The 228,263-nt window shown below is 58.2% G+C and carries 219 protein-coding genes, 3 tRNA genes, 3 pseudogenes and 2 riboswitches (2 of these 227 cut by a window edge); of the genes and pseudogenes, 94 read left to right on the top strand and 131 right to left on the bottom strand.

Annotated elements, in window-relative coordinates; genetic code table 11:
- Positions 1–944, bottom strand: the 5' portion of a protein-coding gene (locus tag J2Y86_RS05380; protein WP_253440131.1) for an FUSC family protein. Its footprint begins 100 nt before the window's first position; the window shows 944 of its 1,044 coding nt (coding positions 1–944); its start codon is at positions 942–944; its stop codon lies beyond the left edge, outside the window.
- A gap of 44 nt (positions 945–988) precedes the next feature.
- On the bottom strand, positions 989–2,614 hold the full coding sequence (locus J2Y86_RS05375; RefSeq protein ID WP_253428699.1) for an NADP-dependent glyceraldehyde-3-phosphate dehydrogenase: 1,626 nt from the start codon (positions 2,612–2,614) through the stop codon (positions 989–991).
- A gap of 186 nt (positions 2,615–2,800) precedes the next feature.
- Between J2Y86_RS05375 and J2Y86_RS05370 the strand changes: the two genes are divergently transcribed.
- From J2Y86_RS05370 to J2Y86_RS05325, 10 genes are all read left to right on the top strand, one after another.
- Positions 2,801–3,688 (top strand): Dyp-type peroxidase, encoded by an 888-nt coding sequence (locus J2Y86_RS05370; protein WP_253428698.1) that lies wholly within the window; start codon positions 2,801–2,803, stop codon positions 3,686–3,688.
- Positions 3,689–3,704: 16 nt separating this feature from the next.
- Positions 3,705–4,673, top strand: a complete 969-nt coding sequence (locus J2Y86_RS05365; RefSeq protein ID WP_253428697.1) for a Gfo/Idh/MocA family protein — start codon at positions 3,705–3,707, stop codon at positions 4,671–4,673.
- A gap of 176 nt (positions 4,674–4,849) precedes the next feature.
- Positions 4,850–5,602 (top strand): GntR family transcriptional regulator, encoded by a 753-nt coding sequence (locus J2Y86_RS05360; RefSeq protein WP_253428696.1) that lies wholly within the window; start codon positions 4,850–4,852, stop codon positions 5,600–5,602.
- Positions 5,599–7,329, top strand: coding sequence for a fumarate reductase/succinate dehydrogenase flavoprotein subunit (locus J2Y86_RS05355; protein ID WP_253428695.1), 1,731 nt, complete (start codon positions 5,599–5,601; stop codon positions 7,327–7,329). The genes J2Y86_RS05360 and J2Y86_RS05355 overlap by 4 nt, the downstream gene beginning before the upstream one ends.
- Before the next feature lie 25 nt (positions 7,330–7,354).
- Positions 7,355–7,600, top strand: coding sequence for a 4Fe-4S dicluster domain-containing protein (locus J2Y86_RS05350; RefSeq protein WP_007946457.1), 246 nt, complete (start codon positions 7,355–7,357; stop codon positions 7,598–7,600).
- Positions 7,601–7,835: 235 nt separating this feature from the next.
- Complete coding sequence (locus J2Y86_RS05345) at positions 7,836–9,242, top strand: ABC transporter substrate-binding protein (RefSeq protein WP_253428694.1); 1,407 nt, start codon at positions 7,836–7,838, stop codon at positions 9,240–9,242.
- A gap of 137 nt (positions 9,243–9,379) precedes the next feature.
- A complete protein-coding gene (locus J2Y86_RS05340) occupies positions 9,380–10,162 on the top strand; it encodes an ABC transporter permease (RefSeq protein WP_253428693.1) in 783 nt (260 codons plus the stop codon).
- Positions 10,162–11,010 (top strand): ABC transporter ATP-binding protein, encoded by an 849-nt coding sequence (locus J2Y86_RS05335; RefSeq protein WP_253428692.1) that lies wholly within the window; start codon positions 10,162–10,164, stop codon positions 11,008–11,010. The genes J2Y86_RS05340 and J2Y86_RS05335 overlap by 1 nt, the downstream gene beginning before the upstream one ends.
- A complete protein-coding gene (locus J2Y86_RS05330; protein WP_253428691.1) occupies positions 11,007–11,969 on the top strand; it encodes a HEAT repeat domain-containing protein in 963 nt (320 codons plus the stop codon). The genes J2Y86_RS05335 and J2Y86_RS05330 overlap by 4 nt, the downstream gene beginning before the upstream one ends.
- Entirely contained in the window at positions 11,966–12,256 is a 291-nt protein-coding gene (locus J2Y86_RS05325; protein WP_253428690.1) for a DUF971 domain-containing protein, read from the top strand. The genes J2Y86_RS05330 and J2Y86_RS05325 overlap by 4 nt, the downstream gene beginning before the upstream one ends.
- Positions 12,257–12,364: 108 nt before the next feature.
- Here the strand turns inward: J2Y86_RS05325 and J2Y86_RS05320 are convergent, their stop codons facing one another.
- Both J2Y86_RS05320 and J2Y86_RS05315 read right to left on the bottom strand, forming a co-directional pair.
- Positions 12,365–13,102 carry a TorF family putative porin gene (locus tag J2Y86_RS05320; RefSeq protein ID WP_253428689.1) on the bottom strand — a complete coding sequence of 246 codons (738 nt, stop codon included), beginning with the start codon at positions 13,100–13,102 and terminating at the stop codon, positions 12,365–12,367.
- A gap of 108 nt (positions 13,103–13,210) precedes the next feature.
- Positions 13,211–14,953 carry an amidohydrolase gene (locus J2Y86_RS05315; RefSeq protein ID WP_253428688.1) on the bottom strand — a complete coding sequence of 581 codons (1,743 nt, stop codon included), beginning with the start codon at positions 14,951–14,953 and terminating at the stop codon, positions 13,211–13,213.
- Between the two features lie 103 nt (positions 14,954–15,056).
- On the opposite strand from J2Y86_RS05315, the pseudogene J2Y86_RS05310 reads away from it, so the two are divergent.
- The 5 genes and pseudogenes from J2Y86_RS05310 to J2Y86_RS05290 all read left to right on the top strand — a co-directional run bounded on the left by J2Y86_RS05310 (position 15,057) and on the right by J2Y86_RS05290 (position 21,745).
- Positions 15,057–15,975: pseudogene (locus J2Y86_RS05310) on the top strand (LysR substrate-binding domain-containing protein).
- Positions 15,976–16,013: 38 nt separating this feature from the next.
- On the top strand, positions 16,014–16,631 hold the full coding sequence (gene lexA, locus J2Y86_RS05305; RefSeq protein ID WP_253428687.1) for a transcriptional repressor LexA: 618 nt from the start codon (positions 16,014–16,016) through the stop codon (positions 16,629–16,631).
- Complete coding sequence (gene imuA, locus J2Y86_RS05300) at positions 16,631–17,248, top strand: translesion DNA synthesis-associated protein ImuA (RefSeq protein ID WP_253428686.1); 618 nt, start codon at positions 16,631–16,633, stop codon at positions 17,246–17,248. Before lexA ends, imuA begins: the two co-directional genes overlap by 1 nt.
- A gap of 7 nt (positions 17,249–17,255) precedes the next feature.
- On the top strand, positions 17,256–18,671 hold the full coding sequence (locus J2Y86_RS05295) for a Y-family DNA polymerase (protein WP_253428685.1): 1,416 nt from the start codon (positions 17,256–17,258) through the stop codon (positions 18,669–18,671).
- Positions 18,647–21,745 carry an error-prone DNA polymerase gene (locus J2Y86_RS05290; RefSeq protein ID WP_253428684.1) on the top strand — a complete coding sequence of 1,033 codons (3,099 nt, stop codon included), beginning with the start codon at positions 18,647–18,649 and terminating at the stop codon, positions 21,743–21,745. Before J2Y86_RS05295 ends, J2Y86_RS05290 begins: the two co-directional genes overlap by 25 nt.
- Before the next feature lie 206 nt (positions 21,746–21,951).
- Here J2Y86_RS05290 and J2Y86_RS05285 read toward each other — a convergent pair whose 3' ends face one another.
- The 7 genes from J2Y86_RS05285 to J2Y86_RS05255 all read right to left on the bottom strand — a co-directional run bounded on the left by J2Y86_RS05285 (position 21,952) and on the right by J2Y86_RS05255 (position 29,289).
- Positions 21,952–22,614 (bottom strand): flavin reductase family protein, encoded by a 663-nt coding sequence (locus J2Y86_RS05285; RefSeq protein ID WP_214382871.1) that lies wholly within the window; start codon positions 22,612–22,614, stop codon positions 21,952–21,954.
- 12 nt (positions 22,615–22,626) lie between these two features.
- Positions 22,627–24,114: an amidohydrolase family protein gene (locus J2Y86_RS05280; protein WP_253428683.1), complete on the bottom strand. Its 1,488-nt coding sequence runs from the start codon at positions 24,112–24,114 to the stop codon at positions 22,627–22,629.
- The gene (locus tag J2Y86_RS05275; protein WP_253428682.1) at positions 24,111–25,307 is read right to left on the bottom strand and encodes an amidohydrolase family protein; all 1,197 of its coding nucleotides are present in this window, start codon (positions 25,305–25,307) and stop codon (positions 24,111–24,113) included. The genes J2Y86_RS05280 and J2Y86_RS05275 overlap by 4 nt, the downstream gene beginning before the upstream one ends.
- Positions 25,308–25,429: 122 nt before the next feature.
- Complete coding sequence (locus J2Y86_RS05270) at positions 25,430–26,482, bottom strand: extracellular solute-binding protein (protein ID WP_253428681.1); 1,053 nt, start codon at positions 26,480–26,482, stop codon at positions 25,430–25,432.
- 17 nt (positions 26,483–26,499) lie between these two features.
- Complete coding sequence (locus tag J2Y86_RS05265; RefSeq protein ID WP_253428680.1) at positions 26,500–27,288, bottom strand: ABC transporter permease; 789 nt, start codon at positions 27,286–27,288, stop codon at positions 26,500–26,502.
- A complete protein-coding gene (locus J2Y86_RS05260) occupies positions 27,285–28,202 on the bottom strand; it encodes an ABC transporter permease (protein WP_253428679.1) in 918 nt (305 codons plus the stop codon). Before J2Y86_RS05260 ends, J2Y86_RS05265 begins: the two co-directional genes overlap by 4 nt.
- 1 nt (position 28,203) lies before the next feature.
- The gene (locus J2Y86_RS05255) at positions 28,204–29,289 is read right to left on the bottom strand and encodes an ABC transporter ATP-binding protein (protein WP_253428678.1); all 1,086 of its coding nucleotides are present in this window, start codon (positions 29,287–29,289) and stop codon (positions 28,204–28,206) included.
- Positions 29,290–29,430: 141 nt separating this feature from the next.
- On the opposite strand from J2Y86_RS05255, the gene J2Y86_RS05250 reads away from it, so the two are divergent.
- The 3 genes from J2Y86_RS05250 to J2Y86_RS05240 all read left to right on the top strand — a co-directional run bounded on the left by J2Y86_RS05250 (position 29,431) and on the right by J2Y86_RS05240 (position 35,160).
- Complete coding sequence (locus J2Y86_RS05250; RefSeq protein WP_253428677.1) at positions 29,431–30,120, top strand: GntR family transcriptional regulator; 690 nt, start codon at positions 29,431–29,433, stop codon at positions 30,118–30,120.
- 232 nt (positions 30,121–30,352) lie between these two features.
- Positions 30,353–32,464, top strand: coding sequence for a hybrid sensor histidine kinase/response regulator (locus tag J2Y86_RS05245; protein ID WP_253428676.1), 2,112 nt, complete (start codon positions 30,353–30,355; stop codon positions 32,462–32,464).
- Between the two features lie 59 nt (positions 32,465–32,523).
- The gene (locus J2Y86_RS05240; protein WP_253428675.1) at positions 32,524–35,160 is read left to right on the top strand and encodes an excinuclease ABC subunit UvrA; all 2,637 of its coding nucleotides are present in this window, start codon (positions 32,524–32,526) and stop codon (positions 35,158–35,160) included.
- A gap of 172 nt (positions 35,161–35,332) precedes the next feature.
- On the opposite strand, the gene J2Y86_RS05235 is transcribed toward J2Y86_RS05240, so the two are convergent.
- From J2Y86_RS05235 to J2Y86_RS05210, 6 genes are read right to left on the bottom strand one after another with little or no spacing between them, the layout of a single operon-like run.
- Positions 35,333–37,276, bottom strand: coding sequence for a response regulator (locus J2Y86_RS05235; protein WP_253428674.1), 1,944 nt, complete (start codon positions 37,274–37,276; stop codon positions 35,333–35,335).
- On the bottom strand, positions 37,266–38,141 hold the full coding sequence (locus tag J2Y86_RS05230; protein ID WP_253428673.1) for a sensor histidine kinase: 876 nt from the start codon (positions 38,139–38,141) through the stop codon (positions 37,266–37,268). The genes J2Y86_RS05235 and J2Y86_RS05230 overlap by 11 nt, the downstream gene beginning before the upstream one ends.
- The gene (locus tag J2Y86_RS05225) at positions 38,134–39,144 is read right to left on the bottom strand and encodes an ATP-binding protein (RefSeq protein WP_253440128.1); all 1,011 of its coding nucleotides are present in this window, start codon (positions 39,142–39,144) and stop codon (positions 38,134–38,136) included. The genes J2Y86_RS05230 and J2Y86_RS05225 overlap by 8 nt, the downstream gene beginning before the upstream one ends.
- Positions 39,141–39,545 (bottom strand): anti-sigma regulatory factor, encoded by a 405-nt coding sequence (locus J2Y86_RS05220; RefSeq protein ID WP_253428672.1) that lies wholly within the window; start codon positions 39,543–39,545, stop codon positions 39,141–39,143. Before J2Y86_RS05220 ends, J2Y86_RS05225 begins: the two co-directional genes overlap by 4 nt.
- Positions 39,542–39,904, bottom strand: a complete 363-nt coding sequence (locus J2Y86_RS05215; RefSeq protein ID WP_253428671.1) for an STAS domain-containing protein — start codon at positions 39,902–39,904, stop codon at positions 39,542–39,544. Before J2Y86_RS05215 ends, J2Y86_RS05220 begins: the two co-directional genes overlap by 4 nt.
- 4 nt (positions 39,905–39,908) lie before the next feature.
- Positions 39,909–40,760, bottom strand: coding sequence for an STAS domain-containing protein (locus J2Y86_RS05210; RefSeq protein WP_253428670.1), 852 nt, complete (start codon positions 40,758–40,760; stop codon positions 39,909–39,911).
- Positions 40,761–40,962: 202 nt separating this feature from the next.
- Here J2Y86_RS05210 and J2Y86_RS05205 point away from each other — a divergent pair, with 202 nt between their 5' ends.
- Positions 40,963–41,148, top strand: coding sequence for a hypothetical protein (locus J2Y86_RS05205; RefSeq protein WP_253428669.1), 186 nt, complete (start codon positions 40,963–40,965; stop codon positions 41,146–41,148).
- 58 nt (positions 41,149–41,206) lie between these two features.
- Here the strand turns inward: J2Y86_RS05205 and J2Y86_RS05200 are convergent, their stop codons facing one another.
- Positions 41,207–41,728, bottom strand: a complete 522-nt coding sequence (locus J2Y86_RS05200; RefSeq protein ID WP_253428668.1) for a DUF4142 domain-containing protein — start codon at positions 41,726–41,728, stop codon at positions 41,207–41,209.
- Between the two features lie 216 nt (positions 41,729–41,944).
- Between J2Y86_RS05200 and J2Y86_RS05195 the strand changes: the two genes are divergently transcribed.
- Both J2Y86_RS05195 and J2Y86_RS05190 read left to right on the top strand, forming a co-directional pair.
- The gene (locus J2Y86_RS05195) at positions 41,945–42,184 is read left to right on the top strand and encodes a YdcH family protein (protein WP_253428667.1); all 240 of its coding nucleotides are present in this window, start codon (positions 41,945–41,947) and stop codon (positions 42,182–42,184) included.
- Between the two features lie 109 nt (positions 42,185–42,293).
- Positions 42,294–42,536: a hypothetical protein gene (locus J2Y86_RS05190; RefSeq protein WP_253428666.1), complete on the top strand. Its 243-nt coding sequence runs from the start codon at positions 42,294–42,296 to the stop codon at positions 42,534–42,536.
- A gap of 114 nt (positions 42,537–42,650) precedes the next feature.
- Here the strand turns inward: J2Y86_RS05190 and J2Y86_RS05185 are convergent.
- The 3 genes and pseudogenes from J2Y86_RS05185 to J2Y86_RS05175 all read right to left on the bottom strand — a co-directional run bounded on the left by J2Y86_RS05185 (position 42,651) and on the right by J2Y86_RS05175 (position 45,850).
- Positions 42,651–43,666, bottom strand: a pseudogene (locus J2Y86_RS05185) (SMP-30/gluconolactonase/LRE family protein).
- Between the two features lie 68 nt (positions 43,667–43,734).
- The gene (locus tag J2Y86_RS05180; RefSeq protein WP_253428665.1) at positions 43,735–44,880 is read right to left on the bottom strand and encodes an SRPBCC family protein; all 1,146 of its coding nucleotides are present in this window, start codon (positions 44,878–44,880) and stop codon (positions 43,735–43,737) included.
- 106 nt (positions 44,881–44,986) lie between these two features.
- The gene (locus J2Y86_RS05175) at positions 44,987–45,850 is read right to left on the bottom strand and encodes a LysR family transcriptional regulator (protein ID WP_253428664.1); all 864 of its coding nucleotides are present in this window, start codon (positions 45,848–45,850) and stop codon (positions 44,987–44,989) included.
- Between the two features lie 405 nt (positions 45,851–46,255).
- Between J2Y86_RS05175 and J2Y86_RS05170 the strand changes: the two genes are divergently transcribed.
- Entirely contained in the window at positions 46,256–46,432 is a 177-nt protein-coding gene (locus J2Y86_RS05170) for a hypothetical protein (protein ID WP_253428663.1), read from the top strand.
- Between the two features lie 219 nt (positions 46,433–46,651).
- Here the strand turns inward: J2Y86_RS05170 and J2Y86_RS05165 are convergent, their stop codons facing one another.
- The 3 genes from J2Y86_RS05165 to J2Y86_RS05155 all read right to left on the bottom strand — a co-directional run bounded on the left by J2Y86_RS05165 (position 46,652) and on the right by J2Y86_RS05155 (position 49,896).
- On the bottom strand, positions 46,652–48,499 hold the full coding sequence (locus J2Y86_RS05165; protein ID WP_253440125.1) for an amidohydrolase: 1,848 nt from the start codon (positions 48,497–48,499) through the stop codon (positions 46,652–46,654).
- 307 nt (positions 48,500–48,806) lie between these two features.
- Complete coding sequence (locus J2Y86_RS05160) at positions 48,807–49,121, bottom strand: SCP2 sterol-binding domain-containing protein (protein ID WP_019690779.1); 315 nt, start codon at positions 49,119–49,121, stop codon at positions 48,807–48,809.
- Positions 49,122–49,185: 64 nt separating this feature from the next.
- Positions 49,186–49,896 carry a histidine phosphatase family protein gene (locus J2Y86_RS05155; RefSeq protein ID WP_253428662.1) on the bottom strand — a complete coding sequence of 237 codons (711 nt, stop codon included), beginning with the start codon at positions 49,894–49,896 and terminating at the stop codon, positions 49,186–49,188.
- A 201-nt stretch (positions 49,897–50,097) separates the two neighbouring features.
- On the opposite strand from J2Y86_RS05155, the gene sohB reads away from it, so the two are divergent.
- Positions 50,098–51,120, top strand: coding sequence for a protease SohB (sohB, locus tag J2Y86_RS05150; protein ID WP_253428661.1), 1,023 nt, complete (start codon positions 50,098–50,100; stop codon positions 51,118–51,120).
- Positions 51,121–51,325: 205 nt separating this feature from the next.
- Positions 51,326–55,192: a leucine-rich repeat domain-containing protein gene (locus J2Y86_RS05145; RefSeq protein WP_253428660.1), complete on the top strand. Its 3,867-nt coding sequence runs from the start codon at positions 51,326–51,328 to the stop codon at positions 55,190–55,192.
- A gap of 43 nt (positions 55,193–55,235) precedes the next feature.
- Here the strand turns inward: J2Y86_RS05145 and J2Y86_RS05140 are convergent, their stop codons facing one another.
- Together J2Y86_RS05140 and J2Y86_RS05135 are read right to left on the bottom strand one after the other, a co-directional pair.
- A complete protein-coding gene (locus J2Y86_RS05140; RefSeq protein ID WP_253428659.1) occupies positions 55,236–55,730 on the bottom strand; it encodes a DUF934 domain-containing protein in 495 nt (164 codons plus the stop codon).
- Complete coding sequence (locus J2Y86_RS05135) at positions 55,714–57,372, bottom strand: nitrite/sulfite reductase (RefSeq protein WP_253428658.1); 1,659 nt, start codon at positions 57,370–57,372, stop codon at positions 55,714–55,716. Before J2Y86_RS05135 ends, J2Y86_RS05140 begins: the two co-directional genes overlap by 17 nt.
- Before the next feature lie 524 nt (positions 57,373–57,896).
- Here J2Y86_RS05135 and J2Y86_RS05130 point away from each other — a divergent pair.
- Positions 57,897–58,970, top strand: a complete 1,074-nt coding sequence (locus J2Y86_RS05130; protein ID WP_253428657.1) for an ABC transporter substrate-binding protein — start codon at positions 57,897–57,899, stop codon at positions 58,968–58,970.
- On the opposite strand, the gene J2Y86_RS05125 is transcribed toward J2Y86_RS05130, so the two are convergent.
- Positions 58,967–59,185 carry a DUF2970 domain-containing protein gene (locus J2Y86_RS05125; RefSeq protein ID WP_253428656.1) on the bottom strand — a complete coding sequence of 73 codons (219 nt, stop codon included), beginning with the start codon at positions 59,183–59,185 and terminating at the stop codon, positions 58,967–58,969. The genes J2Y86_RS05130 and J2Y86_RS05125 overlap by 4 nt on opposite strands.
- A 195-nt stretch (positions 59,186–59,380) precedes the next feature.
- On the bottom strand, positions 59,381–63,091 hold the full coding sequence (gene metH, locus J2Y86_RS05120; RefSeq protein ID WP_253428655.1) for a methionine synthase: 3,711 nt from the start codon (positions 63,089–63,091) through the stop codon (positions 59,381–59,383).
- A gap of 156 nt (positions 63,092–63,247) precedes the next feature.
- Here metH and J2Y86_RS05115 point away from each other — a divergent pair, with 156 nt between their 5' ends.
- From J2Y86_RS05115 to nfuA, 3 genes are all read left to right on the top strand, one after another.
- Positions 63,248–65,545, top strand: a complete 2,298-nt coding sequence (locus J2Y86_RS05115) for a fatty acid cis/trans isomerase (protein WP_253428654.1) — start codon at positions 63,248–63,250, stop codon at positions 65,543–65,545.
- Positions 65,546–65,731: 186 nt separating this feature from the next.
- Positions 65,732–66,766, top strand: a complete 1,035-nt coding sequence (locus J2Y86_RS05110) for an acyltransferase family protein (protein ID WP_253428653.1) — start codon at positions 65,732–65,734, stop codon at positions 66,764–66,766.
- Between the two features lie 57 nt (positions 66,767–66,823).
- Positions 66,824–67,408, top strand: coding sequence for a Fe-S biogenesis protein NfuA (gene nfuA / locus J2Y86_RS05105; RefSeq protein WP_007898222.1), 585 nt, complete (start codon positions 66,824–66,826; stop codon positions 67,406–67,408).
- Positions 67,409–67,480: 72 nt separating this feature from the next.
- Here the strand turns inward: nfuA and cobM are convergent, their stop codons facing one another.
- From cobM to J2Y86_RS05085, 4 genes are all read right to left on the bottom strand, one after another.
- On the bottom strand, positions 67,481–68,227 hold the full coding sequence (gene cobM / locus J2Y86_RS05100; RefSeq protein WP_253428652.1) for a precorrin-4 C(11)-methyltransferase: 747 nt from the start codon (positions 68,225–68,227) through the stop codon (positions 67,481–67,483).
- 83 nt (positions 68,228–68,310) lie between these two features.
- Positions 68,311–68,724, bottom strand: coding sequence for a cobalamin biosynthesis protein (locus J2Y86_RS05095; protein ID WP_253428651.1), 414 nt, complete (start codon positions 68,722–68,724; stop codon positions 68,311–68,313).
- The gene (locus J2Y86_RS05090; protein WP_253428650.1) at positions 68,721–69,425 is read right to left on the bottom strand and encodes a CbtA family protein; all 705 of its coding nucleotides are present in this window, start codon (positions 69,423–69,425) and stop codon (positions 68,721–68,723) included. Before J2Y86_RS05090 ends, J2Y86_RS05095 begins: the two co-directional genes overlap by 4 nt.
- Before the next feature lie 11 nt (positions 69,426–69,436).
- Positions 69,437–69,631 carry a CbtB domain-containing protein gene (locus tag J2Y86_RS05085; protein WP_253428649.1) on the bottom strand — a complete coding sequence of 65 codons (195 nt, stop codon included), beginning with the start codon at positions 69,629–69,631 and terminating at the stop codon, positions 69,437–69,439.
- Between the two features lie 120 nt (positions 69,632–69,751).
- A riboswitch (cobalamin riboswitch) is annotated at positions 69,752–69,979 on the bottom strand.
- Positions 69,980–70,244: 265 nt separating this feature from the next.
- Positions 70,245–70,457, top strand: a riboswitch (cobalamin riboswitch).
- A 102-nt stretch (positions 70,458–70,559) separates the two neighbouring features.
- Here J2Y86_RS05085 and cobW point away from each other — a divergent pair.
- The 5 genes from cobW (at position 70,560) to J2Y86_RS05060 (ending at position 79,188) form a co-directional block, all read left to right on the top strand.
- Positions 70,560–71,621: a cobalamin biosynthesis protein CobW gene (gene cobW, locus J2Y86_RS05080; protein WP_301308647.1), complete on the top strand. Its 1,062-nt coding sequence runs from the start codon at positions 70,560–70,562 to the stop codon at positions 71,619–71,621.
- Between the two features lie 3 nt (positions 71,622–71,624).
- Positions 71,625–75,515 carry a cobaltochelatase subunit CobN gene (cobN, locus tag J2Y86_RS05075; RefSeq protein WP_253428648.1) on the top strand — a complete coding sequence of 1,297 codons (3,891 nt, stop codon included), beginning with the start codon at positions 71,625–71,627 and terminating at the stop codon, positions 75,513–75,515.
- Between the two features lie 163 nt (positions 75,516–75,678).
- Complete coding sequence (locus tag J2Y86_RS05070; protein ID WP_253428647.1) at positions 75,679–76,677, top strand: ATP-binding protein; 999 nt, start codon at positions 75,679–75,681, stop codon at positions 76,675–76,677.
- A 119-nt stretch (positions 76,678–76,796) separates the two neighbouring features.
- Positions 76,797–77,336, top strand: coding sequence for a vWA domain-containing protein (locus tag J2Y86_RS05065; protein ID WP_367399710.1), 540 nt, complete (start codon positions 76,797–76,799; stop codon positions 77,334–77,336).
- 205 nt (positions 77,337–77,541) lie between these two features.
- Positions 77,542–79,188, top strand: a complete 1,647-nt coding sequence (locus J2Y86_RS05060) for a phospholipase D-like domain-containing protein (protein ID WP_253428646.1) — start codon at positions 77,542–77,544, stop codon at positions 79,186–79,188.
- Positions 79,189–79,321: 133 nt separating this feature from the next.
- On the opposite strand, the gene J2Y86_RS05055 is transcribed toward J2Y86_RS05060, so the two are convergent.
- Complete coding sequence (locus tag J2Y86_RS05055; protein ID WP_253428645.1) at positions 79,322–80,545, bottom strand: NADH:flavin oxidoreductase/NADH oxidase family protein; 1,224 nt, start codon at positions 80,543–80,545, stop codon at positions 79,322–79,324.
- Between the two features lie 78 nt (positions 80,546–80,623).
- Between J2Y86_RS05055 and J2Y86_RS05050 the strand changes: the two genes are divergently transcribed.
- Positions 80,624–81,034, top strand: coding sequence for a MerR family transcriptional regulator (locus tag J2Y86_RS05050; protein WP_253428644.1), 411 nt, complete (start codon positions 80,624–80,626; stop codon positions 81,032–81,034).
- Here the strand turns inward: J2Y86_RS05050 and J2Y86_RS05045 are convergent.
- Entirely contained in the window at positions 81,018–82,559 is a 1,542-nt protein-coding gene (locus J2Y86_RS05045; RefSeq protein ID WP_253428643.1) for an MFS transporter, read from the bottom strand. The genes J2Y86_RS05050 and J2Y86_RS05045 overlap by 17 nt on opposite strands.
- A gap of 165 nt (positions 82,560–82,724) precedes the next feature.
- Here J2Y86_RS05045 and J2Y86_RS05040 point away from each other — a divergent pair, with 165 nt between their 5' ends.
- Positions 82,725–83,633 carry a LysR family transcriptional regulator gene (locus J2Y86_RS05040; protein WP_253428642.1) on the top strand — a complete coding sequence of 303 codons (909 nt, stop codon included), beginning with the start codon at positions 82,725–82,727 and terminating at the stop codon, positions 83,631–83,633.
- A 55-nt stretch (positions 83,634–83,688) separates the two neighbouring features.
- Here the strand turns inward: J2Y86_RS05040 and J2Y86_RS05035 are convergent, their stop codons facing one another.
- The 4 genes from J2Y86_RS05035 to wecB are packed head-to-tail and all read right to left on the bottom strand — an operon-like array spanning position 83,689 to position 91,053.
- Positions 83,689–84,564 carry a DUF4434 family protein gene (locus tag J2Y86_RS05035; RefSeq protein ID WP_253428641.1) on the bottom strand — a complete coding sequence of 292 codons (876 nt, stop codon included), beginning with the start codon at positions 84,562–84,564 and terminating at the stop codon, positions 83,689–83,691.
- The gene (locus J2Y86_RS05030) at positions 84,564–87,731 is read right to left on the bottom strand and encodes an NfrA family protein (protein ID WP_253428640.1); all 3,168 of its coding nucleotides are present in this window, start codon (positions 87,729–87,731) and stop codon (positions 84,564–84,566) included. The genes J2Y86_RS05035 and J2Y86_RS05030 overlap by 1 nt, the downstream gene beginning before the upstream one ends.
- Complete coding sequence (nfrB, locus tag J2Y86_RS05025; protein WP_253428639.1) at positions 87,728–89,902, bottom strand: cyclic di-3',5'-guanylate-activated glycosyltransferase NfrB; 2,175 nt, start codon at positions 89,900–89,902, stop codon at positions 87,728–87,730. The genes J2Y86_RS05030 and nfrB overlap by 4 nt, the downstream gene beginning before the upstream one ends.
- Complete coding sequence (wecB, locus tag J2Y86_RS05020; RefSeq protein WP_253428638.1) at positions 89,899–91,053, bottom strand: non-hydrolyzing UDP-N-acetylglucosamine 2-epimerase; 1,155 nt, start codon at positions 91,051–91,053, stop codon at positions 89,899–89,901. The genes nfrB and wecB overlap by 4 nt, the downstream gene beginning before the upstream one ends.
- A 673-nt stretch (positions 91,054–91,726) precedes the next feature.
- Between wecB and J2Y86_RS05015 the strand changes: the two genes are divergently transcribed.
- The 9 genes from J2Y86_RS05015 (at position 91,727) to J2Y86_RS04975 (ending at position 100,487) form a co-directional block, all read left to right on the top strand.
- Complete coding sequence (locus tag J2Y86_RS05015) at positions 91,727–93,286, top strand: TerC family protein (protein ID WP_253428637.1); 1,560 nt, start codon at positions 91,727–91,729, stop codon at positions 93,284–93,286.
- Positions 93,287–93,655: 369 nt separating this feature from the next.
- A complete protein-coding gene (locus J2Y86_RS05010) occupies positions 93,656–94,504 on the top strand; it encodes a transporter substrate-binding domain-containing protein (RefSeq protein WP_253428636.1) in 849 nt (282 codons plus the stop codon).
- A gap of 181 nt (positions 94,505–94,685) precedes the next feature.
- Positions 94,686–95,348: an amino acid ABC transporter permease gene (locus J2Y86_RS05005; RefSeq protein WP_017339153.1), complete on the top strand. Its 663-nt coding sequence runs from the start codon at positions 94,686–94,688 to the stop codon at positions 95,346–95,348.
- An 8-nt stretch (positions 95,349–95,356) separates the two neighbouring features.
- The gene (locus J2Y86_RS05000; protein WP_253428635.1) at positions 95,357–96,019 is read left to right on the top strand and encodes an amino acid ABC transporter permease; all 663 of its coding nucleotides are present in this window, start codon (positions 95,357–95,359) and stop codon (positions 96,017–96,019) included.
- Entirely contained in the window at positions 96,016–96,813 is a 798-nt protein-coding gene (locus J2Y86_RS04995; protein WP_253428634.1) for an amino acid ABC transporter ATP-binding protein, read from the top strand. The genes J2Y86_RS05000 and J2Y86_RS04995 overlap by 4 nt, the downstream gene beginning before the upstream one ends.
- 30 nt (positions 96,814–96,843) lie before the next feature.
- Positions 96,844–97,233, top strand: coding sequence for a RidA family protein (locus J2Y86_RS04990; protein WP_108217295.1), 390 nt, complete (start codon positions 96,844–96,846; stop codon positions 97,231–97,233).
- Between the two features lie 168 nt (positions 97,234–97,401).
- Positions 97,402–98,166 carry an IclR family transcriptional regulator gene (locus tag J2Y86_RS04985; RefSeq protein ID WP_214382970.1) on the top strand — a complete coding sequence of 255 codons (765 nt, stop codon included), beginning with the start codon at positions 97,402–97,404 and terminating at the stop codon, positions 98,164–98,166.
- Positions 98,167–98,205: 39 nt separating this feature from the next.
- A complete protein-coding gene (locus J2Y86_RS04980) occupies positions 98,206–99,423 on the top strand; it encodes an amino acid deaminase (RefSeq protein WP_253428633.1) in 1,218 nt (405 codons plus the stop codon).
- A gap of 128 nt (positions 99,424–99,551) precedes the next feature.
- Complete coding sequence (locus J2Y86_RS04975) at positions 99,552–100,487, top strand: sugar kinase (RefSeq protein WP_253428632.1); 936 nt, start codon at positions 99,552–99,554, stop codon at positions 100,485–100,487.
- Between the two features lie 140 nt (positions 100,488–100,627).
- On the opposite strand, the gene J2Y86_RS04970 is transcribed toward J2Y86_RS04975, so the two are convergent.
- Entirely contained in the window at positions 100,628–100,903 is a 276-nt protein-coding gene (locus J2Y86_RS04970; RefSeq protein ID WP_007898282.1) for a peptidylprolyl isomerase, read from the bottom strand.
- 69 nt (positions 100,904–100,972) lie between these two features.
- On the bottom strand, positions 100,973–103,510 hold the full coding sequence (locus J2Y86_RS04965; RefSeq protein WP_253428631.1) for a PAS domain-containing hybrid sensor histidine kinase/response regulator: 2,538 nt from the start codon (positions 103,508–103,510) through the stop codon (positions 100,973–100,975).
- A gap of 120 nt (positions 103,511–103,630) precedes the next feature.
- Here J2Y86_RS04965 and J2Y86_RS04960 point away from each other — a divergent pair, with 120 nt between their 5' ends.
- Positions 103,631–104,740, top strand: coding sequence for a PilT/PilU family type 4a pilus ATPase (locus tag J2Y86_RS04960; protein ID WP_253428630.1), 1,110 nt, complete (start codon positions 103,631–103,633; stop codon positions 104,738–104,740).
- Between the two features lie 126 nt (positions 104,741–104,866).
- Here the strand turns inward: J2Y86_RS04960 and J2Y86_RS04955 are convergent, their stop codons facing one another.
- The 10 genes from J2Y86_RS04955 to J2Y86_RS04910 all read right to left on the bottom strand — a co-directional run bounded on the left by J2Y86_RS04955 (position 104,867) and on the right by J2Y86_RS04910 (position 117,935).
- Positions 104,867–106,822, bottom strand: coding sequence for an acetoacetate--CoA ligase (locus J2Y86_RS04955; RefSeq protein WP_253428629.1), 1,956 nt, complete (start codon positions 106,820–106,822; stop codon positions 104,867–104,869).
- A gap of 153 nt (positions 106,823–106,975) precedes the next feature.
- Positions 106,976–107,749, bottom strand: coding sequence for a 3-hydroxybutyrate dehydrogenase (gene hbdH / locus J2Y86_RS04950; RefSeq protein WP_253428628.1), 774 nt, complete (start codon positions 107,747–107,749; stop codon positions 106,976–106,978).
- 7 nt (positions 107,750–107,756) lie between these two features.
- Positions 107,757–109,148, bottom strand: coding sequence for a GntP family permease (locus J2Y86_RS04945; protein WP_253428627.1), 1,392 nt, complete (start codon positions 109,146–109,148; stop codon positions 107,757–107,759).
- A 295-nt stretch (positions 109,149–109,443) separates the two neighbouring features.
- Positions 109,444–110,859, bottom strand: coding sequence for a sigma-54 interaction domain-containing protein (locus tag J2Y86_RS04940; protein WP_253428626.1), 1,416 nt, complete (start codon positions 110,857–110,859; stop codon positions 109,444–109,446).
- Between the two features lie 141 nt (positions 110,860–111,000).
- On the bottom strand, positions 111,001–112,572 hold the full coding sequence (locus J2Y86_RS04935; protein WP_253428625.1) for an ABC transporter ATP-binding protein: 1,572 nt from the start codon (positions 112,570–112,572) through the stop codon (positions 111,001–111,003).
- 26 nt (positions 112,573–112,598) lie between these two features.
- Positions 112,599–113,621, bottom strand: coding sequence for an ABC transporter permease (locus J2Y86_RS04930; protein WP_253428624.1), 1,023 nt, complete (start codon positions 113,619–113,621; stop codon positions 112,599–112,601).
- Positions 113,621–114,682: a microcin C ABC transporter permease YejB gene (locus J2Y86_RS04925; RefSeq protein WP_253428623.1), complete on the bottom strand. Its 1,062-nt coding sequence runs from the start codon at positions 114,680–114,682 to the stop codon at positions 113,621–113,623. Before J2Y86_RS04925 ends, J2Y86_RS04930 begins: the two co-directional genes overlap by 1 nt.
- Entirely contained in the window at positions 114,682–116,550 is a 1,869-nt protein-coding gene (locus J2Y86_RS04920) for an extracellular solute-binding protein (protein WP_253428622.1), read from the bottom strand. Before J2Y86_RS04920 ends, J2Y86_RS04925 begins: the two co-directional genes overlap by 1 nt.
- 136 nt (positions 116,551–116,686) lie before the next feature.
- Positions 116,687–116,968, bottom strand: coding sequence for a peptidylprolyl isomerase (locus J2Y86_RS04915; protein ID WP_253428621.1), 282 nt, complete (start codon positions 116,966–116,968; stop codon positions 116,687–116,689).
- Positions 116,969–117,053: 85 nt separating this feature from the next.
- The gene (locus J2Y86_RS04910) at positions 117,054–117,935 is read right to left on the bottom strand and encodes an esterase/lipase family protein (protein WP_253428620.1); all 882 of its coding nucleotides are present in this window, start codon (positions 117,933–117,935) and stop codon (positions 117,054–117,056) included.
- 345 nt (positions 117,936–118,280) lie between these two features.
- Between J2Y86_RS04910 and J2Y86_RS04905 the strand changes: the two genes are divergently transcribed.
- Positions 118,281–119,972, top strand: coding sequence for a colicin-like pore-forming protein (locus J2Y86_RS04905; RefSeq protein ID WP_253428619.1), 1,692 nt, complete (start codon positions 118,281–118,283; stop codon positions 119,970–119,972).
- A gap of 2 nt (positions 119,973–119,974) precedes the next feature.
- Here J2Y86_RS04905 and J2Y86_RS30265 read toward each other — a convergent pair whose 3' ends face one another.
- On the bottom strand, positions 119,975–120,199 hold the full coding sequence (locus tag J2Y86_RS30265) for a colicin E1 family microcin immunity protein (RefSeq protein ID WP_367399724.1): 225 nt from the start codon (positions 120,197–120,199) through the stop codon (positions 119,975–119,977).
- Positions 120,200–120,545: 346 nt separating this feature from the next.
- Entirely contained in the window at positions 120,546–121,631 is a 1,086-nt protein-coding gene (locus tag J2Y86_RS04900; protein WP_253428618.1) for a 3-deoxy-7-phosphoheptulonate synthase, read from the bottom strand.
- A gap of 624 nt (positions 121,632–122,255) precedes the next feature.
- On the opposite strand from J2Y86_RS04900, the gene J2Y86_RS04895 reads away from it, so the two are divergent.
- The 8 genes from J2Y86_RS04895 to J2Y86_RS04860 all read left to right on the top strand — a co-directional run bounded on the left by J2Y86_RS04895 (position 122,256) and on the right by J2Y86_RS04860 (position 128,108).
- Positions 122,256–123,014 (top strand): carbon-nitrogen hydrolase family protein, encoded by a 759-nt coding sequence (locus J2Y86_RS04895; RefSeq protein ID WP_253428617.1) that lies wholly within the window; start codon positions 122,256–122,258, stop codon positions 123,012–123,014.
- Positions 123,014–123,457: a GNAT family N-acetyltransferase gene (locus J2Y86_RS04890; protein ID WP_253428616.1), complete on the top strand. Its 444-nt coding sequence runs from the start codon at positions 123,014–123,016 to the stop codon at positions 123,455–123,457. The genes J2Y86_RS04895 and J2Y86_RS04890 overlap by 1 nt, the downstream gene beginning before the upstream one ends.
- A 126-nt stretch (positions 123,458–123,583) precedes the next feature.
- Positions 123,584–124,225 (top strand): response regulator transcription factor GacA, encoded by a 642-nt coding sequence (gene gacA, locus J2Y86_RS04885; protein WP_008015884.1) that lies wholly within the window; start codon positions 123,584–123,586, stop codon positions 124,223–124,225.
- Between the two features lie 2 nt (positions 124,226–124,227).
- Entirely contained in the window at positions 124,228–126,051 is a 1,824-nt protein-coding gene (gene uvrC / locus J2Y86_RS04880) for an excinuclease ABC subunit UvrC (protein ID WP_253428615.1), read from the top strand.
- Positions 126,052–126,083: 32 nt separating this feature from the next.
- Positions 126,084–126,644, top strand: a complete 561-nt coding sequence (gene pgsA, locus J2Y86_RS04875; protein WP_017339130.1) for a CDP-diacylglycerol--glycerol-3-phosphate 3-phosphatidyltransferase — start codon at positions 126,084–126,086, stop codon at positions 126,642–126,644.
- A gap of 62 nt (positions 126,645–126,706) precedes the next feature.
- A tRNA-Gly gene (locus tag J2Y86_RS04870) sits at positions 126,707–126,782 on the top strand.
- Between the two features lie 221 nt (positions 126,783–127,003).
- Positions 127,004–127,561, top strand: coding sequence for a chalcone isomerase family protein (locus J2Y86_RS04865; RefSeq protein ID WP_253428614.1), 558 nt, complete (start codon positions 127,004–127,006; stop codon positions 127,559–127,561).
- Positions 127,562–127,571: 10 nt separating this feature from the next.
- Positions 127,572–128,108: a DUF3833 domain-containing protein gene (locus J2Y86_RS04860; RefSeq protein ID WP_253428613.1), complete on the top strand. Its 537-nt coding sequence runs from the start codon at positions 127,572–127,574 to the stop codon at positions 128,106–128,108.
- A 56-nt stretch (positions 128,109–128,164) separates the two neighbouring features.
- On the opposite strand, the gene J2Y86_RS04855 is transcribed toward J2Y86_RS04860, so the two are convergent.
- The 7 genes from J2Y86_RS04855 to J2Y86_RS04825 form a co-directional block, all read right to left on the bottom strand.
- The gene (locus J2Y86_RS04855) at positions 128,165–128,653 is read right to left on the bottom strand and encodes a DUF2878 domain-containing protein (protein WP_253428612.1); all 489 of its coding nucleotides are present in this window, start codon (positions 128,651–128,653) and stop codon (positions 128,165–128,167) included.
- Position 128,654: 1 nt separating this feature from the next.
- Positions 128,655–129,914, bottom strand: coding sequence for an SAM-dependent methyltransferase (locus J2Y86_RS04850; protein WP_253428611.1), 1,260 nt, complete (start codon positions 129,912–129,914; stop codon positions 128,655–128,657).
- Positions 129,889–130,701 carry a DUF1365 domain-containing protein gene (locus J2Y86_RS04845; RefSeq protein WP_253428610.1) on the bottom strand — a complete coding sequence of 271 codons (813 nt, stop codon included), beginning with the start codon at positions 130,699–130,701 and terminating at the stop codon, positions 129,889–129,891. Before J2Y86_RS04845 ends, J2Y86_RS04850 begins: the two co-directional genes overlap by 26 nt.
- Entirely contained in the window at positions 130,698–131,945 is a 1,248-nt protein-coding gene (locus J2Y86_RS04840) for an NAD(P)/FAD-dependent oxidoreductase (RefSeq protein WP_253428609.1), read from the bottom strand. Before J2Y86_RS04840 ends, J2Y86_RS04845 begins: the two co-directional genes overlap by 4 nt.
- A 6-nt stretch (positions 131,946–131,951) precedes the next feature.
- Positions 131,952–132,701 carry an SDR family NAD(P)-dependent oxidoreductase gene (locus tag J2Y86_RS04835; RefSeq protein ID WP_253428608.1) on the bottom strand — a complete coding sequence of 250 codons (750 nt, stop codon included), beginning with the start codon at positions 132,699–132,701 and terminating at the stop codon, positions 131,952–131,954.
- Positions 132,698–133,120: a nuclear transport factor 2 family protein gene (locus tag J2Y86_RS04830; RefSeq protein ID WP_253428607.1), complete on the bottom strand. Its 423-nt coding sequence runs from the start codon at positions 133,118–133,120 to the stop codon at positions 132,698–132,700. The genes J2Y86_RS04835 and J2Y86_RS04830 overlap by 4 nt, the downstream gene beginning before the upstream one ends.
- A gap of 124 nt (positions 133,121–133,244) precedes the next feature.
- Positions 133,245–133,691 carry a PAS domain-containing protein gene (locus J2Y86_RS04825; protein ID WP_253428606.1) on the bottom strand — a complete coding sequence of 149 codons (447 nt, stop codon included), beginning with the start codon at positions 133,689–133,691 and terminating at the stop codon, positions 133,245–133,247.
- Positions 133,692–133,867: 176 nt separating this feature from the next.
- Between J2Y86_RS04825 and J2Y86_RS04820 the strand changes: the two genes are divergently transcribed.
- The 6 genes and pseudogenes from J2Y86_RS04820 to J2Y86_RS30260 all read left to right on the top strand — a co-directional run.
- Positions 133,868–134,773, top strand: coding sequence for a MerR family transcriptional regulator (locus tag J2Y86_RS04820; RefSeq protein WP_437180679.1), 906 nt, complete (start codon positions 133,868–133,870; stop codon positions 134,771–134,773).
- 246 nt (positions 134,774–135,019) lie between these two features.
- Positions 135,020–135,772 carry an SDR family oxidoreductase gene (locus J2Y86_RS04815; RefSeq protein ID WP_253428604.1) on the top strand — a complete coding sequence of 251 codons (753 nt, stop codon included), beginning with the start codon at positions 135,020–135,022 and terminating at the stop codon, positions 135,770–135,772.
- Positions 135,773–135,816: 44 nt separating this feature from the next.
- The gene (locus J2Y86_RS04810; protein ID WP_253428603.1) at positions 135,817–136,230 is read left to right on the top strand and encodes a cupin domain-containing protein; all 414 of its coding nucleotides are present in this window, start codon (positions 135,817–135,819) and stop codon (positions 136,228–136,230) included.
- Positions 136,231–136,325: 95 nt separating this feature from the next.
- Positions 136,326–137,423, top strand: coding sequence for an HlyD family secretion protein (locus J2Y86_RS04805; protein ID WP_253428602.1), 1,098 nt, complete (start codon positions 136,326–136,328; stop codon positions 137,421–137,423).
- A gap of 56 nt (positions 137,424–137,479) precedes the next feature.
- Complete coding sequence (locus tag J2Y86_RS04800; RefSeq protein ID WP_253440119.1) at positions 137,480–139,012, top strand: DHA2 family efflux MFS transporter permease subunit; 1,533 nt, start codon at positions 137,480–137,482, stop codon at positions 139,010–139,012.
- Positions 139,005–139,138 (top strand): annotated as a pseudogene (locus J2Y86_RS30260) (IS110 family transposase); the annotation flags it as partial. The gene J2Y86_RS04800 and the pseudogene J2Y86_RS30260, both read left to right, overlap by 8 nt.
- 149 nt (positions 139,139–139,287) lie before the next feature.
- Here the strand turns inward: J2Y86_RS30260 and J2Y86_RS04795 are convergent.
- Complete coding sequence (locus tag J2Y86_RS04795; protein ID WP_253428601.1) at positions 139,288–140,199, bottom strand: LysR family transcriptional regulator; 912 nt, start codon at positions 140,197–140,199, stop codon at positions 139,288–139,290.
- 107 nt (positions 140,200–140,306) lie between these two features.
- Here J2Y86_RS04795 and J2Y86_RS04790 point away from each other — a divergent pair, with 107 nt between their 5' ends.
- The gene (locus tag J2Y86_RS04790; protein ID WP_253428600.1) at positions 140,307–141,200 is read left to right on the top strand and encodes a pirin family protein; all 894 of its coding nucleotides are present in this window, start codon (positions 140,307–140,309) and stop codon (positions 141,198–141,200) included.
- Positions 141,201–141,369: 169 nt separating this feature from the next.
- Here J2Y86_RS04790 and J2Y86_RS04785 read toward each other — a convergent pair whose 3' ends face one another.
- Together J2Y86_RS04785 and J2Y86_RS04780 are read right to left on the bottom strand one after the other, a co-directional pair.
- On the bottom strand, positions 141,370–141,528 hold the full coding sequence (locus tag J2Y86_RS04785; protein ID WP_253440115.1) for a DUF2986 domain-containing protein: 159 nt from the start codon (positions 141,526–141,528) through the stop codon (positions 141,370–141,372).
- A 177-nt stretch (positions 141,529–141,705) separates the two neighbouring features.
- The gene (locus J2Y86_RS04780) at positions 141,706–142,644 is read right to left on the bottom strand and encodes a LysR family transcriptional regulator (RefSeq protein ID WP_253428599.1); all 939 of its coding nucleotides are present in this window, start codon (positions 142,642–142,644) and stop codon (positions 141,706–141,708) included.
- Positions 142,645–142,780: 136 nt separating this feature from the next.
- Between J2Y86_RS04780 and J2Y86_RS04775 the strand changes: the two genes are divergently transcribed.
- From J2Y86_RS04775 to J2Y86_RS04765, 3 genes are all read left to right on the top strand, one after another.
- Positions 142,781–144,094 carry an MFS transporter gene (locus J2Y86_RS04775; protein ID WP_253428598.1) on the top strand — a complete coding sequence of 438 codons (1,314 nt, stop codon included), beginning with the start codon at positions 142,781–142,783 and terminating at the stop codon, positions 144,092–144,094.
- Positions 144,095–144,156: 62 nt separating this feature from the next.
- Positions 144,157–144,906: a creatininase family protein gene (locus J2Y86_RS04770; RefSeq protein WP_253428597.1), complete on the top strand. Its 750-nt coding sequence runs from the start codon at positions 144,157–144,159 to the stop codon at positions 144,904–144,906.
- 78 nt (positions 144,907–144,984) lie between these two features.
- On the top strand, positions 144,985–145,449 hold the full coding sequence (locus J2Y86_RS04765; RefSeq protein ID WP_253428596.1) for a RidA family protein: 465 nt from the start codon (positions 144,985–144,987) through the stop codon (positions 145,447–145,449).
- 69 nt (positions 145,450–145,518) lie between these two features.
- On the opposite strand, the gene J2Y86_RS04760 is transcribed toward J2Y86_RS04765, so the two are convergent.
- The 3 genes from J2Y86_RS04760 to J2Y86_RS04750 all read right to left on the bottom strand — a co-directional run bounded on the left by J2Y86_RS04760 (position 145,519) and on the right by J2Y86_RS04750 (position 150,648).
- A complete protein-coding gene (locus J2Y86_RS04760) occupies positions 145,519–146,775 on the bottom strand; it encodes an OprD family porin (RefSeq protein WP_253428595.1) in 1,257 nt (418 codons plus the stop codon).
- Positions 146,776–146,995: 220 nt separating this feature from the next.
- On the bottom strand, positions 146,996–148,648 hold the full coding sequence (locus tag J2Y86_RS04755) for an ABC-F family ATP-binding cassette domain-containing protein (RefSeq protein WP_253428594.1): 1,653 nt from the start codon (positions 148,646–148,648) through the stop codon (positions 146,996–146,998).
- Between the two features lie 260 nt (positions 148,649–148,908).
- The gene (locus J2Y86_RS04750) at positions 148,909–150,648 is read right to left on the bottom strand and encodes a dipeptidase (protein WP_253428593.1); all 1,740 of its coding nucleotides are present in this window, start codon (positions 150,646–150,648) and stop codon (positions 148,909–148,911) included.
- A gap of 293 nt (positions 150,649–150,941) precedes the next feature.
- On the opposite strand from J2Y86_RS04750, the gene J2Y86_RS04745 reads away from it, so the two are divergent.
- From J2Y86_RS04745 to J2Y86_RS04710, 8 genes are all read left to right on the top strand, one after another.
- Complete coding sequence (locus J2Y86_RS04745) at positions 150,942–152,111, top strand: DUF1624 domain-containing protein (RefSeq protein WP_253428592.1); 1,170 nt, start codon at positions 150,942–150,944, stop codon at positions 152,109–152,111.
- 351 nt (positions 152,112–152,462) lie between these two features.
- Positions 152,463–155,024 (top strand): nitrite reductase large subunit NirB, encoded by a 2,562-nt coding sequence (nirB, locus tag J2Y86_RS04740; RefSeq protein WP_253428591.1) that lies wholly within the window; start codon positions 152,463–152,465, stop codon positions 155,022–155,024.
- Complete coding sequence (nirD, locus tag J2Y86_RS04735; protein ID WP_253428590.1) at positions 155,024–155,401, top strand: nitrite reductase small subunit NirD; 378 nt, start codon at positions 155,024–155,026, stop codon at positions 155,399–155,401. Before nirB ends, nirD begins: the two co-directional genes overlap by 1 nt.
- A gap of 40 nt (positions 155,402–155,441) precedes the next feature.
- Positions 155,442–155,882: a CBS domain-containing protein gene (locus J2Y86_RS04730; RefSeq protein WP_253428589.1), complete on the top strand. Its 441-nt coding sequence runs from the start codon at positions 155,442–155,444 to the stop codon at positions 155,880–155,882.
- A 243-nt stretch (positions 155,883–156,125) separates the two neighbouring features.
- Positions 156,126–156,199: transfer RNA gene (locus J2Y86_RS04725), tRNA-Cys, on the top strand.
- A 432-nt stretch (positions 156,200–156,631) separates the two neighbouring features.
- Positions 156,632–157,120 carry a hypothetical protein gene (locus J2Y86_RS04720; RefSeq protein WP_253428588.1) on the top strand — a complete coding sequence of 163 codons (489 nt, stop codon included), beginning with the start codon at positions 156,632–156,634 and terminating at the stop codon, positions 157,118–157,120.
- Positions 157,117–157,974, top strand: a complete 858-nt coding sequence (locus tag J2Y86_RS04715; RefSeq protein ID WP_253428587.1) for a DUF5677 domain-containing protein — start codon at positions 157,117–157,119, stop codon at positions 157,972–157,974. Before J2Y86_RS04720 ends, J2Y86_RS04715 begins: the two co-directional genes overlap by 4 nt.
- On the top strand, positions 157,974–158,567 hold the full coding sequence (locus J2Y86_RS04710; protein ID WP_253428586.1) for a hypothetical protein: 594 nt from the start codon (positions 157,974–157,976) through the stop codon (positions 158,565–158,567). The genes J2Y86_RS04715 and J2Y86_RS04710 overlap by 1 nt, the downstream gene beginning before the upstream one ends.
- Before the next feature lie 54 nt (positions 158,568–158,621).
- Here J2Y86_RS04710 and J2Y86_RS04705 read toward each other — a convergent pair whose 3' ends face one another.
- Entirely contained in the window at positions 158,622–158,984 is a 363-nt protein-coding gene (locus tag J2Y86_RS04705) for a histone-like nucleoid-structuring protein, MvaT/MvaU family (protein ID WP_253428585.1), read from the bottom strand.
- A gap of 56 nt (positions 158,985–159,040) precedes the next feature.
- Positions 159,041–160,081: a hypothetical protein gene (locus J2Y86_RS04700; protein WP_253428584.1), complete on the bottom strand. Its 1,041-nt coding sequence runs from the start codon at positions 160,079–160,081 to the stop codon at positions 159,041–159,043.
- 437 nt (positions 160,082–160,518) lie between these two features.
- On the opposite strand from J2Y86_RS04700, the gene J2Y86_RS04695 reads away from it, so the two are divergent.
- The 4 genes from J2Y86_RS04695 (at position 160,519) to J2Y86_RS04680 (ending at position 164,091) form a co-directional block, all read left to right on the top strand.
- A complete protein-coding gene (locus J2Y86_RS04695; protein ID WP_253428583.1) occupies positions 160,519–160,887 on the top strand; it encodes a hypothetical protein in 369 nt (122 codons plus the stop codon).
- A 22-nt stretch (positions 160,888–160,909) separates the two neighbouring features.
- A complete protein-coding gene (locus J2Y86_RS04690; RefSeq protein WP_253428582.1) occupies positions 160,910–162,358 on the top strand; it encodes a relaxase/mobilization nuclease domain-containing protein in 1,449 nt (482 codons plus the stop codon).
- 338 nt (positions 162,359–162,696) lie between these two features.
- Positions 162,697–163,287 carry a hypothetical protein gene (locus J2Y86_RS04685; protein WP_253428581.1) on the top strand — a complete coding sequence of 197 codons (591 nt, stop codon included), beginning with the start codon at positions 162,697–162,699 and terminating at the stop codon, positions 163,285–163,287.
- A 102-nt stretch (positions 163,288–163,389) separates the two neighbouring features.
- Positions 163,390–164,091, top strand: coding sequence for a hypothetical protein (locus tag J2Y86_RS04680; protein ID WP_253428579.1), 702 nt, complete (start codon positions 163,390–163,392; stop codon positions 164,089–164,091).
- A gap of 166 nt (positions 164,092–164,257) precedes the next feature.
- Here J2Y86_RS04680 and J2Y86_RS04675 read toward each other — a convergent pair whose 3' ends face one another.
- The 18 genes from J2Y86_RS04675 to J2Y86_RS04595 all read right to left on the bottom strand — a co-directional run bounded on the left by J2Y86_RS04675 (position 164,258) and on the right by J2Y86_RS04595 (position 177,351).
- Positions 164,258–164,614, bottom strand: a complete 357-nt coding sequence (locus tag J2Y86_RS04675; RefSeq protein ID WP_253428577.1) for a hypothetical protein — start codon at positions 164,612–164,614, stop codon at positions 164,258–164,260.
- Positions 164,615–164,831: 217 nt separating this feature from the next.
- Positions 164,832–165,416, bottom strand: coding sequence for a hypothetical protein (locus J2Y86_RS04670; RefSeq protein ID WP_253428575.1), 585 nt, complete (start codon positions 165,414–165,416; stop codon positions 164,832–164,834).
- Positions 165,413–166,684 carry a translesion error-prone DNA polymerase V subunit UmuC gene (umuC, locus tag J2Y86_RS04665; protein ID WP_253428573.1) on the bottom strand — a complete coding sequence of 424 codons (1,272 nt, stop codon included), beginning with the start codon at positions 166,682–166,684 and terminating at the stop codon, positions 165,413–165,415. The genes J2Y86_RS04670 and umuC overlap by 4 nt, the downstream gene beginning before the upstream one ends.
- Complete coding sequence (locus J2Y86_RS04660; protein WP_253428565.1) at positions 166,681–166,872, bottom strand: hypothetical protein; 192 nt, start codon at positions 166,870–166,872, stop codon at positions 166,681–166,683. The genes umuC and J2Y86_RS04660 overlap by 4 nt, the downstream gene beginning before the upstream one ends.
- Positions 166,869–167,309, bottom strand: a complete 441-nt coding sequence (locus tag J2Y86_RS04655) for a LexA family protein (RefSeq protein ID WP_253428563.1) — start codon at positions 167,307–167,309, stop codon at positions 166,869–166,871. Before J2Y86_RS04655 ends, J2Y86_RS04660 begins: the two co-directional genes overlap by 4 nt.
- A 96-nt stretch (positions 167,310–167,405) precedes the next feature.
- Positions 167,406–167,630: an AbrB/MazE/SpoVT family DNA-binding domain-containing protein gene (locus J2Y86_RS04650; RefSeq protein WP_253428561.1), complete on the bottom strand. Its 225-nt coding sequence runs from the start codon at positions 167,628–167,630 to the stop codon at positions 167,406–167,408.
- 94 nt (positions 167,631–167,724) lie between these two features.
- Complete coding sequence (gene lysC / locus J2Y86_RS30330; RefSeq protein WP_437180678.1) at positions 167,725–167,976, bottom strand: Rz1-like lysis system protein LysC; 252 nt, start codon at positions 167,974–167,976, stop codon at positions 167,725–167,727.
- Positions 167,912–168,250 carry a hypothetical protein gene (locus tag J2Y86_RS04645; protein ID WP_253428559.1) on the bottom strand — a complete coding sequence of 113 codons (339 nt, stop codon included), beginning with the start codon at positions 168,248–168,250 and terminating at the stop codon, positions 167,912–167,914. The genes lysC and J2Y86_RS04645 overlap by 65 nt, the downstream gene beginning before the upstream one ends.
- The gene (locus J2Y86_RS04640) at positions 168,247–168,492 is read right to left on the bottom strand and encodes a hypothetical protein (RefSeq protein ID WP_253428557.1); all 246 of its coding nucleotides are present in this window, start codon (positions 168,490–168,492) and stop codon (positions 168,247–168,249) included. The genes J2Y86_RS04645 and J2Y86_RS04640 overlap by 4 nt, the downstream gene beginning before the upstream one ends.
- Before the next feature lie 4 nt (positions 168,493–168,496).
- Entirely contained in the window at positions 168,497–169,585 is a 1,089-nt protein-coding gene (locus tag J2Y86_RS04635) for a hypothetical protein (RefSeq protein WP_253428555.1), read from the bottom strand.
- 118 nt (positions 169,586–169,703) lie between these two features.
- On the bottom strand, positions 169,704–170,339 hold the full coding sequence (locus tag J2Y86_RS04630) for a hypothetical protein (RefSeq protein ID WP_253428553.1): 636 nt from the start codon (positions 170,337–170,339) through the stop codon (positions 169,704–169,706).
- Positions 170,336–171,043: a hypothetical protein gene (locus J2Y86_RS04625; RefSeq protein ID WP_253428551.1), complete on the bottom strand. Its 708-nt coding sequence runs from the start codon at positions 171,041–171,043 to the stop codon at positions 170,336–170,338. The genes J2Y86_RS04630 and J2Y86_RS04625 overlap by 4 nt, the downstream gene beginning before the upstream one ends.
- On the bottom strand, positions 171,036–171,383 hold the full coding sequence (locus J2Y86_RS04620; protein WP_253428550.1) for a hypothetical protein: 348 nt from the start codon (positions 171,381–171,383) through the stop codon (positions 171,036–171,038). The genes J2Y86_RS04625 and J2Y86_RS04620 overlap by 8 nt, the downstream gene beginning before the upstream one ends.
- A 38-nt stretch (positions 171,384–171,421) precedes the next feature.
- Positions 171,422–174,613, bottom strand: a complete 3,192-nt coding sequence (locus J2Y86_RS04615; RefSeq protein WP_253428548.1) for a phage tail tape measure protein — start codon at positions 174,611–174,613, stop codon at positions 171,422–171,424.
- Between the two features lie 155 nt (positions 174,614–174,768).
- Complete coding sequence (locus tag J2Y86_RS04610) at positions 174,769–175,224, bottom strand: hypothetical protein (protein ID WP_253428546.1); 456 nt, start codon at positions 175,222–175,224, stop codon at positions 174,769–174,771.
- Between the two features lie 2 nt (positions 175,225–175,226).
- Positions 175,227–176,189, bottom strand: a complete 963-nt coding sequence (locus J2Y86_RS04605) for a hypothetical protein (protein WP_253428544.1) — start codon at positions 176,187–176,189, stop codon at positions 175,227–175,229.
- Between the two features lie 92 nt (positions 176,190–176,281).
- Positions 176,282–176,767 carry a hypothetical protein gene (locus J2Y86_RS04600; RefSeq protein ID WP_253428542.1) on the bottom strand — a complete coding sequence of 162 codons (486 nt, stop codon included), beginning with the start codon at positions 176,765–176,767 and terminating at the stop codon, positions 176,282–176,284.
- Positions 176,764–177,351, bottom strand: coding sequence for a hypothetical protein (locus J2Y86_RS04595; protein WP_253428539.1), 588 nt, complete (start codon positions 177,349–177,351; stop codon positions 176,764–176,766). Before J2Y86_RS04595 ends, J2Y86_RS04600 begins: the two co-directional genes overlap by 4 nt.
- A 128-nt stretch (positions 177,352–177,479) precedes the next feature.
- Here J2Y86_RS04595 and J2Y86_RS04590 point away from each other — a divergent pair, with 128 nt between their 5' ends.
- Positions 177,480–177,839: a hypothetical protein gene (locus J2Y86_RS04590; RefSeq protein WP_253428538.1), complete on the top strand. Its 360-nt coding sequence runs from the start codon at positions 177,480–177,482 to the stop codon at positions 177,837–177,839.
- Positions 177,840–177,945: 106 nt separating this feature from the next.
- Here the strand turns inward: J2Y86_RS04590 and J2Y86_RS04585 are convergent, their stop codons facing one another.
- From J2Y86_RS04585 to J2Y86_RS04465, 25 genes are all read right to left on the bottom strand, one after another.
- Complete coding sequence (locus J2Y86_RS04585) at positions 177,946–178,149, bottom strand: hypothetical protein (RefSeq protein WP_253428535.1); 204 nt, start codon at positions 178,147–178,149, stop codon at positions 177,946–177,948.
- Positions 178,150–178,193: 44 nt separating this feature from the next.
- On the bottom strand, positions 178,194–179,144 hold the full coding sequence (locus tag J2Y86_RS04580; RefSeq protein ID WP_253428533.1) for a GCN5 family acetyltransferase: 951 nt from the start codon (positions 179,142–179,144) through the stop codon (positions 178,194–178,196).
- Between the two features lie 20 nt (positions 179,145–179,164).
- Positions 179,165–179,650, bottom strand: a complete 486-nt coding sequence (locus J2Y86_RS04575) for a hypothetical protein (protein ID WP_253428531.1) — start codon at positions 179,648–179,650, stop codon at positions 179,165–179,167.
- A gap of 111 nt (positions 179,651–179,761) precedes the next feature.
- A complete protein-coding gene (locus tag J2Y86_RS04570; protein ID WP_253428529.1) occupies positions 179,762–180,157 on the bottom strand; it encodes a M15 family metallopeptidase in 396 nt (131 codons plus the stop codon).
- 1 nt (position 180,158) lies between these two features.
- A complete protein-coding gene (locus J2Y86_RS04565) occupies positions 180,159–180,509 on the bottom strand; it encodes a hypothetical protein (RefSeq protein ID WP_253428526.1) in 351 nt (116 codons plus the stop codon).
- Positions 180,509–181,030: a hypothetical protein gene (locus tag J2Y86_RS04560; protein ID WP_253428524.1), complete on the bottom strand. Its 522-nt coding sequence runs from the start codon at positions 181,028–181,030 to the stop codon at positions 180,509–180,511. Before J2Y86_RS04560 ends, J2Y86_RS04565 begins: the two co-directional genes overlap by 1 nt.
- Positions 181,031–181,078: 48 nt before the next feature.
- The gene (locus J2Y86_RS04555) at positions 181,079–182,191 is read right to left on the bottom strand and encodes a phage major capsid protein (RefSeq protein WP_253428522.1); all 1,113 of its coding nucleotides are present in this window, start codon (positions 182,189–182,191) and stop codon (positions 181,079–181,081) included.
- Positions 182,192–182,211: 20 nt separating this feature from the next.
- Positions 182,212–183,222: an HK97 family phage prohead protease gene (locus J2Y86_RS04550; RefSeq protein ID WP_253428520.1), complete on the bottom strand. Its 1,011-nt coding sequence runs from the start codon at positions 183,220–183,222 to the stop codon at positions 182,212–182,214.
- Between the two features lie 77 nt (positions 183,223–183,299).
- Positions 183,300–185,285, bottom strand: a complete 1,986-nt coding sequence (locus J2Y86_RS04545) for a phage portal protein (RefSeq protein WP_253428518.1) — start codon at positions 185,283–185,285, stop codon at positions 183,300–183,302.
- Between the two features lie 120 nt (positions 185,286–185,405).
- Positions 185,406–185,813, bottom strand: a complete 408-nt coding sequence (locus tag J2Y86_RS04540; protein ID WP_253428516.1) for a phage tail assembly chaperone — start codon at positions 185,811–185,813, stop codon at positions 185,406–185,408.
- A gap of 14 nt (positions 185,814–185,827) precedes the next feature.
- Positions 185,828–187,537, bottom strand: a complete 1,710-nt coding sequence (locus tag J2Y86_RS04535) for a hypothetical protein (protein ID WP_253428514.1) — start codon at positions 187,535–187,537, stop codon at positions 185,828–185,830.
- A 74-nt stretch (positions 187,538–187,611) separates the two neighbouring features.
- A complete protein-coding gene (locus J2Y86_RS04530) occupies positions 187,612–188,001 on the bottom strand; it encodes a hypothetical protein (RefSeq protein ID WP_253428512.1) in 390 nt (129 codons plus the stop codon).
- 57 nt (positions 188,002–188,058) lie between these two features.
- Complete coding sequence (terL, locus tag J2Y86_RS30255) at positions 188,059–189,606, bottom strand: phage terminase large subunit (RefSeq protein ID WP_253428509.1); 1,548 nt, start codon at positions 189,604–189,606, stop codon at positions 188,059–188,061.
- Positions 189,607–189,981: a hypothetical protein gene (locus J2Y86_RS04520; protein WP_253428508.1), complete on the bottom strand. Its 375-nt coding sequence runs from the start codon at positions 189,979–189,981 to the stop codon at positions 189,607–189,609.
- Between the two features lie 39 nt (positions 189,982–190,020).
- Positions 190,021–190,530: a hypothetical protein gene (locus J2Y86_RS04515; protein WP_253428506.1), complete on the bottom strand. Its 510-nt coding sequence runs from the start codon at positions 190,528–190,530 to the stop codon at positions 190,021–190,023.
- A 186-nt stretch (positions 190,531–190,716) separates the two neighbouring features.
- Complete coding sequence (locus J2Y86_RS04510; RefSeq protein WP_253428504.1) at positions 190,717–190,911, bottom strand: hypothetical protein; 195 nt, start codon at positions 190,909–190,911, stop codon at positions 190,717–190,719.
- Positions 190,908–191,243, bottom strand: coding sequence for a hypothetical protein (locus J2Y86_RS04505; protein WP_253428502.1), 336 nt, complete (start codon positions 191,241–191,243; stop codon positions 190,908–190,910). The genes J2Y86_RS04510 and J2Y86_RS04505 overlap by 4 nt, the downstream gene beginning before the upstream one ends.
- Before the next feature lie 86 nt (positions 191,244–191,329).
- Positions 191,330–191,656, bottom strand: coding sequence for a hypothetical protein (locus tag J2Y86_RS04500; RefSeq protein WP_253428500.1), 327 nt, complete (start codon positions 191,654–191,656; stop codon positions 191,330–191,332).
- A gap of 44 nt (positions 191,657–191,700) precedes the next feature.
- A complete protein-coding gene (locus J2Y86_RS04495) occupies positions 191,701–192,132 on the bottom strand; it encodes a hypothetical protein (protein WP_253428497.1) in 432 nt (143 codons plus the stop codon).
- Positions 192,129–192,485 carry a hypothetical protein gene (locus J2Y86_RS04490; protein ID WP_253428495.1) on the bottom strand — a complete coding sequence of 119 codons (357 nt, stop codon included), beginning with the start codon at positions 192,483–192,485 and terminating at the stop codon, positions 192,129–192,131. The genes J2Y86_RS04495 and J2Y86_RS04490 overlap by 4 nt, the downstream gene beginning before the upstream one ends.
- 323 nt (positions 192,486–192,808) lie before the next feature.
- The gene (locus J2Y86_RS04485) at positions 192,809–193,357 is read right to left on the bottom strand and encodes a hypothetical protein (RefSeq protein ID WP_253428493.1); all 549 of its coding nucleotides are present in this window, start codon (positions 193,355–193,357) and stop codon (positions 192,809–192,811) included.
- Positions 193,358–193,467: 110 nt separating this feature from the next.
- Entirely contained in the window at positions 193,468–193,860 is a 393-nt protein-coding gene (locus J2Y86_RS04480) for a hypothetical protein (RefSeq protein ID WP_253428491.1), read from the bottom strand.
- A gap of 70 nt (positions 193,861–193,930) precedes the next feature.
- On the bottom strand, positions 193,931–195,109 hold the full coding sequence (locus tag J2Y86_RS04475) for an RNA ligase (RefSeq protein WP_253428489.1): 1,179 nt from the start codon (positions 195,107–195,109) through the stop codon (positions 193,931–193,933).
- A gap of 145 nt (positions 195,110–195,254) precedes the next feature.
- A complete protein-coding gene (locus tag J2Y86_RS04470; RefSeq protein WP_253428487.1) occupies positions 195,255–195,803 on the bottom strand; it encodes a superinfection exclusion B family protein in 549 nt (182 codons plus the stop codon).
- Positions 195,804–196,742: 939 nt separating this feature from the next.
- Positions 196,743–196,828 (bottom strand) — tRNA-Leu (locus J2Y86_RS04465).
- 256 nt (positions 196,829–197,084) lie between these two features.
- Between J2Y86_RS04465 and J2Y86_RS04460 the strand changes: the two genes are divergently transcribed.
- Positions 197,085–199,475 carry a hypothetical protein gene (locus J2Y86_RS04460; protein WP_253428485.1) on the top strand — a complete coding sequence of 797 codons (2,391 nt, stop codon included), beginning with the start codon at positions 197,085–197,087 and terminating at the stop codon, positions 199,473–199,475.
- Entirely contained in the window at positions 199,426–199,896 is a 471-nt protein-coding gene (locus tag J2Y86_RS04455; protein WP_253428482.1) for an antitoxin Xre/MbcA/ParS toxin-binding domain-containing protein, read from the top strand. Before J2Y86_RS04460 ends, J2Y86_RS04455 begins: the two co-directional genes overlap by 50 nt.
- A gap of 128 nt (positions 199,897–200,024) precedes the next feature.
- On the opposite strand, the gene J2Y86_RS04450 is transcribed toward J2Y86_RS04455, so the two are convergent.
- Positions 200,025–201,437: a hypothetical protein gene (locus tag J2Y86_RS04450; protein ID WP_253428480.1), complete on the bottom strand. Its 1,413-nt coding sequence runs from the start codon at positions 201,435–201,437 to the stop codon at positions 200,025–200,027.
- Between the two features lie 427 nt (positions 201,438–201,864).
- Positions 201,865–202,416, bottom strand: a complete 552-nt coding sequence (locus J2Y86_RS04445) for a cytochrome b (protein WP_253428478.1) — start codon at positions 202,414–202,416, stop codon at positions 201,865–201,867.
- A 207-nt stretch (positions 202,417–202,623) separates the two neighbouring features.
- On the opposite strand from J2Y86_RS04445, the gene J2Y86_RS04440 reads away from it, so the two are divergent.
- Genes J2Y86_RS04440 through J2Y86_RS04410 form a run of 7 tightly spaced genes read left to right on the top strand, consistent with a single transcriptional unit; the run spans position 202,624 to position 208,918 of the window.
- Positions 202,624–203,301 carry a thermostable hemolysin gene (locus J2Y86_RS04440; RefSeq protein ID WP_253428476.1) on the top strand — a complete coding sequence of 226 codons (678 nt, stop codon included), beginning with the start codon at positions 202,624–202,626 and terminating at the stop codon, positions 203,299–203,301.
- The gene (locus J2Y86_RS04435; protein WP_253428475.1) at positions 203,291–204,772 is read left to right on the top strand and encodes an AMP-binding protein; all 1,482 of its coding nucleotides are present in this window, start codon (positions 203,291–203,293) and stop codon (positions 204,770–204,772) included. Before J2Y86_RS04440 ends, J2Y86_RS04435 begins: the two co-directional genes overlap by 11 nt.
- Entirely contained in the window at positions 204,769–205,443 is a 675-nt protein-coding gene (locus J2Y86_RS04430) for a TenA family transcriptional regulator (RefSeq protein WP_253428472.1), read from the top strand. The genes J2Y86_RS04435 and J2Y86_RS04430 overlap by 4 nt, the downstream gene beginning before the upstream one ends.
- On the top strand, positions 205,430–206,239 hold the full coding sequence (locus tag J2Y86_RS04425; RefSeq protein ID WP_253428470.1) for an SDR family oxidoreductase: 810 nt from the start codon (positions 205,430–205,432) through the stop codon (positions 206,237–206,239). The genes J2Y86_RS04430 and J2Y86_RS04425 overlap by 14 nt, the downstream gene beginning before the upstream one ends.
- The gene (locus tag J2Y86_RS04420; protein WP_253428468.1) at positions 206,236–206,880 is read left to right on the top strand and encodes a tetratricopeptide repeat protein; all 645 of its coding nucleotides are present in this window, start codon (positions 206,236–206,238) and stop codon (positions 206,878–206,880) included. The genes J2Y86_RS04425 and J2Y86_RS04420 overlap by 4 nt, the downstream gene beginning before the upstream one ends.
- An 11-nt stretch (positions 206,881–206,891) precedes the next feature.
- Positions 206,892–207,554, top strand: coding sequence for a response regulator (locus J2Y86_RS04415; RefSeq protein WP_253428466.1), 663 nt, complete (start codon positions 206,892–206,894; stop codon positions 207,552–207,554).
- Positions 207,551–208,918 (top strand): sensor histidine kinase, encoded by a 1,368-nt coding sequence (locus tag J2Y86_RS04410; RefSeq protein ID WP_253428464.1) that lies wholly within the window; start codon positions 207,551–207,553, stop codon positions 208,916–208,918. The genes J2Y86_RS04415 and J2Y86_RS04410 overlap by 4 nt, the downstream gene beginning before the upstream one ends.
- 82 nt (positions 208,919–209,000) lie before the next feature.
- Here J2Y86_RS04410 and J2Y86_RS04405 read toward each other — a convergent pair whose 3' ends face one another.
- Entirely contained in the window at positions 209,001–209,204 is a 204-nt protein-coding gene (locus J2Y86_RS04405; RefSeq protein WP_253428462.1) for a hypothetical protein, read from the bottom strand.
- 205 nt (positions 209,205–209,409) lie between these two features.
- On the opposite strand from J2Y86_RS04405, the gene J2Y86_RS04400 reads away from it, so the two are divergent.
- Positions 209,410–209,799 carry a hypothetical protein gene (locus J2Y86_RS04400; protein ID WP_253428460.1) on the top strand — a complete coding sequence of 130 codons (390 nt, stop codon included), beginning with the start codon at positions 209,410–209,412 and terminating at the stop codon, positions 209,797–209,799.
- 46 nt (positions 209,800–209,845) lie between these two features.
- On the opposite strand, the gene J2Y86_RS04395 is transcribed toward J2Y86_RS04400, so the two are convergent.
- The gene (locus J2Y86_RS04395; protein ID WP_253428458.1) at positions 209,846–210,682 is read right to left on the bottom strand and encodes an NAD(P)H-binding protein; all 837 of its coding nucleotides are present in this window, start codon (positions 210,680–210,682) and stop codon (positions 209,846–209,848) included.
- 154 nt (positions 210,683–210,836) lie between these two features.
- Here J2Y86_RS04395 and J2Y86_RS04390 point away from each other — a divergent pair, with 154 nt between their 5' ends.
- Positions 210,837–211,493, top strand: coding sequence for a TetR/AcrR family transcriptional regulator (locus J2Y86_RS04390; RefSeq protein ID WP_253428456.1), 657 nt, complete (start codon positions 210,837–210,839; stop codon positions 211,491–211,493).
- A gap of 24 nt (positions 211,494–211,517) precedes the next feature.
- Here J2Y86_RS04390 and J2Y86_RS04385 read toward each other — a convergent pair whose 3' ends face one another.
- The 8 genes from J2Y86_RS04385 to J2Y86_RS04350 form a co-directional block, all read right to left on the bottom strand.
- Complete coding sequence (locus J2Y86_RS04385; protein ID WP_214383023.1) at positions 211,518–211,802, bottom strand: hypothetical protein; 285 nt, start codon at positions 211,800–211,802, stop codon at positions 211,518–211,520.
- 303 nt (positions 211,803–212,105) lie between these two features.
- On the bottom strand, positions 212,106–212,336 hold the full coding sequence (locus J2Y86_RS04380) for a hypothetical protein (protein WP_253428454.1): 231 nt from the start codon (positions 212,334–212,336) through the stop codon (positions 212,106–212,108).
- 115 nt (positions 212,337–212,451) lie between these two features.
- Positions 212,452–212,673, bottom strand: coding sequence for a hypothetical protein (locus J2Y86_RS04375; protein WP_253428452.1), 222 nt, complete (start codon positions 212,671–212,673; stop codon positions 212,452–212,454).
- A 71-nt stretch (positions 212,674–212,744) separates the two neighbouring features.
- On the bottom strand, positions 212,745–213,785 hold the full coding sequence (locus tag J2Y86_RS04370; protein WP_253428450.1) for a DNA topoisomerase IB: 1,041 nt from the start codon (positions 213,783–213,785) through the stop codon (positions 212,745–212,747).
- A 75-nt stretch (positions 213,786–213,860) separates the two neighbouring features.
- A complete protein-coding gene (modC, locus tag J2Y86_RS04365) occupies positions 213,861–214,940 on the bottom strand; it encodes a molybdenum ABC transporter ATP-binding protein (RefSeq protein WP_253428448.1) in 1,080 nt (359 codons plus the stop codon).
- 3 nt (positions 214,941–214,943) lie between these two features.
- Positions 214,944–215,624 (bottom strand): molybdate ABC transporter permease subunit, encoded by a 681-nt coding sequence (gene modB / locus J2Y86_RS04360; protein WP_253428446.1) that lies wholly within the window; start codon positions 215,622–215,624, stop codon positions 214,944–214,946.
- The gene (gene modA, locus J2Y86_RS04355; protein WP_253428437.1) at positions 215,625–216,392 is read right to left on the bottom strand and encodes a molybdate ABC transporter substrate-binding protein; all 768 of its coding nucleotides are present in this window, start codon (positions 216,390–216,392) and stop codon (positions 215,625–215,627) included.
- A 263-nt stretch (positions 216,393–216,655) separates the two neighbouring features.
- Positions 216,656–217,720, bottom strand: coding sequence for an NAD(P)H-dependent flavin oxidoreductase (locus tag J2Y86_RS04350; RefSeq protein ID WP_253428435.1), 1,065 nt, complete (start codon positions 217,718–217,720; stop codon positions 216,656–216,658).
- Between the two features lie 197 nt (positions 217,721–217,917).
- Here J2Y86_RS04350 and acuI point away from each other — a divergent pair, with 197 nt between their 5' ends.
- Positions 217,918–218,901, top strand: a complete 984-nt coding sequence (gene acuI / locus J2Y86_RS04345; protein ID WP_253428433.1) for an acrylyl-CoA reductase (NADPH) — start codon at positions 217,918–217,920, stop codon at positions 218,899–218,901.
- Here acuI and ada read toward each other — a convergent pair whose 3' ends face one another.
- The 6 genes from ada to J2Y86_RS04315 all read right to left on the bottom strand — a co-directional run bounded on the left by ada (position 218,902) and on the right by J2Y86_RS04315 (position 222,546).
- Positions 218,902–219,948, bottom strand: a complete 1,047-nt coding sequence (gene ada / locus J2Y86_RS04340) for a bifunctional DNA-binding transcriptional regulator/O6-methylguanine-DNA methyltransferase Ada (RefSeq protein WP_253428431.1) — start codon at positions 219,946–219,948, stop codon at positions 218,902–218,904. It lies immediately after the preceding gene.
- An 86-nt stretch (positions 219,949–220,034) separates the two neighbouring features.
- Entirely contained in the window at positions 220,035–220,700 is a 666-nt protein-coding gene (gene alkB, locus J2Y86_RS04335; protein WP_253428429.1) for a DNA oxidative demethylase AlkB, read from the bottom strand.
- A gap of 4 nt (positions 220,701–220,704) precedes the next feature.
- On the bottom strand, positions 220,705–221,409 hold the full coding sequence (locus tag J2Y86_RS04330) for a 2OG-Fe(II) oxygenase (RefSeq protein WP_253428427.1): 705 nt from the start codon (positions 221,407–221,409) through the stop codon (positions 220,705–220,707).
- Positions 221,406–221,912 (bottom strand): methylated-DNA--[protein]-cysteine S-methyltransferase, encoded by a 507-nt coding sequence (locus tag J2Y86_RS04325; RefSeq protein ID WP_253428425.1) that lies wholly within the window; start codon positions 221,910–221,912, stop codon positions 221,406–221,408. The genes J2Y86_RS04330 and J2Y86_RS04325 overlap by 4 nt, the downstream gene beginning before the upstream one ends.
- A gap of 125 nt (positions 221,913–222,037) precedes the next feature.
- Positions 222,038–222,214 (bottom strand): hypothetical protein, encoded by a 177-nt coding sequence (locus tag J2Y86_RS04320; RefSeq protein ID WP_253428424.1) that lies wholly within the window; start codon positions 222,212–222,214, stop codon positions 222,038–222,040.
- Positions 222,215–222,243: 29 nt separating this feature from the next.
- Positions 222,244–222,546, bottom strand: coding sequence for a DUF1883 domain-containing protein (locus J2Y86_RS04315; RefSeq protein WP_017338604.1), 303 nt, complete (start codon positions 222,544–222,546; stop codon positions 222,244–222,246).
- A gap of 212 nt (positions 222,547–222,758) precedes the next feature.
- Here J2Y86_RS04315 and J2Y86_RS04310 point away from each other — a divergent pair, with 212 nt between their 5' ends.
- Positions 222,759–223,118 carry a hypothetical protein gene (locus J2Y86_RS04310; RefSeq protein WP_253428422.1) on the top strand — a complete coding sequence of 120 codons (360 nt, stop codon included), beginning with the start codon at positions 222,759–222,761 and terminating at the stop codon, positions 223,116–223,118.
- Positions 223,119–223,190: 72 nt separating this feature from the next.
- The gene (locus J2Y86_RS04305) at positions 223,191–223,421 is read left to right on the top strand and encodes a hypothetical protein (protein ID WP_008031064.1); all 231 of its coding nucleotides are present in this window, start codon (positions 223,191–223,193) and stop codon (positions 223,419–223,421) included.
- Positions 223,422–223,433: 12 nt separating this feature from the next.
- Here the strand turns inward: J2Y86_RS04305 and J2Y86_RS04300 are convergent, their stop codons facing one another.
- Both J2Y86_RS04300 and J2Y86_RS04295 read right to left on the bottom strand, forming a co-directional pair.
- Complete coding sequence (locus J2Y86_RS04300; RefSeq protein ID WP_253428419.1) at positions 223,434–223,715, bottom strand: hypothetical protein; 282 nt, start codon at positions 223,713–223,715, stop codon at positions 223,434–223,436.
- Between the two features lie 139 nt (positions 223,716–223,854).
- Complete coding sequence (locus J2Y86_RS04295) at positions 223,855–224,043, bottom strand: hypothetical protein (protein WP_192416220.1); 189 nt, start codon at positions 224,041–224,043, stop codon at positions 223,855–223,857.
- 280 nt (positions 224,044–224,323) lie between these two features.
- Here J2Y86_RS04295 and galU point away from each other — a divergent pair, with 280 nt between their 5' ends.
- On the top strand, positions 224,324–225,163 hold the full coding sequence (galU, locus tag J2Y86_RS04290; RefSeq protein ID WP_056739849.1) for a UTP--glucose-1-phosphate uridylyltransferase GalU: 840 nt from the start codon (positions 224,324–224,326) through the stop codon (positions 225,161–225,163).
- A 131-nt stretch (positions 225,164–225,294) separates the two neighbouring features.
- Entirely contained in the window at positions 225,295–226,653 is a 1,359-nt protein-coding gene (gene gorA, locus J2Y86_RS04285; RefSeq protein ID WP_253428417.1) for a glutathione-disulfide reductase, read from the top strand.
- Here the strand turns inward: gorA and J2Y86_RS04280 are convergent.
- A complete protein-coding gene (locus J2Y86_RS04280; RefSeq protein WP_253428415.1) occupies positions 226,650–227,660 on the bottom strand; it encodes a DNA-binding protein in 1,011 nt (336 codons plus the stop codon). The genes gorA and J2Y86_RS04280 overlap by 4 nt on opposite strands.
- 178 nt (positions 227,661–227,838) lie before the next feature.
- On the opposite strand from J2Y86_RS04280, the gene J2Y86_RS04275 reads away from it, so the two are divergent.
- Positions 227,839–228,263, top strand: partial view of a site-specific integrase gene (locus tag J2Y86_RS04275; RefSeq protein WP_253428413.1) — the beginning only. Its footprint extends 514 nt past the window's final position; only the first 425 of its 939 coding nucleotides appear in the window; its start codon is at positions 227,839–227,841; the stop codon falls past the right edge of the window.

Below are 228,263 nucleotides of genomic sequence, written 5' to 3'. Positions count from 1 at the left end.
TTATAGACCGGTGCATCCAGGCTTGAATCCGGCAGCGGTTCGGCGGGTCGACTGAGCCGTTGCGACGCGCCGGACTTCAACGCCCGCGCCATCCCCACCAGTTGCACCCGAATCTGCCGGTGCTCCGCTTTCAGCGCCGATTGCAGATGCGCCATCGCGGCCGGGTCATTGGTATCCGGTCGGGTGTTGCTGAGGATTTCCAGGGTACTGACGCACATCCGCAAATGACGCTGAATCGCATCGAGTTCCGTCATGGAAATCTTCACTTCCTTGGACACCGACGGCATCAGCGAGCGCAGTTGCACCATCACCGCGTTCAGGCGATTCATCAACTTCACGTGCTCGTCATCGGTGACGGGCTGGCCATTGATGATCCGCCCGTAAATCGTTGCGCAATCGCGCAGGGCATCGGCCAGGTTGTAGCGCCAGGAATAAACCGCGTACAACGGCAGCGCGAAGGAAAACGCCAGGGCCAGGGCAATGCCGATCAGGATATCCACCCCGCGCCACAGCCCGTCGGTCACCGGATTATCACCATGCCCGGCGACGATAAACACGGTGATCGCCGACAGCAGCGCCGTGTAACCCCCCTTGCCGATGGCGTGGTAGGAGAAAAATCCGCAGACCACCGACATCGCAAAATAGGTCAGCCACGGCATTCCGAGCCAGGCCTGTTGCGCCACCAACAGAAGGCCGACGCCGGCGCCGATCAAGGTGCCGATGGCGCGCTCGGCGGCTTTTTTGCCGATGTTGCCGTGGTGCTGCAAACCGCCAATCACCACCAGCATCGTCACCGACGCCCACTCGCCGTGAGGCAGGTGGATGCCAGTGGTCAGCAGGATCGTCGCCAGCAACCCCAGCGATACGCGCACCGCGTGGATCAGTTTCGCATGGCGATAGCGCCGGTATGGGTCCAGTAACGGACGCAATACCCGGCGCAGCAGGGGTGGCAGTCTTTGGGCTCTGAAGGTGCTCAGGCTCGTTGTCCTCAGAAGATGTAATCGGTGGTCAGGAAACTCGAACTGCGGCCGCTGATGATCTCGCTGATCAGGTCTTTGTTGCTCTCCTGGAACTTGGTCGCGACCAGCGTACGAATCGAAAACACCCGCAGCGCATCATGCACCGACAACGTCCCTTCGGCAGAGTTCTTGCGGCCGTTGAACGGGTAGGTGTCCGGACCGCGCTGGCACTGGGCATTGAGGTTGATCCGCCCGACCTGGTTGGCGAAGGTGTCCACCAGCCGGCCGACCGCCACCGGGTTGGTGCCGAAGATACTCAGCTGCTGGCCGAAGTCCGATTCCAGGACGTAATCGATCACCGTGTCCAGATGCCGGTAGGGCACGATCGGCACCACCGGGCCGAACTGTTCTTCCTGATAGACGCGCATCTGCGGCGTCACTGGGTACAACACCGCCGGATAGAAGAAAGAGGCGCGGGCTTCACCGCCATTGGGGTTGACCACGCGCGCGCCTTTGCTCACGGCATCCGCGACAAGCCCGTGCAGGTAATCGACCTTGCTCGACTCCGGCAGCGGCGTCAGGGCCACGCCGCTTTCCCACGGCATGCCGGGTTTGAGGCTGGCGAGTTTGGCGTTGAATTTGTCGATGAACGCCTCGACCACATCTTCGTGGACGAAGAGGATTTTCAGCGCGGTGCAGCGCTGGCCATTGAAGGACAAGGACCCGGTAACCGCTTCGTTCACCGCGTTGTCCAGATCCACCTCAGGCAAAACGATGCCCGGGTTTTTCGCATCCAGGCCCAGCGCAGCACGCAAGCGATGCGGTTTCGGGTGGAGTTTTTTCAAGTCGCTGGCCGCCTTGTTGGTGCCGATAAACGCAAAGATATCGATCTTGCCGCTGGCCATCAGCGCGCTGACCGTCTCGCGGCCGCTGCCGTAGATCACGTTGATCACCCCGGCCGGGAAGCTGTCGCGGAACGCCTCCAGCAGCGGGCGAATCAGCAGCACGCCGAGCTTGGCCGGCTTGAACACCACGGTGTTGCCCATGATCAGCGCCGGAATCAGCGTGGTGAAGGTTTCGTTCAGCGGGTAGTTGTAAGGTCCCATGCACAGTGCCACGCCCAGTGGAACGCGGCGGATCTGGCCCAGGGTGTCCTGTTCCAGCTCGAAACGGCTGGAGCGGCGGTCGAGTTCCTTGAGGGCGTTGATGGTGTCGACGATGTAGTCGCAGGTGCGGTCGAACTCTTTTTCCGAGTCCTTGAGGTTCTTGCCGATCTCCCACATCAGCAACTTGACCACCGCGTCGCGCTGCTCGCGCATACGACCGAGGAAGGTTTCGACGTGCTGGATGCGCTCGGCCACGCGCATGGTCGGCCACAGGCCCTGGCCCCGGTCATAGGCGCGGACGGCGGCGTCGAGGGCGGTCAGTGCGGTGTCGGCATCGAGCAGCGGCGTGCTGCCGAGGATGACCTGTTCGTCGCCGTTTTCACCGGTCAGGTACACCGGGCTGCGGACTTGGGCGAGGGGACCTGACCAGGTTTTCAGTTCGCCGTCGACCAGGTATTCACGTTGCTCGGTCTGGCCGTCGAGGCGGTATTTTTCCGGGATGTCGCTGGAGTCGGGAAACAGGTTGCCGAGGATGTGTGCTGTGGTCATGTCGCTACTCCATGTGATGTAAGCCATGCGCTGGCGGCTTGCAGTTCAGAATTCACTTCAAAGGTTATACGCCTTATTGACCCGACTTTTTAAGTCCGGATTTCATGATCCCGCGATCTTTTGACCTGAGAACACACAACGGCCAACGCGGCGGGTAAACTTCGCGCTCTTTCTTAAGGAGTTCATATGAGTTACTACCAGCCGGGCATTCTCGCCACCCCCGTACCGCCTCAAGCCCGTCATATGTTCTTCGCGCTGGAATCCGTCGATGCACTGCCGGCCGCGCTCGACAAGTTGGCGCAACTGGTGGACGGGAAATCGGCAGTGGTCGGTTTCGGTGAATCCCTGGTCAAGGCGCTGCACGGGCAGATCGAAGGGCTGCGGCCGTTTCCGGCGCTGACCGGCGTCGGCGTCGACAACCCGTCGACCCAGCACGCGCTATGGTGCTGGTTGCATGGCGTCGACCGTGGTGAATTGCTCAATCGCAGCAACGCCATCGAAGCTGCGCTGGCACCGGCCCTGCGTCTGGTGCAGATGAACGAAACTTTCCGCCACCTGACCGGCCACGACCTGACCGGTTACGAAGACGGCACCGAAAACCCGCACGACGAAGCCGCCGTGGCGGCCGCGCTGGTCGGTGAGGGTGCTGACGGTCTGGTCGGGGGCAGTTTCGCCGCGATCCAGCAGTGGCAGCATGACCTGAAAGGCTTCCACGCCATGCCGTCCGATGAGAAGGACAACATCATGGGCCGTCGCTTGAGCGACAACGAAGAAATCGATGACGCGCCGATCTCCGCCCACGTCAAGCGCACCGCCCAGGAAAGCTTCGCCCCGGAAGCGTTCGTGGTTCGCCGCTCGATGCCGTGGATCGAAGGGGATCGTGCCGGTCTGATGTTCCTCGCGTTCGGTTTTTCCCTCGATGCCTTTGAAGCGCAACTGCGGCGCATGAGCGGTCTGGAAGACGGCATCACCGACGGTTTGTATCGCATCAGCCGGCCGATCACCGGCGGCTACTACTGGTGCCCGCCGCTCAAGGACGGTCATCTGGACCTGCGCGCACTGCGCGTCGGCTAACGATCAAGGAGTGAATATGAACGTGGTGCGCTGGGGCATGATCGGTTGTGGCAGCGTCGCTGAACGCAAGAGCGGGCCGGCCTTCTACAAGGCGCCCGGCTCGGCGTTGGTGGCGGTGATGGGGCGGCGGCTGGACGCGGTGAGCGATTATGCCGAGCGCCACGGCATCGCCCGGGTCTACACCGACGCCGAATCGTTGATCAACGATCCCGGGGTGGACGCGGTGTACATTGCCACGCCACCCGACAGTCACCACGCCTACGCCCTCAGGGTGGCCGCTGCCGGCAAACATTGCTGCGTCGAAAAACCGATGTCGCTGAATGCCGGGCAAAGCCGTGACATGCAGACAGTGTTTGCCGAGGCCGGGCTGCATCTTTTCGTGTCTTACTACCGACGTTCGCTGCCGCGCTTCCAGCAAGTACGGCAATGGCTGGAGGAGGGACGGATCGGTGAGGTCCGGCACCTGACCTGGACGCTCACCAAGGCGCCATCCCCCGCTGATCTCGACGGCGCGGACAACTGGCGCACCGATCCGGCGATTGCCGGCGGCGGCTACTTCGCCGACCTCGCCAGCCATGGCTTCGATCTGTTCCAGTACCTGCTCGGCGACATCGTCGAAGTCGCCGGGTTTACCGCGCGGCAGGCCGGGCTGTATGCCGCTGAAGATGCCGTCAGCGCCAGTTGGCGGTTTGCGTCGGGGGCGATGGGCATGGGTTGCTGGAACTTCGTGGCGGACCGTCGTGAAGATCGGGTCGAGGTGATTGGCAGCAAAGGGCGGATCAGTTTTTCGGTCTTTGATGAGCACCCGGTGCTACTCGAAGCCGAGGAATCCCTCAGTCTGGACATCGACAATCATCAGCACATCCAGTGGCATCATGTGCTGGGCATGAATGCGCATATTCGTGGTGAAGCGCAGCATCCCGCGATGGCCGAAGAGGCGTTGAAAACCGATTGGGTGATGGACCAGATCCTCAAGCGCGGCTAACGCTCATCAACTACCACTCCTTCAGCTGACCTGTGGCGAGGGGATAAATCCCCTCGCCACAATGGTTTGTACCCCGTCTGACAGACCGCTCTAACCTTATACCCAAACAATATTTCTCAACCCCTCCATTAGAACCTTAAGATCACGTCATAACTCGTTATAACAAGTGATCTGCCATGACCGATAACGTTCTATCTTTAAGCAGCGTTCCCTTGCACACGCAACTGCGCGACGTGCTGCGCGCTCGCATCCTCGACGGTGAATACCCGCAAGACAGCCAGATGCCCTCCGAAAGCGAACTCGGTGCGCTGTTCAAAGTCAGCCGCATTACCGTGCGCCAGGCTCTCGGCGATCTGCAAAAGGAAGGGCTGATCTTCAAGATCCACGGCAAGGGCACCTTCGTCGCCAAGCCGAAAACCTTCCAGAACGTCAGCACCCTGCAAGGCCTCGCCGAGTCCATGACCGGTCGCGGCTACGAGGTGATCAACCGCCTGCGCAGCTTCAAATTCATTGCCGCCGACAAACTCGTCGCCGAGCGTTTGCAAGTGGCCGAAGGCGACACCGTGGCGCAGATCAAACGGGTTCGCTTGATCAACCGCGAGCCGATTTCGCTGGAAATCACCTACCTGCCCAAAGCCATCGGCGAGCGGCTGGAGAAGGCTGATCTGGTCACCCGCGACATCTTCCTGATCCTCGAAAACGACTGCGGCCTGGCCCTCGGTCATGCCGATCTGGCCATTGACGCGGTACTGGCCGACAGCGATCTGACCCAGGCGCTGAACGTTGAAGCCGGTTCGCCGATCATGCACATCGAGCGGCTGACCCACGATGCCGGCGGCCAACCCGTGGACTTCGAACACCTTTACTACCGCGGCGATGCGTTCCAGTACCGCTTGCGGATCGACCGGCACAAAGGGGCGCAGGCATGACCCGAACGACACGCGAACAGGAATACGACATCGTCGTCATCGGCGGCGGCACAGCCGGGCCGATGGCCGCGATCAAAGCCAAGGAGCGCAACCGCGACCTGCGGGTGTTGCTGATCGACAAGGCCAACGTCAAGCGCAGCGGCGCGATCAGCATGGGCATGGACGGCCTGAACAACGCGATCATTCCCGGCCACTCGACGCCGGAGCAGTACACCAAGGAAATCACCATCGCCAACGACGGCATCGTCAATCAGGCGGCGGTCTACGCCTATGCGACCCACAGCTTCGAAACCATCGAGCAACTGGACCGTTGGGGCGTGAAGTTCGAGAAAGACGAAACCGGCGACTACGCGGTGAAAAAGGTCCACCACATGGGCGCCTACGTGCTGCCGATGCCGGAAGGGCACGACATCAAGAAAGTCCTGTACCGCCAGTTGAAACGCGCGCGGGTCAGCATCACCAATCGCGTCGTTTGCACGCGGTTGCTGACGGACGAAGAGGGCACGGTCAACGGCGTGATGGGCTTCGATTGCCGCACCGCCGACTTCCACGTGATCAAGGCCAAAGCCGTGATCCTCGCCTGCGGGGCTGCCGGGCGCCTTGGATTGCCGTCCTCGGGTTACCTGATGGGCACTTACGAAAACCCGACCAATGCCGGCGACGGTTACGCCATGGCTTATCACGCCGGGGCCGAGCTTTCGAACCTTGAATGCTTCCAGATCAACCCGCTGATCAAGGATTACAACGGCCCGGCCTGCGCCTACGTCACCGGCCCGTTGGGCGGCTACACCGCCAACAACAAGGGCGAACGCTTCATCGAGTGCGATTACTGGAGCGGCCAGATGATGTGGGAGTTCCACCAGGAACTCGAAAGCGGCAACGGCCCGGTGTTCCTCAAACTCGATCACCTGGCCGAGGAAACCATCCAGAACATCGAGGAGATCCTGCACAGCAACGAGCGCCCGAGTCGCGGCCAGTTCCACGCCAATCGCGGCACCGATTACCGCACGCAGATGGTCGAGATGCACATCTCCGAAATCGGTTTTTGCAGCGGACATTCTGCGTCCGGCGTGTGGGTCAACGAGAAGGCGGAAACCTCGGTCAAGGGTTTGTACTCGGCGGGTGACATGGCCGCCGTGCCGCACAACTACATGCTAGGTGCGTTCACCTATGGCTGGTTTGCCGGCACAAACGCGGCGGACTTCGTGGCCGAACGCGAGTTTTCAGCGGTCGATGCCAAACAGATCGAAGTGGAAAAACAGCGGGTTTACGCGCCACTGGATCGCGAACACGGTCTGCCGCCTGCCCAAGTCGAATACAAGTTGCGGCGCTTTGTGAACGATTACCTGCAGCCGCCGAAGGTCACCAAGAAGATGCAAATCGGCCTGCAGCGCTTCAGCGATATCCAGCGCGACCTCGACCAGATCAAGGCCCACAACGCCCACGAACTGATGCGCGCCATGGAAGTCAGCATGATCCGCGACTGCGCCGAAATGGCGGCCCGGGCTTCGCTGTTCCGCGCCGAAAGTCGCTGGGGGCTTTACCACTATCGGGTCGATCACCCGCAACGCAACGACAGCGACTGGTTCTGCCATTGCCATTTGAAGAAGGATGAAAACGGCCAGATGAGCAGTTTCAAGAAAGCCGTCGAGCCTTACATCATCCCGCTGGATGCCGAAGAAATGCAGGCCTACGACCGGCTGCGTGTCGGTGCCTTTGCGGCCTGAGCACCACAAACAGAGAGACCGCGAAATGGCCTATCAACCCCAGGAAATCTTCTTCCGCTCCAACGCGCCGGTTACGGTCGATGAAGACCTTTGCATCGCCCACAAAGGCTGCACCGTGTGCGTCGACGTTTGCCCGATGGACTTGCTGGCGATCAACCCGGCCACGCAAAAGGCCTACATGGCGTTCGACGAATGCTGGTACTGCATGCCGTGTGAAAAGGACTGCCCGACCGGGGCTGTGAAAGTCGAGATTCCTTATTTACTGCGGTGACTGAAAGGACGCCTTCGCTGGCAAGCCAGCTCCCACAAGGCTCTCTGTTGCCAGCGAAACCCGTGCCCCACTGCAAATCCCTGTGGGAGCTGGCTTGCCAGCGATGAGGCCAGTCCAGGCAACAAAAAAGCTACCCGGCAACCCCGGACGCTCGCTTCAAAACACCCCTCGTTTCCCACCACGCCCTGATCGTGGCGGAGACGAACATCCTATAAATGATTCGAGGGGAAATACCATGTTATTGCGTGCAGCATTGGCCGGTCTGGTACTGGCTTCATTCACCTTGTCGGCTTGCGCCGAAACCATCCGCATTGCCATCGGCACCCAGGACACCACGATCAACTGCGCCGCCGGCGGCCTGTTGATTCGCGAGTTGGGGCTGCTGGACAAATACCTGCCCCACGACGGCCAATACAAAGACGCCAAATATGAAGTGGAGTGGAAGAACTTCACCAGCGGCGCGCCCCTGACCAACGAGATGGTCGCGGGCAAGCTCGACTTTGGCGCGATGGCTGATTTCCCCGGTTCGTTCAACGGCGTCGCGTTCGAAACCGCGGGCAAACACAGCCTGTTTATCAGCGTGCTCTCGGGCAGCATCAAGGGCAGCGGCAACGGCATCGTGGTGCCGAGCGCATCTAACGTGCAGTCACTGGCCGAGCTGAAGGGCAAGACCATTTCCGTGCCGTTCGCATCCACCGCCCATGGCATGTTGCTGCGCGCCGTGGCCGCGCAAGGTTGGGACCCGTTGAAAGACGTGAACATCATCGCCCAGCCGCCGGAAGTCGCCGGTTCGGCGTTGCAGGCCGGGAAGATCGATGCCCACGCCGACTTCGTGCCGTTCGCCGAACTGTTCCCGAGCCGTGGTTTCGCTCGCAAGATTTATGACGGTTCCCAGGCGAATGCGCCGACGTTCCATGGTGCATTGGTCGATCAGAGCTACGCGAAAAAGTACCCGGAAATTGTCGTCGCTTACCTGCGCGCCAGCCTTGAAGCGAACCAGTTGCTGGCCGCTGAGCCGGAGAAATACAGCGAGCTGATCGCCAAGGTTACCGGCGTCGATGCCGAGGTCAATTACCTGTTCCACGGCCCGCTCGGCGTGCAGACCCGCGACCTGAGCTGGAAACCGGAATACCGGCAGGCGGTCGGCACTGCCATCGACACCCTCAAATTGCTGAAGAAGGCGGATCGCGGACTCGACCTCAATACGTTCATCGACGACCAGTACATCCGCGCTGCGTTCAAGGCGTCGAACCTGGACTACACCGCGCAACTGGCCAACTACGGACAGACGCCTCTGAAAGCGGTGGATGCGTCGAGCGGTAAAGCCATCACCGACTTCAGTCATGTGGCGGAAATCTGGGTGCGTGGCGAACCGAAGGTCCGACAGTACGCCTCGGCGGAATCTGCTTTCACAGCGTTGGCCGGTTTGAAGGCTGAAGGCAAAAACATCCGCGCGGTGTATGCCCAGGCGAGTGACAGCGGGATCAAGCTGCTGGCGGACCAGGCGTGGTTTGCCAGCGATGCGAAAGGGCGCCTCAGCGCCTTTCTGCTGAAGGGCCAGGCCCAACAATTCGCCACGGCCCAGGGCGGCAAAGTCCTCGACTTCACCGACGCCACCACCCAGGCGGTTGCCAGTCGCTAACCCCCCAAACACCGCAATCCCCTGTGGGAGCGGGCTTGCCCGCGATGGGGCCAGGCCAGCCAATATCAATGTTGACTGACCCACCGCAATCGCGGGCAAGCCCGCTCCCACAGTGAACTCGGTTGAGAGGAATTATTGTGTACGGATCCTTTTTACGCTGGCTTCCCCGAGCGCTTTCTCTGCTGCTCTGCCTCCTGTTCTGGCAACTCGCCGCAAGTGGTCACTGGAACCTCGGCCTGGTCACGTTTGCCAACGTGCCAACACCGTTCGCGGTGATTGAAGCGGCCTTGGGCCTCGGCGACTCCGGTAAGCTCGCCCAGCACCTGAGCAGCAGCCTCAGCCGGGTCTTCGCCGGCTATCTCGCCGCGCTGATCATCGGTATCGCCCTGGGCCTCGCCATCGGCCGTTCGAAATGGGCCGAAGATCTTTTGTTGCCGCCACTGGAAGTCCTGCGTCCGATACCCGCGGTGGCCTGGATTCCGCTGGCCATCCTGATGTTCCCGTCGTCGGAGCTGTCGATGGTCTTCATCACGTTCACCGGCGCGTTGTTCCCGATCCTGCTCAACACCGTGCACGGCGTCGAAGGCGTCGATCCGCGCCTGATCGCCTCGGCGAAAAGCCTCGGCGCCGGACGGCGGGCGATCCTGCTGGAGGTGATTCTGCCGGGCGCTGCGCCGAGCATCATCACGGGCCTGGCCATCGGCATGGGCACCTCGTGGTTCTGCCTGGTGACCGCGGAAATGATCTCCGGCCAGTACGGCATCGGCTATTACACCTGGGAGTCCTACACCATCCAGAACTACGCCGACATCGTGGTCGGCATGTTGCTGATCGGCGTGCTTGGCATGGGCAGCAGCTTGCTGATCAAGCGACTGGGCGGACTGTTCACCCCTTGGCATCGACCACGAGGAAAGGCCTGATGAGCGTTTTTCAACACCCTGAAGGACGAATCGATATTCGCGGACTGTCGATCAGCCTGGGGGAGGGCAGCGCCGCTTTCGAGGCGGTGCAAGGCCTTGATTGCCAGATCGAACCAGGCCAGTTCGTGTGCATCCTCGGGCCGTCCGGTTGCGGAAAATCCACCTTGCTCGGCGCACTGGCCGGCCACCTGCTGCCGCGAACCGGCACCCTGAACGTCGACGGTGCGCCGGTCTCGGGCCCATCGCCTCAGCGCGGCATGGTGTTCCAGCAACACACGCTGTTCCCTTGGCGCACGGTGCGCGACAACGTGGCGTTCGGCCTGAAAATGCGCGGCATCGGCAAAGCGGAACGCCATAAGGCAGCCGACGAAATCCTCGGGCTGGTCGGCCTCGAAGGGTTTGCCGATCGCTGGCCGGATCAGCTCTCCGGCGGCATGCAGCAGCGGGTGGAAATCGCCCGGGTGCTGATCAATCGGCCACGCTTGTTGCTGATGGACGAGCCGTTCGGCGCCCTCGATGCGTTGACTCGCTTGAACATGCAGGAACTGCTGCTGGACATCTGGACGCGCATCCGCACCACCGTGGTGTTCGTCACCCATGACATCGACGAAGCGCTGTTCCTCGCCGACCGGCTGCTGGTGATGAGTTCGCGCCCGGGCCGGATCATCGAAGACCTGCACCTCGACTTCCCGCGACCACGCACTACCGAACTGGTCACCAGCCATGAGTTCTCGCGCTTGAAGCGCCATTGCCTCGAATTACTGCGTCACGAAGATGGTCGGCAGCTACCGCGCCTGAACCCTCTCGGACTGCCTCCTGAAAACAAACTGCCGCGATTTGCCCTATGACCTCTCTATTCGATGTAACCGATAACGACGACATCCTCGCCCTGCAACCGCGCCTGACGGATGGGGACCCCGGCGTGCGCCGGATTGCCCTGATCGAACTGGCCGACCTTGAAGAACCGGACGGCTTGCTGTGGCTGGTCAATCGACTGGCTGAAGACCCGACCGAAGAAGTCCGCGCCGAAGCCGCGCGGTTGCTGGAAGCCTGGGAGGATGAGCCGGTGGTCGAGGCGCTGTGCCAGGCCCTAACCGATCCCGAGCCGGCCGTGCAATCCGCCGCCGCGCAGAGCTTGAGCCTGCTCAAGAGCGAGGCGGCCGGGCGGGTGATTCTGCCGTGGACCGGGCACGCCGACGTCAGTGTGCGCATCGCCGCGTTCAGGGCCTTGCGCGAGTTGCGCTTTCCCGAGGCCGCCGCTGCTGCAGTGAGAGCGTTGAACGATGCAGACGCCGGTGTGCGCCGCGAGGCGGTGGGTGTGCTCGGCTGGCTCAAGCAGCTCGATGCGTTGCCGGCGTTGGCGCGACTGGCCAGTGACGATGCGGACACCGAAGTCCGGCGCGCCGCCACCGGGGCGTTGGGCCTGGCGTCTGACGCGCAAGTCCTGCCATCCCTGCGCCAAGCCTTGCGCGACCAGGCCTGGCAAGTGCGCGAAGAAGCCGCCACCACGCTGGGCAAAGTCGGGCACACCGACGCCGGCCCCGCCTTGGTCGAAGCCCTGAGCGACGATTACTGGCAAGTACGCCTGCGCGCCACCCGCAGCCTCGGCCGCTTGCGCTACGCTCCGGCGCTGGAAGCGCTGATCGAAACCCTTGGCCATCGCATCAGCAATCTGCGCAAGGAAGCCGCGCTGGCCCTTGGCGAGCTGAATGATAAAGGTGCGATCGCACCCTTGCAGGCCGCTCAGGATGACGGCGATCCGGAAGTGCGCAAAGCCGTGCGCATCGCGCTGAGCCAGTTGCAATGAACCCGCTGGCGATCGGCAATTCCCGAAGCCAGCAGCAACTGCGGCTGAACTGGCCGGATGGGCGTGAGCAGTTGCTCGATCATGCCGAGTTGCGCCGCCAGTGCCCGTGCTCGCAATGCCGGGCGTTTCGGTTGCAAGGGCTGACAGTGAAAGTTGATTCACGCATTCGCGTGGTCGAACTCAATTCGCAAGGCTACGGCCTGCAACTCATCTTCAGCGACGGCCACGACCGCGGAATCTACCCATGGCCCTACCTGGCACAACTCACTTCAGAATCCACCCAATAACGAATGTGGGAGCGGGCTTGCTCGCGAATGCGGTATCTCAGTCGCTATTGATGTGACTGACACACCGCATTCGCGAGCAAGCCCGCTCCCACATTTGGTCGGTGTGGGTCAGAAGGATTTGCTGATGCTCGCCACCACCGTGGCACTGCACACATCATCAAACCCCCAATTGCTCGCGCACTGGCTTTTCGACAGGTCGGTGTCGATGTAACTCAGGCCCAGCATCACACCGGCCAGTTCGTGGGTCAGTTTGACTTCCCATTCGCGGTACGAGTCTTCCACATCGCCCGAAGACAAGTACAAGTGCGGGTCCTTGAAATCCATGTTGCCGTATCGCAGTTTCAGGCCTGTGTCGAAAGGCAGCTCCGTTTCGTAACCCACATAGCTGTACAGCGAGCTCTGCTTGCTGTCGATGCCCGGTGCATCGGCGGAGTAATAGGCCGCGAGTTTCACCCCATGGACGCTGAGGATGGCGTAGGTCTCGCCCTGATTGAACTGGCTTTCTTTCGGATACGTGTATTTCAGGTAGCCGAGGTCCAGGCTGACCGCCTCGGTCGCTTGCCACAGCCAGCCGGCGTAGTAGTCGACTTCCTGACGGGTTTTAAGGCCACCGCCGAAATCGACGTTTGAACTCCATGCACCGAGGTACAGGCCGCTGCTGTGAGCCAGGGTCAGGCCTGCCTGCACGGCGGGATCATTCTGGGTTTGGGAAATACCGCGGGTGCGGTAATCGCTGGCCAGGGTCAGGTCGACCAGCACGGCGAAGTCATCATTCAAGGGCAACGCCTGGCTGCACAACGGCAGCGCACTCAAGGAACCGAGGGCGAACAGGGTGAAAGCTTTCATGAGTAAAGTCCCGATATTGTGGTTGTTATGGGCAGTTTTTTTGCGGCAAGGCTGCGCCGAACCCCGGCGACGAACGCGGGGTCGGGCAGTGGTGTCAGGTGATTGTTCTTAGAGGGTGGGGGCGTAGACTTCGCGGCCGGCGAACCAGGTTTGCAGCACTTGGGTATCGTGCAGGGCTTTGTTGTCGACGTTGAACACGTCGCGGTCCAGCACGATGAAATCGGCTTGCTTGCCGGGGCTCAGCGATCCGATCTGTTTTTCCAGGCCGATGGTGCGCGCAGCATTCAGGGTGTAGGCGTAGAACATGGTTTCGCGGTCGAGGCGTTCGTCGGCGTTGAGCACGCCCAACGGGCCGTCGCGGGTGATGGCCTGGGCCATGGCGTTCCACGGGTTCGGCGAAGACACCGGCCAGTCACTGGCGCCGGCGATGGTTGCACCCTGTTTGAGCAGTGAGTGCGCCGGGTATTGATAGCGGAAGGCGAGGGCGCTGACGTAGGGCTTGATCATGTCCAGGGTGTAGTCGTCGGCGGAGGCCCACAGCAATTGCATCGAGGCCATGACGTTGAGCGGTTTGAACCGCGCAAACTCTTTCGGGTTGACCATCTGCAAGTGGGTGATCGAGTGCGTCACGCCGCTCTGCCGATCCTTGCGCGCCTGAGCGATGCCGTTCAACGCCTCGCGCACCGCGCGGTCGCCGATGGCGTGGATGTGCACCAGCCAGCCGCGCTGATCGATGGCGCTGACCAGATCACCAAAACGCTTCGGATCGATCAGCAACTCACCCTGTTTGTGCGAGTTGCTGTACGGATCGATCATCGCCGCGCTCTGCGCCGGGTATTCGATTACACCGTCAGCGAAGATCTTGATGCCGGGCAAGGTCAGGTTCGGGATGCCCTGGAATTGCTGGCGGACCTTGTCCAGTGTGTCGAGATCGGCCGGCACGCTTTTCGGGTTCGCCACCAACAGCGCGGCGACGTGGGCGCTCATGCCGCCGCTTTCGGACAGTGCTTTATAGACCGGCAGCACGCCGACGGTTTTCTCCGTGGGTTTGAGTGCGAACACCGGCTCGCCGGGTGCGGCGTTGGCAGCGGGGTCCATCCACGCCGTGATGCCGAGACTGTTGTTGTAGCGCACGGCGGACTGCGCGGCCTTGAGCATGTCGGCGGCGCTCGGCGCTGGCATTTTCGAGGCGACGCGGTCCCAGCCGGCATCCACCAGGAAACCGTTGGGGCGGCCATCGGCGAGTTTGCCGATGGTGTCTTTCTCGGCGTCGGGCAGGTTTTTCAGCAGCGCGGCATCAATGCCGGCGCGTTCGAGCATCGCGTTATTGGCCCATGCGGTGTGGTGGTCGCTGCCGGTGAACACCACGGGCACCTTGGCCCATTCGCCGCTGTTGAATGTCTTGCCAAAGGCTTCGGCCTGCGCCCAATAAACCGAACTCATGCCGGCCACGCTCAGCACATCGCCATGCTTCGCTTTGCCGTCATCGCGCCAGCCGCGCAGGCGTTTTTCCAGTTCGTCGAGGTCGACCACCTCGTCTTCCATGTTCGCCGAGACCATTTCCAGTCCGCCGAAAATCGCGTGGGAATGGCTGTCGATCAGGCCGGGCATCAACGCCTTGCCGCCCAGGTCGACCACTTTGGTTTCAGCTGTGATCAGGTTTTTGATCAGCGCATCACTGCCGGCCTGCAGCACTTTGCCGTCCTGCACCGCCAGTGCCTGCACCCTCGGATTGGCGCGGTCGGCGGTGAAAATCTTGCCATTGAGCAGCACCAGGTCGGCCGCTGCCATGGCTTCCATCGAGGCAAAACTCACGGCGGCCATCAACAGATTCGGGATGAATCTTTTCATTGAATGTTTCCTTGTTATTGCGTCTGATGGCGAGATTAGTGGCTGTCGTGGCGCAGCAGAACGCCTCACTCACGAAAAACGTTTTTGCCGGAATGGAAAAAGCATGGACAAGTTGGGTGCACTGAAAATGTTCGTGGTCACGGCGCAACTGGGCAGTTTCAGTCGCGCCGCCGAGCAATTGGGCAAGACACCGTCGGCCCTGACCAAAGCGGTCAATCACCTCGAAGCCGAGCTGGGTGCGCGATTATTCGAGCGCAGTTACCCGGCGAATCCTGCTGACTGAATCCGGACGGCTCTACCTGGAAACCGCGCGTCAGGTCTTGCAGCGACTGGACGAGGCTGGCGAGGAAATCGAGCAGTTGCAGCATGGCTTGCGTGGCAACCTGAAAATCACCGCGCCGCTGGCGTACGGGCAGGCTTTTCTGGATCAGGTCTGCGGCGGTTTTCTCGAGCAATACCCGCAGATCAATCTGCAAGTGGACCTGTGCGATGAGTTCGTCAACCTGCTGGAAAGCGGTTACGACCTCGCGTTGCGCGAAGGCCATGACGATTTGCCGGGGCTGATTGCCCGCGTCGTCGGCAGCAATCGCCTGGCGTTGTGCGCCAGCCCGGCGTATCTGGCGCGCAAGGGATTGCCGGTCACGCCGCAAACCCTCGACGACCACGAATGGCTGCTGTATCGCCATCCGTTGCTCAGCCGCGAATTCTGGTGGGCCGAGCGCGACGGCCAGCGCCTGAGCCTGCCGCAACCGCCATCGCCGCGTTTGCGCAGCGACAATTACGACCTGCTGCTGGCCAACGCGCTGGCCGGGCGCGGCTTGCTGCACACGCCGCTGTGGAGCGCCGCGCCGTACATTGCCGACGGGCGGCTGGTGCGGGTGATGGCTGACTACGACATCGATCCGGACAGCTTTGGCGCGCACATTCTGGCGGTATACCCGAGCCATCGGCGGGCGACGGCCAAGGTCGTGGCGTTTATCGATTACATCGCAGGGTTTCTGGCGTCGCGCGGCTTGAGCTGACTGGCGGCGCTTGTCAGGAAAAAGCCAAAAGAGTACAAATGTACTCCATGACCAATCTTACTCCCCGCCGTACCGCCATCCTGACCTTTATCCGTGATCGAATCGCGGAGCATGGCCAGTCCCCGAGCCTCGCCGAAATCAGCGAGGCCTTCGGTTTCGCCTCTCGCAGCGTGGCGCGCAAGCATGTGCTGGCGCTGACCGAAGCCGGGTTTATCGAGGTCAATCCGCATCAGGCCCGGGGCATTCGTTTGCTCGGGCAACCGGTGCGGCCCGAGCTACTGGACATTCCGGTTCTCGGTCGAGTGGCCGCGGGTGCGCCGATCGGTGCCGATGCCGAGGTACACAGTCGGTTGTTGCTTGATCCTTCGATTTTTTCGCGGGTGCCGGACTACATGCTGCGGGTCAAGGGCGACTCGATGATCGAGGACGGCATTCTCGACGGTGATCTGGTGGGCGTGCACCGCAATCCCGAGGCCTTCAACGGTCAGATCGTCGTGGCGCGTCTCGACGGCGAAGTGACCATCAAGCGTTTCGAACGGATCGGCGATTCTGTTCGCCTGTTGCCGCGCAACCCGGCCTACAAGCCGATCATCGTTCAACCCGATCAGGACCTCGCTATCGAAGGGGTGTTCTGCGGCCTGGTGAGGCAAGGGTGATGGGTGCCGTCGTTGCGCTGGATACGCTGTTCAATGGCGGCCAGGTCTGGAAAGGCCGGCCTGCGCCCCCGAGCGTCAGCCCGCAACCCACCGGGCATGCCGCGCTGGATGCGGCGTTGCCCACCGGTGGCTGGCCGGAAGCGGCGCTGACCGAAATCCTCCTGGCCGGGCAGGGCGTTGGCGAGTTGCAACTGGTGTGGCCGGCGCTGGCACGGCTGTCGGCGGCGGGCGAGCGCATCGTGCTGGTGGCGCCGCCGTACGTGCCGTATCCGCAAGCCTGGCAAACCGCCGGGGTCGATCTGCGCCAGTTGTCGATCATCCAGGCCAGCGAGCGCGATGCGTTGTGGGCGGCGGAACAATGCCTGCGATCAGGCAGTTGCGGCGCGGTGCTGTGCTGGCCGCACAAGGCTGATGACCGGGCATTGCGGCGCTTGCAGGTGGCGGCGGAAACCGGCGCGACCCTGGCATTTGCCTATCGCTCGATCAATGAAGCCATCAACCCTTCGCCCGCGGCCCTGCGCATCGCCATCGACGCCAGGCCTGCGCAATTGCGCGTGCTCAAGTGCCGGGGCGGGCTGGCCCGTTCGGCGCCGATTGCCTTCCCCGTGGGGCATTGAGGTTGCCATGCGCTGGGTGTGTATTCTTTTCCCGCAATTGGCGCTGGACGCGGTACTGCGTCAGCGCGCCGACCCCGATGAGCCACTGGCGCTGCTGACCGGCCCGGCGCAGCGTCGGGTGTTGCAGGCGGTCAACGCTTCGGCGCGGGCGCTGGGCTTGCGACCCGGTCAGTCGATGACTGCCGCCCAGGCGTTGAGCAAAGGCTTTGTCACGGCGGAATACGACGCTGCCGAGATCGAACACTGGCAGCAGTTTCTCGCCGCGTGGGCCTACCGCTTCAGCTCCCAGGTCAGCGTGCATTACCCGCGAGCGGTGGTGTTTGAAATCGAGTCCAGCCTGGGATTGTTCGGGGACTGGCCGCAACTCGAAGCGCGATTGCGCGCCGAACTCGGCGAGCTGGGGTTTCGGCATCGGATCGTGGCGGTGCCCAACCCGGTGGCGGCGCGGATTCTGGCCAACGCCTATGACGGTCTGGTGGTGCCCGACGATCAGGCCTTGCAGCATCATCTGGGGCAACTGCCCATCGACCGGATCGGGCTCGAGGCCAGTGTCGCCACGGCGTTGTCACGCATGGGGCTGCGCACCTTGAGCCAGGTGCAGGCATTGCCCCGGCAGAGCCTGGCCCGGCGTTTCGAATCTCAGGTGCTCAAGCACCTCGATGCGCTGCTTGGCACGCGGCGACTGGCCCTGGCGTTCTACCTGCCGCCGGACCGGTTCGATGTGCGCATCGAGCTCAATTTCGACGTGCAGTCCCATCAGGCGCTGCTGTTTCCGTTGCGCCGGTTGACCGGCGATCTGTCGGCGTTCCTGTGCGGTCGCGACAGCGGCGTGCAGCGTTTCGACCTGCACCTGGAACACGCCGGGTTACCGGACAGCGTGATCAAGGTCGGCCTGCTCAGCGCCGAGCGCGATCCGGCCATGTTGTTCGAACTGGCCCGAGGGCGCCTGGAGCAGGTTCAGGTCGAGGCGCCGGTGCGCGGTTTCCGCCTGCGCGCCGAAGACTTGCCGGCCTTCGTTCCCCAGTACCAGGAACTGTTCGACGATCGCCCGCAACAGTCCTTGCCCTGGGAGCAACTGCGCGAACGCTTGCGCGCGCGGCTCGGGGATGACGCGGTGCAGGGCTTGCGGTTCCAGGCCGATCACCGGCCGGAGTGCGCCTGGCAGGCCAGTGTCGACAGCCAGCGTTGCGCGGTCATGCCGGGCGTGCAGCGTCCGGGCTGGTTGCTGACTGAACCGCAGGCGGTTCACGAAGGTTCGACGCGCATCCTCATGGGCCCGGAGCGCATCGAGTCCGGTTGGTGGGATGGCGACGACGTGCGCCGCGATTATTACCTGGTCGAAACCCGTTCCGGCCAGCAGGGCTGGGCCTATCGTGCAGTCGGTAAGGACGGCCCGTTGTGGTTGCAGGGCTGGTTCGCATGAGCATCGACTATGCCGAGTTGCACTGCCTGTCGAACTTCAGTTTCCAGCGCGGTGCTTCCAGCGCCCTTGAGCTCTTTCAGCGGGCGAAAAAACAGGGCTATCAGGCGCTGGCGATCACCGATGAATGCACCCTGGCGGGCATCGTTCGTGCTTGGCAAGCGGCCAAATCCGTGGAACTGCCGCTGATCATCGGCAGCGAAGTGCGCATCGACAACGGCCCGAAACTGGTGCTGCTGGTGGAGAACCTCGAGGGCTACCAGAATCTGTGCCGACTGATTACCCGAGCACGGCGGCGCACGCAAAAAGGCCAGTACCAGGTGCTGCGGGAGGATTTCAGCGAGCCGTTGCCGGGGCTGTTGGTGTTGTGGGTGCCGGATGCTGTCGATGATTTTCAAAGCGGCCACTGGCTGACACAGACGTTCCCCGAGCGCCTGTGGCTGGCGGTCCAGCTGCATCGCGGCCAGGACGACGCAGGGCGATTGAGCGCATTGCTGACGTTGGCGCGGGAACTGCGAATCCCGGTCGTGGCCAGCGGCGATGTGCACATGCACATCCGTGGCCGGCGCGCCTTGCAGGACACCATGACCGCGATCCGTCATCACGTGCCGGTGGCCGAGGCCGGGTTGCGCCTGCACCCCAATGGCGAGCGGCATCTGCGCAGCCTCGATGCCTTGCAGTCGATCTACCCGCAAGCGTTGCTCGATGAAACGCTGACCATTGCCCGGCGTTGCACCTTTGATCTTGGCCAGTTGCGGTATCAGTATCCCCGCGAGCTGGTGCCGGAAGGCCAGACGGCCTCGTCCTGGCTGCGTCATTTGACCGACGAGGGGATCGCCTGGCGTTGGCCAAAAGGCCCGCAAACCAAGGTGCTCAAGCAGATCGACAAGGAACTGGAGCTGATTGCCGAACTGGGTTACGAAAGTTATTTCCTGACGGTCCACGACATCGTCCGGTTTGCCCGTGAGCAAAAAATCCTCTGCCAGGGCCGCGGTTCAGCCGCCAACTCGGCGGTGTGTTTTGCGTTGGGAATCACGGAAATCGATCCGGACCGCACCACGCTGTTGTTCGAGCGCTTTCTTTCCAAGGAGCGCAACGAGCCGCCGGATATCGATGTGGACTTCGAACATGAACGCCGCGAAGAAGTCTTGCAGTATGTGTTCCAGCGTTATGGCCGGACCCGCGCGGCGCTGACTGCCGTGGTCAGCACGTATCACTCGGCGGGTGCGGTGCGCGATGTGGCCAAGGCGCTGGGTTTGCCGCCGGACCAGATCAATGCCCTGGCCGATTGCTGCGGCCACTGGAGTGATGAAACGCCGCCCGTGGAGCGCCTGCGTGAAGGCGGTTTCGATCCCGAGAGTCCGGTGTTGCGCCGGGTGTTGGGCCTGACCGGGCAACTGATCGGTTTTCCCCGGCACCTGTCCCAGCACCCCGGCGGTTTCGTGATTTCCGAACACCCTCTGGACAGTCTGGTGCCGGTGGAAAACGCCGCCATGGCCGAGCGCACCATCATCCAGTGGGACAAGGACGATCTGGACGCGGTCGGTTTGCTCAAGGTCGATATTCTTGCGCTGGGCATGCTCAGCGCGATTCGCCGTTGTTTCGATCTGCTGCGACGGCACCGCAACCTTGATTTAAGTCTGGCAACTATCCCGGCCGAAGACCCGAAAACCTACGAAATGATTGGGCATGCGGACACTATCGGGGTGTTCCAGATCGAGTCCCGGGCGCAGATGTCGATGCTGCCGAGGCTCAGGCCCAAGACGTTCTACGATTTGGTGATCGAGGTGGCCATCGTCCGGCCCGGGCCGATTCAGGGCGGGATGGTGCATCCGTATCTGCGGCGGCGTAATGGCGAAGAAGAAGTGAAGTACCCGTCGAAGAAACTCGAGGTGGTGCTGGAGCGTACGTTGGGCGTGCCGCTGTTTCAGGAGCAAGTGATGCAGATCGCCATCGTCGCCGCCGATTACAGCCCCGGCGAGGCTGATCAGTTGCGCCGCTCCATGGCGGCCTGGAAACGCCACGGCGGGCTCGAACCGCACAAGGAACGCCTGGCGGCGGGGATGAAGAAAAATGGTTATACGGCTGAATTTTCTGCGCTGATCTTCGAACAGATAAAAGGCTTTGGCAGCTACGGATTCCCCGAGTCCCACGCCGCCAGTTTTGCCTTGCTGACCTATGCCAGTTGCTGGTTGAAATGCCATGAACCGGCGGCCTTCGCCTGTGCGCTGATCAACAGCTGGCCCATGGGTTTCTACAGCCCGGACCAGATTCTGCAGGACGCTCGCCGGCATCATTTGCAGATTCGCCCGGTGGACGTGCGCGCCAGCGACTGGGATTGCAGCCTCGAACCGATTATCGGCGCGCAGCCGGCGATTCGCATGGGGCTGCGGATGATCAAGGGGTTTCGCGAAGACGATGCGCGGCGTATCGAAAGCGCGAGGTCGAAGGGCGCGGTTATCGACATCGCCGACCTCGGCGAACGGGCGCGGCTCGATGCTCGTGCGCAGGAGCAACTGGCCGATGCCGGCGCGTTGCGAGGGCTGGCCGGTGACCGGCATCGGGCGCGCTGGGAGGTGGCGGGGGTGCAGAAACAATTGGGTTTGTTCGCCGGTTTGCCGAGCCAGGAAGAGGATGCGGTGGCGTTGCCCAAACCCACGGTCGGCGAAGACCTGCTGGCGGATTACAACAGTCTCGGCACCACCCTCGGCCCGCATCCGCTGGCCCTGTTGCGGGGCGAATTGAAAGCCCGGCGCTGCCGCAGTTCGAAGGAGCTGCTGGAGGTCGAGCATGGCCGACCGGTCAGCGTCGCCGGGTTGGTGACCGGTCGACAGCGTCCGGGCACCGCCAGTGGCGTGACCTTCGTCACCCTTGAGGACGAGTTCGGAAACGTCAACGTGGTGGTCTGGCGCGACCTGGCCGACCGGCAACGCCAGGTGTTGGTCGGATCGCAGTTGCTCAAGGTCGATGGGCGCTGGGAGAAGGAAGGCGAGGTGCGGCATTTGATTGCGGGGCGTTTGAGCGATCTGAGCGAGTTACTCGACGGCATCAATGTGCGCAGCCGGGATTTCCATTGACCTGTGGCGAGGGAGCTCATGGGGTAAGGTTTTTTTGTGGCAAGTGAGCTTTTGTGGCGAGGGGATTTATCCCCGTTGGGCTGCGAAGCAGCCCTAAAACCGGCCACCGCAATAGTTTCAGAAAAACCGCATTCACCGGCTTTTACGACGGCTTCGCCGCCGAACGGGGATAAATCCCCTCGCCACAGGTTATGTGTGACGGCTGCTTACTTGGCAACCGGCCAAAACCGCTCACCACCCCCCGGCGCATCCGTCCACGCCTGCAACGACCGGGTCGGCAAATCGAAGTAGTCCCGCGTCCGCGCATACCCATGCCCACCCATGCGCCCGATCGCATCGAGTCCCAGTTGATCGATGTACAGGGTTTTCGGGTCGATCAGTTCGTCCCGCACATGGGCCATCAGCACTTCACCGAAGATGATCTCCCGAGACTGCCCGATGGACAGCGCCATCATCCGTCGGCACTCCAGCGCCACGGGCGCCTCGCCGATGCGCGGGCATTTCACGGTGGTACCGGGAATGGCCGTGAGGCCGGCGGCGGTCAGTTCGTCGAAACCGGGGGCGAAAGGCACGGCGCAGACGTTCATCGCTTCCACCAACGCATCGCTGACGATGTTGACGGTGAACTCCTGGTTGAGCTGGATATTGCGGGTGGTGTCCTTGGGGCTTTGGTCGCCGTAGTTTTCCACGCCCAATGCGAGGATCGGCGGGTCCGCCGACAGCGCATTGAAGAAGCTGAACGGCGCGGCGTTGATCCGTCCTTCGCCATCAATCGTGGTGACCAGCGCGATGGGCCGAGGCACCACGCTGCCGATCAGAATCTTGTATTTGTCCCGCGCACTCAGGGTGCTGAAGTCGAAGCTTTGCATGGGCAGAAATCTCTAGAGAAGGGGATCCATTGCGCTCAGCGGCGCGTGTGCGCTGTAGTCGTCGGCGAACGGGATGGCCGGTTTGAACAGGGTTTTCCAGTCCGGTTGGCCAAAGGCCCGATCGCTGTGACTGCGCATCAGTGTTTCGAATTGCCGTTGGGCCTGGCGTTGCAGGGCGGCGTAGTCGACGCCTTGAACCTGACCGTCCTGCATCACGCCGCGGCCATCGATGTAGCTGGCGATGCAGTCGTCACCGCGCCCGGCCAGCACCAGGTTTTTCAGTGGATCGAACAACGGCCCTAAATGCAGGCTGCGAAGGCTGAACACCGTGATGTCGGCCTTGCACCCTGGCGCCAGTCGGCCGAGATCATCACGTCCCAGTGCCTTGGCGCCGCCGAGGGTGGCGGCGTTGTACATATCCAGCGCGCTGGTAAGCGAACCCCCGCCCTCCATCAACCGAGCGATGTTCAACCCCTGACGCATGTTCTCCAGCAAGTCCGCCGGCCAGGTGTCAGTGCCTAGCGCAAAGTTGATGCCCTTGGCCCGATAGCGCCCGAACGAGTTCAGCGCCTCGCCGTCCCGGGCAAACACCACTGGGCAATGCACCAGGCTCGCGCCGCCATTCACCACCCGTTGCAGGTCTTCATCACCGTGGGTGTAAATGCCGTGGGGCAGCAGGCTGCGCGGCGTCAGCAGACCCAATTGCTCCAACCACGCCAGCGGCGAAGCACCGTGCAACTGCTCAACCATCGCCACTTCGCCAAGGCCCTGGCAGCAATGCAAGCGCATCGGCGCGTTCAACTCGCGACTCAACGCGGCGGTGCGTTGCAGCAGCGCCGGGGTGCAGGTCTGGATGCGATCCGGCAGCAGCGCGCCACGAATCAGGCCGTCATGTGAACCGTCGAAATCCTCGAAAAACTGCACCGCCGCGTCAATCCCAGCCATGCCTCGGGCTTCATCCCAGTGGTGCCCCAGGCTGCCATCGGCGCGCCAATAACTCATGCCACTCATGTAGCAGGGGCCAAGGTAAGTCCGCAGTCCAAGCTCAGCTGCCACACCGGCCACCGCAGCAAATTCGTCGTACGTCTCGGCCCACTCGCGGTAGTACATCGAGGTGATCGGCATGGCGGTGGTGATGCCATTGCGGATCAACTGCGTGAAGGCGTAGCGGTACTTGAAGACTTCTTCATCCGCGGTGTAACTCTCCCGTGGACCGGCGGCCAGATAGTCTTCGGACCACATCCGGCCCATGTCACGCTCATCGCCGTTGTCCAGGGTCAGCACCGTGGAATCGAGGTCGCCGAGGGCATCCAGGTCGATGAAGCCGGGGCCGATCAGCGCGTTGCCGTAGTCGACCCACTGATCCACCGGGCCCGGATAACCACGCCCGACAAACACAATCCGCGAGCCTTCGAACACCACTTCGCCGTCGCGCCACAACACATGCTGCGTACCTTCGAAACCGACCACGCAGCTGGCCCGCAAGCCCATGCGCTTCACAAACGGCTGTCCAGCAGTTGGCCACCGGCGGCAATCAGCTCACCGCGTCGATACACCTGGCGCAGAGGCCGCGACACCACCGCTTCACCCAGTGTCTGCACCGGCATCAACAGGAAGTCCGCCGATTGACCGATCTCCACGCCATAATCGTCACAGCCCAGCGCCAGCGCGCCATTCACGGTCGCCGCTGCAAACGCTGCCGCCAGTTCCTCGTCCTTGTTCACGTCGAAACGAAACGCCAGCAGCATCGCCCGTTCCAGCATGTCGCCGTTGCCCATGGGCGACCACGCGTCACGAATACCGTCCGACCCCAGGCACACGTTCACCCCGGTCTCGCGCAAAGCCAGGAATGGCGGTACCGCGCAATCGGCCGGTGCCGAGCTCATCAGCGAAATCCCCAGCGCCGCCAGCCGTTCGGCCACCGGTTTGACCTGACTCCACGGCAGCATGCCCAGGCAATACGCATGACTGATCATGACCCGACCATGGCGCCCGTAATGCTCGGTGTAGTCGGCGATCAGTGCGATTTGCCACAGGCCCAGTTCACCCTTGTCGTGCAGGTGAATGTCGACACCCCGGTCGAATTCGCTGGCCAGTTTGAACACGAAATCGAGCTGGGCGACCGGGTTGTTGTCGATGCCGCAGGGGTCGAGACCACCGACGTTTTCCACGCCCAGCGCCATGGCTTCGCGCATCAGTTCGGCGGTGCCGGGGCGGCTGATCAGGCCGGTTTGCGGGAACACCACCAGTTGCAGGTCGATCAGGTCGCGATAGCGATCGCGCAGTTGCTGCATGGCCTCGACATGCCGCAGACCGAAATCCGGGTCGATGTCGACGTGGCAACGCATAGTCAGGGAGCCGCGGGCGATGCAGTTTTCCAGCAGGGCGCCGGCACGCTCGGCGATGGGGCTCTGCACTTCACGCAGCACGCGGCGTTCGTTGGCGATGTAATCCTTGAGTGTCGGCCCGGCGCTGTTTGGGCGCCAGGGTTGGCCCCAAAGGGTTTTGTCGAGGTGGACGTGGCTTTCCACCAGGGCCGGGGTAAGCAGCTGGTTCTGGCCGTCGATGTCGGTGGCGGTCAGGGCCGCGGACGATGCCGGGCGGCGCTGTTTGAACAGGCCGTTTTCGATCAGCAGGTCTTCGGCGGTGGAGCCATAGGGGCGCACGTTGCGCAGCCAGCGGCGGTGGGTCATAACAAACCTCAGGTTTTGTGTTGTCAGGGCCGGCCTATTCGCGAGCAAGCCCGCTCCCACAGGGGAATGTATTTCAAATGTGGGAGCGGGCTTGCTCGCGAAGGCCGCGACTCGGTGTCAGGTCAACCCTTGAGCTTCGACCAGATCCGGTCCTGCAGCGCCCGCGCCTTGTTGCTGCACTCTTTCTCGGGGCGCAGGCGCGAGGCGAACTCGTCGGGCATGTTGATCGCATCCATGACCCGCCATTTGGCGTCGATCAGCTTGTCGCTCTGGATGCCGTTGTCGTAGGCAATGGCGTTGGACACGGCAGCGGCGTTTTCCGGTTTCATCATCCAGTCGATGAAAATCTTCGCGTTGCCGGGATGCGGGGCGCTTTTGGGCACGGCGAAGTTGTCCTGGAACATCGCCAGGCCTTCCTTCGGATACACGTATTTGATCGTGCTCTTCTGCAACGTGGCACGGGCAGTGGAGCCGTTCCAGTTCTGCATCATGATCACTTCGCCTGAGGCCATGCGGTCGACGGTGTTGTCGGAGCTGTACATCTTCAGGAACGGTTTCTGCTTTTGCAGCAGTTCCAGAATGCGCTTGGCGTCCTGCGGGTTTTCGCTGCACTCGTCGACGTTCAGGTAATGGCTGGCGGCATTGATCACGCTGCTGGACGTATCGAGGGCGGCAAGTTGCCCCTGCAGTTCCTTGCGCGGTTCGAAGAACTCTTTCCACGAGTCGTCGAGTTTGCCGCCGGGCACGCGTGCGCTGTCATAGGAAAACCCGGTGGTGCCCCACAGGTACGGCGCCGAGAACTTGCGGCCAGGGTCGAAGCTCGGGTCGCGAAACGCCGGTTTGACGTGCTTGAAATTGGGCAGGGCCGACGCGTCGATTTCCAACAGCAGGTCCTGATTGATCAGGGTGCGCATGATCGACTGCGACGGCACGATCACGTCATACGCCGCGCCGCCGGCCTGCAATTTGGCCAGCAGGGTTTCGTTGCTGTCATAGCCATCCATCGTGACCTTGATGCCGGTCTCTTTTTCGAATTTGGCCAGCAGGTCTACCGGGTAATAATCGGTCCAGTTGTAGAAAAACAGTTCTTTGGGCTCGGCGGCCTGGGCGCTGAACGCAGTGAAGCAACTCAGGGCCAGACCGGCGACGGCGTAACGCATGCTTTTTGTTTTCATAAAAGTACGCTCCAGGATTATTGGTTTTTACCGCGCTGTCCCAGCCAGAAGGCCAGCACCACCAGCACGATGGAAATCACCAGCATGAGGGTCGAAATCGCGTTGATCTCCGGCGTTACGCCGGCCTTGATCGCCGAGAAGATGTACACCGGCAAGGTGGTTGAACCCGGCCCGGCGACAAAAAACGTCATGATGAAATCGTCGAGGCTGACCACGAACGCCAGCACCGAACCGGACAACACCGCCGGCCACAACAACGGCAACGTCACCCGGCGAAACACCTGCCACGGGTTGGCGTACAGATCGTTCGCCGCTTCCAGCAGGCTTTTGTCCAAGTCATTCAAACGCGCGCGGATCGGCAGGTAAGCGAAGGGAATGCAGAAGCCGATGTGCGCGACGATCACCGTCAGCAAACCGAGCTTGATCCCCAGCGCCATGAACAGCAGCAACGTGGCCACGGCGGTGACGATCTCCGGCAGGATCAGCGGCAGGTTGATCCCGCCCTCGACCATCTTCTGCCCGTAGAACGGCCGGTAAGTCGCCAGTGCTGCGAGCAACGCGATGGCCGTGGCGCAAACCGTGGCGATGCCGGCGACGATGATCGAGTTCAGCGCCGCCGTCTGGATCGACGGGTTGGCCAGAATCCGTCCATACCAGGCGAACGAAAACTCGGTCCACACCGTCGCCGAGCGATTGGCGTTGAAGCTGTAGGCGATCAGTACAAAGATCGGCACGTACAGATAGGCCAGGATCAGCAGGCTGACTTCGCGGGTCAGCGGCAGTTTTTTCAGGTGCAGGGCGATCATGCGGTGGCTCCCCGACGAAGGGTTTTGGCGGCACTGCGGCTATAGAGCGCGTACAGCACCAGGGACAGCAGCAGAATCCCCAACAGCAGGAACGACAGCGAACTGCCCAGCGGCCAGTTGCGCGCGGTGCCGAACTGTTGCTGGATCAGGTTGCCGATCATCAACGTCTTGCCACCACCGAGAATCGCCGGAGTGATGAAGGCACCGAGGCTCGGCACGAACACCAGCAACGCGCCGGCAATCACGCCGGGCATCGACAGCGGCAGGATGATCCGCTTCAGCGCATGCCAGCGATTGGCGCCCAGGTCGTAGGCGGCTTCCACCAGGCGCCAGTCGAGTTTTTCCAGAGTCGAGTAGATCGGCAGAATCATGAACGGCAGGAAGCTGTAGACCAGCCCGACGCTGACGGCGAAGTCGTTGTAGAGCAGGGTGATGCCACCCGCCTGCGGGAACAGCGCGTTGAGGCTCTGGGCAACCCAGCCGTGTTCGCGCAGGATGATCAGCCACGCGTAGTTGCGGATCAGCAGGTTGGTCCAGAACGGAATGGTGATCAGCAGGACCATGAGGTTGCGCCGGCGCGGGGTCAGGCTCGACATCCACAACGCCACCGGGAAACCGAACAGGAAGCACAACAGCGTCGTGCCGCCGGCCTGGAACACCGAGCGCAGCAGCGCCTGGGCGTAGACCCAGTTCAGTTCCAGTTCACCGTCGAAGCCTTCCTGGAAAAACAGTTGCACGTAACTTTGCAATTGCCAGTCGGCCTGCCAGTCGACACCGCCATACACGTTGCGCGGCAACAGGCTGATGTAGCCCATGATGCCCAACGGGATGGCGATCAACGCCAGCAAGGTCAACACCACCGGGCTGAGCAACAGCGCGCGGTTGAGAGCGGGAGAAGTGCTGCTGACGCTCATCTCAGGCCTCCATCAACAGGCAGGCGTGGGGCGGCAGGTTGACCGCGACGCGATCACCGACCACGCGACCGCGGTTCAGGCCTTCATTGTTTTCGCGCAGCATGACTTTGATGTCGTTGTTCAAGCGGCACTGATAGAGCGTGGCGGTCCCAACATACAACACGGCTTCGATCACGCCGCGCAGGTGATGCGGTTGCTCCGGTTCGACCAGTTGCGAGCGTTCCGGGCGAAACGCCAATTGCACGTTGCTGCCGTCGAAGCCCTGGGCCGGGCAGGGGATTTCCACCGGCATGCCGTTGGGCACGAAGAGTTTCTCGTTCTGCTGGCCGCGCTTGAGGTGGCCGGGCAGGAAATTGATGTCACCGATAAACTGTGCGACGAACTGATGCTGCGGCCGTTCGTAGATATCGTTGGGCGTGCCGATCTGCAGGATCTTGCCGGCGGACATCACCGCGATGCGATCAGACAAGGTCAGGGCTTCTTCCTGATCGTGAGTGACGAAAATGAAGGTGATCCCGGCTTCCTTCTGCACGCGCTTGAGTTCGACCTGCATCTCTTTGCGCAGCTTGAGGTCCAGCGCCGACAGCGGTTCATCGAGCAACAGCACTTTCGGTTTCGGCGCCAACGCCCGGGCCAGCGCCACGCGTTGTTGCTGACCACCGGACAATTCGGCGGGTTTGCGCCTGGCCAGGTGTTGCATCTGCACCAGCGCCAGCATCTCATCGACGCGCTGAGGAATAACCTTGTGATCAAGGCCCTGCATCTCGAGGCCGAAGGCGATATTCTGCGCGACAGTCATGTGCGGAAACAGCGCGTAACTCTGGAAAACGGTGTTGACCCGACGCTTGAACGGCGGCAAATGATTGACCGGCTCGCCAGCGAGACGAATCTCGCCATCGCTGACGTGTTCGAAGCCGGCGATGGTGCGCAACAAGGTGGTTTTGCCGCAGCCGGAAGGGCCGAGCAGGGTGAAGAATTCATTGTCGGCAATGTCGACTGAAACGTTGTCGAGGGCGGGAGCCAGCCCCGGATCGTCGGAATACCGCTTGGAGACGTTACGCACTTCGATTGCTATTGGTTGACCCATAATGGTGCAATCCTCTAATTATTGTATGCAATATCTGGATGCAATCTACAAATAACCGGATTAATCTGCTCGTGCAACCCCCTTTTTCAAAGGCTGCTCATTCGCCTGGGGCCGGTTGTTTAGCGCTAAGGGAGTGTTCAAATGACCGACAAGAAACTGGAGACCACGGTCGACCGCGTCTACCAAGGGGTTTACGAGGCGATCAGCAAACGTTCGTTGCGTCCCGGCATGAAGCTCGGCGAGGCGTCGCTGGCCGAGCTTTTCAATGTCAGCCGCACGTCGGTTCGTGCCGCGCTCAAGCAATTGGAAGCGGATGGCCTGGTCACCACCGAGCCCAACAAAGGGGCGTCGGTGTCGCTGCCCAGCGACGAAGAGATTCGTTCGTTGTTCGAAACGCGGCGGTTGGTCGAGATCGGCATCGTCAGCGAACTCTGTCGCCGGCGTGATACCGCGGTGACCCAGGACTTGCGCGATCACCTGCTGCTGGAGGATGAAGCGCACCGCAGCGGCGACCACGAACGGCTGATCCATCTGCTCGGCGAGTTCCACATCAAACTCGCGAGAAGCCTGAACAACCCGGTGTTGCTGGACTGGTTCCAGAAGCTGATTTCCCGCGCCTCGCTGTACGCCGCCGCGCTGGATGACGACAGCCACGAAGCCTGCCGCGACGATGAACACCTGCGCCTGATCGAGTACATCGAGGCGGGCAACCAGAGCGCCGCCATCGAACTGACCTGCATGCATTTGAATGGCATCGAGAAGGCGATCCTGGACGTCGCCGCCACGTTGAAAACTGGCTACCATCCGCTCAAGCACCTGATCGAGGTGTAGCCACCAATCTTGAATCTGAAGCTGCACCCTGTGGGAGTGGGTTTGCCCGCGATAGCGGTGTAGCAGTCGATGAAAATGTTGACTGTCAGGCCCTCATCGCGGGCAAGCCCGCTCCCACAGGGATCTGTGGCTGCCACGGATTACCGCAAGAATCAGCTAACCTCTATGAAACCATTGGCAGCTGCGAGGCTCGAAACAATCGGGCGCCAATCACAGGACTCAGAACCAGTCGATGCAGTTTCTAGACGATAGTCACGGGTGTGCCGGATGGTACGGCGAAATGGCCGGACGCATACGCGCGTTCGACTGGAACCTGACCGAGCTGGGGAGCATCGACACCTGGCCCGCCAGCCTGTGCAGCGCGGTGCAGCTGTTACTCGCCTCGCCACTGCCGATGGTGATGCTGTGGGGGCGCCCCGGCTACATGATTTACAACGATGCCTACTCGTCGTTTGCCGGTGGCCGGCATCCTTACCTGCTGGGTTCTCCGGTGGAACTGGGCTGGCCGGAAGTCGCCGAGTTCAACCGGCATGTGGTCGATACCTGCCTGGCCGGCGGCACCTTGTCCTATCACAACAAAGAGCTGGTGCTGTTGCGCGACGGCGTCCCCGAAGACGTCTGGCTCGATCTCTATTACAGCCCGGTGGCCAATGACGAGGGGCAGCCGGCCGGGGTCATGGCGATGGTGGTCGAAACCACTGACCATGTAATTTCCGAGCGCCGCCGCCAGGAAGCCGAAGACGCCTACCGCGCCGACAATGAGCGCGTGCGCCTGGCGTTGAATGCCGGTGCCTTGCTTGGCTCGTTCGTCTGGGACATCAAGGGCAATCTGCTCTCCGGCGATGAGCGCTTTGTCCGGACCTTTTCCTATCCGGCCGGGTATAACCTCGGCGACTTGCCGACGGACTTCGCGGAAGCGCGAATTCACCCCGACGACCGCAGCTGGCTCAACGAGCAGGTCAATCAATCCGTCAGCACCGGCGAGCCCTTCAACGCCGAATATCGTGTGCTGCGCCCCGACGGCAGTTACCTGTGGGTGCAGGCCAGCGGTTGCTGCGAGTTCGATGAGCACGGCGAACCGTTCCGCTTTCCCGGGGTGTTGATCGACATCCACGAACGTAAGACCGCCGAAGAATCTCTGCTCAAGTTCACCCGAAACCTGGAGCAGCGTGTCGCCGACGAAGTCGAAGCGCGGCTGGCGGCGGAAGAACAATTGCGCCAGTCACAGAAACTCGAAGCCATCGGCGGACTCACGGGGGGCGTGGCCCATGACTTCAATAACCTGCTGCAGGTGATCGCCGGCAACCTGCACTTGCTGGCGCGGCATGAGCCGGACAATGCCAACGTGCAGCGCCGGGTCAGCGCATCGATTGCGGCGGTGGAGCGTGGCGCGAAGCTGTCCTCGCAATTGCTCGCGTTCGCCCGCCGTCAGCCGCTGTCGCCAGCCGTGTGCGACCCACGGCAAATCTTCGAAGGCCTCGGCGAGCTGTTGCAACGGGCATTGGGCGAAACCATCCAGATTGATGTGCGGCTGCCTCAAGCGTCCTGGTACATCAACGTCGATCGCAATCAACTGGAAAACGCGATTCTCAATCTGGCCATCAATGCCCGTGACGCCATGCAGGGTGAAGGGATCATTGAACTGAGCGCCGAGAACGTCGAACTCGACCGCCAGTTCTGCGCAGGCAAAGGGATTTCGGCGGGCGATTATGTCCGCGTCGCCGTGGCCGATACGGGCGCCGGCATGTCGCCGCAAGTGCTCGCGCAAGCGTTCGAACCGTTTTTCACCACCAAGGCCGATGGCCAGGGGACGGGGTTGGGGCTGAGCATGGTGTTCGGTTTCGTCAAGCAGAGTGGCGGGCACATCGAGATGTCCAGCGTCGAGGGGCAGGGCACTCGGGTGCAGCTGTATTTCCCGCGGAGCCTGCGACCCCTGCTCAGTGAAACAGCGAACCATGACACACCGCAGCGCGGCGGCCACGAAACCATCCTGGTGGTCGAGGACAATGAAGCGGTGCGCAGCTCCGCCGTGGAGTTGTTGCGTGAAGAAGGCTATCAAGTCCTGACCGCTGCCAACGGCGATGCCGCCATGCAGATGTTGCTGGACGGCCTGGCGGTGGAGTTGATCTTCACCGACGTGGTCATGCCCGGGTTGATCAAGAGTTCGGACCTGGCGGCCTGGGCCAAAGTGCAGACGCCACCGGTGGCGGTGCTGTTCACGTCGGGCCACACCCGTGACATTATTTCGCGCAATCACCAACTCAGCCCCGACACGTTTTTGCTGAGCAAACCCTATAGCCCCGAGGCACTGACCCGGATGGTTCGCACAGTCCTCAATGGCTAACTTAATGGATCGTTCCCACTCTGCGTGGGAACGATCACCATCAACATTCAAGGCACCCCATGACTTCCAAGCGCATTCCCAATCCTCCCTCCGGCATGGTCAGAGTGCGCGGTGCCCGCGAACACAACCTCAAGAACATCGACGTCGATATCCCGCGTGATGCGTTGGTGGTCTTCACCGGCGTATCCGGTTCGGGAAAATCATCCCTGGCCTTCTCGACCCTGTACGCCGAAGCGCAGCGGCGCTATTTCGAGTCCGTGGCGCCGTATGCGCGGCGCCTGATCGATCAGGTCGGCGTGCCGGATGTCGATTCCATCGAAGGCCTGCCACCGGCGGTCGCCTTGCAACAACAGCGGGGCACGCCGAGCACGCGGTCTTCGGTGGGCAGCGTAACGACGTTGTCGAGCCTGATCCGCATGCTGTACTCCCGCGCCGGCAGTTATCCGCCGGGGCAGCCGATGCTGTACGCCGAAGACTTTTCGCCCAACACACCCCAGGGCGCTTGCCCTGAATGCCATGGCCTGGGGCGGGTGTATGAAGTCACCGAAGCGCTGATGGTCCCGGACCCGAGCCTGACCATTCGCCAGCGTGCGGTCGCTTCCTGGCCCACTGCGTGGCAGGGACAGAACCTGCGGGACATCCTCGTGACCATGGGCTATGACGTCGACAAACCCTGGCGCGATCTGCCGAAAAAGCAGCGCGACTGGATTCTCTTCACCGAGGAAACCCCGACCGTTCCGGTGTATGCCGGGCTCACGCCGGAAGAAACCCGAGTCGCGCTCAAACGCAAAATGGAGCCGAGTTATCAGGGCACGTTCACCGGTGCCCGGCGCTACATCCTGCACACGTTTACCCATTCGCAAAGTGCACTGATGAAGAAGCGTGTCTCGCAATTCATGCTCGGTAGCCCTTGCCCGGTGTGCGACGGCAAACGGCTCAAGCGCGAGGCGTTGTCGGTGACATTCGCCGGCTACGACATCGGCGAGTTGTCGCAAATGCCATTGCTGCAAGTGGCCGAAGTCTTGAAGCCGGTGGCGGCGCACAGTTACCTCGAACAGGCCGATGAGGCGGGCGAGGTCTTGACCCACGACCAGACCCGCGAGGCCCGTGAGCATCGAGTCGCCCACGGTGCCAGTGGTCATGCCAACGCGCCGGATGTGCGCCACACGCCCAACCTGTCGGTGGAAAAGCGCCTGGCCGCGCAGCGGATCGCTCAGGATTTGCTGGAGCGGGTCAGCACGCTGACCGATCTGGGGCTCGGTTATCTGGCGCTGGAGCGCAGCACGCCGACGCTGTCGTCCGGTGAGCTGCAACGCTTGCGCCTGGCGACGCAACTGGGCTCGCAGTTGTTCGGGGTGATTTACGTGCTGGATGAACCGTCGGCCGGTTTGCACCCGGCGGATGGCGAAGCGCTGTTCGAAGCCCTGCAACGCTTGAAAGCGGCCGGCAATACGTTGTTCGTGGTCGAGCACGATCTGGAAACCATGCGCCGCGCCGACTGGCTGATCGATGTGGGGCCGGAGGCGGGCGAGCATGGCGGTCGCATCCTGTACAGCGGGCCGCCGCAAGGTCTGGCCGACGTGACGAACTCGCAGACGCGCGCGTACCTGTTCGCCGATGAGGTCCGTCAGCCGCGAACCAGCCGCAAGCCGACGGACTGGTTGCGGCTGGAGGGCATCACCCGCAACAACCTGGACGATCTCAGTGTCGAGTTTCCGCTGGGCTGTTTCACGTCGGTGACCGGCGTGTCGGGTTCCGGTAAATCAAGCCTGGTCAGCCAGGCGCTGCTGGAACTGGTGGGCGCACATCTCGGGCGTGGGGCGAGTGGCAGCGAACCCGAAGAGCTGAGCCTGGAAGACGATGCACCGCAAGTCAGTGGCGGCCAGGTCAGTGCTGGGCTGGAATCGATCAAGCGTCTGGTGCAAGTCGATCAGAAACCCATCGGCCGCACGCCGCGCTCGAATCTGGCGACCTACACCGGGCTGTTCGACAGCGTGCGCAAGCTGTACGCCGCGACAGCCGAGGCGCAGAAGGCAGGCTACGATGCCGGTCAGTTCTCCTTCAACGTTGCCAAGGGCCGCTGCCCGACCTGCGAAGGCGAAGGCTTCGTCAGCGTCGAGTTGCTGTTCATGCCCAGCGTCTACGCGCCATGCCCGACGTGCCACGGCGCACGCTACAACCCGGAAACGCTGGCGATTACCTGGCAGGGTTTGAACATTGCCCAGGTGTTGCGGTTGACGGTGGACGAAGCGGTCACGGTGTTTGCTGAGCAACCGGGTATCCGTCGCTCGCTGGAAGTGCTGCGGGATATCGGCCTGGGTTATCTGCGTCTCGGGCAGCCGGCGACCGAGTTGTCTGGCGGCGAAGCCCAGCGCATCAAACTGGCCACCGAACTGCAACGCAACCAGCGCGGCGCGACCTTGTATGTGCTCGACGAGCCGACCACCGGCTTGCATCCGCGAGACGTCGATCGTTTGCTCGAACAGTTGAATACGCTGGTCGTGGCGGGGCACACGGTGATTGTCGTCGAGCATGAAATGCGCGTGGTGGCGCAGAGTGATTGGGTGATCGACATCGGGCCGGGGGCAGGGGATCAGGGCGGCAGGATTGTGGTGGCGGGTACGCCACAGAAAGTCGCCAAGAGCAAAAAGAGCCGGACGGCGCCGTTTTTGGCTCGGGTGCTTGGGGTCGCTTGAGAGATGGGGTGCCTTTGCTGGCCCCATCGCGGGCAAGCCCGCTCCCACAGGGATTCGCGGCGTTCACAAAACCTGTGGGAGATTCTACGTTGCAAGGCAAGCCTGCTCCCACAGGGATTTGCTGCGTTCACAAATCACCTGTGGGAGCGGGCTTGCCCGCGATGGCGGTCTATCAGGCGCAGTCGAGCGTGCGGCGAACCTTGTCCAGCAATTCGCTGATCTGGAACGGTTTGATCAGCATGTCCATGCCGTCGCCAAGAAACACCTGACGATTGAGGGCGTTTTCCGCGTAGCCGGTCATGAACAGGATCGGCAGCCCTGCGCGCCAGCCACGGGCGACGTCCGCCAGTTCCCGGCCGTTCATGCGCGGCAGGCCCACGTCCGTCAGCATCAGACTGATGGACGGGTCGTTTTGCAGGCGTTCCAGCGCACCCTCGATATCGCCGACCTGCGTGCAGCGATAACCCGCATCCACCAGCACTTCGGCAACGAACATGCGCACCGCCGGCATGTCTTCGACGATCAGCACATGCTCGCCCGAGCCTTGCGGGTCCACGGTTGACGGTTCCTCTTCAGCGGTGGTCGGATCAGCCGAAGCAGGCAGCATGATCGTCACTTCGGTGCCGCGTCGCGCCACACTCCGGATATGCGCGTCGCCCCCGGATTGCCGGGCGAACCCGTAAATACTCGACAGCCCCAGGCCAGTGCCCTGGCCCAGCGGCTTGGTGGTGAAAAACGGGTCGAATACCTTGTCGATCACGTTGTGTTCGATGCCGGTCCCGTCGTCGCGCACCGACAGCGCGACGTACGCCCCGTCCGCCAGTTTCGGGTCCCCGTGGGAGTACGCCGCGTAAGTGCTGACCCAGATATTGCCGCCCTGGGGCAGCGCATCCCGGGCGTTGATCACCAGATTCAGCACCGCACTTTCCAGTTGAATCGGATCGACCAGCGCAATCGCGGCTTTGGAAGTCAGTTCGAGTTTCAGTGCGATGTGTTCGCCGATGGTGCGCACCAGCAATTCTTCCAGCGAACGGATGTGTTCGTTGATGTCCACCGGCCGGGTATCGAGCGGTTGCTGGCGGGCAAAGGCCAGTAGGCGATGGGTCAGCGAAGCGGCACTGGTGGCCGAGTTCAGCGCCGCTTCGGCGTAAAGAACGACCTTGTCACTGCGCCCGCTGGCGACGCGTTTCTGGATCAGTTCCAGGCTGGTGATGATGCCGGTCAGCAGGTTGTTGAAGTCATGGGCGATGCCACCGGTGAGCTTGCCCAGCGCATCCATCTTCTGCACTTGCAGCAACTGCGCTTCGGTACGCACCCGTTCGGCGATTTCATGTTCCAGCTGCGACGTCGCATCATCCAGCCGTGCCAGGTGCGAGCGTTCTCGGTGGCGATGTTCGGTGACGTCCTCAACGAACACCAGGCTCAGCTCCGGCGTGCGATAGGGCGAGATCTGCCACTCGGTTTCCCGCAGCTCACCTTCGACCCGCATGTTCAGCGTGCCTTTCCAGCGCTCGCCAGCGGTCAGGCGCAAGCGCAGTTCATCGAGGATCAGCTCCTGCTGGTCGGCGAAGCACTCGCGCAGGGCGTCCGGGTCGCGATTGTTCTGGATCAGTCGGGCGAACGCGTGGTTGCATTCATGCACCTTGAACTGTGCATCCAGCACGGCGATGGGCGCCGAGACGTTGACGAAAATCTCGCGAAAACGCGCTTCGCTTTCACGCAGGGCGTTTTCGGTATCGCGCACCCGCAGCAGCGTGCGCAAGGTCGCTAGCAACACATCCGGGTCCACGGGGTGGATCAGGTAGGCGTCGGCGCCGGCGTCCAGGCCGGTGATGATGTCGCCGGTCTGGATGGACGCGGCGGACACGTGGATGACCGGGAGCAGGGCGGTGGCGGCTTCGGAACGCAGTTTGCGCACAATGTCGAAGCCGCTCATGTCCGGCAGGTTGACGTCGAGGATCAGCGCGTCGATGAACTCGCTGTCGATCAGGGCGAGCCCGTCGCCACCGGTGCCCGTTTCGAGCACGACGTATCCATGCGGTTCCAGACGTCGACGCAGGGCGTAGCGCGTGGCGACGTTGTCATCGACGATCAGCAGGCGGATATCACGTTTCATCGGCGGGTTCCATGGCGATGGCCAGCGGGATGATCACAAAGAAGGTCGAACCGACCCCCGGTGTACTCTCGACCCCGACGTCACCTCCCAGCAGTGCTGCGAAGCGTTTGCACAAGGAGAGACCCAGACCTGTCCCGCGCAAGCGTTTTTGCAGGGGCGAGTCGACCTGGGAAAAGTCCTCGAACAATGCGCCATGCAGCTGCGCGGCGATACCTATTCCGGTATCGGTCACGGCGAAGCGAACCTGGTCACTGCCCTCCAGCTGCGCCGAAACGCGGATTTCGCCGCGTGTGGTGAACTTCAACGCGTTGGAAATGAAGTTGCGCAGGATCTGCGCGAGCTTCTTGTCGTCGGTATAAAGCCGTGGGAGGCCGACGGGTTCTTCAAAAATCAGGTCCACGGTGCTGGCGTCGACAATCGGGCGGAACATGCCGCGCAGCGCGGCAAACAGGTCGAACATGTCGAACCAGGCCGGGGATATGGTGATGCGCCCGGCTTCGATTTTCGCCAGGTCCAGCAGGTCGTCGACCATGTCGCTCAGTTCACGGGCAGCGTTGCTGACGAACGCTACCTGCTTGTGCTGTTCCACGCTCAACGGTCCGTCGAGTTCGTCGGTCAGGAGGCTGGCGATGCTCAGGATCGAGCCCAGCGGCGTGCGGAACTCGTGGCTCATGTACGACAGGAAACGGCTTTTCAGGTCCGAGGCCTGGCGCAACTGTTCAGCCTGGGTGTCGAGCTCGGCGTACAGCGCCAGAACACCCTGGTTGGTCTCGTCCAGCTCTTCGCGCAGGGCATTGGCTTCGCCTTGCAATTGCGCGATCAGCGCGGCTTGTTCGTCGATCTGACTCAGGGGTGTCTCAGCCATGGGCTGTCTCCAGAGCAATGACCAACACCGTGACATCGTCCCGTCCACGGCAGAAATCACGGTGCAGAATGGCGGCAATCACGGCGGGATGGCGGTGCACCAGGCCGGGGTAATCCTGCAGGTTCCAGCGGGATTGCAGACCGTCGCTGTACATGATCAACAAATGTCCGTTCACGTGAGCATAGTCAAAGGGTTGTGCTTTCCGGTATTGCCCACCGACGATGCCGGGGTGGGAGGCCAGGCCACGGGATTGGTCGGCAGCGATCAGGCAGGCGCCGATGTTGCCGATACCGACGAATCTCAGCGCATTGGCCTCGCCATCGAACTGAGCGATGGCCAGCGCGCCGCCACGGGTGCCGGTCATGGCGATGTGGATGTCTTCGAGCAACAGCACCGGGGAATCGAACGGCGACCGGGCAAAGGTGTGTTCGCCGGCGCGGGCGGCACGTTCGGCTTCTTCGCCATGCCCCAGGCCGTCGATCACCAGCGCACTGATGCGCGCCCCGTCGAAGGCCAGGTGCCAGACATCGCCGCAGGCCGGATCGTCGTGCAACGAATGCTGGCTGACGCCGATGCGCCGGTCCGGCGCCTTGTCGCCGCGCGGGTAAAACCGCGTCATCAGCACAGCCCCGCGCGCGTCGGCATAGGTATCGAAAACGTCGGTCTGGCGCGACACCGCGCCAAGCCCGATGCCCTGGGTACCGTGGGTGGAAAACCCGTCGGCCAGGCAAGCCTGCAAATCAAAGCCACTGGCGCGGTCGATGGCGAGTATTTCGATCCCCGCACCTGACAGTCGTGGCACCACCCTCAGGTGCAGTTCGCCTCGGGTGGCGTGCTTGAGAATGTTGCTGGCAAGCTCCGTGGCCACCAGCGCCACACGCCCGGCATCCGTGGCGTCAAAGCCGTTTATTTCGGCGAGCCGCTGGGCGCTGCGGCGTGCGTGGCCGACCTGGCTGCTGTCTTCGATGATTAATACTTGCGTCATCGAACCGCCGATGTTCATGTCCATCGGGTAATCGTTATGCGAGTGCCCTTGCCGGGCGCGGTGTCGAGCTCGAACTCTTCCACCAGCCGCTTGGCGCCGGTCAGGCCCAGCCCCAGGCCACTGCCGGAGGTCCAGCCGTCAGTCATTGCCAGCTTGATGTCGGGGATGCCCGGGCCTTCGTCACGAAAGACCAGGCGCAAACCGGTGCGCGCGTTTTCGTCGAGAATCTGCCAGTCCATGTCACCGCCACCGCCATACACCATGGTGTTGCGCGCCAGCTCGCTGACGGCGGTCACCAGTTTGGTCAGGTCGATCAGGCGCATGCCGCATTCGGTGGCCAGCTTGCGCGCCAACTGTCGGGCCAGCACGACGTCTTGCTCGATGTTGATCGGATGAGTGCCGCTACTGCGCACGGTCATTGCTCGCGTACTCGATCCTGAAGCAGTTTCATCCCGCGCTCGACATTCAACGCGGTGCAAACGCCGGGCAAGGTCAGGCCGAGCTCAACCAGGGTGATGGCGACCGCAGGCTGCATGCCGACCAGCACGGTCTGGGCATCCATGATTTTCGACAACCCGGAAATGGTGCCGATCATCCGGCCGATGAACGAGTCGACCATGTCCAGCGCAGAAATATCGATCAACACGCCCCGGGCGGATGTCCGGCTGATGCGCTCGGACAAATCATCCTGAAGCGTCAGGGCCAACTGGTCATGCATGTCGACCTGGATGGTCACCAGCAGGAAGTTGCCCATCTGCAAAATCGGAATACGCTCCATCGGCTCAGTCCGCCTTGCTGACGGTCAGGCCCAGTCGGGTCAGGGCCAGTTTCAGCGCATCGGCCAGATTGGCTTTGGTGACCACGCCTTGCAGGTCCAGCCCCAGGTGCACGATGGTCTGGGCGATCTGCGGCCGCACGCCGCTGATGATGCAATCGGCGCCCATCAGGCGAATGGCGGTCACGGTCTTGAGCAAGTGCTGGGCGACCAGGGTGTCGACGGTCGGCACGCCGGTGATGTCGATGATGGCGATTTCCGAGCCGGTGTCGACGATGCGCTGCAACAGTGATTCCATCACCACTTGGGTACGTTGCGAGTCGAGGGTGCCGATCATCGGCAGCGCCAGTACACCGTCCCAGAGCTTGACCACCGGGGTCGACAACTCCAGCAGCTCTTCCTGCTGGCGCTTGATCACCGCCTCGCGGGATTTCTGGAACGTGCGGATCGTGTGCATGCCCAGTGCGTCGAGCAGTTCGGAGATTTCCCAGAGTTGTTCGGCCAACAGTGCCGGATTGTCCTGGTAATGATTTTGCAACAGTGCGAACAGCGGGCCTTTCAGCGCGAAGATGAAACTGGCGGTCTGCTGCGAATCCTGGCCGAGCAGGGCACGGCTGTGGGAGAGCTTCTCAAGAAACAGGCGAATCTCGTCCCAGCCTGGCGCCGCTACATTCTGGCCGTTGCCATTCTCAAGGCCGGCGACGATCAACTGCAGGAATTCCGAGGTCTGCTGCTTCAGATCCTGTTCTTTGATATGGCGCGAAGCACCGCTGGTCTCAAGACCGCTGGCCCAGCTGGCAAGCAGTTGCGTCAGGTTTTTCTTCATCGCATCGAGTGTGGTGGTTTGCAGTGCTGCCATGTGCCTTGACTCCCTGGAAGTAAGCGCCGATTCGCTAAAAAATGACCGGTGCAAGTCAGTGACATTTCTCGTCTGAAATAGTTGTTTTCCCTCGCCGGATATTTTCATCCGGCGCACCGATGGAACGTTGCCTGTAGTAAAGCTTCGAATTCACAAGGCCGATGGTTTCAGCCGCGAAATGTCCGTGACGAACGAGGTACATATGAACGATCAACAGGGTCTTGAGAACGCAAAAACCGCCGAACCGGAAAGTGCCGATAAAGCGGTTGATCAGAAGAATCGCCACACCGACAACGACAATGAATTCAGTCCGGGTTTCAAGCCGCATCCGGATCGCCCGAAGCCTGGCGAGGAGACGGACGCCGACATTGATACCGACGGCGGCTAATTACCGGCGCAAACAAAAAGACCGCCCCATGGAGGCGGTCTTTTTGTTGTGGCGCGTGTTATTTGCTCGGATGGGCGGCTTGCAGTTTCTTCGCCATATCCAGGTGCTTTTCCAGACCCGGCAACATTTTTTGTGCGAAACCTTTCAGTTCGGTGGCGCCTTTGACTTTGTCGTCGGTCACGGTGTTGGCTTCTTTCTTGAACAGTTCGATGGTTTCTTCGTGCGCCTTGACCTGATTGTTGGCGTACGCGGCATCGAACGATTCGTCACGCATGTCGAGGATCTTCTCCTTGGCCTGTTTCACCAATGTCGTCGTGTCCGGCACTTCGATGTCGTTTTTCTTCGCGATGGTCGCCAGTTCATCGTTCGCCTTGGAATGATCGGTGATCATCATGTTGGCGAATTCCTTGACGTCGGCCGAGGCACTTTTTTCCAGGGCGAGCCGGCTGGTTTCGATTTCGGCGATACCGCCAGCGGCCGCCTTGTCGACGAAGTCATTGGAAGTGGCCGCGAACGCCGCGCCCATGCTGGTGCTCAGGGCTACGGCCAAAGTGAGGTGGCGCAGGTTGAATCCGTCCATTGGTTTTCTCCACACAGGTTTTCATGGGCGATCAGGTGATCGTTAATCTGTGGAGGCCGACGGACGGGCGAAGGTTTAATCAGGTTTGCAACAGGACGACGAACGGACACCGCTGGTCTGATAGGCGGTCGACAGAACCTGCAGACCGAGGCCATTCTGATAGTTGGCGAACGCAATCGATCGCGTTTGCCACCGATCAACCAACGGAGGTGTTCCATGCCGGTGCCACACGACCTTTATAAGGACTTGAATTTTTCAAAGGAAGATATCCAGCAAAAACGCACCAAGGATCCGTTACTGGATTCACTGATCAACAAGTATTCGCAGGCGGACGCCGAGGTGGTAAAGGCTGAAACCGCCCAATCGGATGCGCCCAGTGATGACGCACTGAAGAAGCTCAAGGAGAAGCGCCTGCAGGTCAAGGACAAGATCGTCCAACAACTCCAGTCATCCTGACATGTCGCTCCAGCCACCGACGACCGGTGGCTGAAAAATTGGAACGGCGATAAATCCCGGCACCTCGAATGATCAGAGTCCGACTTTACGGCTCCATGCGAGGTGCCCCATGACTGATCCCAAATTTCCCAGCGAAGAGCAGGGCGGCTACGACCCTATCCCCACCCGTCCCGAGCCATTGAGCCCCGGGCGCACCACCGTCAACCCGGAAGACGAACCGGGCATCGACGAGCTGCCGAACAACGAAGGCGCCATCCCGATGGACCAGGACGATGGCACCGACCTTGATCCGGAGCGTGTGCGGGAAGAAACCGATAACGCTGTTCGCGATGGCGAGATGGATCCCCGTTAGTCGAGCCTGACGCAGATCAAATGTGGGAGCGGGCTTGCTCGCGAAAGCGGTGTGTCATTCGACACATGTATTGACTGACACACCGCTTTCGCGAGCAAGCCCGCTCCCACAGGTTTACTGCAATGCCTTGCTTAACGGCAACCGCGCCATATGCGTCGCCTTCAACGACCCGAAATACAACCACTCCCCATACTCTCTCACCGTGGTGATCGGCGAGTAATTGTCGCTGCTGCCGTCCTGCAGATTGGCGATCACCTGCCCTCGAGATCCAGCCCCAAGGCGAACCCGCGTTTCTCCACCGGTTTGGGCAGAACGGCCATCGCCCGCACGATCATCTTGCGCACGAAGGGATGCGCGGCCGTGGCGTCGAGCAGTGCGTTGCGGGGGGCATACAGCGCCACCCAGAAACGGTCCCGGCCATTGAACGCGAGGTTGTCCGGCAGCCCCGGCAAGTTGTCGATGAACAGATCGTGGGTACCGGCCTTCGGACCGCTCAGCCAGTAGCGACTGATGCGATAGGCGCCGGTTTCGTTGACCAGTACAAACGCCTCGTCCCGTCCCAGGGTCACGCCGTTGGCAAACTCCAGTTTATCCAGGAGGACCGCCGTTTTACCTGTCTGAAAGTCATAGCGCAGCAAGCGACCATCACCGCCGTGCTCGATGATCGCCTCGCCGTCGTGGCCGTACCCGAAGCGGCTGGAAGCATCGGTGAAATAGGCGTAATGCCCGGACTTGTCGATGGCCACGTCGTCGGTGAACCCGAAGTCCACGCCATTCGCCGCCGTGGTCAACGCAATCAACCGCCCCTGAGCGTCCAGCGACAGCAAGCCCTTGACCCCGTCAGCGATCACCAGCAAACCATTGGGATGCCGCGCCAGACCCAACGGCCGGCCGCCGGTGTCGGCCAGCACTTTGGTGACCTTGCCGTCGAGGCTGGTGCGAATCAACCGACCGTCATGCAGGCCGGTGATGAGCACGTTGTCCTCCAGCAGCAAGGCTTCCGGCCCGTCGATATCGTCGGCGCCCACACGCTCCACGCCTTTGAGTCGCTGATTGTCGGCGTAGGGCCCACTGGTGAGTGAGGGCGCCGGTGGCGGCGTCCAGGCCACCGGTTGCACCTTGGTCGGCATCAGCAGCAGAAAGGCGGCGATGGCAACGATCACCAATAGCACGACACGGCGAAACGTGACGGTTCGACTCACGCAGTGACTCCTGCCGGGGCCAGGTGCTTGTGGGCCATTTCGCGCAAGGCTAGCATCGACGCGGCCGATTCATGATCGATGCGCCGCTTCAACAACAGGCGATTGGCAATGCGCATCCCCAGGCCGCTGAACTGATACTCCAGCGTGCGGACAAACCGGGTGCCGTGGCCCTCGGCCTCGCATTCGTAGGTCACCTCCAACGACAAGCCATGATCGCCCTGAGCGCGAGCGCTCCAGCGACGACCGGGCAAATACTCGTTCACCGCCCAGCTTAAATGTCCCTCGCGCCCGCCGGCCCGGATGTCTTCTTCGAAGCGCGAACCTGCATGCAGCGGACCGCCCTGGCCCTCGACCTTGAGTGACGATGGGTGCCACTCCGGCCAGCGGGTCACGGTGCTGGCGTAGGCGAGCACTTCAATCGGGTTGCCGGCAATCGTGATCTGATGCTGCATGCGGGTCATGGGCGTTCTCGTTGGGTGCAGGTACGTTGGCTCGGGCTCCCAGTAAAGAGTGCCGAACAGGTAGTCCGTCAGTGGAAAAACGATGTTGAAATTGCGTTCCTGCATCAATTCCCGACGGTGATGCAGTTCATGCAGGCGGCGCATCTGGCGGATCCACGGCCAGCGCGTGACCGGGTTCGAGGGTGGCAGGTGCTCGCAGGCATGGAACACCTCATAGGCCAGGTAACCGAGGACCAGGCAGCCGCCGACCAGACCGGCGACGTTGGCATCGAACTGCCCGAGCAGCCACCAGACGGGCAGGGTGATGACAAGCGTATGCACCACGATCAGCCAGGCTGGAAACAGGATCACCCGCCAGTCGCGGGCGCTGTCGTACGTCATGTGGCCGGGCGCGAAGAAACTGTGATGGTCGCCGGCATGGCGGGCGTAGAACATCCGCGCGAAGCTTTTTTTGTGGTGCCCGAGGTGGCGATGCACCGTGTACACGCCGAAGTTGAAGCACAACAGCGTCAGTGGTACGGCGAGCCATTCCAGCGGAAGTACGTGATGCACGGTGCTCCAGAATGCACCAATGGCCAGCAAGCCGAATAACAGTACAAAGCCGCCGTGCAGCCAGGGGTTGTAGCGTGGATGAATGTCAGCGCGATAACGGGCGCGAAAAGCCTCGGTGGTCTGCCTCACTGCGTTCACCTGTGGTTATTGTTGTCCCAGCAGATTAGACGATCCCGCCGTTTCCGGCGGGCCGAAGCCAGGGGACACAAACGCCATGTTCCGGTGTAAAGCGAACTCAGGTCAGCGGGTTCCAGCGTTGCGACCAGTCATCGTCGGACTGGATGACTTCGCGCAGCAGGTCGAAGGCGTGTTGCAGGGTGGCCGAGTCACGGTCGCGGGTGTAAACCAGATAGGTCGGGTAGCTGAATTCCGGGGCTTTCGGCACTTGTTCCAGCACACCGCTTTCCAGGTAACTGTGCACGACCCGGGTACGGAAGTAGCCACTGCCACCGTTCTCCAGAATGTATTGCAAGGCCAGGGGACCGAGGTTGAAGCTCAGCGCGGCCTTGGCTTTCTCCGGCAACGCAGCATCGTGCTGACGGCGAAAATCCGGGCCCCAGTCGATGTACACGTAGGGATCGGGCTTTCCGGCCAGACGTACCAGAATCAGTTTTTCTTCCAGTATTTGCTCGACTTGCAGGCGCGGCCAATATTCCGGCTGATAGACCAGCGCGGCGTCGAGCACCCCTAGTTCGAGTTGGCGCAGAAGATTTTCGCCGTCGCGGATTTCCATGCGCAGTGCGTGGCCGGGAATTTTCTCCCGCAGTTCAGCGGCCCAACTGAGCATCAACGGGTTGCACAGGCTGACTTCGCCGCCGATGTGCAGCACGTCGTGGTAGCCCTCCGGCAACGGCAAGTCCCGGCGCGCGGCTTCCCAGGTTTCGACCAGTTGATTGGCGTAGACCACAAAGGCTTCGCCGTTCGGGGTCAAGCGGGCACCGGCGCGGTTGCGCACGAACAGCGTGCTGCCCAACTGGTTTTCGAGTTTCTGTACACGTGCGGTGATCGCGGTCTGGGTGACGTGGAGTTTTTCCGCTGCGGCGGCGAGGCTGCCGTGGCGGACGATTTCCAGAAAGGTACGGGCGAGGTCGATGTCCATGGGGAGGTCGGTGCGGGAGGTTCGGGCATTGTAAACGGATACCGGTGAGCTCGTTTGGTGCGCGTTTGTTGAGGGGGTACATATCCGTTGTTGCGGTAACGACGGCTGGCGGTTTCGCTCTTACAGCGAGTTACTTGGAAAAGCGCCAAGTAACCAAGCGCTTTTGCCCCTTTCTTTCGGTGCCTCGCTAGTGCTCGGCATGCCCTCGTTCCGGTCCTGCTCCGTGGGCCCGCCGCCATCGGCCATCCATGGCCGGGGGCGGCTAACCCGGCATCCCTGCCGGGTTGCCCACTGCGCAGAACCTCCACTCGGCCTCTCGAGGTGGCGACCACCGCCAATGCAACCGAGGCGGCCTGCGGGCCGACCTGGTTCTTCAGGTATATGCATTCCCCTGTGGGAGCTGGCTTGCCAGCGATGGTCGTTAACGATGACGCTTGCTGTCTGGATGAACGCGGTGTCTGGACGTTCATCGCTGGCAAGCCAGCTCCCACAGGGATTTTGGTGGACATGACATTGGTGTTCACCGCCGATGATCCTGACGAACTTCAGGCCGGCTATCAGGCCGCCTCGCTTTGTTTTTGATCTTGATCTGCCCCGTCGGGAGGCCGTACGTCAGGGGCGCTTGGCGCTTGGTTACTTGGCGCTCTTCCAAGTGACCCGCCGTCAGGGCGGAACCAATACCAGCCGTTACCGCAGCAATGGATATGTACACCCTCAAAAACCCCGCCGCCTGACACACCGCTATCGCTGGCAAGCCAGCTCCCACAGGGGGCCGGGGACGTCCGCAAAACATGGTTCAACTCAAAACGCAAAACACGAACAGCCAAACGCCCCCCAGAAACCCTGAAAGTCACTGACCGGCGCCGAAGACAACCGCGCCCGTTCATGGCTGTGAGCATGCACCGCGCAAGCCCCGACACAGTGATGAACCTGCGCCGTCATCGGCGCCAAAGGTCTCCAATGCCCCGGCACATTAACCACCGGCGACCATTCCGGTATCACCGGCACGGGAGGCGGACCGAGTTTCTCGAACTCGGCCGTGCCGTAGACGATCTTGCCATCGACAATGGTCAACACCGACTCGATCCATTTGACCGCTTCGTCCTCAATGTGAAAATAGTCCGCCGACAGCGCAATCAAATCCGCCAGTTGCCCGACCTTGATCTGACCCTTCTTGCCTTGCTCGGAAGAAAACCAGGCACTGCCATGAGTGAACAACTCCAGTGCCGTGTCGCGACTCAAACCTTGCGGGTACAGCTCCAGACCACCGACGGTACGCCCGCTGACCAGCCAGTACATCGACGTCCAGGGGTTGTAGCTCGACACCCGCGTGGCATCGGTGCCGGCGCCGACCGGAACGCCCTCGGCGAGCATCCGCGCGATCGGTGGCGTGTGCTCGGCAGCCTTGGCGCCGTAGCGGTCGACAAAATACTCGCCCTGGAACGCCATGCGGTCCTGGATCGCGATCCCTCCACCCAAGGCTTTGACCCGCTCGATGTTCTGTGGGGTGATGGTTTCGGCGTGATCGAAAAACCACGGCAGACCGTCGAACGGAATGTCGCGATTGACCTTCTCGAACACATCGAGCATGCGGCTGATGGATTCGTTGTAAGTGGCGTGCAGACGGAACGGCCAGCGTTGCTCGACGAGGTGGCGGACCACCGGCTCCAGTTCCTGCTCCATGGTTTGCGGCAGGTCCGGGCGCGGCTCGAGGAAGTCTTCGAAGTCCGCCGCCGAAAACACCAGCATTTCCCCGGCACCGTTGTGTCGCAGGAAGTCGTCGCCCTGACCGTAGTGGGAGGTGCTGGTCCAGTTCTTGAAATCGGACAGCTCTTCCTTGGGTTTCTGGGTGAACAGGTTGTAGGCGATGCGCACCGTGAGCTGTTGATCTTTGGCCAGTTGCTGAATGACTTGATAGTCGTCCGGGTAATTCTGATAACCACCGCCGGCGTCGATGGCGCTGGTGACGCCGAGGCGATTGAGTTCGCGCATGAATTGCCGGGTCGAGTTGACCTGGTATTCCAGCGGCAGTTTCGGCCCCTTGGCCAGGGTCGAGTAGAGAATCATCGCGTTGGGGCGGGCGATCAGCATGCCGGTCGGGTCGCCATTGGCGTCGCGCTGGATTTCACCGCCCGGCGGGTTCGGCGTATCGCGGGTGTAGCCGACCACTTTCAATGCGGCGCGGTTGAGCAGTGCGCGGTCGTAGAGGTGCAACACAAACACCGGTGTGTCTGGCGCGGCTTTGTTCAGTTCATCAATCGTAGGCAGGCGTTTTTCGGCGAACTGGAACTCGTTCCAGCCACCGACCACCCGCACCCATTGCGGCGTGGGTGTACGGTCGGCCTGGTCCTTGAGCATGCGCAAGGCATCGACCAGCGACGGTACGCCTTCCCAACGCAATTCAAGGTTGTAATTCAAGCCACCACGGATCAGGTGCAGGTGCGAATCGTTGAGACCGGGAATCACCGTGCGACCGTGAAGGTCGATAATTTGCGTGCCCGGGCCTTGCAACGCCATGGCCTGAGCGTCGCTACCGACCACCACGAAGCGCCCGTCCTTGATCGCGACGGCACTGGCCTGGGGTTTCTTGCGATCGACGGTGTGCAGGCGTCCGTTGTACAGAATGAGGTCGGCCGGGGCATCTGGCATGGTTTTACTCCCTGCGAATAGAGGGCTGATCCAGGCACCGACGGCACCCGCCGTAAGGCCTTGCAGTACATGTCGACGGTTGAAACCGTCGTGGTCGTCAGGTGGGCTCATGGCAGTGTTCTCCGCTCGGTTCTTTCATCGAAGAAAGGGGGATTGAACAGCCGATGTCTGACGCATGCGGCCAGAAGGAATATAGACCGCAAATCCGCAGGGGGCGGTTTTCCAAAGGTGAAAAACGACGAATCCCGCCACAAGGGGCGGGATTCGTGTGCAGCCAGAGAGGCTCCCGAGCGCGGGAGCCGCCGTCTTAGCTCGGGAACAGCTCGGACAGTTTCATCGCCAGCATCATGTCGCCTTCAGCGCGCAGTTTGCCGCCCATGAACGCCTGCATGCCGTCGGTCGAACCGTCAACGATGCCTTCCAGGGTTTCGCCGTCCATCACCAGAGTGACCTGGGCGTCAGGGTTCTCGCCTTCTTTCAGCTCGCAGGTGCTGTCCTTGACGATCAGCGAGAAGTTCTTGGTGTCGTCGATGCGGAAACCGAAGACCAGGTCCAGACCGGCAGCAGCGGCTGGGTTGAACTTGGCTTTCATTGCTTGTACGGCATCAGCTACGGAGGTCATGGTTCGATCCTTTCTTGGGTAATTAGAGCTGGGTGATTACAGCCAGGGTCACAATAGTCCGGACTCAGCGAAACGTGATGAGTTCCGGGGCTTTCAACAGTTGCAGGTGCGCATGACTGTTGAAAGAAGCCAGTGCCACCTCGCGACCACGAAACTTCAGCTGGTTGAGCGAGGTGTTGACGATTTGCCAGTTAAGTTCAAACGCCTGCCGGGCAGGCATTTGCGTAATCAGGTGGAGCAGGGCGGTGATGGTGCCGCCGGAGGTGAACACGGCGATTTTCTGTGTGTTGTCGGCGCTTTCGAGGATTCGCTGCAAACCGGCCTGCACCCGCTCGACAAAACCCAGCCAGCTTTCCAGCCCTGGGGTGTCATAGGTGCCGGCGAGCCAGCGCTCGATGATCAGGGCAAAAATACGCTGGAACTCGGCACGGTTTTGCGCGGCATTGCGCAGGATCTCCAGCGCTTCGGGTTCGTCGTCGAGCATGGCCGGCAGCAGCGCACGGATCACCGCATCGGCATCGAATTCATTGAAGGCAGAATCGGTTTCCACGACCGGCACCGGCAAACCTGCGGCAGCGAACTGTTCCAGCGCACTGCTGGCGGTATGTTGCTGGCGGCGCAGGTCGCCCGAGAGGCAGCGGTCAAAGTGGATACCCAGCCCGGCGAGGTGCTGGCCGAGGACTTCTGCCTGGCGAACACCGGTCGGCGACAGAACGTCATAGTCGTCTGCACCAAAGGAGGCCTGGCCATGTCGAATCAAGTAGATACTGCCCACGTCCGCGTCATCCCGGTACGTTGAAGGTTTGGCGAGGTTATGAGGATGACGGTGAGCTGTCAATGAAAAAACATACGCTTGTTTGAAATGCCCGTTCCAGCGTGTTGCCAGAGGTTTCACGGCTGGCCGCCGGGCCGGCGCATGGGTATGCTGATGTTATCCCGCGCGTGTTTATGCAGCGCATTGTATTGAGGAGTCCCTGTGGAGTTTCTGTCCGAATACGCCAGTTTCCTGGCTAAAACCGTGACACTGGTGGTCGCCATCCTGGTGGTCCTGGCCAGTTTCGCGTCGTTGCGCAATAAAGGCCGGCGCAAGTCGGCTGGCCAGTTGCAAGTCAGCAAACTCAATGATTTCTACAAAGGGCTGCGCGAACGCCTGGAGCAGACCTTGCTCGACAAAGACCAGCTCAAGGCCTTGCGCAAGGTCGAGGCCAAAACCGAGAAAAAGCAAAAGAAGAAACCCGACGCCAAACCCCGGGTATTCGTGCTGGATTTCGACGGCGACATCAAGGCCTCGGCCACTGAAAGCCTGCGCCACGAAATTACCGCCCTGCTGACCCTGGCAACGCCCAAGGATGAAGTGGTGCTTCGTCTGGAAAGCGGTGGCGGCATGGTGCACAGCTACGGCCTGGCGTCCTCGCAGCTGGCGCGTATCCGTGAGGCCGGCGTGCCGTTGACCGTGTGCATCGACAAGGTGGCGGCCAGCGGCGGCTACATGATGGCGTGCATCGGCGACAAGATCATCAGTGCCCCGTTCGCGATACTTGGCTCGATCGGCGTGGTTGCGCAGTTGCCCAACGTCAACCGTCTGCTGAGGAAGCACGACATCGACTTCGAAGTCCTCACTGCCGGCGAATACAAACGCACCCTGACCGTGTTTGGCGAAAACACCGAAAAGGGCCGCGAGAAATTCCAGGAAGACCTGGACGTCACCCATCAGCTGTTCAAGAACTTCGTTTCCCGCTATCGCCCGCAACTGGCGATCGACGAAGTGGCCACCGGTGAAATCTGGCTCGGTGTTGCCGCGCTGGACAAGCAACTGGTCGATGAACTCAAGACCAGCGATGAATACCTCGCCGAACGGGCGAAGAAGTCCGAGCTTTATCACCTGCACTACGCCGAACGCAAAAGCCTGCAGGAACGCATCGGCATGGCGGCCAGCGGTTCGGTCGATCGCGTGTTGCTGACCTGGTGGAGCCGATTGACGCAGCAACGCTTCTGGTGACTTGTAGGAGCGAGTGGTGCGGTTGGAATGTCTAATCGTCATGACCAATAAAAAACCGTGGACATTTCCACGGTTTTTTTTGGTCTGCAAAACGTCCGTCCGCCAGCAGCGAACTTTCCTTGCGTTGTTGGCGATCCCTCCGACGTTCCAGTGCGGCCGGATTGGGTAGGGTGGTGGTTCTGAATTGACTGCAAAGGAATGCATCATGACCGCGGCACCACCTCTACGAATGCGCGATGAACTGAAAGCAGCGGTGGACATCGCGCTTCCGCAAACCCCGGGCCAGTTTGGCGGACAACTGATCAAGCAAAAATGGGGTGCGGAAATCGATCCGCAGACCGCCTTGCTGGTGACCCTCGATTACGACTACAGGGGCCATGAAGCACAGAACGGCATTCACCAAGGGCAAGTGGGAAGTTCGCGCACGCTGGTGCAGACGCTGCTTTCCAACTACCAGACCGTTGGCGACGGGCGCTTCGGTGAAACCGCTTTTGGTTTATATACGCCTCCAGATGTTGGGCCAGCTGTTCGTCTTGTCGAAAACGTCGACGAATTCGCTGATCACGGCAGTGGCAATCACCGTACCTACGAAGGCATTTATCGACAGACAACCCCGCAAACCTATGGACCCGATACACAAATCAAGCTGCGTCCAGCCGATTTCAAGAAATGGGTGTGGGAACTGGATTTGAAGTATTTGTATGAAAACTATCTGGACAAAGCCTGGCCGTCGGACGAGGTGCTGATTGCGTCCAGACCTTACGCATTGAGAACCTCGGTCAAGGCCGCTTTTGTCATGAGCGCGTGGCTGCAACATCATGAGAGCAGCTTGTCCAAAAAGGGCCTGGAGCTGGCGATGCGCGCGGCGGGGTTGCCGTCAGATCAAACCTGGGAAGGGCTGACTATTGGACAACTGCAAAGATCGACGCGGCTGTCTGCCAGCGTCGAGGGTGGGCGTTTGAAGCTCTATCGATACACGGCGAGGGATATCTGGTGTTACCGCGACCGATCCAGTGGTCGAGTGCTGCTGTACATCCCCGGCAACTCCTCACCGCTGCACGAGTTCGCCGACGGGAGCGAGCTTCGCCAATGGATAGTCGAGCAGGGCAAGGCTGCGGTAACGAAGCAGGCACTGGCTGCGCACTTCGCCGAGGATGATCGCGAAGACGGGACGTTTCACGCCGGCGTGTTCACAGCGCTCGATGGCATGGCGATTTATCCGCGCCAGCATCACTTGACCAAAGAGTCCGGCTTCTTCAACAACGACGGTTATTGGGACCCGGCGGACTACATCGACGTCGACATTGCTTCCTCGAAGACTGATCCGTTTGCGCAGCTGGTTCTGACCATGAAGCAGGCCGCCATCCTCACTGATCAAATCATCCGCGACGATGCTGATGTCAATCGCGCCAATTTGAGCGCCGTCGTCGAGCCCATTGTCCAGTGGGTCAATAAGTTCGGCCCGTTGGCGCTGTTCGTACCGGGAGGCGAGGGGTTGATGGTGCTTGCCGGGGTGATCGACACCGGGTATGGCCTGGATCAGGCCGTTAACGGTGAGACCGCCAGCAAACGCGCGCAGGGTGTGACTCGAACCGTGTTCGGTTTGCTCAATGCGCTGCCGCTGATACCTGCCGTTGGCTCGCTTGGCAAGGACGGGGCGGCGTTGTCTGAGCTGACCGGTCTGGAGCACGAAAGCGGCGACTCAAGCCAGCCGATAAAGGAACCCGTTGCACCCCCGGCGCCCCTGCAACCGGAATTGCCGCTGCCGACACGCGTTGACCTGCTGCGTGGTGTTGGTGCCCCGGCCGGTACTTTCTCGGATGAAGTGCTGGCACACATCGGCAAGGTCAGCGCCGTCGATAACGACATGCTTCGGCTGATGCAGGCCGGGCGCGCGCCGACGCCTTTACTGGCCGATACAGTGGATCGTTTCAGGATTGATCAGGAAGTTGCAGCGCTGGGCGACCCATCGACTGCGGCTGCAGAATTCAACCGTCGATATCAGGCACTTCAGCAGTCGGAGCACGAATGGGTCCGGCTGTTTCAACGCACTTATCCCGATCTGCCCAAATCGGCCGTGGAGCAAATGCTGGATCGCTATGGCGTCGATTTCAAGGCGACGCCCGACCCTGACCTGGCCAGGGAGTTGTTCAAACGACTGGACAGCAAGGCCCGCCAATTCCAGCAACATGTGCGCCTCAACCGCGCCTATGAAGGTCTCTATCTTCGGTCAGTAACCAGTCTCGAGTCGGATACGCTGGCGTTGCACTCTCTCGCGAATCTGCCTGGATGGTCCAAAGGGCTACGAATTGAAGTGCTCGACGGTTCGCTTGGCGGGCGGGTGCTGGATCATGTCGGTCCAGTCACCTCACCTGATTGCCTGCGCCTGATCAAGGTCCAGGGGCGGTATCAGTCAGCTCCTGATACTGCAGCGACAAGTTTTTGCGCGGCGCTCGCCGATGTCCTGTTCAGGGACGAACGTTCGGCCTTGCAACTGCTGTCTGCGGATCCTGGCGCTGAGCTGAAACTGAAAATCAGCGATCACGCGCTGTCTCGTACCGAGCTGGCTACCGGGCTGGATAGAATGGACCTGGGACTGGCATTTGAGTCGCAGGGGCTCAAGGGAGGGGCTTTCCCGGAGACACTTCAGAACGAAGCGTTGACGCAAGAGTTAAAGAGGATGCAACTCAGGTATGTCTATCCAGAGCTCTCTGATGTTGACGCTGATGTGGAGCTGACGCGGCTGGGCACCGGTTACACGGACTTGATTGAACAGTTGAAAATTCAACTTCAGCAATTGCACGCGGATATGAACGACTGGGTTGCCGGTGTGGCGCAAGACATCGTCCATATGGGTGTGCCTCAGTTGATCGCCGGCGATCTCGCGGCAGCCGGCATGAACAACGTGCAATTTGCGGCTCATAATGCAGGGTTGATACAAGACGCAATTGTGCGTGAAGAGGGGGGGCGAAGGGAGCTTGCTGACGAACTCATTGCCGTCTGGCAAAAGCGTCCTCCGCAACCCCATAGCCGTTACTCTGGCGACCATGTCACCGGCTTTACGATGGACCTGGAGCATGAATTCTTTCATCGATTACCCGCGTTCAATATTCGACTGAATGACGTCGTCGGCTTGAACATGTGCAACTTTCAAATGAACGTGATTTCCAGTCTGGATGAGTTTCTTGATGGCTTCCCCAATCTGCAAATGCTGGATCTGGAAGACGTTGATTTGCGTTACGACCTTGCGAATGGGCGACAGACCAGCGAATTGCCATCCGCGATTCCGATGTTGCAGCGTCTTACTTCATTGAACTTGCGCAACACCCACCTGAAATTGAGTGAGCTGAATGCCGGAAGGTTAGATGGACTGACCCATCTTCAACACCTGAACATGAGCGATAACCCATTGGGCGATCCGCCCTTGGTGATGAGCATGTACCAGCTACAGTCTCTGAATTTGAACAACACAGGGATCAAAGTGTGCCCGACCGGGATCATGGACCGACCCTATTTGACGCTGTTGGATTTGGGCGATAACCAGATCACACGCGTACCGCCGGCGGTACTGAATCAGGCGATTGCCCGGGATCGAGTGATGCTTTGGCGCAATCCGATCACCGACGAGGATACCTTGCAGCGCCTGGTGACACATCGAGAGCAAACGGGCATTAATTTGTGGCTGAGCGTGGGGGACAATAATTATGGGGATCCGCAAGCCTGGTTGAACGGCATTGCAGATGGGCAAGCGAATATTCGATTAGCGATTTGGCATCAACTGGCGCTGAGGCCTCGCGGCGGGCGATTTTTAGGGACGATCAATACACTGTCGTTAACCGCGGAATTCCGGGTCAATTATCTGGATCTGCAGACTCGGGTATGGCGATTGCTGACAGAAGCAGAAGCGTCGAATGAGTTATGGGCGCGATTGATCCAGGATGTGAGGTTGCCCGCGGGCGCCTTCGACAACCCGTTTGCGGCGTTCACAACCTTGGAGGACCGGGCTCGACTCTATGCCAACTGGGTGGCCTTGGGGCGACCATTTCCGGCGGTGGGGGATCCCCAGCAATAACCTATGAGCCTTGAACCCCGCAAAGGGGCTCAAGGCATCACAATCAACGGCGACGGAACAGCGGCAGCGGTTCGTCGGTGGCGGCCTGATAGGTCACCGAGAAGTCTTTGAGACCTTCCAGGGCTTCGTACGGGTCTTTGTCGGCGCGAATGGCAAACGCGTCGAAACCGCAGCGGTGCATATAAAACAGCTGGTCGCGCAACACATCGCCAATCGCCCGCAGTTCGCCTTTGAAACCATAACGGTCACGCAGCAGGCGGGCGTTGGAATAGTTACGACCGTCGGTGAAGGCCGGGAAGTTCAGGGCGATGACCTGGAAACTGGCTACGTCTTCGCCGATTTCTTCAGCTTCTTCATCGGCGTCCAGCCACACGCCCAGGCCGCCATCGCGGGCCTTGAGCATGCGGCTGTGTTCGCGCCACAGCTGCAACGGGACGATCAGGTCGTCGCAGTTGCTGATTTCGTCGATGTTGAAATCCTTGGGCAACAGGTGCCAGGTTTCGTCGACGACTTCGTTGTTCTTAATGATTCGCTGCATAGACGCGTTCCTTGAAGAGGTCGATGCCAATACGTTGATAGGTGTCGATGAAGCGCTCGTCTTCGGTACGTTGTTCGATGTACACGTCGATCAGCTTTTCGATCACGTCAGGCATGGCTTCCTGGGCAAAGGACGGGCCGAGGATCTTGCCCAGGCTCGCATCGCGACTGGCGCTGCCGCCAAGGGATACCTGGTAGAACTCTTCGCCTTTCTTGTCCACCCCGAGGATGCCGATGTGGCCGACGTGGTGGTGACCACAGGCGTTCATGCAGCCGGAGATGTTCAGGTCCAGTTCACCGATGTCGAACAGGTAGTCCAGGTCATCGAAGCGGCGCTGGATCGACTCGGCGATCGGGATCGACTTGGCGTTGGCCAGCGAGCAGAAATCACCGCCAGGGCAGCAGATGATGTCGGTCAGCAAGCCGATGTTCGGCGTGGCGAAACCTTGCTCGCGCAATTCGCCCCACATGGCGAACAACTGAGTCTGCTCGACGTCGGCCAGAATGATGTTCTGCTCGTGGGAGGTGCGCAGTTGACCGAAGCTGTAACGATCGGCCAGGTCGGCCACGGCGTCGAGCTGCTTGTCGGTGATGTCGCCCGGTGCAACGCCGGTCGGCTTCAGGGACAGGGTCACGGCGACATAACCCGGCTTCTTGTGCGCCAGGGTATTGCGGGTACGCCAGCGAGCGAAGCCGGGGTGTTGCTTGTCGAGTTCGGCCAGCTCGGCAGTCTGGTTGTCCAGTGCCTTGTAGTCCGGGTCGACGAAGTGTTTGGCGACGCGATGCACTTCGGCCTCGGTCAGCGTGGTCTGGCCACCGCGAAGGTGTTCCATTTCCGCGTCGACTTTCTGCGCAAAGACTTCAGGCGTCAGGGCCTTGACCAGAATCTTGATCCGCGCCTTGTACTTGTTGTCACGACGGCCATAGCGGTTGTAGACACGCAGGATGGCGTCGAGGTAGCTCAACAGGTCTTGCCACGGCAGGAATTCGTTGATGAACGCGCCAACCACCGGGGTACGGCCCAGGCCACCGCCGACCAGCACACGGAAGCCCAGTTCGCCTGCGGCGTTCTGCACCGGCTCAAGGCCGATGTCGTGGACTTCGATGGCCGCACGGTCGGAAGTCGAACCGTTGATGGCGATCTTGAATTTACGTGGCAGGTAAGCGAATTCCGGGTGGAAGGTCGTCCATTGGCGGACAATCTCGCACCATGGGCGCGGGTCGACCAACTCGTCGGCAGCGACACCGGCGAACTGGTCGGTGGTGACGTTGCGCAGGCAGTTGCCGCTGGTCTGGATCGCGTGCATCTGCACGGTGGCCAGCTCTGCGAGGATGTCCGGGATGTCTTCCAGCGCCGGCCAGTTGAACTGCACGTTCTGGCGGGTACTGATGTGGGCATAGCCCTTGTCGTAGTCGCGGGCGATCTTGGCCATCATTCGCGTCTGGCGCGAAGTCAGCTGGCCGTAAGGCACCGCCACCCGCAACATCGGCGCGAAGCGCTGGATATAAAGCCCGTTCTGCAAGCGCAGAGGGCGGAATTCTTCTTCGCTCAGCTCGCCTGCCAGATAGCGTCGGGTCTGATCACGGAACTGCTTGACGCGGTCCTCGATGATCCGCTGATCGTACTCGTCGTATACGTACATATAAGTCCTGTTCTCAGGCTTGGGCCGGTCGGATCCAGTTGCGATTTTCGCTTGCTGACATCTCCGATACTGTCTCGGCAATTCTGCGCGCACGGCCGCGCACTCCCTACGGAGCCGGGGCAAGATACCAGTTTGGAGTTATGCGCAAAAGTGATGTTTGAGTATATGTAAAGAACCAAAACGACTAACGAGAAACGTTATTGATAAACCCGTATTTGTCGTGCGGGCAATCGTCGTCTTTACTGTGGTCGAGTCTTTATGCAATCACCGATAAAACCGACAAGAGGCGATGCAATGAGCAACCCTACCAAAGCTTCAAAGCCCGACAGTACGGTCGACGCGTGGGCCATTCTGTTTTTGATCATTCTGGTCGTGGGCACCGCGGTATTCTGGGTCAGCCATCAATAACCGACCCCGTCCGGGCCCGGCGCTGACAATTGTCGGACAAAAACCGCAATAAACGCCGTTTTGCGGAGGTTCGCTGGCTATAATGCGCAGCGAATTTCCGGGGGCTCGGACGATCAATGCTGAAGTTTTTCTACACCTTCCTGCTGATGCTGGGTGCGGCTTACGGCCCTGCTGCGCGTGCGGAGTCGGTGTTGTTCCTGAATCCGGGAAAGGTGGATGAAGCCTTCTGGATCAGCTATTCGCAATTCATGCAGGCGGCCGCTACGGACCTGGGCATCGATCTGCGGATTCTCTATTCCCGGCGCATGCCGGAGCTCACGCTGGCGCAAGCCCGCGTGGCGCTGCAAGGCCCCGATCGCCCGGACTATCTGGTCTTCGTCAACGAACAGTACATTGCCCCGCAAGTGCTGCGCCTGGCTCAGGGCAGCGGCGTAAAGCTGTTCATGGTCAACGCGTCGCTGACGGCCAATCAACTGAGCCTCCTGGGCGAGCGCCCTGATCGGCTGGGCAGCCTGGTGCCCAACGATGAGGAGGGCGGCTACCTGATGCTCAAGGAGTTGATTCGCCAGCATCCGCCCGTGGCGCCCGGTCAGGTCATCGAGTTGCTGGCGTTCTCCGGTCTGAAGATCACCCCATCGGCACAACTGCGCGAGCAAGGCATGATGCGGGCGTTGGCCGAGCATCCCGAGGTGCGTTTGCGGCAACTGGTCTACAGCGGCTGGACCCGTGATCGTGCCTATGAACAGGCGAAATTGCTGTTGCGGCGCTACCCGAAGGTGTCGCTGGTGTGGTCCGCCAATGACGAAATGGCGTTTGGCGCCATGCAGGCGTATTCAGAGACGGGCGGCGTACCGGGAAAGGACGCACTGTTCAGTGCGGTCAACACCTCGACCGCTGCGTTGAAGGCCAAAGTGGATGGACGGTTGAGCGTCCTGTTGGGCGGACATTTCACCCTGGGCGGCTGGGCCCTGGTGGAACTGCATGACCTCGATCGGGGCGTGGACATCAGCCAGTACGGTGGCCGTGATCGCCAGATTCCGCTGCTGCAACTGGTCGACAAGGCCACCGCCAGGCGAATGCTGGCCATGGGGGATTCGCCGGACTACGGCGTGGACTTCCGTCGCCTCTCGGCCAAGGGCCGCCCGACGTCCTATCGCTATCCGTTCAGCCTGCAAACCCTGATGCGCTAAACCCCTGCGAGCACCAGCACCAGTTGCACGATGCCGTAGAGCGCCAAGGCGAACACTGCCGTGAACAGAATCCCCAGGATGACAAAATGACTGGGCTTGCCGTGAGTGAAATCCCGGGCCCGGTTCTTCCCGCTCTGCACCCCGAACGCCGCTGCCATGACGCTGTGCAGCATCTGCCAGAACGTGGGCGGTTTGTTGTCGACTGGATCGTCCATAAACCCCTCGTCACCAATGTGTGAAGAGTAAGCATAGACAATCCACGGCCTGCACAAAGCAAATGTGGGAGCGGGCTTGCTCGCGAAGAGGCCATAACATCCAACATCTTCGTTGACTGTTACACCGCTTTCGCGAGCAAGCCCGCTCCCACAGGGATCTCCGATGGCCACGGGATTGTGGCCGGGAGACTGATCTTAGTTGTCGTAACCCAGGTTCGGCGCCAGCCAGCGCTCGGTCACGCTCAACTCCTGACCTTTGCGTGACGTGTAGCTCTGCACCTGATCCTTGTCGACCTTGCCCACGGCGAAGTATTGCGCCTGCGGGTGCGCGAAGTACCAGCCGCTGACCGCCGCCGCCGGGAACATCGCGTAGTGCTCGGTGAGGAACACGCCGCTGCGACCTGCCTTCATTTCGCTCGCTTCAGGATCGAGCAAGGCGAACAGCGTCGATTTCTCGGTGTGATCCGGGCAGGCCGGGTAGCCGGGAGCAGGGCGGATGCCGGTGTATTGCTCTTTGATCAGCGCCTCGTTGTCGAGGGTCTCGTCCTTGGCGTAACCCCAGTGCTCTTTACGCACTTGCTGGTGCAGCCACTCGGCGCACGCCTCGGCCAGACGGTCGGCCAGGGCCTTGACCATGATCGAGTTGTAATCGTCGCCCGCGTCCTGATAAGCCTTGGCCACTTCTTCGGCGCCAATGCCGGCGGTGGTGATGAAGCCACCCACGTAGTCGATGATTTCACTGTCCTTTGGCGCCACGAAATCGGCGAGGGAGAAGTTCGGCTTGCCGTCGGTCTTGATGATCTGCTGACGCAGGTGATGCAGCTTGGCCAATGGCTTGCCATCGTCGCCGTAGACTTCGATGTCGTCGTCGCGAACCTGATTGGCTGGCCAGAAACCGAACACCGCGCGGGCGCTGATCAGTTTCTCGTCGATCAATTTGGCGAGCATTTCCTGGGCATCGGCGTACAGCGCGGTAGCGGCTTCACCGACCACTTCGTCCTGGAGGATGCGCGGGAACTTGCCGGCCAGGTCCCAGGAGATGAAGAACGGCGTCCAGTCGATGTATTCGGCCAGGACTTTCAGGTCGATGTTGTCCAGCACTCTGGCGCCGGTGAACGTCGGTTTGACCGGCGCGTAGGTGCTCCAGTCGAACTGCGGTTTCTTGGCGATGGCCGCCGGGTAGCTCAGGCGCTCGGTGCGGGCGCTGCGGTTGGCGGTGCGCTCGCGAACATCGATGTACTCCAGGCGGGTTTTCTCGACGAACGCCGGTTTCAATTCCTTGGACAGCAACTGTGTGGCCACGCCCACGGCGCGGGAGGCGTCGGTGACGTAGATCACCGCGTCGTTGCTGTATTTCGGCTCGATCTTCACCGCCGTGTGTGCCTTGGACGTGGTCGCGCCACCGATCATCAGCGGCAGGTGGAAGTCCTGACGCTGCATCTCGCGGGCGACGTGGACCATTTCATCCAGCGACGGCGTGATCAGGCCCGAGAGGCCGATGATGTCGCATTTCTGCTCCTTGGCCACTTGCAGGATCTTCTCCGCCGGCACCATCACGCCGAGATCGACAATGTCGTAGCCGTTACAGCCCAGCACCACGCCGACGATGTTCTTGCCGATGTCATGCACGTCGCCCTTCACCGTCGCCATCAGGATCTTGCCCTTGGCTTCCGGCTTGTCGCCTTTTTCCAGTTCGATGAACGGGATCAAGTGCGCCACGGCCTGCTTCATCACGCGGGCGGATTTCACCACCTGCGGCAGGAACATTTTGCCGGCGCCGAACAGGTCGCCGACGATGTTCATGCCGGACATCAGCGGGCCTTCGATCACTTCGATCGGGCGGGCGAACGACTGCCGGGATTCTTCGGTGTCTTCAACGATGTGCGTGGTGATGCCCTTGACCAGCGCATGTTCCAAACGCTTGTTGACCGGCCAGCCGCGCCACTCTTCGGTCTCGGCTTCCTTGACGCTGCCGTCGCCCTTGTACTTGTCGGCGATGGCGAGGAGGGCGTCGGTGCCTTCCGGGGTGCGGTTGAGGATCACGTCTTCGACGGCGTCGCGCAGTTCCACCGGGATCTGGTCGTAGATCTCCAGCTGGCCGGCGTTGACGATACCCATGGTCAGGCCGTTGCGGATCGCATACAGCAGGAACACCGAGTGAATCGCCTCGCGCACCGGGTTGTTGCCACGGAACGAGAACGACACGTTGGACACGCCGCCCGAGGTCAGCGCGTACGGCAGCTCATCGCGGATGTAGGCGCAGGCGTTGATGAAGTCGACGGCGTAGTTGTTGTGCTCTTCGATACCGGTGGCCACGGCGAAGATGTTCGGGTCGAAGATGATGTCTTCCGGCGGGAAGCCGACTTCGTTGACCAGAATGTCGTAGGAGCGTTTGCAGATTTCTTTCTTGCGCGCTTCGGTGTCGGCCTGGCCGGCTTCGTCGAACGCCATGACGACCACGGCGGCGCCATAGCGCTTGCACAGTTTGGCGTGATGAATGAACTGCTCGACGCCTTCCTTCATGCTGATCGAGTTGACGATGCCCTTGCCCTGGATGCATTTCAAGCCGGCTTCGATCACTTCCCACTTCGAGGAGTCGATCATGATCGGCACGCGGGAGATGTCCGGCTCACCGGCAATCAGATTGAGGAAGGTCACCATCGCCTTCTTCGAATCGAGCATCCCTTCGTCCATGTTGATGTCGATGATCTGGGCGCCGGCCTCGACCTGCTGCAGGGCGACTTCCAGGGCTTCGGTGTAGTTGTCTTCACGGATCAGGCGGGCGAATTTGGCCGAGCCGGTGATATTGGTACGCTCGCCGACGTTGACGAACAACGAGCTGCGATCGATGGTGAACGGCTCCAGGCCCGAGAGGCGGCAGGCCTTCGGAATGTCCGGGATTTCACGCGGTGCATAACCGGCCACGGCTTTGGCGATGGCTTCGATGTGGCCCGGCGTGGTGCCGCAGCAGCCGCCGACGATGTTGAGGAAGCCGCTTTGGGCGAATTCTTCGATGACTTTGGCGGTTTGCGACGGCAGTTCGTCGTACTCGCCGAATTCGTTCGGCAGGCCGGCGTTCGGGTGCGCGGAGACGTGGGTGCCGGCCTTGTTCGACAGCTCTTCGAGGTACGGGCGCAGTTCACTGGCGCCGAGGGCGCAGTTCAGACCGACGGAAATCGGCTTGGCGTGGGCCACGGAGTTCCAGAAGGCTTCGGTGGTCTGGCCCGACAGGGTGCGGCCGGACGCGTCGGTGATGGTGCCGGAGATCATGATCGGCAGTTCGACGCCCAGCTCTTCGTAAACCCCTTGCACGGCGAAGATCGCGGCTTTGGCGTTGAGGGTGTCGAAAATGGTTTCGATCAGGATCAGGTCGGCGCCGCCTTCGATCAGGCCTTTGGTGGCCTCGGTGTAGTTCTCCACCAGTTCATCGAAGGTCACGTTGCGGTAGCCGGGGTTGTTCACGTCCGGCGACAGCGAGCAGGTACGGCTGGTCGGGCCGAGCACGCCGGCGACGAAGCGCGGCTTGTCCGGGTTCTCGAGGGTTTTCGCATCGGCGATCTTGCGCGCCAGGCGAGCGCCTTCTACGTTCAATTCGTAGGCCAGTTCTTCCATGCCGTAGTCGGCCATGGAAATCCGGGTGGCGTTGAAGGTGTTGGTTTCCAGAATGTCGGCGCCGGCATCCAGGTAGGCTTTTTCGATGCCACCGATCACGTCCGGGCGCGTCAGCACCAACAGGTCGTTGTTGCCTTTGACATCGCTCGGCCAGTCGGCAAAGCGTTTGCCACGGTAATCCTGCTCCTCGAGCTTGTAGCTCTGGATCATCGTGCCCATGCCGCCATCGAGAATCAGAATGCGCTCTTTGAGGGCGTGCTTGAGGGCTTGAAGGCGAACACTGCGATCGGACATTGGGACTACTCGGAAAGACCATGACGAAGGGGCGGGATCATAGCAAACCTGTGCGCTTTTAGAGCATGTGCGGTTTTTGCATGAATATCGCTCATGTTGATGGGGGCACTGTCCCGGTAGAATCGCGGCGTTTTTTCAAGGATCGGGAACAGGGACATGTCGTATCGCGTCATCATCAGCAGTGCATTGCTGGTTTTAAGCTGGGGCGCGGTGGCGCAGGATCCGGCGATTTCTGCTGCCATTTCCTACAGCCGCGACATCCAGCCGATCTTCACTGAAAAGTGCGTGGCCTGCCATGCCTGCAATGACGCCGCCTGTCAGCTGAATCTGGGCAGCGGCGAGGGGGCTGCGCGCGGCGCGTCGAAAGTCCCGGTCTACGATGGTGAACGCAGTCAGGCCGCGGCGCCGACCCGATTGTTTTATGACGCTTTCGGCAAGCACGGGTGGCAGCAAAAGGGCTTTTACTCAGTGCTGGACGCCCGGGGCAGCCAGGCCGCGTTGATGGCGCGGATGCTGGAACTGGGGCACAAAACACCGCTGACGCCCAACGCCAAGTTGCCGGAAGACATCGTCCTGGGCCTGAACCGGGAAAACCTGTGCGCGATGCCGGCCGAGTTCGACGGTTACGCCAGCGTTCATCCGAAGGAAGGTATGCCGCTGGCGGTCACTGGCCTGACCGACCAGCAGTATCAGACGCTGCAACGCTGGCTGGCCTCGGGCGCGCCCATCGATGAGCAGGGCCTGGTGCCGTCCGCGAAAGAAGCGTTGCAAGTGGTGCAATGGGAAAGCCTGCTCAACTCGCCGGGTGCCCGCCAGAGCCTGGTGGGACGCTGGTTGTTCGAACACTGGTTCCTCGCCCACCTTTACTTCAAGGAGGGCGAGCCGGGGCATTTCTTTCAGTGGGTGCGTTCGCGCACGCCGACCGGCCAGCCGATTGACCTGATCAACACGCGCCGCCCGAATGACGATCCGGGCACGCAGGTGTATTACCGCTTGTGGCCGGTGCAGGGGGTGATCGTGCAGAAGACCCACATCACCTATCCGCTGAGTGCGGCAAAGATGGCGCGGATCAAAAGCCTGTTCTACAACGGCAACTGGCAGGTCAACGCGTTGCCGGGTTACGGGCCGGAACGCCGGGCCAATCCGTTCACCACGTTCGAGGCGATCCCGGCGCAGGCGCGTTATCAGTTCATGCTCGATAATGCCGAGTACTTCGTGCGCACGTTTATCCGCGGGCCGGTGTGTCGCGGCCAGATCGCCACCGACGTGATTCGCGATCACTTCTGGGCGTTGTTCCAGGCGCCGGAACACGATCTCTACATCACCGACCCGAACTACCGCGGGCAGGCCACGCCATTGCTGGCGATGCCGGGGCAGAACGACGACGTCGGCAGCGTGTTGGGCCTGTGGCGTGACTACCGCGACAAGCGCAACGAGTACGAGGCGCTGCGTCGCGACAACTATGCCGATGTGCCGGCGCCGAGCTGGTCGACTTTGTGGGCCGGTAACGACAATGCGCTGTTGACCATTTTCCGCCATTTCGACAGCGCCTCGGTGAACAAAGGCCTGATCGGTGACGTGCCACAAACGATGTGGCTGTTCGATTTTCCACTGCTGGAGCGCACGTATTATCAGTTGGCAGTCAACTTCGACGTGTTCGGCAACGTGTCCCATCAAGCGCAGACGCGCCTGTACTTCGACCTGATCCGCAACGGTGCCGAGCAGAATTTCCTGCGGCTGATGCCTGCCGATTCGCGGGACGGCTACCTCGACGACTGGTACCAGAACGGCGGCAAATTCAAGATGTGGCTGGACTATGAAGCCATAGACAACGACAAGCCGACGGCGCTGAAACTCGACGAGAAAGACCCGAAACGCGACTTTGCGATGCAGCTGTTGTCGCGTTACGGTGAGCTCAACGCCAAGCCCGATCCGATCAACCGCTGCGACGGTGCTTATTGCTCGCGACCGAACATTGACCCGGATTTACAGGGCGCCGAACAGGCCTTGAGTCGCCTGGCGTCGCGTCCGGCAGCGGGTCTCAAGGTCATCGATCAACTGCCGGAAGCGACGATGCTGCGTATTGAGGCCAAGAGCGGCAAGCGCGAGGTCTACAGCCTGCTGCGCAACCGCGCGCACAGTAACGTGGCGTTCCTGTTGGGCGAATCGCTGCGCTATCAACCGGGGCTCGACACACTCACCATTTTCCCCGGCGTACTCAGCAGTTACCCGAACTTCATGTTCAACATTCCCGCCGGGCAAGTGCCAGCGTTTGTGGAGGCGATGGAAAACGCCAAGGACGCCAACCGTTTCGAGAAAATCGTCGAACGCTGGGGGATTCGCCGTAGCCATCCGCAGTTCTGGTTCTACTTCCATGACCTGAGCCAATACGTCCACGAAACCGACCCGGTGGAAGAGGGCGTGCTGGACATGAACCGGTACGAGAATCTTTGATCGACTTTTGATGGCGGGCCGGTGTCGGATCTGTAAGGCACCGCAAATCCCCTGTGGGAGCGGGCTTGCTCGCGAAGGCAGTGTGTCAGTCGCCGTTAATATTGCCTGACACACCGCTTTCGCGAGCAAGCCCGCTCTCACAAGGGAAATGCGGTGGATTGCGGATCGGGAACGGGAGGGCGGTCAATGTTGATTTCAGTACAGGCATTGCGCGCGCTCGCGGCCTGGACGGTGGTTTGCCACCATTTCATGCAGATTTTCTTCGACTTCAAGGCCCGTGGGCCGATCGGTCAGATGTTCATCGACAAGGGGGCGGTGGGTGTCGATGTCTTTTTTGTCATCAGTGGCCTGGTGATTTTCCTGTCCACCGAGGGCAAGTCGCTGCCGCCGGGACGCTTTCTGCTGTATCGGCTGTTTCGCATCGTGCCGGCGTATTGGCTGTACACGGTGCTGATGGCGCTGGTCGTGGTATTCGCCCGACCGGTGTTGCCGGATCAGGCAGTCGACTGGTCGCATTTCCTTCTGTCGCTGTTGTTCATTCCTACGGAAAACCCCGGCGGCTACGGGATTTATCCGACGCTGAATGTCGGCTGGACCCTCAACTACGAAATGCTGTTCTACGTGCTGTTTGCCTGGGCACTGCTGTTCCGCTTGCAAGTTCGACTGCTGATTGTTGCTGCGCTGCTGTTTGCTGTGTGTCAGGCGTGGACCGGTTACGGCTGGATCAGCCCGTTCTACCGTTCGGACATCGTCTATGAGTTCCTGCTCGGGATTGCCATTGGCATGCTCTACCGACGCGGCTGGATCAAACCCGGTTTCTGGCTGCCATTGCTGGGCATTGGCGGCGCGTTGCTGGCGATTTATCACTTGGCGCCGCAGCCGCGGTTCCTGGCCTGGGGCCTGCCGAGTGCGGTATTGGTGGTGGCCTGCATGGCGCTGGAGCGGTTTTTCGAGCACAGCCGAGTGTTCAAACTGCTGGGGGATTGTTCCTACTCGGTGTACCTGATGCACGTGTTGGTGCTGTCCGCCGGAGGCTTTGTCGCACAGCGTTATGGCATCAATGCCTACGTCATGTTCGCCGTTTGCGTCGTGGCCATTGGACTGGGATCGTGGGCAAGTTACGAATGGGTGGAGAAAAGCAGCTATCGGTGGCTTAAAGCCAGGATTGACGGCGAAACGTCCGATCGGGGCGAGCTGACGCTTTCCCGACAAAAATACTAGGACTTTGTACGGCGCGATGATTGGCGTAAACTGCGCCCAAGCCTGCGAGGAGTTTCCATGACCGCTATTACCATCACCGACGCCGCCCACGATTACCTGGCTGATCTGCTCTCCAAGCAGAACACCCCGGGCATCGGCATCCGCGTCTTTATCACACAGCCTGGCACCCAGTACGCCGAGACCTGCATTGCTTATTGCAAGCCGGGCGAAGAAAAACCTGAAGACACGGCGCTGGGGCTGAAAAGCTTCACCGCTTACATCGACTCGTTCAGCGAAGCTTTCCTGGACGATGCGGTTGTCGACTACGCCACCGACCGCATGGGCGGCCAGCTGACCATCAAGGCGCCAAACGCCAAAGTCCCGATGGTCAACGCCGACAGCCCGGTCAACGAGCGCATCAACTACTACCTGCAAACCGAGATCAACCCGGGGCTCGCCAGTCACGGCGGTCAGGTCAGCCTGATCGATGTGGTCGAAGACGGCATCGCCGTGTTGAAGTTCGGCGGTGGTTGCCAGGGCTGCGGCCAGGCAGACGTCACCCTGCGTGAAGGCATTGAGCGCACCTTGCTCGAGCGCATTCCCGAGCTCAAAGGTGTACGTGACGTGACCGACCACACGCAGAAAGAAAACGCCTACTACTAAGGTGTTCGCTGCAGAAACAAAAAAACGGCACCCGTGAGTGCCGTTTTTTTATGGTTGATCGGTCCCTGTGGCTCAGGGTCTGTAGAGATGCGCATGCCCGGCGCGATATAGCGACGACTCACTGAAGTGATCGCTCCCCAACACCCGACCGACCAGAATCAACGCCGTCCGCCGAAACCCCTTCGCCTCAACCTTCCCGGCAATATCCGCCAGCGTCCCAACCACCCAGTCCTGATCCGGCCAGGTCGCGCGGTGAATCACCGCTATCGGACAGTCCGCGCCGTAATGCGGCAGCAATTCAACCAGGATTTTCTGCAGATGATTCACCCCCAGGTGAATCGCCATGGTCGCCCCGTGCTGCGCCAGACTCCCCAATTCCTCACCGGCCGGCATCGCAGTCTTGTCCGCGTAGCGAGTCAGAATCACGCTCTGTGAAACGTCCGGCAACGTCAGCTCGGCGCCCAAAAGCGCCGCACAGGCCGCCGTTGCGGTGACACCTGGAATGATTTCAAACGGAATATCGAGTTCACGCAGGTAGCGAATCTGTTCGCCAATCGCGCCATAAAGGCTTGGATCGCCCGAGTGCACCCGTGCCACATCCTGGCCATTGGCATGGGCAGACTTGATCAGTTCGATGATCTGCTCCAGGTGCAGTTCGGCGCTGTTGACCACCTGTTCGGCGCAATGGCCTTCCAGCACCGCGGCGGGCACCAGGGAGCCGGCGTAGATGATCACCGGGCAGCTCCGGATCAGCCGCTGGCCTTTGACGGTGATCAGTTCCGGGTCGCCGGGACCTGCGCCAATGAAATAGACGGTCATCGTCGTTTCCTGTCAGAAAAAGGGACTGGGCAAGGCTTCAGATGAAGATTGCTCATGATCGAAGGCGAGGATTATCGAGGATTTTACGCAGTGCAGGCCAATGCCAGGGTGGCCTGGGCGTATTTTTGTCGCGAGATCAGCAGTTTTGCCGGTGCCTGGGCCAGTTGTTCCGCGAGGGCGAGGGCGGTGCTTTCCGCTACGCCGTAGCAGCCGGTGCGTTCGAAAGCGATGTCGGACAGGTGGCTGAGTTGCGGTTTGTAACCTTCCAGTTGCTGGCTATTGAAATACATCAACGGCAATCCCAGTTGTTCGGCGAGCTCGACCAGGCCGGGTTCATCACGCTTCAGGTCGATGCTGGCCAAGGCCTTGATCTGGTGAAGTTCGATGTGATGAGCCTGTAATGCCTGATCGAGTAACGCCCGCAGCGTGCTGACGGGGCAGCCGCGCTGGCAGCCCAGGCCGACAACTAAAGTCGGCGCTGTGCCAGTGTCTGTCATGCGTGGTATTGGCCATCGCTTTTGCGGCGGAACAACCAGGCGCTGATCAGGCCCAGGGCCAGCCAGAACGCGACGTTGGTCAGCTGCGAAGCGATTTTGAACTGGGCTTCCAGGGCTTCCGGCGCGAGCATCGAGTGCACTTCCGGTTGCGGGGCGCCAATGACGTGAGGAACGGCGAGAATCGCCACGCCCAGGAGCTTCATCAGCCAATGACGGCTGAACACGATCAGCGCGATGCCGACAGCGGTGGACGCTGCCGTGCCGATCCACCAGATTTGTCGTTGTGCCAGGTCCGCCGCGGCAGTGCCCGGCAGTTCCGGTGGCAGGCCGAGGGTCGGTGCCAGTACAAACGTGGCGTAACCGGCCAGGCCCCAGAGCAGGCCTTGGGAGGTTTTGGTCGGCGCACGCAAGGTGTAGAGACCGGCGAGCATCAGGGCAAAACCGACTGCAACCACCAGATTGCCGCCGGTGGTCGACAACACGCGCTGCCAGCCGTCTTCCGGTTCCCAGGCTTCGGCATCGTGGGTGTGAGCGGCGGCGCCAGCGGCGTGTTCATGAACTTCAACAGCCGCAGGCTCAGATTTTTCGTAAGTCTCGGCTTGCAGAATCAGCGGTGCGACCCAGAAACTTTGCAGCAGGGTCAGCAACAGGGCTGCCAGCAGCCCGGTGAAACCTGCGGTTTGCGCAATACGCTTGATCATGTCGGCAGGTCTCAGTGGCACGGGAACGCGGAGCTGTGACGGGTATCGTGCGCGGCATTGTGCACCGCTTCGATGTGCGAGAAACCGGCGAAATACACGAGGCACGCGCCAAGGATCGATGCGCAGATGGCAGCGGTCAGGCGTTGAGCCAAGGTGGTAGTGGTGGTGGTGGCGGATGTGTGGCCGGTGCTGCTGATGATCGACATGGCGCTTCCCTCTGGTCTGTCAGCGGGTGAATAGAGCGCATGGAAGATCCCTGCAAATCGGGCTCGCAGAGATTCAAACAGCGCCCGCCCACCGCGGGTTTGTTGTTCAGTGAACGTAATCGTCACTTTGTGTTGCGGGCCGGTCTCCGGGCTCGCGAGGGGCTTTGGCATTCACCGAAACCTGCAAGCGTCACCTTCCCATGCCGAACTGCTGGCACAGTGGATCTGACGCTTCGCTCGCTTACCGTTGCGGGGGCAGCACCGGACTGACATGGCTTTGAGTAAAGCACATGATTCACCGGTTTCCCGTTTCACCCTGTGAAGGGCACCCGTAACAAGGCGTGTAGGAGAGCATGGGCGGGGGTTGGGCGTCAATTGGCAAGGGTTCTCAACTCGGTGGGAGGGCAAGGGCAAGGAGTGTTACCTGTGGCGAGGGGATTTATCCCCGTTCGGCGGAGAAGCCGTCGCAATACCTGCTTGCGGGATGTGCCTGAAAGAATGCATGGGGTTGCTGCGCAGCCCAACGGGGATAAATCCCCTCGCCACAGGTAACCTGCCTTGCCACAAGGGATTGCAATCAACTGACGGACATTGACCCGCTCCCACACCATGCGTAGCCTTGCGCTTTCGAGGTTCTTCGGCATTTGCCGAAGCTAAGAAGGGAACGCGGTCGATGCCGCGGCTGCCCCCGCAACTGTGAACGGTGATGTTCGCTGCCACGCCACTGCACGCTCCAGCCCTGGAGCCCGCGGGAAGGCGCAGCGAACGCCAGTCTAGCGACAGGCACACCGTCAGCCAGGAGACCTGCCTCGAACCGAATTCTCACTACAACCGGGCGGGGTGATCCGGTGGCGAAATCTTCCGCGCGCCTGCCTGTGCAGCAGCGGTCGTCGTCCCGTATGCCCGCCACCTTGCCAAAGGGCATCCGATGAAAACACTGGCCAAACTTCCCGTCACCATCGTTACCGGCTTCCTCGGCTCGGGCAAGACCACCTTGCTGCGGCACATGCTCGACAACGCTCAGGGCCGCCGCATCGCGGTGATCGTCAACGAGTTCGGCGAACTGGGCATCGACGGCGAAATCCTCAAGCAATGCTCCATCGGCTGCACCGAAGAAGAAGCCAACGGTCGGGTCTACGAACTGGCCAACGGCTGCCTGTGCTGCACCGTCCAGGAAGAGTTCTTCCCGGTGATGCGCGAACTGGTCGCCCGTCGTGGCGACCTCGATCACATCCTGATCGAAACGTCGGGCCTGGCCCTGCCAAAGCCTTTGGTCCAAGCCTTCCAGTGGCCGGAAATCCGCAGCGCCTGCACGGTTGACGCGGTGATCACCGTCGTCGACAGCCCGGCCGTTGCCGCCGGCACCTTCGCCGCTTTCCCGGACCAGGTCGACGCCCAGCGCAAACTCGATCCGAACCTGGACCACGAATCGCCCCTGCACGAACTGTTCGCCGACCAACTGGCCAGCGCCGACCTGGTGATCCTCAACAAGGCCGACCTGATCAGCCCGGAAGACCTGGCCCGCGTACGCCTGGAAGTCGCTGAAGAACTGCCGCCAGCGGTGAAAATCATCGAAGCCAGCAGCGGTCGCTTGCCACTGGACGTGCTGATCGGCCTCGGTGCCGGTTCCGAAGAACACATCGACAGCCGCCACAGTCATCACGATCACCACCATGAAGGCGAAGATGATCACGATCACGACGCGTTCGACTCCATTTCCATCGAACTGCCACAAGCCGACGAAAGTCTGCTGCTGGACGCGCTGACCCAACTGGTGGTCAAGCACGGCATTCTGCGGGTCAAAGGTTTCGCCGCGATTCCGAACAAGCCGATGCGCCTGCTGATCCAGGGCGTGGGCACGCGTTTCGACAAGCACTTCGACCGTCAGTGGGGCGCCGATGAAGCGCGCACCACGCGTCTGGTGTTGATCGGTCAGGAGCTGGATGCCGTGCAACTCGAAGCGCAACTGCGCGCCGCGCTCAGCGTCTGACCCATGCACCTGCTCAGGACCCAGCCCGGCGGTTTCGTGTCGGATGACAACATTGCCGACCTTGGACAAACCCCCGCCGAGTTGGTGATCCTGTGCAGCGGCGATTCCAGCCTGGCGCTGCTCGCCGAAGCGGCGCAGCAGTTGCCGGACGATTACCCGAGCGTGCGTCTGGCGAACCCGATGCAGGTGCAAAATCACGCGTCGGTCGACCTGTATGTCGATGAAGTACTGCGCCACGCCAAGGTGATTTTGATTTCGTTGCACGGCGGCATCGCTTATTGGCGTTACGGCGTCGAACGTCTGGTCGAACTTTCGCAGCGCGGTGTGCAGCTGATTCTGGTGCCCGGCGATGATCGCCCGGACCCGGAGCTCAGCGACCTCAGCACCGTGATTGCCGAAGACCGCGACCGGCTCTGGCATTACCTGCGCCAGGGCGGCATGGCCAACGCCCTCGATCTGTTTCGCTGCGTGGCCAATCGCTGGCTGGATCGCGACTACACGTGGGCCGAGCCACAAACCCTGCCGCGCACCGCGATCTACCACCCGCAAAAAAGCCCCGCTGCACTGAGTGATTGGCAAGCCGAATGGCACGCCGATCAACCGGTGGCGGCGGTGCTGTTTTACCGCTCGCATTTGCAAGCGGCGAACACCGCGTTCATTGATGTTTTCTGCCAGCGTTTGCAAGCGGCGGGGTTGAACCCTTTGCCGATTGCCGTGGCCAGTTTGAAGGAGCCCGGCTGCCTGACGGTGGTTGAGGACTGGCTGGATGAAGTCGAAGCAGGGGTGATTCTCAACACCACCGGTTTCGCTCAATCCAGCCCCGAAGCGCCGCACTTGCGGCCGTTTCGCCGCAATATCCCGGTGATCCAGGCGATCTGCGCTCAGGACAACGAACCCGGTTGGCGTGCCAGCGAACAGGGCCTCGGCCCGCGGGATCTGGCGATGCACATCGCGCTGCCGGAACTGGATGGGCGGATCATCAGCCGCCCGATCAGCTTCAAGGACCTGGCATGGCGCAGCGAGCGCAGTCAGTCCGATGTGGTCTGCTACCGACCTGCACCGGAACGCATGGATTTTGTCGCCGAACTGGCGCGGCGCTGGATCGATCTGGCGCGACTGCCGAACAGCGAAAAACGCATCGCGTTGATCCTCGCCAATTACCCGACCCGTGACGGGCGCATTGGCAATGGCGTCGGCCTCGATACACCGGCCGCAGCGTTGAACATCCTCCGTGCGTTACACGCACAGGGTTATCCGCTGCCCGCCGAACTGCCGGACAGCGGCACCGCGTTGATCCAGCAATTGCTCGGCGGTGTCAGCAACGATCTCGATACCCTCGACCAGCGTCCGTGTCATCAAAGCCTGGCGCTGGACGACTACAACCTGATGTTCGACGCCTTGCCCGAGGCCAACCGCCAGGCCGTGCTGGAACGCTGGGGCGCGCCCGAAGGCGACCCGATGTTCCGTGGCGGACGGATGATGATCGCCGGGCTGCGTTTCGGCCTGACCTTCATCGGCATTCAACCGGCGCGCGGTTATCAAGTCGATCCGAGCGCGGTGTATCACGACCCGGACCTGGTGCCGCCCCACGGCTACCTGGCGTTCTACTTCTGGTTGCGCAACACCTACGGCGCCCACGGCGTGATCCACGTCGGCAAACACGGCAACCTCGAATGGCTGCCGGGCAAAGGCGTCGGGCTGTCGGACAACTGCTGGCCGGACGCGTTGCTCGGGCCGCTGCCGAACATCTATCCGTTCATCGTCAACGACCCGGGCGAGGGCGCCCAGGCCAAGCGTCGCACCCAGGCGGTGATCATCGATCACTTGATGCCACCGCTGACCCGCGCCGAAACCTACGGCCCGCTGCGTAATCTCGAGCTGCTGGCCGACGAGTATTACGAAGCGCAACTGCTTGATCCGCGTCGCGCCCGGGAGTTGCAGCGCGACATCCTGCAATTGGTGCGCGACACCCACATCGACCGCGAGCTGCTGCTGGACGAGAAGCTCGACAGCGATGCTGACGCGGCGATCTGGTTGCCGCGCCTCGACACTTACCTGTGCGACTTGAAAGAGTCGCAGATCCGTGACGGCCTGCACATCTTCGGCGAGTCGCCGACCGGACGGTTGCGCATCGATACGTTGCTGGCCTTGCTGCGCATTCCCCGTGGCGACGGGCGAGGGGCGCAATCGAGTGTACTGCGGGCGTTGGCCAAGGCTTTTGAATTGGGTTTCGATCCTCTGGATTGTGCGTTGGCGGAGCCTTGGGTTGGGCCTCGGCCGGATGCCTTGTCAGCGATCAGCGATGAACTTTGGCGCACGGCGGGCGATACGCGCGAACGCTTGGAGCTGTTCGCCGCGCAACTCATCGAGCAAACCCTGAATACCGACGCCGAACCCGGTGGGATCGAGCCTTTGTGGCGAGGGAGCTTGCTCCCGTTGGTTCGCGAAGCGGACCCAAAAAACGGGACTGCTGCGCAGTCCAGCGGGAGCAAGCTCCCTCGCCACACAAGCCCGTTCCCTAAAGAAGGTTGGGATGAGATTGGCGCCATCCTCGACAACCTGCGCGAAGTGGTCGCGCCGCGCCTGGACGCCTGCGGCCCGGCGGAAATGCGCGGTCTGCTCGACGCCCTCGGCGGTCGTTTCGTCCCGGCCGGCCCTAGCGGCGCGCCAAGTCGTGGTCGCCTGGACGTGCTGCCGACCGGGCGCAATTTCTACTCGGTGGACGTGCGCAACCTGCCGACCACCACCGCCTGGCGCATCGGTTTCCAGTCGGCGAACCTGATTCTTGAGCGGCACTTGCAGGATCACGGTGATCACCTGCGTCAGCTCGGCCTGTCGGTCTGGGGCACCGCGACCATGCGCACCGGCGGCGATGACATCGCCCAAGCCATGGCGTTGATGGGCGTGCGGCCGGTCTGGGCGACGGGCAGTCAGCGCGTCGACGATTTCGAGATTCTGCCGCTGAGCCTGCTCGACCGTCCGCGGGTCGACGTGACCCTGCGCGTGTCCGGTTTCTTCCGTGATGCGTTTGCCAATCTGATCCGTCTGTTCGACGCCGCCGTGCAGGCGGTCGCTGCGCTGGATGAGCCGGACGATCTCAATCCATTGGCCGCCAAGGTCCGCGCCGAGCGGGAAACGCTGCTGCAATCGGGGCTCGATGAAGAAGCGGCCAAGCGTCAGGCCGGTTGGCGCATCTTCGGTGCCAAGCCCGGTGCCTATGGCGCAGGTGTGCAGGGCGCCATCGACGGTCGTTTGTGGCAAAGCCGCGAGGACCTGGCCGAGGTGTACCTGAACTGGGGCGGTTACGCGTATGGCGGTTCCGACGAAGGCACCGCCGCCCGCGAACAGTTTGCCCAGCGCCTGAGCCAGGTTCAGGCCGTGCTGCAAAACCAGGACAACCGCGAGCATGACTTGCTCGATTCCAACGATTATTACCAGTTCCAGGGCGGCATGCTCGCCGCCGTGGAAAGCCTGAGCGGCGAAGCGGCGGCCAGTTACCATGGCGATCACAGTCAACCGGACCTGCCGAAGATTCGCACGTTGAAGGAAGAACTGAATCGGGTTATCCGCTCGCGGGCGGCCAACCCGAAGTGGATCGACGGAGTGAAGCGCCACGGCTACAAAGGCGCGTTTGAGCTGGCGGCGACGGTCGATAACCTGTTTGCCTTCGACGCGACGACGCAGCTGATTGACGATCACCAATACGCGTTGCTGGCCGATGCGTATTTGCTGGACCCGGCGACGCGGGATTTTGTTCGTGAGCATAATCCGCATGCCCTGCGCGACATGACCGAACGGATGCTGGAAGCGCAGCAGCGCGGGATGTGGAAAGATCCGGGCGAATACCGCGAGGCGCTGGAGAATTTGTTGTTGGACATAGAAGAAGACAGCTGATGCGCCGCAGACTCTGTGGGAGCGGGCTTGCCCGCGAAGGGGCCGTCACATTCAACATTGGTTTTGACTGACAGGACGCCTTCGCGGGCAAGCCCGCTCCCACAGGGATAGAAGCGCCAGTGAGATTTATTGATAGATCACCGACCATGACCGAGTATTGAAGATGACCGACACCCCGCATTTCCCCTTGTCCGCCGTGGTCGGCGCCGACGACTTGAAACTCGCCCTGTACCTCACCGCCATCGACCCGAAAATCGGCGGCGTGCTGATCGAAGGCCCGCGCGGCATGGCCAAATCCACCCTGGCCCGAGGCCTCGCGGACCTGCTCGCCAGCGGTCAATTCGTCACCTTGCCGCTCGGTGCCACGGAAGAACGCCTGGTCGGCACCCTCGACCTCGACGCGGCCCTGAGCGAAGGTCGCGCACAGTTTTCTCCCGGCGTGCTGGCCAAGGCTGACGGCGGTGTGCTGTACGTCGATGAAGTCAATCTGCTGCCCGATCACCTCGTGGACCTGCTGCTCGACGTCGCGGCCAGCGGCACCAACCTGATCGAGCGCGATGGCATTTCCCATCGGCATTCGGCGAAGTTCGTGCTGATCGGCACGATGAACCCGGAAGAGGGCGAGCTGCGGCCGCAACTGCTCGACCGCTTTGGCTTGAACGTGGCGCTCGGTGGCCATACTGCACCGGCCCAACGGGGGCAGATCATCCGCCGGCGTCTGGATTTCGACAGCGATCCGCAACGGTTCTGCGCTGAGTGGGAGAGCCAGCAGCAGTCGCTGCGTGAACGGTGCGAGAACGCGCGCAACACGCTGGCGAGCATCCCCCTCGACGATGAAGCGCTGGCACAGATTACCGAGCGCTGTTTCGCCGCCGGTGTCGATGGCCTGCGCGCCGACCTGGTCTGGCTGCGTGCCGCTCGTGCCCACGCGGCGTGGCGCGGGGCGAGCGCCATTGCCGAAAACGATATCGACGCTGTGGCCGAATTTGCCTTGCGTCACCGTCGTCGCGAACAATCACCACCGGCGCCGCAACAGGCCCGGCAACCCTCGCCACAACCGTCCAGCCCGAGTGAAGGCCAGGGCCAGTGGGGCGAAATGCCTGCCCAGGCGCTGCCGGTCGGTGCGCGACGTGAAGTGCCGAGCTGGCCAAAAAAGCCCTAGGCATTCGCCCTCGATCTGACGCGGGGGCGAATGCCAAGCCCCGCGCTGGACGACTGGCCAATGGCAAACAGGGCAAACGTCAGGCGGCGCGCAGCGGCTCGATCAACTGGCCCGGCACCTTGCTCAATGGCCGTCCTCGTCAACGCCAGGATGTGCTGTTTCATCTGCGCACCCGTTCGCCCCACGAGTTGTGGCTGGTGATCGTCGACGCTTCGGCTTCCACGCGCCGGCACCAGGCATTGAGCGATGCGAAGGGTTTGCTGGCGCAATTGTTCGACGACGCTTACCGCCAGCGCGCGCGCCTGGCGTTGATGACGGCCAGCGGTCACGCACCCGCGTGGCAAGTGCAGGGTTTGAAAGCGTCCACCGGTCTACGGCACTGGCTCGATGGCCTCGGCGCGGGCGGTGGCACGCCGTTGCTGGCGGCGCTCGGCGAGGCGGGGCGATGGCTCGCGGCACGGCAAAAACGCTTTCCGGCGGAGCAGCAGCGGTTGTTGCTGGTGACGGATGGGCGATTGAAGGAGTGGTCGGGGGTGTCGGCGCTGGAGTGTCCGGGGTTGTTGATCGACATTGAGCGCGGGCCGATTCGGTTGGGGCGGGCGAGGCAGTTGGCGGCAGAGATGCAGGCAGATTATCGGCATATCGATGAGCTGATTTAAGGCTGAGTATTGCAGAGCCTGAGAAGGCCTCATCGCGGGTAAGCCCGCTCCCACAGGGTTTGTGTATTGGTCAACAATTTTGCGAACGACACAAAACCTGTGGGAGCGGGCTTGCCCGCGATGGGGTCACCTCGGTATCGGATAATCCCGACCCATCCGCAGCGCTACCCTATGCTCTGAAAGCCGCCATTCACAGGAGTGAAGCATGCGTGTTCTAGCCACCAACAGTCAGGACGATTTTCGCGTCAAAGCTTACGCCGGCACCAACGGCGTGCTGCTGGCCATGGACCTGGCCGAATCCTGTCGCACAGGCCTGCTGGGGTTCGCCATCGAAAAACAGCAGGGCAGCAAGCCCTGGTTGTTCCTGTTCAACAGCCTGACGTTTCCCGGCAAGACTCATACATTCCCGCAGTTTCACGCCACCCCGAGCGACCTTGCGCCGTTGCAGAAATTTCGCTGGGCCGATTACGCGGTCAATCCGGGGATGACGATCCATTACCGGATTCACCTGGCGTACGGCAGCGCTGATGCACCGCAGCTGGGCGAAAACCTGGAAGTGACCGTCACGTCCGACAATGGCCTGCCGCAACATCAAAGCGTGATCTTCAACCGCGCAGTGGCCGCCAGTCAGGCGTTCCAGCGCAAGTTCCCCGAGCTCGATGCGCTGATCAGCGCCAACAAAAACCTGCCCATCGAGGCCTGGCCCGATGCCCCTCGGCAATGGCTGGAAAACGGTTTGCTCGGGCGCTTGCTGGGGTTCATCGAACGGGCGGTGGATAATCAGTGGGCGCTGGACATTGCCATCTACGAATACGAACTGGAGGTGATCGTCGATGCCGTCAATGCGGCGTTCGAACGCGGCGTGAGGGTTCGCGTGCTGTATCACGCACAACCTGGCGATGACGACACCGCGATCAACGAAGCCAGCCTGGAAAAAATCCCGGCGGCGAACAAGCGCGGGCGTATCACCCACAACATCTTCCACAACAAATTCATGGTGCTGAGCCGGGTCGATGCCGCCGGGCAGCTTCAGCCTGAAGCGGTGCTGTGCGGCAGCACCAACTTCACGCCCAATGGCGTTTATCGCCAGGCGAACGTGGTGCATGTGCTGGACGACGCGTCAGTCAGCGCCAGTTACCTGGACACTTTCGAGCAAGTCTGGGCGACACCGGCCGACGTCGGCGCCACCCGGCAATGGATCACGCAACACAACCCGATGGACCCGCAGCAACCGTTGTTCGCCGGCTTCTCACCGCGCTCGGGTCAGGGCGATTTGCGTGAGTTCGTCGAGATCATCACCGGCGCGAAAAAGGACGTGTTGTTCGTCACCGCGTTCGCTTTGCCCGACGATATTCTCAATGCGCTGCTCGGCCAGCCCCACGACGACATCTTGCGTTATGGTCTGCAAAACACCGCCAGCCGCATTACCGGTTTCCACGCCGACCGCAGCGCCGAGTTCGCCGCTACCGCGCTGCTCAACACCGGGCTGGAAGGCTGGCTTCGCGAGAACATGAAGGGCCAGAAGGGTAACCTGCTGGTGCACACCAAAGCCGTGGTCACCGACTTCACCAGCGACGCGCCGACGATCATCAGCGGCAGCCACAACCTCAGTGCGGCGGCCAGTAACGGCAACGACGAAAACTACCTTATCGTTCGCGGCGATACGGACCTGGCTGATCGTTATGGTCTGGAGTTGCTGCGGTTCTACGAGCACTACCGCTTTCGCTACTTTGCCAAGAAGCTTGCGTTGAAGCAGGTGCAGCCGCTGGCGACGGATGACAGCTGGACCAATGACTATTACCTCCCGGGGGATTTACGGCAGCTTTCGCGACTGCGTTTCTCCGGCCGGTGAGGTCTCCTTGTGGGAGCGGGCTTGCTCGCGAAGGCGTCGTGTCAGCCAACACCCATGTTGAATGACCCACCGCTTTCGCGAGCAAGCCCGCTCCCACATTTGATCTTCATCGATAGTTTGTCCGAGACCCCGATTACTTACCCATCGCCTGCCGGTACTGCCGCGTGCGGCGGCCGATGTACAAACGGTCGAGAATCAGCGCCCAGACTGCCGACACGTCGGGTCGGGGCTTGCGTCCCCGGCTCAATCGATGAAGCTGGAACTTCACCACGGCCATGCTCGCCAGTGCGGCCAACGGCTTGCGTTTCCAGCGGATCGGCGGCAATTGCGGATGGCTGTCCCGACCTTCGCGCCAGTGCTTGACCAACTGCGGCTCAAGGGCAAGTGCGGTGCCGATGCCGGCCATGGCGATACCGCTGGCGAGCACCTGTTCGACGATCGCCAGACGTCGAATTCCGCCCGTCACCATCACCGGCATGCGCGCCACACCGGCGAGTTCACCCGCCATCTCCAGAAAGTACGCTTCCCGCGCCAGAGTCCGGCCATCGCGTGCCTCGCCTTGCATGGCCGGGGCTTCGTAGCTGCCGCCCGACAACTCCAGCAAATCGATCTGCGAATCGTTGAGCCACTGGATCACTTGCCGGGCGTCGTCGGCGTCGAATCCGCCGCGCTGGAAGTCGGCGGAGTTGAGTTTCACTGCCACACAAAACTGCGGTGACACGGATTGGCGAACGGCGCGGACAACGTCCAGCAGCAGACGCGCGCGATTTTTCAGGGACCCGCCCCAACAGTCAGTTCGACGGTTAGTCAGCGGCGACAGGAACTGGCTGATCAGGTAGCCGTGTGCCGCATGAATCTGCACGCCGGTGAAACCGGCTTTTTCCGCGAGTGCAGCGCTGGTGGCGAAGCGCGTGATCACTTCGGCGATATCGTCCTCGGACATCGGTTTGGGCTCGGCAAACATCCTGGAAAACGAACCAAGATCCAGTGCGACCGCCGAGGGCGCCCACGCTTGCTGGCCGAGGTTGGCCATGGTCTGGCGCCCCGGATGATTGAGTTGCACCCAGAACTGCGCGCCACCGGAACGGCCAATCGTTGCCCATTGGCGAAAGCGTTCCAGGTCGCGATCATCTTCCAGCACCACGCCCCCCGGGCCGGTCATCGCACGACGATCGATCATCACGTTGCCGGTCAGCAACAATCCGGCTTCGCCCCCGGCCCAAGTCTGATACAACCGAAACAGCGCATCGGACGGCGCCTGCCCGGTATCGGCAAGGTTCTCTTCCATCGCCGCTTTGGCAATGCGATTGCCGATGGCCTGGCCGTTGGGCAAATTCAACGCTTGGAAGGGCGACATGCTTGACTCCTCATCAGTGAAGCGTAGAGGCTAAGCTTAAAGTTAACTTTAATGTCAAGCAGGCAAAACGGGGCAGTGATGAAGATTGGTGAATTGGCGCAGTTGAGCGGGTTTAATCCGTCGCGTATTCGTTTTTACGAGGCTCAGGGCCTGATCCAGAAAGTGGAACGACGGGCGAATGGCTATCGGCATTATCCCGATCAGGTTCTGCAAACGCTGTATCTCATCCAGTGCGCGCAGCAGGCCGGGTTCAGCCTGGAAGAGTTGAAGCAGTTGATGCCAGACACCGTGACCGGTGAATTCAAACACGACGAACTGCTGGCGGGCCTAAATCGCAAAGTCGAGCAAATCGAAGAAATGCAGCTGCACCTTGCGCAGAGCAAGGCAAAGCTGTTGGCGGTGATCGACGATATTCAGGCAAAACCCGCCGGCATGGGCTGCGATGCCAATGCTGAGCGGGTGCTGGCGTCATTCAAGCATTCGCGTTGATGGTCGCCGCCGATGGGGCGGGGATCGGATTGCGCATCAGCGTGCCCACCACCAGCGCTCCCAGCAAGGCCAGTAAACCGGCGACCCACAGCAAGAAAGTGAAGCCGCCGACGAACGCCTGCCGGGCCAACGGTTCGACGAGGCTGCGCGCGGTTTCCGGCAGCAAAGCCATCGCCGCCGTCATGTCGCCGGCCACCACTCGCGAGGCGATGCCCTGAGTCTGGTCGAGCCATTGTGTTCCTTGTGACGACAGACTGGCGCGCAACAATTGCTCGGTATGGCTCGACAGCAACGCTCCGTAGACACCGATGGCCAACACGATGGCGCTGAAGCGCATCGTGGTGCTCATGCCTGACGCCATACCGGTACGCTCCCGCGGCACGCATACCATGATGTTTTTCTGCGTATCGCCATTGAGCAATCCGGCGCCGGCGCCCGTCACGGCAATCGCCAGGGCGAACGGCAGGTAACCGCCGCTGTTGACTGCCCAGGCACTGAGCAGATTGCCGCTGCCGACCAGGGTCAAACCGGTCGCCATCAAGGTTGCCGGTGCAAAGCGGCTGGAAAGGCGCACGCCGATGCGCGGGCAAATCAGCATGGTCAGGGCAAATGGCAACATGCCCAGCCCTGAAGCGATGGCCGAGAAACCCAGGCCGTTCTGCAGATAAAACGGCAGCAACGTCATCATCACCTGGGCGCAACCGGCGTAGGCAAACATACCCAGCAGTGCGCCGATGAAGCGCGGGTGCTTGAACAATTGCAGGTCGACCATCGGCCGCTGCTGCATCCGCTCGATCACGACGAACACTCCCAACAACAGCGCGCCGCCGATGATTCTGGCGTAGGTGGCCGGGTTGCTCCAGCCGATCCGGTTGGCCTCGATCAGGCCCCAGATCAGGCACAGCAAACTGGCACTGAACGCCAGACTGCCCCACGGATCGAGACGCGCGGATTGAGGGTCGCGAGATTCCGGCACGGCACGCCAGACCATTACCATCAGGAAAAGGCCCACGGGCAAATTGAGGTAGAAAATCCAGCGCCAGCCGATGTACTCGGTAATCAGCCCGCCGACGGTCGGCGCAGCGGTCATTGCCACGCCCATGCAGGCGCCCCAGAACGCCCAGGCCTTCGCTCGCTCAACTTCATCGTGAAAGGTGTGGCCGATGGAGGCGAGCGCGGAGGTCAGCAACAACGCCGCACCGACGCCTTTGACCGCCCGGGCGATGTCGAGGAACAACGCCGTGGGTGCCGCGCCGCAACCGATGGACGCCAGAATGAAAAGCCCCAGGCCACAGAGCAGGGTTTTCTGCCGGCCGAAGCGGTCGGCAATGCTGCCTGCCGGTAAGAGCAGGGCGGCGAAAGCCAGCATGTAGGCGCTGACCACCCACTCGATGTCGGCAAAGTTCGCGCCCAGGTCTCGAGCGATGGTGGGCAGGGTGACGGCGACAATGTTGGTGTCGAGGACGATCAGCGAACAGACGCCGGAGGCCGTCAACAATGTCAGGCGTGGACTGACGCGGCTCATGAGCGGATTGCCTTTTGAGCAAGGCCATTGATCGTTGAGGCATCAAGGGGTTTGACGTACATGGTATGGGCTCTCTACTGTGATTGCAGAAAGAGCTTATCGCGACCGTTTACAGGCTTCGTTAGCCGATTAGCGGTACTTCATTACCTTTGAGCTAATGCACCGATGGACATCCGCCATTTTCGCTATTTCCTCGCTGTTGCCCGGCAAGGCAACTTCACCCGTGCCGCCGAACAACTCGGTATCGCGCCGCCGACCTTGACTCGACAGATCCAGGACATGGAAAACGAGCTCGGCACGCGACTGTTCGTGCGCCAGACGCGCGAAGTCAGTCTGACCGAAGCCGGCGCCGCGCTGCTGATCGAAGCTGAGGCAACGGTGCGGCAATTCGAATACGCCCAGCAAAACGCCCAGCGTGCCGGGCGCGGGGACATTGGCCATATCGAACTGGGTTACGTGGCCTCGGCGGTGTACTCGGGCCTGCTTCAGAAACAGGTGCAGGCGTTCAGTCGCGAGTGCCCGGACGTCAGCCTCAACGTACGGGAACACCCGATGGCGTCCTTGCCGACGATGGTGCTCGAAGGTCGATTCGACATCGGCTATGTCCGCTCACCCATGACCTTGCCCGAAGGCCTGGACGCCATTCGCCTCGACGCGGAAGGTTTTGTGCTGGCACTGGCGGCTGAATCCTGGTTGTGCCGGTTGACCGAGATCGGCCCGGAGCACCTGCAGGCCGAGACGTTCATCCTGCCGGAACAGATCAGCGGCACCTTGCAAGTCGCCGCCGAAGGTGGGTTTGCGCCGAAACTGGGGGCGCAACCCGGCGGGCTGGTGGCGGTGCTGGCGCTGGTGTCGCTGGGGCAGGGCGTGGCGGTGGTGCCGGAGTCGGTGGTCGGGCATGTCGGATTGCCCGGCGTGGTTTACCGGTCGATCAAGGGCTGTGAGGCGAGTTCGTGGTTGTCGTTGGTTTATCGGCGGTTTGAGAAATCGGCGGCGGTGGTGCGGTATATCGAGCGGGTCAAAAATCGCGGTGGGCAAGAGGGAGCGTGGAGTGGTTTACAAGGAAGCAGGTGAGCGCTAATTCAATAGCCGTCTTCGCGAGCAGGCTGACGGTCAGACGACTCAGATTCTATTTATGAACATCGTCAACCTGATGCCTACGCTGGTTGTCGAGAATCACCTGGCCCCACGGTCGATAGCGCAGGGAAAACACCGCCGTCGGATGGCAACCCGCTGACGTAGTGTCCGGAGCGGCCGGTTCTGCGAGAAACGGTTGACCCTCGGCGCTGACCTGCCGGAAGGCTTCGCGCACGATGCCGATCGGGCAGGGCAGTGCGCTGGCGTAGCCGTTGCGTACCAGTGGCGGCAAACGACCGGTGCCGGCGCCGTCCTGCCACCACACCTGAACTCCCGCGCTCGCCAGTTCACCCAGCCACTGGCCGTTCACCTGCGGCGCGAGCTTGCCTGCGGTGAAGGCGCTGACGTGCAGCGGTGCGTCCAGCTTGCCGGCGAAATCCTTGAGCTGGCGTTGCAGGGTTTGCCGTCGATCGACCGCCAGGAAGTGAAAGTCGTCGAGTTCCAGCGGCAGATACCAGCCGCTGACCGACAGCTTCCAGTCCTGGCGCAACCGCTGTTGCTGAGCCAGCGACTGCCCCAGTTGCGCCTGCCAGTAGGCGGCAAGCCCGGCGCTGTCCAGTTCATCGATGCGCTGGTAATAGGCCGGGTCCATGCGCAGGCCCAGCACCAGCTTCAGGCCTTGGGCGTGGGCCTGTTGCAAACTTTTGGCGAGCCAGCCATTGGCGCCGCCAAAGTCCGAATCACCGTACGCCGTCCATTGCACGATGACGGTCTGCACACCCTGTTTGCCGGTGTCTTGCCAGATGCGCTGCCATTGCGCCTGGCTGACACTGGCGTCGACGTTCAGTGGTTGATAGAAAATTCGTTCATCGGCGCGAGCCATGGTGCTGCTCAGCAACAGACAGAAAACCAGGAAAAGTCGCGTCATCAGAAATTCAACTCCACGCCCAGCAGCACACCGTTGCCGCCGTCATACAGATTGCCGCTCAGGGATTGCTGATACTCGGTGCGCACCGTCAGGTGTGCGCGGTAAGCGTTGTAGATGTCGTCGTCGAACCACCATTGCCAGCGCAGGCCGATACCGGTGCGCAGGTCCTGGCGCCAGTCGTTGCCCGGGTCCTGTGTTGCGAACTCGAGAAAGCCGTACGGCATGAGGGTTTGCGCGCCGTTGAACGGCAGCTTCCAGGTGTGACCTTGCTGGAACCGCGACAGCCATTGGTGATCACCGGCCTTGGTCCACCACGCCGCATCGAGGTAGAGAAAGCGTTCTTCCCAGTCGTTTTCATCGACGCGCCAGTCGTTGCGGAACCGCCCCTGATCAAGGAACGACGCGGTAGTGCGCAGCAGGTAGTCGGTGCTGGTGTGACCGTCCTGGCGATGATCGTTGAACTGGTCCGCCAGTTTTTCGGGGATGAGCAATTGACCCAGGCTCATATGCTGATTGTCGTTGTCATTGAACGTGCTTTGCTTGTAGATCTCGCCGTAGAAGTTGATGTTCGCGGTGCCCCACGGCTTGTATCGCAGACCCACGCCGGTGCCGAGGGATTCGCCATAGCTCGAACGGCCCCGGCCGCCGAGCAATACGCGGCCGTAGAGTGACAACGCGCTCCCGGCGCGACTCGGTTCTTCACCGAGCGCATGGTCCCAGATCGCCACTTGCACATTCTGCGAGGTGGCGCGGCGTGACGAGTCGCGAAGGGTGCCATTGGGGCGGAAACTGTCGTTGGTCGAGACCCCGGCCGGCGACCAGGTGCTGGCCAGGGTGCGACTGTCGCGGCGGGACAGGGTTTCGTGGGCGCGACGCTGGCGGTAGCGGCGCGCTTCCATGCTGCCGTCCTCATCGTCGGCGGCGACCGGGTGCTGTTCCAGGTCAATGACCCGACGCAATTCCTTGCGCGCCGCCGCGCTGTCTTCGGCTTCGTCATAACGCAGTGCCAGGGTTTCGCCGAGGCGATAGTCTTCCGGGAAATCCCGGGTGGCGCTTTGCAGATATGGGAGGGCGAGGGCGCGCTGTTCTTTGGTGTCAGCCCCGGCGAGACGCATGCCGTAATCGGCCCGATAGCGCGGGTTGTTCGGCTCGCGGCGCACGGCTTCGGCGAGCCACGCGGTGCTTTGTTCCAACTCGCCGGCCTTTTGCGCAGTGACCGACGCCGCATAAAAATGCCCGGCGTCCGGCGACTGTTGCAAGGCTGAGCGTTGACGCCGCATCGCCTCTGCATGATCGCCGCGCGCGTCGGCAACCGCTGCGCCGAGCGCCCACTCATTGGCACCACGGGCGCGACTGCGTTGCCAGTAACGTTCTGCGGCCTGAGGGTCGCCGGCGGTGAGGGCGCTGCGACTGGCCGTGAGCCTGGCGTTGTCGCTCAGTTCGGCATCCGCAAAGCTGCGCCAGATGGCCAGGGCACCTGAGGAATCTCCGGCCGCCTCCAACGCATAAGCCAGCGGCAGACGGCTGTCACGGTCGCCGAGTTTTTCGGCGCTCTGGTAGTAGACGACGGCTTCACCCGGTCGATCCGGCATGGCGCAGCGGCCCAGGGCGCGATAGTCGCCTGCGACCTGCGGGTGGTCGCCGATGGCTTGTTGCACCGCATCGCACTGACCCTTTTCCGCGAATTGCGCCAGCAGTTGGCCGCGCGTCGCGGGGTCGACGCGCTTGAGCAGCGACACCATGCGTTGCTGTTGCGCCGGGGTTGGCGTCGACGACGCGTAGAGCCCCGCCAGCCGTTGCAGCATGGCGACGGGCAACTGGCCGGCGTGACGATCGTAAGCACTTTCAAGCAACTGTTGCGCGTGGTCGCGCTGGCCGGCGTTGAGCGCCAGATACGTTGCCTGATTGAGTGAGCCGAGGTTGCCGGTCTGTTGGTAATGCCGCTCCCAAAGCGTTGCCGCTTCGGTGTTGCGCCCCAACGCCTGAGCCAGTTCGGCCCGACGTCTCACCACGTCAGCGGTCTGTGGCTGGCCGGCGAGCCAGGCCATGACTTTGTCGCTCTGGCCTTGGTCCTGCCAGATGTCCAGTAGCTGTGCCTGTCGACGGCTCTCCCAGGGTTCGGGCAGCCGCGTGCTTTGCAGCAGCTCGGTGGCCTGCAGGCGCTGGGCGAGGATCAGCCAGGTTTGCGGGTCCTCGTTCGGTGGGCAGTCACGCAATTGCGTGCGTGCGGCTTCCGGATCGCGACCGGACAGCCATTCGACCGTTTCCAGGCACGGGCGCTGCAATTCGCCACTCAAGCGTTGCACGGTCGGCACATCACCGGTCTGTCGCGCCAGTTCCCACAGACGCTGGCGTTGCGCGGGATCAGCCAGGTCGTTGGCGGGCAACGTTTGAATCCAGCGTTGGGCCTGCTGGACGTCGCCCATGGCGATCGCCCGGTCGATCATGGCGAGGCGGGCCTTGCGCGCCGCTTCGGCTGTCGGTGCCTGTTGCAGCAGTTGCTGCAAAGGCTGTTCGTCGAGACGCTGCACATAGGCATTGGCCAGTCGCTGCCAACCTTCGGCGTCCAGTTGCTTGCTGGCGGCCAGTGGCGCGAGTTGCTCGATGGTGCCGTTCCAGTCGCGCAATTGCTCGGACCAATTGGCGCGAGCCTCGCGCAGAATGTTGTCGTCCCCCTTGGGCGCCAGTTGCGCGAGCCAGTCGTGGGCGCGGCTTGCGCCACCAAACCTGGCCAGGCTCAGGCTGTAGGCCTGCCACAGGCGTACACGCTGATTGAGGTTGCTGGTGGCCAGCCATTGTTCCACCTGCTCGCTGCCCGGCGGATCCTGTTCGATCCAGGTCAGGCGCAGGTTGAGCAGGGCGTCGTTGTTGTCCGGGTTGTCCGGCAGCGCTTGCACGGCATCCTTGTATCGCCGCTGCCTGGCCAGCGCTTCCACCAGCAATGCCCGGGCTTCATCGTTGTTCGGCACTTTGGTCAGCAGGTGGCGCATCAGCCGCTCGACTTCGGCCCAGTTGCCTTTTTTCGCTTCGCGATAGCTGCGATCCATGTAGGGAAAACTGCGGAACTGTTCGAACTCGGTCAGCGGTTCAGCCTGCACCCACGCGGTGGCACTCATACTCAGCAACAGGCTGCCGACCAGGAGGGCGTGACGATTGACAGGCTTCATGCGACCTCCCGGACAATACGGAAGGCAGCATGCTGTTCGCTGGCCTGATCAGCCAGGGCTTGTTCAAGCACTTCCTGAGTGATCATGCCGCGCGAGATCAGGTGTTCACCCAAAGACATGTGCTCGGCATCGAAGTCGATCAAGGCCTGATTGAACAGACTCGGCGGGACCATGCCGCGCACTTGCAGCAGATTGCCCAACAGCACCTGGTGATGACTGACGCGTTCGAGCAAGGCTTCATCGTCCTGATGACGCTCAAGCACTTCGAGCATGTGGTGGACTTCCTCGTTCTGACGGGGGCTGGCGTACCAATAGCGGATGCCCAGCGTGACCCGGCCCTGAGGCGCGAGACGGCAGCGCACCGGGCGTTTCAATTGACGGCTGATGGCGCCGAGGGATACCTGACTCACCGGCCCTTCAGAGGCGAGCACCAGCGTGTTGCCGTCCTCGGCCACCGGCAGCACGCCGTAGTGGGAGGCGATCTTGCGCGGCACGGCGTCGATCAGGCGCTTGTCGAGTTTGAACGGGTTCAGTGGCGCCCATTCAAGGTCCAGTTGTTCGGCGAGGGTTTCCACCAGTTGCGTGCTGTTGATGTGTTCGCGCAACAGCAGTTCGTGGCCCAGTCGGCGGCGTATCGGGTTGGTGATCGCCGCTTCCAGTTGCTCTTCGCTGAGCAGGCCTTTCTCCACCAGGCGATGACCCAGCGGCGTGCGCTGGGCCTTGGTCAGGGCCGGGAATTCATGGGTGGTCTTGTCCCATGCCACGCGGCGCGAATCGCCCATTTCCATGACCTGGCGCAGCGCCCGCACGTTGGCGAAGAAGTTGATGAAGTTGCTCCATATCATGCGCGGTGCCGACAACAGGCCTTCGACCAGTCCGTAGTAACGCGTGACGAACCAGCCACGCTGGAACAGCCGATTGATCAGCATCAAACCGTTGAGCCACAAGAGCGTCGCGAGCAGTGGGCTGTTGGACAGGATCGACGGATAGCGCCAGGCGGTCGGTGCAATCACCGTCATCAGCCACATCGCCAGCAGCACGATGCACAGCAGGTTGACCAGGAAACTCAGCAGGTAAGCGATCATGCCGCGACGGTCGCGCCACAGGAAATAGTTGAGCACGCCTGTGGGGCTCCAGCCGAGGTTCTTGGTGCCCTGAAAGACGATGCCGACGATCCATCGGGATTTCTGGCGGATAGCATGCTGAAAGTCCCGGGGGAAATGTTCGCGAACGCAGATCACCTGGGAAAACACACGGTCCATGCCAAACGCCCAGGGCTGGTCAAGCGCCAGTTTCGGGTCGGTCACCGAGTAACGGGCGAAGATGCACTTCATGCCTTTTTGCTTGAGTCGAAACCCGATGTCGTAGTCTTCGGTCAGGCTCTGCACGTCGAAGGCAATGCCGTCGCCGTCTTCCAGCAGGGCCGTGATGGCTTTACGGCTGAAGCAGGTGCCGACGCCGGCGCTGGGCACCTGGCCGGTCATGGCTTCGCGGACGATAACGTCCTTGCCATGGTTTTCAGCGAACTCGTCGACGTAGTGCCCGGCGGTGAAGCCTCGCCACTCCGGTGCATAGGGATAGACCGGAATCTGGATCAGGTCCTTGGCCGGCAGCAGGTAGTTGAAGAGGCGCAATTCCATAGGTGAAATCACGTCTTCGGCATCGTGCAGAATGAACCCGGCAAACTGGATTTTCGCCTCGCTTTCAAAGCGCAGGATCGCGTCGATGACGTTGTTCAGGCAGTCGGCCTTACTGGTGGGGCCGGGGCGGGCGCAGACCACTTTGTGCACGTTGGGATAGTGCCGGCAGACTGCATCGACGTCGGCCTGGGTCTCGGCATCGTTGGGGTACGTACCGACGAAAATCTGATAGTTCTCGTAATCGAGCGTCGACGCCGCAAGACGCGCCATTTCACCCACCACGCCCACTTCGTTCCATGCCGGAACCATGATCGCCAGCGGTTTTTCCGCGATGGCGTACAGGCGTTCCTCATCGGCGCGCTTGAATTTTTCATAGATTCGCCAGCGCCGAACCAGCTTGCGGCCCCAGTACACGAGATCGATGAACAGATCATCGAGCCCGAGGAGGAACATCAACAACGCCAGGGCGATCGCGAGGTACTTGAGACCGAACAGGACGTAGGCAAAAAAATCGACTAAATCGAAACTCATCGTGCTTTGACCGCCGCCGAGCGCTCGCTCAGCCACTGGCACAGTCGAGTGGCGATGCGTTCGCTGGCGTGGCCGTCGCCGTAGGGGCTGTGGACACGACTCATGCGCTCGAAGTGAGCGTCGTCATCCAGCAGCAGGCAGCTTTGCTTGACGATGCGGTCGGTGTCGGTGCCCACCAGCAACACGGTCCCGCCTTCAAGCACGGAAGGTCGCTCGGTGACATCGCGCAGAACCAACACCGGCTTGCCGATGGCCGGGGCCTCTTCCTGGACGCCGCCGGAATCGGTGAGGATAAAGTGCGCGCGGCCCATCAGCCAGACGAAATGCTGATAATCCTGCGGCGCCACCAGGTAAATGTTCGGCTTGTCCGACAGCACGCCATACACCGCTTTCTGCACCTGCGGATTGAGGTGCACCGGGTAGACGAATTGCACATCGGGGTAGCGCAGCGCGAGGTCGGCGAGGGCCAGGCAGATGTTGCGGAAACCGTCGCCGAAGTTCTCCCGGCGGTGGCCGGTGATCAGCACCATGCGTCGGGTGTCGTCGAGCACCGCCAGCGGCGAGTCGACGGCCGGATGCCAGTTGATCTCCTGTTGGTGAGTGCGCATCCACAGCAGCGCGTCGATCACCGTATTGCCGGTGACTTCAATACTGGCCTTGGGCGTGCCCTCGCGCAGCAGGTTGTTTTCACCCTTGGTGGTCGGAGTGAAATGCAGGTCGGCGAGGACGCAGGTCAGGCGTCGGTTGGCTTCTTCCGGCCAGGGTGCACGCAGGTTGCCAGTGCGCAAACCGGCCTCGACGTGGCCGATGGGCAGTTGGCGATTGAAGGCGGCGAGGGCGGCGATGAAGCTGGTGGTGGTATCACCGTGGACCAGCACGATATCGGGCTTCACCCGCTCGTAAGCCTGGTCGAGGTGAATCAGCAGTTGCTGGGAAAGACCGTTGAGTGTCTGACCTTGAGTCATCACCTGCAGGTCCTGGTCGACCGTCAGCTCGAAGGAGTCCAGCACCTGTTTGAGCATCTCCCGGTGTTGACCGGTGGAGCAGATGTTCAATGTGACCCCGGGCCATTGACGCAGCACTCTGGCGAGCGGCGCCATCTTGATGGCCTCCGGCCGAGTACCGAAAACCATCATGATGTTGAAAGACATTGACCCTCCAGGGGCGTGACAAGGGGCTGGCTCCAGGCCGGCAGCGTTACTACTGTTACTGGAATATGAATCACAACAGCCGCATCGAGGGTTGTCCAGTGCGGTTTTACACTTGATTGATGTTGATCAATTGCAAGAAATGCACCGTCGACAGTGGCTGTTGGATCGCGCCTGCTCATAAGGAAGTCACATCCTTATACGTGTTTCGTTTCTCGGCAAAAACGCACCGATTGTGAACCTGATACCCGCACCCGTAGCCAACGGTAGCGTTTCTCCCTCTGCACCTTTCGGAATACCCGCGAACAGGCTCGCACACAGGGTTTCGTGGACACCGAAGATCCAGTGTGGGAGCGAGACCGGCTTGCCGGCGAAGGCCGCGGTAAAAACACTGCAAATCCAGATGTTCTACAGATTTTGTAATGATTTCTGGCTGTAGGAAAAGTCCTTTGTGCCTGTACGCTCCAAGGCCTTTTTCCTTTCAGGATTTGCATGAACACCCTCTCGGAGCCCCCCAGTTACCCTTCCTGTTCGCGCCAGCGCGCTGTCCTGATGCACGCGAAACATCCGGTCTTCCGACTTCTCAATACCTTCGACATTGCAACCCCACGGCCCCTGCGCCGCGCCTTGCCGTGCCCGGCATTCTGAATTCACTGAAGAGATCGAGACGTTTTTTATGGAATGGATAGCTGACCCCACCGCGTGGCTGGGCCTGTTGACGTTGATCGTGCTGGAGCTGGTGCTCGGCATCGACAACCTGGTGTTTATCGCGATCCTCGCGGACAAACTGCCGCCCGAACAGCGCGACCGCGCGCGACTCATCGGTTTGTCGTTGGCCTTGCTGATGCGCCTGGGCCTGCTGGCGAGTATTTCCTGGCTGGTGACCCTGACCCAGCCGTTGTTCGAGGTGTTCGACAAGAGTTTCTCCGGTCGTGACCTGATCATGTTGTTCGGTGGTGTGTTCCTGTTGTTCAAAGCCACCATGGAATTGCATGAGCGACTCGAAGGCCATGTCAGCGAGCGCTCTTCGAGTACGACTTACGCATTGTTCTGGCCGATCGTCGCGCAGATCGTCGTGCTCGACGCGGTGTTCTCCCTGGACGCGGTGATTACCGCCGTGGGCATGGTCGATGAACTGGCGGTGATGATGATCGCGGTGATCATTTCCATCGGTCTGATGATCATCGCCAGCAAACCGCTGACCCGATTCGTCAACGCCCACCCAACGGTAATCATGCTGTGCCTGGGGTTCCTGATGATGATCGGCTTCGCGCTGACCGCCGAAGGCCTGGGCTTCCACATTCCGAAGGGCTACCTGTACGCCGCCATCGGTTTCTCGATCCTGATCGAAATCTTCAACCAGATCGCCCGGGCGCGGCGCAAGAAGTCGATGCAAGGCCTGCGACCGATGCGTGAGCGCACGGCCCACGCGGTGCTGCGTTTGCTGGGCGGTCGTAAGCTGGCGGAGGAAGAGGTCGGCGAGGAGATCGCGGACCTGCTGGAAAACGGCGAAGCGCCGAGTGAAGTGCTGTTCGACCGACGTGAGCGGATCATGATCAGTGGTGTGCTGCAACTGGCCGAGCGGCCGATTCGCACATTGATGACGGTCCGCGCCGACGTTGACCACATCGACTTGTCCGACGATGCCGAGACCATTCGTACGCGCCTTATGCATTCGTCCTATTCGCGCTTGCCGCTGATTCGCGATGGCGCGGTGGATGAGCCGCTGGGTTTCGTGCACAAGAAGGAATTGCTCAAGGAATGCCTGGCCGGCAACGAACCGGGTCTTGAGCAACTGGTGCGCAAGACCATCAATCTGCTGGACAGTTATTCGATTCTGAATGCCTTGGAGCAGATGCGCCAGGCTTCTACGCACATTGCGTTCGTGGTCAATGAATTCGGTGACTTCGTCGGGGTGTTGACCATGACCGACATTCTGGAGTCGATTGCCGGTGAGTTGCCTGACGCCAGCGCAATTGAAGGTCCGGACGTCATTGAAGAGAAGGGCGGCTTTATCGTCAGCGGTGCATTGAACCTGGCGAGGGTGCGTCAGCGGACCGGGTTTGCAGCAGAACCGACCGACGACTATCAAACCCTCGCCGGGTTGGTGGTGAGTCTGTTGGATCGCCTGCCGATGATGGGTGACAGCCATGAGTGGGAAGGCTGGCGGATGACGGTCATGTCGGTTGAAGAGCGGCGGGTGACGCGGGTTCGGCTGATGCGGATCGGCCAGTAGTTTTTCTCTGGGTTTGCCGGCCTCTTCGCGAGCAAGCTCGCTCCCACAGTTGATCAAGTTGTCTTTGCAGACACGGTCTAATGTGGGAGCGAGCCTGCTCGCGAATGCGATCTTTCAGGTGGTGCATGACTCAGGTTCGTGCACCCATTTGTGAACCTGATACCCGCGCCCGTAGCCAACGGTAGCGCTTTTCCATTTGCACCTTTCGTAACACCCTCGGCGCAGGAATGCGCATCCCTCTGATTCAAAACACTTTTCAATTTCCCCTGCCTTCACGCTGCAACCTGTGGCACACTTTCTGCTGTCTATTCCGTTGTTACATACCTAGTTCCGGTATAGCGGAATAAACATCATCCTGGAGTGCTTGCCATGCATCGCCGACCTTCCTTGTTAAAAGCGTGTGTTTTTCTCTTTGCGGCTTCGGCTGCTGCCATGGGTGTGGCCCAGGCGGCGGACAGCAAGCTCGATAGCGTGCTGGCCCGCGGGAAGCTGATCGTGGGGACGGGCAGTACCAACGCGCCATGGCATTTCCAGGGAGCGGATGGCAAGTTGCAGGGTTTTGATATTGATATCGGGCACATGATTGCCAAGGGTCTGTTCAACGACCCGACCAAGGTTGAATACGTGGTGCAGTCCTCCGATGCGCGGATTCCCAACCTGCTGACCGACAAAGTCGACATCAGTTGCCAGTTCATCACCGTGACCGCCAGTCGTGCCCAGCAAGTGGCGTTCACACTGCCGTACTACCGCGAAGGTGTCGGCCTGCTGTTGCCGGCGAACAGCAAGTACAAGGAAATCGAAGACCTGAAAGCCGCGGGCGACAGCGTCACCGTAGCCGTGCTGCAGAACGTGTACGCCGAAGAGCTGGTGCATCAGGCATTGCCCAAGGCCAAGGTCGATCAGTACGACAGCGTGGACCTGATGTATCAGGCCGTTAACTCCGGCCGTGCCGACGCCGCCGCTACCGATCAGTCGTCGGTGAAATACCTGATGGTGCAGAACCCCGGCCGCTATCGCAGCCCGACCTACGCCTGGAGCCCGCAAACCTACGCCTGCGCCGTCAAACGCGGCGATCAGGACTGGCTGAACTTCGTCAATACCACCTTGCATGAAGCCATGACCGGCGTTGAGTTCCCGGCGTACGCGGCCTCCTTCAAGCAGTGGTTCGGTGTCGATCTGCCTACCCCAGCCATCGGTTTCCCCGTCGAATTCAAATGAAAACTGCTGCGGGCTGCGCGCGAAATACTGCGTTGAAAACAGGCTCGAAATGCTCATTGACTGACGTCAACTCCGCTTTCTCGCCTGTTTTCGCCTTGTCTTTCCTTCGCTCGCGACGTTTCCAATTGTTGAATGATGAACGGGGCGGTGAACAATCGCCCCGTTCAAGGTGCTGCTGATCATGAACTATCAGTTGAACTTTGCCGCCGTGTGGCGCGATTTCGACACCTTGCTGGCGGGGCTCGGTCTGGGCCTCGAGCTGGCGCTGGTGTCGATCGCCATCGGCTGCGTGATTGGCCTGCTGATGGCGTTTGCCTTGCTGTCAAAGCATCGCGCGTTGCGGGTGCTGGCGTCGGTGTATGTGACGGTGATCCGTAATACGCCGATCCTGGTGTTGATTCTGTTGATTTACTTCGCCTTGCCGAGTCTCGGGATTCGTCTGGACAAGATCCCGTCGTTCATCATCACCCTGTCGCTGTATGCCGGGGCGTACCTGACGGAAGTGTTCCGTGGCGGCTTGCTGAGCATTCCCAAGGGGCAGCGCGAAGCCGGGTTGGCGATCGGTCTGGGCGAGTGGCAGGTCAAGGCCTACGTCACCGTTCCGGTGATGCTGCGCAACGTGTTGCCGGCGCTGTCGAACAACTTCATTTCGCTGTTCAAGGACACCTCGCTGGCGGCGGCGATTGCCGTGCCGGAGCTGACCTATTACGCGCGCAAGATCAATGTCGAGAGCTACCGGGTGATTGAAACCTGGATGGTGACCACGGCGCTCTATGTTGCGGCCTGTTACCTCATTGCCATGATGCTGCGTTACCTCGAGCAGCGTCTGGCGATCCGCCGATAGGAGGCCCCATGTACGAATCGCCCAGTTGGTTGCATGAATTGTGGGTTGCCCGCGAAGTGTTGTGGCAAGGCTTTTTGACCAGTGTGCAGGTGTCGGCCCTGGCGATTTTGCTGGGCACGATGGTCGGTATCGTTGCCGGTCTGGTGCTGACTTACGGCAAGTTCTGGATGCGCGCACCGTTCCGTTTCTACGTGGACATTATTCGCGGCACACCGGTGTTTGTGCTGGTGCTGGCCTGCTTCTATATGGCGCCGGCGCTGGGCTGGCAGATCAGCGCGTTCCAGGCCGGTGCCTTGGGGCTGACGCTGTTCTGCGGTTCCCACGTCGCCGAGATTGTGCGCGGTGCGCTGCAAGCGTTGCCGAGCGGACAGATGGAAGCGAGCAAGGCGATTGGCCTGACGTTTTTTCAATCCCTCGGCTACGTGCTGTTACCCCAGGCGTTGCGGCAGATCCTGCCGACCTGGGTCAACTCGTCCACCGAGATCGTCAAGGCCTCGACGCTGTTGTCGGTGATCGGTGTGGCCGAGCTGTTGCTCAGCACCCAGCAGATCATCGCCCGGACGTTCATGACCCTCGAGTTTTACCTGTTCGCCGGATTTCTGTTTTTCGTCATCAACTACGCCATCGAATTACTCGGCCGGCACATTGAAAAGCGGGTGGCCTTGCCATGACTCAACCTCAAGTTTCGAACGCGCAAAATGAGCAACCCCTGCTGGACATTCGCGGGTTGCACAAAAAATACGGCCAGCTCGAAGTGCTCAAGGGCGTCGACCTGACCATGCAGCGCGGCAACGTGGTCACGCTGATCGGTTCCAGCGGTTCGGGCAAGACCACGCTGCTGCGCTGCGTGAACATGCTCGAAGAATTCCAGGGCGGGCAGATCATGCTCGATGGCGAGTCCATCGGTTATGACGAGATCGGCGGCAAGCGCGTACGGCACCCGGAAAAAGTCATCGCCCGGCATCGGGCCATGACCGGCATGGCGTTCCAGCAGTTCAATCTGTTCCCGCACCTGACCGCGCTGCAGAACGTCACCCTCGGTCTGCTCAAGGTCAAGAAGCTGCACAAGGACGAGGCCGTAGCCCTGGCGGAAAAATGGCTGGAGCGGGTCGGCCTGCTGGAGCGGCGTGATCACTATCCGGGCCAGTTGTCCGGCGGCCAGCAGCAGCGTGTAGCGATTGCCCGGGCAATTGCGATGAACCCGAGCCTGATGCTGTTCGACGAAGTCACCTCCGCCCTCGACCCGGAACTGGTGGGCGAAGTGTTGAGCGTGATCAAGGGCCTGGCCGAAGACGGCATGACCATGCTGTTGGTGACCCACGAAATGCGCTTCGCGTTCGAGGTCTCGGACAAGATCGTTTTCATGAATCAGGGGCGGATCGAAGAGCAGGGGCCACCCAAGGAGCTGTTCGAACGCCCGCAATCGCCGCGTCTTGCCGAGTTTTTGAAAAACACGCGGTTTTAAACATCCATTTTCAAATCAGGAGAAACACTCATGAGCATTACTCGTTACGGCACCGGCAGCACCGCCGCTGGCGGTCAGCCTCGCCCTTTCGCCCGCGCCGTTGAAGCCGATGGCTGGCTGCACGTGTCCGGGCAAGTGCCGGCGCTGGATGGCGAGATCATTACTGGTGGCATCGTCGAACAGACTCACCAGACCATGAAGAACCTGATCGCGATTCTCGAAGAGGCCGGTTATGGCCTGGAAGATGTGGTGCGTGCGGGTGTGTGGCTGGAGGATCCGCGGGATTTCACCAGTTTCAACAAGGTCTTCTCCGAGTACTTCAAACCCGAACACGCACCGGCCCGGGCCTGCGTGCAGGCGAACATGATGGTGGATTGCAAGGTTGAGATCGACTGCATTGCGTACAAGAAAAAGGCTTGAACCGAGTCGCGCCCATCGCGGGCAAGCCACGCTCCCACAGGATTTGTGTTGTATGCGGAATCGGCGGCAACAACAAAACCTGTGGGAGCTGGCTTGCCAGCGATGGCGGCCTAACGGTCGCCGCAGCACTCTGGTTAAACTCCCGGCACTTTAATGGGAACCACTGAAATGACCGAAGACACCATCAAGCGCCGGGCTCGCGGTCTGGACCGGGCGTTCGATATCCTCGATTTCCTCAAGGAGATCGGCCAGCCCCTGCGCCCGAATGAAATCGCCAGCGGCATCGGCAGCCCCAAATCCACGGTCTACGAACTGGTGGCCTCGCTGCTGGAACGACGGATTCTCGAGCCCGTGGGCAAGGACGGTCACGTCTACCTCGGCCGTCAGCTGTACTTCCTCGGCCAGGCGCACTTGCGTCATTTCGACCTCACCCGCGAGGCCGATCATGCCTTGCAGGAGATCGTCAGCCAGACCCGCGAAACCGCGCAGATGTGCCTGCTCAACGGTCGCAAATACACCGTGGCCCTGATGAAAGAGGGCGAGCGGCATTTCCGCATTTCCTCGGACATCGGCGAGAATGCGCCGATCCCCTGGACCGCTTCCGGACGCCTGCTGCTGGCGCACTTGAGCGACCAGGCAATCATCGACCTGATCGACCACGACGACTTCATCCTGCCCAACGGCGAACGCCTGCCGCTGGAGCAGTTTCTCGGTGAAATCCGTCAGGCCGGTATCGATGGGTTCTTCTCCTTCGATAGCGTCGCCGACACCTTCACCCATTGCTTCGCCGCACCGGTCAAAGACCCGAACGGCATTGCCATTGCGACCCTGTGCATCGTCGCGCCACGGGCCGATGCCAAGAACAATTACAACGACTATCGCCGGGTGCTGATCGACAGCGCCAACAGCCTCGCCCGGCGTATCAACGAATAACAGCGGCTGCCTGCGGCCGCGAATGTGAGGAGTTCGACCATGTCTACTGCCCAAAATACTGCCGTCGTGGAAAAGGGCTTTGCCCGGACCGGTGCCAACCTGGTACGCGACGTCAGCCTGCCGGCGCTGGTGCTGCACCGCGAAGCGCTGGAGCACAACATTCGCTGGATGCAGACGTTCGTCAGCAACAGCGGCGCCGAACTCGCGCCCCACGGCAAAACCAGCATGACCCCGGCACTGTTTCGCCGCCAACTTGACGCCGGCGCCTGGGGCATCACCCTGGCCAGTGCCACGCAAACCCGTGCGGCGTATGCCCATGGCGTGCGTCGGGTGCTGATGGCCAACCAACTGGTTGGTACGCCGAACATGGCGCTGATCGCTGATCTGCTGGCAGACCCGACGTTCGACTTCCATTGCATGGTCGATCACCCGGACAACGTCGCGGACCTCGGCGCGTATTTCGCTTCGCGCGGCGTACGCCTCAACGTGATGATCGAGTACGGCGTGGTCGGCGGTCGTTGCGGCTGCCGCACGGAAGAGGAAGTGATCGCACTGGCCAAGGCCATCAACGCCCAGCCGGCCTTGGCGCTGACGGGCATCGAAGGCTACGAAGGCGTGATCCATGGTGATCATGCCGTCACCGGCATCCGTGAATTTGCCGCGTCGTTGGTGCGTCTGGCGGTGCAGTTGCAGGACAGCGGCGCGTTCGCCATTGCCAAGCCGATCATCACGGCGTCGGGGTCGGCCTGGTACGACCTGATCGCCGAATCCTTCGAAGCGCAGAACGCCAGCGGACGTTTCCTCAGCGTATTGCGCCCGGGCAGCTACGTGGCGCACGACCATGGCATCTACAAAGAAGCACAATGCTGCGTGCTCGACCGCCGCAGCGATTTGCACGAAGGCCTGCGCCCGGCACTGGAAGTCTGGGCTCATGTGCAGTCGTTGCCGGAGCCGGGTTTTGCGGTGATCGCCCTGGGCAAACGCGATGTGGCGTACGACGCCGGTCTGCCGGTGCCATTGCTGCGTTACAAGGCCGGTGTGGTGCCGGCGACGGGCGACGATGTGAGTGCCTGCAAGGTGACGGCGGTGATGGACCAGCATGCGTTCATGACGGTGGCGCCAGGCGTTGAGCTGCGAGTGGGCGATATCATTTCGTTCGGCACTTCGCACCCGTGCCTGACGTTCGACAAGTGGCGTACCGGGTGTCTGGTGGATGAGCAGTTGAATGTCATCGAGACCATGGAAACCTGTTTCTAAGGTTTAGACCGAGGTGCGGCCTTCGCGGGCAAGCCTCGCTCCTACAGACGATGAGATCCCGTAGGAGCGAGGCTTGCCCGCGATGAGGCCCGCCCAGACACCGCCGAACGACCTGAGACACCACAATAATGAACACCATCAACACTCTCGGCCCCAACACCCCGCGCATCGCCCTGATCGGTGAATGCATGATCGAGCTGCAGCAACGCGCCGATGGCAGTCTGCAACAGAGCTTCGGCGGCGATACCTTGAACACCGCGGTCTACCTGTCCCGCGAACTGGGCGAAGGCGGCGCGGTGGATTACGTCACTGCCTTGGGCGATGACAGTTTCAGCGACGCCATGTGCCAGAGCTGGGCCGCCGAAAACATCGGACTGGGCATGGTCCAACGCTTGCCCGGTCGTTTGCCCGGCTTGTATTGCATCCAGACCGACGCCGCCGGCGAGCGACGTTTTCTGTATTGGCGCAACGAAGCCGCGGTCCGCGATTGCTTCACCACCCCGGCGGCGGCGCCCATTCTTGCGGCGTTGCCGGACTACGATGTGCTGTATTTCAGCGGCATCACCCTGGCGGTGCTCGGCGTGCAAGGTCGGGCGAAACTGCTGGAAACCCTGATCGAAGCCCGGCAGCGGGATGCGCGGATCGTGTTCGATAACAACTACCGGCCGCGCCTGTGGGCGTCGGTCGAGGAGGCTCGGGCGGCGTATCGCAGTGTGTTGCCGTATGTCGACCTGGCGTTGCTGACGGTGGATGACGAGCAGGCGCTGTTCCATTTTTCCGATTGCGAGGCGGTGTTTGCCGCTTACGCGCAAATGGGCACGCCGGAAGTGGTGCTCAAGCGTGGCGCCGAGGCGTGTCTGATTCGTTGTGACGGCGAGTCGTTTGAGGTGCCGGCGCAGAAGGTTGAGCGGGTGGTGGACACCACGGCGGCGGGGGATTCGTTCAGTGCGGCGTACCTGGCCAGCCGGCTCAAGGGCGGCAGCCCGGTGGACGCGGCCGAAGCCGGGCATCGGTTGGCGAGTCAGGTGATTCAGGTGCCTGGGGCGTTGATTCCCAAAACCTGATGCAATCTCTGTGGTGAGGGGGGTTACCTGTGGCGAGGGGATTTATCCCCGTTGGGTCGCGCAGTGGCCCCAAAAGATGGGACTGCTGCGCAGTCCAACGGGGATAAATCCCCTCACCACAGGGCCCTCAAGCCAACCGATCAGTCCCGGTAAAACACCTGCACCAGGTGATACCCGAACTTGCTCTTGATCGGCCCATGCACCACTCGCAGCGGTTTCTTGAAGATCACTGCGTCAATCACCCCCACCATCTGCCCCGGCCGCACTTCACCCAGATCACCGCCGCGCTTGCCGGACGGGCAGGTGGAGTACTTTTTGGCCAGCACATCGAAGGCTTCGCCCTTGGCGATGCGTTGTTTGAGCTGCTCGGCTTCTTCCGAGGTTTTCACCAGAATATGGCGGGCTTGAGCTTTCATTGGGGCAGATACCTTGCAACGGTGGTGGCTATGTTGGTGCGAGCGTGGGGCGCGCGATTATGCCTCAACTCACTCGGGTTGGCCGATCATCGTGCGAATCTTGTTGGCCAGCAGGTCAATGGAAAACGGTTTGGCCACCATGTCCATGCCTTCCTCAAGGAAACCCTGGCGTTCAGTCGCCTTCTCCGCATACCCGGTCATGAACAGCACCTTAAGATCTGGCCGGTGCTGACGCGCAATTTCAGCCAACTGCCGTCCATTCATGCCCGGCAGCCCGACATCGGTCACCAGCAGATCAACGCGCAAGTCGGACTCCAGCAAGGGCAGGGCGGTCTTCGCGTCTTCGGCTTCATGGGCGTGATAACCCAGCTCGTTCAGCAAATCGAGGACCAGCATACGCACCGCTGGATCGTCTTCCACCAAGATCACGGTTTCACCGGCAATCGCCGCCGGAGCCTCGCCGCTGAAGGGCATCAGGGTGTTCTCCGGCTCAGGGAAATGCAGGCGCGGCAGGTACAGGCGAACGCAGGTGCCTTGGCCTGGAAGGCTGTCGAGTGTGACGTGACCGCCTGACTGCTGGGCAAAACCATAAATCATCGAAAGGCCAAGCCCGGTGCCCTGGCCGATGGGTTTGGTGGTAAAGAACGGGTCGAACGCTTTGGCCAATACCGACGGCGTCATGCCGGTGCCGTTATCGCTGACGGCAATCATCACGTAATCCCCTGGCTTGACGGTTTCCAGGGTGGCGATATCACTGCTGTCGAGGTAGACATTGGCCGTTTCAATCAGTAACTCGCCGCCATCGGGCATGGCATCGCGGGCGTTGATCACCAGGTTGAGCAAGGCGTTTTCCAGTTGGCTGACGTCGGTGCTGACCGGCCACACTTCATCGGCCAGTTGCAGTTTCAGCGCGATGTGATCGCCCTTGGTGCGGCTGAGCAGGTCTTCCAGGGAATGAATCAGCGCGTTGGCATCCAGCGTCTTGCGATCCAGCGACTGGCGCCGGGAGAACGCCAGCAGGCGATGGGTCAGGGCGGCCGCGCGGTTGGCCGATGACACGGCCGCCTCGGTGAATCGGCCGATCTCGGCGGCGCGCCCGTCGGCGATGTAGCGCTGCATCAGGTCGAGGCTGCCGATGATCCCGGTGAGCATGTTGTTGAAGTCATGGGCGATGCCGCCGGTGAGCTGGCCGACCGCTTCCATTTTTTGCGCATGACGCAAGGCGTCTTCGGCACGCTCGCGCTCGAACATCTCGTTTTGCAGGCGCTGGTTGGTTTCGGCCAATTGCTGGGTGCGGGCGGCAACGCGTTCTTCAAGGGTTTCGTTGAGGTTGCGCAAGGCTTCTTCGGTCTGTTTGCGCTCGGTTTCGTCGATCACGAAGATGTAGAAACCGTTCACCGCACCATCCGGTCCGTGGCGGGGCAGGTAATTCATCAAGGCCTGACGGGTGCTGCCATCCCGATGCGGCGTGCTGATGCTGAAACAGCAGGTTCTGCCCGCCAGTGCTTCGGCGATGTATTCGGCGCGCAGGGCGTAGGCCTCTTCGCCCAGCACCTCACGAATGGTCCGACCGTAAAGTTCCTGGGGCGTCAGGCCGTACCAGTCCAGGTACGCGGCGTTGTTCAGGCGAAAGCGTTCCTCGCTGTCGACGTAACTGATCAGGATCGGCATGGCGTTGATGATCAGTTGCAGCTCGGTCTGGCTCTGGCGCAAGGCCTGTTCGGTGTGTTTGCGTTCGGTCAGGTCCAGGGCGGCGCCGAGGAAGCGGATGGGCCGACCATGGTGATCCTTGTAACAACGACCCCGGGCAAACACCCAGCGCAGCTGCCCGTCGGGTTGCAGCAGGCGATATTCCTCGCCGTATTCGGTGCCGTGGGTGATGCAGTGCTTGATGCCGCGGGTGACCATCGCACGGTCTTCCGGATGCACGGCCTCGAGATAATCACTGATGGGTAACTGGCTGGCGAGCAGCGGATCGACGCCATGCAACTGGGCGAAGTGGGTATCGGCAATGAAGCGATCCTCGCTGATGTCCCAATCCCAGGTGCCGACAGCGTCGGTGGCCGCCAGCGCCAATTGCAGGCGTTCCTCGGTTTCGCGTTGGGCCTTCAGGCTGGCGGCCGAGCGCTGTTCCAGTTCAAGGGCGATGCGTCGCCGTTCGTTGGTTTCGATGGCGGTGACCAGAATTCCGGCGACCTCGGCGCTTTCATCGCGGATCGGACTGTAGGTCAAATCCAGCCAGAAGTCGGAATCATCACCGTTACGTTGTAGGGTGAAGCGCTGTTCGCTGTAGGTTCGCACCTGGCCCTGTAGGACGGCGCTGTAAATCGGGTCGGTAAAGTCTTTGAGTTCTGGCCAGATCTGGTGTGTCGGTTGTCCGAAAGCGTGTGGATGCTTGCTTCCGGCCAGCAGGGCGAAGCCGTCGTTGTAGATCTGGGTGAGTTCCGGACCCCACAGCAACAGCATCGGCATCGGTGAGTGAATCACGATGTCCACCGCCGTGCGCAGGCTCTGCGGCCATGCACTGGCGCTACCGAGCGGGGTGCTCGCCCAGTCCAGTCTGGCGATCAAGGCCTGGGCATCGCTGCCGGTGGATGTTGCGTTCATCAAGGTGTCCTGCACGTCAGTCTGTGTGTCCGCGGTCTACTATCCTAGAGCGGTAGGCGCTGCATGACCGGTTTTCGGGGTCATTTTTGTTCATTCAATGCTTCGCGGGTGCTTTTTGCCATGGAAATCGATGGGCTTCTAAAAATTCTGGCCAGCCAGGAGGGTTCCGATCTGTACCTGTCCACTGGCGCGCCTCCCTGCGCACGGTTTGACGGTGTGCTCAAGTCGCTGACCGACCAGCCGTTCAAACCAGGGGAAATCACGGCGATTGCCTCGTCCATCATGGACGCCGAGCAACGGCTGGAGTTCGATCGGGAACTGGAGATGAACCTGGCGATCTCGTTGACGGGTGTCGGGCGTTTTCGGGTCAATATTTTCAAACAGCGCAACGATGTGTCGATCGTGGTGCGTAACGTCAAACTCGACATTCCGCGTTTCGAAGACCTGCGGTTGCCCGCGGTGCTGCTGGAAACGGTCATGCTCAAACAAGGGCTGATGCTGTTCGTCGGCGCGACCGATTCGGGCAAGTCTACCTCACTGGCGGCGTTGATCGATTATCGAAACCGTCACAGCAGCGGCCACATCATCACCATCGAGGACCCGGTCGAATACATTCATCGGCACAAGAAATCGATCATCAATCAGCGCGAGGTCGGCGTGGACACCCGCAGTTTCCATGCGGCGTTGAAGAACACCCTGCGCCAGGCGCCGGACGTGGTGCTGATCGGCGAGATCCGCGACCGTGAAACCATGGAGCATGCGCTGGGGTTTGCCGATACCGGGCATCTGGTGATTTCCACTTTGCATGCCCACAACGCCCATCAGGCGCTGGACCGCATCATCAACTTCTTCCCGGAAGAACGACGCACGCAGTTGCTGCATGACCTGGGCAACAACCTGAAGGCGTTCGTTTCCCAACGGCTTGTGCGTACCCGCGATGGGCAGCGGAGGGCGGCGGTGGAGGTGATGCTCGGTTCGCCGACCATTGGTGACTTGATCCGGCACAACGAATTCGATGAGCTCAAAGGGATCATGGAGAAGTCCCCCGAACTGGGCATGCAGACGTTCGATGGCGCACTGTTCGCATTGGTTGAAGAAGGTGCGATCGATGAGGAGGAAGCGCTGAAGCACGCGGACTCGGTGAACAATCTGCGCCTGCGGCTGAAGCTGCATGCCGAAACATCACCGGGACCCCATGCGCCACCCGGCGAATGGGGATTGATGGACTGACCCAAATCCCCTGTGGGAGCGGGCTTGCTCGCGAAGACCTTGAGCGCAACGCGTTAGATCAGCAAGTACGCGTTATCGTTAACGTCTTTCGCGAGCAAGCTCGCTCCTACAGTGCAATCTGCGTGATCAATCGTTGAGCTCGGGGCGATTGCGGAACTGTTCCAGCGCCTCCGGATTGGCCAGCGCATCGGTGTTTTTCACCACCTCGCCATGCACCACATTCCGCACCGCCAGCTCGACCACTTTGCCGCTGATGGTCCGTGGAATGTCCGTCACCGCGACGATTTTCGCCGGCACATGCCGTGGCGTGGTGTTGGCGCGAATGACCTGGCGAATCTGCTGTTGCAGCGCCTCGTCGAGTTCGACGCCATCGCGCAAGCGCACGAACAACACCACCCGCACGTCATCCTGCCATTGCTGACCGATGGCCACGCTGTCGATCACCTGCGGGACTTTTTCCACCTGACGGTAGATTTCCGCGGTGCCGATGCGCACGCCGCCGGGGTTGAGCACGGCGTCCGAGCGGCCGTGAATCATCATTGCGCCGTGAGCCAGCTGTTCGGCGTAATCGCCCTGGGCCCAGACGCCGGGGAACTGGCTGAAGTAGGACGCGCGCAGCTTTTCGCCGGTCGGGTCGTTCCACAGGCCGATGGGCATTGCCGGGAAGTGCCGGGTGCAGACCAGCTCGCCTTTTTTGCCAACCACCGTCGTGCCGGCGTCGTTCCAGACTTCGACGGCCATGCCCAGGCTCTTGCCCTGGATCTCGCCGCGACGCACCGGCAGCCACGGATTGCCGTTGACGAAGCAGGAAACGATGTCGGTGCCGCCGGACATCGACGCCAGGCACAGGTCAGCCTTGAAGTCGCGGTAAACGTAGTCGTAACTTTGCGGCGACAGCGCAGAACCGGTGCACAGCAGGGTTTTCAGGCTGCCAAGATCATGACTTTTCCGAGGCGTCACGCCCGTGCTTTCCAGTGTCGCGAGGTATTTGGGGCTGGTGCCGAACACGCTGATGCGTTCGTCGTCGATCAGGTCGATCAAGCGTTCGGGGCCGGGATGAAACGGCGAGCCGTCGTACAGGACCACGGCACTGTCCACGGCCAGGGCCGAGACCAGCCAGTTCCACATCATCCAGCCGCACGTCGTGTAATAGAACAAACGGTCGCCGGGACCGAGATCACAATGCAGGCCGTGTTCCTTGACGTGTTGCAGCAGCACGCCGCCGGTACTGTGAATGATGCATTTGGGCACGCCGGTGGTGCCGCTGGAATAGAGGATGTACAGCGGGTGCGCGAAGGGCACGGCGACAAAATCCGGCTCGCCACCGGCTTCGTAGAATTCATCCCAGAGCGCCACGTCGGCACGGGTGCGGAAGTCTGCGATATGCGCCTGTGGACGTGCGTACGGCACAACGATCAACTGTTGCAACGACGGCAGGCGTTCGAGGATTTCGTTGACCTTGGCGCGCTGGTCGATGTCTTTGCCGGCATAACGGTAGCCGGCGCAGGTGATCAGCACTTTCGGTTCGATCTGGCCGAAGCGGTCGATCACGCCCTGGGTGCCGAAGTCCGGCGACGAACAGGACCAGATTGCCCCGAGGCTGGTGGTCGCGAGCATGGCCACCAGGGTTTGCCAGGTATTGGGCATGCACGCGGCGACGCGGTCGCCGAGGCCGACACCGGCGGCGATCAAACTGTTTTGAAAACCGGCGACATGCTCGGCCAGTTCGGCCCAGGTCAGCTGTTCGCGCTGTCCGTTTTCGCCGATGGCGATCACGGCCACGGCATCGTCGCGGCGACGCAGCAAGTGTTCGGCGAAGTTCAGGGTGGCGCCGGGAAACCATTGGGCGCTGGGCATGTGATCGCCTTCGATCAGCACGGCGTCGGGTTGGTCGTGGAAGCGGATATCAAAGAAATCGACGATGGCTTGCCAGAAATCGATGCGCTGATCGATGGACCATTGATGCAGATCGGCGTAGTCAGCGACGTCGAGGTGGTGACGCTGATTGATGAAGCGCCGAAAGGCCTCCATGCGGGTTTTGCCAATGCGCTCGGCGCCGGGTTGCCAGAGGATGTCGGACATGGTTTGCCTCTTCTTGTTGGCGAGTGCTACGCACTCGATCGCGGGCAAGTCACGCTCCCACAGGATTTGTGTCGAACCCAAATTCGACACCCGCCACAAACCTGTGGGAGCGTGGCTTGCCCGCGATGAACGATAACGCGGTCTAACAGTTGATCACTGCGCCAACCACCCACCATCAATATTCCACGCCGCGCCCCGCACCTGGCTGCCGGCCTCGCTGCACAGGAACAGCACCAGCTCACCCAGTTGCGGCGGTGTGACGAACTCCAGCGACGGCTGCTTCTCGGCCAGCAAATCATGCTGCGCCTGCTGCGGATCAGTCCCGGTCGCGATGCGGTCATCGATCTGCTTCTGCACCAGCGGCGTCAACACCCAGCCCGGGCAAATCGCATTGCAGGTGACATTGGTCGTGGCGGTTTCCAGGCCGACCACCTTGGTCAAGCCGATCACCCCGTGCTTGGCCGCGACGTAAGCGGCTTTGCCCACCGACCCGACCTGACCGTGCACCGAGGCGATGTTGATGATCCGTCCCCAGCCTTTCTGGCGCATGCCCGGCAGGCTCAAGCGGGTGCTATGGAACACCGACGACAGGTTGATCGCGATGATCGAGTCCCAACGCTCCACGGGAAAGTCTTCCACCGGAGCCACATGCTGGATGCCGGCGTTGTTGACCAGAATGTCCACGCCGCCGAACTCGCGTTCGGCGTATTCGATCATGTCGGCGATCTGCGCCGGGTCGCTGACATCGGCGGGGTGATGGCCGACCTTGCCGCCGAACTGTTCAACTTCGGCAATCACCTTGGAGGCATCGCCGAAACCGTTGAGGATCAGGTTGGCGCCGGCCTTGGCCAGGCTGAGCGCGATGCCCAGGCCGATGCCGCTGGTGGAACCGGTGACCAGTGCGGTCTTGCCCGAAAGAGTCGTCATGAATACCTCACACAATGCCAGTGGCGTAGAAAGTACCGATCACCACAAAGACCGCCAGGGTCTTGATCAGCGTAATACAGAAAATGTCTTTGTAGGCTTCGCGGTGGGTCAGGCCGGTGACGGCCAGCAGGGTGATGACCGCGCCGTTGTGCGGCAGGGTGTCCATGCCGCCGCTCGCCATCGCGGCGACCCGGTGCATCACTTCCAGGGGAATATTGGCGGCATGGGCTGCGGCGATGAAGTCATTGGCCATGGCTGCCAGCGCAATGCTCATGCCGCCCGACGCCGAACCGGTGATGCCGGCCAGCAGGGTGACGGTAACCGCTTCGTTGACCAGCGGATTGGGAATGCTCTTGAGCCAGTCGGCCAGGACCAGGAAGCCCGGCAAGGAAGCGATTACTGCACCAAAGCCGTATTCCGAGGCGGTGTTCATCGCCGCCAGCAACGATCCCCCGACCGCACTTCGACTGCCTTCGGCCAACTTGCCGCGAATGGCCTGGAAGCCGAACACCAGCACCATGATGATGCCGACCAGCAACGCCGCCTGAACCGCCCAGATCGCCGTGAGCTTGGCGATTTCAGTGGTCACCGGTGCAGCCATGCCCGGCAGCGCGAGGCTGTGGGTCTTGCCGTACCACTGGGGAATCCACTGGGTAAACAGCAGGTTCATGATGCCCACCGCCAGCAGTGGCGACAGTGCGATCCACGGATTGGGCAGCTTGATATCGGGAGCGGTTTCCGGCTCGTTGCGCAGTTCGGTGCCATAGCCTTCACCGGCAGCCTGAGCCTTGTTGCGCTGGCGCTGCAGAAACAGCATGCCGGCACAGACCACGAAGATCGAGCCGATCAAACCCAGCCACGGCGCCGCCCAGGCGGTGGTGTTGAAGAAGGTGCTGGGGATGATGTTCTGGATCTGCGGGGTGCCGGGCAGGGCGTCCATGGTGAACGAGAACGCACCGAGGGCGATGGTCGCCGGGATCAGGCGTTTAGGGATATTGCTCTGGCGGAACATTTCGGCAGCGAACGGGTAGACCGCAAACACCACCACGAACAGCGACACGCCGCCGTAAGTCAGCAGGGCGCAGACCAGCACGATCACCAGCATCGCCTGGCGGGTGCCGAGCAGGCGAATCGCCGCCGCGACAATGGAGCGCGAGAAACCCGACAACTCGATCAGCTTGCCGAACACCGCACCGAGCAGGAACACCGGGAAATACAGTTTGATGAAGCCGACCATCTTTTCCATGAACACCCCGGTGAAGGCGGGGGCGACAGCGGAGGGGTCGGTGAGCAGAACGGCGCCGAGGGCGGCAATCGGGGCGAAGAGGATAACGCTGTAGCCACGGTAGGCCGCGAGCATCAGCAGCGCGAGGGCTGCCAAGGCAATGATCACACTCATGGTGTGTCTCCTGGATTGTTATTTTTGTGTGGTGAAGCTGTGTGGGGAGGGGCTATAGCGAGTTTCGTGCCAGTCACGCAACATGTTGAAATATAAGTATATTTATTATTTTAATATCGAGATTTTTGATTGTCGTCTCTGTTTAGAGATTGTTGATGAGTTTGCGGACGCTTTCGCGGGCAAGCCTCGCTCCTACGGAATCATCATATAGGGTGATTTTTGTGGATGACCTCGACTGTAGGAGCGAGGCTTGCCCGCGAAGAGGCCATATCTACCAATAGAGATTAGCGTCTCTTTATTGAGACTCTACAATCCCCAACGCCACCATCTTCTTGTACAACGTCGACCGCCCAAGCCCCAACCTGGCCGCCGCTTCAATCACTTTCCCCCCGCATTGCGCCAGGGCGGATTCAATCAATTGCCGGTCAAACCGCTCCCGAGCCTCGCTGAAGGTCTCATGCACAACCGGTTCAATCATCAACGGCGCCGCGCGCTCTACCGGCGTAAACGTGCCGATCGCCGCGCGGATATCCTGCGCATTCAGCATCAGGTCGTCACTGAGTAACGCCGCCCGTTCCAGCACGTTGCGCAGTTCGCGAATATTTCCCGGCCAGGCGTGTTGTCCCAATAGCGCCAGCGCTTCACGGTTCAGTTCATGCTGGCTGCGCAGCTCCTCGAGAATCGCCTCACTGAGCGCCGGCAAATCATCGAGACGATCGCGCAACGGTGGCACCTGGATCGGCAGCACGTTGAGGCGGTAATACAGATCGGCACGAAACTCGCCGCGTTTGATCGCCGCTTCAAGGTCGGTCGAGGTCGCTGCGATCACCCGCACATCGCTCTGGATCACCTCATTGGAACCGACCGGTTCGAATTCTTTTTCCTGCAACACCCGCAGCAGTTTGCTTTGCAGGGGAAGCGGCATGTCGCCGATCTCATCGAGGAACAACGTGCCGCCCTGGGCGATCTGCAACTTGCCGGTTCGGCCCTTGCGGTCCGCTCCGGTGAACGCACCGGGGGCGGTGCCGAAGAATTCGGCTTCCAGCAGCGACTCGGGAATCGCTGCGCTGTTGATGCTGACGAAAGCTTTATGGGCACGCGGCGAGGCCCCGTGAATAGCCTGCGCCAACAGCTCTTTGCCGGTGCCGGTTTCGCCGAGCAGCAACACCGGCGAATCGGCGCTGGCACTGCGCCGGGCGCGGCGTTTGACTTCGAGGCTGGCCGCGCTGGTGCCGATGAAATGGGCGAAGTTGTACTTGGTCTGTCGTGCCCGCAGCAGCGAGCGCGTGGAGGCCAGTTCTTCCTGCATGCTCATGTAGCGCTTGAGCATCGGCGACAGGCTGCGCAACTCGTCGAACAGGGCAAAACCAATCGCACCGATCACCACGCCGGCATCGTCATGGATCGGCAGGCGCATGACCACCAGCGGTTCTTTCGGGGTGTCCTGCATGTCGAGCAGAATCGGCCGGCCGGTGCGCACCACCTCACGCAGCAGACTGCCGGGGATCACGCTTTCGCAGGCCTTGCCGATCGCCACTTCAGCCGATGCCAGACCGAAACGTCGGGCATAGCGTTCGTTCATCCAGACGATGTTGGCGTCACGATCGACGATCACCGTGCCTTCACTCGACTGCTCGATGATCTCGAACAGCGAACGGATCGCCAACAGGCGAACGCGCTGGTAGTCCTTGAGGCTTTCGGTGGTGTTCATGTGGGCTGATCCTGATTGTGTATTGCCTGTGCTGGCCTCTTCGCGGGCAAGCCTCGCTCCTACAGATGCAGGCTGATCTGTAGGAGCGAAGCTTGCTCGCGAAGGAGGCGACGCGGTCCAAAGGTTGGACACAAATTATGCCTACCGCGGATGCGCCGCCGCCAACAGCTCCTTGGTGTACGGATGCTGCGGTGACTCGAACACATCATGGCTGGCACCGCTTTCCACCACCTTGCCGTCCTTGATCACGATCATGTCATGGGCGAGGGCGCGGACCACCGCCAGGTCGTGGCTGATGAACAGGTACGTCAGGCCGTGTTTTTCCTGAAGCTGGCGAAGCAGGGCGACCACTTGTTTTTGCACCGTGCGGTCCAGCGCCGAGGTCGGTTCGTCGAGCAGGATCAGCGCCGGTTTCAGCACCAGCGCCCGGGCAATGGCGATGCGCTGGCGTTGACCGCCGGAGAATTCATGGGGGTAGCGATGACGGGTTTGCGGGTCGAGGCCGACTTCCTGCAATGCCCGAATCACCTCGGCCTTGCATTCGTCCGCCGTCAATTGGCTATGAACCTCAAGGCCTTCGCTGATGATCTGCGCCACGGACATCCGTGGGCTGAGGCTACCGAAAGGGTCCTGGAACACCACCTGCATTTTCTTGCGCCACGGCCGCAGCTGCTTTTGCGTCAAACCGTCCAGCGCTTCACCCTGAAAGCGAATACTGCCTTCGGATTCGAGCAGACGCAGGATCGCCTGGCCCAGTGTGGACTTGCCGGAACCCGATTCACCGACAATGCCCAGCGTCTTGCCGCGCTGGACGTTCAGGCTGATGCCATCCACTGCATGCAAATACGTTTTGCGCTGAAACAGTCCGCCACTGAGGGGGAAACGTACGGAAAGATTGTCCACTTCCAGGACCTTCTCGCGTTCGTCCCGGGCCAGGGCTTCGCCTTCCGGTTCGGCATTCAGCAACACGCAGCTGTACGGATGCTTCGGCTCGGTGAACAGCGTCTCGCACGGCGCCTGTTCGACGATTTCCCCAGCCTTCATCACGCACACGCGCTGGGCGATGCTGCGCACCAGGTTGAGGTCATGGCTGATCAACAGCAGCGACATGCCGAGTCGCTGTTGCAGGGATTTGAGCAGCAACAGAATTTTGCGCTGCACCGTCACGTCCAGCGCGGTGGTAGGTTCGTCGGCGATCAGCAACTCCGGTTCGCAGGCCAGGGCCATGGCGATCATCACCCGTTGCCGCTGGCCGCCGGACAGTTGATGCGGATATGCCTTGAGCCGTTCCTTGGGTTTCTGGATACCCACCAGGTGCAGCAATTCAAGAATCCGTGCCTGCGCCGGTTTGCCGGTCAAGCCTTTGTGCAACAGCAAGGTTTCGCCGATCTGTTTTTCAATGCTGTGCAGCGGGTTGAGCGAGGTCATCGGCTCCTGAAAGATCATCGCGATGCGATTGCCGCGCAACTCCCGCAGCACTTTTGAAGAGGCGCCCAGCAGTTCCTTGCCGCGATAGCGGATGCTGCCGGTGGATTCGGTGTCGGTCTCGGGCAACAGTTGCAGGATCGAGTGCGCGGTCACCGATTTGCCGGACCCCGACTCGCCAACCAGCGCCAGGCATTCACCGGGGCGGATATCCAGGCTCAGATTGCGCACCACGGTCTGGCCGCTGAAGGCCACGCTGAGGTTGCGGATTTCGATCAGGTTACTCATCTAAACGCTCGCTTCATGATCGTGAATCAGGATCGGGGATCAAAGGCATCTCGCAACGCCTCGCCGATAAACACCAGTAAAGAAAGAATCAGCGCCAGGGTGAAAAACGCCGTCAGCCCCAGCCACGGTGCTTGCAGATTCTGTTTGCCCTGACCGATCAGTTCGCCCAGTGACGCGCTGCCGGCCGGCATGCCGAAACCGAGGAAATCCAGGGCCGTGAGCGTTGAAATCGCCCCGGTCAGAATGAACGGCAGGTAACTCAGCGTCGCATTCATCGCGTTGGGCAGAATGTGCCGCACGATCACCTTGCGGTCGGTCAGGCCCAGTGCACGCGCGGCTTTGACGTATTCCAGGTTGCGTCCGCGCAGGAACTCGGCGCGCACCACGTCCACCAGCGCCAGCCAGGAAAACAACGCCATGATCCCCAGCAGCCACCAGAAGTTCGGCTCGACAAACCCCGACAGGATGATCAGCAGGTACAGCACCGGCAACCCCGACCAGACTTCCAGCAAACGCTGGCCGATCAGGTCGACCCAGCCGCCGTAGTAACCCTGCAACGCGCCGGCGGCGATGCCGATCAGCGCGCTGACAAAGGTCAGCATCAACGCAAACAGAATCGACACCCGCGCGCCGAAAATCACCCGCGCCAGCACGTCACGAGCCTGGTCGTCGGTACCCAGCCAATTGACGTTCGAGGGCGGACTCGGCGCCGGTTTGTTCAGGTCATAGTTGGGGGTGTCGTCGCTGAACGGGATTGGCGGAAACAACAGCCAGCCGCCATCCTTTTTGATCAGCTTCTGCACATAGTCGCTGCGGTAGTCAGCCTGGAACGGCAGTTGCCCGCCGAACTCCTGCTCGGTGTAGCGCTTGAAAACCGGGAAGTACAACGAACCCTGATAACTGACCACCAGCGGTTTGTCATTGGCGATCAGCTCGCCGCCCAGGCTCAACAGGAACAGGCCGATGAATAGCCACAGCGACCACCAGCCACGGCGGTTTTTCTTGAAACGTTCGAAACGGCGACGCGCCAACGGCGAAAGCTTGAACATCAGGCGTTCCTCGCGGCGAAGTCGATACGCGGGTCGACCAGGGTGTAGCAGAGGTCGCCGACCAGTTTTATCAGCAGGCCGAACAGCGTGAAGATGAACAGCGAACCGAACACCACCGGATAGTCCCGGGACACCGCGGCTTCGTAGCTCATGCGGCCCAGGCCATCGAGGGAAAAGATCACTTCGATCAGCAGCGAGCCGGCGAAAAACACACTGATGAACGCCTGGGGAATGCCCGACACCACCAACAGCATCGCGTTGCGGAACACGTGGCCATACAGCACGCGGCGCTCGCTCATGCCTTTGGCGCGGGCGGTGACCACGTATTGGCGGGTGATTTCATTGAGGAACGAGTTTTTGGTCAGGATGGTCAGGGTGGCGAAGCCGCCGATCACCAGTGACGTCACCGGCAACACAAGGTGCCAGAAATAGTCGGCGATCTTGCCCACGGTGGACAGCGATTCAAAGTTGTCCGAAACCAGGCCGCGCACCGGGAACCAGTTCAGCGACGTGCCGCCGGCAAACACCACGATCAGGAACATCGCGAACAGGAACGCCGGCATCGCATAGCCGATGATGATTGCGGTGCTGGTCCAGATATCGAAGTGGCTGCCGTGATGCACGGCTTTGCGGATGCCCAGCGGGATCGACACCAGATAGGTGATCAGCGTGGCCCAGAGCCCGAGGGAAATGGTCACCGGCATTTTTTCCAGGATCAGGTCGGTGACCGTGGCGCCGCGGAAAAAGCTTTTGCCGAAATCCAGTTGCGCATAGCTTTTGAGCATCAGCCACAGGCGTTCCGGCGCCGGTTTGTCGAAGCCGTACTGTTTTTCGATTTCCTTGATCAGTTGCGGATCGAGGCCACGGCTGGCCCGCGAACTGCCGCTCATGACTTCGCTGGAACCGCCGCCGACACTGGCGCCGCCGATGCCTTGCAGGTGCGCGATCGCCTGCTCCACCGGACCGCCCGGCGCAGCCTGAACGATGACGAAGTTGACCAGCAGAATGATCACCAGCGTCGGAATGATCAGCAGCAAACGCCGCAGAATATAAGCCCACATCAGTGCGGACCTCCGGGTTTGCCGCGCTTGATCAGCTCGGCGGTCATCTGCTGGTTGGTCAGCGGCGTGGTGCTCACTTCCCACCAACTCTCGATGGCTTCGTCATTGGCGGCTTGCACGCTGGGAATCCCGAAGCGGTTCCACCACACGGTCGAACTGCCCGGCGGATAGTAGTTGGGAATCCAGTAGTAGTTCCATTGCAGCACCCGGTCCAGGGCATGGGCATAGCGCAGCATGTCGGTCTGGGTGGTGGCGCGAACCAGGCCGTTGACCAACGTATCGACCGCCGGGTTTTTCAACACCATGTAATTGTTGGAGCCCGGATCGTTGGCCGCCGCGGAGCCAAAATAGTTGGTCAGTTCGTTGCCCGGCGAGGTGGTGACCGGGTAGCCGGTGACGATCATGTCGTAATCCCGGGACATCAGGCGATTGACGTACTGGGACGAGTCGATGCGGCGGATGTTCAGGTCGATGCCGATCTGCTTCAGCGTGCGCTTGTAGGGCAGCAGCAAACGGTCCATGCCGTTCTGGCTGACCAGGAAGGTAAAGCTCAGCGACTTGCCCTCGGCATTCACCAGTTGGTCGCCATCGGGTTTCCACCCGGCCTGTTCCAGCAAGTCCAGCGCTTGCAGTTGTTTGTCGCGGATCACGCCGCTGCCGTCGGTTTTCGGTGCCTCGAACACCTTGGTGAACACTTCGTCGGGAATCTGTCCGCGCAAGGGTTCAAGAATCGCCAGTTCGGCGGCATCCGGCAGGTTGCGGGCGGCAAGGTCGGTGTTGGAAAAGAAGCTCTGCTGGCGGATATAGAGGTCGCGCATCATCTGCCGGTTGCTCCATTCGAAATCCCAAAGCATCACCAGTGCCTGGCGTACGCGGCGATCCTGGAACAGCGGATTTTGCAGGTTGAACACGAAGCCTTGCGCCGATTGCGGCGCGTTTTGCGCCAGATGCGCCTTCTGCAGGCGACCGTCGCTGAGCGCCGGGCTGTCGTAACCAATGGAATAACCGGTGGCGGAGAATTCACGGTTGTAATCGTAGGCGCCGCCGCGCAACACCTGGCGCGCCACATCGGTATCGCCGAAGTACTCGATGCTGAAATGGTCGAAATTGTAGAGGCCGCGACTGACCGGCAGGTCCTTGCCCCACCAGTCCGGATTGCGCTCGAACGTGATGCTGCGTCCGGAGTCGACCTTGCTCACCTTGTACGGGCCGCTGCCCAATGGTGGCTCGTAACCGCCGCCGCTGGCGAAGTCGCGGGTTTTCCACCAGTGCTCGGGAAACACCGGCAAGGTCGCGATGTCGAGGGGCAGGGTGCGGTTTTCGTTGCTCTTGAAGTCGAAACGAACGGTGCGCGGCGATTCCACTTCGACGCCTTTGACGTCGGCGAACTGCGTGCGATAGCGCAGGCTGCCCTGGGTCATCAGCAGGTCGAAGGTGTAGCGCACGTCCTCGGCGGTGATCGGCTCGCCGTCGGCGAAACGAGCCTTGGGGTTGAGGTAGAAACGCAGGGACAACCCGTCATCCGAGCGCTCCATCTTCTGCGCCACCAGGCCATAAACGGTGTAAGGCTCGTCCAGCGACCGCTGGGCCAACGGCGAATAGATCAAACCGTCGATCTGCGTCACACCGATGCCTTTGTCTATATAGGGCAACACATGGTCGAAATGCCCGATCTCGATCGCCGAGCGCCGCATCGTGCCACCCTTCGGGGCTTGCGGATTGGTGTAGGCAAAATGACTGAAGCCGGCAGGATACTTCGCCGGTTCGCCGTAAACGGTCAGCGCGTGTTGGGGGGCGGCGTTCACACCGGCGGCGCCCAATAGCAGGGCCACGGCAGTGAACAACAAAGTAGGGAAAGCCAGTCGCATTGTCAGCCTTAGAGCCGGGTGGTCGATAACCGCAATTTGTACGCTAGCGGCGCGTCCCTCGCCAGTCGCAACATGCATCCGAAACACGACGGCCCACCAAAAGGCGGGCCGTTGTGGGGCATGCTTCGCGAAATGATCAGTCCTGACGGCTGGTCACTTCCAGCAGGTGGTAACCGAACTGGGTCTTGACCGGCCCTTGTACCACGTTGATCGGTGCGCTGAAGACCACGGTGTCGAATTCCTTGACCATCTGGCCTGGACCGAACGAACCCAGGTCACCGCCCTGACGGCTGGAAGGGCACGTGGAGTTGGCTTTGGCAATTTCGGCGAAATCGGCGCCAGCCTCGATTTGGGCTTTGAGTTCGTTGCACTTGTCTTCGCTGGCAACCAGGATATGACGGGCAGTGGCTTTAGGCATGGGAAAATACTCCTTTCAATGTTCAGTAAAGTGCGGAGCCTACCGGATTCAGTGGGCCATTTCTTCTCAAAGTTCCTTCGAATGCCTACAGGCCAGCCTTGCGCAGGCGTTCGGCGTGCTGCACATACAGATCAATCGGGTCGACGCCTTTGCGCACCCGACCGGCTGTCTGGTTGATGCTGTCCAGATGGTCCAGTGGATAGTCGGAGCGGATCACTTTACCCAGATGGGAACTGAAGCGTCCGACCATGCCGTCGTTCTGCTCGGCTTCGGTGGTGAAATAACGGGAAAAGGCCCGTGAGAACCCGTTCAGCGGATCGAGTGCATTGAGCCCTTCATCGACAACGGTCCCTTGCAACGTACCGCTCCAGGAATAATAGCGGACCCCGTTGACCAGCTCACGCCCCTTGCCGCCCCAGGTTTTTGGCAAGCCCTGGGGGTATTTCTCGTTAAACGCGTAGACACCTTCGGTGGTCAGCGCATTCAACGCCGCGATCGCGTTCTGCGACAAATACGGGTTGCCACTCAGCAGCGACAGGAAATCGGCGAACAAGGTGGCGACCGTTTCGGCGGCGCGTTCCGGGAGGCGTCCAGGCGTCAACGCCTTGCGCAGGAAGTCCGCCAGTTCCGAGCCGTGGTTCGGTCCGCTGACCGACGTCACCGACGCTACGACTTGCGGCGCTATCGCTGCGGCATAGCGTGCGGCCAGTGCCCCCTGGCTGTGCCCGATCAGATTGACCTTTTCAGCACCGGTACCTTCCAGCACCCGTTCGATCTGTGCCAGAAGCTGTTCACCGCGTGCTTCGTTGGTATGGGTAGCCGACAGGTGAGGTATGAACACCCTGGCGCCGTCGCTGCGCAGTGCTTGCTTGATGTCCTGGAAGAGTTCGACCGGGCCGATCCGGTCGAAACCGAACAGACCGTGAACCAGCAGGATGGGATAGAGAGTGCTTGCATTCCGTTGCATGTTCGTACCTTTTCGCGGGAGTTCGAGGATGTGCTCGGGCCTCACTCTAAAGCACTCGGGTGTGCTCGTGATGTCTGAAAAAGCCGCTGTAAATGGGTGAAAGCGGAATAGGAAATGTACGAAATCTCGTATGTGAACGAGGCTTTAATCGGAGTGTTTCGACGTCTTTTTATCTGGTTAGTAGTTGTTTTGATCGATGACCTACCACGCGGAGCGTATTTAGCCGGGCAATTCGAAGCGCTCTCCTGACATCACGGGTTTCCTTTATGAGATTGAATGGGTTCGTTCGATGCCGACCTATGGGATGGCGTCTTTTCAAAGGACTGAGATAAAGGGAATGTGCACATGTCTGACAAAGACGAAGGATTCGTTCGCGGCGAGCCGTACAACATCAAACCCTCGTTCGTTAATCCTGATCGTGAGAGGGCATTTGGGGTGGGCGGTGGCGGCGGTTACATCGGTAATGGCAGCGGTTGGGGGCTTCAGGAAGGACCGCGCAGGGGGCAGGGAGGTCCTGGCAGTATTCGAAACCTTCCGGGGCCGAATGTCATGTCTGAGTTTATGGGGGTTCAGATCGACGGCCAGATGCAGATTGATGATGAATACAACCCTAGATTCAGCACACTTACCACCGATACCGAGCGTGAGTTGGAAGAAAGAAAGCAGGCTGCCAAAGAGGGTGGAAATTTTACAGTCGCTGAATCTGCTGCGATGGACCAAAAGGTCGCACTGGATCTTATCGATACGAAGAAGTCGCAATATATCTCCACCGCGCCCGGGACTTACGCGCTTTACGGTCAGAGTCCTTACTTCTTGATGGAGGTATTACCGCGTCGCAAAATAAGTGAGGTCCTGACTTCCCCATACCATGATCCTTATGCGCTCTATAACTCGTTTGGTTTGTTCAACAATGTCTATAAGTCGGCAATGGAGCTCAAGAGGCTCTCTCTGTCGATGGACGTTCTGGCTGGAAAGCTTGCAGAGCTGGCCAGGAAAAGAAACGAGGCGGAGTCGGATACTTCCCTGGATGATGCTGCATTAGTGGCAGCACAGGACCAGCGACTTGGCACCATTGCTCTGGAACGGGATATTCATGCGCAGCAACTCCCGGAGTTTCTCCAGACAGAGTTGATTGCAGCAGCAGGCTCCTTGACGGGGCTGACACTCACTCAAACCCTGACGCACTACAAGATGACGCTTGATCGTATGGCGGCAACCAAAATCGCTGAAATGAGGCCGGTGCAGCCGACCGAGCCTCTCAGGTTTAATGGCATAACCGTCAACTTCACCCTGAACAATCCGAAAATCAACGCGCCCTTGAGCAAACCAGAGCTGGAGGCGCTGAGCGAACTGGTGTACTTGCAAAACAATACTCCGTTAGGGACCAAGTGGCTCAGTTATCACGACGCATTGTTGAAAGCTGAATCAGCTCGGCATCTGACAGCGACTTCAAATGCGTTTAGTGGTTTGGTAGAGTGTGCGGACGAAGCAGAACAGATCATCAGCGCTATCAAATTCACAGCGGACTTTTACAAGGAAGTGACTGAAAAATTTGGTGAGAAAGCTTCAGCTCTGGCGAAGGAACTTTCGGAAAATGCCAAAGGGAAGAAGATACGAAATGCCGAAGAGGCAATTAAAGCCTTTGATCAATATAAAGATGTGTTGAACAAAAAGTTTAGCGTTAAGGATAGAGAGGCGATTGCCAAGGCTATCGACTCGCTTGATAAGGACATGATGGCTAAAAGTCTTGACAAGTTCAGCAAAGGCTTCGGTCTTGCTGGTGTCGGCGTGGACGCTTTCAACATACTCACCGAAGCTCAGAAATCGATGAAGAGCGGAGATTGGAAACCGTTTTTTGTGAAGACAGAAAGCGTCATGGCTGGTCGTGCGGTTGGTGGCCTGCTGGCATTCACGTTTGGCATGACGTTAGCGACGCCTCTGGGCATCTTGGGATTCGCTTTGCTGATGGCTGTCACAAGTTCGCTCATTGATGATGCGCTCGTGAGCAAGTTCAACGATTTCATCTTGAGTCTCTGATGCTATTGGGGTGACTTCGTCACCCCATTTTTGCAGACTATGTACATCAAGTAACTGCCGCCCAATGGGATGGCTAAAACGACACAAGTGAATATAAACAATGCGTCAGTGCCAGAAATATCGCGTTCCGGGAATACTTTTCTCCAAAATTCTCGGGGTTTCATTTTGTAGGCAGTCACTGATATCAAATACCTGGAAAACGGGTACAGAAGCGTGCTTAACACCATGAAAATAACTAGGGTGTAATCCTGGTAAAAAAACTCATCACCGTTATAGAAAGCAATAATGGCAATAATCAGGAACAGAAAGCCTGTCCGTGAGTTTTTCAAAAAATACTTTTTGTCCATCCTTGACCTCATTACTACCAAATGACGACGGTGTAGCACTTGCTCGTATCAAGCCAGCGCCGCTTGCTCTCAGTCTGCTGATTTGCATCCATGCATAATCATCCAGAAGTCCCCGCGGCTCATCTGGCGGGCACTCTGTGCAGTCAGCCGCCATAATTTCAGACTTGAGGGCGCGATCAAACCTTGACGTGTCGATCTGCCCCCGAAAGCCTCCAAAAAACCGCGTCTAAACGTTTCCGGTTTTGTTTTGTGCTCGCAACCGTTCCGCCGCCTGACGCAACAACGCCTCCGTCCCATCCCATCCCAGGCAACCATCCGTCACCGAAACGCCGTATTGAAGCGTTGCACTCAACGGCTGGCAACCCTCGAACAAATGACTCTCGATCATCATTCCGATCAAAGACCGATCACCCTGCAAACGCTGCTCAAGCACATCATTGAACACCGCCGGCTGACGCAGCGGGTCTTTGCCGCTGTTGGCGTGGCTGCAATCGACCATGATCCGCGCCGGGATTTTCAGTTTGGCCAGATCGTTGTTCACCTGAGAGACGCTGGCGCGATCGTAGTTCGGGCCGCGATGGCCGCCGCGCAGTACCAGGTGCGTGTCTGCATTGCCCGGGGTCTGAATGATCGCCGGATGCCCCTGGCTGTCGACCCCGAAATGCCGATGCGGATGCGCCGCCGAGCGCATGGCGTCGCTGGCAACGCCGACGCCGCCATCGGTGCCGTTCTTGAAACCGACCGGCATGCTCAGGCCGCTGGCCATTTCCCGGTGGATCTGCGATTCGGTGGTGCGGGCGCCAATGGCCACCCAGCTGAGCAGGTCGTCGAAGTAACCGGCGGCCATCGGTTGCAGCAGTTCGGTGGCGACGGGCAAACCCAGTCGGAGCATTTCGCGCATCAGCTCACGGGACAGGGTCAGGCCGCCAGCCATGTCATCGCTGCCGTCCAGGTGCGGATCGTAGGCCAGGCCTTTCCAGCCGATCGTGGTGCGAGGTTTTTCAACGTAGGCACGCATCACCAGCAGCATTTCATCGCTGACTTCGGCGGCGAGGCGGGCGAGGCTGCTTGCGTATTCGAGGGCGGACTGGGGGTCGTGAATCGAGCAAGGGCCGACGATGACCAGCAAGCGGGAGTCTTCACCGTTGAGTATCGCGCGGACCGCGTCGCGGTGGGCGGCGACCTGGCGGGTCAGGACGTTGCTGAGGGGCAGTTGCTGTTTGAGTTGCAATGAGCTTGGCAGACGCAGGGTCAGCGCTTCATTGGCAGGATTCAGGTCAGACAGCGGCAGAGCAGAGACGGACGAGTTCATATTCGGGCTTCCTGGGCGGGCGGCGGGTTCGTTCCCGCGCGCTTGGCCCTACTGGGGTGTTCGACAATTGGCCGGATTGGCTGCGTGTGTGCTTGCCACCTGTGGGTGACCGATCGGAGGCGGCAGGCTGTCCCGAGCGGAGGCTGCTAAATCGCCAGGCGGTAAAACTGTCGTAACGGTAATAAGTGGCGTAGTTCATGTCGTGAATCCTCGAGTTGTCTGGTTATTGCTGAAAAGTGTCTGGGGCTGAAAAAACAAAACCCCCGGTCGGGAGGCCGACCGGGGGTTGAGAATTCTCTGGTGGCGACCCGTTTAAAGTGGGCGCCGTGTGGGTATCAGGCGCGCCAGTGGCTAAACCAATACCCAAAATAAAAGCTGACCGGAGCGCAAACGACGTTCACCCGGGCAGCCGCAACCGAGCGCAGGGCGCTGGCGGTAGGAAGCTGTGAGAGGGCGTTCAACATGGTCTGTCTCCGATGGATGCGCCGAGCTTACTAGAGGCTGGTACGCGGATTCAATCAGAAATTGCTATTGGTCACCGCCGGCGATTTCTATCGCTTGAGTGCGTCGAAGGTTGTGACACACTCGCCGCTTGAATAAAACACAACGTCACAAGGACGAACCATGACGCCTCTGACCATCGCCGCCGCTCAATCGATCTCTATCGCGGGAGACCTGGCCGCCAATATCGCCTGGCATCAACGCTTCATGCAGGTGGCGGCGGAGCAGGGCGTGCAGTTGCTGGTGTTTCCGGAGCTGTCGCTGACCGGGTATGAGCGCGAGCTGGCGGCTGAGCTGGCCATTGCGCCGGAGGATGCGCTGCTGCAACCGTTGCGGGATTTTGCGCAGGAAATCGGCGTAACGACCGTGGTCGGGATGCCTGTTCGTCTGTCGGAGGATTCGCCCGTGTTGATCGGCGCGCTGGTACTGGGCGCCGATGGCTCACTCGGGGTTTATAGCAAGCAGCATTTGCATCCCGGCGAGGAAGTCGCGTTTGCACCGGGCCGCGGCGGTTCGCCCCTGACAATCGGCGGCGACACGGTCGCCCTGGCGGTGTGCGCCGATTTTTCCCACGCTAGCCATGCGGCTGCAGCGGCGCGGCAGGGCGCCAACCTGTATGCCGCGGGCGTGTTGATCACCGAAAACGGCTACGCCCCGGACACTACGTTGTTGCAGGGCTATGCCGTCACGCACTCGATGGTGGTGCTGATGGCCAACCATGGCGGTGCCACGGGGGGCTGGGAGTCGGCAGGACGCAGCGCCATCTGGGCGTCGGACGGTTCGCTGATTGCCGCCGCACCCGGCACCGGCAATCTGCTGGTCGTTGCTCGCCGCACTACGGATGACTGGACGGGGCAAACAGTTGCCGTCGCGGAGGCCTGATGGGGTTCGATTTACGTCCGGCGATGTCGCAGGACCTCGACTTTGCTCGGGAGCTGACCTGTAAAACCATGCTCCGCTACTACATTCAGCACGATCTGCTCTGGCAGGACGAGGCCTTCGATGTCGCTTGGGCGGGACGGGAAAACTGGCTGATCGTGAGCGATGATGTGCGGCTGGGGTATGTGAGCCTGAGCCGGGACGCAAGGGCCTTGTACATCCGCGAATTGCACGTGCTCGAAGCCTTTCGGGGGCAGGGTGCCGGTTCCTGGGCGATCGATCAGGTATTGGCAATGGCACGCAAGGAGCGGCGTCCGGCATTGCGCTTGACGGTTTTTGAAAATAATCCGGCGAAAGCACTATATGAAAGAAAGGGCCTTGCGGTGGTCGGCAAAGACGAGTGTTTCCTGAGAATGCAGCGCGATGTCGAGGTCGCGAACCGCTGAAACACGTATAAGACAAGCCTTTCAAGATGTATTGATACTTTTTATATGACGCTTGCCGCTAGGTCTGCCAGTCGCTTTTTGCTAAGGTGTCGACAACTCAATAAGACCATATCGCGAGGTGTCTGCTTGATTAGGGTGCTAGTAGTCGATGACCATGATCTCGTTCGTACAGGCATTACACGAATGCTGGCTGACATCGATGGCCTGCAAGTGGTCGGCCAGGCTGAGTCAGGCGAAGAATCCCTGCTCAAGGCGCGTGAGTTGAAACCCGATGTGGTGCTGATGGACGTCAAGATGCCCGGTATCGGCGGTCTTGAGGCCACCCGCAAATTGTTGCGCAGTCATCCGGATATCAAAGTGGTCGCGGTCACCGTGTGCGAGGAAGATCCGTTTCCTACACGGTTGTTGCAGGCCGGTGCCGCGGGTTACCTGACCAAAGGCGCCGGGTTGCCGGAAATGGTCCAGGCCATCCGCCTGGTGTTTGCCGGGCAACGCTACATCAGCCCGCAGATTGCCCAGCAACTGGCGATCAAATCCTTTCAGCCGACCAACGATTCGCCGTTCGACGCGCTGTCGGAACGGGAAATCCAGATCGCACTGATGATTGTCGGCTGCCAGAAGGTGCAGATCATTTCCGACAAGTTGTGCCTGTCGCCCAAAACCGTGAACACCTACCGTTACCGAATTTTCGAAAAGCTTTCGATCAGCAGCGATGTCGAGTTGACGCTGTTGGCGGTTCGTCACGGCATGGTTGATGCCAGCCTCTGATAATGACTGACACCTTCGATCCAAGTGCTTTCCTGTCGACGGTCAGTGGACGCCCCGGCGTCTATCGCATGTTCGACAGTGAGGCGCGCCTGCTCTACGTCGGCAAGGCCAAGAACCTCAAGAATCGCCTGTCGAGTTACTTTCGCAAGTCCGGGCTCGCCCCGAAAACCGCTGCACTGGTGGCGCGGATTGCCCAGGTCGAAACGACGATCACGGCCAACGAAACCGAAGCCTTGCTGCTTGAACAGACGCTGATCAAGGAATGGCGCCCGCCCTACAACATCCTGCTGCGCGACGACAAATCCTACCCGTACGTGTTTCTCTCGGATGGCCAGTTCCCGCGCCTGAGCATTCATCGCGGTGCGAAGAAGGCCAAAGGCAAGTATTTCGGCCCCTATCCCAGCGCCGGTGCGATTCGCGAAAGCCTGAGCCTGCTGCAAAAGACCTTTTTTGTTCGCCAGTGCGAAGACAGCTATTACAAGAACCGCACGCGACCGTGCCTGCAGTATCAGATCAAACGCTGCAAGGCGCCCTGTGTCGGCCTGGTGGAGCCCGAGGTGTACGCCGAAGATGTGCGGCACTCGGTGATGTTCCTGGAAGGGCGTAGCAATGCGCTGACCGACGAGTTGTCGGCGGGCATGGAAGAGGCGGCGATCAACCTCGAATTCGAGCGTGCCGCAGAATTGCGCGACCAGATCTCCTTGCTGCGCCGGGTTCAGGATCAGCAGAGCATGGAAGGCGGGACCGGAGATGTCGACGTGATCGCCGCGTTCGTCAACCCGGGCGGCGCCTGCGTTCATCTGATCAGCGTGCGCGGTGGCCGGGTGCTGGGGAGCAAGAACTTTTTCCCGCAGGTGGGTATTGAAGAAGACGTTTCCGAAGTCATGGCGGCGTTTCTCGGTCAGTACTTCGTCAGCAGCCCTGAACGCGACTTGCCGAGCGAATTGATCGTCAACGTGGTGCACGAAGATTTTCCGACGCTGATCGCGGCCATTGAAGAGTTGCGCGGTCGCGAACTGACCATCAGCCACAGGGTTCGCGGAACGCGGGCACGCTGGCAGCAATTGGCCGTGACCAATGCCGAGCAGGCACTCGGCGCACGCCTGGCCAACCGCCAACACGTCGCCGCGCGTTTCGAGGCCTTGGCCGACGTGCTGAAACTGGATGAGCCGCCGCAACGCCTGGAGTGTTACGACATCAGTCACTCCAGTGGCGAAGCGACCGTGGCGTCCTGTGTGGTGTTCGGTCCCGAAGGCCCGATCAAGTCCGACTACCGCCGCTACAACATCGAAGGCGTCACGCCGGGCGATGACTACGCCGCGATGCACCAGGCCCTGACCCGACGCTTCAGCAAACTGAAGGACGGGGAGGGCAAGCTGCCGGACATCCTGCTGGTGGACGGCGGCAAGGGGCAGTTGTCCATGGCGCGCGATGTGCTCAATGAGCTGGCGGTGCCCGACCTGATTCTGCTGGGCGTGGCGAAGGGCGCGACACGCAAGGCCGGTTTCGAAACCCTGTATCTCAACGATGCGGCCCACGAATTCACCTTGCGCGGTGACTCCCCGGCATTGCATTTGATCCAGCAGATCCGCGACGAAGCCCACCGATTCGCAATTACCGGGCACCGTGCCCGTCGTGGAAAAACCCGCCGTACGTCTACACTGGAGGGCGTCGCAGGCGTCGGACCGACACGCCGGCGCGATTTGTTGAAACATTTTGGTGGATTGCAGGAGCTGTCTCGTGCCAGCATCGACGAGATCGCCAAAGCCCCCGGGATCAGTAAAAAGCTCGCAGAGTTGATTTATGCAAATCTGCACAGCGAGTAGAATGCCACCTCACCTCGTAGCCAGTTGTGCCGATGAATATCCCTAATCTGATTACCGTTCTACGCGTCCTGCTTATCCCGATCTTCATTTTACTGTTCTACCTGCCTTACCAATGGAGCTACCTCGCGTCCGCTTCGGTCTTTGCATTTGCCGCCGCCACTGACTGGCTGGATGGTTATCTGGCTCGTCGTCTGGAGCAAAGCACGCCGTTCGGGGCTTTTCTCGATCCGGTGGCCGACAAACTGATGGTCGCCGTGGCGCTGGTGTTGCTGGTGCAGGAACACGGCAACCTGTGGCTCACGCTGCCGGCCGCTGTGATCATTGGTCGCGAAATCGTCGTCTCGGCGCTGCGAGAGTGGATGGCCGAGCTCGGTGCTCGTGCTCACGTCGCCGTGTCGAACCTAGGCAAATGGAAAACCGCTGCGCAAATGCTGGCGCTGGTGATCCTGCTGGCCAATCCGTCGGACTTCACGTTCTGGGTTCTGGTGGGTTACGCGTTGCTGCTGATCTCTGCGGGCCTGACGCTGTGGTCCATGGTTCAATATTTGCGGGCTGCCTGGCCGCATCTGAAGACCGACGTGGAAAAGAAATAAACTTTTTTGAATCAAAGGGTTGACGGGGCATCTGGATTCTATAGAATGCGCCTCACCAAGACGCGGGAATAGCTCAGTTGGTAGAGCACGACCTTGCCAAGGTCGGGGTCGCGAGTTCGAGTCTCGTTTCCCGCTCCAAATACAAAAAAAGCGCCACTCAATGAGTGGCGCTTTTTTTTGCGCAGCATTTATGTCCAGCATTGAAAAAGAGAGGCTTCGGCCTCTTTTTTCGTTCCTGCGTCAAGCCTGTGGAATCACTAGCGCAACGGTGAAAAAATTGTACACGTTCTGTACTTATGGCGTAAAAACTATACATTAAGCTAGTCTTGTATAGAATTTTAAAAAAAGTCGAGGCACCGATGAACGTGGCTGTTGCCAGACGCTTTCTCGAACATCGTCTGTCGAGAGGCTGGCTGTTCGCGCTGGTACTCGCCGTACCTGCCTGGGCGGATTGGCATCCCGCGCTGCCCGATGGGCGTCTGGTGGGCAGCGGCGACTTTACCTGGTTCGGCGTGAATCTATACACCGCGCGGTTGTGGAGCGCTGGTTTGCCGCTGACCTGGGATCAGCCTTTTGCGCTCGAACTGACATATCACCGTGTGTTTTCCAGGGAAACGCTGGTGGAGGCCAGCCTCAAGGAAATGCGTCGCATGGCAGAGGCTCGTCCAGATGAGTCCACCCTCCAGCGCTGGTCCAGTGAAATGCGTGAAGCCTTCGTCGATGTTCGGCCCGGAATGCGCATCACCGGGATCTACCATCCCGGCATAGGCTGCACGTTCTTCGTCGACGGCCAACTGCGCCGGCGGGTCGAGGACCCTGCGTTCGCCCGCGCCTTTTTCGACATCTGGCTTGATCCGCGCACTCGGGACAAGCAACTGCGTCAACAACTGCTGGGGATGGACCGGGCGGCTGACTGAGGAGGTTGAGATGCGTCAAATACTGGTACTGTTCGTTAGCCTGTTGCTGGTCAGTTGTAACAACGTTGGCGTGGAGCACTACGCCCAGGAGCGACCGACGCTGGATCTCGTGGCGTTCTTCTCAAGGCCGGTAGAGGCTTGGGGTCTGTTTCAGAATCGCTCGGGTGAGGTGGTCAAGCGTTTCCATGTTCAGATCGAAAGCCGCGTCGAAGGCCAGCAGCTGATCCTCGACGAACGTTTTCTCTACAGCGATGGCACGCGTCAGCGCCGCGTCTGGACGCTGCAGCCAGCCGGTGCCGGGCGTTGGCGTGGTCGTGCGGACGACGTAGTCGGAGAGGCCAGCGGCGAGGTTGCTGGCAACGCGCTGCGCTGGCGCTATCGCCTTGACCTGCCGGTTGATGGCAGGCATTGGGAAGTGGATCTGGACGACTGGATGTACCTGATGGACGAAGACACGATGATCAATCGCTCGAGTATGAGCAAGCTTGGTGTCGAGTTGGGACAAGTGATCCTGTTCTTTCGCCGCCAGCCGGAGTCGCTTCCGTGAACCCTTGATAACCGGCCCAAGCAGAGGATGTTCACGCATTCGAAGGCAGTCGCTTCTCAGCGGGGTGCAGCGAGTCGCAGGACAAGCGGCATCCATACAGCCCACAACGGCGCGAGCAGCAGGACCGTACCCAGAGTGCCCCAAGGCAGGCCTACACCGGCCAGCGTTGCACCGGCGATGTAGGCCAGAGGTCCACCGCACATGCCCAGTAGCGCCCCGTACCAGATGGGACGTCGAGCCCAGGCCAGGCTATGCCGAAGCCCACTGGCCAGCACTAGCCACAGCAGCGCCAGCCACATAGGTAGGGGTTGCTGGGCAAAATCGAAGACTCCCAGCACACCCAGGCCGGCATCCAGTGAACAGCCTGCTATCCCCACGCAGACCAGAGTGGTTGCTTCGTCGCCCGGCCGAGGGCAAGCAGCCACATGCACCAACAGGCCGGCCACCACCGGCAGCAGCAGCCAAGGATGCCGCTCGCTCAGTACGCAAGCCCACCAGGCGGCCTGCATCCAGAGCGCGTTACTGACCAACCAGGCCCGGCTCAAATCAGCCGCCCGGCAGCGATGCACGGCGTGCGGCCGGGGCTGCCCAGAGCAGTTGCGCGACGCCGATCGCACGCTCCTCGAAACCGCCTTGGCAGTAACACAGGTAAAACTCCCAGAGACGCTGAAAGGTGTCGTCATAGCCAAGCTCGACCAATGCGGTGCGCGACTGACGCAAGTTGTCGCGCCAGTGCTGCAGTGTCCGCGCATAGTCCAGGCCGAAGTCCTCCATGTGCACCAGGTTCAACGTGGTATGGCGACTGGCGGTCTGCAGCATGACACTCAAGGAGGGCAGGGCACCGCCGGGAAAGATGTAGCGCTGGATGAAATCCACCGACCGCTGGGCTTGTTCATAGCGCTGGTCGCGGATGGTGATCGCCTGCAGCAGCATCAAGCCGTCATCCTTGAGCAGCGACGCGCAGCGGCGGAAGTAAACCGGCAGATAGCGGTGCCCGACCGCCTCGATCATCTCGATCGAGACCAGCTTGTCGAAGCGTCCGCCAAGATCGCGGTAGTCCTCGCGCAGGACGGTAATGCGTTCTTGCAGACCAAGATCGCGGACGCGTTGCAGGGTATGGGCGTACTGTGCCTCGGACAACGTGGTGGTGGTCACCCTGCACCCGTGGCGTGTGGCGGCATGGATCGCCAGGCTGCCCCATCCGGTGCCGATCTCGAGCAAATGATCGTCTGGGCATAGCGCGAGTTTGTCGCAGATACGCTCAAGCTTGTTCAGTTGGCCCTGCTCCAGGGTCTGCTCCAGACTGTCGAACATGGCTGCCGAGTACATCATGGTCGGGTCCAGCAGCCGCTCGAACAACGCATTACCCAGATCGTAATGGGCGAGAATGTTGCGTCGCGCGCCGTGCCTGCTGTTGCGATTGAGCCAATGCAGCAGGCGCAGGATCGGACGACCCAGGCGCGCCAGCCCGCCTTCAAGGGCGTCGAGCACCTCCAGGTTGGCGACGAACAGGCGGGTGACCGCGGCCAGGTCCGGACTGCGCCAGTATCCGTGAATGTAAGCTTCGCCCGCACCGATCGACCCGTTGGCAGCCACCATGCCCCAGGCTGCTTCGTCGAAGATCTCGACCTCAGCGTGCAGCGCGCTGCCAACATCGCCAAACAGCCACTGCTGGTCCTGGCAGATCAGACGCAGACGACCTTGGCGCAGGTTGCGAAGCTGATTGAGCACGGCGCTTCTGGCCAGGCCGCCGAATAACGGCGTCAGGCCCAAGGATTTGCTAACGCTCAGAGTTGGTTCGGACATGCTCGGGCTCCTCGTGGACGTGATGGCCAAGGTTTTGGCTGCTCTGACGGGTCTTGTGGGCATAGAGCGGGGTGCGCTTGAGCAACAGGCGCATGGCTTGCCAATAAATGGCGCCGAGGGTGCGCAGGCTCATCCAGGGGAAGGCCAGTACGTGGCGTCGTAGTGCTGTGGCATCCAGCGGCTGCCGCTGCAGGGCCAGGTCGGCCTCGAAGACTTTTTGCCCTTCGCGGCGGTTTTCCATGTGGATGCGCACGTGTGCGCCATCGATGTGGAAGCGCATGTGGTACTGCATGTCCATCGGCAGGAACGGCGAGACATGGAATGCCTTGGTGACCGAGAACTGCCGGGGCTGACCGGGCAGCACAGACAAAACGTAGTGAAAGCGCTCACGCCAGGGTGTGTTACGTACCTCCAGCACAATCGCTGCGAGGAGGCCGTCGCTGTCGTGACAAAAATAGAAACTGACCGGATTGAATGAAATCCCCCAACTGCGCGGTTGGGTCAGCAAATGAATGGCGCCGCACGGTGCCTGGCCAAGGGCCTTGGCCACCACTTCGCGCACCGCTTCCTTCAACGGCATACCCTGACGAGTCCAGGCTGGAAGGTAATCGGTTTCTCGCCAGCACAACGGCGCCCAGCAAGAAGCACCGAGTAACGGGGACAGGCCCAGCAGCCGTTCCTGTTCGTCCAGATCCAGGTAAAACATGCCGCTGCGATAGCGGAATCCATGGAACCGCGGTACCAGGCGCCGATGACTGACCCAACCGTAGCAAAGGCTGCTGTTCACAGGCGCTCCCCAAACCGTTGGGCGACGTCCAGTGCGCTGACCACGCCATCCTCATGGAAGCCGTTTGCCCAGTAAGCACCGCAGAAGTAGCTGTGCTGGTTTCCCTGTAGCTCACCCTGGCGCGCCTGGGCCCCCATGGCGGCAAGGCTGTATTGAGGATGTGCATAGTTGAAGCGTGCCAGCACTTGCGACGGGTCCACGCAATCGCCCTGATTGAGGCTTAGGCAAAAGGTAACCGGGGCGTCGAGGCCTTGCAGAATGTTCATGTTATAGGTCACGGCCGCCGGGGCGTGCGCGGGTCCGCCGAGGCGATAGTTCCAGCTGGCCCAGGCCTTGCGCCGGCGGGGCAGCAGGCGGGTATCGGTGTGCAGCACTACTTCATTGGCGGCATAGGTGAGGGCGCCAAGCACCTCGTGCTCGGTGCTCGTCGGGTTCTCCAGCAGCGCCAAAGCCTGGTCGCTGTGGCAGGCGAACACGACCTTGTCGAAGCGCTCGCGGCCTGCGGCGCTGGTGATGTCCACGCCTGTGTCGTCCCGGCGGACGCTCATCACCGGGCAATTGAGCCGAATGCGCTCGGCGAAGGTCTTGCACAACGGCTCCACGTAGCTGCGCGAACCACCCTCGAGCACTCGCCACTGTGGGCGCCGGCTGATAGAGAGCAGGCCATGGTTACGAAAGAAACGGACGAAGAAGTGCATCGGGAAGCGCAGCATATCGGCCCTTGATACCGACCAGATGGCCGAGCCCATGGGGACGATATAGTGATGGATGAAGCGCTGCCCGTAGCTTCTCGTGTGCAGGTAATCGCCAAGACTCATGCCCGGCTCGATGCGGTGGCCGTCAAGGTCGGCCACCGCCTGGCGGTTGAAGCGCACGATATCGCGCAACATGCCCCAGAAGCCCGGCGACAGCAGATTGCCGCGCTGGGCGAAGAGGGTGTCCAGGTTATTGCCGTTGTATTCCAGGCCGCTGTCCGGATCGTTCACGGAAAAGCTCATCTCGGTGGGGCGCGAGACGACTCCCAGGCGATCCAGCAAGCGAATGAAGTTGGGGTAGGTCCAGTCATTGAAGACGATGAAACCGGTGTCCACGGCATAGCGCTGGCCGTGCCATTCGATGTCGACAGTATGGGTATGACCGCCGATCCAGTCAGCCGCTTCGAACACGGTCACCTCATTGCGACGTGACAGCAGATAGGCACAGGTCAGCCCAGAGATCCCGCTGCCGATGATGGCGATACGCATATGACGCTATTCCTGTTCGGTTCGCGCCAGTCGACGGCCCACGGCCAGGCGCCAGCGAGCTGGGAGGGCGCCAAGCAAGCGCAGGACGAGAATGAAGAGGCGTGGAAAGTTGATCTCCAACGGTCGTCGCGTCAGGCGCGCGACGACATGTCGCGCGGCGCGGTCGGCCGTCCAGAGTTGTGGCATGGCAAAGGCGTTGCGCCGAGTCAGCGGAGTGTCGATGAACCCTGGGCTGACCAACGTTACATCAATGCCTTCGGCGTAGAGATCCAGGCGCAGGGATTCGACAAGATAACGCAGGGCCGCCTTGGAAGCGCCATAGGCTCCAGCCTGCGGCAACGCCAGCCAGGTCACCGAGCTGCCGATCACTACCAGGTGTGGTCGTTGCCCGCGGCGCAGCAGTGGCAAGGCTGCCTGCAGGCAGTAACTGACCCCCAGCAGGTTCGTGCGCATCACGCGCTCGACTGTCTCGGCCTCGAACATGCCCGGCACAAGGTATTCGCAGGTGCCAGCGTTGAGGATCACCAGGTCCAGTGCGCCCCACGCATGCTCGATGTTCTCGCACATAGCCGAGACCTGTCGTGGGTCAGTCACATCGCCGGTAGCAAGCAGGGCCCCGGGGTGGCGCAGCACGAGCGGCATAAGTGCCTCCGCCCGCCGGCCACCCAAGGCCACCGAATGGCCTTGCTCCAGCAGCAATTCGGCCAGGGCAGCACCGAGGCCGCTGCTGGCCCCAGTCAGCCAGCAGCGACTCATGCGAGCCTTCCCTTGATCCAGCCGATCATCCCGCCAAGAACCGGGACGTGCTCATAGAGCAGGGCGCCGGCATCGAAGTAGTCGTGGTGCAGGTAGACATGTTTCTGCCAGCGCAGGTGGCTGCAGCCTTGCAGACTGATCGGCTGGCCGCGGGACAGGCGCGGATGACGAAAATGCAGGTTCCAGCGCAGATAACCGTGGCCGGGGGCGGTTTCATCCACGTCAAGGAGGTCGTAGCGAATATCCTGGACGTTGGTGTATAGCTTTTCAAAGTAGGTGCGCAGTGCCGGCAAGCCATCCAGCTGATGCAAGGGATCACGAAACTGAACGTCGTTGCTATAGAGCTCGCCCAGTCGGTCCAGGCAATCAGCGTTCAGCGTTGCGAACGTGTCGGCGAAATGGTGGAGATAGGCAGACATGGCAGGCCCCGGGAAAAATTGTACAAGTTGAAAAAACTGTACAGATTTAACTGAAGCCTACGGGGAATATTGTACAAGTCAATATTCTTGTACACTTTTTTGTCGGTCGTAGCGCTACTCGTCGTTAGCCACCGAGCCTTGCCAGTTGACGGCGAAGCTCGGTCACTTCGGTCTCGAGTGACTCAATTCTTTCCAGCGCGGCAATCTTGTCGCTGACGTCGTGCTGTATGCCAATGTAGTAGGTCAACTGGTCGGCATCATTGTGCACGGGAGTGATAGACAGCTCGTTCCAGAACAGGCTGCCATCCTTGCGATAGTTGCGCAGTACCTGACGGCAAGGCTGACCGAGGCGGATGGCAGCGCGGATTGCCTCGAGGCCGGTCTGATCATGATCGTCTGCCTGCAGGAACCGGCAATCCTGGTAGAGAATGTCGTCGGCAGTGTAGCCAGTCAGGCGCTCGAAGGCAGGGTTGGCATAAATGAGAATGCTGTCATTGCCTTCCTGCTCGGCCACGACGATGCCGTCATTGGAGGCTTCGACCATAAGCTGCAGGAGTTTGGAGTCGATCATGGTCTGGGTTCGCTGTGGTTCATGGGGTTGACCCACAGCGTAGCCGTCAGCGACGGCGATGCCTAGATGGGGCGGCGCGGGGAGGCCGGATATCGATTGATGCTGGTTAAAACCGGTCTTGCCTGGTTTAGAATGCCGACACCTTAAGGATGCTACGACCTTCAATGACCGAGCCCATCGAATCCGCCTCCGACGACGTCTTGCTCCCCATGCGGGAAGTCGCCAGCCTGACCGGCGTCAACCCGATCACCCTGCGGGCCTGGGAGCGTCGCCATGGGCTGATCCGACCGGTGCGCACGGTGGGCGGGCATCGCCTGTATTCGCAACAGGACATCGAACATATCCGCAGCATCATGCTCTGGACCAGCCGGGGGCTGCCGATCAGCAAGATAGGCGCATTGCTCCTCCGCCAGCAGGACACGCCCACTCTCTCTGCATCAGACTCGACCGAAGCCCCCCTGGTCCAGTGGCAAGAGGCCGTTCATCGTGCCGCGCAGGCTTTTGATGGTGCTGAGCTTGAGCGCCTTCACGGGCAACTATTCACGATCTATCCGAAGGCTACGGTACTGGAGGCAATTCTGCTTCCGGTCTGGCGCAGCCTGGCAACCGGCAATGCTTTCGGCCGTCGCAGTCAGTGGCTGTTCCTTGACGCCTTCTTGCGTGCGCGGATGTTATTGCGCCTGCAGATGAACCAGAGCAACGGTGCCTGCGTGCTGCTGGCAGACGGTTCGGGCCATGCGCGCGAACTGGAACTGTTGAGTGCCGGTTTGTTGATGAGTAGTGACCAGCTGCGCATCGAGGTGCTGAGCACGGGCCAGCCACTGGAAGAGTTGCCGCTGCTGTGTGAGGCGATTGAGCCCGCCGCGCTGGTGCTGTTGGTCCAGGCACCACTGCAGGCGGATGCGCACAAGCGCCTGCGTGCCCTTCAAATGGGCGTTAGCTGCCCAGTGGCTTTGGTCGGCGACGCAGCTGCAGCTTCGTCTGCAGGGTTGCGTGGTTCTTCGATCGCCATTTTGGGCAGTGACGAAGCGGGTATCTTGCCCAGGCTGGAAGCCTTGGTAAGGGGGACACTGCAAATCTGAATCCAACGTCCATAGTGGACGCTTCTGGCTGATTTCTGTCTGCCGCAAAATAACTCCAAGCCGACCCATCTGAAACAGGTTTGTACCTGTTTCACCCGAAAATCCCGCTCAAGACCACCGTGTCTTTGGACGAAAATTCAAGCGATCGCCAAGGCAAACCCAAGCCCGGCGCAAGGACTTGTTTCACGCGTGCAGGCAATCTCTCTACACCGACGCAATGTTGCAGTCGACAAGTGGAGAAAAGCCATGAAGATCGTCGTCATCGGGGGCTCCGGCCTCATCGGATCGAAACTTGTAAACACCCTCCGCGAACGCGGCCATGACGCGTTCGCCGCCAGCCCCAGCACGGGCGTGAACAGCATCACCCGCGAAGGCCTGGCCGAAGCGATAGACGGGGCTGATGTGGTGGTCGACGTGGCCAACGCGCCGTCGTGGGAGGACCAGGCCGTCCTCGATTTCTTCCAGACCTCCAGTCGTAACCTGCTGGCCGCCGAAGCCGCTGCCGGGGTTCGTCATCACGTTGCCCTGTCGATTGTCGGGAGCGAACGGCTTCCAGAAAACGGGTATTTCCGGGCCAAGGTCGCACAGGAAAACCTGATCAAGGCGTCCGGCATTCCTTACACCATTTTGCGTGCCACGCAGTTCTTCGAATTTGTCGGCGGCATTGCCCAGTCGTTCACCGTCGGCGAGGAGCTTTGTGTTTCGCCGGCGTTGATCCAGCCGATCGGGTCCGACGATGTCGTGGCGGCGCTGGCCGATGTCGTGCTGGCAGCGCCCGTCAATGGCACGGTCGAAGTCGCGGGTCCCGAAGCTCTGCCGATCGACGAACTGGTCAGACGCTTTTTGCGCGCGACCCAGGACAGCCGTCGGGTCGTGCCGGACGTGCATGCGCGTTACTTCGGTTCCGTGCTCGACGATCAATCGCTGGTTCCAGGCAAAAACCCACGCCTGGGTGCAATGCGCTTCGAAGACTGGCTGGCCCGGTCGACAGCGCAGTAACGAATCGCCCCCTCACGTTTCCCTACGAATCCAGGAGAAATCCCATGGTTACCCGATTGCTAATAGCCGCTGTCTTCGCAGCGCTCTCGATCAGCTCAGCGTCCGCGGCAGAGCCGGCCGCCGGCAAGGTGACGGTCGTGTTCGACCGTCCCATTCCCAACATCCCCGGCAAGAGCATGAGAGGCGTGGTCGTCGAGTATGGGCCGGGTGCTGCGTCGCCGTCCCACACCCATCCGAAAACGGCCTTCATTTATGCGACGGTCCTGGAGGGCTCGTTTCGCATCAAAGTCAAAGGCGAGCCGGAAAAGATCTACAAGGTGGGCGAAAACTTCGTAGAAGAACCGGGCTCCGTGCACCTGGTCAGCGCCAACGCCAGTGACACCCAACCTGCGCGCCTGTTGGCGGTGTTTGTCCTCGACACCGAGGAAAAGGAGCTCGTTACACCTATCAAACCCTGAGCCGATCAGGCGCTGATGAAGGCTCGACAGCCCGGCGGCAGATCTCTGCCGCCCGTGGCTGCTGCAGTTCCAGGCATTGAACAGGAAATGAAAAAATGAACGCGCTCCAGGACAAAGCCACCATCACCGCCGACGCCAGCACCGGGGCTCCTCACGTCGTGGCGGGACGCAGCAAGCGCAAGATCATCGGCATTTTGCTGTGCGTGGCTGCCGTGGTGGTTGTGGTGGCGTGGGGCGCCATGACGTTTTCCAGCGGTGTGGCCTCGACCGACAACGCCTATGTCCGTGGTGACGTCACCTCGCTGGCCGCCAAGGTCGCCGGATACGTCACGGCGCTGGAGGTCGAGGACAGCCAGACCGTATGCGCAGGTGATGTGCTGTTCCGAATCGATGACCGCGACTATCGCGCCAAACTTGCGCAAGCCGTGGCCAATGTCAGCGCGGCCCAGGCGCGCCTGACCCATGTCGATGCACAGATCCAGCTTCAGCGTGCGTTGATTCGGCAGGCCGAAGCCCAAAGACGTTCGGCCACCGCCGACATGAACCTGGCGACCAAGACCCATGACCGCAGCCGTAAACTGATCGTCAGCAACGCGGTCAGCCAGGCCCTGGTCGATGAAACCGGCACCGCGCAATCCAGAGCCGCGGCGTCGGTATCGGCCGCTTCGGCAACGGTCGAGGCGCAACAGCAGACCATTGCCGTGTACGTGGCTGAAAGAGAGGCTGCCGTGGCTGCCGTGTTGCAAGCACAGGCCGCGCGGGATCTCGCCCAGATCGATCTCGACCACACCGTGGTGCACGCACCGGTGGAGGGTGTGGTCGGTAATCGCCAGATTCGTCTCGGCCGTTTCGTGACGCCGGGCGTTTCCCTGCTCGATATCGTGCCGGTCCACGATGTGTGGGTCGTGGCCAATTTCAAGGAAACCCAACTCGAACATATCCATCCCGGCCAACCCGTGCGCATCACGGTCGATGGCTACCCCGACACGGCATTGACTGGCGTGGTCGACAGCTTTGCACCGGGGAGTGGAGCGGCGTTCAGCTTGCTGCCGCCTGACAACGCGACCGGTAATTTTGTGCGCGTCGTGCAGCGCGTCCCCGTGAAGATCCGTCTGGCGGATAACCCGCTGCCGGGGCGCATCGTGCCAGGCCTGTCCGCCCGGGTGGAGGTGACGCAAGGGGAAGGCTCGTGAACACGCTTGCGAGCATCACGCCGGGCAGCACCCGAACCAGGACCGGCGTACTGCTGATGGTGGGCATCGTGCTGGCCACGCTGACGGAAGCGATCGCCGGCACCGTGCTGTCGCTCGGCCGCGCCGACATCATCGGCGACACCTATGCGACACCTGACGAATTCGCCTGGCTGGATGTCGGCTACATTACGCTCAAGCTGATTGGGTTCATGACCGCACCTTGGCTGTTGCAGCGTTTCAATTCGCGCACTGTGATCATCGGCGCCACCCTGATCATGGGGCTGGCGTGCGGCATGGCCGCCATCACTGCTCGTCTGGACCTGCTGATCGCACTTCGCATCATTCAAGGCTTCGCCGGCGGCGTCTTGCTGGTAGCGGGGCAGGCGATGATTTTTCGTGCCTATCCGCGTGCGCTCCAGCCGATCCTGCAAGCCCTGTTTGCCATGGGCTCCGTGGTCGCGCCCGGGACCCTCGCTCCCGCCCTGCAAGGGTGGTTGATCGACAGCCAGTCCTGGACCTGGATTTTCCTCTGCGTGGTGCCGCTGGCCCTGGCGGCAACCGGCCTTTTGCTCATCGCAGAACACCCGGTGCCTGCCAAGGTGCGGCAACGGTCCTTTGACTGGCTCGGGCTCTCACTGATTTCTGCGACCCTGTTCTGTTTTACCTATGTGCTCAGCCAGGGCAGCCGTTGGGACTGGTTCGAGGAACCTCATATCGAGTGGCTGACGATACTCGGCGCCGCCGCGCTGCTGGCCTTTCTCGGTCAGCAAGCGCTGGTCAAAAAACAGGGGCTGTTCGATTTCACGGTGTGCAAATCGAGCGATTTCACCTTTGCCTTTTGCGTCAGTTTCGTCGCTGGCGCCGCGTTGTTCGGCAGCGCGTACCTGATTCCGGCGTTCGCCCTGTCGGTGCTGGCGTTCACGCCGACCGATGCCGGCCTGCTCCTGTTGCCCAGTGGCGGCTTTTTTATCGGCTCGCTGCTCATTGCAGCGTTTCTGTTCAAGGTCCGCCACGTTCCACCGGTGGCGACCGTGCCTTTTGGCATTTTGATGATTATGGCGGCGATGTGGATGCTGTCCGGTTCCACCAGCGAAAGCGGCGCCGCCGATATGATGGCGGCCATCCAGCTGCGCGGCCTGGGCCTTGGCTTCCTGTTTCTGTCGATCACCCTGATCGCCTTCACCGACCTCAACAGCCGCAACCTCGCCTGCGGCATCGGCTTGTTCAATACGGGGCGTCAGTTGGGGGGCTTGATGGGCGTCGCAGGGTTGCAGACCCTGATCGAGCATCACATCGTCATCAATGGCAACGTCCTCGGCGCCAACGTCACCTCAGGGGGGCATGCGCTCATCGAACGGCTGACGACCACCACGTCGATGCTGGCGGGGAAGGGCATGGACCCGGTGGCGGCCGGCCGCGCCGCGACCAGCTTGCTGGGCAAGACGGTGACAGGGCAGGCTGCGGTGATTGCCTTCGATACCGCATTTTTCTCCGTCGCCCTGCTGTTTGTCGTAGCCGCCCCTCTGCTGGTCGGCATCAAGATCGGACTCTCGCGCTACGGGAAAGCGCGCGACGTGAACCGTGGCTAGAGGCTTCTCGAAAACTCAGGCATTGGTAGCTCTCGCCCGGAAACTCTGCCAGGTGACATTTGCCCTGATGAAAAATCAGAGCGAGTACCAGCCGGCCCGAAGTGGCAGGGTTGCCCTGCAACATAGAATCTCCCCACATTGGCGTTCGCCGGTGTTGTGATCGCCGCTGAATCCCTGTGGGAGCCAGCCTGCTGGCGATGACGGTGGCCCAGTCAAAAATGATTGGCTGCCCCTCCGCAATCGCCGCGCACGCCTGACGTTTCGATTGCCGTTCGCTATTGAGACACGTCCGGTGCATCCGCCGCATTCATCTTCTGGATCACCAGCCCGATGAATGCCGATACCGCGAGCGGAAGTTGTCGTCGGCTCGGATACAGCACGTTCATGCCGTAGCCGTTGGGTTGATAGTGAGGTAGCACCGGGGCGAGCACACCGGCCTGAATGTCGAGCCTGGCCATCACGGGCGGGAGCAGGGCGATGCCGAGTCCGGCCACGGCGGCCTTGCGCAGCGCCTGCGCGGTATTGCCGCTGAAGCGCCCGGCCACTTGCACTTCTTCCTCGCCATTGGGGCCGACCAGACGCCAGGTGGCGGAGCCGCCGGGATGCGCGGAGATCACGCAGTCGTGATTCACCAGGTCCTGCAACGAGCGGGGTGCGCCGCGTGCCGCGAGGTAGGAGGGACTTGCGACCATCCCGACGCTGCGGGGGTCAAGGATCTGGCGACCGACATAGCCAGAATCACGCAGCGACCCGCCGCGAAAGGCCACGTCGATCTGCTCTGCGATCAAGTCGGCCTTCGCATCGCTGAGCACGAAGTCGAGTCGCACACGTGGATGCGCGGTCAGAAATTCGGTCACCCACTCCATCTCGAAGAAGTCGAAGAAGTCGGCCGGCGCCGCCACGCGCACCAGGCCACTGGGTTCGTTGCTGCCCGTCAGCAACGCCTGTCCTGCTTCGAGCAGGCCGTCGACCGCTTCCGCGCAACGCTCATGAAAGCCTTGGCCGGCACTGGTCAGCGTGAGTTTGCGGGTGGAGCGTTGCAGCAGCCGCGTGCCGAGATGCGCTTCGAGCTGCAGGATCCGGCGACTCACGGTATTGGGCGGCATGCCCAGCCGTCGCGCCGCTTCTGCAAAGCTGCCGCTGCGCACTACCTGCACGAACATGGCGATGTCATTGAGGTCGATCATGGCGGGCGATTCCTGACGCTGGTGGACGAGTGCAATCCAATTGTATCGGCTAATCAAGCAATCGGCCTGGCCCTATTGTTCAGGTATCTGTTCTGTGAGTAATCACCATGACTATTCAGCAACAACCTGTTGGTATCGTTGCCGGTTCTACACGCGCAATCAGCTATCGCACCACCGGCAGCGGGCACGGTTCCATTGTCCGGTTGATGAGCCCTTCGGACCTGGGTCACCTGATCAAGCCTTTCGTTTTTCTCGATCTGTTTGAAGGCGAGAGCTCCTTCATTCATGGCATGCCGATGCATCCGCACTCGGGGATCGCCACCGTCACCGTCATTACCGAAGGTAATTTGCGTTTCGAGGATGCCGGGTCGGGGTCGGGGATGATTGACTATGGGGGTGTCGAATGGATGCGGGCGGGCGGCGGGGTCTGGCACGGCAAGGAGATGTCGGTCGGGACCTCGAAGCGGATCCAGGGTTTTCAGCTGTGGGTTGCACTGCCGCCCGCGTTGGAAAACGCGAGTGTCGACAGTCAATACCTGGAGTCGAGCGTGATGCCTGAAGTGGGGCCGGCGCGGGTAATTCTCGGGGCGTATGAAGGGGTCAAGAGTCCGGTCCGCGCACCTGATGGAATGAACTACCTGCTGGTCACGCTGCAAGCCGGGGAGTCCTGGACCTATGTGCCGCCCAATGACCACGAGTCACTGTGGTTGAGTGTCAGTCGAGGGGCTCTCAGTGCGCCTGGCCTGGTCAACGCCGGGGAAATGGCTGTCTTCGAACCGGGCAATGGCGCCGTTACGCTGATGGCGGTGCAAAAAGATGCAGTGTTCGTGATCGGTTCAGCGACGCCTCATCCCTATGATCTGGCGCTGGGAAGCTACTCCGTGCACACCAACCCGAAAGCCTTGCGCGCGGGAGAGGCAAAAATTGCAGAGATTGGCGTTCGGCTGCGCGAGTACCTGCAAAACCCTGACCGATCGGCTTCGGTACCGGTTTTCAAGTAACTCGAGCGGCTGGGCGACAAACTCAGCCGCAGCGAGGCCGATACGCTCAGCGTTTCACCGTGGCGTTCGACCGTGGCTGAGGTCCGCTGGTTGATATCGACAACGGCCTTTGCAAAGACGTCGCGATTGGAACGGCCCATCGTCAGCGAGTTTGTGCAGGGAGCATGACTCAGTTCTCAACTGCATCGGTCGAGTCTTGAGCAGGTTCAGCGTCCAGTTTCAATCGGTCGGCCTTGCTGATGTACTTGGGCTTTTTCGGTGCCAGTTTGACGCTGGCCTTTTTGGCTTTGGCCTTGAACAACTGCTGTAGTTTTTTCTGGCGATTCATATTTTCTACTCGGTCCGTAACTTGAGTATCGACTATCGAAGGGCATAACGAAAAGACGTTCCACGCTTGCTTCTGCCGATCAAAAAAGGGTGGAATCCTGACGTATGGATGAGGTTCAGGCAATGCCAATTCCACGCTTGCGCCGTTCATTGAGCTGATCAGCAAGCGAGGCGGAGGTCACCGTGAAGCCAATGCAGCTTCGCTGTCAGAAGCAAACATCGGCAGCCGCTGCAACATCCAGTTCAGCAACTCCTGAGCCGGGGCAGCCAGTGGTCGGCCGGACTTCACCAGCAGTTTCGCCTCCACACCCAGAAACAGCGGATGGTCGATCGACACCGCCGCCAGGCTGCCCTTGGCGATTTCCCGATAGGCCGCGAACTCGCCAAGCAACGACGCAAAATCTCCGGAGGCCACCAGGCGCTTGAGCGCTGCGAGGGAGTTGCTGACCAGCGCCGGGCGGATTTCGATCTTCTCGGCGTACTCCAGCATCTTGATCGCATGACCGATACCGAACGTGGGGGGCGTCAATACCAGTTGGCAAGTGAGGATGTCCGCGACAGTTGCCGGTCCCCCTCGCAATGCCAATGGATGATCGGGTCGAACCAGCAGCATCACCGGCTGCGATGACGTCGCGCGAAAATCGATGTGCGAATGCGGAGGAGGGCTGTAGGCAAGGCCGATGTGCGCACGGTTTTCGGCGACTTCATTCAGCACGTCGTCCACGGGCAGGATGTCCAGCCTGACATCGAGCCTGGGGTACTGTTTGCAAAACGGTGCGAGCACGTTGTCCACCAATGCATCGACATACCCTTCGCTGATCACCACTCGGACATGGCCTTGCTGCAGGCCCTTGATCGCCTGGAGCTGGTCTTCGAGCTTCTCCTGATGCGAGCGATAACCTCGCCAGAACTCCAGCAAGTGCGCCGCGGCCTCGGTGGGCTGCACGCCGCGCGCCTGGCGCTCGAACAGCTTCGCCCCCAATTCCTCTTCCAGCAGCTTGATCTGGCGCGTGATCACCGAGGGCGACGTATTGATGCTGTCCGCCGCACCGCGAATCGAGCCATGGACCAGCACTTCATGAAAATACCGCAGCCGTTGTTGGTTGATCTCGCGCATGCAGGGCCTCTCTCAAGAAGTGTGTGTTGCCTGTAGAGCAACGATACACGAACTTAGTTGCTCTTGCTGGGCCTGAGGTGCCGGTGCAACATTCCTTGGCACGAACGCAGACCAACAAGAATAATTGGAGAGTCGCATGTCAACCTTTTCAGCATCGGCAGGAAGTGATGCCATTTCCGCCCTTTACCGCAAGCTCAATTGGCGGCTGCTGCCGCTGCTGTTCATTTGCTACGTCTTTGCGTATCTGGACCGGATCAACGTCGGTTTTGCCAAGCTGCAGATGCAACATGATCTCGGACTTTCCGATGCGGCTTACGGCGCGGGTGCAGGGATTTTCTTTCTGGGGTATGTATTGTTCGAGATACCGAGCAACCTGATGTTGCCGAAGGTGGGGGCGCGAAAAACCTTCAGCCGCATTCTGGTGTGTTGGGGCATCACCTCGGCCTGCATGCTGTTCGTGCGCAACGTGCCGATGTTTTACGCCATGCGTTTTCTGCTGGGTGTATTCGAAGCCGGTTTCGCGCCGGGCATGATCTATTACCTGTCCTGCTGGTACGGGCCCAAGCGGATGGCGCGGGCCATTGCGATCGTGTTCATCGCCGGCCCCATCGGCGGCATTGTGGGCGGCCCATTGTCGGCCTGGTTGATCACCACGTTTGAAGGCGTTGGCGGCATGGCCGGGTGGCAGTGGATGTTCCTGATTGAAGGCCTGCCTTGCGTGTTCCTTGGCATTCTGACCTATTTCGTTCTTTCGAATCGGCCCTCGGAAGCCCGTTGGCTGAGTAATGAGGAGAGGACACTGTTGGAGAGCGAACTCGGTACATCGACGGGGCGGGTTCATTCGTTCCGGGCGGTGTTGCGCGACCCGAAAATCTACGTCCTGGCGTCAGCCTATTTCTGCATCATCTTCTCGATCTACGCGATGAGTTTCTGGCTGCCGGCGATCCTCAAGGCCCAGGGCGTCAACGACACCATGCAACTGGGTTGGTATGCCGCAATTCCCTACGTCGCAGCGGCCATCGGCATGTACTGGATAGGGCGCCGATCCGACCGGGTCGGGGAAAGACGCTATCACTGCGCAGTCCCCGCGGGCATTGGCGCAACCCTGTTGCTGATGTACCCCTTTGCAGACGGTCACCTGATGGCGTCGCTGGTTCTGCTGACGGTGGCAACCGCCATGATGTTCATGGCCTACACCGTGCTCTGGGCGATGCCCTCCGAACACCTCAAGGGCGATGCGGCGGCGGGCGGTATCGCTTTGATCAACACCATCGGCCTTTCCGGCGGGTTCTGGGGGCCGGCGGTGATTGGCTGGGCGAAAACGGCAACCGGCAGCGCGAATCTTGGCATTGTCGTTGTGGGCTGCGTGTTCCTGTGTGCAGCGTTCGTGATCCTTTCCACCAAACCGAAAGCCCGTGAGCGTTCGGTTTCTGAATTCAGTGCGGGTTGATCAACCGCCTCCTACTTGATCAATCGTGTTCCGAAAGGAACCTTTTTATAGAGAGAACCCACATGCTTTTACACCTATCGACCTGGGCCGAGATCGGGCAATTCCTTGAACGCAGCCGCACCATCGTGATCCCGATCGGCTCCAACGAACAACATGGCCCGACCGGGCTTTTGGGGACCGACTGGATGTGTCCCGAAATCATTGCACGCCAGGCGCAGGAATCAGCAGACATCCTGATCGCGCCGACCTTCAACATCGGCATGGCCCAGCACCATCTTGGATTCCCCGGAACCATCTCACTTCGTCCTTCGACGTTCATCGCGGCGATTGGCGACTGGGTACGTTCGCTGGCCGCTCACGGGTTCGAGAAAATCCTCTTCCTCAATGGCCACGGCGGCAACGTTGCCTCAATTGAAGCGGCGTTTTCGGAGCTCTATGCCGAAGCCAGCTTCGCCCGACGCCCTGCGGGGTTCGCGCTGAAGTTGTGTAACTGGTGGGACCTGGAAGGGGTGGGTGATCTGGCGCGAGATCAATTCCCTACCGGCCACGGCATTCATGCCACGCCGTCCGAAATTGCCGTCACCCAATGGGCTTACCCGGACGCCATCAAGTCCGCCCAGTACTCGCCGCAGATCGCGTCATGGGGGCCTATCCGCGAAGCACTCGATTTCCGCGCACGTCATCCGGATGGCCGCATGGGCTCAGATCCGTCCCTGGCCAGCCCGGATAAAGGTCGCGACCTGGTGATGTTGGCCGCACAGAGCCTGGTGCAGGAAGTCGACGCGTTCAGCCGCGAATCAATGCCCGGCTAAACAACCGGATCGAGACTTTTCAACTTGACCAACGCCCGGAAACTCCGGGCGTTGGCACATTCTGTTCGAGGAAATCCCATGATTGAACATGACGTCTATACCCGCCTGAAAGACCTCGGTATCGAGCTACCCGCCACCGGCGCTCCCGCCGCTGCGTATGTGATGAGTGCGCAGACTGGCAACGTGGTTTATCTGTCCGGCCATATTGCGAAGAAAGACGGCAAAGTCTGGGCAGGAAAACTGGGCGAAACCCTGACGACAGAGGAGGGCTATGCTGCCGCGCGTTCGACCGCCATCGATTTGCTGGCGACGCTGCAGGCGCATCTTGGGGATCTGAATCGGGTCACGCGGATCGTCAAAGTGCTGAGCCTGGTGAATTCAACGTCCAGGTTCACCGAGCAGCATCTGGTCACCAACGGCGCCTCGGAGCTGTTTGCCGAGGTGTTCGGCGATCAGGGAAAACACGCGCGCTCGGCATTCGGTGTGGCCCAGATTCCGTTGGGCGCTTGTGTCGAAATAGAGCTGACCGTTGAAGTCCGGTGAAGATCGGATAACGGTGAGAGGTGACGTGTGGGGGCGAAGCCATTCGCCCCCATCGTTCGTTTTACGAACTCAAAACAGCGTCCAGGTGTAACTGATGATCAACCGGTTCTCGTTGATATCTGTGCGGTAGTTGGAGCGCGCCGTCGCGTTGCGCACTCGTACACCGAGGCCTTTCAACGGGGCGGATTGAAAGGTGTAGCTGAGGTCCAGGTCACGCTCCCAATCTTTGCCCTCATAGCCCATCCCTGTCTTCACATTGTCGCCGGTGACATAGCGCGTGCTCGCTAGCAGCCCAGGTACACCGAGCGCCGCGAAGTCATAGTCATAACGCAATTGATAGGAGCGCTCATGGGTGGAGACGAACTCGTAGGTCGGCAGTTCGTTGCCAAGGGCGCTGACGTTGAGAAACACGCGAGGAAAAGGGCTGTCGCCGTACATGCCCTGGTAACCGGCATAGAACGTATGGCCACCGAGCTTGGCCGACAGCAGCGAGAAGAAGGCCTGGTTGTCGACCTTGCCCACCAGTTTGCGACCTTCTTCCTTGGCGTCGTAATAACCGAGATTGGCCCCCAGCACCCAACTGCCCACCGGCACACTGTGTTTCAGACCGAAGAAGTTCTGCGCGTAGATATCCTCCAGCCGGGAATGCCAGGCACTCACGGTGGTGCGATTACTGTTGAACGCGTAGTCACCGCCCACGTAGTTGAAGGCATCGCTCGACACCTGGCGTTGCGGCTTGTTGCCCAGCAAGGCCTGCAGTTTGCTCTCGCCGGCCTCATTGCGCAGGGTCGTGGAAGTCAGGTGCCCGCCTTGCAGCGTCAGGCCGGGAATTTCACTGCTGGTGATGCTTGCGCCTTGATAGGCGGGGGGGAGCAGGCGGATATCGCTGAAAACCAGCGAAGGAATATTGGGTTGCAGTTCGCCGACCTTCAGCTCGGTTTTGGAAACGCGCATCTTGGCCGCCAACCCGAGGCGAGCATAATTGTCAGCGGCACGGCCATCGTCCTTCACCGGTAACAAGCCCGAGTTGACCCGGTCCGGACTGCTGTCGAGCTTGATGCCGAACTTGGCGGTGGCATCCAGGCCAAATCCCACCAGCCCCGGCGTGTAACCGGACTTGAAGTTGAGGATGAAGCCTTGCGCCCACTCCTGGGCCATCGATTTTTCCGAGCCTCGGATGTCGGAGAAGTCCCTGCTGAAGAAATAGTTTCGGGTGGTCAGAGTGGCAGTGGACTGCTCCACGAACCCGCTGTCGGCGGCCTGGGCGAGGTTGGCTCCCGCTCCTGTGATGAACAGCGCACACAGTTTGCCTCGATCTTTTGTCATATGTTGACTCTTGTTTTTATTAGACATGACTCCGCCGTAGACGCTCTTTCGAGGGCCTTGCGAGTAGGACGGGGGAGGTAATGACAGCCGTCAGCGTGCGGTTTTGACGGTGCTGCGGTGTCGAGAGCGATGCTCGCTCCATTGACCAATGGCAGCAAGAGCAACTTAATTCAGACATCGTTGCTCTGGAGGCAACGATGATTCAAGGCGTGAGTTCCTTCTAACTTATCTCGACGCTGTCCAATGCCAGCCCCCGTGACTTGACGGACCGCAACTCCCACGCTTCACCGGTCATCTGCAAGCAATGGGTGAGCCGCAGACGCTCCAGGAAATCCTCGTCGTGAGAAGTGATCATCAACGCGCCTTTGTACTGCACAAGCATGGCCTCCAGCGCCCGCAACGAGACCTGGTCAAGATGGTTGCCAGGTTCGTCCAGCAGTAGTAATTGCACCGGTTCGTCGGCGTACAACACGCAGGCCATGGCTGCTTTCAGGCGCTCGCCACCACTGAGCGAAGCACTGGCTTGCGTGAGTTTCCCGGCGTCCAGGCCAAGGTGCGCCAGACGAATGCGCAGCTCGCTTTCGCTGACGGTGCGGTTGGCTGCCAGCAGTTGTTCGAGCACTGACAATCGCGGGTCCAGCACGCTTAGCTGCTGATCAAGAAACGCGACTGGCACCTTCACCGAGCATTCACCTGACAGCGGCTGCAATTGACCGGCCAGCACTTTCAGCAGTGTGGATTTCCCGACGCCGTTGTCACCGACAACGGCAATGCGCTGGTCACCGCCAAGGGTGAGATTCAGCGCATTGACGGAAGCCGGCCCGAATGGCAAGCGCAGCGCGACCAGCTCAGCAGCCTGGCGCCGATGCGTCGAGTCGTCGAGGGGGGAATACAATCTGATACCCACCTCATGCTCCACCTTCAGCGCGGCTTCATGGACGCGCTGGTCCATTTCCTGACGGGTTGCGGCATGCTGGGATCGAGCCTTGCCGAGACTGCTTTCGCTACGCTCCTTTTGCCTTCCCAGCAGGATCCGCGCCTGATTGCTCTCGCGTGCAGCGCTGTTGCCCTTGGCATGACGTCGTTCGAGCCGCTCGCGCTGCTGGACAAGCTCCAGCTCGCCACGCTTGCGTTCGTGTTTGCGCTGCTGCAATTGGCGCGCGGCCTCTTCACGCTCCTGCGCTTTGCACTGCTCGTAAAAATCATAATTGCCGCCGAAGCTTTGGATGCCCAGCGACGACAGTTCGACGATGCGCGACATCCGTTGCAGCAATTGGCGATCATGGCTGATGACCAGCAATCCTTTGGGCCAGAGGCTTAGATGATCGATGAAAGCCAGGCGACTGGTACGGTCAAGATGATTAGTGGGCTCATCGAGGATCAGCAGGTCAGGATCGGCCAGCCACGCACCCACCAGCGCCACGCGCATGGCTTCGCCACCACTGAGTGCATCGGCAGGATGCTCCAGCGGAAGGTGACCAAGGCCTTGAGTCTGCAACTCCGCCTCCAGGCGCCGACGGATGTCCCAGCGATCACTCACGGTATCGAAATCCGCTTGATCGACGCTACCTGCCTCGATTCGCTGCAAGGCTTGAAGTATGGGCTCGACACCGGCCAGTCCGGCAACACTGAGTGTTGGTGGATGGTCGATCTGCTGTGCCAGGTAATGCACCGAACCGTCGCGTAAACATCGGCCACTGCTCGGTTCCAGCTGCCCGGCCAGCAGTCGTGCCAGCACACTTTTGCCTGCACCATTGCGGCCAACGAGGCCCGTGGCTTGCTGGTCGAACTGAGTGGTGAGACCGGAGAAGACAACCCTGCCATCGGGCAAGGCAAAAGAAACGCTGTCCAGCGTCAGATATGCATTCGTCATACGTGTACTCAATGGATGCCACGACCACTTCCCCCAAACGAGTGGGAGAAAATGAAAACGGACCGTCAAAAAAGGACGGCGGCATCAATTGCGCATCGGACGAACACCTCATGGAGAGCGGAAAGAGCGTGGATTATCAAATCGAATCGCAGGCAGGGCAAGCATTGATTGGGTGGAAGGAAAGGGCAGGCGCTGGCGGAGCGGGGCACCAGCGCCTTCAGATCATCCGGACCCGCCAGAACGGCGGGTCCGAAAGGGGATCAGAGTTTCGGCAATTGCCCGATGCGCCCCATCATTTCAGTCACGATCTGCAGGTCCAGCAGGAACTGGTCGACGGTCTTGAACTCGTTGTCGGTATGGCCGGTGTATTTGTTCTCGGGCCGTGCCAGGCCGAACTGCACGCCATTGGGCAATTCATGAACCGAGGTGGCGCCGGCGGAGGTGCCGAACTCGTGTTTCATGCCAAGGTTTTCGCTGGCCACGGCCAACAGCGCCTTGACCCATTCACCCTCGGGGTTGCGGTACATCGGCTCGGCAATCGAGTAGTCGAACGTCGCAGCAACGTGGGACTTCTTGCTCCAGGCGCCAATCTTGTCGGCGATTTCGGCCTTGAGCGCTTCCGGCGACTTGCCCTTTGGCACGCGCAGGTTGACCGCGAGCTTGAAGGTTTTTTCATCCATCCCGACAAACGTCAGTGACGTGGTCAGCGGGCCCATGAAGGCATCAGAGAAGCCGACCCCCAATTTGCTGCCCAGGTAATCCAGCCCCCAGTTGTCGGCGGCGTAGCGGGCGGCGTCGGTGATGTGGTTGTGCTTGAGCGCGACCTTGCCGTCGAGGCTGTTGATGAAGACCAGCATCCGGGAAACCGGGTTGACGCCTGACTCTGGCTCGGAGGAGTGGGCGGAAACGCCGGTGACCGTCAGCTTGACGTCCTTACCGTCAACCTTGGCGTTCACGCTGAAATTGCCGCCATTGCGTTTGGCAAAATCGGTACCGGCCTTCTGCAGGCTGGCAGCCAACTCAGCGGGCTTGTCGCTCAGCAGAGTGACGACCGAAGCCGACGGAATCTGGTTGGTGGCCAGGCCGCCCGTCATCGAAACGATTTCAGCGCCCTTGCCGTCAGCCTTGCGCTTGGGGAAGTTGCCCATGACGGTGCCATAGCCTTTCTCGGCGATCACCACCGGGTAGCCGCCATCCAGCGCCAGGTTGTAGTTGGGTGTCGGGTTGTGTTCGAAGTAGTAGGGGATGGCGTCGCCCGAGGTTTCTTCGGTGGTGTCCACCAGCAACTTGAAATTTCTCGCCAGCGGCAGTTTTTCTTCCTTGATGACTTTCATGGCGTAGAGCGCCACCACGATGCCGTTCTTGTCATCCTCGGTGCCCCGGCCATACATGCGGTCGCCAATCAGGGTGACCTTGAACGGATCGAGTTTGGTGCCGTCTTCCAGGACCCAGTTCTCCGGCGTCACGGGCACCACGTCGGCGTGGGCGTGAATGCCGACCACTTCATCGCCAGTGCCCTCGAGGGAGATTTCGTAGACGCGGTTATCGATGTTGCGAAAGTTAAGGTTGAAGGTCTGGGCAAGGCTCTTGATCTTGTCGGCGATCTTGATGAATTCAGGGTTGTCGTGCTGGGCAACGCCGTCCACGTTGAAGGTCGGGATGGCCACAAGCTCACGCAGCGTCTCGGTGGCAGCGCTGCCGTATTTCACCCGCGCATAGAGGCCCAGCAGGCGATGGATTTCGTTCTGCTGGTCGGCGGTAAGGGTTTTGTTGTCGAGGAAGGCGCTGATGGCCGCGCCGAGGTCATCGGTTTTCGCCAGGTCGGTCTTGGCCAGGCTCGTCAGGAACTGCCTGAAATCGGTGGCCGAGGCCTCACTGAACGTCTTGAGGATGGTCGCGCTTTGTTGTGGCGTGATGTTGGCATGCGCTGCCGTGGTGAACGACGAAAAGCTGGCCAACATCAGGGTGGTCACGGCCAGTTGCTTGAATGAGAAGTCCATTGCTGGGGCATTCCTTTGCAGGGAGTGAGTTAGAAGTGTTTGATTAATGAAACAAAACGTTTCCAACCTACCACCACGGGAGCGCAATAGGGGAGTCCTGAAGCGCGATCTGTCGCACCGTCGTGCAAAAGCGGCGCAGAAACGAAAAAGAGACTCGGGGTGTTTTGTGTGGCGAGTTTTACAAAATGTGTGCAGATCAAGAATTGTCTGGAGATGTTATAGGGTAACAATATAAGGTGCCCGGCATCTGTTCTGCGGGACACGTTTATTCACCCCTTGTGTTGCGAATCTCCATGACCATTGCGCTTCCTCGTTCCTCCGCCACGGCAGTCGGCCGACTCCTTTCCATCGATGCATTGAGAGGCATGGTGATTCTGTTCATGCTGCTCGACCACGTCCGCGAGACCTTTTTCCTGCATCGACAGGTGTCCGATCCCATGGACATCGCCATGACCGAACCCGCGCTGTTTTTCAGCCGCACACTCGCCCATTTGTGCGCGCCGGTCTTCGTGCTGCTCACCGGTCTGTCGGCCTGGCTGTACGGCGAGAAATACGCCGGCAAGGCCGATGTCTGCAGTTTTCTGTTCAAACGCGGTCTGTTTCTGGTGGTGCTGGAGTTCACTCTCGTGAACGTTGCCTGGACGTTCCAGTTTCCGCCGACCGTCATCTACCTGCAGGTGATTTGGGCCATCGGCCTGAGCATGATTGCGCTGTCGTTACTGGTCTGGCTGCCACGCCCGGTGTTGCTGCTCCTGAGCCTGGCGATCATCGCCGGGCACAACCTGCTGGACGCTTTGCACTTTCCCGTCGAATCGGCGATGCACGTACCTTGGGCGATTCTCCATGATCGCGGCTGGATCGAACTGGCCGACGGCTTTCGGCTGCGCACGTCCTATCCGGTGCTGCCATGGATCGGCGTGATCGGCCTGGGTTACGCCATGGGGCCATGGTTCGGGCGAGCGGCGGACGCCAGGGGGCGTCAACGCCTGTTGCTGATCGGTGGCGTCGCCGGGCTGGCGGGATTCATTGCGTTGCGCTTGTTCAACGGTTATGGCGAAAAACCCTGGAGCGTGGGCGAGACGGCCCTGCAAACGCTGATGAGTTTTTTCAACATCACCAAATATCCACCGTCGCTGCTGTTTGTTGCACTGACTGTCAGCGCTGGATGCTTGCTGCTTCTGTGGTTTGAGCGTGTACAGACGCGCCGGTGGCTGCGTCCGTTGACGGTGTTCGGATCGGCACCGATGTTCTTCTACCTGTTGCATCTGTATGCGCTGAAGATCTTGTATCTCATCGCTGTCGCGCTGTTCGGATTGAACCAGGGCGCGTGGTTTGGTTTCACGTCGGTAGGGGGCGTCTGGATAGCGGCCATTTTGCTCGCCATTGCGCTTTACCCGCCGGTTAAATGGTTCTCCGGGTTGAAGGCCCGACGTCGAGACATTGCCTGGCTCAAGTATCTCTAGTGACGGCATTTGTGCACTTTTATAAAGCCGTGCTGCCTCTCGCTGCACTATGCGAAGGCAAGAGCCGCCTTTTTGTCGCGGTGAATTCAATGTCGAAACGTCAGAAAGCCCGCCACTGAGCGCGACTTTTGCGATCTGGCACAAACACTGCAACACACCGAACAGGCCCACCCTGAATGCAGTCGAGTTGGCAGCCCCCTCGGTCAACGACGATCGATCCGTGGGCAACATCGGTGAGTCAGGCATAGACGTCTGGTTGAACACCGCAAAAGAACAGGCAAAGACGCCTGGAACCGAAAGGTTTCAGGCGTTTTTTTTTGCTTTTTGAACCGCTTTAGCCGGGTGCTTCCTATGAATTCCAATGTTGCCGCGTTGAATAAATTGCAAACGCTGATCGTGATCGGCAATGGCATGGTCGGCCATCATTGTGTCCAGCAGTTGATCGAGCGGGGCGCGCTTGAACAGTATCGATTGCACGTGTTCAGCGAGGAGCCGGTGCGCGCCTACGACCGCGTGCATCTTTCCGAGTACTTTTCTGGCCGTGATGCTGAATCCCTGGCCCTCGGCGAAGCCTCGCTGTACCAGACGCCGGGCGTCACCCTGCATTTGGGCGTGCCGGTACTGGAAATCGACCGCGCCCGTCGTCAGGTGATCACCGCGCAAGGGTGCGTCCCTTACGACAAACTGGTCCTGGCCACCGGGTCTTATCCGTTTGTGCCGCCGATTGAGGGCGCGGAGGGCGATTCACGCCTGGTATATCGAACCCTTGGGGACCTCGACGCCATCCGCGCCGCCGCTGCCAACGCCCGACGTGGTGTCGTGGTCGGCGGTGGCTTGCTGGGCCTTGAAGCCGCCAATGCGCTGAAAAGCCTGGGCCTGGAGGCGCATGTGGTGGAATTCGCTCCACGCCTGATGCCGGTGCAGCTGGACGAGATGGGTGGCCTTGCGCTCAAATCGCAGATCGAAAGGCTCGGCGTCGGTGTGCACCTGTCCCGCGCCACACAGTCGATCAGCGTGGGCGAGGAATATCGCTACCGCATGAATTTCGCCAATGACGAGTTTCTCGAAGCCGACCTGATCGTGTTCTCCGCCGGCATCCGCGCACAAGATGCGCTGGCCCGGCATTGCGCGCTGGAGATCGGTCCACGCGGCGGCGTCGTGATTGACGACGAATGCCTGAGCAGCGATCCGGACATTTACGCCATCGGCGAGTGCGCTTCGTGGAACGGCAGTCTCTTCGGCCTGGTCGCGCCGGGCTACCAGATGGCGCGCAGCGTCGCGGCACGCTTGTGCAACGAGGTCGCCGAGCCCTTCACGGGCGCCGACATGTCGACCAAGCTCAAGCTGCTTGGCGTCGATGTCGGCTCCATCGGCGACGCCCACGGCAGCACGCCGGGTGCACGCAGCTATCAGTTCATCGACGAAACCACCGCCAGCTATCGGCGCCTGGTGCTGGACGCCTCCGGCAAGCAGGTCATCGGCGCGGTGCTGGTCGGCGACAACAGCTATTACGACACGTTGTTGCAATACATGCAGAACGCAATTGCCCTGCCTTCGGAACCGGCCAGCCTGATTCTGCCGTCCTCCGAAGGTGCACCGACCCTCGGCCCGGGCGCATTGCCCGAGTCGGCCACGGTCTGCTCGTGCCACAACGTCACCAAGGGGTCGATCTGCTCGGCCATCGACGGTGGCTGCACCGACCTCGGCCTGCTCAAGGCGCAGACCAAGGCCTGCACCGGCTGCGGGGGGTGCGCCGGTCTGCTCAAACAAGTCTTCGAGCATGAACTGATTGCCCGTGGCGTCAGCGTCGACAAAAGCCTTTGCGAACACTTCGCCTACACCCGTCAGGAACTCTATGCGCTGGTGCGGGTAGAAGGGGTGATCACCTTCGAAGAACTGCTGGCCAAACATGGCCGTGGCCACACCGGTTGCGACGTCTGCAAACCGGCCGTGGGCTCGATCCTCGCCTCGTGCTGGAACCAGCCGATCATGGATGCGTCGCTGGTGCCGTTGCAGGACACCAACGACACTTTCATGGCCAACATGCAGAAAAACGGCACCTATTCGGTGGTGCCGCGCATTCCCGGTGGCGAAATCACCGCCGACAAACTGATCGCGATCGGTGTGGTGGCGAAGAAATATGACCTCTACACCAAAATCACCGGCGGCCAGCGTATCGATCTGTTCGGCGCACAGCTGCATGAATTGCCGGACATCTGGGCCGAGTTGATTGAAGCCGGTTTCGAAACCGGGCACGCCTACGGTAAATCGACCCGCACCGTGAAGTCTTGCGTCGGCAGCACCTGGTGCCGTTATGGCGTGCAGGACAGCGTGCAAATGGCCCTGACGATCGAGGACCGCTACAAGGGTTTGCGCTCGCCGCACAAACTCAAGTTCGCGGTGTCCGGCTGCACTCGCGAGTGCGCGGAAGCCCAAAGCAAAGACGTCGGTGTGATTGCCACCGAGAAAGGCTGGAACCTCTACATCGCCGGTAACGGCGGCATGCGTCCGCGTCATGCGGAGCTGTTCGCCACCGACCTCGACGACGCCACGCTGATCCGCTACATCGACCGCTTCCTGATGTTCTACATCCGCACCGCCGACAAACTGCAGCGCACCTCGGTGTGGCGAGAAAGCCTGGAGGGCGGCCTCGACTACCTCAAGGACGTGATCATCCACGACAGCCTCGGGCTCGGCGCCGAACTCGAATCGCAGATGCAACTGGTGGTCGACCGCTATGAATGCGAATGGGCCAACGCCCTCAAAGACCCGGAAAAACTCAAGCGCTTCCGCACCTTCGTCAACGATAAACGCCCGGACCCGGACATCCACTTCGTCCAGGAACGCGGTCAGCGGCGCCCGATCATGGCGGCCGAACTCAACCTTATCCCAGTCACCGAGGAGCTTGCCTGATGAGCCAGTCCACTAACCGACGCATCGATTCTGTGGTCAACACCGGCGTCTGGCAAACCGTGTGCGCGCAGCAGGATCTGGTCCGCGACTCCGGCGTTGTCGTCTGGCTCGATGGCGCACAAGTGGCGCTGTTCTACCTGCCGGGTGCCGAGGGGAGGAGCCTCTATGCCATCGACAACCATGATCCGCAATCCGGGGCGAACGTCATCGGGCGTGGATTGGTGGGCAGCATCAAGGGTGATCTCGTTGTTGCGTCACCGATCTACAAGCAGCATTTCCGGCTGGAGGACGGCAGCTGCCTGGAATATCCGCAACAGCGGCTGCGGGTCTGGCCGGTACGCCTGAACGGCGACGTGGTGGAAGTCGGCGTGGCTTGAGGTCAAGCGTCGACAAAGAGCAACGATACCGGAGGCAACCATGAAAACAGCCGCACAGCTGCTGAAACTGAAAGTCGTGCAAAACCAGCACGTGCATAGCATCGCGCCGGACCAGATGGTGCTTGAAGCGCTGAAAATGATGGCCGAGAAAAATGTCGGCGCGCTGCCGGTCATCGAAGCGGGGCAGGTGGTCGGCGTCATCAGCGAGCGCGACTATGCGCGCAAGGTCGTTCTGCAAGGACGTTCCTCGGTCGGCACGCCGGTGCGCGACATCATGAGCTCGCCGGTGGTGACGGCCGACAGTCAGCAGAGCATCGAGCGTTGTATGGCGGTCATGACCGACAGTCACCTGCGCCATCTGCCGGTAGTGGATAGCGGTGAGTTGATCGGTTTGTTGTCGATTGGCGATCTGGTCAAAGAAGCAATTGTCGAGCAGGCCGATTTGATTCGGCAGTTGGAGCACTACATTCGTGGGCACTAAGCGGGCCGGCGGTACGCTGGGGCGGGCGGAAGAGTTCGTTGAGCGTGCGTCGAAACCTGCAAAGCCCCGGGCAAATTTTTTTTGAAATCAAGGGGTTGCCAGCCTTGGGAAATCAGTACATAATTCACGCCATCGAAAGCACTGACCGCTGAAAAAGCTCAATGTTTTCAAGGAGTTAGATCTCGAATCCAATTCCAAGTTTGTACGCGTCTGGTGTTGTGCTACATGACATCAGATGTTTGAGGCCGAGTAGCAAAATGGTTATGCAGTGGATTGCAAATCCACCTACGCCGGTTCGATTCCGACCTCGGCCTCCACTTTAAACAAGCTCCGTAGATCGATGATTTACGGAGCTTTTTTATTTGCACTGTCCTGCAAGATTTAGTCTTGAAATGGGCATTTGCAAACTTGCTTCACCGGGACGGGATGTATATATTTCGTCCTCTGTTGCACAGGCGTCAGAACTGACAGATCTTCATTTGTCAGCCTTCAGACGGCTTACCGCGCTACCGCCCGAATGGCGAAACTGGTAGACGCATGGGACTTAAAATCCCCCGCTGGTTAATTATTAAAGCATAAAGTATCTCTCTGAAACCCGCATGGCCCATGGGCTTAGCGGGTTTTTTGTTTTCCGTTTCAAAACCTCTTGGTAACAAATTGGTAACACGGCGCCATTAACAAGATTTAATGATGTGTTTTTGAACTCATTTTGGTAACAATTGGCCATCACGAAGGCCCTGGGAGGGCACATGGACGTAGAGTCTTTGACGAAGCAGATCACGCTCATCGGGGCTGTTATTGCCGCCTGTACCGGCGTCTGGAGCCTCTGGCTACAAATTCGTGGAAAACGTGACCAGTTTACTGTCCGCCCAGGAACAGTACGTCCTGAGGTTATCAGGGAAACGATGATGCATGTCGTAAGCCATAGCGATCATCCCATTCTCCTGGCGGACTACGGCTTCATAGATCCTGACTTCCGGTTTTCTTCAATTCCATTGGAGCGGGAGCTAAGTGACTTTCATGACAGCCATCTGTATCAACATGGCGAAAGTGCTCTAGAAAAGCGTAGCGATTACTTCGAAATCGGCTACATCCGTCGCGACACGCCCATTGGTGCATTTGCGAGGTCTGTCACACAAAGCAGGCCTAGAGTCGGATTTGCCTATGACACGCCTCTTTGGAAGAAGCTGTGGGTCAGATCTTTGCTTCTGATGAAAGGGCAGGGGTATCTCCGATGACCCCTTTTCCAAGGGATATCGAACATGATTTCGATGCGATGATCGAACTGATGATTCTCGTCATCAATTCGCGACATAACAGCCCTATCACTCCGGGGATGGAATTCTTAAACGACATCCAGACGCTTTCCTTGAAGCTTTTCAAGCAACTGTGCTCCACGAAGACGATTTCGAATGGCTGCGTGTTTCAAAGCAAAACAGGCTCGGCATATGAGTTCATTGACCAAGGGTCTGTTTCGATTCTTGCGAGAGCGTCCGTCGAGACGTTCCTGACATTGCATTGGCTTTTTAGTGGCGACGTGGAGCTTTCAAGATTTCGGCATCGCATATGGCAGTACGCGGGCCTACAAGACAGGGTGGAGCACACTGCGACGAGTGATGAGGGTCGAGCTAAGCAAACATCTGCACGTGAGCAGCAAGCTGAGCTATTGCCGTTAATCCAGTCATCTGAGCACCTTAAATCTTATTCGCCCAAGCAGGTCGATCAGTTGCTAAAGGGGAATTGGCGTGTTGGCTGGTCGTGGGCTGATGAGGCCGTCCGTGCAGGATTCCATCGCAAATATTTCGATAACGTTTACAGCTACCTCTGCGGTTACTCGCATAGCAATTACATCAGTGCGATGCAGATCGGTCAGGCGCAAGATCTCCCAACTCAGGCGCGGATGACTGATGCGGGACTACAGATCAGTGTCCATATAATGTCTCAATTCATCCATCTTTATGCTTCCACGTTTTCACCTGCGGCAGACATCTTGAATGCTTCGGAGTCTCGGCAAATCGCCAGGTTCTGGCACTTTAAGTCAGACGACATGAATCCAATTTACAGCCCAAGCGCAGGAGGAAGTGGCTCGTGATGTCATTCCTACTCGGTGCATTTAAATTTTTGCCAAAGTTCATATTCGATTTTCTTCTGGGCAGATACAAGGAGCAGAAGCAGAAAAAACGGACTCTCGAAAGGCTCTATCTGATTCTTACAGACGTTCGTGACCGTGCGCTTGATGGACTGCGGACGTTGGCAGCAGAGCACAATCGCCGGAATGATCCTTTTGTTAGGAACGGTCGGAAATTGAGTGAGTACGGACCAGTAGCCTCGCCATTCAAGGTCGACTTTTTCTCCCTTCGCCAATTGTTCGAGTCCCAATACGAAGACTTCACTCCAGAGCAACGCGACGGAATCACTCAGATTCTCCAGCTAGCGAATGACTACAATGCCTTGCTGGATGGGCTTCGTTTGCTGGACGGTAAAAACTACGACGAGTACGAATGGGGATTTGCCATTTCCCCTGCTGGAACGCTCGCATCAGTAATTTATCTCGCAGACAAATTGGCGCTCTTGCGAGAGCGTTTTTTCATTCCTGCGCCGGAAACCGCAACCACCGCTGTAGAGAAGGTTTTCTCCGGTTATAAAATCCAGATGCACGAGGTTGTGTTCGAAGAGATTTCTTGAGCACAAAAAAAGCGCCGATTCGAGGAAGGGCGCTTTTTTGTTTGCTTGGCTGAATTACTGAAGCCAGGACTCTACTTCTGACGAGCCGTGCTCGGTTTTCCACTCTTTCAGGAGTTTGTGGTTACCACCTTTGGTCTCAATCACTTCGCCGGTGTGAGGGTTCTTGTAGCGCTTCACAGCGCGGGCTTTGCGAACCAGCTTGGCTTCGGCTGGCTTGGCAGTGCTGCGACGTGCAGAGGGATCGAGCAAGCCGATGATTGCAGGCAGGGCAACGTTGTATTCCGCCATCAGTGCCCGAAGCTTGCCTTCGAACTCAATTTCGCGTTTCAGTCCGTCATCGTTTTTCATGGCATCGAGCTGACGCATTTGTTCTGCGAGCTGGGCTTCGAGGGCTTTGAATTCTGCAATCTTCGACATTTGTTGATCTCGATATTTTGATGTGTTGGGTGAGCCGTCCTTGGCCTAGTGTTCTATCAAACTGACTTTAGTGCATCGATTTGCCCGAGGATAGTCGCGTTGAACTCGTTCGCGAGAGCGACTTCACTTTTATATTTTTCGAGCGTCTCAAGCGTCAATTCAGACGGTGGCTTAGGAACGATTAGCTGCGATTCTAGCTGTCGAACGATCTCCAGTAGGCCTGGGCTGTACTCGCGCTGTGAGCGGATAACCTGAGTGATCAGAGGGGCTTGGACAAACGCCTTTGAAGATTGATCTTCTTCAGTCAGTTGCTGTTCGAGAGCGCTTATTTCAGTATCTAGTTTATCAATCAATGCCTGAATTGCATCGACGCTGTCAGGTTCTTTTTTCAGCCGCATGTTGAGATCGCGTCGGTCGATCCGTGCGTTGTCTAGCAGGATTTTTGTACGCTCTGCGGAAGACATTTTGGATAGCTCATCGTCAATGTCCTTCTTTATTTGCTCAATATCCCGCTGATAATAAGCAACGCGCTCGCGGGACGACATAGCAGGACGACCGAGGCCGTCATAGGCAGGCGATGAGGTCTCATCGATAGCCGCCATAGCGTCTTCCAGATGTTTTAGCTTGCGGCGCAAATGGCGAAACTTCCTGCCAATTTCGCTAATTCCTGGGCGACCTGGGCCTTTCTCGCGGAGACGTTCGCCTTTTTCAATAATGTCGGCTTCCGAGATTTCATCACGGCCAAGCTGTTTTTCGAATTCTCGCAGTTCTGCTAGTTTTTCGTTGTAAGCCACTTCGGCCCTTTGGCGCAGGGTTTTCAGAGGTACAGGAGGACGCCCCATTCGCTTATTGCCCTGGCGTTCAGCCTCGACATCATCTTCATTTTTTTCAAGAAGCTCTTGCCATTTCCAGTACAAAACGCCGCATTTATCTACGAGCTTGTCCGTCTCTGCCTTTCTCGGGCGCATTTTTGTTGCCTCCTGAAGCCTTGAATCACAGGGCTTTTGGCCAAACGCTCCACGCAACATTCGGAAGAATGGGTGTGACGTTGGGGGTTCAATACGCAAAGGTTTTACTGAAAGTGCATGCTCTTCCATCGTGTTACTCCGCTTTTTCCTATGCCAGTTCTACGTTTTCAGGCATGCACTTCACTTCTAATTTTCATGACTCATAAGGGAGGTTGGGGCTACACACCAACCTGCTGGTCCATTTCAGCGTTAGCTGGCTCAAACACGTATGTGGGAAAGAGCCGACTTTACGCTATGAAAACCATCACCTTCCTCAAAGCATAGTAGAAAGAGGATAGATTGCAAGAAAATAATTATTAAAAATTAATAAAGCTTCAAAAAAGTCAATACTAAAGTGATATAATATTTTTATTGACTCGAAATGCAAGCTATGTCTCACAGCCCCGTGATACCTCGTTCCTCGATCCACTGGGCGTTCGACGGCTTCTGCTCAAACCCTCCGGGTTCTGCGCAATTCAAATCAAAAAACTAAAAGCCAAAAATAAAAATAATAAATGGTGAGCGACATGTCGAAGGTATTGATTAAAAACAAGGGCGGGGCACCTCGTAAAGAAATCCGTCAGAGCAAGGCATTCAAGGTGTATTTAACCCAGGATGAGTTCAGTGTAATCAAAGGCGTAAGCGAGGAATTGGGTTACCCAACGATATCTGGTCTTCTTAGAGAGAAGATCCTTGAGTTTTGCAGCAAGGGTAGAATCTCAACGGCGAACAACCCCAACATCCAAGCTGCTGCTGCTTATTTAGGGGATCTGGCATTCTCAGGTCATGTATTGGTCCAGTTCTCTCAACAGTACAGCCTGCCTGAAGATGTACTGGAGTCAATTCGAGGGCTGCCTTCGAAGATAGAAACAATAGAAAGCTTCCTAACACAATAAAAATAATAAAAAGGAGCAACAAATGATTAATGAACAATTGGAATATTCAGAGACTTCGGAAAATCGGGTCTCGTACATTTTTGCGGAATTGGAAAAAGATCGGGAGAAGCGTCCGTTCGTTGAATTCTTGGGCGGAAATATAATTGCTAACGATCCATTCATTCGCAGTACGAACAGTGACGGAACTGAAACCGTCGAAGTCGATACATCTCCTATTGCGAACGAACTGAATGGTCACGCCGGAAAATACAAAGGCTCTTCGAAGCACCTATTTGCGCACTATGTTCTTTCGCTCGCTGAGGGCGAGTCACTTGGTAAAAAGGAATTGCTGGACTGCGCTAAACACTACATGCAGGCGATGGGTTACGGAAAAGGCGCGAAATGGGTTGCTAGCGTTCACAACGACACTGACAATCAACACATTCACATAGTGGCTTGTAGAGCGCAGATGATTCACGGAGATGTTGCTCCAAACGGAAAGCCTCGTCCGCCTCAATTCTCTATCGTTAGTGATAGCAACGGATATAAAAAAGGCTGGGAGGCATGCAGAGAACTTGAACTGAAATATAATTTGAAGGTCGTTGAAAATCCTGACCAGTGCTTTGGCAAAAATGGAGACCTGTTTAGAAAGGGTAGCGATCAAGCAAAAATACTCAGAGGGATTTTCGGTGACCTGTGGAAGCAAGACAAGCCAAAAACTTTTTCGGAGCTAGTACTGAAGTTAAATGAAAGGGGAGTCCTTACCCAGGTAAAAGCTGAGCCGAATAACCCTGATCACATTAAAGGAATTTTGTTCAAACTCAACCGCCCAGATGGGAGATGGATCTCTGGATCAAAGCTGAAAGCCACTCGCTTTACATTCGACCAGCTGATTCTGAAAGAAGGCATAAACTACAGCCCTACTCGTGATAACGCCTTGCTTGGCTTACCTCCCACAGCTTACACGCTCGTACAGAACGCAAAGAGCACCATGCCTACGTACCAAGAGGCTGGAGGCATGACTGCGTTACGGCGTGTCTACGTCAAGCTTCCATCCAACAACGCACGCGTACGATCATACGTAAAGAATCGGGGGCGGTTGTTTGGCCTCTATGCAGATTCAGGCTCAAGCTACCTGGGGTTCAATGCCTCGTTCCATTTGCGCCTAATAAAGAAATCCAGAAGCGAGGTTGAAATCGAAATTGAGGCCGAGCGTGTCGCAAGAATAATGAAAATGATGCTCGCTATTATCAAACGAGCGATTGATGATTTCTTTGATGGCCTTGAAGTGGAGTTCGACGAGATGGCTCCGTCGAATGAAATGCCAGATACAGCCTACCGGCTAAATGTGCCAGTCATGCTCGACCTTTCTGAGGATGACCTGGAAGATGTTATGGAGCTGGATGTTGAAGAAGAGGTTAAAAAGCAAATGAAGTATCTGACAATCCTCTGCAAGGGTCTCGATGAGCCAGATCTGAAGCTAGAGGCGTAACCAAAGCCGGGATCTTCCCGGTTTTCTTTGCCCCCAAATAAAACAAAACCCCGGAGCCCACGGAGGCTACAACGGGGTTTATCAGCGCCCAGGTATATTTAGGCAAAAGTTGTACTTCAAATTCGATGAAACGTAAGTCCGTTTTGCCGTCTTTCCGGCTGTCAGAATCATGCTTTAAAAGGATTTTTAGGACCTCCGTTTCATTCTTCTATTATAAATTCACTTAACGTTATATTCAATGTTTTTCGCAAATATATCGTTAAAGTATTGCCTCTCCATCCTTTTCAATTTATTATAACGTAGTAAGATGTCCTCCCAATAATAGTTGCCAACAATAATTGATCCAGATCCCAGAGAATTTAGCATCTCTCGGGCGTGAAGAGCTTCTAAGCTTCGCGATGGAGGTTAAAAAGCAACAGTTATTAATTAATTTTAATGAGTACAACAGACTTAAGTATTCCGCTCCTCCTGCCCCTGATGGCATCACCAAAATTCCGAAGCCGCCGATCCCATTCTCCAGCTGGTTTGAGCTGAGAATGTTTGAAACGCATCTCGTAAACCTAGAGTACGAACCGCTCACGATTGATTACACTCGCAAGCATCGATACACACCTGACTCAATTATCCCAGGCACCAACATACTTGTTGAACTCAAAGGCGCATTTGAGAAAGACGAACCCGGTAAATATGAGTCTGTGACAGAGCAGGGCGGCTTCGCATTTCTTTTTGTTTTCCAGCGCCGTGGTACGGAAATCGCCTGGAAGAAACCGAGGAAGGACGGATCTCGGTTGTTACATGAAGAGTGGGTTGCTTACCATCACAAACGCGGCATGCCTTTCTACTGCACTTTCGAAGATGAATTTGCTGATTTCAAAAAGAGCAGAGCGTTCTCAGAGATAATTAAGCGTCACAAAATAACGCAACATTGAAATTTATTAAAAATATTTACTTATTTTAATGTGTGTGCGTTAGAACCTAAATATGACGTGTTATACTGTAAGCATAAGAACAACAATAAGGAGTAACATGTTATGTATATTCGGATGACTCAAAACTGCGACAGAGTAGTTATTCTCAAATCAGTCTCTACCGCCGTTGTTGCTTTCGACGCGGACCAGAAACCCCTCAAGGGCGTCCGCAAAAGCACGACTGAGCAAGTCGCCTCATTCGATCTTATTGAGCCAATCAGCCACCCAGAAATTCCCGTTGAGAAAGCCTCCGAATTCGAATCATGGCGAGCCCTTCAGATCAGCAGAATTCACAAGGCATTCATTGAGTCAGCTGCTACCGGAAAGCTTGGCGGTACACCATTGCTGAAAACTCGGTCATCCCAAGGTGACCAATCGGCCAAAGTAGGTGAGTTCAGCGGCATCATCGAGCCGATCATAGAAGTCCAGGCAGGGTTGATAAAGGGTGCGATGACGGGGCAGAGAAGCGAACCAGCTTTCCCGAAAGGGCCAATCGATGGAGTTGATGCACAGTCCATCATTAGCTCGATTTTGGAAATCTCCTCAAGAATCCTTAGGCATCAGCATCGCACTGGGCTAAAGGGTGACGACTTGTATACCGTGGACGAGCTGCTGGATATTCGCGCCGCGTGGTCAGCCCTTGGCGCATGCATGGAAGACAACGTAACCGGGCAAGGTAAAATTGAAGGTCCACGCAATGGACGCATTGCTGCGAATGAGGGCAGAGCGATGTTCAAAGATCTCAGGAAGAGCATCACAGGTTGATCATCAAGGCCCGTTCAGAACGGGCTTTTTTACGCCTGGAACAATCTGCTTACACACGCCGGCATGTGCTACCAAATTGTTCCTGAAAATCCACTGAGAGCAGGCTCATTTGGCATTTTCAAACCTCTGAAAACGGACGCAGCGTTACGTCCCCAGGGCGTAAGAATCAGCGTGATTGCTTGATGCATCTTTGGCAAAGCTTCCACACCCAGCCATCGATCACTTCTTTGGTAGCGGGGTACTCGCCACAGCGCTGACAAATATGGCTTGTCGCTGCTTCAATGGCATAACCAAGCGTTTTAATGTGCGGAGGGGCAAAGAAGCAATCGACTCGCAAGAAGCCTTGTTCAGGTCGGCAGACGATTTCAGTGTCGCAATCTTCGCTAGCAACCCTGATCGCGTTCGCAAAGCTTTGCCAGCCTCGATAATTCTCACCAAGCCAAGCATTTTCAGATTCGATGTTGGGCAGCATGTGCCGAATTGACGCAAGCGGATCGACCGGTTTTTCTCCATCAGCACTCACGTTCAGACCCCTTGTTTGACAACAAAAAAGCTTTGGATATGGTTAGCTGCTACGAGAAATCTGGGTTTTCGCATGGCCCATAGGTCTGTTGATTTCGCATAGAGACGTTTTTGACAGGGTAGATTTATTGGATAGGGTTGTAGCGGTTTACCTGGCTTTCATTAGAGCGATCGGCACCGACCCTCAAACCCGCTGGCCAGCTTACGGCGAAGCCGTGTTAGAACTTGATGTTGTCCCAGTTGATGAAGAAGCCAAGTGGACGGATGAGACCATCGACTGCACCGGCTACGCGTTCATTCACTAGCCAATCCCTAGGCGAGTAGCTGATGGCGACCGCCAGGATCAGCTGTTCTTCCGACAGCTCTGCTGGATCAAAAGGCCAGATTTGAATTTGCGCTACATTCGTATCAGCGAAATCGTGCTCGGAGTTTTCATCCTCCAGAACGATATCCTTGCCTCGTTTGAACTCTTCGAGATCGTAGACAGAGATGGCATATGTTTTCTGTGGACCGTCAGCAAGCATCGTTCTTTCGCTGAGAAAGCTGTCGCCGACTTCGGTCAATGACACCCCATTATGCGTGCGAACCTCAGGATCAGCCTCCTCGGTTTTTTCGAAATAACCTCTTCCCATGACGACCCCACGTGGGCCGCGCACATGAAAATCTGCCAGCCTCGGTGTTGATACGTAGTCTTTGACACGCTCGATATCAATCAACCCCTCCGGCGATTTTGGGTGGTACTGCATTGCATTCAGCAGCTTTTTCAGCAGGTCAGGCTCATTGGCCATTACTCTGTTAATCATGCGTTGATCCTCATAACGTCTTCCCATCTGGTTGTGTAATTTTTGCCAAGCAACTGCTGCTTCATCTGCCAAGGCGCGACAGCTGGCTCGCTCGCGAAGCGAACAGATCCTCGCCCGTGAATCATGTTTATTCTGTCGAGCACTGTCATTAGTTGTTCGCTGTTTTTTCGCTTGGGCTGTGCGAAAAGATCGTCAGTGAACATGCCGGGGTCGAAGAATTGAGAGAGAATCACACCGGCCTTTGCATACTTTGGCCCGTCAATATAGATCTGCTGCAATCCGGCCAGTGCAGCCTCCATCAGGTCGCGAGTGTCAAAACTAGGATACGCCAGGGGAATGCTCACGGATCTGGCATAAGGCATACTGTTCGTATCGAAAGGGCTAGTCCGCACGAACACTTGAACACAGGCTGCGTACTGATTTTGTGCCCGCAGCTTCCGCGAAGCGTTGGCAACAAAGGTCGATATTGCTGAGCGAAGGCCATCTAGTGTCGTCACTCTCTGGCTAAAGCTACGCGTACACGCAATCATCTGTTTGGGCGTAACGTCTTCCTCCAGCTCGTAGCAATACTCACCAGACAACTCACGGGCCGTCTTCTCAACGTTGATATTGAAATGCCTACGCACCGTTTTTTTGTCGAATGTCGCCAGATCCCACGCCTTCGTAATGCCCATCAGCTCAAGGCGTTTATTGAGCTGTCTACCAATGCCCCAGATCTCACCAACGTCTGCGAAGCGAAGGAGCTTTTCCCGCTTAATGGGATCAACGAGATCGACCACAGCGCTGGTTTTTGTCTTCCATTTTTTGCTCGCCCAATTCGCGAGTTTGGTCAGTGATTTCGTCGTGGAGATGCCGACACCAACAGGGATTCCGACTTCGCGGTAAACGGTATCTCGGAGATGTCTGCCGAAGCTTTCCAGCTCGCGATCAGGGATGCCACTGAGGTCCAGCCACCCTTCATCGATTGAGTAAACTTCGACTTGGGGCGCCTCCCTGCGCAACACGCTCATCACTCTGTTTGACAGATCTTGGTACAGCGCGTAATTGCTCGAAACGCAGATCAAGCCTTTTCGCTCAACGAGATCGCGAAGCTCGAAATAAGGCTGGCCCATTTTCACACCAAGGGCTTTCGCTTCATCACTCCGACTCACAGCGCACCCGTCGTTATTCGAAAGCGCGACGACTGGCTTGCCCAGCAATTCAGGGCGAAACAAGCGTTCAGCGGATACGTAGAAACAGTGGCAATCAACGAGTCCAAATCTTTTCATTGGTCATCCTTGGGTTCCAGCAGGCCGAGTTGTTGATGGCAGCCCATTTCCGATTTCAGTGCATTGAGATGCTCTACACCCTGGTTATTCAGCTCAATAATTTCGTCGGCGGTGAGGGTGTTTTCTATGTAAATTTTCAACTGCTCGCTCGACCACTTCATCTGTAGAAGCTGCTGAAAAGTAATCATGCAAATGCTCCTCGCAGTGGGTGCAAGTTGAACGTCACAACGCCCCAGATCTCGACCTCTTCATCATCACCCACGCGAATAGGAGCGCACGATGGGTTTTCGGCCTGAAGCATCGGCACACCGTTCGAAATGGTGTAAGTCTTCACCGTGAATTCGCTGCCAATTCGAGCAACGATCACATCGCCCTGGGCGGGCGTCAGGGCTCGATTAATGATCAGAAAATCGCGGTCGAAAATACCTTTGCCCGTCATCGATTTTCCAGTTGCGCGGCCCACGAACATTGAGGGTGCGCGCATGCCGACAAGCTCATCGAGCGACAAAGAAGGTTCTTCGTGATCGAGCCCTGGTGAGGGAAAGCCACAGGCTAGCTGGCCGAGCTGCTGCATTAGCTCGGGTTCATCAGACGGAACAAGAGGGCGGACATCAACTGCTTTCATGGAATCACGCGCGAATACTGGACATCTATACAGTATAGGATGGATTACGCAATCGCCAAGAGCATTGAGACGAGTAACCTGATGGGCAGCGACCGTTTACTTCGATTCTTTTCCTACCGGAGGCATGGCTTCCCATTCACGGATGATTGAATCTGGTGGCGTATCAGCCAGCAGCTCATCCAGAGAGTATTTGTGGGGAGAGATGAGAAGACGACCCTCGGGATCTACTTCGATGCTGACAGCGCATCCAGCAGGAAACGCATCGCGCAGGTGTTGCGGAATTTGAATTCGGCATTCTGAATCAACCGTGACTTTGATCATGACGGCAGCCTGCGCCAGGAGGAGTACCCAAGACTATAAACCGCTGGCCAGCTTCGGCAACGCCGGGATGGGTTGTTGCCAAAAAGCCCAGGGCTCACCTAGGCGCCTCGGACCATGACTTGATCGCGAGCTTGTCAGCGTTGCACTGATCAAGCGCTGCATCGTAATCGAAGAGCCTGAAGGCTGCATCACGCCACGTTTGTATATTGGCGGTTCCTGGGCTGTCAGTGAGCTGGTAGAGCAGGGGAGAAGGCTTCAGGAGCCTTTCCTGGGGCACATACTCAACCTTGGGTGTGCTGCACGCTGCCAAACAGATCGGCAGGCACAGGATTATCCAAACACGCATCATCCTTGATCTCCATAAGATTTTTCTTCCTTTTGTCCAGCTTGGTGGCAACGGATTTGTATTGGGCATCCCGAAGCAGCAGGGCCTTCTCGCTGATATCCAATTCACGCTCCAGGCCCTCTGCGTAAAGCCTGGTTCCGCGTTCATTAAACCGCGATGCAGCCAGTTCTTCCGCTAGACCCTGAGCCTTTTTATCGCTGCGGGATGACTGCCAGAACGCGACACCGGTCAACACGAGAAGAATGGCTACAACGCCAATCAAAAAACGAGTCACACCCCGGCTCCTGGATCAGCCTTTTTATGCCATTTATCATCGAGTGTCGCGAATCCCAGGTATCCAGTAACGATGCCACCGAACGCAAAAATCAGCGTGTTCAATACGCTTGTCGATTTATCCATGTTTTCAGGCAATAAAAACGAGCCTGCGGCGATGCCAATTAGGGCAAATAAACTAATCCATGCCATTAAACGTCTTGTTTTCCATCTGGTTCTGGAACAAACATCCTTGCTTTCCATATGCTTACTCTTCTTTCCTTATAAAGTAGCCTTCCATTGTCAGCATTGGGGAGTACTTATCAACATACCAACTAGTTTCCAAGGTTCTTCCTACGCTTCTTCTGTAGAATATTATATCTAAATCTTTTCTGTTGCGTAAGTAAGGTGAGTCTAGTAATCCAGTAAAAAATGGTACGGCATCATAACGCACGCCCAGTTCGTAATCTTTTCCATATTGATAAGTTGGTTTTTGAACGCTATGGAAGAACGTGCTAAATGATCGTGATAAATATCGGGTTTCTCGATAGCCGTTCGAGTGCAAAAAGGTGTATTCGTCATAATCCCTGTAGGTGGCGAGTTTTTTGGCTATCAGATCAGTTTCGGTAATTAAATTGATACCGTTTCCGTATGTATATAGAGTTGCTGAGCCATCCAAAGCCGAGGAGTAGTCCCTGTTGTCAAGGGTGAAGTAAGTCCGGCGAACGTCAATAATATAATTACTTCCGCTGTATTTATAACCGTAGTTGATCGGTGCAAATGCGTAAAATGGACCTTTCCACGGGTCGTAAGGGATTTTTTTTCCATCTTTGTCGGTAGTTGAGATGTGCTTATCGTCAACAACGCCAACTGCGTTAAAAAATCTGCCGATAGAAATGATGTGGTATACGGTTATCTGACCAACAATTTCTCGTAGCCTAGGCTCTTGGGCAAAGCCAATAAGCGTCGGAGAATTCGTAAACGCAAAATCTAGAACAACGTGATCACCCGTCTCGAAGCTGAAAAAGGCATTGTCGCCGAAGTACTTGATAGGGACTCGGGTCCAGTTTTTCTTGTCATGGGGGAAAATCTTGATCCCACCTCGCTCGCCAAAATTACCCGATCCGTAAAGCACGACATCAGCAAACCTGTGGTCGTCGGAGAGCTTGTCGATCACACCGAACCAATACTTGGGCTTGCGAACCTGAGTCCAGCCTAGGTTGAGCTGGTTGTTCAGCCATCCCCAGGGACTGTTCTCCATGGGGCTTGCGACGGCCTCAGCTTGGCCAGAAAACGTGCCTTTCGTAATTACGAACGTAAGCAGGCGTGGATCAGACGCATGCGTGAGCACGGCCACAATGTCGCCAACATTGAAGATGTCAGCAGTGGACAGCGACCAGCAAGTTGCAGTGACGTACGCACTAAGTGAGCGGACTTCAACGACGTACCTAAATTTCGAGACCCGCTCAATGACTCTACCTGGGAGCACAGCGCACCTCCAATTCACTGGTCGAGATTTCTACGCCCATATAAATATTCATCGCTACATAATCTGTACCGTCATAGTTCACTATGTCTCCGGGTTGGAGATCTGAGTTGGTGTTCGATCTTATGGTTACTTCGTCACCATAAAACGCAACATATTTTATATTAGACAGTGAGATGGATTTTGGGGAGGCAGGTTTTGCGTACTCGTATGTGCCAGATATCGTCATTGTTGATTTGTTTGGAGAGAGCGAAGGGGTTACGTCGGTGATTTTTGCACGACTTATTTCAGTTTCGATTTCTGTTCCGTCTGTGAATTTGACAGCCCTGTACACAAACATCATCTGTCCGGCCAATACCTTCCCTTTGTAAGCTGTGCCTCCTGGGACAAAAACGACAAGGGTAGACAGAGCGTCACTACGTAGGTTGGTTTGGAAGCTCTGCATTGGAATCCGAAGGGTGCCAGCAGTTGTCGCAACGTCAACAACGTAGGTAACTCGCAACTCTCTTGCAGTGTCAATAATCGTGCGTCGATTCGACAACGCATAGGATATCTCAAGCTCACCAAAGACAAGTGCTCTCTCGTTTTTGTAACTAATGGACAGCGAGCAAGCGGTATCGATCATGGCACGGTCACGAAGTATTTGAGCTGAGCGATGTTCTCGCTGCTGCCCCTGGTGATGTTCTCAGGCACTACTCGCTTGACGTAAAACCCAGAGGCTCCGCCTGCTGGAACTGGGCCCAGCGGTAGACTGTCAGTGAGGCTCGCATAGGCCCTCATATCAGCGGCTGTCAGACCTACAAGAAATTGGTCGCCACCAGCCGACTGCTCGAAAAATACGCGAACATTCGTAACCGCTACAGAGCCAAGATTCTTGAAATAAACGAAGCGCAGATCAGTCGTGCCCACGGTAGCTTCGTCACTGCTCACGTCGTCAAACAAGGCATTTTTCGAATAGCTGAATTGCACGACGGTTGAACTTATTGAAGAGCCGAGCAGGGCAGCATCCGTGACTTGCACGTTGATGTAGCGGTTGCTTGCAAATGAGAGCGTGTACAGTCCATTGCCAATCGGGGTCACGGACGCAGCGTTGCCGGAGTAGTTTGCCGTTAGCACGTTGTTGACGAAGCTGAGCGCGATATCTGTCGCAGCCGGTATGCCAACAGCCTCAAGGATCACAAGTGCTGTGATAGCGGGCTTGCCGATGTTGTAGACAGGTAGCATCGAGAAAACCTGCTTCGCACTGATAGCACCACCAGTTGAGAGCAGGGGGGTTGTGTTCGTCGGGCCACCGGATAGGAATAGTCCGTATTCTGCTGGATTAGGCATACTGCTCCTCCACATCGAGGTTTAAGTACGACATGGTGGTGCCCTCGTTTAGCTTTTCAACGGAGCAGCGAAACAAGCCATGGATCGAAGAGACCAGTATTTGTGGATAGAGCTGAACTAGCCGACGCACAGCTGACACCGTTTCTTCAGAACCACTGAAGGTCAGACTGAAGCTGCGGTCCTGAATAGAGCTTCCTCGATCTTCGACCACATAGCCCCCATCGAGGGTCTGTACGCGAGAACGTCGCCGAGACGTTTCCCCGAAAGAAGATGTCTCGTAGTCGATGTCGAGAATTACAACTCCTTTTTCGTCAAATCCTTGTGAATGTAATGCAAGCATAATCGTCCTTGATAACTAATACGTTGTAAATTATATCGTTACTTACTAAGCCCAATCAATAAGTTTTGACCTTCCCTAGTGGCTGTAATTTGGGCCTTTTCAACTATATTGGTTAAAACCATAGCTAACGAAGGTTCGAGTCCTTCAGCGGATATCTTTATTTCAGTTTTGCGGGAGTTGGGGTTCTTGAGTTCTTCCAGTTGGATTTTGGAAAGTTCTCTTTTGATATCAGCGATTTCCCTTAAGGTCTTCGAATATGAAAGTGTCTCTTCGTTTAAGTCAGACCTCATTTTGGTCTCTTCCTTCATCGCATCAATAATATCGTCGCGAGCCCAGGTGTCACTGTCGTCCAGTTTAAGTAGAGCGTCAGTTAGGTTGTTAAGCCTATCGCCAGTTGAAGAGAATGAGCTGCTCAGACCTTCAATAGATGCTTTTGCCATTTCAGCAGAGGATTTGATGTCATCAATTCCTGAGCCCATACCTTGCTGAGACGCGCTCGCCACTCCGGCTATGGATGATTTCAGCTGATTCATTTTGGAGCCAGTAGAAGAGGCACTATCTCCAGACTTTTTAAGAGACTCCACTTGTTTGTCTGTAGCCTCTTTGTTTTTTGTAGCTGACTTAGTAGTATCGTCCTGTATGCCAAGTAACTCTTTAAAGTATTTACCAATATCGAGAAGCACCTCGCCAAACTCTACATAGAGATCGTTGCTGTCCTTCTGCATCGCAATCGTCTCAGACCGATATTCCCGCTCATCCTCGATCTGCTCTTTAAGAATTGCTGCGTTTTCTTTAGATAGATGGCCCGAGTTAACCAACAGTCCGTTGAGAGTGTTTAGACGGTCACCGATTCCATTAAACTGTCCGCCCAATGTGGCGACTACGCCAGCGGATTGGGACATCCCGTCGTTCATTTCTTTCAGGAAATCAGTAATTTTTACATCTTTGAAAAGAGACGTTTGAAGTGTCAATTCTTTAGTGCTGGATGCTGCCGTTTCGGCGCTTTTTGATGACTCATCGAGGGCTGTCTTGTTTTCTTCTAGCTTCTCAGTGGATTCCTTTGTCTTATCCCCGGATTCCTTCATCGCGGCAGCGGCTTTCAGGGTGGCTTCGGAATCTTCTTTTTTCTTGGCAATCCACGCATCAAGCTTTACTCGATGGTTTTCCATTGTGATGGTTGTATCGCCAGTTTCATTTTTGTACTTCTCGATCATGGGGGCTGCGTTTTTGAAACTGTCAGCTAGAAGCTCAGTTGCCAGTTGAGCTTCGTTTGTGTAGCCAAAATAGTTCATCACGCTGTCGCGCAAGCCATCCATGCCTTTGCGAACAACTTCAACATTTTCGTACAGCCAAATTCCTGAAGCGCCACCAGCTGCTGCCGCTGCACCAAAAATCCCGGCTTTCGTGAGCGCGTTGAGACCGCCCATTTTTCCCATCAGATCAGTCAATCCGGTGCTGAGTTTTTTGAGATTCCATTTCTCTGGATTCAGCGCATCAATGACCTTTCCACCAGCAACAGCTGCTCCGGTTCCAAGGGTGCCAAACATGTCAGCCAGACCTTTGACAGAGGCTTTGCTTTTGCCTGCGCCGTCGTTCATATCGAGCAGTTTTTTGACAACGCCCCCAAGAGCCAATGCACTGAGTCCAGTACCAATAGCCGAGAGACCATCTCCAAGACCCTCAAGAGCCTTCAACGCGGTGTTCGCTACTTTTGCTATGCCCAGGATCTCTCCGCTACTTTGCTTCGAGGCAATGTCCAAACCGTTGAAAGCTTGGATTCCCGCCTTGATTTGCGTCCAAGCGTTGCCGAATTGCTTAACCATTCCGGAGGTGACATCAACTAGAGATTCGATGCTATCCACGACGAATTGGATTGCAGACGCGACAGCTTTTGGGTCGTTGAGATCAATGCTAAAGGCAGTGCCCAACGAAGCCTGAAGATCTCTCAGGGCACGTTGAAAACCATCGAGGTTGACCATCTCGAAAGCTTTTGGAAATGAGGCTGCAAGCTTGTTGATTTCACCTGCGACGGCACCAGAGAACTCTTTAACAATGCCAAGCAGCTTGGAGAAATTGGCACCATCAACGACTGTTGAAAACGAGTTTACGAGCGACGCATTGGCCCCGATGACGCCTTTCGTCTCTTCGATGTATTTCAGGCCAATTTTGGCAGAAAGGTTGGTTAACGAAGCGCTGAAGCCGTCCAGTGCAAACGAGGCCTTCGTTTTTGCGACTGCAAATTCTTTGTCCATGCTGCCAGCAGAATTGATTGCTGCTTCATAGACCTTCGCTTTTTTGGTCACGTCAGCGAACAGTGTGCCAAAGGTCGCAAAGTGCTCAGTGCCCGCGACAACTGCATTATTTCGAAGCTGTTCGTTTTTCGTGAGCTTAGCGTTAGCCACCCCGTATTGGGCCAGAATTACGGAGCCATCTTTGAGCTTCCCATTAGAATCCGTGAAGGAAATTCCCAGTTTCTTGAATAGCTCGCTTTGCTCCTTGGTGGGGTTAGCCAGGTTTGCAATAACAGCTTTGAGCATGTTGCCGGTTTCAGAGCCGGACCTGTTTACTTCAATAATCATTGCAGCTGATGCGGCGTATTCCTCAAGGCTTAAACCAGAAGCGGAGGCAGCGCTACCAGCCTTCGCGAACGCATCCATCAGCTCGGCCATGGATGCGCCCGAGTTGTTGGAAACATTGTTTAGGATGTCCATGAACTTGCCGGTGTCTTTGACTTTGATGCCAAATCCAGCCATCGATGCGATCAGCTTTTCCGTTACATCTTTCAGCTCCATATCCCCAGCGATGGTCGCTTTCAAAGAGACCTCTGCGAGTTTTAGGGAGTCGCTGATGCTGAAACCAGCCTGACTGAAGACCCCAACAGCCCTGGTGATTTCTGCGTTAGATTTTCCAAACGTTGTACCCAATGCTTCGATCTTGCCTGAGTATTGAGATACCGAGCCTTCAGAGTCTTTGAGTTGTTTCTGCAAGTCGAACTGAGAGTCCTGAAGCTCCATGCCCTGTTTTGTCGTATAAGCAATAACTGCCACGGCGAGAGCGGACAAGGCAAAATTTAGCTTCAGGACGCCATCGGCTACACCCGCAAGTGGGCCAGTAATGGACTGACTGGTTCTCGAAAATCCAGACAGCGCATCACCGGCACTCCTTGCTGTCGGGCTTAGATTGTCGATTCCTTTAAAAGCGATTTCGATAGTTTTACTTACATCTGCCATGTCAACGTCCTGTTAATTTTGCGCTTCCTTGCGCTCTGCATAAAACAAATACCACAGCTGTCTCTCAAACTCAGTCAGGTAGCCTTCCGGAATCAGGTCCGCACGAATTTCGAAAAGGAATCGCTTTCGTCCGTCACAAAGAAACAAATCTGGTCTTAGCGAGTCATAGGCTGCAATTGCTTTTTTTTTGCAATGGTTGGCCCATCGTCAGTGAGCTGGAAAATCTTCCGACATAAAGCATCAAATTCAGTTGGGTAGAACTGAGACAGGCGAACTGCGATAGGTCGATCAATTTTCGGTGCTACGGAACACATGACTAATTGCTCGATGCATCTTCGAGTCGACTCATGGATACCATTGGTATCACCAACGAACTCTCTTATGATTTTCGCTTTGTCTTCTTCGCTACCTGCTACAGCAGCGATAGCAGTGTTCAGGAGCTTGTCTGAGTGCTTAGTTTCTTGCATGCGGCAAATTTCGGTATGCGTCATACCGCGAACGATCCAGATTGGCTTATCCTCCCCAAAGAATTGCTGAAGAGACGGAAGATGAAGCTCAGCCGTAGCATTCTCCATCTTCGCCTTATTAAACGCTGTAACGTCAAAACCCATGATCAGACCTCCACGTTTATGGAGGATTTTTCCGGGGAAATCGTAAAATCAGCTTCAACTTTAGCGCCCGGTGGGAACTTCCTTGAGCAGCCCAAAATCCCTTGTTCCAGTATGTAGTTCATGGTGTACCGGTCAGGATAAAAGCGAAACCAAATTTTCTGCCCGCGCAGTTTGATTAGCGGATCTGAAATTCCGTCATTTAGAAAAGCTTTGAAGCTAGCTCCATTCAGAGATTTTGACGTTGTACCCACGGTGCCGCCGTAATGCTGGGATGATGAAACCGAAAAAGACTCCTCACTTGGCTGGTAATCAGATGCGAGATCCACATCCGCGAAGATTGGCTCTGCATATGACGCAAAGACTTTTTTAGGCTTTCCACCGACATGAATTAGCTTCAAATCTGAAACAAAACTAACAGTGCCGTTGGAAGAGTCAACGCTGTAAACCGGAGAAGTTGCAACTTCCCGATTCAAACCAGGGCTTTGCTTTATTTCAGTGTCTTTTACTGGTGCAGCAGCAGTTGAGTTCAGTTCAATTTGGCCTACTTCAATAGAGTCAACTGGGATAAATGCAGGTCCACCGGCAGCGCCTCTGATGTCGGATCTAGCAGGCCCTGACAAGCCCGCAACGATTTCATAAACACCAGCAGCGTTAATCGTTACGGAAGCCGTAATACAAGTACCGCCAGAAGCCCGTGTAACGGTCAGTTCAGATGCTGGAACGACAATTTTAACCCCAGCGAGGTTGGCTGTAGAGGCAGTTACTTTGACCTTGTTCGAGCCAGTACCGACAGAGATCTGCCCGCCAGTCAGCATGCCATTGGGCATTACGACAGGTGCAAAGCCCGTTGCACCAGAAAACTGATCAGCCTGAGATTGAAACGTTTTGTTATCGCCGGAATTATCCAATTCACTCATTGGAAACGAATTTTGACCCGACTCGTATTGCAGTAACTGATTATCCATAAAGCGAAGCTTCCTTGATTTCGATTAGTACAGCTTTAATTCTCGTATTATAAAACGCATTCAATTGAAAGTACATATTAAAGCGTAAAGTATCAACGTAAAAGAGTGAAGGGATAACGCGCATCTACTCTATAGCGAACGGCAAGAGTGATTACACTTCCACAGTACGCAGACCTTTCGTCACCTATAGCTGGAATAGCGCTGCGAACAGTCACACTCTCCACGAGTCCACCAAGCTTTGTGCTTATGCGTTCTGGATGTGCAGGGTCTCGGTGGAGGGCGATCTTGACATCGCTTGAGAGCAGATTGGCCTTGTCGTTCAACGGCATCTCTCCGTGCCTGTCATAGAACTCAACCATTAGCTCCATCTCACGCAGCTCTACGAATCCTGTGGATTCGAGCAGTTGATCGCCGCTAGACCAATAGTTGATCGCAGGCATATCTTTGCCGCTAAAGGGCTGAAGGCCAGCTCGAACGACACGGATTTCGTCAGTGAAGAATCCTTTTGCTTTGCTGATTTGCCTCAGGCGACGTTCGATTTCATCGAGAATTTGGGTTTCTACAGGTACGTTGGTCATTCGAGTTTCAGTCCTTTGAGTCTTGAAAGTAGTGTTGGGATTTCTTTTGTAGCGGTTTCCTCAAAGCCAAGCCGGGCAGGGATTTTCACTTCCTTAACCAACCAAAACATTGCCTTGCCGTTCTGAATCACGGCGAATTTGGCTTTGCCAGTGTTCTTGATTCGAACAATGTATCCGCCAGCAGAGAACACATCTCTGGCAGACCGGCGCATGACTCCAGCGCCGGTCTGGTTAGCTTTGGAGGGGATGTTGAGATACGGGCCACCTGGAAGGCCTCGGTAAGCGCGCTTGGCCCTGATGACGCCGCCGTGTTCGTGAATGGCAGCGTAGGGGGAGGTCGTAAACGTGCTGGAGCCGATGTCACCGAGGGATGTACCGAAGCTGCTGAATTTCCAGGATCGCCCCAGCTCGCCGGTACGGGCGTTGAGTGGGCCATTCATGGAACGCTGCGCCATCTGTCTCTGAACGCTCATGGCGGTATCAGCAAAGATCTTTTTTGCGCTCAAAGCAGCTTCGCCGGGGAGCTGATTAATGAATTTTAATGCTTCGGTTAAGCCAATGAGTTTGATTGTTTCGTTCGCCATATTTCCTGCTCTAAATATTTTCTTAGTTTAATGAATATTTTCTTGAATATATACGGTTAAATGCGCGGCGAGCGTAAATAAATGGTTTTGTATGTTATAATTAATTATAATTAATGGAGAAAGAAGTCATGTGGAATTTAAAGGCAAAAATGCAAGCATATAAATCAAGAAAAGAGTTTATAGAGAAAAACGCCGGTCAGAAATTTGTTGTTGGGTTTTACGAACTGAGCGACAAAGGCGGCGGTGCGTTTGTTCGTCGTAAACGCATTAGCGGCAGGATTTACGCTGAGGGCAACATGCGTTCACCAGTTTGGATTTTCGTCATGAAAGAGGACAACGGCAGAGCCACTGCCCGCATTGCAGGAACACGACTGAAGGTCATGAACTCAATCGAGAAAATGAAGCAGTTGCTACGCGAGAACGGCATGCTCATAGAACAAGATATTGTTTGTAATTCCAGGGAAGAAACTAACAGTGTTGCTGCCTGATCGATCCAACCTGCCTGGGGGCAGAAAGCGGCCAGGGTTACCCGCCTTGAGTCCGCTGGTCCCCTTCAGCGGTAGCTGGCCAGCGATCTTACTCCTACATCGCAGCTCAAACCTTCCCACCAAATTCAAAGCGCCTGCTTTTTCCGAATTCAGCAGAAATGCGTAAGCACTCGGCAGCGGAGCGCTCGTTCAAAGCCTTGCGCTCTTCATCGCTGAGGCCTCTCAGGATTTCGATCTTCCGCGCACCGTCATCCTGCTTTTTCGCAATCAGCTCAGAAATGCTCAAGGATTCACCTGGGAGAATCTGCACGCCGCACCTCCTGCATCTGGAAACCAAGACACTAGCACCATGCCCTATATTTCGTCCGACTGGTAGGTCAGTCGCCTAGTGGTAAGACGCTCCGTGTCGCCCTTGATTTCGATGATGGCGTTGTTCTTCGAGTTGATGAATGCACCAGCAAAAATCGGGTGGAACTTGTCATGTGTGAACTCGATTTTCTCCAAGGCCAGATCGGCGATGGTCCCAGCGAGATAATCAGGTAGCCGAATTTGCTCGTTGTAGTCATGCACCCCATCCATCCCAGGCAGCGCAAAAATGAAATTTGGCAGGTTCGGGTCAAAAGGCTTGTCATGGGTGGTGCGAAGCAGCTGGAAGTAAACATATCCAAGATCAAACGCCAGCTGGTTGTAACGCTCGAAAATCGCGTCTCGGTCACTTATCCAGCGGATGTGTTTCGGGGATTTGATCAAATCGAGATGTGCAAAAACTCCAGCTGCCAAGGCTGCCGTGATGTGAACCTGGCGTGCCAAACCTGAACTGAAGTTTTTCTTCTTCATATCCTTGGCGAATTCGGCGAGAGCGGCGTCAACTCGCTTGTAATATTCTGCGTTGACTGGAGCGTTCGCTGCCCACATCGCGATCAGGTTGCGCATGTCGGGTATGAAATCAGTCATGTTCTCGTCAGAAATGTAGTGACGAAGAAGCTTGGAGTCGCGAGCAACAACATGGGTGATGCTGAAGCAGACAGGGCAGTTCAGGTACTGGATCAACCCCTCCGAAGCAGTCCGCGTGGACTTGATGTCACTAGGTGCAACGGCTGCTATGTACTCGCAGATAGCGGCATCTGTGTCGTGCTGGAGGTTGATTACGAACGAGAGGGTGTCGTTGGCTTTCTTGTTGTTGCCAATTGCATAGTCGGAGTACACGTTCCACGCCGCGCCCGATGGAATATCCCTGAACCAAGCGTCCATGTCTTTCGCGATGGTGCGGTATGAATCATTGAGAAGCTGCAAGAGCTGATACATCACGTCTCCATGTCTACGGCTTAGCTCGGTCGGGAAGGAGTCCTGGCCTGATCTACGGCTGCGCGCCATTCAATCAGAAGAGGAATCAGGGAAGTTAGAGTCAGACTTTCAGGCCCACAGATAGCGGCCAGTGTGTTCGACAGCTCGTAACCGTTCGAAGGCGCAACCTCGGCGATGTTATCGTAGGTACGTTGGCCGTTTTTCGGCACGATCCCGGCGTTCACCCACTCTGATTCATGCTTCCACCAGTTTGCTGCGGAGTTGATCAAATTGATGGATGAGATATTGGATGAGTGAGTAGGGCCGAGAGCGAATGCTGTGACTCTATCGATGCCGGTGAAGAGCAGGGTGTCTGTCAGGTACTGCTGGATGGCAACGAAGCCGACACCAATGAAGTACTCGCCTTTGTCGCACAGCCCCTCTGAATCTGGATCTGCGGAAGCAGAGATGAGTCGATGGATTTCGGACAGCTTTGTGTCGAGAATATCCAGTAGCTCAGTCAGCATGCCAAGCTCGGCGTCCGCAAATTCTTTCCCGAATCGTAGAAACAATTTAGATCCCTCTGAACGTGAGCAAAGCAAGTTTTGGATGCTACGGTCGAGGCAGCATCCTGTCCATCAAATGCCTTTCAGCTCGAAATGGACCAGATCCAAAAACTTCTCGTCTTTCGAGCTTCCATTCCCGTTCCAATCGCCACCCCAGCGAATCTTGATTCCCATCGATTCGGCGGTTTCCAGAACCACTTTGGCCAGCCGGTGAAAGCCAGGCGTGTCGCTCCAATCCAACGGATACGGTGCAATATCGACGGCGAGGGAGGGCAAAGAATTATGCTTCCCCTGAGGCCACTTCAGCTTCGATTTCCCTTCACGAAACGCCTTATCCTGGACCTCCTGTCCGCGATGACCTTCGATCACAAGAATGTCTGTGAGCTTGATCACTTCGTTCATCAATGCTTGGAGCTGTGGGTGACACGTGCTCAGCCTATCCTGACTTACTTTTGAAAATTGCGGCATTTTAGCTTCCCTGCGGTCTGTTAATCGGCGCCGGTCCTGGCACCTTGGTTGTCTCTTGCATTTCACTTAGCGCGTACCGGCCAACGAAACCAAAAATCGCTAGCAAACCTGAGATGATCAGCGCACCAGTAATTTTCTCGAACATGCGTTTTCTGCGCTCACGGCGCTCCCGCATTTCCTCCGCCATTTCGCGGATCAACGGGGCATACGGCAACAGCTCATCAAGCGCTTTATGGTGTGCAGAATGCTTCTCCTCCCAATCAGCCTGCCGACTCCCGAGGACCTCCCCCAGCTCCAGCGCAAGCAGTTTGTAATCAATTGGCCCTTGAGCCCGTTCAGGTGTCTCAAACATCACCAGCCCCCCTTTGCAAAATTGCGGTAGGGAGCGAGCAGGCGAACGACTTCCTTCAGAAGTGCGAGCTGGCCGCTGTACTCAACAGTGCCGCCAGGATCGGTAACGGAGGTCGAGCCGATATGGTCGCTGCGCTGAAATTCATGGCAAACCTGCAACACGGCTGCACGCTTAACATCAGGCGGAAGCTCATCGAAGCCGCCCTTATAGGTGATCTTGTAGACACCATCCATGTGATCCCGAAATACAATTCGATCACCCCGGATACGCCAGTTTAAAGCCTGACTTTTTCCATCAACTGAGACTGCTTTAATGGTGCTAACTGGCAGCGCCTTCAGGGGGATCTCTCGGCCCTCGAAATACTCTGATTCGACGTACTCATCGAGCAGGAAAAAGCGCTGGCAGTGATTCTCGATTGCCGCCGAAACTTGTTCCAAAATCGTAGGTAGGACAGGGTATTTATCAGCACCGCTTTTTTCTAAACGCAGCAGTGGTTTAACGTCTTCGTATTCAACAATCATGGTGCTTCATCCTTGAAGAAACCCCGGCTCGGTGGCCGGGGCTGTCCGTCACTTAATCTTCACTGGCACGAATGCTTCTGGCATCGTTACACCAGCGGCGTGGCGCGCCTTCAACAGGAAGCCAGCGGTGTCAGAGGTGTCGTAGTTACCCCCGGTCAGACGCTTAACAGCCATGCCTTCGCGGTCGTAGACTTCAAAGTGCTTGAGGTCACCGATAACGATTGGGAATTTCCCAGTTGCGATATCGTCCAGATCTTCGGCGGTGACGATGCGGATACCGTCGAAGTAGCTGATCTCTCCTTGGGTGGTGAGCAGCTTGCGGCCATCTGCGTCGCGCAACGAATCCAGGAACGCTTCGGTTTGGCTGTTGCACAGCATCACGGCGCGTCTGCGGTATTGCTTACGCAGCTTGTAGAAGGCCTTCTTGATCAACGCGATTGCATCCGCATGGGTTGCGCCCAGTTGACCAACTTCAGCGGATGTAACGGCATTAGCTTTAGTTTCTACGGAAACTACACCCATTGGCTCACCGGTGCCGGTGCCGATGGCAAAGGCGCGTCCTTCCTCTTCAGCAAGGGATTCGGAGAAGAGGTCGATCAGCTTTGAAACGAGGTCATACGCGCTGTCGCTCAGGCTGTCGTTTGGAATTACAACCAGCGATTTTGCGGTATGCACGTCGAGTGTCTGAGCGCCTGCGTGCAATTCTTCCTCAGTTGGAGTCACGTTGCCGTAGCCTGTTTTTGGGCGCGACAGGGACGGCAGATAAACACGGTTACGGCCAGTTTTTCCTACAGAACAGAGGGTGCGGATTTCGTTGAGTGTGTAAGCCTTGGTTTTGATTTCCTTCGACATGTCAGCAGGCAAAAACACAGCGCCTTCTTCATCCGTCGCTCCCGACAGGGTACGCAGTTCAGCGATGTCACCAACGCGAGCAAACTGAACGAATGCAGCAGCGCGTTTTTCTACGTCAGGATCGTTCGCTGCGGACTGAAGACCACCTGGGCGATTCAGTTTCACGGTCACGTCTTCGATAGCATTTCGCAGCTCTTCGATTTCTTTTTTCAGAGCAGCGGTCTGATCAGTGTTGTCTTTGCCACGAGCACGTAGCTCAGCTTCGGCATTCTGGATGGATGCCAGCAGTTCCTTCAATTGTTCTTCCATGATGTGAATATCTCGTAATGTTAATTAGTGGTTAAATTTTTAAGCGATACACTCAAGCTCTCAATGAGCGAGCGTGTTTCAATCGAAAGCTCGGGGGCTTTCTTCTTAACCGGAAGTGCGGGCGAGATAACTGCTGCGGCTTTGGTTAGTTCTTTGGCAACAAGTTGCCGGACCTCATCGTCGCCAATGAGTTTTGGATCGACTTCGGCTGGCACGATGCCACGGCGAAGTGATCGAATTTCTTCAAGTGTCAACCTTGAGGTTTGTGTGAATTCTTCAACTGTTTGCTCGCCAAGCATGGCCTGGACGGCTTTTGACAGGTCGTTAGCATCAGGAGCGCCACGTAACCCAGGCTCGGCCTCATACAGCTTGTTGAGCCATTCAAGGTAGGCAGTACGGCATTCATCGAAGGCAGCACCGGTAGCTTCGACTATCTCCTCGGGCAATCTGAGCTGCCAGGAAATATCTTCAAGCGTTTGGAGTAAGGCATGTCGCAGGCGATTGCCTCGTGAATACAGCTCGTTCAGGTCAATCGTTTCAGAGAAGCTGGTTGCCCGAGTCGAATCAGATTCAGAGCGTACGGAGTCGATTGTTGCTGTCTCGTTAGCTTCGAAATTGACTGGGGAAATCTCAGATAGTGCGACCTCAGTGTATTCTTTGACGCCTGCCGCGTTGAAAGCCGATTTGATCCCACGGAAGCCAAAGCTCATCGTGTCAATCGCACCATCAAGCATCAGTTGATAAGCCTCTTTGCCACGCTCTGTCGCAAGCGAAAGCTGAGCTTCGAAGTAGACACCTTTGTCATCTTCACGGATTTCGGTCACTACCCCAATTGGCATCGCTTCAAAGTCGTGATTCCAAAGCAGCTTGATCTTCGAGCCGCGCTCAGACAGGGTTTTCTTGAAAGAGCCGCGTTTGAAAGTGGTGTTATAAGAATCGATGCTGGCCCATGTGACAATATAGCCCGAGAATTTCCCAGGCGTCTCACTGTCAGCACGGACCTCTTGTGGTAAAAAACTTCTAACTTCCATGTTCATACTCTAAGTATTTCTCTCAATCTTTGAGATATTGGTTAATTGTAATTTATACATATTAAAACGTAAAGTAATTATTCAGAAAAAGATAAAGAACAACGGCAATTAACCCGGTCTTTCGTCGTTGTCGAAGAATCCAAAGGCCATCTCGGCGATCCGCCGTAATGCGCACTAAATCTGGCATCGATATCCCGCTTTTCCCCAGCTCTGGCAGCATGCCCATCACGAGCACCACCGCTGGTGTTCCAAATCTTTTTCTTCGCTCCGACTTCCTCTGCGCTAGCAATTTGGCCGAGCGAGCTGACAGCCCCTGTGAGGGTTCGAGCTATTCTCAGTGCCCGATCAGGGCTGAAGTGGCCACCACGAGTCAGCCGATCCTTGAGCTGTTGCACCGTTTCGTTCTCTTTTCTCGAATCGGTAATCAAGGCTGTGAGGATTTCGAACGAGCTGGTGTTGAGGAAGCCCAGTTCAATTTCAATAACTTGTTCGGCAGCTAGAAGGGTGGCAACACGTGTAGCAACGTTGCTGTCGTCACGGAACTGAATTGGCAACGAACGCCTTTCTTTTTTGGCAACAACAACGGCATTACCTGCGTCTATGGCAGCCTCGGTTGCAAGCTTACGAATACCGTCGATGTGTGCCTCGGAGATGGCGAGCAGTTGATCCTCCAGGCCGTCGATGGATTCGTTGTCATCAAGCAGGCCAAACACTAAATCACGCTGCTCATCGAGCATGGAACCGAAGGCTGGCTTTAGGTGCTTTTGGGCGACTTCTTCCCTGCGCTCAAGCTCTTTGTCGAGGCTTCGTAGTTCAGTAGGCATCAGCATCCAGTTCTGCTCGCCGCGCTTCTCCAGCCGCACCAGGGAGCGATCTTCGTTAGCCGTATCCGATGACGCTGCGCGGCCACCGAAAGGCTTGTCCCAGTTTTCGTACTGTGCGATCCCGAGTTCGTATCGTTCATTGATAATGGACACAGGTATGCCCATTTTGAAAAGCTTGCCTGCGCGATCCAGCTTGGCGTCCTGGCTGTCGCTCAGAGCATCGATGCCGGAGAGGTCGGGGCCAATGTAGTAACCCTCGCTCAGCTCATCGTGAAGCGAATTGTTAAACGCCTCGATGAGCTTGTTCAGCAAAGGCAGCACGGTGTTGATCCAGAATATCCGCTTGGCCTCAGCGTAATTGTTATAGCTGCTCGATTCCATCGCACCGGCAAGTTGGGATGGCACGCCGAAGATGGCGAGAATTTCGTCCCTGTTCCAACGGCGTGAAGCAAGAAAATCCATTTCTGCCGCCGTCAGACCCAGCCGGGTGATCGTCGTTTCTCCAGACAACACCAGCGGCTTTCCAGCGTTCGCAGAGCCCCTGAATTTCGACATTATCGATTTGATTACGCTTTGACGCTGGGCATCAGTCACATCGCCTTTTACGCTTATTGCGATGTCGGGATTGCCACGGTTTTGCAGCAGTGATTTGTTCCAATTCTGCATGCCAGAATCCAGATCAACCGCACGTGATGCAGCCATCAGAGGAGAAAGGCCGAGCAGGGGATTCGAAGGGTTTTGAATGGGGCAAATGCGTATCACGCTTTCACGGGTGTAGTCGATGGAAACAGATCTGCCACCGTTGATCTGGATTTCGTAACCACCGAGTAGAAAGCTGTTATCTGCCGATGCAATGGGGGCAATGCGGTCAGGGCTGATTGGCCACAATTCGCGGGTCTGATTGCGTGCGCCCGAAACTTTTCGAAGGTAGGACATGCCAGTCAGCAGCGACCAACTGGCCATCAGACTCATCAGGTCGGCGCGGGAAAAGTCAGGATGCGGCTTGCCGAACAGCTTCGTCAGCGGGTGATTCCACTCAATCTTGCCGCTGGGGTTGTAAACGACGATTGGGACACTTGAAATGGCGTCGGAAATCATCTTAATGGCGAGATACACCCAGCCACTCGCTTTTAGGCCTTCAGAAGTTGTTTTCTGGACAGTCCAGTTCGTCCACTCTGCCTGCTTCATTGCGCTCAAGTAGCTTTGTGACTGCGCCAAGTTTCTCTGCTCGAAATCCATTCGAATGCCTTATTCCATTATTTCTCCTGCATTTTGCGCGTTGTTACGTGAAAAGTAGGAAAGAGTTAGTATCTATATGTTGTACATTTTAAATATGAGCGCCATTTAAACGCAATGTATTTATTGAAACATGAACTTGTTGTCTGGATATTTTACGTTTTCTGGTAGATCGTACAGTTCAGGGCAGTTACGCAAAGCTTCTCTGTACTCAGCAAGTTTCAGGCGTCCTGAAGTCACATTTTGCCCAAGTATTTGCTTATCATTGAGAATCTTCTCGTAATTGTCAGCATCTCTGAGCAGACCATCCCGCTTAGTGCGTACTGGTGCCCAGTCAGCCGCCTTCCTTTTGATAATTCGGCTGAACAGCATCTGCGGCTCGATTAACTCGTAATTGAACTCATTCATGATGCCGTGCCTCATATTTTCGGCCTCAACATCTGTTACTTCGACAGAACGAAACTTGTCAGATCTTGTTTCAGAGATATAAAGAACTTGTAAGTCCTGGTTAACAATTGCGTATTGCGGCATATGATCCTCCATGATCACTGAACTTTTATAAAAGACTTGGCGCCCGACTGAGCGGGGATGTTCGGCATTCGCCACTTTTCCATCTCATTGAGCACAACTGAATGAAGCTTTAACTCGCGATTATTCGATCCGTTGGTCAGTGACAAGGTGCCGTTTGAGCGAGGGTGAAACTGAACGGTTTTGTACGCAGCTGAATAGTTTTGGTCGGTAAGCAACTGCATCGGCTCGAAGCTGATGAAATTCGAAGTTTTGAAGACTGCGCCGCTCTCGGTCGAAAGCAGGATGGAGTTACCAATTTGCCGAGCTGAAGCGAAGACTTGGGGCAGGGTGATCTGCTGGGAATAGCCCAGATCAAAATCATGAACAGCCGCCCTGGTGAGGTTGGTTAGGTAAACCTTGTTCTCAATGCAGAACACTTTTTCCGTCGCAACAAGGCCGATGTAGCTTATCGACGCGTTGTCTAGTGAGGCTTTATCCAAGCCATTCGCGATGAAAAGCTGTGCTCCGGCGCTCAGGCAGAATTTGCCGGAATCTGTGCGAGAGATACCGTTAGGAATGTCGTAAAGGAATGGAGCCCAAGGGGCAGCATCTGTAACGAGCACCCATACAAGACCATCAGCCGATGTATAGACCTTGCCGCCCAAAAATGCGAAGAAGGCCGCTCCGTCGTGATAAAGGCTGCCAGAGTTAATGTCCTCGCTGCCCGTGCTGAGCAGGACCATCCTGCTGAAATTCACAAGGTCATCAGTGACAGCGATTTCGAATTTGTAATCGCCATACGTGCCGAATTTATTGCTCAGAAATACATGCCGAGTGCCGCTGTGAGCGTATCCAGAGATGAATTCACCCACCGATGGATCTCCAGATACTGCTGGATAGGCGGAAAGGTTAGAAAAGATGCTCAACTCGCGCTGTGTGAACGTGGTCATATCCGCCGACATTGTGTTGAGCGCAAGGGATCGCGGCGAGAGGAAATTCAGAGCGCCAGGTGTTTCGATGAGCAACGTGTTGAGTTGAGCTGCCCATGCTTGCTCCGGAGCAATCGCTGAGCCCTGAAAATTCGTATACCAGATCGAGCCAGCGGGCACTTTCTCTAGATGTTCGCTTCCTGACAGTGCTGGATACCAGTTCATTTCGAACAGCGTTCCATCACAGGGGAGCCATGGAAATTCCTGGTCTTTCACGAACTGACTGATTTGACCTGCGACGAATCCTGAGCCACCACCGCCTCCGCCAGAGATAGGACCAGCATTCAGGAAAGAGCCATCACTCATTTCGAAAACTAGGTCGCCGGATGCCTGGATGCCAGCCCCAATCACGGAGATGCCGTTCGAGCCATTGGCGCCGTCTTGCCCCTTCACGTTTCCTAGTGGAAGTGTCGCTCCATCAGACAAGGCAACAATTAGCTGTCCGTCAGTAATCGATATATTGGCAATGCCTTTGCCATTGGCACCATCGCGACCGTCGCGTCCCGGTAGTCCCGGACCACCCTGCGGGCCGATGGCCCCAGCAGGAAGGTATCCAGCGGATAGTTGCCTTCCGTCCGTGAGCTTGAAGATGAGGTTTTTAGCTTCATTCACGAAGATCTCATCAACGCCCACACCAGCAGCGCCGGAGTCTCCTTTTTTGCCCGCGACGACGAGCACATTGCCAATCGATACCGCCATTTCCTGTGTTTTTTCTATTACTGAAACGCTATCCATGCCTTCAACCTGCTGGTCCAATTCGCCCGTCCAGGGCGGTTAAATTTGTCTTCAAACCCAACTGCTTTTTTGTCTTCAAAACTCACTCATTGCGCTCAAACAGTGACATCAGCCACCACTTCAACTCGGTCCTTCCAGTCGCTCGGAGGAGGGGCCAGCGTGGTTGTTGCCAACCCGAACGGCGTGTCCTCCAGCAATTGGATATCCCAGTAGTACTTGCCGGGCTCCAGGGTGGCTGTTTTGGTTGAAGACAAAGAAAGAATGCAGATCCCGGCCTCCAGGTTGTCGAGAGGGCCAGAGCCGACCGGGTGAACCAACTGGAGCGTCGGTAGGGCCTGATCGATGTCTGACATCATAGAAAATGTGATCGTCGAACCAGCAAGAAATGGGACGGGTACAGGGCTGCCGGAGCTGTCCGTGCCTGTGCGGCTTACGGCAATTTGCTTGGTGTCCCCTCGTCGGAAGGTGCTTATGTATTTCGACATTACGTTCTCTCTAGAATATTTGCGTATTATGATGTTATTACACGGTAATGTAAATAATCAAAAGTCATCGTCGAAGTCGTCATAACCGTCGTCATCTGGCAGCTCGATCACAAGGTTCTGTTCGAACGTGGTGGCCTTGCGGGTCCATTTCAAAAACTGGCTAAGCGCGTCCACTTGGTCATCGTGCTTCGCGAGAGGAAAATTGGTTAATTCCTGCTCAAAATCGTAGAGCCATGTCGCCTTTTCGGGCAGAAGTATCAGTCCTGCCTCAAGCAGTGGCGCCTCAGTAATCATCCGGATGACCTTGGAAACCCCACCCGGCTCCATCTTGATCACTGGCATCCCATCTTCACGCATGTTTTGGATGAGCGAAATACCACTGGCTTTGTCTTCCACGAGGGCAGCCACTGGCTTGTGAAGCTCACAGAGTGCGTACGCTGTCCGCTTCAGATTTGGATACGTAACACGCTTTCTCCATACATCTAGTAGATACCAGCGCTTGCGGAATTTACCGAGCACCAAGGCTACTGAAGGGTCGTTTATCTCTGCCTCTTTTTGCGCGGTATCAAAGGATATGACGATCTGATCGAACTCAGCAGGTTCCTCCGTGTAACGTTGAAACCAACCTAGTTCGATTACTCCACCATTCTCAGGAGTAGGGCGCTGCTGGTACTGACCGGAGAACACGTAGCCATTGGCATCACGCATCCGGATCAACTCTTCTACCGTGTGCTTAAACGGCCACAGGGCGACTAGCGTTCCGTCTTCGCACTCCCGCAGGGCCGGAAGCTCCAGGTGCTCCCATTTCTCGCCTGTAGCTCCTCCCAGCAGGAAACCGGTGGTGTCCTCTTCGTGAAGACGCTGCATTACAACGATGATCGGGGTTTTCCGGCTGTTTACGCGGCTCCCTACGGTATTGACCATCCTGCCGTTGATCGTCTTTCTAAGAGCAGCAGACTCGGCGTCAGCGGGCTTGATTGGGTCATCGACAATGATTGCTCCGTAGAATTTGCCGTCTTCTGCCTCGGTATCCAGCCATTCCAGCTCAATACCAAGAGCCTTCAGTTCCTCCAGGTGAGACTTGTCCTCGTCGGCTCCATCGGATTCTGCGGAGGTTGATCCAGCACCGAAGCCTGTAACCGCACCGCCCGAGGAGGTGGCATACACACCGCCACCGGCTGTCGTGTACCACTTTTTCTTAGATTTGGCGTCGTCCTTGAGCTGAACCTCAGGCCAAAGCTCCTTGAATTCATCTGAGAGGATTATCTCCTTCACTTTCGAGCTGTTATCGAGGGCAAGCTCATCCGAATAACTCAAATGAATGAACTTGGCTCTTGGGTTGCAAGCAATCGACCACGCCATAAACATAATTACGATCAATTCTGTCTTGCCGTAGCGGGGCGGCATGTTAACAATAAGGCGTGTGATATCTGAGACGGTACAACGCATGAGATAAGACACGATCTCATGGTGATGCTCCGCCACTATGAATTTCTTGCCTTCTCTTTTCTTGAAGAAATAACGAACAAAGAAGAGAAAGTCGGTTTCGCATTTGTATTTTGCAATGGCCCGAGCAGAGGCAGTAGCGGCAGCCGAGGCAGACACTTAATACTCCTTCTCAAAGGCTCTGCTAATGGCTGCTATTTGACGATCCGTAAGCTCGACAGTACCTTCTGTCTTAATGGCCTCTCCATTTTCACCAGTAAGCTCGGTCTTATTTGTTTCTTTCCATCCAGCTTGCGTCTTCAAATAGAAGAAAATTGACGCAGGGTGACCTGACATTACTTTCTTATAGAGCTGCCCAGCAGCCATACCGATGGCGATATTCTTGCCGTTGTCGTAATCCTCTTGGCAGTGCCGCTGGAGAGTGCGCACGTTTAGCTTCAAAGCTGATGCAATTTGCGCCCAAGTTAGGCCATATCCTGCCAGCTCTGCAACAAGCGCCCTTTGATCTGCTGTAATTTGTACCGGTAAAGTCATTATCAACTCCGTCGTCCTTGACTTGTTGATAATTATAAATTACTCGCTGATAAAGTTATAGCAATTTAAGAGCTTTTCATTCTTCGCAAGAATGCTACGGATCATTTGTGCAAATTCTGCGACGTTCAGGTTATGTTGGGGGTCAACAATGTCTCCGTTGCCTTCGTCGATGCAGAAATAGCGAACACCCAGCGAAAGGAAGCAGTAAGCTTTGAAAACATATTTATGTTCGATCTGGTTGCAAGATCCGCACTCCGAACACTCCACATCATCCTCAAAATACACATGAGGCTGACCGCCTGGAAATCCAATACGGAACTCAAAGGCAAAGCCTTCGAATGGGACAAAGACATTACAGGCCCCGTACATACCAATGTTCTTCTGAATCCATACCCTGTCTAAAGTTAGTTCATAGCACTCAAGTGGAGGCTTAAGCTTGTAATCGAATGGCACAAAGTCGAACGTCAACTCAGAATGCATGTGTCGTTCAAATTTGAATTCATGCACGCCATCAAAGATATCGGGAAACAGCTCGGCAATCTCGTCCATCTTTTTCTCCCATGAATAGACGGCAGAAAATAGCAATGATTGGAAGTTTGTCAACTGCCTATTTGGCAACAAAGAAAAGTGTAAGAGTGAAGTTGTAACAATGAGAAAAGTGTAACTATGAGATTTTGTATTGATGACAAAAACAGCAAACCCCGGCTATCGCCAGGGAAGGTGGCCAGCGGGGTCTTATGCTTTGATCTGGTGTTCTACGCTTTTGATCTCTGAATCAGAGACGCCGTGATCGCGAGCTTTTGTGCAGAGATCAATCGCGAGCTTCATGAACTGAGGATTCTTGGATTCGTATGCAGAGTAGAGAATGTCAGCCAAACGGGATGCAAATTGATTCTCGCGGAAATCGTGGAAGTTGATAATGTTGCTCATGCTGCGACTCCAGCGGTCTTGAGGCCAGGCATGACAATGGCTTCAAGGTAGCCCAGAAAGCGTGTGTTGAGCCTGTCACGGGCATCCAGCGGGTCGTTGATGCGAGATTTGGACTCTTCAGGAATCCAGGTATAGACGCCGATCAGGGAGAAATCGAGATTGAGCTTGATCGTCGTTGTGATGTTGAATTTCCGAGTGTTGAATATCAGGGCGTAGTGAGTCTCGTACTTTGCAAAGCGACTGTCTTTCAACATTTCGCTATGATTTAGGCGAAACTTCTCGACGAGTTTTGAGAGAATCAGTTCAGCACTAACGCGAATTGAGTGTTCCATCGACTTTTCCTTATTATTATCTGTCTTTGTACTTACAGTATAACATACTTAAACAGATAATAACGTAGATCAGTCAATATATCGCATTATTTCTTGACTATTTTCACAAACTTCTGAGTTCGTTCATCGATGCAGTCATTGAATGCATTGAGCAAGTACTCTTGGCGGTATTTGTACCCTTTGCCGCTGTACTTGTCTGCCTTCTGCATTTCATCAGCAAACTCATCGTGCCGTGCGATCCGCTGCTGAATGGCCAGGAATTCACCCCGGTCATACAAATTGAACGTCAGCTGAGCGACCTCCAGGCGTGCGTCACAGAACGAGACGTTTGACTGAATGTATGGGTCTACGGATGTCTCTAGGGCCTGTGCAGCCAGCGGGAGAGCGAGGAGTAGGGGGAGCAATAGCTTCATGGTGTTTCATCCTTTGTTATTATTTTTTTGGATTTGCTTCGGTGCTACTTGGTCGGGCTCTTATAGAGATGCAGACGGCCCGTGTCGTTGCGCATGCGCTTCTTGGTGCCGTTTGGGAAGGTGATGGTGGTCCAGTAGCCTTTGATCTCTGCACGGCAGCCGTACTCGATTCGGAAGTCCCTAAAGTCGTTGTACTTTCGTTTACCCTCAACCCACTCGACGCAGCAGTCTTCTCTGACTTCGTGATGATCGGCCACGCGAAGATGCGCCTGAAGCCCTCGAACAGCCTTGGGATCAGCCTCAACCCCAGGCAGCTCAATAAGCCCAAACGTAGCCAGGACGCGCTCAGGATCAAACAGATCAGCTTTGACATTACCTGTGATGGGGTTGCGCTCAAAATCTACGGGCGTGCAGAAGTGCTCAATCAAATAGACGGGTAGCTGCTTATGCTTGATGTCTTCTGCACGCACGTTCATTCGTGGAAGCCTACCTGATTTAGGAATTCGCGATGGAAAGGTGTATCGCCAATGACATCCAAGATAGACATCAAATCTACAGCCACCCGGTTGTATACGAACTCAACCGTTCTGTCGTTCATATGGCGTTTTTGCGTAATGGTATGGAACATCGTCACGAGATACTCGGTTTTCGTCGGCTTGACTACTCGCTGGGAAATGTCGCCGTTTGTGTATTTGATTTCGATGCGAACCTTTTCGATCAGTTCGCCTATATCTCTGGTGAATGCATAAGTGCAAACTGCGTACAGATCAGGATTCTTCTCAAGCTCCGCGCCATTGAAGTCCGTATATATCTTGAGGTTTTTTAGCATTTCTTGTTTGCGCCAATAAAGATTCGGTGACTACTTACATTATATCGAACTTAATTGATAAAAACAATTGACATGTTCGCAATTATTGGCTAGCAATTGGTGCTCAATGAGTTCAGGGCCAAAGTTGATGCATTCAACATAATTAAGAAAGTATTTTTGGCAACAACTCAAACAGTTGTCATCAAACACAAGCAGACGGACAAGAACCACACCCGGTGGCTGCTGGAGGGCTCCAGGCAGCGGGTGTGGACGCAAAGTGGTCCAGAGGGTGGGGGAAGGGCGGGTGTTGCTGGGAGGGGCTTTGGCCGCAAACGATGAGCTAATTAGCGTCCACCGATGATTCCTTTGGGTTCGGCTCCACCTGTTCCACCGAATCTGAACTCATTTGCGATCTCTTGATGAGCAGCTAAGGCGTATGTTTTTAAGCTGCTGAATGCGGCGCCTATCGATGCCAGCGGTAGGTTGTGTTGGCAAATATAAATCAAATACCCTAGCACAATACAGCACACATATTTGTGATTGCGATAATAAAAGGAGTCCATAGAGGACTGGTGAAGAACGTCCTCATCTACCTTATATCCAATCAATAACCCGTCAGAGTTCAGGTATAAATATATGTCGGATTCGATGTGGTTGATCTCATCATCCACGTGAACCAGTAGAGATGAGCACTTAATAACGTCGTTTAGATATTGCATATCCGAAGTTTCAGTCTTACGGTGTCGAATTTTTACGCTGTCAGCATAAATGTCTGAGCATGCAGAGAGGCAAAGCACATTCATTTCATTGCCTTCAAACTCAGTGGTTATGCCGTCACGGTCGAACATGGTAAGACTTGTATGCTCAATCGGCTCTATATATTTTTTACGCATTTGGTTCACCATAGGCCTGCTTGATAAACTCAAGTGCGAACGACTCCAGCTCAGAGCTTGTCGTTTCGCGATTGAACAAAGTTAGATTTGAGTATTCAATAAAGTCTTTATTAAGCATTTTCGTTCCTTCCTTCTTGGGCTGTAAGATATTGCTTTGCTTCCTCTACTGATTCCTGATGCACATACATTTCTGCGAACGCATACAATTGTTGTAGGGTGGTATTACCAGACGGGGTGACATCTATGAGTAAACGAGCCATGCCGTCAAGAAATATGAATTTACCTGATATTTCCTCATGATCAATGCTGCATTCAATTAGCAAGCAGTGCTCGGGATAACTTTGAATGACGCTCTCACGCACTAGACTAAAAATTTCCGGCTCTCTGATATTTAAATCCTTGTAATATAGCCAAACTGACCCAAAACGCTTCAGATAGAGGGACCACTCTTTTTCGGTACAGGAGGTTGATTCGGTCTCTGTTTGCTCAATACTGCTTACCATTTTTCGCTTCCGAGTTGATGTATTTACAGTATAACCAACCTTAACAGATTTGTCATTAATACACGGTAAACTAAATATCTAAATTTTGATGACATTCGTCCGCCAAGGCGCCGTTACCCAGGTTTCGGAAACCAAAATCCTGCTTGAGACGACTGCGGGAGTACCACTCGATGAGAGTTACCTCTTTGCCCTGGTAACGCTGCATAGCTAAACCGAACAGCGGGTGTCCATTGTTGGCAATCGCAAAGCCTTTTCGGCAGAGGTGGCGTCCCTTTTCGTAGATCTCATCAACCTCATCCATCACGGCTGCCAAGATGTTTTTGAGGCGAGACTCGACCTCGTTGACACCGCTAAGATCGATCCCAACTTCTACCAGAGCGCCTTTTACGTCGTCCAACTCCTCATTCAAGGCAAGGCGTGCGATGTCCCGCTCCCTCATCATTGAGACGTTATTGTGCAGTCGCTGATACCAAGGGCACTTGAGCTTCACCATGTCGCCATTCTTGAACTGGACCACATATCCCTCCTGGCCCTGCATGCGATCCAGAGACACCAGAGCGCGTGACAGCGATATATCGTCGTACCTGGCAACTATTGGCACATTGAAGCGTTCAATGAGCGCGTGAATGGAGTGGCCTGGATCAAGCATGACGTATTGACCCGACGTGTTATCTCTAACGTGCAACAAACGCAGAGCAGGGCGATCCTGCGCGACAACAATTTGGGCGTATGGATGCGTGATCTCGAAGATCGCTGTCATCCCGTTGCTGGCAACCTCCTGAGCGAAAGATTTGATGTGCTCATTCTCAGGCTGCTCAAGGAAAGAAATCGTCAGCAATACCACCTCCGAATCGAACGATTTCTTTGAGCGCCAATGCAGGGCTCCTTCTACCCAGGCTGTCGCGATCATGCTGCCGTCCAGCTTCTCAAAAATCGCCGCAATGTCGTCCCGCCCGACCAGCATGTTTTGGGTAAGCCATTGCTTCTCACCTATGTTGAAGAACTTATGCAGTGGTCTAGAGATGATCAGACCGTTGCGGTCAAACGCGATTCCACGGCATTCAAGTGCCTCCGCAGAATCGAAGGTGTTTGAGTCCATAAACATGTAGCAGGCGACTGTTACGCCGTTGGGTTGAGCCAAGAAGCGAATTTCTTTTTTAGCAGCTACAGACGGCTGAATATCTGAGATGTTGTTAACGTGTTTGAATTCTGTAATTCCGAAAGCCTGATTGAATTTTGGTTCTGACATTATGGGCGCTCTTAATATTGTTCTCTCACATATTATAACCACATATATATGAGTAAAGATATTATAGCGCAATGTATGTTTTTAATTGTTATTGCATAAATCTGTACTGGACAGATTTGTCACTAGAACAAAAAGAGGAAGCGGATTAGATACGTCTTCTTCGGCCAGTCTGTAGCGGTGGGGCAGCCCCCTCAAGCAGCTCAGGGTGCGCAGTGAGGTAATCCCGACACCAGGGTTGGATGTTGAATGGTACTCCCTGGAGCATGTTGAAGACGTTGGAGCTACGGTAAAGCATGTTCTTTGCGCTCAAACCACCAGCGATTCCGTCTTCCGGTTCGAAGTAGCGAGTGTTTTCGTGTTCAAGTACGTAAGGCGCTAGGTAACTCTTCTCGGCAGGCGTCAGTTCACGGAGACGTTGTTCTCGGACGAGTCGGGCGGATCGGGTCTTCCAGCCCTTGGCAATCACGTCCTTGAGCCAAAGCATCGTTGTTGCGGAAAGGTACGCAATAGAAAGAAGGAAGGCGCCGCCGATTTCTGCCTTGTGCTCTACGCGGATGGCTGCCATCCCAAGGCTTTCAATCAAAGTGTCTGGTGAGAACAGGACAAGGCCACTTGCGATGCCAATGGCGAGCATCGGTCCTGGTGCATTCTTGAGTACAGCGCTGACAACGCTTCCGAGCCATTCCATTGCCATATTTCGTCCTCCAATAATTTCAGTGAATTGAAGCATATGGAGGGGGCAATGGTTTTTCTTTTATAGGACGACAGTGTTGGAGTCTGAGGCCGTGGATTTTCTGGGTTTCTTCTTTCGCACTGTCGCTTTCTTGGGCTTCGGTTTATGCGATTCAACCAGGGCTTCTGGCGTGCTGCCGGAGAGATGTAGATGGCCATAATGCGCAAGGAGAAGGGCGTCGCTACGTCCGTCTCTTAGGCCGCCCCTGGGGCCGTATAGAGAGGCCGCAGGGTAGAGACTTTGAGCGAGGTCGGCGATTTCTTGCTTATGAATGCCCTTGTCTTTGGAGCTGGACTGGATGCCGAAGTGGCCTTGCCATGCTTGAGGTCGGATCAGCAGGTACGGAACACCGAGGGCCGCTAGGACACCTGTGATTGATCCTAAGGCGTGGCCGAACGTAAACGTTGACGTGACTCCTTGCCCAGGTCTGGACGAGACAAGCTCGCAAGTTGCGAATTCTGGTTGGTGTCTGTGTATTAATGAGGCGAGGTGCGCGCAATTTATGCGGCTTTCTGCGGCTTCGATATCAACGATTTCTACCAGCTGCCCGTCGTCCAAAATGGCTATGGCTCCACTGAGCCCTGGGTCTATTCCTAAAATTACCATAACATCTCCTTTTGTTATGTAATTATAGCGTCTTGTAAGGGTGGCGGCGACTGTTTACCTGGCTGACATTTGGACGGTGGAGTGGAGAGCTATTTTGGTGTTTTATTTTGCAAAAATTTTGGCTCGAAAATCGGCTGGAGGCCACGTGGTTAGCGGGTTTCAGCCATCGGAAAAGTAAAATAAATCTCTTAAGAAAAGATTTTGATTTTTCGAGGAAGAAAGGAGTGAAAGCAGCCCAGGCTAACGCCTGAAGGGGACCAGCGGGGGTGGTGCAGGAGGGAGGAGAGTGTTTGTTGGTGCGGGGTACGAGAATCGAACTCGTACGATCGTGGATCGTCAGATTTTAAGTCTGATGCGTCTACCAATTCCGCCAACCCCGCATGCCTTGCAGCAGCGACGGATCATACTGATTTAAAAGGGGAATGTCACCCCTATTTGCAACCGCAGCCACCCCCGCTGGCCCCTTTAGCGCTGAAAGCGCTGTAAGCCTTGATTTTCCTGGCCTTCAGAAGGAAAGAAGGGTTTTCGGAAAAATAAATTTAATAAATCTGCAAAAGAAAGGTTATTTACTTGCAAAGTAAATTACAAGACGTTATACTGTAAATGCCAACGATAAATCTATAAAAAGGAAACACCATGGAAGTCTTAACCCTTGACGGATCAATCCGTTCACCTCACGCCACCTTCACCGTTTTTTCTGATTCGGATCTGCTGCAAGAAAAGGTAGATTCTCTCGGTTCAGATCGCACCCACTTTTGCATTCACTACACCGGCGCTCGTACTGCACTTATTGCCTTGGAGTCCGGAATGGACCTCATCGGTGACGATTTGAAGACCCTAGTTTTTGAAAAAAATGCGCTTCTGATCCAGCAAAAAATAGAGAGTGTAAAAAACATTCACGAGGCAGGTAAGGCGTCGCGTCAAATATTCAGCGATCTCGACAGACTTGCCCATAAAAAAGACTTACATACATTGCTATGTATTATCGAGAATTCGAAACAAGTATATGAAATCACCTCATTATTGTCTAAAAAATACAAGAAACACGATTTAACGACGACGGCAAAAGTTAGCCGGATGATCAAACCGAACGAGGTTGAGGTCGTCGATTACAAGGGTCTAGCACTCAATAGTTCGCTGGCTCTCGTAGCTCAAATGGGAGCTGGCAAAAACGTTGAATGCATCGAGCCCTGGTTCGCAGATGCGATGCTGAACGACAAAATGCCAGTCTACTTGGCCCCATTGAAATCTTTGCTCGATAAATACGTTGGCACAGCCGAACACTATCAATCGTTAATCGACACGGATTCTCCAAGAAAAGGCCTCCGTACAACCGCTAACTCATTCGTAATGGAGCAGTACGCTGAACTCAGAAAGCATAACAAAATCCTGTTTATTGATGAGGTTGTGAGGCTTATAGAGCAGGTGAATGGCGGCGCGTTTTTGTCAGGCTCCATGCACGATAAAGTGTTTGGCTGGGAGATTATTTTTGATGCAATTAAAAGTGCAGAGACTGTTGTGCTTGCTGACGCTCAACTTGGCCAAGACTATCTCGATATCATTAAGAGTCTTACTGGGAAAAAATTTCCTGCTCTGACAACTCCGTCGAGTGATTATTCCAGTATAAAAGTTTTCATAGGTACTAAAGTTGCGGAACTTGCAGCAATCGTTAAATTGAGAAAAGCTGACGGCGTTAAATCTGCTTATTTCTTCGACGGGAAAATTGAGGACGGGAAAGCTCTTGAGGCTGCATTCATAAAAGCTGGCCTGAATGCGATTTATCTCTACAGTTCCGAAGGCAATGCCACAGCTAACGGTGTGATAGAGGTTTCAAGAAAGCCCGATTCCTTAGACTGTTACGATGTCGTAATTTGCAGTCCATATATTGGGCCTGGATGGGCATGTAACCTGCAAGATTTCAAAAACGTATTGGTGCATTGCTGCGGCACGGTTTCACCTGCAAGCGTGATTCAGAGCATCAAGAGATTTCGCGCAGTTGAAAGTGTAAACATTGCTTACGATTTGAGATTTGCGAAGAGAAATCTACCAGAAGATGAACTCAGCGTAGCATTCAACTTGGCTGCAAATGAGATACAAAACGAAGCCTTCGACGTATCAAAAACGTTAACAGCGGCTTATGATTTTGTAAAAAATCCTACCGGCAAAGCAATATGCAAAATGATCGCCTTGGAAAACTACTCTCGCAACAATTATGAGTTTTTCATCCATAAAGCAGTTCAGGCGTTGGGTTTTGACATGGAAGTCCTCAGTCATGATGCCAAGATTGCTCGCAGTGAGTCGAAACTTATTAAGAAAGAGAAGGAAATCATCTCGGAAGAAAAGATGAATTTCTTTTTAAATGACCAATTTCTTGATGAAAAGAAACTGATTGAATTAAGAGCTGTTAAAAGGAATAAGGGCGTTGTTTTGGCTGACGATTGGCTAATTGAGAAGAGTGAAGCCGCTCTGTTGATGAACACAAAAGGTGAGTTTACAGAAGCAGAACTAGATTTCATTTTGAATAAAAATGGAGTGGAGCTGATCAAAAAGTGTGAAATTTTAGCAGGTGAATCTAAACAAACTCACGCCAATTTCGTCAAGGCTGAGCTTTTCCGCGAAGTAGTAAAATTTGCGAAGAGCGGAGTTTATAATACGGAGTCGATTACAGGGTTTTTTGAGAAGTTGAAGTCTAGTAAGCTCAAATGGAACGGTGTGTCCATCAGCAAATTCACGCTATTAACCAGGACAATTTTTGAAATGAAAGGTGTCGCTGGTGGCGGATACGTAGCTGCAAAAAACATATTAAAGTTTCTCGGCTTTGTAATGTCGTCAAGCGAAAGTAAATCAGCTGGAATTTATCAGATTGATTCCTCTCTTTTTGATATGGCCAATCGATACGTTCAAAAGAATATTATTCCTGATCTGGACCTTCAGGCTAAAAATAAGCGCAAGATGAATGAATTGAAAGCTATGATTCATGAAGGAAAATCAGCGCGAGTGGCACAGCATGAGGCATTACCAGCCTGATCAGGCATCACCAGCTCCAACTCCCTGGGATAGCCTCGGCATCCCAGTATCCGGGCCGGAATTGATCACCCAGCTGCACCAGGGCTTCTCCATCAAAACCCTTCAAGCCCTTTCCCAACTCATCGAAATCGACACTCAAACTCTCGGCAAGGCCATCTCCCTGAGCAACACAACCTTGATCAGACGATTTAGGGCAGGGCGGTTCAATACCGTCGAAAGCGACTCAATCTTCCGTCTCGCTACCATTATTCTTGCTGCACTCGAACTCTTCGAAGGCGATGGGTTGTCAGCAAAAGCCTGGCTTCAAGCCCGACAGATCGGCCTCGGTGGCCGCAAGCCCCTGGACCTAGTAAGCACCCAAGTAGAGGCCAATTCGATCCTGCGGCTCATTGGGCAGATTGAGCACGGTGTTCCAAGTTAAATTGCAGGCAAAAGAAAAGGGCTCTCACCGAGAGCCCTTTATGGTCGCCAAACCAATAAATCAGAAAACACAAATCTATCTAACAGTTACTATTATGACAACGCTTTATTTACTTGTCAATATAATAACTAGACTGTTTCGTCTTTTTTGCTCGGAAGTCCAAGTTTTTTTAGTTCTTCCGGTGAAAACTCTGCCAAGAGCTTCATCAGCTCATTGAACTTGTTTGTTTCTTCCAGTTTCAGGCCAAACAGATCTTTTGTGAGACCAGCCTTTTCAAGGATGAGGTCCGTAATCTTCTGCGTTTGTTTGCGCAAGTGTTCAGGATCATCGTATGTGTAGGCGACCGTTACGTCCTTCTGCTTTGGGACGTGATCTACAAGAGCTTTCCAGTCGTGCAACGGTATTTCTGCGCTCCTGCAAAACTGCTGGAAAATATTCCTCAGTGCCTTTTTTGGATAGCGCGCTAGTCCTGCTTCATCAAAAATCAGCTTGAGATATTCACGAGCGCTGGTCTCTGCTATCGATTTGGTGGGCTCTGTAGGGGACTGAAAGAGCATAGAGTGGCTGGGATTGTACTCTCGCTCGACAAATGTCCATGCCACGTCGCTGAGCGGAATCTCGATTTCCTGCCCACTTTTCCTGACAGCTAATGCGTAGGCCCTGTCATAAACAAAACTTTTTCGATGCGTGTAAACCATTTCTAACGGCGTGGCTCTCAATTCACCTGGGCGCATTCCGGAAAAAAGTTGTAGCAGATGCAGGTTAATACAACGCTGAAGCTGATTCGTGCTCCTCATGCCTTCCGGAGGGTTGTCACGCAATTTTAGGGCTGCACGAATGAATTTACCAAGGTCGTCGTCCGTGATTTTGTACTCATTCCTTTTTTGAGGAACGTCTTTGTTGAGAGCAGCGATGATGCTCGTAAAATTGTGAAATCCTTGGTTTTTACGGGTCGCCATGGCGAACTCAGTTAAGACCGAAAGCACCACTTTCACTTTTCGAGCGGGTGAAATTCCCTTAGGAGATAGCTCATTGTATTTCTCAAGGAACTCAGCCTCTGTGATTTCTCTGAGATCGCGATCTAGCCAGTCAGGCACGTATCGATTCAGTACGCCTAGCATCTCTTTGTAATAATCGGCGGTTTTACCTTTCTCATTTTTTACGCTAAGAACACCGTACACGCCTTTCCATTTTTCAAAGGCTTGCCTAATGGTGAACTCGTCACCTTTTTGATCGAGCAGCTCTCCAGGTTCCAACGTAGAAAGCAGGCGTTTGGCCTCAATCCTTAGGTCGTCCAGATCGTAATTTTTGGGATCATGAGGAATGATTTTGTTGATCAGGTTTTTCTTGCCGACACTCCTGCGAGCGTTCACGTAAAAGCTTTTTTTAGTCACACCGATTTTCAACCTAAGGTCGCTGCCTTCGGTTGTATCTCGATAGAAAAGGGTGACGCCTTTAGCGGACAACGGAAGCTTGTCGATTTCCTTTTTCTTAAAAACCATCTCAAATGTGCTGCTGCTTCCGCTATTCTCGTTGCCCATGGCGCCTCCAATTATGATTTTAGTAACATAGTCTATTTCGTCCCTCGCGCCAAGATTGAAATTTGATAACTTTTTAGTAACGCCAACTCCGTCGTGGGATTGACAAAACTGGTTAATAAGTTATCGATTGTTTTTGTGGTTGTCGATTTCGCCCGTATTTCGCCAGCATTTTAAGTGGAACGCTCAAATCTGGTTGTTTTGTTTAAAATAAATAGAGCGTAAAGTAACCGGTTTGAGGGACTTAAAATCCCCCGCTCGTAAGGGCGTGCCGGTTCGATTCCGGCTTCGGGCACCATGAATATCAAGGGCTTGCATGAGGTTTCTCATGCAAGCCCTTAGTTTTTTCCGCAATCAAAAAAATTTTTCCCGCCATCGCATCCGCTAAATCACAGCCTGGATCGGCACCATTTTGTTCGGTTGCCTGGCGCTAGGGCAGGAAGCGTTTGGGCAGCATGCGTGTGAGGGTGTTGTCGCGCACCCAGTAGTGATGGAAAACGCCTGCGCAGGCGTGCAAGCCAATCAGCCAGTACCCGGCGGTGCCGACCCACTCATGCCAATATTTCAACTGCTTCGCCAAATCGGGGTCGACTGCGATGGGTGAGGGCAGCGTGAAAGCAAAATACGGTATCGGTTTTCCGGCTGCACTGAGCATCAGCCAGCCGAGCAGGGGTGTCGCGATCATCAGCGCATAAAGCGCAAGATGGGTCAGGTGGGCCAACGCGGTCTGCCAGGCAGGCGGGCGGGGCGAGATGGGCGGGTGTTTTTGTAAACGACCGAGTAACCGGACCCATACCAAGGAGAAGATCGCCAGTCCGAACAGCGCATGGGTGCCCAGCAACGGACCCTTCAATGGATGCTGGCGGGGGAGCCAGCCTTTGAGCTCGATACAGGCATAGACGCCAACAAACAGCCCGAGCATCAGCCAGTGCAAGGTGATCGAAAGTGCTGCGTACCGCTGTGGTACCGAGTGACTCGTCATATAGGGCCTCTTGCGGATTGTCATGGCTGGTGAGTCATTCACGTAGCCAGATGCTGGTTTGGCTGCTGAGCCAAGTGGCGAAAACTCTGCCTTCCAAGCCTTAAGGCAATCTGAAGACAGCCTCGGTCCTGACTTCAGTCCACCTTCAGATTCCGTTAAGAAATGCCTTGGATACTCCTCCCACACTTACCCGGGAGGCGTCTTCCAATGCCCGATTTCGAATGGAATATCCCTCTACCCCTGTGTTTCGGCCAAGCGGAAACGCCTCCGATGAGTCTGGCCAGAGCGTTGCCTGACACCCTGGCACGCCCGGTCTTCGAAGCCTTCATTCAGCAACGCTTTCGTAAGGCTCACGGCGCCGACATACGCCATTTCATGCCGGAACTGTTCGGCATGAGTGATGTGACAGGCACGCTCTGTGCGGTGGCCGGTGTGCGTCTGGCCAACACTGAATCGCTGTTTCTGGAACGTTATCTGGATGAGCCGATCGAGCCGCTGATCAGTGCCGCTGCCGACCGTCCCGTGGATCGCTCCGGCATCGTCGAGGTCGGCAATCTGGCCGCCAGCGACACCGGCAGTGCGCGATTGAGCATCATCGCCATCACGTACCTGCTGGCGATGGGCGGTCTGGAATGGGTGGCGTTCACCGGCAATATCGGCCTGGTGAACAGCTTTCATCGCCTGGGCCTGAAGCCCGTCACCCTGTGTGCGGCCGATCCCTCGCGGCTGGGCGATGACCGTCACAGCTGGGGCAGTTACTACGAGAGCAAACCCTGGGTGCACGTCGGTAACATTCGCGCGGGTTTCATCCATTTGCGCAACATTGGCATGTTCAATCGCCTGGGGTTGCCATTGTCCATCGAGGAATCCAGTCATGTCGCCTGAACTGCAGCGGTTCAAACAAACCCTGCGCAGCCATGCCGAGCGCAAGACCAGTGCCATTGCCTTGTGGGGCGATCACCTGAAAGTAGATTACGCCACGCTGTACGCCGAAGTGGTGTATCGCCAGCAGCGCTTGCGCGATGAACACCTCAAGGTGGTTGCCCTGGCGCTGGACAATGGCGTCGAAGCGATGCTCTGGGATCTGGCCGCGCTGTTCGAAGGCCTGACCTGCCTGACGTTGCCGCCTTTTTTCAGTCCGGCTCAACGCATCCATTGCCTGGAGCAGAGCCAGGCCGGGCTGGTGATTGCCGAGCCCGAACTGGAAGACGAACTGCAACGCGCCGGGTACGAAAAAAACGGCGAGTTCTGGCGCCGTACTTTCAGCGGCCCAAACCGCATGCCGGAAGGGACCGCCAAACTGACGTTCACCTCCGGCACCACCGGTACGCCCAAAGGCGTGTGCCTCAGTGCCGAGAGTCTGTTAACGGTCGCACGCGAACTGGATCAAGCGAGCAAACCCGCTGACCCGCAACATCACCTGGCCTTGTTGCCCTTGGCGATCCTGCTGGAAAACCTCGGTTGCTATGCCGCGCTGTATGCCGGTGCGACCTTGAGCCTGCCCAGTCAGCAAACCCTGGGCATTCAGGGCGCCAGCGGTGTTGATGTGCCACGCCTGCTCGGATGCCTGGCCATCCGTGTCCCCGAAAGCCTGATCCTGGTGCCGCAACTGCTGTTGATGCTGGTCAGTGCCGCCGAACAAAAAGCGTTCAATCCTTATCCATTACGTTTTGCCGCAGTGGGTGGGGCACGGGTCAGCGAAGAATTACTGCACCGTGCGCAACGGATCGGTCTGCCGGTGTACGAAGGTTATGGGCTGTCGGAGTGCGCCTCGGTGGTCTGCCTCAATCGGCCCGAGGCCCGCCGCCCCGGCAGTGTCGGCCAGCCACTTCCCCACGTGGAGATTCGCCTGGCACAGGATGGCGAAGTACTGGTCAAGGGCGCGAGCCTGCTCGGTTATCTGGGTGAGGTGCCACACACCGATGAATGGTGGCCGACCGGCGATCTCGGCGAATTCGACCCTGAGGGTTTTCTCTACCTGAAAGGGCGCAAGAAACACCAATTCGTCACCAGTTTCGGACGCAACGTCAATCCGGAATGGGTTGAGGCCGAATTGACCCAGCGCCGCCATATCGCCCAGGCCTTCGTCTACGGCGAAGCGATGCCGCGCAACCACGCGTTGCTCTGGCCCCATCGACCGGATTGCACCGACGAAGAACTGGCCGCCGCCGTCGCACAGGCCAACGAAGCCTTGCCCGATTACGCCCAGGTCCATCAATGGACCCGCCTGGATCAACCTTTTACCCCCGCCAATGGCCTTCTCACTGCCAATGGCCGACCGCGCCGTGACGCCATCGTCGAGCGTTACCGGGCGCAACTGACTGAATCCGCACTTTCCGAGGTGTCCGCATCATGAGTTTTTTCGACACGCTGCAAGAAGCCACGCAACAAGAACGCCATGCGTTGTTCAATCTGCCGATCATCCGCGACGCCCTTGAAGGCAAGGTCAGCCTGGAAAGCTATCGCGCGTTCCTGGCGCAAGCCTATTACCACGTGCGCCACACCGTGCCGTTGATGATGGCCTGCGGCGCCCGCCTGCCGACGCGCCTGGAATGGTTGCGCAAAGCGGTGTGCGAGTACATCGAGGACGAATACGGTCACGAACAATGGGTATTGGACGATATCGAAGCCTGCGGCGGCGACAGGAACGCGGTGCGCGACGGTCGTCCGTCCATGCCGATTGAATTGATGGTCAGCTTTCTTTACGACCTGATTGCGCGCGACAACCCGGTCGGCCTGTTCGGCATGGTCAACGTGCTGGAAGGCACCAGCATCGCCCTGGCCACCCACGCTGCCGACAGCATTCGCGAGCGGCTGAGCTTGCCGGAGAGCGCCTTCAGCTACCTCAGCTCCCATGGCTCTCTAGACATCGAACACATGCAGACCTATCGCCGGCTGATGAATACCCTCGACGATCCGGCGGATCAGGCGGCCGTGATTCACGCCTCCAAAGTGGTGTACACGCTCTACACCGATATGTTCCGCGGCCTGCCGCGCGATGGGGAGAACCGGCATGCGCCTGTCTGAAGCTCGCGTGGTATTGACCGGTGCCAGCGGTGGCATTGGCCTGGCGATCGCGTCAGCCTTGTGTGCCAGCGGTGCACACGTATTGGCGGTGGCCCGGCATCGCGAATCCCTGGAACCGTTGCTCGCGCGCTATCCGCAGCACCTGTGCTGGATCGGCGCGGACCTGACCGTTCTGTCCGACCGGCGCAAGGTGTTGGCCGCGGCGGAGGCCATTGGCGGAGTCAATCTGCTGATCAACGCCGCCGGGGTCAATCACTTCGCCATGCTTGAACAACTGGAGGACAGCGACATCCACGCCATGCTGGCGGTGAACATCGGCGCGCCGATCTGCCTGACCAGGTTACTGCTGCCGCTGCTCAAGCAAGCCCAGAGCGCGATGGTGGTGAACGTCGGTTCGACCTATGGGTCGATCGGCTACCCCGGTTACGCCAGCTATTGCGCTACCAAGTTCGCCTTGCGCGGTTTTTCCGAAGCCTTGCGCCGGGAGCTCGCGGACACCCGGGTCGGCGTTCTCTACGTTGCACCACGGGCTACCCGCACGAGCATGAACAGCCCCGCGGCGCAGGCCTTGAATGACGCTCTGAAATCCAATGTCGATGCCCCCCAGACAGTCGCCTCGGCGGTGATTCACGCGATCGCCGGCGACCGTCGTGATTTGTATCTGGGCTGGCCGGAGCGCTTTTTCGTGCGCCTGAACAGCCTGCTGCCCAATTTGGTGGACCGAGGCTTGCGCAAGCAATTGCCGCTGATCCGTCGCCTGAGTCAAAAGCCCGACAACGAGAACCTCAAGCCATGAAAAAATTTACCGTTTGCCTGCTGTTCACTGCGCTGAGCCAAAGCGTTTGGGCGTTGGACACCGCCGACCAGCAACGCCTGACCGGCATCCAGCAAAGTTGGGCGCACATTCAATACGAACTGCCTGCTGACCAACGCACCGCAGCGTTTGAAAAGCTCGCCACCCAGGCTGCTGCGTTTACCCGGGAGCGCCAATCGGTGGCCGAAGCCTGGATCTGGTCCGGTATTGTCACCAGCAGTTGGGCCGGAGCCCAAGGCGGCCTGGGTGCGTTGAGCAAGGTCAAGGACGCGAAGGTCGATCTGGAGAAAGCGCTGGCACTCGACCCCAAAGCACTGCAAGGCTCGGCCTATACCAGCCTCGGCGCCCTGTACGACCGCGTTCCCGGCTGGCCCATCGGTTTCGGTGACTCGGACCAGGCCGAGCTGTTACTCAAACAGGCCTTGCAACTCAACCCGAACGGCATCGATAGTCTGTACTTCTGGGGTGATCACCTCTACCGTCAAAAGCGCTACGGCGAAGCCCGGACAGCGCTGCAAAAAGCCCTGCAAGCGGCGCCACGTCCGGGCCGGGAGCTCGCCGATGCCGGGCGCCGCAAGGAAATCGAAACGTTGCTGGTGGACGTGAACAAGAAACTCGACTGACAGGAGTTCGTGTGCGCTTATTACTGATCGAGGATGACGTAGCGTTGGGCGAAGGCATCCATCAGGCCCTGGGTCGAGAAGGTTACACCGTTGACTGGGTGCACGACGGCAGCAGTGCCTTGCACTCGCTGCTCAGTGAAACCTTCGATCTTGCAGTGCTCGACCTTGGCTTGCCGCGCATGGACGGCCTTGAAGTGCTGCGGCGTTTGCGTGACAGCGGGTCGAACTTGCCAGTGCTGATCCTCACCGCTCGGGATGCCACCGAAGACCGTATCGCCGGACTGGATGCCGGCGCTGACGATTACCTGATCAAACCCTTTGACCTGGCCGAGCTGAAGGCGCGCCTGCGAGCGTTGTTACGGCGCAGCGCCGGTCGCGCCCAGGCGTTGATCGAACACGCGGGTATCAGCCTTAACCCCGGCACCCAGCAAGTCAGCTATCAGGGAGATCCGGTGGCGCTGACGCCCAAGGAGTATCAGTTACTCCATGAACTGCTCTCGCCTCCGGGGCGGGTCATGACCCGCGATCACTTGATGCAGTTGCTCTATGGCTGGAGCGAGGAGGCCGAGAGCAATACCCTGGAAGTGCATATCCATCACTTGCGCAAGAAATTCTCCACCGACTTGATTCGCACCATCCGTGGCGTCGGCTATCTGGTGGAGGAGCGCCGATGACTTCGATCAGGCGACGCACGCTGACGCTGATCATCGGCCTGTTGCTCGCCGGCATTGCGATGATGAGCGTGCTCAACCTGCACGACAGCAATCACGAAATCGCCGAAGTCTATGATGCTCAGCTGGCTCAGAATGCTCGACTGCTTCAGGGGGTCATGCGTATGCCCATGGCCAGCAAGGAACACGCCGATCTGTATCAGGCCTTCAACAAGGCCTTGAGTGAAGCGGAGCCGAGAGTCGACGGTCATCCCTATGAAACCAAGATTGCCTTCCAGGTCTGGAACCGCAAGGGTGAAGTGCTGGTGCATACGGCCAGTGCGCCGTCTTTCGGCACACCTCCGGCTACGCCAGGATTCAGCGATGTGGTGGACCTGAACCACCGTCACTGGCGTGCGTTCATGCTCGAAGACAAACAGAACGGCCTGCGCATCTGGGTTGGCGAGCGAGACGATGTTCGTTCGGACCTGGTGGACCGGATCGTACGCCATACGCTGGGGCCCAATATCCTGGGCAGTTTGCTGTTGGCGTCCATGATCTGGCTGGCGATTGGCTGGGGTTTGAAACCGTTGGTCGATATGGCCGCGACATTGCGGGCGAGGCATCCAGGCTCACTGGAACCCTTGCAACTGATGCCGTTACCCACTGAGCTTGAGCCCATGCAGGCGGCCCTCAACCGCATGCTCGCGCAAATCCAGGAAGTGATGGGACGGGAGCGGCGCTTTATCGCTGACGCTGCCCATGAAATGCGTACGCCATTGGCGGTGCTCAGGGTCCATGCACAGAACCTGATGGAGGCGGGGAGTGAAGAGGATCGTCGCGAGTCCCTCGAACATTTGATCGCCGGCGTCGACCGTGCCAGCCGACTGGTCAACCAACTGCTGACCATGGCTCGACTTGAACCGCAATCAGCGATTCGTACACCCCCCACCATTGATCTGGTCGCCACCGTGCGCGCGAGCCTGGTTCAGTTGACCCCCTGGTTGTTGAACAAGGGGCTCGAACTGGCTTTCGATGTCAGCGACGAAATCGGCCCGGTCAGAGTCGATTCTGCCGCCATCGATATCGCCTTGAACAATTTGGTGACCAACGCTGCAAACTTTTCCCCGAAGCACGGCTTGATCACGGTAAGACTGAATAAAAAAGCAGATCACTACGAACTGTCTGTCGAGGACGAGGGACCGGGGATTAACGAGGGGGATCGCGACAGGCTTTTCGAGCGGTTCTACAGCCGTGGCAATGATCAGGGTGCGGGCTTGGGCTTGAATATCGTTCAGGCCATCGCCGATCGCCTGGGAGGGCGGATTCGGTTAGAGAATCGTACCTCGACAGGGTTGTGCGCTACGCTGGAATTCCACTGCGTTTGATGCTGCCCGGCTAGCCCGCGCACAGAGCCAGGCTTGCCTGCCTACGCAGTAGTGAGCCCTTGTGACTGGAACGCCAGAGCCTTTATTTTTGACCATCGCTTTCCTGTTTCCCGCGTCGCTCGATGCCGGTAGGGCTTCCGACATCAATCAGTCTTCTTTCCACCAGAATATTCTGCAGTGCCTGGCGAGCTGCAGGCTCCAGCTGATGCTCTCTCTCCTTGAGCTCCAGCAAGATCGGGCTGGACCAGGTGCGGTAGGTTTTCTCCGCCATACGAATCGGTGTCATTTAATCACTCCTTGATCAGTCTCCACACTACGGTTGGCGCCTTTGCGATGCGTTAGAAATCCTAGTTGAGGAAACGGTCTATCGCCAAAAAGGGGAGCGGCTTACGACGCTATTGAATTTATAGTCAATTGGTATATCCGTCGTTTTAGATCTATCTAGTCTTAAAGCTCGATGTCCGTCTATAAAAAATAGAAAAGGTGAAGTGATGATCAAATTAATGACTGCCTTATCTGTAGCGTTATTTTTAGCGGGATGTTCTACAGGCCTTCCTAAGGATGCTCACTCTCCGGCGCCACCCAATGCGAAGCAGCTTAGCGGCGAGGAGATACGGCATGTTCTGGTCGGCCGTGAGCTGCAGAGCCGCACCGAGAAGGGGGAAAGATTCTGGCAAACCTTGAGCCCTGGCGGAGCGGCGGTGATCAAGATCGCTAATTACTCGGAAGTAAAAGGGAATTGGACGGTGGCTGGAGACGTGATCTGCGTGACTTATAAAGAGTATGGGAAGGAGTGCAATACCGTGCGCAGCGACGGTGTTTCAGTCTGGTTGATCGATGAAAACAAAAAGACCACTAATAATGTATTCAGTGTGCATTAACCGATGCACACTGAATCACTTAATGGTCGCGCGGTACGCTTCAATATCACTCTTCGCTTGCCCAGATACCTGTGGCAGAAGTGCGTCGAACATAGTCGCTGAAGTCCCGCGCCGGGCGCCCCAGCGCACGTTGTACGCCATCGGCCACCGGTGTATTGCGGCCGTCGAGTACGGTCGTGAAGAGATAAAGCACCAGATCGATCAATTCGGCGGGTAGCTGCGCCTGTTCCAGTGCCTGGCGATAGGCGTCCGGCGGTACTGCAACGAATGCAATGTCCCGATTCGTCTCACGGGCAATTTCCGCGACGGCTTCAGCGAAGGTCAATGCTCGCGGCCCCGTCAGTTCATACAGCTGGCCTGCGTGCCCCGGTTGGGTCAGTGCCTCGACCGCGACTTCGGCGATGTCTTCCACGTCGACAAAGGGTTCGGCGATGTTGCCGACCGGGAGGGCCAGTTCTCCTTGCAGAATCGGTTCGAGAAAGTGGGCTTCGCTGAAGTTCTGAAAAAACCAGCTGGCCCGCAGGATGGTCCAGTCGGCTCCGCTGTTCTGAACGACGCGTTCGGCTTGTTCCGCTTCAATTTCGCCACGCCCCGATAGCAGCACCAGTTTGCGGACGCCACTCTTGACCGCCTGATCGGTGAAGGCCTGCACGGTCTCGACGGCACCGGGCACCGCCAGGTCTGGCTGGAACGAAATGTAGGCGGCGCGAACGCCATCGAGCGCGGCGGCCCAGGTGCTTCGATCCTCCCAGTCGAAAGCAGGATCTGCCCCTCGGGAGCCCAAGCGGACAGTCACTCCCTGCGCTTGCAATCGCTGAACAATTCGCCGCCCGGTTTTGCCCGTAGCGCCGAGAATCAGGATGGTTTCATGGGTTGATTTCATCGCGTTCATCTCCATCGGTTTAATGTGAGTGATGCTCATGTTTAAAAGATGATAGATCCTCACGTTTTAACGTCAACCGGCAGAATCGATGAAACCGACGTACGGGCAGTGCTAAGGTGAGCCTATGTCATGTTATTGATCGGGAAGCGCGCCAGTGCCCAGGAAAACCACCGAAGTCGTTGAGCAGCCTGTCTCCGAGGCAGCCCGGCGCAATCCAACTCAACAACGCAGTCGCGAGCGTCAGGAGCGAATCCTGGCGGCGGCGACGCAATTGACGGCGAGCAAGGGCAGCGATCAACTCAAAATGAGTGAAATCGCCGAATGCTGCGGGATTTCGATCGGCTCGCTTTATCAGTATTTTCCTGACAAGAGCTCGGTCATACAGACCCTGGCAGAGCGCTACAACGCCGAAAGCCGTCGCTGTATCGAGGCGGCGCTGGCTGCGGTTGAAGACGCGCAAGGGTTGCAGGCAGCCTTTTCTGCGCTGCTCGACGAGTATTACGAGATCGTGTTGGCGACACCGGCGATGCGCGACATCTGGTCGGGCATGCAGGCAGACAAACACCTTATGGCGCTGGAACTACAGGAAAGCCGGATTGCCGGCGGGCTGCTGGCTGACGTGATGCTGCGGGTGTATCCAGGCAGTGACGCGGAGCAGGTTCGGGCCTCGGCATTCTTGATCTGGCACCTGGGCGAAGCGACCATGCGCCTGGCCATTTCGTGTGCACCCGAAGAAGGGCGCGGACTGGTTGAAGCGTTCAAGCGAATGGCTTTGCGTGAAATCACCGGGTTGGCGGCTGGGACGAACTGATATCGCAACCGCCAGATCTGTCTGCTAAACGAAAGGTTGACCGGTAAAACCACGAGGCAATCGTTGCAGCCCGTCCATCGCGGTAAGCCGTTCTACCCATGCTGCGCGCCAGTCATTGGCGGTGTGAGTGACCTTGGCTTTGCGTGCGGCACGGCGTGCAGCGTTTCGCTGGTCTTTGCGCGCATCCTTGAACGCATCGGTGTTTCGGCAGCTTCTGCATTTCACCCGGGTCAGTTCAGTGGTCGAGGTGAGTTTGCTTCCTTTGTGACCGCAGGCCAGATGCCCGCCAACTTTGAAGTGAGTAACCATCAGACGCCTCCTTCGTGACGTGTAATCGTTGGACCTCGCGCAAGTAGTGACGTTCGGTGACCGGGCGACAGGCAAAAAAATGGCCCGCATGCGGGCGGGCCAAGGGGTTCTTTAAAGGAGTAGGTTCACTGTACGGGGTGAGTTGTGAACGCTGTGTGAAATGGCCGGGAAAAAAAATCCCGGCGCCAGGCCGGGTTGGGTTCAGCAGTAATGATCAGGCAAGTATGCGCACGGTGACGAAAGACGTCGCCGTTCATGGGCCCTGAATCAGACCGTGCTCGCGTGTCCGGTGTCCGGATTGAATCATCTGAACCTTGGCAGCGGACGGTCGACAGGCTTGAGCGAGGACAGCGTACTGCGGATCAGTGGCGTGTCCTTCTCGATGTCGTTCAGGCGATCACGAATTCTGAGGGCGGTCGGGTGCCCGCCTTGATGATCGACCCAGTCGGCGATTTCCTTGCACGCCGCCGCCAATCGAGCCTGGCGGGAATCAAGCAGAGTGAGCAGGGTGGTGATGGACTCTTTTTCGGACATGGCAAACACCTCCGTTCAAGAAACCTGGCAGTTGGCAACAAAAAGCCCGCTTGGAGCGAGCTTTCTGCCGATGGGGTCGCTGTTCCCTCAGCCATTTTCAGTATAGACCCGGACTTCAGCCTTGTCGGGCCGTCACTTGTGATCGGGCATTGAGTTGATGGCAGGCCCGATACGCATCTTCTTCAAATTCATAGCCGTCGCCAATGAAGCCATTGGTGCGGGTATCGGCGATGCGGTACCAGCATTCAGCGTCAGGTGGCTGATGATTGGATTCCCCGTCCCGGCGACCATGAATGATGATCTTGTTGCAGCGCTTCACAACGAAAATGTCTTCCATGGCGTCACCGAAGCTAATTTCTGTCACATCAACTATAGAAGGCATTCGAGATCGTGCAAAAAATGCACGGGTCAGTTCGTCGGTTGAGACGCCTCGATCATTCGTTCCAGGTACATCGCCAGCCCGACCTCTTCGGCCCTGAGGCCCTTACGGATTCTGGGGCGCGGCAACTCGGCCAAGGCCCCCAGCAGGAAACCCTCGAGCACCGCCGGGTGGATGTAGCACTTGCGACAAACCGCCGGGGTATTGCCGAGTTGCCGGGCGACGTTCTTGACCATCTCCACCACATGGCGCTTGGCATCCGACTCCGGTTCCCACTGCAGTTCACGCAGCACCGCCAGCGCCAATGCACTGCCGGCCCAGGTGCGGTAATCCTTGGCGGTGAAGTCGGCACCGGTCAGGGTTTGCAGGTAGGCATTCACGTCGGAGGAACTGACGGTGTGCCGTTCACCGTTTTCATCCAGGTACTGAAACAGGTTTTGCCCGGGAATCTCCTGGCAGCGTTTGATGATCCGCGCCAGGCGCCGGTCTTTCACGGTGATCTGGTGTTCGACACCGCTCTTGCCACGGAACTGGAAGCGGATCGCACTGCCGTTGACCTCGACGTGACGGTTGCGCAGGGTGGTCAACCCATAGGACCGATTGTCCCGCGCATACTGCGTATTGCCGACCCGGATCAGCGTCGCATCCAGCAAGGTAATGACCGTGGCCATGACTTTGTCGCGGCTGAAGCCCGGTGCCTCCAGCAAAGTTTCAAGCTGTTTGCGCAGCTTCGGCAGGGCGAGCCCGAAGTCCCGCAACCGCGAGTATTTATCGGCATCGCGCACTTCACGCCAGCGCGGGTGGTAACGGTATTGTTTGCGCCCCCGGGCATCGCGGCCGGTGGCTTGCAGATGCCCGCGCGGGTCGGCGCAAATCCATACGTCGGTGTAGGCCGGAGGCACGGCGAGGGCGTTGATGCGCTTGATTTCATCGGCGTCAGTGATGCGCTGACCCGTGGGTTCGAAGTAGCAAAACTTGCCGCGCAATTTCTTGCGCGTGATGCCGGGCTGGGTGTCGTCGACATAGTGCAGGTCGGGCGGCAGCACGTCGGGCAGTGCGGAATCGGGCATGGCAGTAATCCTTGGCAACGAATCAGGGGCCGTTACAGCCATTGACCGCAGGCCTTTGCAGATGTGCCAGCGGATTTACGAGAGCACTGCCACTGCCTTGATTTGCGCCCAGAGTTGCTGGCCGGGGTGCACGTTCAATTGATCCCGGGAGTAACGGGTGATCCGTGCCAGCAGCGGCGTGCCCGCTGCGTCCAGGCGAATCAGCACATGGGCGGCGTTGTCCGCGCCCATTTCACTGACCACCGTCACCGGTAGACGATTGAGGATGCTGCTGTGCTCGACGCTTTGCAGACTCAGGCTGACGTCCCGCGCCTGAACCTTGCAGCGAAGTGCCTGGCCGGAATCCATCGGGGTGTGTGCCACGCGAATGTTCAGCGCGGTGCCCGGCAGTTGCAGGGTCAGTAATTGATAGTTGGCGTCATACGTACTGACATGGCCCTCGATCACGACGCCGGCGTCATCGCCCAGCGCCAGCGGCAGGTCGAGACGGGCCAGGGTTTCACCGATAGGGCCGCTGGCCAGCGCCTTGCCGTCGCTGAGCAGGACGATGTGGTCGGCCAGTCGCGCCACTTCATCCTGGGAATGACTGACGTACAGCACCGGAATGTCCAGTTCATCGTGCAAGCGTTGCAGGTAAGGCAGGATTTCGCTCTTGCGTTGGGAATCCAGTGCGGCCAGGGGTTCGTCCATCAGCAACAGCTTCGGACTGGTCAGCAGCGCGCGGGCGATGCCGACGCGCTGACGCTCGCCGCCGGAAAGGTGTTGTGGGTGACGATCCAGCAGATGGCCGATGCCCAGCAGTTCAGTCGCGTGAGCCATGTCGACCCGGCGCAGTTGTTTCGGGATTCGCCTGAGACCGAATTGCAGATTCGCCAGTACCGACAGATGCGGAAACAGACTGGCTTCCTGAAAAACATACCCCAGCGCGCGTTTGTGCGGCGCGACGAAAATCTTCCTGTGGCTGTCCTGCCAGATTTCATCGTTGATCTGGATGAAACCCTGTTCCGCCCGTTCAAGGCCGGCGATGCAGCGCAGGCAGGTGGTTTTGCCCGAGCCGGAGTGACCGTAAAGCGCGGTGACGCCACGCCCCGGCAGTTGCAGATCGACATCCAGGGCGAACCCCGAGTAGTTCAGTTTCAGGCGCATTTGAATCATCGATCAGCTCCAGCCTGCTTTGGTTTTGCGACTGGAGTAGAGCGCCAGCAACACGGCAAACGAAAACACCAGCATGGCCCCGGCCAGCCAGTGGGCCTGGGTATATTCCATGGCTTCGACGTGATCGTAGATTTGCACCGAGACCACGCGGGTCTTGTCGGGAATGTTGCCGCCGATCATCAGTACCACACCAAATTCGCCGACGGTATGGGCGAAACCGAGGATCGCCGCCGTGATGAAACCCGGTCGGGCCAGCGGCAGGATTACACTGAAAAAGGTGTCCCAGGGATTGGCGCGCAAGGTCGCGGCCACTTCCAGCGGACGGCTGCCGATGGCAGAAAAAGCGTTCTGCAGCGGCTGGACCACGAACGGCATCGAGTAGAGCACCGAACCGATCACCAGCCCCGCAAAACTGAATGTCAGGGTGCCGAGCCCCAGTGACTGGGTGAAGTGGCCGACAAAGCCGTTAGGGCCGAGTGCCAGCAACAGATAAAAACCAATCACCGTGGGCGGCAACACCAGGGGCAGGGCGACGATCGCCCCGACCGGGCCGCGCAGCCAGGACTGGGTGCGCGACAGCCATAACGCAATCGGAGTGCCGATGATCAACAGGATGACCGTCGTCAGGGACGCGAGTTTCAGGGTCAGCCAGATCGCGGAAAAGTCGGCACTCGATAGGGTCATTTAGAGTTGGTAACCGTAGGACTTGATGACAGCAGCGGCTTTCGGACCTTTGAGGTAGTCAACCAACGCCTTGGCGGCCGGGTTGTCCTTGCCTTTGTTGAGGATCACCGCGTCTTGTTTGATCGGGTCGTGCATGTCGGCCGGAACGATCCACGCCGAACCGCTGGTGACTTTGCCGTCTTTGTAGATCTGCGACAAGGCTACAAAGCCCAGTTCTGCGTTACCGGTTGAGACAAATTGATAAGCCTGGGTGATGTTCTGGCCTTCAACGAGCTTGTCTTTGACCTTGTCAGTCAGGCCCAGCTTGGCCAGCACCTGAGTGGCGGCGAGGCCATAAGGTGCGGCTTTCGGGTTGGCGATGGACAGATGCTGATACTTGTTGTCGCTGAGCACGTTGCCCTTTGCATCGACATAACCGTCTTTGGCCGACCACAACGCCAGGGTGCCGACGGCGTAGGTGAAGCGCGAGCCCTTGACCGTGTCACCTTCGGTTTCGAGTTTTTGCGGGGTGGTGTCGTCCGCCGAGAGGAACACCTCGAACGGCGCGCCATTCTTGATCTGGGTGTAGAACTGGCCGGTTGCCCCAAAGGAGGTGACCAGTTTGTGCCCGGTGTCTTTCTCGAAATCGGCAGCGATGGCCTGGATCGGCGCGGTGAAGTTGGCCGCGACAGCGACCTGGACTTCATCGGCCTGGGCAGCGCCGATGGCGAACACCGCGAGCAGGCTCGCCAGGCAGGTTGGGGCAAAACGTGAGGCACGAATGGTCATGAAACGGCTCCGTGGCAGGCTGTGCAGCGAGGGGGTGATAACGCTATATAGACAAATATATAGCGAAATGCCTGCAAACGGAATGTGTTGGACCTGGATTGCATCTGGCGCCGGAAATCATGTGGTGAGGGAGCTTGTTTGTGGCGAGGGGATTTATCCCCGTTGGGTCGCGCAGCGGCCCCGCTTTTTCGGCCGACATCCAAGTAGTTTGCGTCTGCTGCGCAGCCGAGCGGGGATAAATCCCCTCGCCACAGGTTGTGTGCCTACCGGTGTAGTAGTTTTGCCAATCCCTCTTCGGCCAAACGCCGCGTCAGCTCCGCCGTCGTCATTTCAACCCCCAACGTAAAGGCCTGCCCGGCCCAAAGGTTGCTGAAATCCGCTTCCCCCTTCGCTCGCAATGGCATCAACGCTCCCCCCGCCAGCGGGAAGGCCGGCGCTTTGTCGCTCATCGGCCCGAGCTCACGCATGACCCGGTTCAGAATTCCCCGCGCCGGGCGGCCGGTGAAAATGTTGGTGACAGCGGTCTCGCTTTCCTTGGCCGTGCGCAGTGCCTTGTGATGGGAAGAGCTGACTTTGGCTTCCGGCGTGAACAGGTACGCCGTCCCCACTTGCACCGCCGAAGCGCCCAACAGAAACGCCGCCGCGACGCCCCGTGCATCGCCAATGCCGCCGGCAGCAATCACCGGTACTTTCACCGCGTCGACAATTTGCGGCACCAGCGCGAAGAGGCCCACCTGGCTGCTCAGGTCGTTGCTGAGAAACATGCCTCGATGGCCTCCGGCTTCGTAGCCCATGGCGATGATGGCGTCGCAACCGTGTTGCTCGAGCCAGATCGCTTCTTCGACGGTCGTTGCGGAAGACAGCACTTTTGCGCCGGTGGCCTTGACGCGATCCAGCAAGGATTTTTCCGGCAGGCCAAAGTGAAAGCTCACCACGTCGGGGCGACATTCTTCAATCACTTCGCAGGTCGCGTTATCGAACGGCGCGCGATTGGACACCGGCGTCGGCGCGTCGAAATCCGCGCCCAGTTCCCGGTAGTAGGGTTCCAGCAGATTCTTCCAGTCCCGAGCACGGTGCTCATCGGCGGCCGGCGGTTGGTGGCAGAAGAAATTGACGTTGAAGGGGCGCCGGGTCTGTTGGCGGATCGTCTTCAATTCTTCGCGCAATTGTTCGGTGCTCAGCATGGCCGCAGGCATCGAGCCCAGGCCGCCGGCATTGCTCGCCGCGATCACCATGGCCGACCCTGTAGCGCCGGCCATCGGCGCCTGGATGATGGGCAGTTCGATTCCAAGCAGATCAAGAATTCGGGTGTCTGGCCATTGGCTCATTTTCAAGGTTCTCCGGTGTCACGGCAGGAACGGGTTTTGTACCAGCTATGGCGGGCGCTAGACCAATCGATTTTTGCATGGGCTGGGCAATCACATGTGATGGAGACACCCGGATTGGCTTAAAGTCGGGTAGGGCAGAATGTTGCAGTGTGATATTTCAACTGCACACAACCGAGTGAATCGATGAGGAGACGACGATGTTCCAGGGCATTTTGATCGACAAAGACGACAACGATTACCGGGCCACACTGCAAGAGATCAATGACGATCAACTGCCCGAGGGCGATGTGACAGTGCGGGTGGCGTATAGCACGCTGAATTTCAAGGACGGTCTGGCGATCACCGGCAGCAGCCCGGTGGTGCGAAAATTCCCGATGGTGCCGGGTATCGATCTGGCGGGGACTGTCGAAGTCAGCGAGCATCCGGACTACAAGGTCGGTGATCAGGTCGTACTCAATGGCTGGGGTGTCGGCGAGGGGCATTGGGGCGGATTGGCGCAGAAAGCGCGTCTGAATGGCGACTGGCTGATTCCATTGCCCCGGGAATTCACGGCTGCCCAGGCAATGGCCATCGGCACGGCCGGCTACACGGCGATGCTGAGCATTCTGGCGCTGGAGCATAACGGCGTGACGCCAGAGCAGGGCGACGTCCTGGTCACGGGCGCCAACGGCGGTGTAGGCAGTTTCGCCATCGCGTTGCTGAGCAAGCTCGGTTACCGGGTGGTCGCGTCCACTGGCCGCACCTCCGAGCACGACTACCTCAAGCAGTTGGGCGCCAGCGAAATCATCGACCGCGCTACGCTGTCCGAACCGGGCAAGCCGCTGGCCAAGGAGCGTTGGGCGGCCGTGATCGACTCGGTCGGCAGTCACACCCTGGCCAACGCCTGTGCCAGCACCAAGGCCAACGGCACGGTCGCCGCCTGTGGTCTGGCGCAAGGCATGGATTTTCCAGCTTCCGTCGCACCGTTCATTCTGCGTGGCGTAACCCTGGCCGGAATCAACAGCGTGACCCAGCCGAAAGCCAAACGGGTGTTGGCGTGGAATCGCCTGGCCAAGGATCTGGACTTCGCGTTGCTGCCACTGATCAGTCACGAGATCGGTTTGAGTGAAGCGATCGAAGCTGCGCCGCGTTTACTCGCCGGTCAGTTGCGCGGTCGAGTGGTGGTGGATGTGAATCGCTGATTACGGCGTCTCACGCTCCAGCAACTGCCGCTTGCGCTCCACCCCCCAGCGATAACCCGACAGGTTGCCGTCGCTGCGCACCACGCGGTGGCACGGGATCGCCACCGCCAGACTGTTCGCGCCGCAGGCCTGAGCCACGGCACGCACGGCTTTCGGTGCGCCGATGCGCTGGGCGATATCGGCGTAGCTGGCGGTGCTGCCCGCCGGAATCTCGCGCAACGCCTGCCAGACGCGCTCCTGAAATGCCGTGCCCTGAACGTCCAGCGGCAAATCCAGGCCGATCGCCGGGGCTTCGATAAAACCGACGACTTTGGCGATCAGTTGCTCAAACTCATGATCGGCGCCAATCAGGTTGGCCCGCCGAAATTTGTCCTGAAGATCGCACACCAATTGGTGCGGATCATCACCCAACAAAATCGCACAAACACCGCGTACGCTCTGCGCCACCAGAATCGCCCCCAACGAACACTGGCCGACGGCAAAGCGAATGTCGTTGTTCTGGCCTTCGGCGCGGTAATCACCGGGTTTCATGCCCAGCAGTTGATCCGCTGCCTCATAAAAACGGCTGTTGGAGTTGAAACCGGCGTCATACAGGGCTTCGGTCACCGAACCTCCACCGGTCAAGCGTTGACGAACCTTGCGTGAGCGGTGGGCCGTGGCATAGCCCTTGGGCGTCAGCCCGGTAACGGCCTTGAACACACGGTGAAAGTGAAAACTGCTCAGGCCCGCGACGTCGGCCAGTTCGCTCAGCGCCGGCAAATGCTCGGCCGCCTCGATCTGGCGACAAGCAGCTGCGACGGTCGCAGCATGTTGCGCGGCGACGTCACTCTGATCCTTTGCCGCTCGTTTGCTCGGCCGGTAACCCGCTGCCTGGGCCTGCTCGGCCGTGTCAAAGAACTCGACATTCTGCGGCTTCGGCAAGCGCGCCAGGCTGCTGGGGCGGCAGTAGATGCCGGTGGTTTTCACCGCATACACAAACTGCCCGTCAGCGCGGGGATCGCGGGCGACGACGGCGGCCCAGCGGGGATCGTTCTCGGTGATTGTCATGGCTTCATGTCCGTTGACCCGTTTGATTCAGATTAACCAGCCGGCAGGGGCGCTGCACTCCGGGTCTTGCGGTCAAATTCGCGGGCTCATTGTGCGGTACGAAAGGTGAAGTTGATCCGTTGCTCGCCCATGCGCGGATGCTGACCTTCCTTGATCGGCAGAACCCCGTGATAACGCAGGCGATCGACGCCGCCCCAGACCACGATATCGCCATGGAACACCGGTACCCGCTGGCTTTTGTCGCTGCGTTCAAAACCACCGAACAGGAACATCGCCGGCAGGCCCAGCGACACCGAAACGATCGGCGCTGCGTAGGACGCTTCGTCCTTGTCCTGGTGCAATGACATCTTCGCGCCAGGGATATAGCGGTTGATCAGGCAGGAATCGGGCACGAAATCGGCAAAGCCGGCTTCCAGTGCCGCAGCTTGCGCGAGCTCAAAAAAGACCGCTGGCATGTCCGGCCAGGGGGCATCGGTCCACGGGTCATGACGGGAATAGCGGTAACCGCTGCGGTCAGTGGTCCAGCCCCATGTGCCGCAACTGCTCATGGCCGCTGACATGGTAAAGCCACCGGGCGTGACCATCTGCCGAAACGGCGCGGCTGCCAGAACGGCCTCGAGCGCGGGCAGTAATCGCTCCAACCACGGCAGGGCAAAGCCTCTCAAGACGTAGGACTGTTCGCCAATCTGCTCTCGCCGAGGTGGCTGTGCGGGCTCCGAGACGGCAAACAGATCGAAAGTGGTCGGGTTCATAAAGTCATAACGCGTCGTGAAAAATGATGCCAAGGGTATGCCGTTTCCCGCTGTGCAGGCGACTCACGCCGTGGCGCAGGGTGACCCGGTAATAGCCGCGAACGCCTTTGACCGGTCGCTGCTTGACGGCAAAGATCACCGCGTCACCCTTTTTCAATCCGATAACCTGGGGGCGCGACTGCATCCGTGGGCGTTGCTCGGTCAGGACAAACTCGCCGCCGGTGAAATCTTCATCCGGTTCTGACAGAAGAATCGCCGCTTGCAGCGGAAAAACGTGTTCGCCGTACAGATCCTGATGCAGGCAGTTGTAGTCCTGTGGCCCGTATTGCAGCAACAACGGCGTGGGTCGTTCCTGACCGGCGGCATGACAGCGCTCAAGAAACGCAGCATGTCTTTCCGGGAAACGCACCGGCAGGTCCATTTGCTCGTACCAGCGATTGGCGATCGGCACCAGTCGAGGGTAGAGCGCGTTGCGCAAAGCGGCGACGATCTCTGGCAACGGATATCGGAAGTATTTGTACTCGCCACGGCCGAAGCCGTGACGCGCCATCATCACTTGCGAGCGAAACGGTTCGGGTCGGGCGTACAGCGCGCTGATGTCATCGCACGTCTCGCTGCTGATCAGCGAGCGGATGATCGCGCAGCCATCATGATCCAGTTGTCGCTCCAGCGTTGCCCAATCGAGTGCATCCAGAACGTGCTCGATCATTGCTGCGCCTCACGCGCCAGCAGTTGCCGTTTGCGCTCCAGGCCCCAACGGTAACCGCCGAGGCTGCCGTCCTGGCGCAGGACCCGATGGCAGGGCACGATGACTGCCAGCGGGTTTGCGCCGCAGGCATTGGCCACGGCCCGGAAGGCTTTGGGTTGTCCCAGTTGCCGGGCGATCTCCTGATAGCTGGCGGTTTTGCCGAGCGGTATTTGGCGCAGGGCTTCCCAGACTCGGTGCTGGAAAACGCTACCCATCAGGTCCAGTGGCAAATCGAGCACAGTCAGAGGGTTGTCGAGATAGCGAAGGGTTTGTTCCAGCGCAGGCCTCAAGCCTTCATCACGTTGAGGTGTTGGCTGACCGGGGAACCGCCGCGCAAGGTCACGTTCTAGCGTCTCCAGGTCATCGCCGAGCAGCAACGCGCACAATCCTTGCGCGCTGGAGGCCAGCAACAGGACGCCAAGGCTTGAAGTACCGCTGATGAAACGAATCGGGGAAGTAGACATGTTCTGACTCCTTAACCAAAGGTCGAGGTGGCCAGTCTAGGGAGCGTTGCCTGGGTGAACACTCCGGGGCTTGCGGTCGAATTCAACGGATGGAGCAGACATCCACATTGTCGCTCCGAATCCCGTTACAGCGCTTTGCTGACGCTGATCTCGCTGATGACGTCGTCGCCCTGGCCATGAATCGCGTCCAGCGCGGCTCTGGCTTCGGCTTCGGTGCCATTTTCAAGCTGGGCAAATTCGAAACGGCGCTCGCCGTTGAGTTTGTATTTGATGACGTACTTGGTCGTTTGGGCCACGGTCATACCTGCTTAATAGTCGTGTCGGGCATTGCTCAGCTCAGTTTCGAGGTGGAGCGGCGGATGATCTTGATCGAGTGAGTCAGGGTCGGTTTGCGGGTCACGCTGATCGGCCGACGGTTGACGGTGTCGATGGTGATGTTCCAGAAACCGGTACTCGGTGCAGTAATGCGGGCCGGGAAGGTGTCGAACGCACCGCCATGGTAAGTGTGACGGCCGCCATTCTTGAAGCTGCGGAAATTGGCGTCGTTCATCAAGCGGATGTTGCACATTTGGGAGCACTGGATGACGACGATGTCGTCTTCATTGAGGTGCTCGCGCTGGTGGATAAATTTCATGAGGCGCCTCCAGAAGGGCTTTTTCTACAAAATCAAAACGATAGCATGGGCGATTGGCGCAGTTTATCAGCCCGAACAGGTTATTATCCGGTCGTCGGGGTGTGCTTTGACAATTAAAAACAGTTATTCGGAATTCCATGAGCGATAAAAGCAGTGAGCCTCGGAGAAAACCAGCATTTGTGCTGTCGGAGGGTCTTTATCGGAGGTTTTATATGAAGTGGGGTGCGTGGGTCTTGCCGTTTGCTTTGGCGATAAGTGGTTGTGCGAGTGTCTCGGAAATCAACGAGTCGTTGCCCACCATGAACGTGATTTCCGGCAAGAAGCCCAGTGAATACGCGCAGTGCCTGACCGAAAAACTGGCCAGCAGTCGCGGTGCCCTGCAAGTCGAACCGCAGGAGAAGGAAGGCGTGCGGGTCATCGTGCCGCAGAAGTTTTCCTCTGGCCCTGCGGCCGTATTCGATATTGAAGAGCGTTCCAGCGGCAGCAGCATCAAGCTGCATGAGCGTATTTCCAATGTGCCGTTGCGCCCGATGGATGTGCGCAATGCCGCCACCGCGTGTATCTCCGGCTGATAAACTAGCGACAGTCAGCACCGATGCCGTCAAAGCAACGCTTTGGCGGCATTGTCATTTCTGGAGTCGAGCATGAAGCGAGAGCAGGTACGGGAGCGGCATGCAGAGGGTCATATCTCTGCTACCCATGTGATTCAGAATCCGGCGGACCCGGGGGAATGGATCGTGTTTTTCAAGAAAAGCGCCGGGCGCAGTTATTTTCTGGTGGATGACAACGATGAAGTCGAATCCTTCAGCCGCCTTGATGATCTGATCGAGACCGTGCGCGGTCTCGGGATCAAATTCGCTGAAATTCACATGTAGGGCACAAGTGCCTTACTTGCAGACCACCACGACGCTGCGGTTTTTGTAGTTGCCCACGTCGACGCCCAGGGTCTTGTCACTTTCCTTGGTGGAAGGTGTGCCGTCGGTGCCAACGATTCGATAGCCGGTGCCGGCGCAGGACGCTTCGGCTTTTTCATAGCAGGTGGCCCAGGAATTGGCTTCTCCCGAGCAGTCGATGCTCAGGCCTTGTTCGCCGTTGTTCAGGTAGGTGGTTTCGGAAGTTGCGCAGCCGCTCAGGGCCAATACCGCAATCAGGGGCAAGAATTTAGTCATGTTGGGGTCGTCGTCAGGATAATGGGGCTAAGCCTGTGACAGCGCCGGAATCAAAAGGTTATAGCGAAAGGCCACTTCGTCGCCGACATTCGTAAAAAAGCCCTGCGCAAGGCAGGGCTTGGGTCGAGTCAGGCGCGTCTCAGGACTTGTCCTTGCCGCGACGCTTGGGGGCCGGGTGTTCGAGCTCCAATACGGATGCCACTTCAATCGCCAACGCTTCGGTCGGGAATGGCCCGGCGATATTCTCGCCGCTGACGCTGTCTACCCACCACTGGCCGTCTTTCGCCTGATTGATCAGGAAACCGTTGACACTTTTTGCTACCGACATCTATCTGCCTCGTTGGCTGGTTCAATTGCGCAATGATAGCGCCAATTGCACTCGGCGGGTGCTGATGGGCGTATGGTAGTGCGAATCTGCGGGCGGCAGATTCGTCGGCGCCGCCCGGAATTTCTGCTATCTATAAAAGGCACTGGAACGATCTGCGGAACTATCCGCGAGAATATTTCTCTATGATGGCATCGGTTAGCCAGCGCGGGGCATTGTAAGGTGCACGCCGCCTGATTAGACTGCGCCGAAACTCGAACACACAGCCCTTTCAAGGACTTATATGATCAAGAAATGCTTGTTCCCAGCAGCCGGTTACGGTACTCGCTTCCTGCCAGCGACTAAAGCCATGCCCAAAGAAATGCTGCCGGTGGTAAACAAGCCACTGATCCAGTACGGCGTCGAAGAAGCTCTGGACGCCGGTTTGACCGAAATCTCCATCGTCACCGGTCGCGGCAAGCGCGCTCTGGAAGACCACTTCGACATCAGCTATGAGCTGGAAAATCAGATCAAGGGCACCGACAAGGAAAAATACCTGGTCGGCATCCGCAAACTGCTCGACGAGTGCTCGTTCTCCTACACTCGCCAGACCGAAATGAAAGGCCTGGGTCACGCAATCCTGACCGGTCGTCCGTTGATCGGCGACGAACCTTTCGCCGTAGTGCTGGCGGACGACCTGTGCGTCAACCTCGAAGGCGACGGCGTACTGACCCAGATGGTCAAGCTGTACGAGCAGTATCGCTGCACCATCGTCGCGATCCAGGAAGTGGATCCGCAGGAAACCAACAAGTACGGCGTGATCGCTGGCGAGTTGATCGCTGATGACCTGTACCGCGTTCGTAACATGGTCGAAAAACCGGCTCCGGAAGACGCTCCGTCGAACCTGGCGATCATCGGTCGTTACATCCTGACTCCGGACATTTTCGAGCTGATCAAGCAAACCGAGCCAGGCAAAGGTGGTGAGATCCAGATCACTGACGCCCTGATGAAGCAGGCGAAGAATGGTTGCGTGATTGCCTACAAATTCAAGGGCCAGCGTTTCGACTGTGGTGGTGCTGAAGGCTACATCGAAGCAACCAACTTCTGCTTCGAAAACTTCTACAAGACCGGCAAGGCTTACTGATAGCGCCTGACCTGCTTGTATTGAAAAGCCACCTTCGGGTGGCTTTTTCATTTTCTGGCCCCATATCGTTTGCAGCGCTTGCCCAACGGACGTCTGCGAGTATGCTGTTTGCCTGCCGAGGAGATTGAAAAATGGCCTACGATTTTGACCTTTATGTGATTGGCGCCGGTTCCGGCGGTGTGCGGGCTGCGCGTTTTGCGGCCGGGTTTGGCGCGAAAGTGGCCGTGGCCGAGAGCCGCTACCTGGGTGGCACCTGTGTGAACGTCGGCTGCGTGCCGAAGAAATTGCTGGTCTACGGCGCGCACTTCGCCGAAGACTTCGAGCAGTCTTCGGGTTTTGGCTGGACCCCGGGCGAGGCGAAGTTCGATTGGGCGACACTGATCGCCAACAAGGATCGCGAGATCAATCGCCTGAACGGCATCTATCGCAACCTGCTGGTGAGCAGCGGTGTGACCCTGCATGAAGGCCACGCCAAAATCGTCGACCCCAATACCGTCGAGATCAATGGCGAGCGTTTCACCGCCAAGAATATCCTGATTGCTACCGGCGGCTGGCCGCAGATCCCGGAGATTCCGGGGCACGAGCATGCGATCAGTTCCAACCAGGCGTTCTTCCTCAAAGAGCTGCCAAAACGCGTGCTGGTCGTGGGCGGTGGTTACATTGCCGTCGAGTTTGCCGGGATTTTCCATGGCCTGGGCGCCGAAACCACGTTGCTGTATCGCGGTGACCTGTTCCTGCGCGGCTTCGACGGTGCAGTGCGCAAGCACTTGCAGGAAGAGCTGACCAAGCGTGGCATGGACCTGCAATTCAATGCCGACATCGAGCGCATCGAAAAACTCGCCGACGGCAGTCTGAAAGCGACGCTCAAGGACGGTCGTCAGCTGGAAGCCGATTGCGTGTTCTACGCCACCGGCCGCCGTCCGATGCTGGACAATCTGGGACTGGAAAACACCGGCGTCAAACTCGACAAGAAAGGCTTCGTCGAGGTCGATGAGCAATACCAGACCGCCGAGCCGTCGATCCTGGCCCTTGGCGATGTGATTGGTCGGGTCCAGCTCACCCCGGTCGCACTGGCCGAAGGCATGGCTGTTGCGCGCCGCTTGTTCAAGCCTGAGCAGTATCGTCCGGTGGATTACAAGATGATCCCGACCGCAGTGTTCAGCTTGCCGAATATCGGCACCGTTGGCCTGAGCGAAGAAGAGGCTCGCGAAGCCGGCCACGACGTGGTGATCTATGAAAGCCGCTTCCGCCCGATGAAGCTGACCCTGACTGAATGCCAGGAGCGCACGCTGATGAAACTCGTGGTGGACGGCAAGACCGACAAGGTGCTCGGCTGTCACATGGTCGGGCCGGATGCCGGCGAGATCGTGCAGGGTCTGGCAATCGCCTTGAAGGCGGGCGCCACCAAGCGCGACTTCGACGACACCGTCGGCGTGCATCCGACCGCCGCCGAAGAGTTCGTCACCATGCGTACGCCGGTCGCAGGTTAATCGGCCTTGGCTGCGTCTGGCGCTGTCGCAATGACAGCCGCCAGGCGCACGCTTTCATCGAGGCTCGCCTGAGTCTTGAGCAATTCGACTTCCAGCGCTTTGTTGATCTGCGACTGCTCTTCCACATTCTGTTTCAGCGACTGGCTTTCCAGCATCGTTGCGCGCAAGCGTTCCTGGAGGAGGGTGCGTTCGCTGTCGATGCGGTTGACCTGTTCCAGCAACTGATCCTGGCGAGTGTGGGTCTGCTTGAGCTGTTCCTGCAGCAGGCTCAGTTCCCGCAGCGTGCCACGGTTTTCAGTCAATAAGCGTTCGTTGTCACGGTGCAGCTGGGTGATTTCGTCCTGACGCACAAGGGCACTTTGCTGGGCCTGACGCAATTCCATCTGAATCTGCTGTACCTGGCCTTCGTGGCGTCGTTGCTCCTGTTCGCGCTGCTCTTTGACGGCATTGCGATAGTGCTCCAGCGCATCCCGGGCGTGCAGGTGCTTTTCCTCGAGGGAGCGGATCTGCTCGTCCTTGTCCTGCAAGCGTAACTCGAAGTCCGCCAGTGCCTGGTTCAGCCCGGCGTTGCGGGTTTGCTCGGTCTGCAGCATGGACAGCGTGTTTTGCAGGGTGTCGGATTCCTGCGTCAGCGCCAGGGTTTGAAGCTCGTACTGTTGCTGTAGTTCGCTGTTGGCTTCTTGCGCGTCGGTCAGCTGGGTTTCCAGCTCTTTGCGTTGGTGCTCGAACTGCGCGCGAGCCTGATCGATGGGCTCCTGCGCCTGTTCCTTGAGACGTTGCGCGAGGCGTGAGACCAGCGCTGTCAACTCGTCATCGATGGGTTCGGAGGAGGGCGCGGCGGGTTCGACACCGTCGTCCAGTTCCTTCAAATACCGGTGAATAGTGGTTTTGGAGCCCGTGTTGCCCATCTCGATGCGTACAGCGTCGATGCTCGGGTGTTCGCCGCGGGCGAGGATAGCCAGGCGCGCTGTTTGTACCACTGCTTTGTTTATACCGCCACGAGCCATGTGTTCTCCTACGATTTCGTACTGTGGTACGTACCACTAAAGTGCGCAGTGTACCACGCATACTTAAAATCGAAAAAGTGTAAGTTATTGATACGGGATATACTGGTATTACCCAATGTGATGCGCATTGGAACGGCTATAGCGCCGGAAAAGCCGTACGACTTCGAGACATGAGCCCATGACCGACCTGGATCGATACCTGCAAGCCGCCACGCGTGACAACACCCGCCGGAGCTATCGAGCGGCCATCGAGCATTTCGAAGTGAGTTGGGGCGGTTTCCTGCCGGCCACCGCTGACAACGTCGCGCGTTATCTGGTGGCGTACGCCGGTGAGTTGTCGATCAACACGTTGAAGCTGCGCTTGTCAGCGCTCGCGCAGTGGCACAACAGCCAGGGTTTTGCCGACCCCACCAAGGCGCCGGTTGTGCGCAAGGTCTTCAAAGGCATTCGCGCGCTGCACCCGGCTCAGGAGAAACAGGCCGAACCGTTGCAGCTTCAGCATCTTGAGCAAGTGGTCGCCTCGCTGGAGCTGGAAGCACAAACCGCGAAATCACAAAACGATAAGCCGACTCTGTTAAGAGCCCGGCGCGATACGGCGCTGAT

Origin of the sequence: Pseudomonas migulae (assembly GCF_024169315.1) — a bacterium.
GTDB lineage: Bacteria > Pseudomonadota > Gammaproteobacteria > Pseudomonadales > Pseudomonadaceae > Aquipseudomonas > Aquipseudomonas migulae_B.
Note: the sequence above shows the minus strand (reverse complement) of the source record. Positions and strands in the feature narration are given on the sequence as shown.

Coding starts and splice junctions, on each gene's coding strand:
- J2Y86_RS05375 (WP_253428699.1), bottom strand. CDS start 2,614: ATGACCACAGCACACATCCTCGGCAACCTGTTTCCCGACTCCAGCGAC.
- J2Y86_RS05370 (WP_253428698.1), top strand. CDS start 2,801: ATGAGTTACTACCAGCCGGGCATTCTCGCCACCCCCGTACCGCCTCAA.
- J2Y86_RS05365 (WP_253428697.1), top strand. CDS start 3,705: ATGAACGTGGTGCGCTGGGGCATGATCGGTTGTGGCAGCGTCGCTGAA.
- J2Y86_RS05360 (WP_253428696.1), top strand. CDS start 4,850: ATGACCGATAACGTTCTATCTTTAAGCAGCGTTCCCTTGCACACGCAA.
- J2Y86_RS05355 (WP_253428695.1), top strand. CDS start 5,599: ATGACCCGAACGACACGCGAACAGGAATACGACATCGTCGTCATCGGC.
- J2Y86_RS05350 (WP_007946457.1), top strand. CDS start 7,355: ATGGCCTATCAACCCCAGGAAATCTTCTTCCGCTCCAACGCGCCGGTT.
- J2Y86_RS05345 (WP_253428694.1), top strand. CDS start 7,836: ATGTTATTGCGTGCAGCATTGGCCGGTCTGGTACTGGCTTCATTCACC.
- J2Y86_RS05335 (WP_253428692.1), top strand. CDS start 10,162: ATGAGCGTTTTTCAACACCCTGAAGGACGAATCGATATTCGCGGACTG.
- J2Y86_RS05330 (WP_253428691.1), top strand. CDS start 11,007: ATGACCTCTCTATTCGATGTAACCGATAACGACGACATCCTCGCCCTG.
- J2Y86_RS05325 (WP_253428690.1), top strand. CDS start 11,966: ATGAACCCGCTGGCGATCGGCAATTCCCGAAGCCAGCAGCAACTGCGG.
- J2Y86_RS05320 (WP_253428689.1), bottom strand. CDS start 13,102: ATGAAAGCTTTCACCCTGTTCGCCCTCGGTTCCTTGAGTGCGCTGCCG.
- J2Y86_RS05315 (WP_253428688.1), bottom strand. CDS start 14,953: ATGAAAAGATTCATCCCGAATCTGTTGATGGCCGCCGTGAGTTTTGCC.
- lexA (WP_253428687.1), top strand. CDS start 16,014: ATGTACTCCATGACCAATCTTACTCCCCGCCGTACCGCCATCCTGACC.
- imuA (WP_253428686.1), top strand. CDS start 16,631: ATGGGTGCCGTCGTTGCGCTGGATACGCTGTTCAATGGCGGCCAGGTC.
- J2Y86_RS05295 (WP_253428685.1), top strand. CDS start 17,256: ATGCGCTGGGTGTGTATTCTTTTCCCGCAATTGGCGCTGGACGCGGTA.
- J2Y86_RS05285 (WP_214382871.1), bottom strand. CDS start 22,614: ATGCAAAGCTTCGACTTCAGCACCCTGAGTGCGCGGGACAAATACAAG.
- J2Y86_RS05275 (WP_253428682.1), bottom strand. CDS start 25,307: ATGACCCACCGCCGCTGGCTGCGCAACGTGCGCCCCTATGGCTCCACC.
- J2Y86_RS05270 (WP_253428681.1), bottom strand. CDS start 26,482: ATGAAAACAAAAAGCATGCGTTACGCCGTCGCCGGTCTGGCCCTGAGT.
- J2Y86_RS05265 (WP_253428680.1), bottom strand. CDS start 27,288: ATGATCGCCCTGCACCTGAAAAAACTGCCGCTGACCCGCGAAGTCAGC.
- J2Y86_RS05260 (WP_253428679.1), bottom strand. CDS start 28,202: ATGAGCGTCAGCAGCACTTCTCCCGCTCTCAACCGCGCGCTGTTGCTC.
- J2Y86_RS05255 (WP_253428678.1), bottom strand. CDS start 29,289: ATGGGTCAACCAATAGCAATCGAAGTGCGTAACGTCTCCAAGCGGTAT.
- J2Y86_RS05250 (WP_253428677.1), top strand. CDS start 29,431: ATGACCGACAAGAAACTGGAGACCACGGTCGACCGCGTCTACCAAGGG.
- J2Y86_RS05245 (WP_253428676.1), top strand. CDS start 30,353: ATGCAGTTTCTAGACGATAGTCACGGGTGTGCCGGATGGTACGGCGAA.
- J2Y86_RS05240 (WP_253428675.1), top strand. CDS start 32,524: ATGACTTCCAAGCGCATTCCCAATCCTCCCTCCGGCATGGTCAGAGTG.
- J2Y86_RS05235 (WP_253428674.1), bottom strand. CDS start 37,276: ATGAAACGTGATATCCGCCTGCTGATCGTCGATGACAACGTCGCCACG.
- J2Y86_RS05230 (WP_253428673.1), bottom strand. CDS start 38,141: ATGGCTGAGACACCCCTGAGTCAGATCGACGAACAAGCCGCGCTGATC.
- J2Y86_RS05225 (WP_253440128.1), bottom strand. CDS start 39,144: ATGAACATCGGCGGTTCGATGACGCAAGTATTAATCATCGAAGACAGC.
- J2Y86_RS05220 (WP_253428672.1), bottom strand. CDS start 39,545: ATGACCGTGCGCAGTAGCGGCACTCATCCGATCAACATCGAGCAAGAC.
- J2Y86_RS05215 (WP_253428671.1), bottom strand. CDS start 39,904: ATGGAGCGTATTCCGATTTTGCAGATGGGCAACTTCCTGCTGGTGACC.
- J2Y86_RS05210 (WP_253428670.1), bottom strand. CDS start 40,760: ATGGCAGCACTGCAAACCACCACACTCGATGCGATGAAGAAAAACCTG.
- J2Y86_RS05205 (WP_253428669.1), top strand. CDS start 40,963: ATGAACGATCAACAGGGTCTTGAGAACGCAAAAACCGCCGAACCGGAA.
- J2Y86_RS05200 (WP_253428668.1), bottom strand. CDS start 41,728: ATGGACGGATTCAACCTGCGCCACCTCACTTTGGCCGTAGCCCTGAGC.
- J2Y86_RS05195 (WP_253428667.1), top strand. CDS start 41,945: ATGCCGGTGCCACACGACCTTTATAAGGACTTGAATTTTTCAAAGGAA.
- J2Y86_RS05190 (WP_253428666.1), top strand. CDS start 42,294: ATGACTGATCCCAAATTTCCCAGCGAAGAGCAGGGCGGCTACGACCCT.
- J2Y86_RS05175 (WP_253428664.1), bottom strand. CDS start 45,850: ATGGACATCGACCTCGCCCGTACCTTTCTGGAAATCGTCCGCCACGGC.
- J2Y86_RS05165 (WP_253440125.1), bottom strand. CDS start 48,499: ATGCCAGATGCCCCGGCCGACCTCATTCTGTACAACGGACGCCTGCAC.
- J2Y86_RS05160 (WP_019690779.1), bottom strand. CDS start 49,121: ATGACCTCCGTAGCTGATGCCGTACAAGCAATGAAAGCCAAGTTCAAC.
- J2Y86_RS05145 (WP_253428660.1), top strand. CDS start 51,326: ATGACCGCGGCACCACCTCTACGAATGCGCGATGAACTGAAAGCAGCG.
- J2Y86_RS05140 (WP_253428659.1), bottom strand. CDS start 55,730: ATGCAGCGAATCATTAAGAACAACGAAGTCGTCGACGAAACCTGGCAC.
- J2Y86_RS05135 (WP_253428658.1), bottom strand. CDS start 57,372: ATGTACGTATACGACGAGTACGATCAGCGGATCATCGAGGACCGCGTC.
- J2Y86_RS05130 (WP_253428657.1), top strand. CDS start 57,897: ATGCTGAAGTTTTTCTACACCTTCCTGCTGATGCTGGGTGCGGCTTAC.
- J2Y86_RS05125 (WP_253428656.1), bottom strand. CDS start 59,185: ATGGACGATCCAGTCGACAACAAACCGCCCACGTTCTGGCAGATGCTG.
- metH (WP_253428655.1), bottom strand. CDS start 63,091: ATGTCCGATCGCAGTGTTCGCCTTCAAGCCCTCAAGCACGCCCTCAAA.
- J2Y86_RS05115 (WP_253428654.1), top strand. CDS start 63,248: ATGTCGTATCGCGTCATCATCAGCAGTGCATTGCTGGTTTTAAGCTGG.
- J2Y86_RS05110 (WP_253428653.1), top strand. CDS start 65,732: ATGTTGATTTCAGTACAGGCATTGCGCGCGCTCGCGGCCTGGACGGTG.
- nfuA (WP_007898222.1), top strand. CDS start 66,824: ATGACCGCTATTACCATCACCGACGCCGCCCACGATTACCTGGCTGAT.
- cobM (WP_253428652.1), bottom strand. CDS start 68,227: ATGACCGTCTATTTCATTGGCGCAGGTCCCGGCGACCCGGAACTGATC.
- J2Y86_RS05095 (WP_253428651.1), bottom strand. CDS start 68,724: ATGACAGACACTGGCACAGCGCCGACTTTAGTTGTCGGCCTGGGCTGC.
- J2Y86_RS05090 (WP_253428650.1), bottom strand. CDS start 69,425: ATGATCAAGCGTATTGCGCAAACCGCAGGTTTCACCGGGCTGCTGGCA.
- J2Y86_RS05085 (WP_253428649.1), bottom strand. CDS start 69,631: ATGTCGATCATCAGCAGCACCGGCCACACATCCGCCACCACCACCACT.
- cobW (WP_301308647.1), top strand. CDS start 70,560: ATGAAAACACTGGCCAAACTTCCCGTCACCATCGTTACCGGCTTCCTC.
- cobN (WP_253428648.1), top strand. CDS start 71,625: ATGCACCTGCTCAGGACCCAGCCCGGCGGTTTCGTGTCGGATGACAAC.
- J2Y86_RS05070 (WP_253428647.1), top strand. CDS start 75,679: ATGACCGACACCCCGCATTTCCCCTTGTCCGCCGTGGTCGGCGCCGAC.
- J2Y86_RS05060 (WP_253428646.1), top strand. CDS start 77,542: ATGCGTGTTCTAGCCACCAACAGTCAGGACGATTTTCGCGTCAAAGCT.
- J2Y86_RS05055 (WP_253428645.1), bottom strand. CDS start 80,545: ATGTCGCCCTTCCAAGCGTTGAATTTGCCCAACGGCCAGGCCATCGGC.
- J2Y86_RS05050 (WP_253428644.1), top strand. CDS start 80,624: ATGAAGATTGGTGAATTGGCGCAGTTGAGCGGGTTTAATCCGTCGCGT.
- J2Y86_RS05045 (WP_253428643.1), bottom strand. CDS start 82,559: ATGAGCCGCGTCAGTCCACGCCTGACATTGTTGACGGCCTCCGGCGTC.
- J2Y86_RS05040 (WP_253428642.1), top strand. CDS start 82,725: ATGGACATCCGCCATTTTCGCTATTTCCTCGCTGTTGCCCGGCAAGGC.
- J2Y86_RS05035 (WP_253428641.1), bottom strand. CDS start 84,564: ATGACGCGACTTTTCCTGGTTTTCTGTCTGTTGCTGAGCAGCACCATG.
- J2Y86_RS05030 (WP_253428640.1), bottom strand. CDS start 87,731: ATGAAGCCTGTCAATCGTCACGCCCTCCTGGTCGGCAGCCTGTTGCTG.
- nfrB (WP_253428639.1), bottom strand. CDS start 89,902: ATGAGTTTCGATTTAGTCGATTTTTTTGCCTACGTCCTGTTCGGTCTC.
- wecB (WP_253428638.1), bottom strand. CDS start 91,053: ATGTCTTTCAACATCATGATGGTTTTCGGTACTCGGCCGGAGGCCATC.
- J2Y86_RS05015 (WP_253428637.1), top strand. CDS start 91,727: ATGGAATGGATAGCTGACCCCACCGCGTGGCTGGGCCTGTTGACGTTG.
- J2Y86_RS05010 (WP_253428636.1), top strand. CDS start 93,656: ATGCATCGCCGACCTTCCTTGTTAAAAGCGTGTGTTTTTCTCTTTGCG.
- J2Y86_RS05005 (WP_017339153.1), top strand. CDS start 94,686: ATGAACTATCAGTTGAACTTTGCCGCCGTGTGGCGCGATTTCGACACC.
- J2Y86_RS05000 (WP_253428635.1), top strand. CDS start 95,357: ATGTACGAATCGCCCAGTTGGTTGCATGAATTGTGGGTTGCCCGCGAA.
- J2Y86_RS04995 (WP_253428634.1), top strand. CDS start 96,016: ATGACTCAACCTCAAGTTTCGAACGCGCAAAATGAGCAACCCCTGCTG.
- J2Y86_RS04990 (WP_108217295.1), top strand. CDS start 96,844: ATGAGCATTACTCGTTACGGCACCGGCAGCACCGCCGCTGGCGGTCAG.
- J2Y86_RS04985 (WP_214382970.1), top strand. CDS start 97,402: ATGACCGAAGACACCATCAAGCGCCGGGCTCGCGGTCTGGACCGGGCG.
- J2Y86_RS04980 (WP_253428633.1), top strand. CDS start 98,206: ATGTCTACTGCCCAAAATACTGCCGTCGTGGAAAAGGGCTTTGCCCGG.
- J2Y86_RS04975 (WP_253428632.1), top strand. CDS start 99,552: ATGAACACCATCAACACTCTCGGCCCCAACACCCCGCGCATCGCCCTG.
- J2Y86_RS04970 (WP_007898282.1), bottom strand. CDS start 100,903: ATGAAAGCTCAAGCCCGCCATATTCTGGTGAAAACCTCGGAAGAAGCC.
- J2Y86_RS04965 (WP_253428631.1), bottom strand. CDS start 103,510: ATGAACGCAACATCCACCGGCAGCGATGCCCAGGCCTTGATCGCCAGA.
- J2Y86_RS04960 (WP_253428630.1), top strand. CDS start 103,631: ATGGAAATCGATGGGCTTCTAAAAATTCTGGCCAGCCAGGAGGGTTCC.
- J2Y86_RS04955 (WP_253428629.1), bottom strand. CDS start 106,822: ATGTCCGACATCCTCTGGCAACCCGGCGCCGAGCGCATTGGCAAAACC.
- hbdH (WP_253428628.1), bottom strand. CDS start 107,749: ATGACGACTCTTTCGGGCAAGACCGCACTGGTCACCGGTTCCACCAGC.
- J2Y86_RS04945 (WP_253428627.1), bottom strand. CDS start 109,148: ATGAGTGTGATCATTGCCTTGGCAGCCCTCGCGCTGCTGATGCTCGCG.
- J2Y86_RS04940 (WP_253428626.1), bottom strand. CDS start 110,859: ATGAACACCACCGAAAGCCTCAAGGACTACCAGCGCGTTCGCCTGTTG.
- J2Y86_RS04935 (WP_253428625.1), bottom strand. CDS start 112,572: ATGAGTAACCTGATCGAAATCCGCAACCTCAGCGTGGCCTTCAGCGGC.
- J2Y86_RS04930 (WP_253428624.1), bottom strand. CDS start 113,621: ATGTTCAAGCTTTCGCCGTTGGCGCGTCGCCGTTTCGAACGTTTCAAG.
- J2Y86_RS04925 (WP_253428623.1), bottom strand. CDS start 114,682: ATGTGGGCTTATATTCTGCGGCGTTTGCTGCTGATCATTCCGACGCTG.
- J2Y86_RS04920 (WP_253428622.1), bottom strand. CDS start 116,550: ATGCGACTGGCTTTCCCTACTTTGTTGTTCACTGCCGTGGCCCTGCTA.
- J2Y86_RS04915 (WP_253428621.1), bottom strand. CDS start 116,968: ATGCCTAAAGCCACTGCCCGTCATATCCTGGTTGCCAGCGAAGACAAG.
- J2Y86_RS04910 (WP_253428620.1), bottom strand. CDS start 117,935: ATGCAACGGAATGCAAGCACTCTCTATCCCATCCTGCTGGTTCACGGT.
- J2Y86_RS04905 (WP_253428619.1), top strand. CDS start 118,281: ATGTCTGACAAAGACGAAGGATTCGTTCGCGGCGAGCCGTACAACATC.
- J2Y86_RS30265 (WP_367399724.1), bottom strand. CDS start 120,199: ATGGTGTTAAGCACGCTTCTGTACCCGTTTTCCAGGTATTTGATATCA.
- J2Y86_RS04900 (WP_253428618.1), bottom strand. CDS start 121,631: ATGAACTCGTCCGTCTCTGCTCTGCCGCTGTCTGACCTGAATCCTGCC.
- J2Y86_RS04895 (WP_253428617.1), top strand. CDS start 122,256: ATGACGCCTCTGACCATCGCCGCCGCTCAATCGATCTCTATCGCGGGA.
- J2Y86_RS04890 (WP_253428616.1), top strand. CDS start 123,014: ATGGGGTTCGATTTACGTCCGGCGATGTCGCAGGACCTCGACTTTGCT.
- uvrC (WP_253428615.1), top strand. CDS start 124,228: ATGACTGACACCTTCGATCCAAGTGCTTTCCTGTCGACGGTCAGTGGA.
- pgsA (WP_017339130.1), top strand. CDS start 126,084: ATGAATATCCCTAATCTGATTACCGTTCTACGCGTCCTGCTTATCCCG.
- J2Y86_RS04865 (WP_253428614.1), top strand. CDS start 127,004: ATGAACGTGGCTGTTGCCAGACGCTTTCTCGAACATCGTCTGTCGAGA.
- J2Y86_RS04860 (WP_253428613.1), top strand. CDS start 127,572: ATGCGTCAAATACTGGTACTGTTCGTTAGCCTGTTGCTGGTCAGTTGT.
- J2Y86_RS04850 (WP_253428611.1), bottom strand. CDS start 129,914: ATGTCCGAACCAACTCTGAGCGTTAGCAAATCCTTGGGCCTGACGCCG.
- J2Y86_RS04840 (WP_253428609.1), bottom strand. CDS start 131,945: ATGCGTATCGCCATCATCGGCAGCGGGATCTCTGGGCTGACCTGTGCC.
- J2Y86_RS04835 (WP_253428608.1), bottom strand. CDS start 132,701: ATGAGTCGCTGCTGGCTGACTGGGGCCAGCAGCGGCCTCGGTGCTGCC.
- J2Y86_RS04830 (WP_253428607.1), bottom strand. CDS start 133,120: ATGTCTGCCTATCTCCACCATTTCGCCGACACGTTCGCAACGCTGAAC.
- J2Y86_RS04825 (WP_253428606.1), bottom strand. CDS start 133,691: ATGATCGACTCCAAACTCCTGCAGCTTATGGTCGAAGCCTCCAATGAC.
- J2Y86_RS04815 (WP_253428604.1), top strand. CDS start 135,020: ATGAAGATCGTCGTCATCGGGGGCTCCGGCCTCATCGGATCGAAACTT.
- J2Y86_RS04810 (WP_253428603.1), top strand. CDS start 135,817: ATGGTTACCCGATTGCTAATAGCCGCTGTCTTCGCAGCGCTCTCGATC.
- J2Y86_RS04805 (WP_253428602.1), top strand. CDS start 136,326: ATGAACGCGCTCCAGGACAAAGCCACCATCACCGCCGACGCCAGCACC.
- J2Y86_RS04800 (WP_253440119.1), top strand. CDS start 137,480: ATGGTGGGCATCGTGCTGGCCACGCTGACGGAAGCGATCGCCGGCACC.
- J2Y86_RS04795 (WP_253428601.1), bottom strand. CDS start 140,199: ATGATCGACCTCAATGACATCGCCATGTTCGTGCAGGTAGTGCGCAGC.
- J2Y86_RS04790 (WP_253428600.1), top strand. CDS start 140,307: ATGACTATTCAGCAACAACCTGTTGGTATCGTTGCCGGTTCTACACGC.
- J2Y86_RS04785 (WP_253440115.1), bottom strand. CDS start 141,528: ATGAATCGCCAGAAAAAACTACAGCAGTTGTTCAAGGCCAAAGCCAAA.
- J2Y86_RS04780 (WP_253428599.1), bottom strand. CDS start 142,644: ATGCGCGAGATCAACCAACAACGGCTGCGGTATTTTCATGAAGTGCTG.
- J2Y86_RS04775 (WP_253428598.1), top strand. CDS start 142,781: ATGTCAACCTTTTCAGCATCGGCAGGAAGTGATGCCATTTCCGCCCTT.
- J2Y86_RS04770 (WP_253428597.1), top strand. CDS start 144,157: ATGCTTTTACACCTATCGACCTGGGCCGAGATCGGGCAATTCCTTGAA.
- J2Y86_RS04765 (WP_253428596.1), top strand. CDS start 144,985: ATGATTGAACATGACGTCTATACCCGCCTGAAAGACCTCGGTATCGAG.
- J2Y86_RS04760 (WP_253428595.1), bottom strand. CDS start 146,775: ATGACAAAAGATCGAGGCAAACTGTGTGCGCTGTTCATCACAGGAGCG.
- J2Y86_RS04755 (WP_253428594.1), bottom strand. CDS start 148,648: ATGACGAATGCATATCTGACGCTGGACAGCGTTTCTTTTGCCTTGCCC.
- J2Y86_RS04750 (WP_253428593.1), bottom strand. CDS start 150,648: ATGGACTTCTCATTCAAGCAACTGGCCGTGACCACCCTGATGTTGGCC.
- J2Y86_RS04745 (WP_253428592.1), top strand. CDS start 150,942: ATGACCATTGCGCTTCCTCGTTCCTCCGCCACGGCAGTCGGCCGACTC.
- nirB (WP_253428591.1), top strand. CDS start 152,463: ATGAATTCCAATGTTGCCGCGTTGAATAAATTGCAAACGCTGATCGTG.
- nirD (WP_253428590.1), top strand. CDS start 155,024: ATGAGCCAGTCCACTAACCGACGCATCGATTCTGTGGTCAACACCGGC.
- J2Y86_RS04730 (WP_253428589.1), top strand. CDS start 155,442: ATGAAAACAGCCGCACAGCTGCTGAAACTGAAAGTCGTGCAAAACCAG.
- J2Y86_RS04720 (WP_253428588.1), top strand. CDS start 156,632: ATGGACGTAGAGTCTTTGACGAAGCAGATCACGCTCATCGGGGCTGTT.
- J2Y86_RS04715 (WP_253428587.1), top strand. CDS start 157,117: ATGACCCCTTTTCCAAGGGATATCGAACATGATTTCGATGCGATGATC.
- J2Y86_RS04710 (WP_253428586.1), top strand. CDS start 157,974: ATGTCATTCCTACTCGGTGCATTTAAATTTTTGCCAAAGTTCATATTC.
- J2Y86_RS04705 (WP_253428585.1), bottom strand. CDS start 158,984: ATGTCGAAGATTGCAGAATTCAAAGCCCTCGAAGCCCAGCTCGCAGAA.
- J2Y86_RS04700 (WP_253428584.1), bottom strand. CDS start 160,081: ATGGAAGAGCATGCACTTTCAGTAAAACCTTTGCGTATTGAACCCCCA.
- J2Y86_RS04695 (WP_253428583.1), top strand. CDS start 160,519: ATGTCGAAGGTATTGATTAAAAACAAGGGCGGGGCACCTCGTAAAGAA.
- J2Y86_RS04690 (WP_253428582.1), top strand. CDS start 160,910: ATGATTAATGAACAATTGGAATATTCAGAGACTTCGGAAAATCGGGTC.
- J2Y86_RS04680 (WP_253428579.1), top strand. CDS start 163,390: ATGTATATTCGGATGACTCAAAACTGCGACAGAGTAGTTATTCTCAAA.
- J2Y86_RS04670 (WP_253428575.1), bottom strand. CDS start 165,416: ATGATTAACAGAGTAATGGCCAATGAGCCTGACCTGCTGAAAAAGCTG.
- umuC (WP_253428573.1), bottom strand. CDS start 166,684: ATGAAAAGATTTGGACTCGTTGATTGCCACTGTTTCTACGTATCCGCT.
- J2Y86_RS04660 (WP_253428565.1), bottom strand. CDS start 166,872: ATGATTACTTTTCAGCAGCTTCTACAGATGAAGTGGTCGAGCGAGCAG.
- J2Y86_RS04655 (WP_253428563.1), bottom strand. CDS start 167,309: ATGAAAGCAGTTGATGTCCGCCCTCTTGTTCCGTCTGATGAACCCGAG.
- J2Y86_RS04650 (WP_253428561.1), bottom strand. CDS start 167,630: ATGATCAAAGTCACGGTTGATTCAGAATGCCGAATTCAAATTCCGCAA.
- lysC (WP_437180678.1), bottom strand. CDS start 167,976: ATGCGTGTTTGGATAATCCTGTGCCTGCCGATCTGTTTGGCAGCGTGC.
- J2Y86_RS04640 (WP_253428557.1), bottom strand. CDS start 168,492: ATGGAAAGCAAGGATGTTTGTTCCAGAACCAGATGGAAAACAAGACGT.
- J2Y86_RS04630 (WP_253428553.1), bottom strand. CDS start 170,339: ATGATCGATACCGCTTGCTCGCTGTCCATTAGTTACAAAAACGAGAGA.
- J2Y86_RS04625 (WP_253428551.1), bottom strand. CDS start 171,043: ATGCCTAATCCAGCAGAATACGGACTATTCCTATCCGGTGGCCCGACG.
- J2Y86_RS04620 (WP_253428550.1), bottom strand. CDS start 171,383: ATGCTTGCATTACATTCACAAGGATTTGACGAAAAAGGAGTTGTAATT.
- J2Y86_RS04615 (WP_253428548.1), bottom strand. CDS start 174,613: ATGGCAGATGTAAGTAAAACTATCGAAATCGCTTTTAAAGGAATCGAC.
- J2Y86_RS04610 (WP_253428546.1), bottom strand. CDS start 175,224: ATGGGTTTTGACGTTACAGCGTTTAATAAGGCGAAGATGGAGAATGCT.
- J2Y86_RS04605 (WP_253428544.1), bottom strand. CDS start 176,189: ATGGATAATCAGTTACTGCAATACGAGTCGGGTCAAAATTCGTTTCCA.
- J2Y86_RS04600 (WP_253428542.1), bottom strand. CDS start 176,767: ATGACCAACGTACCTGTAGAAACCCAAATTCTCGATGAAATCGAACGT.
- J2Y86_RS04595 (WP_253428539.1), bottom strand. CDS start 177,351: ATGGCGAACGAAACAATCAAACTCATTGGCTTAACCGAAGCATTAAAA.
- J2Y86_RS04590 (WP_253428538.1), top strand. CDS start 177,480: ATGTGGAATTTAAAGGCAAAAATGCAAGCATATAAATCAAGAAAAGAG.
- J2Y86_RS04580 (WP_253428533.1), bottom strand. CDS start 179,144: ATGTATCAGCTCTTGCAGCTTCTCAATGATTCATACCGCACCATCGCG.
- J2Y86_RS04575 (WP_253428531.1), bottom strand. CDS start 179,650: ATGCTGACTGAGCTACTGGATATTCTCGACACAAAGCTGTCCGAAATC.
- J2Y86_RS04570 (WP_253428529.1), bottom strand. CDS start 180,157: ATGCCGCAATTTTCAAAAGTAAGTCAGGATAGGCTGAGCACGTGTCAC.
- J2Y86_RS04565 (WP_253428526.1), bottom strand. CDS start 180,509: ATGTTTGAGACACCTGAACGGGCTCAAGGGCCAATTGATTACAAACTG.
- J2Y86_RS04560 (WP_253428524.1), bottom strand. CDS start 181,030: ATGATTGTTGAATACGAAGACGTTAAACCACTGCTGCGTTTAGAAAAA.
- J2Y86_RS04555 (WP_253428522.1), bottom strand. CDS start 182,191: ATGGAAGAACAATTGAAGGAACTGCTGGCATCCATCCAGAATGCCGAA.
- J2Y86_RS04550 (WP_253428520.1), bottom strand. CDS start 183,222: ATGGAAGTTAGAAGTTTTTTACCACAAGAGGTCCGTGCTGACAGTGAG.
- J2Y86_RS04545 (WP_253428518.1), bottom strand. CDS start 185,285: ATGGATTTCGAGCAGAGAAACTTGGCGCAGTCACAAAGCTACTTGAGC.
- J2Y86_RS04540 (WP_253428516.1), bottom strand. CDS start 185,813: ATGCCGCAATACGCAATTGTTAACCAGGACTTACAAGTTCTTTATATC.
- J2Y86_RS04530 (WP_253428512.1), bottom strand. CDS start 188,001: ATGTCGAAATACATAAGCACCTTCCGACGAGGGGACACCAAGCAAATT.
- J2Y86_RS04520 (WP_253428508.1), bottom strand. CDS start 189,981: ATGACTTTACCGGTACAAATTACAGCAGATCAAAGGGCGCTTGTTGCA.
- J2Y86_RS04515 (WP_253428506.1), bottom strand. CDS start 190,530: ATGGACGAGATTGCCGAGCTGTTTCCCGATATCTTTGATGGCGTGCAT.
- J2Y86_RS04510 (WP_253428504.1), bottom strand. CDS start 190,911: ATGAGCAACATTATCAACTTCCACGATTTCCGCGAGAATCAATTTGCA.
- J2Y86_RS04505 (WP_253428502.1), bottom strand. CDS start 191,243: ATGGAACACTCAATTCGCGTTAGTGCTGAACTGATTCTCTCAAAACTC.
- J2Y86_RS04500 (WP_253428500.1), bottom strand. CDS start 191,656: ATGAAGCTATTGCTCCCCCTACTCCTCGCTCTCCCGCTGGCTGCACAG.
- J2Y86_RS04495 (WP_253428497.1), bottom strand. CDS start 192,132: ATGAACGTGCGTGCAGAAGACATCAAGCATAAGCAGCTACCCGTCTAT.
- J2Y86_RS04490 (WP_253428495.1), bottom strand. CDS start 192,485: ATGCTAAAAAACCTCAAGATATATACGGACTTCAATGGCGCGGAGCTT.
- J2Y86_RS04485 (WP_253428493.1), bottom strand. CDS start 193,357: ATGCGTAAAAAATATATAGAGCCGATTGAGCATACAAGTCTTACCATG.
- J2Y86_RS04480 (WP_253428491.1), bottom strand. CDS start 193,860: ATGGTAAGCAGTATTGAGCAAACAGAGACCGAATCAACCTCCTGTACC.
- J2Y86_RS04475 (WP_253428489.1), bottom strand. CDS start 195,109: ATGTCAGAACCAAAATTCAATCAGGCTTTCGGAATTACAGAATTCAAA.
- J2Y86_RS04470 (WP_253428487.1), bottom strand. CDS start 195,803: ATGGCAATGGAATGGCTCGGAAGCGTTGTCAGCGCTGTACTCAAGAAT.
- J2Y86_RS04460 (WP_253428485.1), top strand. CDS start 197,085: ATGGAAGTCTTAACCCTTGACGGATCAATCCGTTCACCTCACGCCACC.
- J2Y86_RS04455 (WP_253428482.1), top strand. CDS start 199,426: ATGAAGGAAAATCAGCGCGAGTGGCACAGCATGAGGCATTACCAGCCT.
- J2Y86_RS04450 (WP_253428480.1), bottom strand. CDS start 201,437: ATGGGCAACGAGAATAGCGGAAGCAGCAGCACATTTGAGATGGTTTTT.
- J2Y86_RS04445 (WP_253428478.1), bottom strand. CDS start 202,416: ATGACGAGTCACTCGGTACCACAGCGGTACGCAGCACTTTCGATCACC.
- J2Y86_RS04440 (WP_253428476.1), top strand. CDS start 202,624: ATGCCCGATTTCGAATGGAATATCCCTCTACCCCTGTGTTTCGGCCAA.
- J2Y86_RS04435 (WP_253428475.1), top strand. CDS start 203,291: ATGTCGCCTGAACTGCAGCGGTTCAAACAAACCCTGCGCAGCCATGCC.
- J2Y86_RS04430 (WP_253428472.1), top strand. CDS start 204,769: ATGAGTTTTTTCGACACGCTGCAAGAAGCCACGCAACAAGAACGCCAT.
- J2Y86_RS04425 (WP_253428470.1), top strand. CDS start 205,430: ATGCGCCTGTCTGAAGCTCGCGTGGTATTGACCGGTGCCAGCGGTGGC.
- J2Y86_RS04420 (WP_253428468.1), top strand. CDS start 206,236: ATGAAAAAATTTACCGTTTGCCTGCTGTTCACTGCGCTGAGCCAAAGC.
- J2Y86_RS04410 (WP_253428464.1), top strand. CDS start 207,551: ATGACTTCGATCAGGCGACGCACGCTGACGCTGATCATCGGCCTGTTG.
- J2Y86_RS04405 (WP_253428462.1), bottom strand. CDS start 209,204: ATGACACCGATTCGTATGGCGGAGAAAACCTACCGCACCTGGTCCAGC.
- J2Y86_RS04400 (WP_253428460.1), top strand. CDS start 209,410: ATGATCAAATTAATGACTGCCTTATCTGTAGCGTTATTTTTAGCGGGA.
- J2Y86_RS04395 (WP_253428458.1), bottom strand. CDS start 210,682: ATGAAATCAACCCATGAAACCATCCTGATTCTCGGCGCTACGGGCAAA.
- J2Y86_RS04385 (WP_214383023.1), bottom strand. CDS start 211,802: ATGGTTACTCACTTCAAAGTTGGCGGGCATCTGGCCTGCGGTCACAAA.
- J2Y86_RS04380 (WP_253428454.1), bottom strand. CDS start 212,336: ATGTCCGAAAAAGAGTCCATCACCACCCTGCTCACTCTGCTTGATTCC.
- J2Y86_RS04375 (WP_253428452.1), bottom strand. CDS start 212,673: ATGGAAGACATTTTCGTTGTGAAGCGCTGCAACAAGATCATCATTCAT.
- J2Y86_RS04370 (WP_253428450.1), bottom strand. CDS start 213,785: ATGCCCGATTCCGCACTGCCCGACGTGCTGCCGCCCGACCTGCACTAT.
- modC (WP_253428448.1), bottom strand. CDS start 214,940: ATGATTCAAATGCGCCTGAAACTGAACTACTCGGGGTTCGCCCTGGAT.
- modB (WP_253428446.1), bottom strand. CDS start 215,624: ATGACCCTATCGAGTGCCGACTTTTCCGCGATCTGGCTGACCCTGAAA.
- modA (WP_253428437.1), bottom strand. CDS start 216,392: ATGACCATTCGTGCCTCACGTTTTGCCCCAACCTGCCTGGCGAGCCTG.
- J2Y86_RS04350 (WP_253428435.1), bottom strand. CDS start 217,720: ATGAGCCAATGGCCAGACACCCGAATTCTTGATCTGCTTGGAATCGAA.
- acuI (WP_253428433.1), top strand. CDS start 217,918: ATGTTCCAGGGCATTTTGATCGACAAAGACGACAACGATTACCGGGCC.
- ada (WP_253428431.1), bottom strand. CDS start 219,948: ATGACAATCACCGAGAACGATCCCCGCTGGGCCGCCGTCGTCGCCCGC.
- alkB (WP_253428429.1), bottom strand. CDS start 220,700: ATGAACCCGACCACTTTCGATCTGTTTGCCGTCTCGGAGCCCGCACAG.
- J2Y86_RS04330 (WP_253428427.1), bottom strand. CDS start 221,409: ATGATCGAGCACGTTCTGGATGCACTCGATTGGGCAACGCTGGAGCGA.
- J2Y86_RS04325 (WP_253428425.1), bottom strand. CDS start 221,912: ATGTCTACTTCCCCGATTCGTTTCATCAGCGGTACTTCAAGCCTTGGC.
- J2Y86_RS04320 (WP_253428424.1), bottom strand. CDS start 222,214: ATGACCGTGGCCCAAACGACCAAGTACGTCATCAAATACAAACTCAAC.
- J2Y86_RS04315 (WP_017338604.1), bottom strand. CDS start 222,546: ATGAAATTTATCCACCAGCGCGAGCACCTCAATGAAGACGACATCGTC.
- J2Y86_RS04310 (WP_253428422.1), top strand. CDS start 222,759: ATGAAGTGGGGTGCGTGGGTCTTGCCGTTTGCTTTGGCGATAAGTGGT.
- J2Y86_RS04305 (WP_008031064.1), top strand. CDS start 223,191: ATGAAGCGAGAGCAGGTACGGGAGCGGCATGCAGAGGGTCATATCTCT.
- J2Y86_RS04300 (WP_253428419.1), bottom strand. CDS start 223,715: ATGACTAAATTCTTGCCCCTGATTGCGGTATTGGCCCTGAGCGGCTGC.
- J2Y86_RS04295 (WP_192416220.1), bottom strand. CDS start 224,043: ATGTCGGTAGCAAAAAGTGTCAACGGTTTCCTGATCAATCAGGCGAAA.
- galU (WP_056739849.1), top strand. CDS start 224,324: ATGATCAAGAAATGCTTGTTCCCAGCAGCCGGTTACGGTACTCGCTTC.
- gorA (WP_253428417.1), top strand. CDS start 225,295: ATGGCCTACGATTTTGACCTTTATGTGATTGGCGCCGGTTCCGGCGGT.
- J2Y86_RS04280 (WP_253428415.1), bottom strand. CDS start 227,660: ATGGCTCGTGGCGGTATAAACAAAGCAGTGGTACAAACAGCGCGCCTG.